The sequence below is a fragment of the Sulfitobacter sp. genome (genome assembly GCF_036960155.1).
Lineage (GTDB): Bacteria > Pseudomonadota > Alphaproteobacteria > Rhodobacterales > Rhodobacteraceae > Sulfitobacter.
The window spans coordinates 57,672-286,352 of sequence record NZ_JBALWB010000002.1 but is presented as its reverse complement, the minus strand read 5'-3'; the positions used below and the strand labels follow the sequence as shown (position 1 = coordinate 286,352).

Sequence of the window (228,681 nt, the reverse complement as noted above, 5' to 3'; positions counted from 1 at the left end):
CTGGATTTGACACCATCAACGGCAAGGCAGTCCTAAAGCTGCAAAACCGCGAAGGCGACATGCAAACGGTCACGGGGGAAGTGTTGATTGGGGCCGACGGTATCCACTCAAGCATTCGCCGTCAGATGCAACCGCATGAGAGCGAGCCGCAGTGGGGAGGCGCCATGCTTTGGCGCGGCACAACCCAAGCAAAGCCATTCCTGTCAGGCGCTTCTATGGCGTTAATCGGACACGAAGGTCTTAGATTTGTCACCTACCCTATTTCAGCCCCTGATCCGGTTACCGGGCTGGCCACAATCAATTGGATCTGCAACCTTCAGCTGGATGCCAGCAAGGCATTCCGCAAAGAAGATTATAGCCGTGCGGCCAACATAGACGACTTCTTGCCCGCATTTGAGCAAATCAAATTTGACTGGCTTGATGCCCCTGCTCTGATCCACGGCGCAAACGAGATATTTGAATATCCGATGGTTGACCGTGATCCGCTGGACAGCTGGACAGTCGGGCAGACCACGTTGATGGGTGATGCAGCCCATGCCGCCTACCCTGTTGGATCAAATGGTGCTGGTGCAGGCATTACGGACGCGCGCAAATTGGTTGCCTCCTTCTTGATCCATGGCCTGACCCACGACGCCCTGATTGCCTATGAAAAAGAGATGCTGCCTGTGACTTCAAAGATCATCTTGATGAACAGGACTGCAGGGCCGGACAAAATTTTGGACATCGTTGAACAACGTTGCGGCGGGCAGTTCAAAAACATCGAGGATGTCATCCCTCATGATGAAATGGCCCAGCACGCGGCCACCTATAAAAAGATCGCAGGCTATGGCATCGCAGAAACAAACAGCCGCCCTCCCCTGATCGCCAGCGGAGCGAGATTCACTGCACGCTAAAGCAGATGGGTAAAAACGGACTTCAAAATTTGTTTGTTTACGCACGTTTGTCTGGAGTTCGAGCAGCACACACGCGAACAACTATGCGTTACCTGCGGTTGTTTCTTAGGCCGCGCAGGTCAACTGATGTGGGACGGTTGTCTAACAACCAGAGAGCCCTCATCAAGATCTGAAACCATAAGGTAAGCACATGCCCTCTGAATCCGCCCATTCTGATTTTAGCTTGTCCAATTCTAGTTCTGTCATCACAAAAACGCCGATCCTGAATGAAGGAACGGTGGAGTCAAAGAGGGAAGAAATACTAACGTATTTTCACAGCACATTTTCCCTATACGAAAGCATCTTTGACTGCCTTGTAGACGATGATGCCTACTACACGCGCGCAAATATGTTGCGCCATCCGTTGATTTTCTATTATGGCCACACTTCGGTTTTCTACATCAACAAACTAAACGTCGCTAACTTGATCAATGAGCGGATTGATCCACATTTAGAATCAACATTGGCCATTGGCGTGGATGAAATGTCATGGGATGACCTGAATGAAGCCCACTACGATTGGCCCACCCCTGCCAAGGTAAAGGCCTACCGTGATAAGACGCGGAACATCGTTGATACCTTTATCCGTACCTGTGAATTCACTTTGCCGATCAAATGGGATGATCCGATGTGGATTATCATGATGGGGATCGAACATGAGCGTATTCACCTAGAGACAACCGCAGTGTTGATCCGTGAGTTGCCTTTGGACAAGGTAAAACCCCATGATGTCTGGAGCAATATTTGCACAGTGATCGGCACCGCCCCTTTGAACGAACTGCTAGAGGTCAGCGGCGGGGATATTCAGTACGGCAAGGATAAGTCAAACCCGCTTTACGGTTGGGATAATGAATTTGGGCACGCTGAAGCAAAGATCAGACCTTTCAAAGCGTCAAAATACCTTGTTTCCAACACCGAGTTCTTGGAATTCGTCAAAGCGGCTGGATACCGCACACGCAGCAACTGGGATGATGAGGGTTGGCATTGGGTCCAATACGCCAAGGCTGAACACCCGGTCTATTGGGTCAAAGATGGCGGCGAATACAAATACCGCTCCATGCTGGAAGTCATCGACATGCCCTGGAACTGGCCTGCTGATTTGAACTATCTAGAGGCAAAAGCATTCTGCAACTGGAAGTCCAAAGAAACAGGCAAAAACATCCGCATGCCAACAGAGGCCGAGTGGTACCACCTGCGCAACCAAACAACCGAAACAGATCAACCCTATTGGACAAAAGCACCCGGTAACATCAATCTTGAATACGAGATGTCGCCCTGCCCCGTGGACCGTCATGAATTCAAAGGCGGCTTCTTTGATATCATCGGCAATGTCTGGCAATGGACTGAAACACCCATCGATGGGTTAGAAGGGTACAACGTTCATCCCATCTATGACGACTTTTCGTCCCCTACGTTCGACGGCAAACACAACGTGTTTAAGGGCGGTTGCTGGATATCCACAGGGAATTATTCCATCAAGGATTCCCGCTATGCATTCCGCCGCCATTTCTTTCAATACTCCGGCCTTCGCTACATTGAGGGCGCCGAAATCGAGAACCCAGTTATGAATATTTACGAAACCGACGAACAAATTTCACAGTATATCGAGTTCCACTACGGCGACGAACATTATGGCGTGAAAAACTTCCCCGTCGCCTGCATCGAGGCGCTGTCACCGCACACCAAAGACATGACAACGCAGCTCGCATTGGATTTGGGGTGTGCTACTGGCCGCTCATCCTTTGAGCTGGCAAAGATTTTTGATCACGTGGATGCGCTAGATTTCTCCGCACGCTTGATAGAAGCGCCATCAACATTGCAGACAACTGGGGCCCAACGGTACGTCATTAAGAACCAAGGTGAACTTGTTGACTTCAAAGAAGTGAAATTAGCCGATTTCGATGGCTACGACGCGATCAAGGACAACATTTCGTTCATGCAAGGTGACGCATGTAACCTGACCGACAAATACACCGATTATGATCTGGTGTTCGCCGGTAACCTGATCGACCGCCTTTATAATCCAGCCGAATTCCTGACCTCGATCAAGGACCGTATCCGTCCCGGTGGATTGTTGGTACTTACATCGCCCTACACATGGTTAGAAGAATTCACACCAAGGGAAAATTGGCTGGGCGGCTTCAAAGCGCAGACTGGCGAGAATTACTCTACGTTAGAAGGCTTGGCAGACGCATTAACGCCAGAATTTGAAATGGTTGGCGATCCACAAGACATCCCATTTGTGATCCGTGAAACCGCACGTAAATTCCAACATACCATGGCAGAAATGAGCATTTGGCGGAAAGCTAAGTAAACTTGATTTATTAAAGGCCCCAACTGTCACCAACAGTTGGGGCCTTTAATTTTACACCTATCACAACGCTAAAACGGGCGTTTCAGACAAATTCGTTGCCGAAATTCCTATTCATAACCACGCGCGCTCATGAATTTCTCAGTACGATCAGACATCCATTGCTGGGTAAAGTTCCCTTCGATGACTAATCGATTTGATCGAATATCGCATTGCAAATTCCGTCCATTTCCAAAGCAAAGAAGTTCTCAGCCGCGCGCTGATTAGGATGGTACGGATCTTTGACCATCCCAGACTTATTAAGCCTGAAATAGTGCTTATTGCCCTGGTTTGCAGCAACCGTTTCCGGTGTTGCACCCGGGACAAATGTACAACGGCTGCCTGTCTTTTCAAAGGCTGACATCAGATTTTTCTGCGCACGCAGCCGCAGGTCAACGATCTTGGCGGAATAGGCGGGCGCTGTCGTCATAAAGATACATGGCATTGAGGGAGGAAGCTGTCGCATCATCTCCTGCACATCGCTGATTGCTGCCTCGGGGCTATCAGCCCAGCGACGGGCCGAATTTCCAAGAAAGGACATCAACAATAACTTTGGGTCATAATAGTCTTTGCGAAACATCTCCTCAAAAGCGGATTTTTTAGGTGCGCAGAATTGATATTCTTTACCTTTTCCGATCTGAACATACTTGTTTTTCGTCATATTGATGAAACCATACGTGCCAGCATTCACGCGCCATTTACGATCTTCCTCGCAAATCGTGTCCTTGGCTGCGCCGCGGCGTGCAGTCCAAGAAGGAATTGATGTCGAGCGGACCCCGATCACCCCAACACGCATTTCCCCAAGACTTTTTAGATTCTTAGTTTGCTGTTGATCCGGATGGCAATGTTCTTTGATGTCAGTGAAAAATTCCAGAAACGCAGGGCCCGAACCAAAGGAGATTTGACTATCTCCCAAGATGAGAATTTCTGGAGAGACAAAATCAGCTGCTGACACCTGTGTCGTCATGACTAAGGCGTTCAAAACGGCCCCAAAGACCCATCGATCTAGACGCATAAATTGCTTCCTGCTTTTCCCACCGCTCCTGAACGTCTGGAGGACCAGTTCGCAGAAGCTTAGGCATATTTAGTTCTAAAAGCAGGTTAATTGTGGTCGTACGTGGATGCAACGGCTCTGCCCCACGCCTCACTCAATTTCACTGGAATAATCCAGTTAATCCTCCAAGGATCGCGCAGGGGTTGTGAGCCTACCCCAAACTGGAAGCCATGGACACTTCATCGCCCACTATAAGTGGGTCGACCTGCTCGGAAATGATGTCCAGTTTATTCAGATCAGAAAACCCAAGTTGAATTGTATCGAAGAACCATTGTTCGCGTTACTTTCAAAATGCTTAGGCCAACCACAGATGAGCAAAAAAGACTAAATGCACCTTCGAATTGCTATAAAATAGCATGGGCAAGTCAGGATATTTCCTTCTCTGATACCTTTACTGCTGCCAATGCAACTCCAGCGGGCACAATCGATGTTCCCAAGAACAACACCTGCTTTCACCTACGTCGATGACATATTTTGCCCTCTTGCCCAGTGGACAAAATACTAGCAGTTTTTACCTGTGGTTGAATATAGCCAAGTCCCCACTTGTGATCACGCGTTGCTCAACAATTCAAATACCGAACATTCAGGTTCTATTGCTCCGACATATTTTGCAACTTTTGTGTGACGACTTTCCGCGGTTCTTCCTTCGCAAAACCATTTCGTTTGGTTGCCGAGATTAACATCGGCAACAGGCAGCATGAGCGTTCTCATTATCGCCAGAGCACGCATGATCGCCTTTAACAGCAACAAGCTGAGGACCAATCTGCGCTGCGCACCAGACCAGCACGAACGGGATGCAGTTAAGTGCAAAGGAATGGGCCGAACTGAAAGAGGTGAACGCTTCAATATTGGATGTGCTGGGTCATTCCTCAACTTGAGTTTAGCGCTTGTGTTTCGCGTGGTTAGTCGATGGTAAATATGTCATTTCGATCAATGGAACTTTTGATCAAAGCATCAACACGGTCATGGCTAGAGTAGTAAAATCGCCAGATGTGCTACCTTGGCTTGCAGCGCAAAGTCCTGAACGCGCTAAGGGCGCTAAATTGCTTTCACGCTTGTGTATGGATTTCATCTTAGCCCATGAACACGGCCATATCATAGGGGGCCACGTCGATCTGTTGAACTTCGAGACTGCCGATGCGGACGGTCTGGTAGAGTTTAATGCGATCAGCCGTGATGATCACGATACATCTTATATTGAGCGATCTCAGGCATGGGAGTTTGAGGCCGATACGATAGGAGCGTCCTTACTTGATAGAGAGATTGATGATCTTATTATCGCCGTACAAAGTCAAAAGATCGATGACGGCACCAAAACGTTCTTGGGTGATCCCGCAATTGCAGTTGAGCATATTGGTGCGCTTGCGATTGCTTCGCTCTACGTTTTATTTCGTCTGATGCGCAAAACCAAGGATGAACTCATCCTCGTGGGGCATCACCCTGATCCCCTTATTCGCGCGTTCACTTGCAGGGACGTCATCGCCCATAGATTAGGGCATCGTCACAATTTTGATCAAGATCGTTTCAGGAAGATGATGCACTATCATTTAGAGACCTTTGATTGGGCATTAGAAGACATGGGCTACACGGTACCACAAATGGAAAATGATGACGGTGTTGATCAAGTGAACGCTGCGTTGGGTGATCTTGTGAAGCTCCAAAGCAAGTATCACCACACCACGAAAGACACGCGCTTAGCAGAATGGTTCACGTCACAAATTTAACGGCAATTTTGTGTACTTCAAACGTCAGTTCACCTTGCTTTAATTGCGCTAGCTTTCTCATATCCGCTGGCAGGTTTGGTCCCTCAGACACAATTATCACAAACTCATGCCGACCAGCGTCATTGTTTTCGCGCAACCCAACAGGTTTGCCACCTGTATCGAGCGGTAAAAATTGCGGATCACTTTTTACGCTTCCTTTTAGGTTTCGACTATCAGGACCTATTGAAAGATTGTGCCATTTTTGCTCGTATTTTTGAAAGGCAAGCGCAGCGCCTCTTATTTCGGTAGAAAGCTGAAAGCAAAATCTTTGCGTCAATCTGAGTGTATGATCAACTTCGATAACTTCCTCATCTCGTTCAATCAATGTCGCATTCGATTTAAGCCTAACGATACGCACATTGCCCGTGATGGCATTCGCCTCGACAAAGCTCTCCCACGCGGATTTCGGATTGGCCTGAAACAATTCAGGCGCAGCGATTTGAGCTGTGGCGAAGTAATTTTCTTCAAGCCAGCGATGGATCATCATGGCCTTGCCTGCTGCGATGTTACCGCGTCTAAAGTTTGATGCGTAGTGTGAGCTGGTGGTGTTCGGTTCGCCGTAAGCATCATCCATCAGCAAATCGACCTCGCGACCTGTGATGTCCGATACAGCCCGCAGTGCTTTATAAAGCAGCTTGGTTGGCTCAACGCGTTCCGCCGCGCCTAATACCATCCAATCGATATCCTCAGATTTTTTATCCACCATCATTACCCGTTCTGACCCGCTCTATACCTTAGGTCTTGTCTGTTTTTGTATCCTATTCTGCCCCTGCGCTGTTGCGCAAAGGTAAAATAACGCTTTGTGAAATAGGACTTCTATCCTACAATGTTCGCTTTATGTTCTTGTATCACGTGATGCAAAACGAGGGAGAAACCACAACAGCAATAGCCCAGATAATGGGCAGAAAGGACACGCGGTCATGACCGATTTACCCCCCAACTTTAATCCAGAGACGGCACCGCCTACACTGACCATTGATTGGGACGCGTATCTGCCGTTCTTTGAGGATCAGGATATCTCGGAAGAGGACAAGCATGCGCTGATCGAGGCGCTTTGGTCCATCGTTGTTGGCTTTGTTGATCTCGGCTTTAGCGTCCACCCTGTGCAGCAGGCCTGTGGACAAGATGATGATCCGCTCAGTGATGTGCCGTCTGATCTGCTATCCTTGATCAGAGAAGAACAGGAGGACACATGACAGAAGCAACAAACCGACAAGAGGCTGTGATTTACTGCCGCGTATCTGGTGCAAAGCAAGTGCGCGAAGGCGATGGCTTGGCAAGCCAAGAAAACCGCTGTCGCGAGTATGCCAAGTATAAGGGCTATGACGTGCTGGACGTCTTTACCGATGATGTGAGCGGTAAGGCCGCAAGCCGTGTCGGCATGCAATCTATACTGGGCTATCTGCATATGAATGCCAGCAAGGCTCAAGAGATTGTCGTGATCATCGACGATATCAGCCGATTGGCGCGTGGTCTGAATGCGCATTTGGAATTGCGGACCTCTTTGTCCAAAGCTGGAGGCAAGCTGGAAAGCCCATCCATCGAGTTTGGCGAGGATAGCGACTCCATCCTTGTCGAAAACCTTCTCGCCCCTGTGGCTCAACACCAACGCGAGAAAAATGGCGAACAAACCGCTAACCGCATGCGCGGGCGGATGATGAACGGGTACAGCGTGTTCGCCGCCCCTGTCGGCTATCGCTATGAGAAAAATTCGGGCCAAGGCAAGATACTGGTCCGTGATGAACCTGTAGCGTCCATTTTGCAGGAAGCGTTGGAGGGCTATGGCTCTGGTCGTTTTGAATCTCAAGCCGAAGTGGTGCGCTATCTCGAAAGCTGTCCTGCTTTCCCGAAGGATTTGCCAAATGGCAAAATCCGCCACCAGAAAGTGAGCAATATGCTCAAGCGTGTGATCTACGCAGGATATATCGAGCATGCTGATTGGGGCATTGATCGGCGTAAGGGGCATCACGAGGGGATTATCTCACTAGAGACGTTCGAGCGCATTCAAAACCGCGCCAAGGCCCGCAAAATTGCACCTGCACGCACTGACATCAATGTGGACTTCCCATTGCGCGGCTCCATCGCCTGCGGTTGCTGTGACAAGCCTCTCACGTCCTGCTGGTCCAAAAGCAGCACGGGCAAGAAATATCCCTACTATTGGTGCATGGCGCGTGATTGCACGATGTACCGTAAAAGCATGCGGGCTGAGAAGATCGACGCTGCCTTTGATGATGTGATGCAATCGCTAGAGCCTTCAAAGGGATTGATTGATATCACTAAGGCAATGCTCAAGGATGCGTGGGGCCAACGACTCACACAAGCCGATGCTAACATAGCAACGCTTCGTCACGACATCGCACAAGTTGATAAGCAACTGGACGGCTTGCTAGATCGCATCGTTGCCACGGAAAATAATGCGGTCATCACAGCTTATGAGAAAAAGATCGCCCCGCTTGAGAAAAGCAAACTGCTTCTGGTGGAAAAACTGGATCAAAAGGCGAAACCGCAGCACACCTTCGAAGATATTTTCGAACTATCCATGATGTTCCTCGCAAACCCACGTAAAATATGGAGAAAGGGCAACCTACCACTCAAGAAAACCATCCTCAGATTGGCATTTATGGCCCCATTGGCTTATGATCGTGAAAATGGATTTCGAACGCCGCAAACCTCTGTAATCTTTAGGTTTCTGGCTAATTTTACTGAAAAATGTAAATTGGTGCGGTCGGAGAGACTCGAACTCTAGATACGTCATTATAAATCAATGACTTAAGTGATGAATTGTAACCATGTAACCGCCAATAAAATGGACCAAGTGACGTTAGGTCAAGCCCCCCCCCTAAGCCCCGCTTAGAATGGAATTTCATCATCAAGGTCTCGCTTAGGCTTCGGCAACTCTCGCCTTGGTGGCTCAATACGCTTTACCTGTTCTGGTTTTGGAAGTTGCAGTTCGGACTCTTTTGCATCATCTACGACCCCCATCGCAGCCTTATACCATTTCCACCACGGCTCTGCGCCAATTTCCTCCACTTCGCGGCTGACGCCAGCTAGCCCACGGGCGAGGTCACCAAACCGTTCCAGCGGTGTTCTATCTTTGCTAATCTCTTGAGCAAGGCTAGAGATAATCTTAATTATTTTGTCCTTCTTATCTTGGTTTGCCGTGGAGTTCTCTATTGCCAACCTGATCTTCTCAACTAGCGCCAGAACCTTTGTTTTCTGCTCGCCTGACAAACCGACGCTCAGCGATTTTTTGCGCCGCGAAGTGAGAATTTGCATTTGAACCACGATGTTATCTACGTCAGCTCGAAACCGAATGTAGTTTTCACTAAAGTTCTGCGTGTTGTAGGAATCAACTGCATACTCATTCACAGGGTCAATGTTTAGCGCCTTTGCTGCCGCTATGGTCTTATTCATATATTGGGCAGCCCAATAGTCGAAGTTACTATTCTGATCTTCTGTTTCACGTTCAAGTATGTTGCGAAACGCTTCCTCCAACTGCATAAATGCTTGTTGATCATTATCTGGCAAATCATCATAGATACTCATCGAAAGCCCCAAATCCTACTACTTATGATTGTTGATTTTAGCTCTGATTTTTAGGAAGGTCACGCGGAAACCCCACAAGCTTGTGGGGTTTGTTCCAGATTAGCGAAGCAATTTATCTGGAGGTTTGGGTGATCACGGCAGGCATTTAAACAACTACTCTCGCAGCCTACCGTGATCTGTCGGACAAAGCGGAGAAGACACTTCAGTCCAACGGGTTGGAGAATAACCCAAGTAAAGCAAAATATAGGGCATCTATCATCTGCGTTGTGTTATTTTTACCACACACGCATGAAGACTTCAAGGATTATCTGAGGTTGTAGGTTTGGCAGGCGGTAATCGCAGCAAGCATCAACAAGATTAGCTCAAACATTAGCTTCTTCCTTTTGCTGGCGCTTCTCCACGCGCTTGTTCATACCAGTTTCGATCTGCTCCGGCGTCCAGCCCTCTTTGGCTTTAGTAAAACGCCACTTCCGGTCTGCACCCAAGGTCTTTTTGTGCGCAGCTTGCTCTTCCGGCGTCATATCTGAAAGGCTGGTATTTGGCTCAGTGCGTGCTTTGCGCCGTGTTGCATTGTAGCTGTCGGGATTTTCAGCGCGCCAGCGGTTGATCAGTTGGATTTTGCGATGGCGATCATCAAGAACGCGCTCTTTTTCTGTATCCCACTTTGCATTGGCATCCCGCAAAACGGCTTTGATCCCGTGAACCTGATTTGGGTCAGCGCTTTCAAGCTGTGCCTCAAGTGAGCGAACAAGAGTAAATGCCTTGTCGTATGGGCTGACATAGGCAGGCTGGTCGTATGTCTTTTCGATCAGGTGATCATCATATTCGTCCGAGTGGTGGTAACGAACATCGTTACTGCCATCACCGCCAGCATCATAATCGACGGGTGCTTTCTCCGGCATAGGTGCGCCACTGAAAAAGCTCTCAAGACGACTACTAAAACCTGCTTCTTCTACTGGCATCTCAGTGTAAAATTCGCTATACATAGTCATGTTCAAATGACCTCCTTAATTGGTTGTCCAAGGGGCCAGCGTTCGTAGCGCTGGTCCCTTTTCTATTAGTGCTGCGCCTTCACAGCCGCATGGTCCATCAGGTCTGCAAAGTCTTGGAGAAGGTCCGGCGTAAAATTCTTCTCAGGTGCGGCAGCTGGGATAGCGAGTTTATAGCCATTGCCGATACGCCGGAGTGTGAGCGTCCCGCCATGCTCTGCGCACAGCAAGATGTTTCGCTCGCCAGCGTGTTCGCCTGCCAGATATTCGCGGATCAATTTTGTGATTTTGGCGACTGCTTCAAAATCGAAACCTGTGACTTTATTCTTCTCGAAACGAATTGCCAGCCCATCTGAAAGCGAATTGATTTCTATGCTCGGAATATCGCAAGGCACATCCGTATTTTGATTGAGCGCACGAAAGAGTTTTCCGATTGCTGTGCTAGTTGAAATTCCATGCAGTTCTGCCAAGCCCTTAATTTGGGCCGCGCGGTCTGCTGGAAGTTTAATCCGGTGGTGTTGGTTCATTGTTTTTTCCTTCGTTGATTGTTGCCTTATTACAACAGTGGGCCCATTAAGGCAAGGGCTAATCGGGAAAATCTTCAAATTAGCCCCACTAATGACCCTTATAACGCTTTCCTCGCGTGAAGTGCTGAAATGTATATCAGCCCCCTACATGGCGCTATAAAGTGGCTGTGCGTCGAAACGGCGCTTCTCTCCGAGGTGTAGGGAACTCCCTGCGTATTCCGGAAGGTGTTTGGTATCCGCGGGCATATAGGTCAGTATTGCTGACTAAAAGGTAACGTTTTTGCACGTCTTTAAATATCTTCTTTAGATATTGGTTATTTCTTTAAGAATTATAGTAAGACGTGCAAAAACGTTACCTTTTCAAAACCCTCCGGAGTGGGTTTTCAGGCTAGTTTTCTAAATCCGCTACCTAATAGCTGTTCGTTTCTGCATTATTCCATCTTTCGGAATAGGTAGTTTCTAAATTTGCTAAACTTCGGTTGTGAAGCTCTGTTCAAATTTAGCATCAAAAGTCCAAGGCGAGCTATCAGAACCATTCCATTCTTTGCAGACAAACTTCAACGGCGCATCTTTCCCGCGTGGCAGATAGTAAAATGGACGAAACCCACCCTTGCTTTCGAAGAATTCTGCAAGCTCTGTATACTGCGCTTCGGTCAAACCATCCCAGCGCAAGGAGACATTCTTGTTGATGTGGTTCAGACCGCGTGGAGACTTTTGCGAATACCCATCCCCAAAGTCAGCTTCATTAAGGCTGACCTTGGGCTGGAATTTCGTTCCCCGCGATGGCCGGATAGACGGATCAAAGGTTTCGAGCGGCATATTATTTCCTCCGGTTGAGCATGTTGCCCACCCTCATTTGGTTTTGGATTTCCTTCACGACCACGCCGCGCATGGTGCTTTCGATCTCTTTCGCCATCTTGCCAGCAAGGTCTGTGTTTTGCTCAGGCGTTCCGGCGCTACCGTTCACAGTGATAGGCGCATTGATATTCACCGCCCCGTTAGCGGCTGGTGCCGCGCTGTTAGGTGCTGTTACGTTCCCACCCTTGGCCTTCGCACCGGATACAAGCCCACCATCCGCGTAGCCGCGTTTGGCTGATCTGTGCAGCGCTTCGAGTTGCGGAACGCCAATAGCTGAGGTCGCAGCCTTAGACATGACGTATTCCCCACGATGCACCACGCCAGCAGGCTCGTGTTTGCCACCTTGGCCCGTAAATCCACCCTCTGCAAAACCACCGCCCAGCAATTTCAGAAAGCCACCAAACACCGATCCACCAGCACCTTCGGCCATTTCCAACATACGTTTTTGCAATGACATTTTGATCATTTCGATGATCAGTTGCCCCATAGCTTCCTTGGCTGTTAGCGCTCCGGTTGCCATTCCCGTGAAAACATCTGTGATCGACTGCGCACCCGCTGCTGTCGCGTCTTGAATATCCTTGATCTTGTCAGCGGCAAGTTCTGCCGCGCTACCTGCCTTTGTGTATTCGTTAGCCAATGCATCAATCTGTGCAATCAGCTCAGGTGTCATAGCTACGCCGGACCTTTGTGCCGCTGCCAGCAGTTCGGCCTTTGTGCGCGCCAGTTCAACGGCATCTGCATTTTGAAGCTGTGCGCCTGTCACCTCTGCAAGTGCGGCCGCTTCCAATTTCAACGCCGCTGTTTCCTCTGCGATTGATTGAATTTCGCGCTCAAGGTCTGACTGTCGGGATGATCTGCTAGCCCCGCCACCAGCAGAACCACCACCGCCGGACACTGGCGCAGGACTGCCAAAGCTTGCATCTACGCTTGGCAGGTTAGGCCGTGGCGATGTTGTTGTCGCAAGCCCCTCTGTAGCGGCCCTGTGTCCGCGCCGACTACTTGGACCACGCTGCATAGATGCTACGGGTTCGGTCTGACCATCAGGTGATGCACCTGGCAATACAGCACGCAATTCACGCGCCCGTGCAATGGCTGTTCCCATCATGGTCACAAAGCCTGCCAGTGCCGATGTGACGCCAGTGAATTGAACGCCATCAATTGCAGCGACCTCTGCGAGTGCCGTTTGTGCCGCGCCTGTCAGGTCTTGAACACGATTTTCGAATTCTTCTGCGCTGATAGAGCCATCGTTTAGATCACCGACAAGTTCTGACATCTCAGTTGCTACACGGTTCAATTCAATACTTGCATCTGCTTCGCCAAGCATCGCCAGATTTGACGCCGCTTGAAACAGAGGTCCGGTAAGCTGGTCTGCACTTTCGCCAAGGCGGTGATATTCTGCGACGATCTGCGCCACGGCCTGCTTATGTTCGTCCAGCGCGCCTTGATCTGTGGAAAGCTCTACGGTTGTGCCATCGCCAAGCAGGCTTTCTGCGCGGTTGATCGTGTCTGTCAGGTCTGTGAGGTCTGTGCGCAATGTGACCAGCTTTACACTGGCATCTGCCAGATTGACCGCAAATGCCTTCCCAAAATTGGATACGCGGGATGTGAGCGCGGCAAAGCGGCGGTCCAGTTCTTCGGCCTTGCGGATGACGGCTGCATCCAACACCGCGCCTGTATCACGTGCCTCTTGACGCAGGGCGCGCAGTTGATCTCCACCACCCGATAGAAGGCGGGTTAGCTTTTCTGCACCTGTGCCGCCCAGCAATTCATCAAATATGCGAATTCTACTGGCGCTATCGAGGTCTTTTGCGCGGTCTGCAATTTCTTCTAGCAGTTTAGGCGGGTCTTGTAGCTTACGTTTCAACTCAACAGCGCTAAATCCAAGTCGATTAAATGCCTCTGCGGCTGGTCCCTTACCTGTGATGATAAATTCATCGGCTCTAAGGCTCAGTTCTTTCAAACTGTCGGTCATGGCATCAACGTCGATACGGCTTTGATCCGAGACATAGGATAGCTCTTGGAATTGCTCCACGCTCACGCCAGCGGTTGCAGCGGCATCACCAATCTTGGCTACCTCACCAACAACAGACCTGATCCGACTTGTAGCGGTGCCAATGGCCGCAACAGACACACCAGCTAGAAGCGCTGGTCCAAGCTTTTTGAAACTGGATGAAATACCAGCCGTAGATTTTGCATAACTGGCATTGATCCGGCGGGCCGAAAGATCAGCACGGCGTTCCATTTGTGTAGAACTACGTTTTTGAACAGTGTTGGCTTTCTTCAAACCAGCTTCTAGTTTGTTGATCCGCGCCTCAACGTCAACGATTAGGCCCATATTGGACATAGCATTACCTCTTAAAATATAAAGATTTCGGCATCGTCGCCGGAATATTGTGATTTGTTTGTGTCGCCAGCTACGGCGCGATGGACGGCCATTGCGGTTGCTACGGCCCCATCAATTCTGTCTGTCTTTTTGCCCTTGTGCATACGGGTTAGGCCGGAGGTTTCATTGCGGCTTGCAACTACACAGTCGAAATGGTGGCGCAGCATTTCATTGCCGTCATGCCGGATCAGATGGCCGTTCACAGTGCATTCAAGATCACCAATGGCAACACCCATCGAAAGGGGTGCCTGTCGTAGCTCAACCACTGGCAAGCCTTCGTCGTGCAAATGTTGCATCATCTTGCGGGCAAGGTATGGGTCAAAAGCAATTTCTTGGACCTCATACGTGCCGCATAATTCTCTTATGTGATCCTCAACGATATCAGGATCAACGATTGGCCCGTCTGTTGCGACCAATAGGCCAGCATCGCGCCAAACTTCATAATTCACACCGTCCCTTTCGGAACGTTCTTTGATACCATCTGCTGGAATGAAGAACGTTGGCCGGATTGTGATCTGTCCATCGTCATGACGATAAGCAGCAACAACGCACGTGGTGTCACCATTTAGCGAAAGGTCGACACCAATCCAGCAAGGCAGGTCTTCTAGGTCTGTCGGGTCGTCCTCAAACACACGGTTGTCATAGGTAGCCATGCTAAAAAGTGGGTCACGACTGTTTGCTTGCCACACGTTCAAGTTAAATTGCAGGAATGCGGCTTTGTCGGATGGTCTGTGTTCGGCCTCTTTGGCCAATGCACGAAGGCCCGCAAGCGATGGAAAACCATGCTCTAGGCCAGGATTTACGCGGTGCCAAATATCCTCATCTAGCCAATCATCTTCGGCATCGGCGGCAAACAGAATTGGCAGGTAAGCGGGGTTTGTGATCTCGCCTTTTGCTACTGCTGTTGCATAGGCAAATTGTTCCGCTGCAAGTGTTTCTGCACCACGTCCGGCGGTTGTCGCAATCACTGTCAGGCTGTCGTCAACTTTAGCTGCACCACTGCGCAGCGCTTCCCAAAGGTCGCGGCCTTTCCAAATGTGGATTTCATCAATCAAGGTGAATGTAGGTGTCAGGCCATGTGCAGCACCGCCATCCGATGATATTGCGCGCAGGGATACATTATCCGCCTTGAACACGATCTTTTTAGCGCTGTTGAATGCGTCATAAATCTTTGTTGCTGCAATCAACCGCTTGTCTTCGCGGATCATGTTTACGGCTTCAGTGAAGCCGATGCCTGCTTGTTCCCGATCAGCAGCGGCAAAGATCACCTGTCCGGCCGGAACGCGCTCTGGCCCTATGGTGTGCAGCAACGCCAACGCAGCGGCTAGCGATGTTTTGCGGTTTCCACGCGGCACAAGGAAGAAGACGTTCTGCACAATCCGGCGCCCGTCCGGATGGCGCGGCCCATAGATACGGCGCACGATACGCTCTTGCCACGGCGCAAGCTGCAAGCCACGTTTGGCTTCAAGGCTGTTTGGATGGCGCAAACGGCGCAGGAATTGCACAGCGCGTTCCCCATATCCAAGCGGATCAGGGATATTCGAGCCGTCATAAATCCATTCTGGGAACGCGCCGGAAGTCATTATGTCACCGCCAACGGGTTGTCGCTGTCGTCGTCTTCTTTTGCGCCGCCGATACGGGCGCGGCTGGTAGGTGTCAGACCGTATTCAGCGGCAAGCTGGCGCGCTGTCTGCATGTAGCGGATTTGCAGGCCGCCAAGTTTGAGGTCTGGCAATTCGCCTGTTGTCATGGTCTCTGCGATCTGGCGCGCTGCACCTACGGCAACACAATAGCTTTCCACGCCAGCCAAGTCTGCTTTCGTGATAATCCGGCGCGTGATCAGTTGTGGCATAATGCGCCGCCACTCTGCCTGTGCCAGCTTGCTCAGATACTTCGGAACAGGTGGCGCTTTGGTCAGGGCTTCGCTGTCTGTTTTGGCTGGCGGCTTTACGCCGCGACTATGCACGCTCATTTCGCACCGCCTTTCAATCGCAATTCCAGACCGCGCTTGCGGCCCAGTTCTGCGATCTGGTCAATGTCGTATGCAGTGCCGTCATAGGTAACGCGGTCAGCGGTTGTGAGGTCTGGCAGATAGCGAATGCGGAACAGCAGATTGCCTTCCTGTGCTTCGCCATATCCAGCCAGATATTCGTCGGCTGATTGCTGCACCAGCTCAGCGCGCACGGTTGCGATAACGGCCCATGCTTTCGAAGCTGCACCGGACGCACTAACCGTCTCAGTCATGCGTTCAATAGCGATCGATCGATCAAGTTTGCCGGAACGTATCATGGCAACCACCTCACAACGGCTTCAACCGTTCCGATACCGTGCGCGTATGCTTTCTCCGGATCAGGGTCGCGGATGTATTTGAAGCTGGGGCGTGTGTATTCATTGATATCTTGCACTGGCAAAGGGCTGTCCCAAAGGGCAGTTGTTACCGCCCCGCCGATCTGGCGTGCCATGTCCGCACCGTCTTCCAATGCCCAGATATGCACATCGATATAAACACGGGTCAGATATGCACCGCCACTGCTACGGCCCAGATTGATTGTCTGCGGATCTGCAAGGATGATGCAGGGCATCTTGTCCGGTCTGGTGCTACCTGCTCGGATGCTATCTGCACCAACAAGCGCGATTACCGCCGGATCATCCAGCAACGAAGCACGAAGGGCCGTTTGCAGTTTCAGTGATGGTTCCATTACGTGGCCCCTTTGATAGATTTGATTGCTTTATTCACCGCGGTAGCGATACGGCGCTGCACCTTGGCTTTTTTCAAACGGAATGCAGGGCGCATGAACGGTTGCGCCTCATGGTTTACAGTTCCGAATTCCTGCAAATGGCCGTGGCGCACGTCTGTATTGCCTACCGTGACAAATGCCTGTGTGGCCTGTGCCGTGATCGATCCACCACCAGCGGCATAAGGTGGCGTGGTTTCATTTGGCCCTGTTACCGCAATACTGCCCAGCAAGTCGCCATCGTCTTCCGGCACAAGCGCTTCCATTGTGTCCGCAATATCCTGCGCGCCCTTAACCAACGCAGGGCGCAACATCGCCAGAACTTCGTCCGGAATAGCTTCAAGCTGGTTGCCCAGCTTCTTTGACTGCGCTGTGAGGCTTAGGCGTTTAGTCATTGCCTTGATCCTTTGCCGTGATGCTAAGCCGGATCGATGCAAGCAAGTCGCGGACGCCAAACGGGATTGCCTTCACGGACACATCGGAACCACCTTCGCGGAATTCATACCAATAGGCCGCAAGTTGCAGGGCGGCTTCGGTTGCCGCTGCGTTGTCTGCGTCGAATGCTACTCCGGTATGTGCAGCAATCCACGTCTCAGCAGCGGCCAACTTGTGCGCCAGCAGTGCATCGTCAAAGCTGTGATCGAGATTGAGTTGTGCCTTTAGCAGTGCGGTTGGCGTTTGGGCTGGCATGGTCTGTCTTCTTTCTATTTCAAAACTTTAAATTCGTTATCTCTTGTGCGGCTGACCCCCCGCCGGTCCCAAAACCTCCCCAAAGTCCAGAACCACCCCGCCCCTGATCGTTTTGAGCGTGTGTTTTATGCGGCGGCTTGATCTGTGCGCGCTTCGGTTTGTTTCTCTGTGCGATTGTTCTGCGTTGCGCGGCTTACGTTGCGAGTTGTGGCAAGTGTGAGCGCGGACGGTGCCGCTGCGATACGTTCACGCATTGCCTCAATCACAACCTCGACTTCCAATCCTGCAAGGTCGCAGAGCATGGTTAGGTCTTCGTTTTGTGTCGTCAGCAGCCTACGTGCTTCGTTGGTGGCGCGTTCCCGTGCTCTGGTGCCGGAAATACCACCTGTTCCAAGCAGGGCATCATCAACTTGGCGCTGCAAGACTGCTTGCCATAGCGATTGATCTGGATTGTAGCTCATTGGTTCCGCTCCAAGCGCTGCTTCTTGCTGTTGTGGCAAGATGTGCAGAGTGGTTGCCAGTTGGACTTGTCCGAGAACAGCGCGTCATTGCCTCTGTGTGGAGTGATGTGATCCACAACGGTTGAGGGTTTGTTACATCCGGACCATGCACAGCGGTCATTGATCTTTAGGAACGCTTTGGACGCTGTGCGCCACGCGCTGTTGTAGCCACGCTGTGCGGCTGTTGGGCGTGTCCGGTCATGGCGTTGGTTGCGTTCGCGCTTTGCAGTCTGTTGGCAAGCACAGAGCGCGCCATGCGCTATAAGTGTGTTGCATCGGGTGCAGATATGGGGCGGCCGTGGCATTAGGCTGTTTCCCCTGTTTTCTGTTTGGACATATTCTTGAGCGCAGCCAATCCGGCGCGGTCAAACTCAGGATCAAGGCCAGCATCGATGTTTGCTTGGCGTTGGTCTGGTGTGCCGGATTGTTCGGCATCATCGCCGCCACCGTGAATTGCTTTCAGCATGTCCATATGGCCGCTGAATGCATTTGTGATCTCTGGAATGGTGGCGTTCCATGCTGTGTCCGGCGTCCATCCAAGCCACCCTGTCGCGATCTGATAAAGCTCTGAATAGAAGTCAGCCCATGCAACGGGTTTGGCTTTTGTCGCTGTCGTGGCCGTTGCTGTGGGTTTGTCTGTCGAGAGGTCTGGCGTCATTAGTGCAGTGAGGATTGCGAATGCAGGGGCAATCAAAGTTTGCTGAATAACACTCAGCTTTTCGTCCTGCATGGTATCCAGCAAGGCCAGCGCTGTTGTGCGATCCGTAGCAGAATTATGGACAATATCGCGCAGCGTTCCGGTATGGCCCTGTTGGACTTTGTGGAGAACGCCAGCAAAGCCGCCGTCCATCTTTTCAATGAGGGTTGCAGACCGCAAAGACGGCCTAAGCCATGCGGTTGCTACACCGTATGACAAAGGAACGTCATATGAGGGCTGAAAGGCCATCTTACGCAGCGCATTTGATTTTGACGAAGCGATCAGGGTGCGTGAGGTCAGCACCAACGCGCTTACGTGCGTGGAACCTAACCTGCCCGTTTGTCGCCAAGCTGTATGGATCACGCAGCGTTGTCAGGCCCACGCGATCAATAATGCGATAGCCGGACATATCACCGAACAGAACAGGAAATTTACCTGCGCCGATATCGTCCATATCAAGCATCTCAACCACGGGGCGGCCAAGCAGTGTGGATGGTGCGCCTTCGCTGATAGGGTCCAGCACCAGATAGCGGCCATTGCCATCTTTCCATGTGCGAATGATTGCCAGCGTGTTGCGGTTCATCATCCAGACGCCCTTCTGAGCGAAAACAGACGGGATTTTGTGATAAGCCGCAATGATCGTATCCGCTGGGTTTGTCGCTGCGAAGTTTGCAGCAGCGCCAGTAGTCATTTCTTGGATGCCGTTGCTAGTCACCATGATCCCGTTTGGCTGGCCTGTTCCGGTGCCTTTGACGAATGCCAGACCTTCGGTTTTGGCGAAGCTCTCTGCGAAGTCAGAAAGCAATTCTCCTTCCAAACCGTAGGCGTTGTCTTCGAGCAAAGCGTTTGAAACGTCTGTGAATGTCGCGAGTTCGTGCGGCGTCATTGTGATCTGTTCAAATTCCATACCGGACGCGGTGCGGTTGGCGATCTCAGTTACCCATGACGCCTGTGTGCCAGTGACACGGCGCGGATATACAATCGACTGACCGGAGATGTTGATCACCTTGGCATACTGGCGCAGCGGCGAAAATTCATTCAACAGCTTGATCAGTTCGTTGCCTGTTTCTTCAGGGGCCAAGTAGCCGCCATTGGCATCAGTCGAGACTGTCAGCGCTTTGATATCGTCTGCGTCCAAACGCTCAACACCACGGCGCAGAAAGTTGCCGAATGCTTTTTGATCAGCTTTGGTTTCTGTATCAGCACCCGTGACGTAAACGCCTTGTGGGCGCTGCGCTTTCGCTTCGAGCGTGTCCAAGCGTTTCTGCACTGCGTCAAAGGCTTTTGTGTCGGCCTCCGGTGCATCATTTGCAGGCGTAGCAGCGGCGATTGAAGCATCAATCATCTTTTGAATTTCTTCGTTTTCCATATCGGAATTTTCCTTCTGTGGTTTGTCTGATTTGAGAGAGGTAATCTGCGCATCCGGATGGCACGGCACCGCAACGATTGAGATTTCGAGCAAATTGGCCGCTGTAATCGTGCGGCCTTTGGTGTTGTTGCGTTTGCTGTCTTTGGTTTCAAAGCCGATAGACAGACCGTTCACAGCCTTGGATTTGATCAGGGCGTGAACTTCTTTAGCTTTGGCAATTTCATCCACCAGCAAGCGGCCTTTGACCTCTACGCCTTGCGATGTGTTTTTGATTTCATCCCAAACGCCGATAACTGTGCTTTGGTCGTGGCTCCAAAGCATTGGCAGTTGTTGCGGGGTGCTAAGTGCGCCTTTGGTCATTACATCGCCAACGCGATCTGGAATGCCCCACGGCCATGCCATTCCTGAAATTTCGCCTGTGTCTGTGACCTGCAAGTCTGCTTTGATTTCTACGAATTGAGCCATTATGCGGCCTCACTTTCTTCTGTGTTGCCGTTCCAGCGCGCATCAAGAATGTCCAAAACCAGCGGATAGGTTTCAGCCATCGGGCGGTTGGTGGCGTATGTGTCTGTAAGCCGCATCGCGGCCTGTGGGTTCATACCGCCCCCGACTAGGCCAAGCCGGATGATCTCTGTCAGGTCAGCGGCTTTGAATTGCATGGCGATTGCACGCTGATAGAGCGCGCCAATGCCTACGTCTGCTGTGCGCTCAAGCTCTGCAATCATCGGGTCAGTGAGCGTAAACGTCTGTTCTGCTGTTCCGAAAAATGCTGTGTGTGTGATATCTGACATTATGCTGCGTCCTCTTGCTCAGGGGCGCTTGGCGCGTCAGCGGTGTTGTCTGGCGTGGGTGTCTTGTCCGAGGTTGTGAACGGGTTTTGCAGCACGTCACCGCCTTCAATGCTTGGCAAATTGAGTTCCTTGCGGACTTCGTTTGCCGTCACAGCCCCCATGCTCCGGTATTGGCTGAATGACGTTGCCTTAACCGCATGATCAGCGCTCAAGAGGCTTTCAACATCAAAGGCAATTGCCAGTTCGTCACGTTCTACGTCTGTGAGCAAGCAACGTGCATATCCCCACTGCCAAGTTTCGATCCAAGGGCGCAAGGTGAGCGTAAGGAATTGGCGCATCATTTGCTCTGTGTTTGACCACGTGCCACGGCTCAGCTCGAAAAGCATTGTAGGTGGCACTCGAAACACACGGGCAATCTCTCGGATTTGCTCCAGACGGTTTTCTGCGAATTGAGCGTCTACAAGGGTCATGGCGATCTGGTGATAGGCCATGCCTTCATCAAGCAAAGCCGTAGAGCCTGCGTTATTTCCGCCTGTGCCTTTGAAGAATGAAGCAGCAAGCTTTTTCTTGGCTTCTACGTCCAAAGATTTCTCAGCGGTGATCACACCGGAAGGTCTGCCACCATTATTGAAAATGCCTGAGATGTGGCCTTCGAATTGCAGGGCCAAGCCGATAGCTTCACGCGCAAGTGAGATAGGGGAAACTGCGCCAAACGCTTCAACGCGCAACACATCAGAATAAGAGCGCCGCACTTGTCCTGCCCCCTCTGGCGTCACCAGAAAGTATGGTTCGCCATCGGGTTCAAGCACCATCTGGCAACGGCCATGCTCAAGGCGGTGCAGTTCAATGGGTGATCCTGTGGCGTTGCGGATCACCAGCGCATGTCCAGCACCGTGCATCAGAGCATCAAGTGTCAGTTGTTCGCGTAGTTGCGCCGCGCTTGTCCAAGGGTTCGCTTCCCTGTGGATCAATTTGAAAGCCGGATGGTCCTTTTCGATATCCTTGCTTTCGCTGTCGTGCAGCTTTGCTGGAAGGGAACCCATCGTTTCGCTGATCAGCCCAACGGCACAAGCAACAGCAGGGACGCGCAGGGCAGATGTTGGGGAGACGGATACGCCGGATGATGTGGGGATGGCACCAAAAAGGGCTAGCGCTTCACTGTCAGTCAGCGAAACGGATTTGGTGTCGAGCGGTGCAGCCTTCGGGGTAATTCCTAGGGCGCGTTTTACATTTTTAAAAGACATTTTATCAACATGTTACACAACTAATGTTGCATATTTACCACACACCTGAAGGTTTGTCTATCATATATCACAACGACCTTGGCTACTGAATTCTCAAGTTGCTTGAATTGTGAATTGATCCACTTTTCTCTCACCACTTCAGCAACTAACTATTGCGCAGAATAGCAAAATCCCACAACATACCCTGAGGTTGAAAAGGTCGGCTTTCTAAGAGCTCTCCTACGCATAACACATTGCTATTGAATTATAAATTAGGGGCGACTACGCGAATGCAGATTGAATCCCTAGAATTGGCCGGTTTACGGGCAATTTCTAATGCTAGACTAACCTTCGATGATGTTACAGTTCTCTTAGGAGGAAACAACGCAGGAAAATCGACGTTACTCTACGCCCTGAGTTTATTCTTCGATGCCGCGCCAAAGGTTAAACCAGATGATTTTCACAATCGGGAAAGTGACACAATAGAGATTACAGTTACTTTCAAAAATCTGACACCCACTGAATTAGAAGAGTTCGCTGGCGGCGTGCATGATGGCAAGCTTTCAATCTCCCGCACACTTTCAGATGATAAAGATTCGAACCTGATATACAGTGTGCGCGCTCGATCATATCCAGGCTTCACCCCAATCAGAAATGAAAACAACAAACCAAACCAAAGGGCAGCATTCAACGCATTAGCAGACCAGACCGAAGGGTTAGAAAGAGCCAATAATGCTGATCAAGTAATTCAGAACATGAAGGATTGGGAAGCCGAAAATCCAGATCAATTAGAATTCATGTTCATAAAGAGTTTCTTTGGGGCGTCGAATGTCGCTAACGGCAAATTGAGAAAAAAAACGGGATTGCACTTCATTCCCGCAGTTGCAGATGTTGCAGAACAGACCACGGATGCAAAGCGCAGTCCGATCATCAGCCTGCTTTCTGACATTGCGAAACAAACTTTTGAAAACAGACAAGAAGTTACAGAGTTTATTGAAAAAACTAATGCTGAATTTGCTGAGATAGTCGCTCCTGATCGGTTTCCACAGCTCGCTCAAATAAGTGAAAGCTTAACAAACACGATACAGCGATATTATCAGGACACAAAGCTACTTGCTGAGTGGCAAGTTAACGAAAGAGTCCAGTTTTCATTCCCACAACCTGTCATTCGAGTAGAGGATCACGGGTTCCTAAGCGGATTAGAGAATGTAGGGCACGGCCTCCAACGCGCTGCACTTTTTGCTGTAATTGAATTTCTAGCCCGAAGTGCTGTAGTCGAAGAGGCTGGTGATTTTGATGAAGCACAAAGCGATATAATCTTGATGATCGAAGAACCAGAGATTTATCAGCACCCACATAAACAACGGCTAGTTAGCGATGCTTTCAGAAACATCTGCAATGCCTTCAACAGATCAACCGGCATCCGCTTTCAGGTGATATTTGCGACCCATTCAGACAAGTTTGTTGACGTAGGCCACTTTCAGAACGCGAGAATAGTTCGGCGCAGAACACAAGACGGTGCGCTGCATCATTCCATCTCTACTTTGGAGTTGAGCGAAGCCGTAAATTACTTCGCAGGTTTGTTAGATGTTGAGCCAATGGCCGTAGAAGCATTCCAAGCAAAAATGCACATATTTTCACGAGAGCTATGCGAAGGATTTTTTGCTGAAAAAATCATACTAGTGGAAGGAGTAACCGACAGGGCAGTTATCGAAGGATGTTATCGAGCCAACGGGCGAGACAATATTGCGGAAGGGATCGTTGTTATTTCAGTGGATGGGAAAACGAAAATGGACAAGCCTTTCTATATTTTCAATCGATTAGGCATTCCCACTTACGCAGTTTTTGACTCTGATGCTACAAAATCCAAGAAAAGGCAGAAACCACAAACAAATTTACTGCTACAAAAAATAGCAAACGTTGCTGAGCCTGTCGATTTCCCAGATTGCACAACTAGCCATTACGCAGCATTCGGTCATGATCTAGAGGGCTATTTAAGATCGGTCTGTGGCGAAAACTGGGAAGCTACATTCCTACAGATAGCTGGCGACTATGATCTAGACGTAACAAATATCGCAAAAACGCCAATGGCGGTTGCTGAGGTTATTTCAAGACTTAGAAACGACGGTCATCATTTTCCTGCGTTTGACAGTATTTTGGAACATGTAGATAATATGATAGCCTTAGACCTTTAAGCTGTCGCGCAACTCTACGAAAGTTACCCGATTAGAGCTGGTATCGCGGCAGACATTCAATAGCGATAACTTTCGTCTTGAGCGTCACATCACCATAGTTCGCACTGGCGGTCTTGCCTGAGTGACCTTGGATGGCATCATATGTTCCATCAGGGATACCATACTCGCGACACAGCGTCTTGAACCTGTGCCGCCAACCGTGGCTTGGCTGCACGTCCTCCGGCACGAGGTTGGCGGTGCGCAGCCATTTAGATAATTTCTCCGCTGTCGTTCTGGCGAACTGCTCATATTTCGCAGGATCGGTTGCCGTATGAAACAACGGACCAGCTTTTGAATTTTCAAGGAATGTTACGAACCCCTCTTCGATCACTTGCGGATGCAAAGGCACGTCACGATAGCCACCAGATTTGACCGTGCCTGCGTCTGGCGTAATCCTGACGATCCACTGCCCCTCCTCTTTTCGAATGTCCTCTTTGCGTAGCTGCGTAATCTCAGCGACACGCGCACCAGTGAAAGCGCACAGCAGCGGCACCCATCGTTTCGTTTGCACCATGCGATCTGACTCGCGAATGTTGCCAAATTCGTCCGGCTTCGGCTTGTAGGCACGGCAAGCGCTCAATAGCTTCGTTGCCTCTACATCTGTGTAGCCCCGTTCACGCCCATAGACCTTGCGGGGTTTTGGTTGTCTGACGTTGGTTGCAGGGTTTTCTGGCAATCGATCATTCTCAACTGCCCAACTAAACAAGCTACGGACAGTCGATAGATAAACATCACTGACTGTTTTTGCCGCAAGCGTTTTGATCAGATTATCACGCCACGCCAGCAAGTCTTTCTTAGTCGCCTTGCGCGCATCATCGTGTTTTAGAAATTTGCGCAGGCTTTCAATCGCAACAGATTGCCGCTTGCCGCCATCGCGCATGAAACCAGCTTGCTTACGGATCAACACATAGTCTTTCCAAAGTCCGCTTAGGCTCACCCGCTCTTGCGGTTTTTCAGATGGTTGTGCGTTTACGATTATAGGCGCGGTAGGTGTGCCGGAGAAGTCGCCTTCGTCACGCTCAACAACACGTTCTAGCGCTTCATACTCAGCACTGCAAAGCGCACGTGCTATTGTGCGCCATTCAGCACTGCCCGTTGCTGCATCAAGATTGCCAGCTTTGCGGAAACGCTCAATCTGAGAACCTACAAGTTCTTCTAATTCCTGATCATCAGCGCGTCCTGCAATCGCATATCGCAACTGTTCAACATAGCCATCATCAATGCCAACGGAGGGCCAGCGACGATCATTCCGGAGTTCATCATCAAAGGCCAGCCGCTGTATGTAGTGCGCGTGTGCGATCTGGTCTGGTGCTAGGGGATAGCGCATTGGCTTCGTCCCCTGCCCCAATTTTCGCTCTGCCTCGCCGATCTGGTGTTGAAGCTGTGCGACTGCGCTTGGCAACATTTTGAGCGCTTGGCGGTAGTCAGCACCTAGAGGCGTCCGCAACTCAGTCTTGCCGATTACTTGCCGCAAGTCTTTCGGCACGACCAAACGTGCGTGATAGCGCCCTGAGCGATTAATAAGATGTCTGATTTTTCCGGCCATATCAAAACCCGTTTGTAACCAAAGTTGTAACCTTGAAACGGACTTAGGCCCATGTATGCAAGGGTTTTCTTTAATATCAAAGGGATAGATTGGTGCGGTCGGAGAGACTCGAACTCTCACGGGTGTTACCCCACAGCGACCTCAACGCTGCGCGTCTACCATTCCGCCACGACCGCACGCCATGGATGGTAAAGCATCCAATAGCGCGGGTTAGAGCATAGCTCAAGAGCCAAATCGCTCCTTGAGGCGGTCAATATAAAATTGTTTCCAAATGGGTGTGCTGCAGTTGTCTATCTAGGTCCGAAAACTCTGCCATCGTCCCTCTCGGCGGTTGCACACAACGGACAAAACTCCAAGTAATCCTACGCTAACACCCTAACGAAACCCGGCCGATGCCAGAAGTACCTTCCCCTTATTGGTTGGCAATCAATTCTGACGAGACGTTCCCCTAGTCCAAAATTTGGTCCCCCGCGCTAGAACAAGCCATCGGCGAAACACGGGCAACCGCATCGTAGAGACCTTTTGAACCAACGGGCTGAAACAGATGCTGGTTAACCGTCCGTTCCCGCATTAAATAGATTAGATGATAGAATGGATTACCTCACCGCAGTTGACTGGCTTTCGAGAGGCTGAGGCCTGGATGGAGGCCCGGGTGGCTGCCATTCTTGCAGGGACTGCAAATGAATGCATTTGGTTGGTCGAACACCCACCCTTGTATACTGCAGGGACGTCTGCAAAAGAACGCGATCTGACTGATCCAGATCGCTTCGACGTTTTCCCAACAAAGAGGGGCGGCCAGTATACTTACCATGGACCGGGACAACGGGTCGCGTATGTGATCCTTGACGTTGGTGCTCGCGGGCGAGATGTGCGCAAATTTGTTCAACAATTGGAAGCATGGGTGATCACAAGTCTGGCACAGTTTAACGTAACAGGCGAGATCCGCGAAGGGCGTGTTGGCGTCTGGGTCCAACGACCAGAAAAGCCGCTGACGATCACAGGACAACCCGCCGAAGATAAAATTGCCGCCATTGGCATCCGGTTGCGCAAATGGATTAGTTTTCATGGCATTTCATTAAACGTGGAGCCGGATTTGAATCACTTTGATGGCATCGTCCCTTGCGGCATATCGGATCACGGCGTTACCAGCCTTGTCGATTTGGGCCTTCCCGTTACGATGGCAGATGCTGACATCGCATTACTCAACAGTTTTTCCGCAGTATTTGGTGAAATGCCGCAAACGTCCTAACCAATACATTCTCCATAAGGTTTGGTGCTTGAAAGCTTCATCTCAAGCTCCTCAATAAGTTCCGCCAGTCTTTCTAACCGTAGCGGTTTGTCGCAAAAACAATGCACATTGGGATCGGCCTCTGCGCGGGCATGATCAGCCTCTAACAGAGACGTCGACAGCATCACGATGATGAGATGCATGTCTGATGCGATCTGCATCTCTTTATATTGTTCCAGAAACTCAAACCCACCCATGCCTGGCATGTTGATATCCAGAAATATCAGCTCTGGTAATGCATTACCTGTCTTCAAATCGGCTCTTAAGATGTCCAATGCTTCCTGGCCATCTGTTGCGACATCTATGGATTTTACATGACCAGATCGTTCGATCACACGTCGGTGCAACATATTGGTGACGGTATCATCGTCAACCAAAAGTATCCGTCCCAACTGTTTCATGTCCGGCTCTCTTCCTTTGCAAATAATATTGTGAATTCAGCACCTTCACCCCTATATCCATGAAAAGTCAGGGTCCCGCCTCGCCGATGTAACATCCGCCGCGCGCAATAAAGAGAAATACCGCTTCCTGCAGGGGTTTTATGGGCCCGCTGGAATAGTCCAAACGTTTTTTCCGCGTCCAGCTTGCTATCCAATCCAGTGCCATTGTCAGCTACGCTCACCCATATTTGACCGCTTGTCGTCCCCGCAGCGATCTTGATGTCGAGGGGGCGTTCTGGTTCGGCATATTTGACCGCGTTGTCCAACAAAGCAGCAAGAATACTGTCAATTTCAGATCGCTCAAATTGGACAACCATATCGTCCGGCACATCAATGCTTACGGGAAAGGAATCTTTGGGCATGGCCGATTGCATCAAGTCGACGGCGGCGGTGATCACCCCGCTAAGCCCAAGCGGGACAGACGGGTTTCCGTTACCAAGCCGAATTTGTGCTACCAAAACAAGACCTTGGATCTTTTCGCCCAGCTGTTCGGCGCAATCGTTAATCCATCCAACTTGCTCGATCTGTTCTGCACTGAGGCTCTGCGTGTTCGATTGAAGCATCAGCCCTAGCCGAGTGAGGTTGTTCACCGGAACCTTCAAATCATGTGTAGCGATGTATGTGAGTTGCTCTAATTCAACCACAGCCCCTTGTAATTGAAGGGTTCTTGCAGAAATCCTCTCTTCCAAACTGGTATTAAGATCTTCCAGATCATGTGTGCGCGACTTAACTCGATTTTCAAGCTTTGCGTTCAGTTCGGACAACCGCAATTCAGATTCTTTTTCGATGGTGATGTCACTGGCACATCCGATGTGGCGCAGTACTTGCCCATCCTCATCCCTATCAAAGACCGTATCGACAGAACGAAGCCACCGCAACGCACCCGCCTTAGTGATAACACGGTACTCAATCGCAACTGAAAGGTCCCCGTCCAGAGCCACAATTCGCCCGAAATGCGTAGCAAGCAGCGCAAGGTCATCCGGATGAATGACTTTCATAAGCATTTGAGGACCAAAGCCGCGAATCTCGTCGGAGGAATACCCCAGATGTTCGCCGACAGATCGATTGGTATAGTCGTTGGAATTGGTCTGATGGTTGAATACGTACACAAACCCGGGCATCAAATTGACGACACGGTCGATGGAGGGTACAAAGTTACCCTCCCCCAAATCATCAAATGGGGAGCTTTGAACGCGATCGCGTTGCAACAAGGGCTTGGGATCGTTCACAAACGGTACCTGCAATTTTGGCTACCACCATCATCGACAAAGAGCTTTACTCACCTATTAATTTTTTCGTCACTGAGCGCGCTTTATTGCTTCAAATACACAATATTTAATCTTCATCCACTTTGCCCTCCCAACATCCATCGCATTCCTGTGTAGTCCTCTTGAAAATACTTCTGTCTGCGACCATCGCGCCCATTGCCCTGTGCGCCACTTGCTTTTAGAAGGACAAGAAGTCCGCAGTGCGCCTAGCCACAGGTGTCTCTGCATTTTAATATAAGTTTAGGAGGCCACGCATGGCAGACGCAGCCATCAACGGGCACGAGCACGAAGACGAGCGCGGGTTTTTCTCACGCTGGTTCATGTCCACTAACCACAAAGACATCGGTATTCTGTACCTGATCGTCTCCGCTTTTGTCGGGTTCATCTCGGTCGCATTTACAATCTACATGCGCCTCGAGCTGATGAACCCCGGCGTTCAATACATGTGTATGGAAGGTGCGCGTTTCTTTGCTGATTCCGCTACAACCTGTACGCCTAACGGACACCTTTGGAACGTTTTGATCACCGGCCACGGTATCTTGATGATGTTCTTCGTTGTTATTCCCGCGCTCTTCGGCGGTTTCGGCAACTACTTGATGCCATTACAAATTGGCGCGCCTGATATGGCGTTCCCACGGATGAACAACCTGTCATTCTGGCTTTATATTGCTGGTACATCGCTTGCGATCTGCTCGGTTCTATTGCCAGGCGGCAATGGCCAATCCGGTTCCGGTGTTGGTTGGGTTCTGTATCCGCCGCTGTCCGTAAAAGAAGGCGGCATGTCCATGGACTTCGCGATCTTCGCGGTTCACGTATCTGGTGCTTCCTCTATCCTTGGCGCGATCAACATGATCACGACATTCTTGAACATGCGTGCCCCCGGCATGACCCTGTTCAAAGTGCCGCTGTTCTCATGGTCGATCTTCGTTACTAGCTGGTTGATCCTGCTGTCCTTGCCTGTTCTGGCTGGCGCTATCACCATGTTGCTGATGGACCGTAACTTTGGGTTTGCCTTCTTTGACCCTGCAGGCGGCGGTGATCCGGTGCTGTACCAACATATTTTGTGGTTCTTCGGACACCCAGAAGTGTACATCATCATCCTTCCAGGATTTGGCATCATCTCGCACATCATCGCGACATTCGCGCGCAAGCCTATCTTTGGCTACCTGCCAATGGTTTGGGCGTTGATCGCAATTGGCGCATTGGGCTTTGTTGTGTGGGCACACCACATGTACACGGTCGGTATGACGCTCAACCAACAAGCTTACTTTATGCTGGCCACGATGGTTATCGCGGTGCCAACAGGCGTAAAGGTGTTCTCATGGATCGCAACCATGTGGGGCGGCTCGGTTGAGTTCAAAACACCTATGCTTTGGGCGTTCGGCTTCTTGTTCTTGTTCACCGTTGGTGGCGTTACAGGGATCGTTCTTTCACAAGCCGCAGTGGACCGTTACTACCACGATACATACTACGTGGTTGCACACTTCCACTACGTGATGAGCCTTGGTGCGGTATTCACCATCTTTGCAGGTATCTACTTCTATCTGCCCAAGATGACTGGCCGCATGTACCCTGAATGGGCAGGCAAGCTGCACTTCTGGACCATGTTCATCGGTGCAAACCTGACCTTCTTCCCACAGCACTTCTTGGGTCGTCAGGGCATGCCACGTCGTTACATCGATTATCCTGATGCATTTGCATATTGGAACTTCTGGTCTAGCCTTGGTGCGTTCCTTTCCTTCGGTTCCTTCATCTTCTTCTTTGGTGTGATGGCATGGACATTGACACGCGGTGCGCGCGTCACAGCCAACAACCCATGGAACGAATTTGCGGACACGCTGGAGTGGACACTTCCTTGCCCACCACCAGAGCACACATTCGAGCAGCTGCCAGTGCAGTCTGACTGGGACAAAGCACCAGGCCACTAAGCGCTTGTTAGTTTGAAATCAAAGAGGGCTCCAACGGCGGTTGGGGCCCTTTTTTTGTGGTCATTTCCGGCTATGTGCCCTACCCGTCCCAGACCATTCACAAACGGCAGATCAACGGCACATGATTACAATTGTTTTTCTTTGCATCATGCTTGGACCACAGCTCATCGCTGGGCTGCGTGCCGTTGGGCCTGCAACGCATCTGACCCTTCTGCTGTTCAGCATGAGCATCGTCACCGCGTGCCTATCTGCGATGGCGGTTCACACGCTATCGACACCACAGCCATCAGCGGGAATCCCGTACAATATCGCTCATCTCAACCCATTGGCCTGTGCCACCGTCGGTCTTGCACTGCTCACTCCGTTCTATTGGGCGGTTGAGCATTTCTCACCTAATGGCGATTTACGGGTTGATGCCATCTTGGCGCAGACACTTGCGATCGCATTTACAGCAGCCATCTTGGGCCAAGCGCCCCACCTCATCGAAATGGCAACCCTCGCGCTAACGATTGCCCTATGCGCACAGGCGATCAGGAGCCTACGAGCGCCCCTACTCCAGAAGTGATGCTGCCCTTACAGAATGTCGCATTGATCGACGGGCTTACTCGGGTAAAACTAAACTATGCCGTATCAATGGACATCACAGCCTCACGCCACACCGCAAACCCTGCGCCTGTGGCCGCATAATTCGTTGCCCGCGCGGGGCATGGCTGCATTTGTCTTGAGCACGTTCTTTATGATCTCAATTCCAGTGCTGGCCCTACTTGGCTCTCCCATTCTATGGGCGATGTTACCCTTTACGTTGGCCGCCGTTTGGGGCGTATTCTGGGCATTGCAGCGCAATTTCAAAGCACGCCAGATCAACGAAGAATTAGTGCTGGATGAAAGCATGGCCCATCTGACCCGCACCAATCCCAAAGGTGATGTGCAAGAATGGGATTGCGACCGCTACTGGACTCAAGTCATTAAATACGAAGACGAAGGTCCTGTGCCACATTACATCACACTGCGCGGCAAAGGCCGCGAAGTGGAGATTGGTGCATTCCTAAGTGAGGAAGAGCGCATTGCGCTTTACGGCGATCTACAGCGCGCTCTGCGCCGCTGATCCAAGAACAGCCGCTTAGTTAGATAGTCGGTCTTTGAGCATCGGTCCTACACGGCCAAAATCCATCTGACCTGTGTATTTGCCCTTTAGTATCGCCATGACCTTACCCATGTCACGAATGGAGCTGGCTCCAACTTCGGCCACAGCCGCATCAACAGCTGCTTTCGCCTCGTCAGCGTTCAACTGGCGTGGCAAGAACTCTTCGATGACTTTGATCTCCGAAAGTTCGCGCTCTGCCAGATCAAGGCGGCCGCCTTCTTCGTATGCACGTGCTGATTCTACACGCTGCTTGGCCATCTTGCCAAGAATCGCCAGAACTTCGCCCTCGCCCACACCCTCATCATTACCTTCAGCCCGTGCTGCGATGTCTTTGTCTTTAATCGCTGCATTAACCAGCCGCAAAGTCGACAAACGCTCTACTGCTTTGTCTTTCATCGCTTGTTTAAGAGAAGTACTAATACGTGTCCGAAGGTCCATGGGGCGCCTTTACATATGGTCATGACAAGAGCGCAGACACTACCTAATCACCCCTTCACATGCAATGCGCATTAAATCCATCTAAGTTACTGAAATTGCTTAGTTATTCATTTACACCTCAATCTTGACCCTTGCCAACGCCCGCTATAGGTTGCATTCGTTTGCCAAATGAGGTGTCTGCCGCCTCTCTCATATCAGGGCCACCTTCTGACCCGCCCCCGCAAAAGGATCTAATCATGGCCACCGCCGCACCTGCACACCCTACAGCCTGCCTTGCCCTTGCTGATGGATCGGTTTTCTACGGCTTCGGATTTGGTGCTGTTGGCCAGACCGTCGCGGAATTGTGTTTTAACACTGCCATGACCGGCTATCAGGAAATCATGACTGATCCCTCTTATGCGGGGCAGATTGTTACATTTACCTTCCCCCATATCGGCAACACTGGCACAAATCCCGAAGACGACGAAACCGCTGATCCGGTCGCCGCTGGTATGGTTGTGAAATGGATGCCAACAACGCCCAGCAGCTGGCGCACTACGCAGAACTTGTCTGATTGGCTGGCCGCACGGGGGCGCATCGCAATTGGCGGCATTGATACCCGCCGCCTCACCCGCGCCATTCGCCAACAAGGCGCACCTCATGCTGCTCTTGCGCATGATCCTGATGGCAACTTTGATGTTGCCGCACTTGTGGCCGCTGCACGTGAATTTGCGGGCCTTGAAGGTATGGATCTGGCCAAAGACGTAACTTGCGCCCAATCTTATCGCTGGAACGAAATGCGGTGGGCATGGCCTGAGGGGTACACGCCTCAGACAGAACCAAAGCACAAGGTTGTCGCAATCGACTATGGCGCAAAGCGCAACATCCTGCGCTGCCTTGCGTCAGCGGGCTGCGATGTCACTGTCCTACCAGCAACCGCAACCTATGAAGACATCATGGCGCATGAACCCGATGGCGTGTTCCTCTCCAACGGCCCCGGAGATCCTGCGGCCACCGGTGAATACGCTGTTCCAATGATCAATGATGTTCTCAACAAAACCGAGCTGCCAGTGTTCGGCATTTGCCTTGGTCACCAGATGCTTGCACTGGCCCTTGGTGCGCGCACCATCAAAATGAGCCACGGCCATCACGGCGCAAACCATCCTGTAAAAGACATCGACACAAACAAAGTCGAGATCACCTCGATGAACCACGGCTTTGCTGTCGATGGTCAGTCCTTGCCCGAAGGCGTTGTTGAAACACACCGCTCGCTTTTTGATGGATCCAACTGTGGGATCCGTATGGAAGGGCGTCCCGTGTACTCGGTACAACACCACCCTGAAGCCTCCCCTGGACCGCAAGACAGCTACTATCTGTTTGAGCGATTTGCGGATGCTATGGCTGCACGGAGCGTCAAAGCGCCTGCATAAATGCACCTGAGTTGCGCGGCCTAACCTGCTGAATTCTTGCCAAGTTAACCACTTGTTAAGTATTTTTTGAAATCGTTTCAATTGGATCGAAACGATTTCAGGTAGGCCCGCAATGAGCGACCTTTACCTGCGTTTAACCAATCCGCAGGCAGCTACTCCTCCCTTGGAGCAGTTGCCACTAGGGCGGATCATGGTCAACGCGGGCATCATAACCCAGAGTGATCTGGTGCATGCGCTTGATTTGCAGCGCCACATTGATGCTCCTATCGGGGAAATCCTTGTGGCCGAAGGGCTCGCTAGCTCATCTGATGTGCTGCATATGGTATCTCGACAGCATAATATCCCTGTTGCGGATGCATTAATAGATCCCCCCGATCCAACCCTCAGCAGTACGCTGCCCTCTGGCTTGTGCCTATCGCACCGGTGTGTGCCTTGGGTGCGGATGGGTGATCTGCTGTTGGTCGGGACCAGTCATCCTGATGACTTTCAACGTTTAAAGTTGTGCATGGGCGAAATGGGGCGCAGGATGCTGCCCGTTCTTGTGAGTGAACAACAGATACGCAAACAAATCGGCAAATTATATGGGGCTGAACTGGCGTGTAGGGCCACAACGCGCGTTCCTGCCGCAGAAAGCTGTCGCAGCTGGGACCTTACGTCGCCGCTTCGCAAGCCTGTCGCCTATCTAGCGATTGTAACGCTCATCGCTGCACTTGTGATCGCGCCGCTCTGGAGCATCACGGTTGCGATGTTGTTTGTATTTGCGACCCTATCAATGAGCACCCTGTTAAAACTTGCGGCCTTTATCGCCCAAATGTCCAAAATCTCTGAGACAACCCAGCCAACGTCAAGCAATCCGCGCGCGCCCTTTCCACTGCCAAAAGTCTCGGTGCTGGTGCCGTTGTTTAAAGAAGAAAACATCGCTGAAAAACTTATTCAGCGGCTTTCGCGACTCACGTATCCCAAATCCCTGCTTGAGGTTGTGCTGGTTCTCGAAGCCCATGACACAGTGACCCGTGACACCATCGCACGCACGGATATGCCCACATGGATGAGCGTGATCGAAGTTCCCAGCGCAGGAAACCTGACCACAAAACCACGCGCCCTGAATTACGCATTAGATTTTTGCCAAGGTTCTATCATTGGCGTTTGGGACGCAGAAGATGCGCCCGAGCCTGACCAGATAGAAAAAGTTGTAACACGGTTTCAGGACGCTCCCGAAAACGTCGCATGTTTGCAGGGTGTGCTGGACTATTACAATCCGCGCACCAACTGGCTATCACGTTGTTTTGCAATTGAATATGCTACGTGGTGGCGGATGATTTTACCCGGCATTGCCCAATTAGGCCTTGTCATTCCACTGGGTGGGACAACGTTATTTTTCCGCCGCAACATCCTAGAAAAACTATGTGGATGGGACGCCCATAACGTAACTGAGGATGCCGATTTGGGCGTGAGACTGGCGCGGCACGGCTATGTCACAGAACTTATTCCGACTGTCACCTATGAAGAGGCCAATTGCCGCGCTTGGCCGTGGGTGAAACAACGTTCCAGATGGTTAAAGGGTTTTTTGATCACATGGTTGGTCCATATGCGCGCGCCTCGCGCCTTGTTACGGGACCTAGGATTGATCAGATTTCTAGGGGTACAGACCTTATTATTCGCCACATTTGTACAATTTGCCTGCGCGCCATTGTTGTGGTCGTTCTGGATCACCCTAGCAGGATTTAAGCACCCCGTTTCCCTGACACTGGGCGAACCAACCGCTGTCTTTATGGCGTGGTTCTTTCTCGCATCTGCGATCCTCAATTTGGTCATTTCAATGGCTGCGGTTTCACGCAAGGAGCATCGCCACCTCATGGTCTATGTTCTAACCTTGCCGCTCTATTTTCCAATGGCAGCGATTTCAGCCTACAAAGCGCTTAAGGAAATGGTTTTGGAGCCGTTTTACTGGGATAAGACCCAACATGGCGTAACTACTGAAACAGATTAATTTTCTGCTTCGCGCAGCTCAGCTTCCTGTTTGAGACGCGTGGTGAACGCCACGGAAATGTGTGACCGCAGTGCTGCTGCTGCCGCGTCTCCGTCTCTTGCTTCAATCGCTGAAACGATTCTGTCATGCTCTTTTTGCGCAATCTCTCCGCGCCCGACAACTGCAAGCGAAGTGGTCGCCATCAGCGCCATGGAGCGGTGAACAAGATCAAGCTGGCGCACTAAAAAACGGTTGTGTGAGGCGAGGTGGATTTGCTTATGAAACCGTCTATTTGCGCGGGCCAAGGCAGCAGGATGATCTTTAAGATCATTGTCTGCTTCAACCATCTCACGCAACAATTGCACTTCTTCTTCTGTTGCATTTTGTGCGGCAAGGCGGGCAGCCAGCCCTTCTAATTCGCCGCGCACAACATACAGCTCGGCCATTTGATTGTGATCCAGCGATGCTACGATCAAGCTGCGCCCGTCACGTGCCAATAAGGACTGGGTTTCAAGGCGCTGTAGTGCTTCGCGGATGGGCGTACGCGAGACGCCGAAACGTTCTGCGAGTTCACTCTCGACCAGACGATCACCAGGGCGATAGGTGCCTGTATCAATCGCATCCAGGATCATCGAATATGCGTCAGTGTTGCCAGGGCGGCTATTTGTCGTTGCGGGGGGCATGCATAGGCCCTTTCATTAGGTTTCACGGCACCTTAACCGCAGGAGAAGCTAACGCCTACCCCTTGCGCGTCGCGTGCCAGCACCCTACCAAAGGACCATGCCCCGTAATGCTTTTTCTCATGTGACCACTTGGGTCTTTGACCTAGATAACACCCTCTATCCCCCTGAGGCGAGATTGTTTGATCTGATTGAAGTTCGAATGACAGCATGGGTGATGGAAACTCTTGGCGTTGAACGTACTGAGGCCGACCGTCTGCGTGTGCATTATTGGGAGACCCATGGCACCACATTGGCAGGGCTCATGCGCGAGCACGACGTTGATCCAGAGCCCTATCTGGTAGATGTGCATGACATTTCGATGGACAGCTTAACGCCCGATCCGCAGCTTGCCGCACATATTCGCGCGCTCCCTGGTCGTAAAATTGTGTATACAAACGGCTGCGCGCCTTATGCCGAACGTGTGCTGCACGCCCGTGGCTTGTCAGGTCTCTTTGATGCGGTTTACGGTGTGGAACACGCGGGTTTTTTGCCAAAACCCGAAAAAGGTGCATTTGACGCAATTTTCGCCCAAGATAAGTTGGCCCCACAAACCGCAGCCATGTTTGAGGATGATCCGCGCAATTTGGCTGTCCCACATGATTTGGGCATGCGCACGGTGCATGTCGCCCCAACCCGCGCGCACGCGCCGCATGTGCAGTTCCACACCGACGATCTAACAGTATTCTTGGAACAGCTGATTTAAACGAGGCGTGGCAATGACCGATACCTGCGACATCCTTATCTCTGGCGGCGGCATTGCTGGCATGACGGCAGCTGCGGCATTCGGCACGGCGGGTTTTAAAGTAATCTGCGTCGACCCGACACCGCCCGTCACAAATGGTGCAGCTGAAGGTGCTGATCTGCGCTCAACCGCCATGTTGCAGCCTGCCCGCGCCTTGCTAGAGCGTGCAGGTCTATGGGAGGACTTGGCACCCCATGCGGCCCCTTTGCAGATCATGCGGATCATTGATGCCGGCGGCGATGAACCAGAACCACGCGTAACCCGTGAATTTGATGCCTCCGAAATCTCGGACCAACCTTTTGGTTGGAACTTCCCGAACTGGCTGCTCAGACGTGAGATGCTGGACCGTATGGGAGCCCTTGATACAGTTGATTTTCGCACGGGCATCAGCACGACGCGCCTGTTTACACGTATGGGCGGCGCAAAGGTATCGCTCAGCGATGGGTCACGCATAGAGGCCAAGCTGGTGATTGCCGCAGACGGACGCGGATCGGCGATGCGCGCGGCGGCTGGCATTTCTGTGCGCACACACCGTTATGGCCAAAAGGCGTTGGTGTTTGCCGCAACCCATTTGATCCCGCATGAAAACGTGTCAACCGAGGTCCACCGCACGGGTGGCCCATTTACCTTGGTTCCCCTACCCGACCATAACGGCAAGCCGTGCTCAGCCGTGGTATGGATGGATGATGGCCGCCTTGCCCAAGAACGTATGGATATGGATGTCGCAACCTTTGAGGCCGAAGCCTCCAAACGGTCGTGCAATCACTTTGGTCCTCTGACGTTGGTAAGTCGTCGCCAAGCGTGGCCAATCATCAGCCAACATGCAGATCGTTTGAGCAGTGAGCGTGTTGCCCTGATTGCAGAGGCGGCTCACGTGATGCCCCCTATCGGGGCGCAGGGGCTGAACATGTCCCTCAATGACATCGCAACCCTGCTGGACCTCGCCAACGCACGGCCGGATGGATTGGGGGATGCAGAGATGCTGGATACCTATCACAAGGCCCGTTATCGCGATATCACACTGCGGGTCCACGGCATTGATTTGCTGAACCGCGCCAGTCAGGCAAAAAGCGGCATCGCACGCGATGCCCGCGCGGCCGGACTTAGTGCGCTTTATGGTTCGGCTGGGGTACGCAAGATGTTGATGCAGATGGGCCTAGGGATGCGTTAAGCGCCCTCAGGCGTCTCTGCTTGGATTTTAGCCGCGCGTGCCTCGACCTGCTCAACGATGTGATCAACCAATTGCGAATTGTCCAACTTATGGCTCTGTTTGCCCGCCAGATACACCATACCCGCGCCTGCACCGCCGCCAGTAAAGCCCACATCGGTCATCAACGCCTCACCGGGGCCATTCACAACACAGCCGATGATAGACAGGCTCATCGGGGTTTTGATATGCTCTAGACGCTTTTCCAGTGCCTCAACGGTTTTGATCACATCAAACCCTTGGCGCGCGCAGGACGGACAGGAAATGATATTCACGCCACGGTGACGTAGGCCAAGGGATTTGAGAATTTCAAAACCCATTTTCACTTCTTCGACAGGATCAGCAGACAGGGACACACGGATCGTATCGCCAATGCCGTTCCACAACAGATTGCCCATGCCGATGGCCGATTTAACGGTGCCTGAAAACAGGCCGCCCGCCTCGGTGATGCCAAGGTGGATGGGGGCGTCTGTGGCCTCTGCCAACTGCTGATAGGCAGCCGCCGCCATAAAGACATCAGACGCTTTACAGCTGATCTTGAATTCATGAAAATCGTTATCTTGCAGGATCTTAATGTGATCCAACCCGCTTTCGACCATCGCGTCGGGGCACGGCTCACCGTATTTATCCAACAGGTGCTTTTCCAAACTGCCCGCGTTTACGCCAATACGAATCGAGCAGTTGTTGTCACGCGCGGCCCTGATGACCTCTTTGACACGCTTTTCATCACCAATGTTGCCTGGATTGATGCGCAGACAGGCAGCACCCGCCTCTGCCGCTTCGATACCGCGTTTATAGTGGAAGTGGATATCCGCCACGATTGGTACGGGGCTTTCGCGCACAATCTCTTTGAGCGCCTTTGAGCTGTCTACATCCGGCACTGAAACGCGGACAATATCCGCGCCCGCATCTGCTGCTGCCTGAATTTGCGCAATGGTTGCGCGCGCATCAGTGGTGAGCGTGTTGGTCATCGTCTGAACCGTAATCGGCGCGTCCCCACCAACGGGAACATTACCAACCATGATCTGGCGCGATTTGCGACGATAGATGTTGCGCCAAGGACGGATGTGATTAAGCGACATGTCAGCCTCACTAAACAGTTCAGACATACATCACCTAACTTTGTGGCGAGGCAGCTGCAATGAAAAGCTGGAATTTAGGGGATGAATTGATCGTGTAAATTGTGCGACGTATTCAGTCTTGGTTGGGAACTTCGGCAGCGGCCTGCATTTCTGCAACCATCACTTCTAGCGCGCTGTCTTCACCCGGCAGTGCGGGTTCATATAGCTCGGCCAGCGCCTGCTGGTGCAATGGCACATTCGAGGTCACGCTTCCGCGCCCTCCAACTGGTCCATAAAACTCACCGTTCATAACAAAATAGACTGCACCGCTTTGGCCTGTTCGCAACAGCGGTGCTTCTTCAAGGGAAGGCACATCAAATGTATCCCCTTTCTGCATCACTGTTTCAAAGATGTTCGTGCCATCAGCAGCTGTAACGCGCACCCATGTCTCGCCAGTCGCAACAACCTGTACCGCAGGTGCAGGCCCTTCAAGAACCTGAGGGACCCTGAGCGCACCACTTGTGTCTGATCCATCGGCCAATACTTCGGTCACAGCACCATCCACGGCACTGGCCAGCAGGGTATCGTTCGAAATTGTTGGAATGGTAGGTGAATTAAACAAACCACTCGTGCGTGGATCAAGCGAGGCAATCGGCGCATCGCGCGCCACCAGCACAGGCACATCCAAAGCAGCCGGACGATACAGACGGTCCAGCGCCTCAACGCGCGGAGCATCCTCAAGCGCGGTGGGCGTTGCAACGCCGCCAATCCCAGATTGGGTCGGCACATTCGCTTGCAAAGGGTCAAGGTCGGATAGCACAACAGGGGTCTGATCCACTGGGGAGACCTGCACACGTTGGACTTCTTTTAGAACGCTCCAACCGCCGAACCCGATAGCGCCAATCAGCGCGACGAGAATGAGGGAAGATCCGATTGCAGCAGGCTCAATCCGCGCAAAAAAACTATCACCACCTGGGGCGAAGGGCATTGCAGGACGAGAGAAAATGTCGTGCTCAGCCTGACGGCTCAGACGTTCTTCGCGGGTTGGTTTTTTGACAACGGACGCTTCGGCAGACATGCCGTGCGCCACGCTAAAGCCGCTCTCGTTACAGAAGGCGTCAAACGCTTTGTCCGGATCCATATCGAGATACCGCGCGTACGAGCGCACGTAGCCTGCGATAAAGCCGGGAGTGTCAAAGGCATCGGGATCAGCATTTTCGATCGCAGCGATATAAGACGCTTTGATTCGGAGTTCACGTTGTACATCAAGAAGGGATTTACCGAGCGTCGCACGCTCGCCGCGCATCAAATCACCAAGGCGCAATTCGAAAGCGTCAAAGCCTGACGGCTCGACATTTTCGGTCTCTGCATTCTTGGAGCCCCAACGCCCTATCATATCAATGCCCTAGCCTACTCATTGTGCCCACTGCCCCTTTGACTACCAAATAGATTGATTCGTCATGGGTCTTGTTAGGCTAAACATAGCACGCTGCAAAGATATTAGCGAGATATTGACACTTTATCCCGCCTGTTCGGCACGATTCAGCGCACAATGCGCCCAAAGACCGTCCATTGCATGCACTAGCGCATCCATTTCTCGCGGGCCGTGTACGGGTGATGGCGTAAAGCGTAACCGCTCCGTACCGCGTGGTACGGTTGGGAAATTGATCGGTTGCGCGTAAATGCCATGCTCTTCAAGCAGCATGTCAGACAGCATTTTTGTATGCACAGGATTGCCAACCATCACAGGCACAATATGGCTACCGTGATCGATGATCGGCAGCCCCAACCCCTTGAGCCGAAGTTTTAGGGCTTTTGCCTGCTGCTGGTGCTTTTCGCGCAGCTCAGGCGCACGTTTGAGGAAGGCAACAGAGGCCGCAGCACCTGCAGCAACGGCAGGTGGTAGGGATGTCGTAAAGATAAAGCCGGGCGCATAGGAGCGGATAGCGTCACACATTTTGGCGGAGGCCGCGATATACCCCCCCATCACACCAAAAGCCTTGGCTAATGTTCCGTTGATTATATCAAGGCGATGCATCAGGCGGTCCCGTTCGGCCACCCCTGCCCCGCGTGGACCATACATGCCAACGGCGTGTACTTCGTCAATGTAGGTCAGCGCTCCGAATTCATCCGCGAGGTCACAGATTTCTTCAATAGGGCCAAAATCCCCATCCATGGAGTAAATGGATTCAAACGCGATCACCTTGGGTGCATCACTGTCATCCGCTTCCAATAATTCACGCAGATGCGCGAGATCATTGTGGCGGAAGATCCGCTTGGCTCCGCCGTTGCGCCGCACCCCTTCAATCATCGAGGCGTGGTTGCGTTCGTCAGAATAGATGATCAATTCTGGAAACAGCTTTGGCAACGTGCTGAGGGTGGCGTCATTTGCGATATAAGCTGAGGTGAACAGCAGCGCCGCCTCTTTGCCGTGCAGATCAGCCAGTTCTTCTTCGAGACGCTTGTGATAAACGGTTGTGCCCGAAATATTGCGCGTCCCACCAGAACCGGCACCCGTTGCGTCGATCGCTTCGTGCATCGCCTCAATCACGACAGGATGCTGACCCATGCCCAGATAGTCGTTGCCACACCATACGGTGATGTCTTGCTCTGTACCGTCGGGTTTTGTCCAGACAGCATGCGGGAAGTTCCCATTGCGGCGTTCAATGTCGATAAACGTACGGTACCTGCCTTCGTCGTGAAGACGGTCCAGTGCTTTATCAAGTTGTTCCGAATAGGTCATGCGCATCTCCGTAACTGCAGTCCGCCGCGCTTTGGCGTCTTGTGGCTCTATGCGTCAAATATAGAATGGTTCCAAGCGCATCAATACGCAAACGGGCGCGTAGTGTCGCAGGTGTGTTTCCAATCGGAAAATGCCGACACTGGACATCACATTTTCGCCTGTTAGGGTCGCACAAAATTCCCCTTTTCAGGAGCTTCCTAAATGTCCCTTGATGCTGTCCTTGCCCAAATTGACAAAGAGCTACCCGCCGCAACCGAGCGACTGCTAGACCTACTCCGGATCAAATCAATCTCGACTGATCCTGCGTTTAAGGACGACTGCCAAGAGGCTGCAGACTGGTTGGTGAAAGACCTGCAAAGCCTTGGTATCGATGCAGAAAAGCGCCCTACCCCCGGCCACCCCATGGTTGTCGGACATGTTGGGCCGGAAACGGGCAAGCCGCATCTATTGTTCTACGGCCACTATGATGTGCAACCCGTTGATCCGCTAAATCTATGGGACCGTGACCCGTTTGATCCTGCTGTAGAAGAGACTGACGCAGGCCCCGTGATCCGCGGGCGCGGCGCGGCAGATGACAAAGGTCAATTAATGACATTTGTTGAAGCATTTCGTGCATGGAAAGACGTCAAAGGCGACTGGCCTTGCCGCATTACGTTCTTTTTCGAGGGCGAAGAGGAATCAGGTTCCCCATCTTTGGTGCCTTTCATGGAAGAAAACGCAGATGAGCTGCGCGCTGATTTTGCCATGATCTGCGACACGGGCATGTTCGAAAGTCGCACGCCGTCTATCGTGACCATGCTACGCGGATTGCTTGGCGAAGAACTGACCATCACCGCGCCGGAAAAAGACCTGCACTCGGGCATGTTTGGTGGCATTGCCATGAACCCTGTGCGCGTGCTGTCCAAGATCATCGCGTCGCTGCATGATGATCAGGGCCGCATCACTGTTCCCGGCTTTTATGACGGTGTGCCCGAACTCAGCGATGAGTTGGAAGCGCAATGGCAAGGCCTTGCCTTTGACCACTCCAAATTCTTGGGCGATGTCGGCCTGTCCGAACCCGCAGGCGAACAAGATCGCACCCCGCTAGAGATGATCTGGTCGCGCCCCACTTGCGAAGTCAACGGCATCGGCGGCGGCTATCAGGGGGATGGATTTAAAACCGTGCTGCCCTCGCAGGCCAGCGCCAAAATCTCGTTCCGCCTTGTTGGGGACCAAGACCCAATCGCCATCCGCGAAAGCTTCCGCAAGATGGTTGAAGACATGTTGCCGGCCGATTGCACGATTGAATGGACAGGCCACGGCGCCAGCCGCGCCTCTGGCACAGCAACCGATGATCCGGCATTTGCAAAAGCCCTCAAAGCCCTCAGCGATGAATGGAACGTCCCTGCCGCCTATATCGGCTGCGGCGGCTCGATCCCGATTGCAGGTCACTTCCAGAACATCCTAGATACGCCCCCCATGCTCATCGGGTTTGGCAAAGACGACGATCAAATCCACTCACCCAATGAGAAATACGACATGGAGAGCTTTCACAAAGGTATCCGCTCATGGGCGCGGATACTGGATGCACTTAGCTGAGGTTTTTAAATTTGGGATGAGTTGGGCAGTTCTATTATACTGGCAACTTGCCCCAATGGCAGCTTGGGACCAATATCTACATCAAAGGGCATCTGCTCCAATTTGTGGCCGTGCGTCATTGCACCACTGATGCTTAGGGAGAAAATATGAAGCGGTACTTTGGTTGGGCGTTGAAGATCACAGGCCTCTACCTTTTGTTCTTAATCGCGTACTTTCTCTTTTCTTTAGCATCCATGAGTAGCGAAAGCTTGGCCTTTTACGAACGGAAAATTAATCCCTCCACCTACGTTTTTTGGCAAAACGGTGAGTATTTTTCGAACCCACCCCTATTCTCAAGTATGATGGCCGATACGAAAAATCAGCTAGTGTTGCGTTTTCTGGACGGGCAAGAAGACGTTAATATTTGGGTACTTCTCCTTGAAGGACCAGAAGATATTGAGAACGTAGAAATTGCATCTGAATTGGGAAGCGATGTTCAGGACGTTGCGAGTACTGAACCCGGAAATATAACGATTTTGCAGGGAGCTAGCATAAATTTCAGATGGCACCCGCTCCCCCTCGCAGTAATCCGCAAACATATTTTAATTATGGACGCCAAGTATCTTCGTGAAAATTACAAAGAACAATGCCTAGACGAGATGGTTTATGGATCGATGATAAGTCAAAGGGATCAAAAGCTTTGGGAACGCTGTAAGAAAACCTGAAAGCCTAATTCGTCCACGCGACGCGTGTTCGCAGATGAAACAAAGTCTATCTGAATTTAAAAAGGGCGCGCCCGAAGTAAGGCACACCCCAGATCAGCATTCATCGATGCAGCGTTACAGAACCTTATCAACCACAGCTTTCAAGCGTTCCAATGTCCCGTCCACATCATACAGTTTATCCAGACCAAACAGGCCGAGACGGAAGGTGCTGAAGCCGTCAGGCTCGCCTACTTGCAAAGGCACGCCAGCAGCGATTTGCATGCCCTCAGAGGCGAATACCTTGCCGGATTTCACATCAGGGTCATCCGTATAGCTGACCACCACACCTGGTGCGCCAAAGCCCTCAGCAGCGACGGGTTTGATGCCCTTGGCGGCCATCATCGCGCGCACGCTGTCACCCAGACGCCACTGCGCTTCTTTCAAGCGGTCAAAGCCGTACTCTTTGGTTTCGACCATCGTGTCACGGAACACACGCAGGGCGTCCGTGGGCATGGTCGCGTGATAAGCGTGGCCGCCATCAAGGTAGGCCTGCATAATCGCGTGCCATTTGCCCAAATCAAGGGCAAAGCTGTCTGATTGCGTCTCTGCCAGACGGGCAACGCCGCGCTCGGATAGCATTACAAGACCTGCACATGGCTGTGCGCTCCAACCTTTTTGTGGGGCTGAGATCAACACATCAACACCAAGCGCCTCCATATCGACCCATGCACAGCCCGACGCGATACAATCAAGCACCATCAGCGCGCCTACTTCATGCGCAGCCTTCGCCATCGCGGCAATATAGGCATCCGGTAGGATCACCCCTGCAGCAGTTTCTACATGGGGGGCGAACACAACTTGCGGCTTCTGGCTCAGGATCGCCTCGACCACATCCTCAATTGGTGCAGGCGCATAGGGCGCTGGGGCCTCGTTGCCTTGCGGGCGGGCCTTCATCACGGTTGCATTGGCGGTCAGGCCACCTGTTTCAATGATCTGGCTCCAACGATAGGAAAACCAGCCATTGCGCACGACCAGCACGTCACGGTCGCGGGCAAACTGACGGGCCACGGCCTCCATCGCATAAGAACCACCACCGGGGATGATCACTGCGGACTTTGCGCCGTAGACATCACACAGCATTTCATGAATATCGCGCATTACCTTTTGGAAGGCCGCGCTCATTGAATTCAGCGAGCGGTCCGTAAAGACAACCGAAAACTCTTCCAACCCTTGCGGGTCAACTGTATCAAGCAATGCCATTTTCAATCCTATCTATGGTGGTTCCCTTTCTGAATAGGAATTATGGCACCTGATCGCAAATCCGAACTACCGGAGTTTCACGCGGTTATGGATGCCTGTGCCCAAAAGACAGGGACAGAAGTTTCCTATAGCGGTCCTGCTAGACGTTCTTCGCTGAGCAACACATTCGCTTCAACCTCCCCCACCCCCGGCAAGGTCATGACACGCCGCCTTAGCACGCGTTCAAAATCGGACAGATCACGCGCGACCACCCTTAGGCGATAGTCATACAGGCCAAGGACATGCTCTACCGTTTGCACTTCGGGAATGGCGCTCACTGCGCGCTCAAAATCCTCAAGGCTGACCCGTCCGCGCAAGGCCAATTTCACCCCCAAAAACACGGTCACGCCAAAGCCCAGCTTTTCCGCATCAAGCCTAAGTTGACGGCCCCGTATTACACCTGCGTCTTCCAACCGGCGGATGCGTCGCCAAGTCGCGGGCTGGCTCAGCCCCAATCGCCGCCCAAGCGCCCCTGCCGTCTGAGTTGCATCACGCGCCAAGGCCCGCAACAGTTTCGCATCGATCTCATCCAATTCGATCATAGCGGCAAACCCTCACTGGTTTTGATCCGGGCCACATGCATCAGCGCTTCGATTTCCGAAATATGGGGCAGCGTCAAAATGTGGTTGCGATATATTTCCTGATAATGCGCCATGTCGCGCGCGATGATAGACAGGCGCACGTCGACACGGCCCAAGAAAGTCTGCAATTCGATGACCTCGGGCACTTTACGTGCCTGCGCCATAAACGCGTCAAAGGCGTTGCCTTGGGTTTTATCCAAGGTGACCCGCAATGACACCTCAACAGCGTATCCCAATGCCGCCCAATCAATCACGACCCCCACACCTTTTAGCACGCCCAATTCCTGCATGCGCGCTATGCGGCGCGTTGCACGTCCTGTTGTCATGCCCGCGCGCTCGGCCAATTCACCTTGGCTCAGGCTGGGCTCTGCCTGCCAATAGCGCAGTAGGCGGCGATCATCGTCATCAAGCATGATTTTTCCAATTATTGATCTACTGACGAATAACTCTCTTTCTTTTTTGTGTAAATATCCAGCATCGGATACTTCAAAAGCGCCTCACATCAGCTAATGTGCCGCCAAGCTTCACTCAAAAGGAAAAAATCATGCGCGTTTATTATGACCGTGACTGCGACGTTAACCTCATCAAGGACGCAAAAGTTGCGATCCTCGGCTATGGCTCACAAGGCCACGCACACGCCCTCAACCTGCGTGACAGCGGCGCGAAGAACCTCGTTGTAGCACTGCGCGACGGCTCCCCTTCCGCAGCAAAAGCCGAAGGCGAAGGCCTTAAGGTTATGGGCATCGCAGAAGCGGCAGCATGGGCTGACGTCATCATGTTCACAATGCCTGATGAGTTGCAGGCTGAGACATACAAAAAATACGTACACGACAACATCAAGCCAGGTGCAGCTATCGCATTCGCCCACGGCCTGAACGTACACTTTGGCCTGATCGAGCCTAAAGAAGGCATCGACGTAATCATGATGGCGCCAAAAGGCCCAGGTCACACTGTGCGCGGCGAATACACCAAAGGCGGCGGCGTGCCTTGCCTTGTTGCTGTAGACAAAAACGCATCCGGCAAAGCGCTGGAAATCGGTCTGTCCTATTGCTCCGCAATTGGTGGCGGTCGTTCCGGCATCATCGAGACTGACTTCCGTGAAGAGTGCGAAACCGACCTGTTCGGCGAACAAGCTGTTCTGTGTGGCGGTATCGTTGAGCTGATCCGCATGGGCTTTGAAACGCTTGTTGAAGCTGGCTATGAGCCAGAAATGGCATATTTCGAGTGCCTGCACGAAACCAAGCTGATCGTTGACCTGATCTATGAAGGCGGCATCGCCAACATGGATTACTCGATCTCTAACACAGCCGAGTACGGCCAGTACGTTTCTGGCCCTCGCATTTTGCCTTACGAAGAAACCAAGGCAAACATGAAAGCCGTTCTGAGCGACATTCAGTCCGGCAAATTCGTGCGCGACTTCATGCTGGAAAACGCTGTTGGCCAACCGACGATCAAAGCATCCCGTCGCTCCAACGACGAGCACCAGATCGAACTGGTTGGCGGCAAACTGCGCGCCATGATGCCTTGGATCTCTGCTGGCAAAATGGTCGACAAAGCAAAGAACTAAGAATTCCAAAAATAAGCGATCAAAGGCCCGGGGGTTTCCTCGGGCCTTTTTTATTGCGTCGATTATTCGGCGAACCGCCCTTGCGCTGTTGGTTTATTTCCCCCTACGTGGTCCAATGAATAGCTCCCCCCAAATCACCCCTCTTAGCTGGCTTATGGTCGCAATCCTTGGCCTCACATGGGGTGGCACATTTATGGTGACCAAGGTCGCACTGGCAGAAGGCATGCCGCCTTTCTGGCTTGCCGCCTCCCGCATCAGCTTTGCCGCGCTGATCATGGGCGCAATTTGGGTATTTCTGAGCCGCCCGCTGTTTTCTGAAAAACCATCAACCTCCACCAAACGCGACGTACTGATCATTGGCGGCATCAGTTCCGCCATCCCGTTCTGCCTACTCGCGTGGGGCCAGCAATATGTGACATCAGGTTTTGCTGGCGTCTCCATGGCTGCCGTTGCCCTCATCGTTTTGCCCCTTGCCCACTTCACCGTTCAGGGTGAACAAATGACACTGCGAAAAACGATTGGTTTCCTCATCGGCTTTGTCGGCGTTGTCATTCTCATTGGCGCCCAAGCATTTGAAACCACTGGAGCAACATTGGAAACATATGGACGCATCGCCTGTGTCCTTGCAGCAGCTTGCTACGCGGTTGGCTCGATTTTGCTGCGCCGCCTTCCAACGGTAGATCCCATCGGTTTAGCCACTGTTTTACTCTTGATCGGCGCAGCCATGACCATTCCCGTTGCATGGATGATTGAGGGGTATCCGCCCATGCCAACTGCGAAACTCTTTGGGGTTCTCGCCTTTCTGGGCCTTATCCCAACAGCTGGCGCAAACCTTCTGCGGGTTCTTGTTGTCCGCAGTGCTGGTCCGGTGTTCATGTCACTCGTGAATTATCAGGTGCCCGTTTGGTCTGTTGTCCTTGGCGCGCTCGTCTTGGGTGAAGCTTTGCCAAAATCGCTTTTGCTTGCCATGTCATTGATCTTGGCAGGTGTTGCACTCAGCCAATATGGCGCTCTGAAACGCCTCTTCACCCGCTAACCCAACCTCCAGCGGACAAACCCCGAAACTCGCACACCCAAAAACATGACGTGCAGGCAAAGCCTGCTCCGTCAGATCAAACCTGCACAGCGGTCTGTACTGCGCTGACAACACTCTGCACAGCGCGCTTCATCAGCTCGGCGTCTTCATGTTCTGCCATCACACGTACCAATGGCTCGGTTCCCGATTTGCGGATCAACAGTCGCCCGCCACCCGCCAGATCGCTTTCAGCCTGTGCAATGGCTGCTTTCACATGGCCATCATCCAGCGGCAACTGGCCTGCTTCAAAGCGAACGTTTTCCAACAGCTGCGGTACAGGTTCAAACTGGTGCATCAACTCAGATGCCGGCTTTTCAGCACGCAGCATTTCAGCCAAAAACTGCATTCCTGCCATCAACCCATCTCCAGTGGTTGCATAATCGGTCATGACAATATGCCCCGACTGCTCCCCCCCCAAGTTGAACCCCCCTGACCGCATACGCTCAACCACATAGCGATCACCAACGTTGGTCCGCTCCAACCGTACGCCACGATCTGATAGGAAATGTTCAAGTCCGAGATTACTCATCACTGTGGCGACCAAAGCGTCCCCTTTGAGACGTTCCTCAGCCTTCCAGCGCGCAGCCATCAGCGCCATGAACTGGTCGCCATCCCCAACGCGCCCCTGCTCATCTAGTAAAATCACGCGGTCCGCATCACCATCCAGACAAATCCCCACATCCGCGCCGTGTGCGACAACCGTTTCAGCCGCCGCCTGCGGGTGAGTTGAACCACAATTAGCGTTGATATTATGCCCATTCGGCGACACCCCAACAGGGATCACTGTTGCGCCCAGCTCCCACAATGTCATCGGCGCGACGTGGTGCGCAGCCCCATTTGCACAATCAATCACAACCTTAAGGCCATCAAGGCGCATCTGACGTGGAAAGCTGGACTTCACCCGTTCGATATACCGAAAACGACTGTCATCAATCCGTTTGGCGCGCCCGATCTCGGGTGCAGACGTGGGCTCTACGCCCTGTTCAACCAAGGCTTCGATCTCGGCCTCAACCTGATCAGACAGTTTAAACCCGTCTGGCCCAAAAAACTTGATCCCATTGTCCTGTGCAGGGTTGTGACTGGCGGAAATCATCACACCCAAATCAGCCCGCATCGACCGCGTTAAAAGGCCAACCGCTGGCGTTGGCACGGGACCAAGCAGCAGCACGTTCATCCCAGTTGAGGTCAATCCAGCCGTCAACGCATTCTCAAACATGTAACCGGACAGGCGTGTATCCTTGCCGATCACCACCCTGTGCGCTGATGATGTCCCTTCGCGGCGGAAGTACCGCCCAACAGCTGCACCAATGCGCAACGCCATCTCGGCGGTCATGGGGTGAATGTTGGCCGTGCCGCGCACGCCGTCTGTACCAAAAAGTTTTGTCATAAAATTATAGTGCCATGCTCGCACGCCAAAGTGCAATGGCTTGCGCAGTCTGCGCAACGTCATGCACCCGAACAATCTGCACACCTTGCGCAACTCCAGCCAAGGCCACAGCGATCGATCCGGGCGCGCGGTCCGCAGCCTCTGGTGCACCCCCAATTGTGCCGATAAACCGCTTACGAGACGCGCCGAGTAAGATCGGCACACCTAGACTGTGAAACAGGCTGAGCCGTGTAAGCAACGCAAGGTTATGATCCATAGTCTTGCCAAACCCGATACCAGGGTCAGCAATAATGCGACTGCGCGGAATGCCTTGCAGCTCTAGCGCGGCGATGCTGGTCTCAAGAAAATCAAAAACATCCAACAGGACATCACCGTAACGAGGATCCTTTTGCATCACCTCCGGATCAACGGGGCCATGCATCACACAAACAGGCACCTCAGCATCCGCTGCCACGCCTGCCAAAGCCGGATCATAGGTGAAACCGGACACATCGTTGATCAGGTTCGCCCCTGCCCCAAGGGCTGCTCGCGCCACATCCGCCTTGCGCGTATCAACCGAAATCACCCCTGCAAACCCCTGTGCCCTGAGGCCTGCAATCACGGGCTGCGTTCGTTTGATCTCTTCAGCGACATCCACCGTCTTGGCACCGGGGCGGGTCGATTCACCACCGATGTCCAAAATGTCAGCTCCGGCCTTTGCCATGGCCAACCCGCCCGCAATGGCATCATGCGCTGCAGCGTGCAGCCCGCCGTCAGAAAAACTGTCTGGTGTTGTGTTTACAATTCCCATGATACGCGGACGTTCAGCATACCGCGGGCGCGACTGTGTCAGAAGAACATGCGCATCAGATGGCAGCTCATGCGCCGAGATTACCTCTGGATCAATGGCGCGGCGCAACACCTCGACATGGGTAAACCAGCCCCACCCCCCTGCCAGCATCAACGCATCTGCAGGGCGCGCCACATCGCATTGTACAATCGGGCGGTAATAGGCACGCGACATTGTTACAGTGACTTTTGATCAGCCGCTGCTGCGCGCAGTGGCACCGAAGCCTGCACTGGCAAATCCGCACCAATCACCAGCATCTCAGTCTCTTCAAATGTCGATGCAAACCATGCAGCAAGCTCAACTGGGTCGCTGGTCTGTGCTGATGGCGCATCCACACTGTCGAGTACAATCTTGGACGGTGCCCACACACTGGTCTGGCCGTTCTTCATTGCCCAATCCAGCTCGGTCCTAGTATCAACCACAACACAACGATCATCACGCGCGGCAAGCACCCAAGCATTTTGCTCGATCGCCAGCAAATCAATCCGGCGCTGTGCCATTTTATGAGCAACCTGCGGTGCTGCCACATCGGCTGCTCCGACACATAGGATTAGTGGGCGGCCCGTGGCCTCTAGCTGATCAAGCCAGCCTTTGAGGTGCTCTGACGCTATTGCCTCATTGCTGAGGAACACCAGTTCGGGGTGCGGCGCTGGTTCGGCTGCCATTTCGGCAGGAGGCGCGCCATCACGTGCGCGCACGATCTCAACCCCCAACGCACCTGGACCGCGATCCAGTTTTTCGATGCGCACAAACACACGCATTGCTTGGGGTTCTAACAAAATTCGTTCTGCGACCCGCTCCGCCAAAGTTTCAAGAAGGGCAAGGCGTTCAACAGCCAGTTCCGACTGAATAGCTTCGGTCACACGGTCATAAGACAGAATGCGGTCGACATCGTCGTCAATCGGTCCGCGCAGCGGCTGCACTTCGACAACGATGTTAAAGCAGATGCGCTGCGTGACGCCGCGTTCGGCCTGAAAGGCACCAATCTCGACCTCAACGGTGTGATCGCGCACCGAAATGCGATCAAGCGCATCACTTGTTGACGTGGCAGCAGCCCGTTCGACGGGGTGGGCAAAGGCAAGGCGTGTCTCGGAGGACATGGCAGCTCCAGATATGTTTCGCCGCGTTTATACCGCAGATTCGCGCGCGTCGAGTGCTGCATGCGCCATGAAAGAGCCGCTTTGCGTCAGTTACTAGCTGTGCGCACGCCGCTACGATAAAACAGATGCACTCCAAAGCGTGCAGTGTTCGTAAATTTGCGCGACCAGCTGGGGCGCACAGCGGTTGTGTGATAAAAAGTCGCGCCATCCGTGATGTTGGGTGATTTACCGTCAATCGTTGCCCGCGCAACTTTTGCAACACGTGCATAGGCTGCGGGCTCAGAGACGACTTCGGGACGGCCATCACATGTGTAGGTGAACTGGCATTGGTATTTCCTGCCCGTACCCTGATTGATCACGCCGCAATAAGAACCGGGAAAGCGGCCCGATTTAACGCGGTTGCGGATTACTTCGGCGACAGCAAACTGCCCTTTAACTGTCTCGCCTCGCGCTTCAAAATAAAGCGCTTCAGCAAGGCATTTAAACTCAGAGGACCCATTTGCTTTTGGTTGTTTGGCCAACCACGCACGGGTAAAGACAACACTGCTCCCGCCGACCCCAGCTGTATGGTTTCCTGATGGTTTGGACAGATCGTTGATCCGGTCTTGGTCAATCCTGGCCAGTCCGCGCGCTTCGGTTTTAGCTAAAACCTTTGCTGTGGGGTTCGCCATCACCTGTGCAGGCAAGGTCAAAACAACGGCTGCAACCAAGGCAAGCCGCGCCACACGCATCTCATTTCCAAACCGAAACATTCACTTCTCCGACGCCGTTTCACTGGGTCAGCGACTAGCGCGATTGAGCCGATCCAGCAACCCAGCACGCTCGGCGTTGGCGCGGCCCTGCTTAGGGTCACGCCAAAAGTGATTTAAATAACTGACAATTCACCCTATTTTATCAGAAATTGCCAACTGTGCTGCAGCCAAGCGTGCAACAGGAACACGGAACGGCGAACAGGAAACATAGTCAAAACCCGCTTCTCGGCAGAATGCTATCGATTCGGGGTTGCCTCCGTGCTCTCCACAAACCGACAAAGTAATGCCCGGTTGGGACTGCCGACCGCGTTGCGCGCCCAGCATCAACAGCTCTCCCACCCCATCATGATCAAGGGTGTGAAACGGGTCTTCGTCGAAAACCCCCTGCTGAACATAATCAGACATAAATCGCCCCGCATCGTCGCGCGACAACCCATAGGTCATCTGCGTGAGGTCGTTGGTGCCAAAACTGAGGAAGGAACAATACGGCGCAATCTCGGCTGCGCGCAACGCAGCGCGCGGTGTTTCGACCATCACACCTAGGCGGTATTCAAACTCAACATCGCGCTCCTGACGTACTGCAAGGGCAACTGCATCGATGGCGGTTTTGACCAGCTCAACCTCACGACGTGCAGACACCAGCGGGATCATGATTTCTGCCACCACTGGCGCGCCGTTTTCACTGGCGTCGACAATAGCTTCAAAAATCGCGCGAGCCTGCATTTCGTAAATTTCAGGCACCGTAATACCAAGGCGCACACCGCGCAGACCCAACATCGGGTTATACTCACGCATCGCCTCAATCCGCCGCGTCACATCAGAGCGCGGTAAATCCAAGGCTTCCGCCAACTCGCGTTGACCACTTGCGTCCATGGGCAAAAATTCATGAAGGGGTGGATCAAACAGCCGTATACAAACGGGTTGCCCCTGCATAATGCGGAACAACTGCGTGAAATCTTCTCGCTGCATTGGCAACAGGCGTTCTAACACCGCGCGGCGACCATCAGAGGTATCCGCAAAAATCATCTCGCGCATCACTGTTAAGCGACCAGAATCAAAAAACATATGCTCGGTACGGCAAAGCCCGATGCCTTCGGCGTTAAAGTTGCGTGCCGTTTGCGCATCCGCAGGCGTATCCGCGTTGGCGCGCACTTTGATGTCAGCGCTTTTTGTTGCCCATTGCATCAGGGTTTGGAAATATTCATCCAACGCCGCCTCTTGCATGGCCGCAGCACCCGCAAGTATCTGGCCTGTCGATCCATCAACCGTCATCTGATCGCCCGCATGAAACACGCGGCCGTCTTGTGCGGTAATTGTCTTGTCACGTTGATTAAACACAATGCTCGATGCACCCACGACGCAGGGCAAACCAATCCCGCGTCCGATCACAGCGGCGTGGCTGGTGATGCCGCCCCGTTCTGTCAAAACAGCATTGGCCGCATGCATGCCGCGCACATCTTCGGATGAGGTTTCGCGGCGCACCAAAATACAGGCCTCCCCGCGTGACGCGCTGGCTTGTGCCTCGGCTGAATCAAAAACCAAACGTCCTGTCGCAGCCCCCGGACTGGCGGCGATGCCTTTGCCAATCACATCACGTTGGGCAGAAGGATCGATCTGGCGGTGCAGCAATTCCGTGAGCAGGCGTGGCTGCACCCGCATCAGGGCTTCTTCGCGGCTGATGATCTTGTCTTCGGCCAGTGTGACCGCAATACGAACAGCCGCGCGGGAAGAACGTGAGACCCGCACACCGTCAAGGATATGCACAACCCCGTCTTCGATCGCAAATTCCACCTGCATTTCAGCGCGCAGGCGTTGGCGCATCAGGCTGGCGTAGGTTTTGAGCGTTTCAAATGCCTCAGGCAGTTTTTCTTCTAGCGATGGCCCGCGCGGATCAAGCGTCAGGTATAGCGCCTCGGCATCGCCATCCAGCGCATCGCGTCCTTGGCTTTGACTTAGGTAGCGGCCCGTCACCTGCGGCGCGCCTGTGTCACTGTTCACCAGTTGCAAAACGCCAGAACCGCATTGCCCCGCTCCAAGTCCAAAGACCATCTGCTGCACCACAAGGCCCAGCCCCGCATCCGCAGGCGCACCTTTGGCCTGTCGCAACAACCGCGCAGACGTGCCATTCCATGCCCGCGCCATTGAGCGCAACACAGCGGCTAGCTGAATACGGCGCGACTGGGGGAACTTCTCTTCGGTTTCTTTTTCATAGGCCGCGATGGTTTCTTCCAACGCAGCGCGCCCGTCCCCTTCGACATCATCAAACATATCGGGGTCAAGGCGGGCAACATTGATCGCGTAAGACTGGATAAAGCGGGTATAGAGCGCGGCGGCCGCCTCCTCGCCCATCGCTTTTGAAAAATTCTCGAAGCGTGCGTCGTTCATACCGATGTTAAGCACAGCACCCGGACCACCCCAATCGGGGTCTTGGCTGGAGGGGCGGACACACAGCAATCCATCCTTGGGGAACTGGTCCACAACGGAATCTACATCGGGCAATTCTCCATTGGCGATCTTCGCAACGGTGGAAAACGACAGTGCGACAGTAGAAGGTACAGGCAGATCAAGACGCACCAAACGCTGCAAACACTTTGCCCGCCCACCATGCGTGTTGTTGGCAATGGGCGCGGTCTGCGTGACGAACGTGATGTGGGGATCATTCTGCACTGCGGCATCCTTTTAGTTCAGGTGCAGCATAAGCGGTACGGCGCGCAGAGCAAGCCTTAGCTCACTTTGCGCGCCAATAGGTTAATTAGCCATCAATACGAGTAAGATCAGCAACCGACGTACCCAGCGTGCGAATGCGACTAAGCAGGTTCAGCCTGTTGCGGCGTACCGTGGCGTTATCCGTGTTGATCTGAACCGTTTCAAAGAACGCATCAAGCGGGCCACGCAACGCAGCCATTGCGGACATTGCAGTGGTAAAATCCTGCGCAGCCATCGCCGGCGTGATCACCGCATCCGCTGCATCAAGGGCGGCGAACAAGGCAATTTCTTGATCCGTTTCTGCAAATTTCACATCCGCGCCGTAGGAATATTCAACGCCGTCGGCATCTTCGGCCTGAGAAAGGATGTTGTTGGCACGTTTGAACGCTTGGATCAGGTTTTCGCCGTCATCGGTTTTCAACGTCTCGCTGAGCGCGCGGGCACGTTTGACCAGCAGCGTTAGATCGTCGTTACCCTCCATCGCAATGCAGGCATCAATGATGTCGTGACGGATGCCTTGGTCTTTGAGGTAAACTTTGAGGCGGTCGTGGAGGAAAGTGAGGAGATCGGCCATCAAAACTTTAGCTTCTACGGCTTTCGTAGAAATCATTTCGCGGCCATCGTCGGAAGAAACCGGCATCATGTGCGATACGATTAAGCCTTTGTTTGCAGCCTCGGTTCCTAGCCTTGAAGCCGCTTGCTCTATTTCGTCGCGAGAAAACCCTAACTTTTCACCTTGCTCCCAAATCTCATTTGCAGACCGTATGTATGTCTTCCAGTTCAAAGATGCAGCAATATCCGTAGCGCTCTTTTCAAGCAGGTCGGACAGCGATAGCGTTAACGAATTCTCAATCACAGTGCGAAGATAGCCCAACGCCGCTCTGCGCAGCGCAAACGGATCTTTGCTGCCTGTTGGTTTCTCATCAATCGCCCAAAAACCTGTGAGCTTGTCGATCTTCTCGGCCAGTGCCACGGCAACCGAAATAGGCGCAGTTGGTACATCATCTGATGGCCCTAGCGGCGCGTAATGTTCCTCAGACGCCGCGGCGATCTCGTCGCTCATGCCTGCGGCGGCGGCATAGTAGCGGCCCATCAGACCTTGGAGTTCGGGGAACTCATAGACCATCTCGGACGACAGATCAGCCTTCGCAATGCGCGCGGCTTTCTCGGCATCGTCTGGATCAGCGCCGACCATCGGGGCCAATTCGCGCGCCAGCACAGCCATGCGCTCAATCAGCTCGGCCTGTGTGCCCAGCTTGTTGTGGAAGGTCACGTTCTTGAGGTTTTCAACCCATGCCGCCATGCCCACATCGGATTTGGCCACACGCAGGTCGTTGTCCCAGAAGAACTTGGCATCTGCCAAACGCGCGCTCAGGACTTTTTCGTTGCCCGCAAGGATCGTCGCGCCGCTATCGGCGGTGGTGCGGTTGGCCACGGTGATGAATTTCTCAATGCGACCCGTCTTGGGGTTGCGCACGGAAAAGAACTTTTGGTGCTCTTTCATCGAGGTTTGCAAAACCTCTGGCGGCAGATCAAGGAAATCATCCCCGATGCGGCCCATCAGAACCACAGGCCATTCCACAAGGCCCGCCACTTCGGCCAGCAGGCCTGCGTCTTCGACCACTTCAAGGCCACTGGCGAAGGCGGTGTTGGTTGCGTCATGCCAGATCGCATCGCGACGCTCGGCACTGTCGAGCACTACAAAGGCGCGCTTCAGCTTGGTGGCGTAGTCGTCAAATCCGGTGACTTTGATCTCATCCGGCGCAAGGAAGCGGTGGCCGCGTGTGGTGTTGCCAGAAATGATGCCATCAACGTCCAGCGGCACCACTTCGGCACCGTCTTCGCGGCTGAGGATACACAGGATCGAGTGCAGCGGGCGCACCCATTTCAGGGTGCCCGTGCCCCAGCGCATGGATTTGGCCCATGGAAAGGTGCGGATTGTCTTTTCTAGCTCTTCGGCAATGATGTCGGACGCAGGACGCCCTTCCTTTGTGATCGAGGCGAACAGGATCTTGCCCTTGGGCGTGTCGCGTTCAACCAGATCATCACGGGTGAGGCCTGCACCGCGCAGGAAGCCCTCAATCGCCTTTTCAGGGGCGTCAGCCTTGGGGCCTTTGCGCTCTTCAACGGTACGCGGGCTTGCGTCTAGCACACCCTCAACCGTCAGGCACAAGCGGCGCGGCGTGGCAAAAGCGGCAGCAGAGGCATAGGTCAGCCCCGCCTCAACCAGACCATTGGTCATTAGCTTTTTCAGATCGTCTGCGGCCCGCGCCTGCATGCGGGCGGGAATTTCTTCGGAGAACAGTTCAATCAGCAGATCAGCCACTGGGATACCTCGTGTTTGCCTATTCAGGCGTTATTCTGTTGGCGCTAGCGCACTTGGCAACGCGGGGCATTCTTCGCCCACAATGGTGCCATCATATGCTTTTTCGCCGCAATCGTTCAGCTCGTGCCAGACATAACCGCGGCCATCGTCAGTGATGGCGACAATACGGTCCACGCCGAAATGCACGTTCTTTTTACTTAAGAAGGTCAGTGCCGTGCCTGCCTCCAGCTCACCTGCGATGGCTTTTGCGTCAAAGCAGTCAAACCAGCCGGGTGCATTGCGTGGCTCAACGCCCTCAACCATCTGGAATGTCTCGGTCAGCAAGGCCAAGCTATAGGACGTGGTGAAACACGCGCGGTAGCGAATAGGCGAGCTGTCCGCATCAATCGCGTGGTAATCTTCCTGCGGAATGACTTCGCCGTCGTTATTGGCAAGCGTCACCAGCTTGATCCCCTGCGCGGGCGCATCGACCTCTTGGTAGAAACCATAGATTTGCAGATAGTAAAGCGCTGCACCGACGATGAGAGAGGAGACCAAGATAAATACTCCGACGATTTTACCGTTCATGCCGCGTCTTCCGACCAGCCGCCAGCGCGGGTTTGAACAAAGGCATCCGCGCACATTTTTGTCAGGGTACGGACACGACCAATATAGGCCTGACGTTCAGTCACCGAGATTACGCCGCGCGCATCCAGCAGGTTGAACATGTGGCTTGCCTTGATCGCTTGGTCATAGGCGGGGTGGACCATCACGATGCGCTTGCCCGTCTTGGGGTCCATATGCTCCTGTCCGATTATGGATTTGCACTCGGCTTCGGCTTCTTCAAAGTGGCGCAGCAACACATCGGTGTTGGCCACATCAAAGTTCCAGCGCGCATATTCTTCTTCGGTTTGTTTAAAGATGTCGCCATAGCTAAGCGGGGTCGTCGCGTCAGGATCGTTGAATGGCATGTCCATCACGTGATCCACGCCAAGGATATACATCGCCAAACGTTCCAACCCGTAGGTCAGCTCACCCGATACTGGGTGGCAATCGTGGCCCCCGACCTGCTGGAAATAGGTAAACTGGCTAACTTCCATGCCATCACACCATACTTCCCAGCCAAGGCCCCATGCGCCTAACGTCGGGCTTTCCCAGTCATCCTCAACAAAGCGAATGTCGTGCAGGTCCATATCCACGCCGATCGCCTCAAGCGAGCCAAGGTACAGCTCTTGAAGGTTGGGCGGGCTGGGTTTGATCAATACTTGGTACTGATAGTAGTGCTGCAAGCGGTTTGGGTTCTCGCCATAGCGGCCATCCGTTGGGCGGCGCGAAGGCTGCACATAGGCAGCGGCCCATGGCTGATTGCCAAGACTGCGCAATGTGGTGGCGGGGTGGAACGTCCCTGCCCCAACCTCCATGTCGTAGGGTTGCAATATGGCGCAGCCGTGGCGTGCCCAATAGCTCTGCAACCGCAGAATAATTTCCTGAAACGAACGGGGCGTGTCGGCCATGTCAAAGTCCTCTGCCATTTGGCGCTCTTACTAGGGTGCGCGGCGGCGAGGGTCAATCAGTGGTGCAAGGGGGGCGCAACCTTAGCAAATGTCACTGAAACAAATACTTCATATATGGGAATCACCCCTAAATGCTGTTTATGTGCCGCAAAGTAATGTTTTGAGAGTTTTTACGCCAATGCTGCGATTTTTAACAGTTTGCCTTTCCGCCCTTACGTTGTGTTTTGCGACCTTAGCACATGCACAAACAATCGACCCGGATGAGGTGGTATGGGTTCAGGTTGAAGCGCAGCAATCCCTCGCCCGCGCCACAGATCGCGCTACGGCCTATACGACCTTGCTGCAGGATGTGAACGGTTTTGCCGTTGGCGGCGGATGGTACGCGGTTGTTGTTGGCCCCTATCGTCGTGCGGATGCCGAGCTGGTTTTGCGTCAATATCGCCGTGATGGCCTCATCCCGCGTGATAGTTTTATTCAACTTTCCAGCAGTCTGCGTCAACAATTCTGGCCCGTGGGCGCAAATGTATTGGGCAACGGCGCCGTTGATGCACCTAGCGGCACGCAGACCGCACCAACAGAACAAGCCCCCGTTGTACAAGAAGAACCACAAGTCGCCGAAGTAACACCAGAGCCTCAACTGCCAGAGCCCGCAGATGAAACACCCGCAGAAGCACAGCGCTCAGAACGGCTGCTGGATCGCGATGAAAAGAAACACCTGCAAGTCATGCTCAAATGGGCAGGCTTTTACACATCTGGAATTGATGGCTCCTTCGGGCGCGGCACTCGCAACTCAATGGCAGCATGGCAAGAAGCCAACAACTTTGACAAAACAGGCATTCTAACGACGCTACAGCGCGCCACGTTGAGAAAACAATATAATGCCGTTCTGGAAGGGTTGGGCCTACAAACTGTGCGTGACACGCAGGCAGGGATCGAAATGACACTGCCAATGGGTGTGGTTGCCTTTGACCGTTATGAGCCCCCCTTTGCGCAATACACACCAACAGGTGACATTGATGCGCGCGTCTTGCTGATCAGCCAGCCGGGCGATCAAGATACGCTGTTTGGCCTTTATGAAATCATGCAAACACTTGAGATTGTCCCACTTGACGGTCCGCGTGAGCGTGAGAAATCTAGCTTTACGTTGGTCGGCGAAAGCGCCCGAACCATCAGCTATACCGAAGCGCGGCTGGAAAATGGTGAGATCAAAGGGTTTACCCTGATTTGGCCTGCAGGTGATGAAGAGCGCCGCCGCCGCCTGTTGTCTGAGATGCGCAGCAGCTTTACCCGTATGCCCGGCGCGCTGAGCGCCTCTGCTGGGGATGCTTCACAGCAGTCCATTGATCTGATCTCAGGCCTGCAAATTCGCAAACCCAAAACATCCCGTTCTGGCTTTTTCGTAACTGCGGCGGGCCATGTGGCCACAACGTCAGCCGCAGTACAAAGCTGCTCACGCATTACGCTAGACGGCGACACGGATGCGGAACTGATTTCTGATGACATCCAACGCGGCGTTGCCTTGCTCAAGCCCAAGGCCGCACTAGCACCTTTGGTGGTTGGTGCCTTCACCGCACAGACCCCGCGCTTGCAAAGCGAGGTGGCGCTGGCCGGCTATTCCTTTGAGGGCGTTTTGAGTTCTCCCTCCATGAGTTTTGGCACATTGGCGGATGTGCGCGGTCTTGATGGCGAAGAGAATGTGAACCGCCTAGCTTTGCGTTCGCGTTCAGGTGATGCGGGTGGTCCGGTTTTGAACCGTACAGGCGCGATCATCGGGATGCTCTCTGCGGCCCCTGCTGGTGGACCTCAGCTGCCTGATGACGTTAGCTTTGCGATTGATGCGGCAACTGTTGTTGCGGCCAGCAATGAGGCAGGCCTGAACCTGCCAAATGCGGCATCACAAGATTCAATCAGCCTGACAGCGTTTCAACTGTCTGAAAAAGCCAGCGGCATGACCGTATTGGTAAGTTGCTGGGAGTAATCCTGCACGTTTGAGTTCAGGGGCTGAAATAAACCAGCCCCTGAAGAGACGTTTCTATTAAGCTGTCATAGCAGGTGTTGCGTAGATCAGCGTTGGGCCATCCGCCTCAAATGCTGCACGCACAGCATCTTGGAATTCATCCAATGTTTGCGGATTGGCAGAACGTGCGCCAAAGGCTTCGGCCAGCTTGCAAAAATCAGGATTGCGGGCAATCACTGCGTTTGGCGCGATCTGAGCACGGACCATGCTGTCTTCAATCTCACCCAATTTGCCGTTATCCCACAGGATGATCGGCAGGCTCAGGCCTAACTCAACGGCCACGCCTAGTTCTTGGCAGGTGTAGTGGAACCCGTAATCCCCAATAACCGCCAGTGTTGGCTTGTCACCGCGCGCAATCGCGCCGCCGATTGCGGCAGGTGTTGCATATCCTAGCGTGCCAAAACCGTAGGGGTGGTGCCAGTGGCTTGGTTGTTCCATGTCCCAGACTTCTTTTGCGACATAGGCAAATTGGGTCATATCCGAATAGATCATCGTCTGATCAGGCATAGCCGCACGCAGTGCATCAACAACAGGAACAATGCCCGGACGTTCTGCATCTACTTCCGCACGCCAGTGTGCGCGGGCTTTGGCGATATCACGGGGGTCCCACCCTATTGCAGGGGAAGAAGCCTGTGCCGCACTAACCAGTGCCTCAAGGAACAAGCCCGCATCCATTTGAACGGGATGTTCTGCGCGCTGATAATCAGTGAGGACCTCGGCATCGATGTCTACGCGGATCATCGGAGCAGTGTGCCCCAGATGTTCGCGCCAAATATCGACTTCTGCCAGCTCAGTGCCAACCGCTATCACAAGGTCTGCTTGGGCGACAAAATTCGCACTGTCTGGACGCGCTAGAGCGGCCCCAAAGAACAGTGGGTCGTCAGGTGCCATAACGCCGCGACCTGCGTAGGTTACGAAACTTGCCGCACCCAATGCCGCAACCACTTGGCGCGCGGATACGCTGGCCTTTGATGCGCCGCCGCCAAAGACAAACAGGGGTTTCTTGGCCGCTTTGATCTGCTCAAACATCTCCGCAAGGTCTGCGTTTAGGAACTGTGCCGGCAAGGCGCGAACCACAGGGGCTGGCGCTGCTGGAGCCAAGGCTTCCAGCTGGGCAATAGGAACCTGAATGTGTTTGCTGCGTGGGCGCTGTGTCACGAACTCTTGCATCGCGCGGTCAACCAGCCCGTAGGCTGATTGTGCGCTAAGCGCGGTATGGGACCAATCGCAGACCGTCCCCGCAGCGATTTCCTGATCTTTCATCTGGTGCAGCTGCCCACGACGCGTTGCGGTTTCATCCAGACACGACGAGATCACCAAAACAGGCACGCTGTCGCTATAGGCCTGCCCCATTGGGGTCATCACATTGCACAGGCCCGGTCCGGTGATCACATAGGCCACCCCGGGCTTGCCAGACGCACGCGCATAGCCATCAGCCATAAACCCCGCGCCCTGCTCATGACGCGCAAGCACATGGGTAATGCCCGCTTCTTCGATGCCACGGTACATTTCCTGATTATGCACACCAGGAATGCCAAAAATCACATCGACGCCACGCGCCTTCAACATATGCGAAATCTGCGCGCCCAGCGGGCGCGTAACAGTATCAGACATCAAGCTCTCCAGAATTTAACGGTAAAAATTACGTAGACTACCATGAGCTCAAGCCTGCCCAATAGCATCGCGATTGTGAGTATCCATTTTGCAGTGTCATTCAACGACGAGAAATTTCCCGCTGGACCAATGATATCACCCAGACCGGGGCCAATGTTTGCAAGCGCTGACGCTGCACCGGAAACCGAGGTCACAAAATCGAGCCCCGTCATCGACAATGCAACTGCAACCAACCCTAACGTCACGACAAAAAACATAAAGAACGACATGACCGAAGCGAGGACTTCCTCGGTAACAGGGCGGCCATCATAGCGCGGCGTGAATATTCCGTGCGGTGAGCGGATGCGCTGCAATTGAGCGCGGATAGACGCAAACAACAACTGGTAGCGGAACACTTTGACCGAACATGCCGTTGACCCAGCGCAACCGCCGATCAGCCCTATGAAAAAGAACAGCGCAATCGCAAAGCTGCCCCATTGCATGTAATCAACCGAAGAAAAGCCCGTGCCAGAAATGATCGAAGTTACATTGAAAAACGCTTCGCGTATGGCCTGTTCATGATCCAGATGGATCCCGTCTTCGAGCAGAACGATTAGCACAACGATAAGCACGGCAATCGTCATCACAAAGCCGCGCACCTGTCTGTCACGGTGCAGCGCGGTAGGATTTCCGTTAATCAACTGCACATAGCGCACAAAGGGGAGGGCCGCGAGAATCATAAAGACTGCTGCCACATATTCTAACGGACCCGAAAACGTCCCAAAAGACGCATCGTAGTTTGCAAATCCACCCGTCGATATTGTGGTCATGGCATGTGCTGTTGCATCAAACACATTCATTCCAAAATAGAGATAGACCATCGCACAGATCAACGTAAACGCAACATACAGACCGGAAATCTGGGTAGCGATCTGCCCCGCACGCGGCAGGATTTTCCCAAAAGTGTCAAACCCTTCGGATTTAAAAATCTGCATGCCCCCGACACGCAACTCAGGCAAAAACACCATCGCAACCACAATGATGCCGATACCGCCAAGCCATTGCAGAATGGCCCGCCATATCAGTAACCCTTTCGGCATTTCATCCAAGCCGTAAAAAACGGTAGCGCCAGTTGTGGTCAAACCTGACATCGCCTCGAATACCGCATCAACGATGCTTGCATCCGTTTGCCCCAACATAAACGGGATTGCGCCAAACAGCGGCAACGCCACCCAAACAGAAGAGGTGAGCAGGAATGTTTGTTGGATTGTCAGCCCTTCGCGGACCCCGTTAGCGCAGGCCAATGCAATTGTGATACCGCCCAACAAGGTGATGACAGAACTCTGCAAGAAAACCGGCCAGTGCCCCCGCCCTTCGGCAAGATCAACCAGCAGAGGGATCAGCATAGCTGCCCCCAACACGGCCACCAAAAGGCCAATAACATATCCTACGGGGCGCAGATCCATCAGCGAAGGGTTGGCGCGCGCGCGCCTCGGTGTCAAGCGACTGCGAACATCATTAGCCCTCAAAACGCAAAAAGCCCGCCATGCCCGCTATGACAAGGGCATCTGGCGGGCTTGCGTGCAGATCAAAACTTAGATGTACATCAGATCTTTGAATACAAATTGTGCGATTTCGTCGCGCTTAATACCCATTTCCGCCAGTTCATCGTCTGATTTTGCGCGCAGAGCTTCGATGGTTTTGAGACGAGCCGACGATTCACTTGCATTGATCATGGCCGTGCCAATGGCAGCAAAGAACCGTCCAACAGGCGTGATGATTTTCAGCGCCGTTTGAAATACGGTTGTCGCAAATCCGTTACCGCGGGCAGAAAATTGCTCGGATGTGTTCTGATATGTCATCGGATATCCCTTCGCAGGTAATTAATTGGTTAGGGATCATTCCCTTAGCTCGAAGGTAATCTTCGCTGCAGTGCAGCGCCAGTGACAATTCTGCATAGCAGCATCCCACCTAGTGCAAACTCTTTTTGCCGCAGCTATTGTCAAAATTATGAAACCATTTAACAGATTCGTCGCCTCTGCAGGCCTCAGCAACTTGGCCGATGGGATTTCCACTGTGGCATGGGCATGGCTTGCCTCGCTGTTGACCCGTGACGCGCTATTGATTGCGCTGGTTCCCGTTGTGTTACGCGCGCCTTGGTTTGTTTGTGCGCTGCCCGCAGGCATCGTGACCGACCGAGTGGCCCGCCTGCCCCTGATCCGTGCGATGGATGGCCTGCGCGGGATTGCTTACCTCGCTTTGGCGATTGCCCTTTGGATGACAGGGCCGTTGGCACAAACACCTGCCAGCGGGATTGCGCATCCGGTTCTTTATGGGATGTTGCTGCTTTGTGCTGCCATTGTTGGCGTTGCCGAAGTGTTTCGCGACAACGCCGCGCAAACCATGCTCCCCGCACTTGTCCCCTCTGAGGCGCTTGAACGTGCAAACGGGCGGCTTTGGAGCGTCGAACTGGTGGGCAATGCTTTGCTGGGTCCGGCACTGGGCGCGTTTTTGATTGCAGCAATGCTGGCGGCGCCTTTTACCGTGAATGCGCTAGCCTGTTTGGCTGCGCTGATGTTGCTGCGCGGTCTGCCCCAAGGAGCGCCGAAAACCCGCAACGCACCCGATTGGAAAGCTGAACTAAAGGAAGGTTTTGCCTTTCTGGGGCAGCATAAGTTGTTGCGGCAACTTGCTTGGATCACCGGATTCTGGAACTTGCTGTATGAAATGGCCGCAATCGCCCTAATTTTGCATGTGCAAGAGAACCTAGGGCTGGGCGCGCGCGCGTACGGATTGATCCTTGCTTCTGGCGCGATCGGCGGCATAGCTGGCGGCTGGTGTGGTGCATGGATCGTTGAGCGGATGGGCCCAGCGCGTACTGCCCAGATCATGCTCATTTCATCTGCGCCAGCATTTGCAGCAATGGCCATCGCCCCAAGCGCGATCATGCTCGCGTTGGTTCTCGCGATCTTCAGCTTTACGGGTTTGGTCTGGAACACGGTATCGGTCTCGTATCGCCAGCGCATGATCCCAGATGCGATTTTAGGGCGCGTGAACAGTATTTACCGCATGATGGCATGGGGAATGATGCCCGTCGGCCTTATGCTTTCGGGCATTTTAGTTCAAGGAAGTGACGGTTTCTTCCCAAGAGAAACTGCGCTGACAGTCCCTTTTTGGACCGCCACCATCGGAGCACTTATTTTGGGCCTATCCGGCTGGCGGGCACTTGGGCGTGGCTTTGCCACGCCCACAGGCTAGCCGACGTGGAACAGCGTATTGAACAGCTTTGGATCAAAGCTGGCTTGCGCAAATGTCGGGCCTTCAGTCAGTACGCTTACCGCGTCATGGCTGTGCAGGCTTTCTTGGTGGCTGGCCACGATTCTGAAATCTGAAACCCGCTCATCCGCCAGTAATTGTTCACAGAACAGGCGCGCTGCATCTTCGACAAAGATCGGATTGGCGGCGTTCAACTCTGCAAATGCCTGTTCGTCTTCACGTTTCACCATGACTTGCGTCTCGGTCGGCACCGCACGGCGGCAAGCCTCGATCAGGTCTTCGAACCAAAGGCAATCTGCCCCCTCTTTGACCAACACGGAAATACGCGCAACAGAACGCTGGGAATGTGGAGTGGCAAGTTGGTTGCGTGTGGCGCGTGCGTGCTCGCTAAGTTCAAGTGAACAGGGGCACGTGCTGGAATACACATAGTCAAGGTGGATGATTTGCTGACGCACGCCATCCTGCTCAACCAGCTCAAGTGCAACATCGTAATACTGATAGCCATCCAAACCGGACCGCAGGCTGGTGATCTTCATCGGGAAGGAAAATCGCATCTGAATGCGCGCATCAAAGCTATCAAGGTCAGTAATGTAATCGTCCAGCGCCGCCTCGATCACCTTAAAGCTAAAGACCTGTTCGGCATGTTTGTAAAAACTGCGCATGATGCGGGACATGTTGATGCCCTTTTTATCCGCCTCAAGGCTCACGGTGCCTGTTACTGATGTCTCAAGTGTCAGTTGCCCGCCTGTGCAGGTTTCAAACTGAACAGGAAGCCGGAAGTTTGAAATCCCGACGTGCTGGATTTGCTGTTTTGAACCTTTAATCAAGCTAGAAGGGCCGTTTTGCAAATCAGGCAAACTGGCTTTGTAATCCGCCTCGATCTCAAAATTGGCTGGATATTCGCGCTTATACGTTGGGTAAGCATCGCCTTCAGTTAAAGCCCGAGCAATTACAGGATCAAGCGCTTCAAGTTCGCTCACGTCTGCACTTGCGGCCCATGCTCGTAAGGTCTCAAGCGCTTTTTGGGCCGCGCTGCGATCCAGCTTTGGCGAAATTGGTGTGCCGATGTTCATTTAGCAGCCCCTTGTCTGTCAGGAACCATATGTAAGCTTCCCTCGCCAGATTACCAAAAAAATATTGGAAATAGCGGGGGAATTACGCCAACCATTGGTTAATTTGCGGCATCCAGTGCCTGCACGAAATCTTCGATCAGGTCGGTTTCGTCTTCCAAACCAATGCTGACGCGCACCAAACCATCCGTGATCCCAAGGCTTAGCTTTTGATCATCTGGCAAACGCTGGTGCGTTGTTGTTGCAGGATGGGTCAAGATTGTCTTTGCATCCCCAAGGTTGTTCGAGATCACACCGATCTTGGTTGCATTGAGGAACTTGAACGCCGCCTCTTTGCCGCCCTTCACAACCAGAGACAGAACCGTGCCGCCCTCACCCATCTGCTGCTTTACCAACGCGCTTTGCGGGTGTTCTTTCAGACCGGGGTAAATGACCTGTTCAATAGCAGCGTGGTTTTGCAACGCTTTTGCGATAGTAAGCGCAGAACTCGCCTGCGCCCGCACACGTAAACGCATGGTTTCAAGACCTTTGAGCATGATCCACGCTGTGAACGGCGACATCGAACCGCCCGTGTGCTTCATGTAGGGTTCAACCGTTTTACGAATAAATTCACGGGTGCTAAGGATCACACCACCCAGTGCGCGGCCCTGACCATCGATGTGTTTGGTGGCTGAGTAAATCACCACATCTGCGCCCTGCTCAATTGCGCGCGAAAAGACTGGCGTGGCGAACACGTTGTCGATCAGCACGATTGCGCCTTTTGCATGGGCCAATTCAGATACAGATTTAATATCAATGACTTCCAAAGTCGGGTTTGAGATCGACTCAAAGAAGACCGCCTTCGTGTCATCACGAATCGCCGCTTCCCATTGGGCCAGATCGGTGCCGTCTACAAACGTCACCTCAACGCCATAGCGTGTCAGGATTTCCTCAAGAACGTACAGACACGAACCAAACAAGGCGCGCGAAGACACAACATGATCCCCCGCCTTGAGCATTGAGGTCAGCGCGCCGGAAACCGCAGCCATACCAGAGGCCGTGGCAAAGGCATCCTCTGCACCTTCAAGGGCAGCAATGCGCTCTTCGAACATCTTGACCGTCGGGTTGCCGTAGCGGGCGTAGATAAATTCATCATCACCTGACGCAATAAACCGCTGCTCAGCATGTTCTGCGGTTTCGTAAACGAAGCCTTGGGTCATAAAGATGCTCTCGGACACTTCGCCGTATTGGCTGCGACGCGTGCCTGTGTGCACAGCTTTGGTGCCCGATTTCCAATTATCACTCATGTGTCATTCCTCTGTGCGCCCGTTCAAAGGGGTCGGGCACAAAAAAACCCCAAACGCGGTCAAGCGAAAGGGGGCTTTCATCCTGACCTTTTAGCGGAATATTTAACGTGGCCCGCAATCCGGTAACAAATCGCCACGGGGCTGACTTAGGCCAACCGCACGGACACGTCAAGCATCCGCACGAAGAGGTAACGGGATATTCATCTCGCTATTACACGTTCTAAGCACACCCAAATTCAGGAACGCGCATCATTAACTGCGCATAGTAAGAAGGATCAGCATGCCGCTTCTGCGCATCAATGCATCCACCAAAGGGCTATCGCTGCACGGTTCTGCCCAACCCGTAAGCGGCGCACTGGCGCAGGTCGCAGCCACACAAGGGCCCGTTGTTATTATGGTGCATGGGTATAAATACTCTCCGTTCATTCACAAAAACTGCCCTCACGCCCGTATTTTCGCCCTTCAGGGTTGGCCAACGCCCCTTGGAGTGCACCAAAGTGATGTGCAGGGAATTGCATTTGGATGGCATGCTCGTGGCGGATTGAGGCAAGCCTATAGCACTGCACTTGACCGGGCGCGTGATCTGGCCCAGCTAATATCCTCATTCCGGGGCCGCCGAGACGTTCACCTCATCGCGCACTCCCTTGGGGCAACGCTTTGCCTTGCTGCCCTGCCCTATCTGCGTGCAGGTGATGTGGGGCGTATTGTCTTGCTGAGTGGGGCCGCTCATTTGGGTTTGGCAAACCATGCCCTGAACACGCCCGCAGGGAGGTCCTGTGAAATGTTCCATGTGACCAGCGGCGAAAACGCATTGTTTGATCATGTCTTTGAACAGGTTGTACCGGACACAGGGGCAATCGGGCGCGGGCTGAGCTGCCGCCATGCGATGCGCATTCACATTGATTGCAACCGCACCCTCAGCAAATTGTCTGACCTAGGTTATCCACTGGCCCCACCCCAACGGCGCGTCTGCCACTGGTCTAGCTATACGCGCCCCGGTGTTATGTTGCTCAATGCCGCGTTGTTGAACGGTACGTTACCATTTTGTGACTTACGCAGCGCAATTCCACCTCAACCCGACCTACAAAACCAGCCAAATCCCCTTGTCACCTCTAGAAAAAACCGCATCATGGAATGGTACACCAGAGGAAAAGGCCCCCATCATGAGCACGCCTATTGATCTATATTACTGGCCTACGCCAAACGGATGGAAAATCTCGGTATGCCTAGAGGAGATGGAGCTGCCTTACGCAACCCACCTCATCAATATTGGCAAAGGCGATCAATTTGATCCCGAGTTTTTAAAAATTGCCCCCAATAACCGCATGCCCGCGATTACAGACGCGGATGGGCCAGGTGGCGAACCGATTTCGATTTTCGAAAGTGGCGCGATCCTGCAATATCTTGCCCGCAAGACAGGCCAGTTCTATGGCAGGACCGAACGTGAGCGTCTTACTGTAGATCAATGGTTGATGTGGCAAATGGGTGGCTTGGGGCCGATGGCAGGACAGGCGCATCACTTTTTGAAATACGCGCCCAAAACGATACCGCCCAATGATATCCCCTACGCCAAGGACCGCTACCGCGCCGAGACTGCACGCCTTTACGGGGTTTTGGATCGTCAGCTTGCCCAAAACGAATTCGTTGCAGGTGATTTCATCTCAATCGCAGATTTTTCAATCTGGGGCTGGGCATCCTTATGGGAAGGGCAACAGCAAACGCTGGAGGACAAACCGCATATGGCGCGTTGGTTGGATGTGATGGGCGCGCGCAAAGGCGTACAAGCAGGTCGTGCCTTGTACGCAGAATTACGAAAGTAAGACCGCTCTAGTCTTTCTCCGCGCCTTCATCCGGCTCAATCACATATGGCTGGAGGCGCGTGAACTGCCAGAACAGGAATACCATCAAGGCAATCGGAAAGCCGAATGTCTCGATTTTTACCCATGCATCCGTAGACATGGTGCGCCAGACAAATTCATTCACAACCGCCAGCACCACAAACGCCATAGTCAGGCGCTTTGTCAGAATGATCCAGCCGTCGTGGTGCATGGGCATCATATCCGCCATCACATATTCCAGCCATGACCGGCCCCGCAACAACCCAATGGTAAGGATCGCCGCCAGAAACCCATAAACGATAGTGGTTTTCATTTTAAAGAAACGCTCGTCGTTGAACCACGCGGTCAAGCCACCGAAAAAGATCACCATAAACGCTGTGAACACCTGCATGCGGCTTAGCTGCCCTGTGAGGGCCCATAAAATACCCATCGAGATCAGTAAGATCGGGACAAACACAACAGCCGCCACAATAAATCCGGTGTATTCGGTGCCCGCAAATGTGAACACGTCTTCTTTGATCCGCACATAAAGCACAAAGAACAACAGCGTCGGACCCAGCTCCAGCACTTGTTTCAGGATTGGGTTAATCTCACGTGCCTCAGCCATCACTAGCCTCCGAATTCTACAATTACAGCACCTGCCGCGATCAGCGCCATCAGCGCGACCCGGCGGGGCCCTACCGTTTCTTTAAGTACCAGCCAGCCGATCAAGGCCGCAAATACTGTTGATGTCTCTCTCAATATTGCCGCTTCGCCCACCTTATCAAGGCGCGTCGCCATCATTATTGATCCAAAGCTCAGGAAAGCGACAAACCCGCCGAAAATGCCACGTTGCATCAAAGGCCACACAGCTGGTGCATCTGCCATCCGGTGCCAGCGGCGGTAGGCGATGATCGGGAACAAAAAACCGTCGATCATGAAAAACCACGCCAAAAAGGTGAACGGGTTTGTCGTTGCGCGGATGCCGTAAGCGTCCAGTGTTGTGTACAACGCAACAAACAACCCCGTCACTACGGCCAGCGCCATCGCGATGTTCAACGTGTCCCGCTCGGACTCAAGGTAGATCATATTATACAGCGCCAGCCCAAAGATACCCGCCATCAACACCGCGACGCCCATCCACTGCAGGCCGCTGAATGTCTCGTTAAAGATCAGATAGGCGCCAATCACCGTGAACAGCGGCCCAGTGCCGCGCACCACAGGGTACACAACGGTATATGCCCCTTTGGTATAGGCCGCCGCCTGTAGGAATTTATACACGCAGTGGATCACCCACGCCGCGCCAAAGATCACCCACATATGCGGTTCTGGCCATGGCACAACAAACAACGCAAAGGGAGCGGCCATCAGGCAATATGAGCCATCAATCGCGCCGCGCGTCAGCCAAGGGTCATGTCGCCCCTTTTGCAACGCACCAAACACCGCATGCAAAAACGCAGCCAACAACGCCAAGATCAATGCAACAGAGTGCCCCGTTGATGTGCCTTCAATCGAGATGAGCCAATCGGTCATTCGCCGCCGCCTTAGCGGTCAAGCCCGGTCAGAGCGTCCGCAAACTCTTGTGGATCAAAGGGTTGGAGGTCATCGATCTGCTCGCCGACGCCAATCGCGTGGATCGGCAGGCCAAATTTATCGGCCAAAGCAACCAGCACGCCGCCCTTTGCAGTGCCATCCAGTTTGGTCATCACAAGGCCGGACACATCCGAGATTTCCTGAAAAACTTTCACTTGGTTCACCGCGTTCTGGCCTGTTGTGGCGTCAAGTACCAGCAACGTGTTATGTGGTGCTTCGGGATCTTTCTTGCGAATAACCCGCACGATCTTGGCCAGTTCTTCCATCAGGTCGCCGCGGTTTTGCAAACGCCCTGCTGTGTCAATCATCAACAGGTCCGCGCCGTCTTCTTCGGCGCGCGTCATTGCATCAAAGGCGAGGCTGGCAGGATCAGACCCGTGCGGCGCGGTCAGAACCGGAACGCCTGCGCGCTCGCCCCAGACCTGCAATTGTTCAACAGCAGCGGCGCGGAAAGTATCACCTGCCGCGATAACAACTTTTTTGCCTGCGCCACGAAACTGGCTGGCAAGTTTGCCAATGGTGGTCGTTTTGCCCGAACCATTCACCCCAACCACCAACACAACCTGCGGCGTCTTGGCGTAGAGCGGTAATGGCTTGGCAACAGGTTCCATGATGCGGGCGATTTCATCGCTCATCAGGGTCTTAATCTCAGTAACTGACAGCTTCTTGCCCAGTCGCCCCTCGGCCATATTGGCCGTGACCCGCAGTGCAGTATCCACGCCCATGTCAGCGCTGATCAACAACTCTTCGAGTTGCTCTAGCATAGCGTCATCCAGCACACGGCGTGTTACTGGCGCAGCGGTTCCGCGCCCCATCAATCGGCCCAGAATACCGCGTTTTGGCGCTGGCTCATCGGGAGCTGCATCTAACATCGGGGCAACTGGCGTCAGCGTTGTGCGAAGCGGTTCAGAAGTTTTTGCTTCCTGTTCAGCTTCTTCCACTGCCGCAAGGCGCTCAGCCTCTTCCTTTTCTGCCAGCTCCTGTGCACGCTGTTCAGCTGCTTGCGCGGCTTCTTCTGCCTGCCGTTCCTGCGCAGCTATGGCGGCTTGTGCCGCCTCTTCTGCTTCTTTCGCAGCCTTGCGCTTCTCGTCTGCTTGCGCGGCTTCCTCTACGTGGCGTGCCGCTTCGGCTTTGGCGCGTGCCTCCTCAGCAATGCGCGCTGCGGTCTCCGCTTCTTTTTTCGCCTCAGCTTCCGCGCGCTCACGCGCTTCCTGCTCAGCAGTTTTTTCTGCTTGAACGCGCTCTGCTTCTACCTTGGCTGCGGCTTCGCCCGCTTCCTGCTGTGCAGCTATATCTTGCACAACATCCTCGGCATCCCCTCCATCACTGACAATAGCCTCAAGCCCCTCGTCAATTTTGGACGAGGATTTGAACATGCGGTCTTTGAGCTTTTTGAAAAACGCCACGCAGGGGAACTCCGGTTTAGATTACCTTACTGATCTAACCCCTTGGGCCACCGGATGGAAGGGTGCGCGATTGACAAGCAGGTACAGGCGGGCCACCAAAGCGACATGCGGCTAATTGTGATCATTTTATCAGTGATTTGGGGTGGTTCAGCTTTGGCTGATCCCCGGGTTCCTCAGTGTAGCACTGGCAAGTGGGGGCATGTGCAATGCATCCGCACCGAGCATTTCGTCTATGACACCTGTAACGCAATTGAGGTCTTCTCAAAACGTCACAACCTCGATTCCGGTTTCTTTGCGCGACTCATCTGGCAAGAAAGCCGTCTTGACCCCAACGCGCTCAGCCATGCAAATGCCCGCGGCATCGCACAATTCATCCCCTCTACTGCGCGATTGCGTGGATTGAAAAACCCCTACAACCCTGCCGATGCGCTGGAACACTCAGCCCAATATCTGTCTGAGATGGCCCGCCGTTATGGCAATGAAGGCATGGCCGCCATCGGCTATAATGGTGGAGAGCGGCGCGCTCAAGGTTTCTTGGAAGGCAAAGGTCTTGCGCCCGAAACGGTCAATTACGTACCAATCATAACGGGGCTCACTGCCGAGCAATGGCGCGATGCGCCGCCCAAAGATCATGATTTCAGACTGGCCAAGGACAAGAGCTTTTATACTGCCTGTTCGGAGATGGCGCGCAACCGCAAGCTCTCACCGCTCAAAAGGGCAAAGCCGCCCAAGCCACCGATCAAACCCTGGGGCGTGCAACTGGGTTTTGGGACATCAAAGAAATCTGCAACGGCCAAAGTACGTGACCGCACAGGCAGTTGCCGCGCGCAGGTCAAGAGAGAAAAACTTGACCTCATCTATGTGAAAAACCGCGTCTCAGGGAAAAAGGGATACTTCTTTGCGCGCATTGGCCGCAACAGCCGTCAGGGTGCGCAAAAGCTATGCAGCAGCCTCAAACGACAACGTTGCTCCTGCCTTGTCGTTCAGAATAAATAACTAAATACAAGGTGGTAAAGTTCACACCTCACCTATCAGATGAGGTGTGAACTTTGTTTAAATCTCTTCAGGGAAGTGCTTCATCATCATGCGAATTGGGTTTGGCGCAGCCTGCCCAAGTCCGCAAATGGACGCATCCACCATGGCCGAGGAAAGCTCTTCGAGCAGGTCCTGATCCCATGTCTCCGCCTGCATCAACTGAACCGCTTTTCCACAGCCAACGCGGCATGGTGTACACTGCCCACAGCTTTCATCCTGAAAGAACCGCAGCATGTTCAGTGCCGCATCGCGGGCTTTGTCTGCATCAGATAGCACCACAACAGCAGCCGAACCTATGAACGTACCGTGTGGCTGCAACGTGTCAAAGTCGAGCGGAATGTCGTTCATTGACGCTGGCAATAGGCCAGAGGATGGCCCACCGGGTTGATAGGCTTTGAACGTGTGACCGTCCAACATGCCCCCCGCCGCATCGATCACATCCATGATCGTGGACCCCGCTGGCAACAAGTGAACGCCAGCATTTTTGACACGTCCGGAAACCGAATAACTGCGCAGACCCTTACGGCCATTATGCTCGGTCGAGGATAGGATCTCAGGCCCTTCGCGGCAAATCTTTGAAACCCAGTGAAGCGTCTCAACATTATGCACCAGCGTAGGGCGGCCAAAGATACCAACCTGCGCCACAAACGGAGGACGATGACGTGGCATCCCGCGCTTGCCTTCGATGCTTTCAATCATCGCGGATTCTTCACCGCAGATGTAGGCACCTGCCCCGCGTCGCAGATCAATATATCCGGCCTCAACAACACCTGCGTCTTCTAGCGCGGCAATCTCACGCGCGAGGATTTCCAGAACCGCCGGATATTCGTCGCGCATGTAGATATACGCGCGCTCGGCCTCTACGGCCCACGCTGCGATCAACATGCCTTCCAAAAACGCATGCGGCTCACGCTCTAGGTAAAAGCGGTCCTTGAATGTACCTGGTTCACCTTCGTCGCCGTTTACCGCCAAATAACGTGGCCCTGCATTGGCGCGTACAAAACCCCATTTTTTGCCTGATGGGAAACCCGCACCGCCAAGACCGCGCAGCCCAGAGGACTGAACAAGTTCTTGCACCTGCTCCCAATTGCCGCTTTCACGCAGCTCTTCCAGCTTGGCGTAGCCACCGTTGGAGACGTAAGTAGCGTAGGCCTCATACTCAGGAATATGCGCGTGCGTGTGTCCCGCAGCGACGGCTGCGTGCACCTTTTCCGGTGTGGCATTGTCGATATGGGCATGGCCCAGCTCTAGCACTGGCGCGGTATCGCAACGCCCCATGCACGGCGCGCGCAACACGCGAACCTCAGCAGGGTCTAGACCATCCTCAAGCGCGGCTTTGAGCGCCTGCGCCCCTGCCATTTCACAGCTAAGCGAGTCGCAAACGCGAATTGTCAGGGCTGGCGGCGGTGTTTCGCCTTCTTTTACAACGTCGAAATGCGCATAGAAGGTCGCGACCTCATAGACTTCGGCCATGCTCATCCGCATTTCTTCGGCCAGTGCACGCAGGTGCGCAGCCGACAGATGTCCAAATTTATCTTGGATCAAGTGCAGGTACTCAATCAGCAGATCACGGTCACGCGGTTCTGAGTCTAGCAGCGTGCGGATTTCATCCCATGCGCCATCTTCCAACTGACGGCCTTTGGTGTGGTGGCGGCCTTTGCCTTTACCAGATTTCCAAACACCCTTGTCCGGTCCGTTGTCTTTTGTGTCCAGCGCCATAGCCAAAGTCCCCTTATTCTTTGGGTTGGTTTAGCAAAGAGACTGCTTTTGATTGAGGCGAAAAACGACAATTCAGCGGCGCTTTGCGCGGTACGCGGTGACATGCTGAAGCCAATCGGAAACTTGCGCGCGCTCTGGTGTCACCCCGCGACATCTGGCATCGTGGTCGCATGAGACTAATTGCACTGATCCTATTGGCCCTTGTGGCCCTGCCCGCCAACGCTCAATCAACAATGAGCGGTGAGGAGTTTGACGCCTATACCCAAGGTAAAACACTGTATTACGGGAGCGGCAATCAACCTTATGGCGCAGAAATATACCTGCCCAACCGACGCGTGCGTTGGTCATTTCTGGATGGGGAATGCAAGGACGGCGAATGGTATGAGGCAGATGGGTTGATCTGCTTTACCTATGATGATCGCCCTGACCCGCAATGCTGGAGCTTTGAACAAGGTGCACGCGGATTGATCGCGCGGTTCGAAAATGATCCCGCTGTGACGCCGCTGTATGAGGCGAATGAAAGCACTGAAGAAATGCTATGCTTGGGGCCAAAAATCGGGGTTTGATCCACTTAGTTGGATTTAGGGGCTCACGTTGACCTTTCCGTCAGCGAATTGGATTTCCAGCGTTTTCTCGTTTGCCGCGACCTTGCTAGAGGTGATGACTGCCCCGCCGCTGCGCACTACCGCAAATCCGCGTTCCAATGTGGCCTCATACCCTAATGTTCGGCGCAGACGTTCGGCCGCCGCAATTTGGCTTTGCCAGTTTTGCAATTGTCGTTGCCCCACATCAGACAGTGCCTGCGTTGCACGCGAATAACGCGCGGCCTGCAAGGCACGCTCGCGTTCCAACGCGGGTGCAAGGCGTTTTGACAGGCTCGCTATGCGTTGTGCATCCTGAGACAAGCGCCGCTGCAATGTTGCAGGTCGCAAACCACCACTCAGGTCAGCAAGGCGCATCTTGCGTTGTTGAACGCCAGTCATCAGCGCCGGATCAAGGCGTGCAATGGCACGTTCCAGACGTAACTTTGGCGCTTCTGTCAGAGTCTTGGCTCGCGTCAGGCGATCACTGACGCGGTCCAACCGTTGCCGCGGGTTTTCCAGCAATGTTTCAGCACGCGGCAACGCACGGGCCATATCGCGCAAACGCTGGCCGCGTTGCACCAGCCCTTGGCTCAGGGCGCGACTCATGCGGGCGTTCTGTTGATCCAGATAAGCCACCAGCTCAACACGTACAGGAACGGCCAACTCGGCCGCCGCAGTTGGTGTGGGCGCCCGCATATCTGAGGCAAAATCAATCAGCGTTGTGTCTGTCTCATGACCAACTGCCGAAATCAGTGGAATGTCAGATGCCGCTGTCGCCCGTACAACGGCCTCTTCATTAAATCCCCAAAGGTCCTCAACCGAGCCACCACCGCGTGCGACAATCAGCAAGTCGGGTCGCGGCAACGCCCCGCCCGGTGTCAGAAGGTTAAAGCCCTCAATCGCACGGGTAACTTCGGGTGCACATTTGGCCCCCTGCACTGCGACAGGCCAAATCAGCACCTTTCGTGGAAAGCGATCCCGCAAGCGGTGCAAAATATCACGGATCACTGCACCGGACGGCGATGTGATTACGCCAATTATTTCGGGCAAATAGGGCAACGGGCGTTTGTGTGCAGGATCAAAAAGCCCCTCAGCCGCAAGCGCCGCTTTCCGTTTTTCCAGCACAGCCATCAGCGCACCCATGCCTGCGGGTTTGATGTCTTCGATGATGATCTGGTATTTCGACTGACCAGGGAATGTGGTGATGCGACCTGTGGCGATCACCTCCATGCCCTCTTCAGGCAGCGTGGTCAGCTTGGATGCTACACCTTTCCAGATGATTCCCGCCATCACGGCTTTGTCGTCTTTCAGGTCCAAATACACGTGACCCGAACGCGGCAGACTCACGCGACCAACTTCGGCACGCACACGCACATGGCCAAATTCGTTCTCAATAACCCGCTTAATCGCGCCAGACAGCTCACCTATGGTGTATTCTGGGCTATTGCCCTCTGCAGGGCCGTCATCGGGGCGATCATCAAACAGATCCATCGGTGCATCCTTGTGCATAGGTCGCGTGCAGCATAAAACGCCCAGCAACGAAGGCCAAGGGAGTGCGCCATGAATATCTTAATCCTAGGCAGCGGTGGACGTGAACATAGTCTTGCATGGGCAGTTCTGCAAAACCCTAAATGCGACAAGCTGATTGTGGCGCCCGGCAATGCAGGTATTGCCCAAATCGCTGATTGCGCCAGCATCGACATCAATGATGGTGGCACGGTTGTTGAGTTTGCGGCGCGCAACAACGTCGATTTCGTGATCATCGGCCCCGAAGCACCATTGGCCGCCGGCGTCGCAGATCGTCTGCGCGAAGCGGGCGTTTTGGTATTTGGTCCCTCACAGGCTGCCGCAGCCCTTGAGGCGTCAAAAGCATTTACCAAAGAAATCTGCGATGCGTGTGCCGCCCCAACCGCCGCTTATGGCCACTTTACCGATGCGGTCGCGGCCAAGGCGTATGTGCAGGCCCAAGGTGCGCCGATTGTTGTAAAAGCTGATGGTTTGGCCGCAGGCAAAGGCGTGATCATCGCCGAAACCATAACACAAGCCGAAGCCGCCATTGACGACATGTTCAGCGGAGAATTTGGCGAAGCCGGCGCTGAAGTTGTCATTGAGGAATTCATGCGCGGCGAAGAAGCATCCTTCTTTATCCTGTGTGACGGCGAAAACGTCCTGCCCTTTGGCACGGCCCAAGATCACAAGCGTGTAGGCGATGGCGATACCGGCCCCAACACAGGCGGCATGGGTGCCTATTCCCCTGCCCCAGTTCTGACAGATGAAATCGCCGAACGCGCCCTCGCCGAAATCATCCGCCCGACAATGGCAGAGATGGCAAAACGCGGCATGCCCTATCAAGGCGTGCTTTATGCTGGCCTGATGATTGAGGACGGTGCACCGCGCCTCGTGGAATACAATGCCCGCTTTGGCGACCCTGAGTGTCAGGTTTTGATGATGCGTTTGGGTGCACAAGCATTGGACCTGATGCATGCCGCAGCCGAGGGGCGTTTGGCCGAAATGCGGGTCAATTGGGCGGATGATCATGCCCTTACCGTTGTTCTAGCGGCCAATGGTTATCCGGCAAGTTATGAAAAAGGGTCGGTTATTGGCGGATTGACTGACATGCCTGAGGACAGCAGTAATATGGTGTTCCATGCTGGCACCGCTGAGAAAGACGGAGCCATTGTTGCTGTTGGCGGACGTGTTCTGAATGTGACTGCGCGCGGTAAAACATTGGAAGAAGCCCAGCAGCGCGCCTATGCGATGGTTGATGGCATTGATTGGCCCGAAGGTTTTTTCCGCCGTGACATCGGCTGGCGCGCGCTAACTTAATCCTATTAAAAGCACCGTTCGCCTCTGACTCTAGTTTTGGGCGAACGGATTGTTAGGACAGCGGCGCACCTTCGCAGGTAATTGGCTCTTCGCTGATGTCGCTGATCCGTTGCACTTCGTTTGTCCATTTTGAAAGCACCAACAGCGTGCCGTTATCCATAAAGGGTATCCAGCAGTTGTCTGGATTCGGGGCGTCTTCGTACACAAAACAGATCAGTGGTCCGCGCAACTCGATCCGTCCATAAGTACAGCGCCCCGTTTGATCCGCCCAAACTGATAGATCACGGCGCAGGAATTGCTCTTCCCCAACGAGGCCGTCTGTCCGCATGCTTGAAAAGCTAAGCGTTTTTCCTACAATAAGATCAAGAAACCTGTCTGGCGACATCTGGTCTTGAGCGGCAGCTTGCGTGGCACAAAGCGCACCGAGTAGTACCAAAAAGGCAGACTTCATTTGCACGCAAGCGCATCAGCAAAACTGGCGCGTCCCTTGTGTGGTCCGATCTCACGCGCAGTCAACGCGGATCCGTCAAAGGTAACGGCCATCAGACGCTGCCAATCCGCACGCGCCACAATCATTTCTGGCCCACTGCCGCAATCACGTAAACCGCCAGCGATGTTACGTTCGCCAATTCGGTGATTACTCACCCCATCAAGGGCAGAAATTTGGGTCAGCTCACCCTCTTCAAACCGCCATACACGTAATATTTTGGCCAGATGAGGGCGATCAACATACGCCAACTCTATCAACCCGTCACCGTCCAGATCAGCCACCCCAACAGGTGCCAGCCAGCGGTTGCGTTGACCAATATAGGGAGTTGCTGCGATCAGACCCGCACCGTTGTAAATAGCGAGCCGCGCACCCTGGTTTTGGTGGCTTTCGACAACGACAACTTCACGTTGGCCATCGCCATCTACATCTACCATGCGCGGTTCGGTATCTTCAAACACACGCGTCTCAGGCAAACGAATCAAATGGGGCTTGTTGCCCCCATCATAGCGCAATTCCAACGCTCCATGCTCGATAGCGTCACCAAGAACGCCATGTTGATAGCGCGTAGTGGGTTCGACGTACCTGGCTGATTTCAATGGAGCTGAAAGCCAAGCTTGCGTAGTTTGTCCAACGCTTGAATGAGGCGCAAACAACGCTAGTGCCGCCCACAACATCAGCTGTGCGCGGCGAACGCCACGTCCCGTCATATTTGACAGCAGACGCCGCGCCCTGTTTCGCATCAGATCTGCTTTTCAGGCATCTTTACGCGCAGACCATCCAGTTCATCAGAAACTTTCAGCTGGCACGTCAATCGCGAGGTCGCTGGATCCGGCGCATAGGCGAAATCTAGCATGTCCTCTTCCATGTCGTCTTTGGCAGGTACTTTATCCACCCATGCCGCATCTACATAGACGTGACATGTTGAGCACGCGCATGCACCGCCGCAATCAGCTTCAATTCCTGGGATATTATTGTCGCGTGCGCCTTCCATGACCGTCAGGCCATTGGCGACATCAACAACATGTTCAGTGCCATTATGTTCTACGTAGGTAATCTTGGCCATCAAAGCTGCCCTTTTTAAATCTATTCTGCCCTTTTCTACCCAAGCGCCAACCTGCGCGCCAGTCCCTTTTGCGTCTCTCCTTTTTCTAGGTTCTATGCATCGGTTGGAAATCGGGCTAAGGTGCGCCGATACTAAACAGACCCAAAGGAATTGGGCTATGATACAGGCATCTTCCCCGCGTCGTTTCTTGCGCCTCGCCACAGCCCTTTGCGGGGCTGTATTTTTGGCTGCCTGCTTGCAGGATCAAACTGTTTCGGAAGGTGGCGTGATACAGGGCAATGGCCTCGCGCCTGCGGGTGCGCCTCCCGGTACGTGTTGGGGCAAGATCCCAACTCCTGCGGTTATCGAAACCGTAACCGAGCAAATCCTTGTGACCCCTGCAAAAGTCAACGCTGATGGCTCGATAGCATCTTTACCTATCTATCGAGAGGAAAGCCGACAGCAGATTGTCACGCCACGCACGGATCGTTGGTTTGAAATTCCTTGCCCACCTGCGTTCACCGTCGAGTTTGTATCAACCCTACAACGTGCACTACAAGTTCGGGGCTTATACTCTGGCGAAATCAACGGAAACATGGACGCGACCACCCGCCGTGCCGTTCTGTCAGTTCAAACTGCTGCAGGCCTTCCCAGCGATGTCCTCTCTATCGAGACCGCAAGGGAACTCGGCATTGTGGCTGTTCCACGCACCCCGTAACCGCCCTCCCTAAAACACGCAGGTTCAACGAAAAAAGGCGCCTCAGAAGAGACGCCTTTTTGTTAGAATTTTGCGAAGTGATTACTTCTCTTCTAGGGTCAGTGCTACAAACCGTGGATCACCCGCGCGACGCACCAACAACAGCAAAGACTTGCGCCCAGCTTCTCGTGCGGCATCCACACGGCCATTCAGATCATCAATGGATGTGATCTTTTGCTGACCTGCTTCTGTGATGATGTCACCTGCACGCAGTCCCTTTTCAAACGCTTCAGAGCCCTCCTCGACATTGGTCACAGCCAGACCTTGCATGTCTGCTGCAGCACCCAGTTCTTCACGCATATCATCCGTCAGTGGCGTGATGGTCAGCCCCATCAAGGAAGACACCTCGGGACCCTCAACCGTTTCAGGCGTTTCTTCCACCGCAGGATCGGCTTCGCTGTTGGCGCTTTCACGGCGGCCTAGAACAACCGCAATGGTTTGGCTTTTGCCTTCCCGCAAAACAGTTACCCGCACGGTCGCACCAACTGGGCTATTGCCCACCTGACGCACAAGACCACGTGTGTCCGCAACATCAACACCGTCGAATGACAAGATGACGTCACCTGTCTCTAGGCCCGCATCTTTGGCTGGGCCATCTGGTACATCTGTAATCAGCGCACCTGTGGCATTTGCCAGCCCCATTGCATCAGCAACGTCCTGCGTGACGTCTTGAATGCGCACACCTAGCCAGCCGCGACGCGTCTCGCCAAATTCCTTAAGCTGGTCAACAACACGGGTCACAACATTGGCGGCCATCGAAAAGCCGATACCGATGGAACCGCCGTTTGGCGACAAGATCGCTGTGTTTACGCCAATCACGTCACCGTCCATGTTAAACAGCGGACCACCAGAGTTACCGCGGTTAATAGCGGCATCTGTCTGGATGTAATCATCATAGGTGCCCGAAAGTGCGCGGTTACGTGCACTTACGATACCCGCGGAAACAGAAAACCCCTGCCCCAGCGGATTACCCATCGCGATGACCCAGTCGCCAACACGCGACGCATCGCTATTGCCAAAGCTGACATATGGCAGCGGGTTCGACGCTTCGACTTTTAACAGCGCGATGTCTGTGTTCGGGTCGGTCCCGATCACTTTTGCCACTAGCTCTTCGCCAGAAAAGAATTCAATTGTGATCTCGTCTGCGCCTTCAATCACGTGGTTGTTCGTGACGACATAACCGTCCTCGGAAATCACAAAACCTGATCCCAAGGCTGATGAACGGCGCGGTGCAGGAGAATCTTCATCTTCGCCGCGGTTGCGGTCTTGGAATTCTTTAAAGAAATCCTCAAATGGCGATCCTTCGGGCACGATACCGCGGGGGCCCGTGCGCCCTTCGACCAAGGTCGAGGTTGTGATGTTCACAACTGAGGGGCTGATTTTTTCGGCCAAGGGCGCAAGGCTCTCTGGTTTTGCCTGGGCACCTATTGCCTGCAAGATCACCAGCGTAAGCGCCATAAGCCCGACAAGAGCCGCGCGCATTGCAATGGACAAAGTGATTGTTTGTGTTTTGGCGACCGCTTTGGGTTGCATAAATCGTCTCCTGATCGAAATCATGCCCATCATGGGGCGCTATTCTTGGCGCTTAGACTGCATGGTGCATGACTAGACCGCAATATGAAAGATGTGCCTTGTACCGCTGATTGCAACCAATTTTGACAAAGCTGTGAACCCAGCCCCCAAATCCACCCTCAAAGGTGTCAAAGAATTACAGTTTGAAACAAAAAAAGGGCCGACACAGATGTGCGGCCCCTTTTTCAATTTATGTCACGCAGTTTTTAACGCTTTTCGCCTTCATCCGAGCGCGAGCCCTGATCAGACTTAAGATAGTTAAAGAACTCGCTGTCCGGTGACATCACCATGGTCGAGTTACTGCCTTTTAGCGCTACTTCGTAGGCCGCCAAAGAACGGTAGAATTCAAAGAACTCAGCGTCTTTTGAGTAGGCTTTTGCAAAGATGCGGTTACGTTCGGCATCTGCTTCACCTTCAATGATGCGCGCATCACGGTTGGCTTCAGACAGGATTTCTTCGTAGGTACGATCCGCTAACGCGGTGACACGTTGCGCAGCTTCACGGCCACGGGCGCGTTCATCTGTCGCTTCGCGGTCCCGCTCGGCGATCATCCGGCGCAATGTTGCGTCAAAGTTTTGCTCAGGCAGGTTGGTCTGGCGCAGACGCACATCGACAACTTCAAGACCCAGCGCATTTGCACGCGCATCCGCACGGTTACGGATTTGGTCCATCAATGCAGAACGTTCAGGTGACAAGATGGTGTTAGACGTCACACCCTGTGAACCCAGAACAGCACGAATTTGGGATTCAAGAATACCGCTCAGATCGCTGGCCGCGCGAGATTCACCGCCCGCACCAACCGCTTGGCGGTACTGAACCACATCGTCGATGCGGTACAGTACAAACGCATCAACCCGCAAACGACGGTCATCCGCTGGTGTAACTTCGATGACTGGCGTCTCAAGCGACAAGATCCGGTCTTCATAGCGTGCGATTTCGTCAATCAGTGGCACCTTAAACCCGATACCGGGTTCAACGATAATTTGTTTGATCTGACCAAAGCGCAGGACAAGCGCCTTTTCACGTTCATCTACAACAAAAACCGATGACAAAACCGCTGCTGCGATGATTGCAACAACAGGAAGCAGAAAGCTGGATTTATTCATCAGTTATTCCCTCCGCTGCGGCGCAGCTCGTTGAGTGGCAGATACGGGACAACACCCTGTCCGCCTCCTTCACCTTGGTTTTCAAGAATTATCTTGTCGACACCGCCAAGAACCTTCTCCATGGTTTCCAGATACAGACGCTTGCGCGTCACTTCTGGTGCTGCTTGGTATTCTGTCAGAACCGCTTCAAAACGGCTCGCTTCACCAATTGCGCCGTTCACTTCGCGGGCGCGGTACCCTTCAGCAGCTTCAAGCAGTTTGGCGCTTTCGCCGCGTGCTTCAGCTGTTTTCTGGTTTGCATAAGCATCCGCTTGACGCTCTAGACGGTCACGTTCTTGTTCGGCGGCCTGAACATCACGGAATGCATCCACAACAGATACGTTTTCAGTCTTACCCGAGGCATCCGTCACAGAAACCGTTTCACGCGGTGGATCAACCTTGTTCACGTTGACACGCAGGATATTGATCCCCGTCTCACGGTTGTCCAATGTCCCCTGAATAAGGGCTTTTACCGTCTCTTCGACCAAACCACGATCACGGTTCAGGATCGGAGCAAGTTCGGATTGTGCAATGATTTCGCGCATCGCAGATTCAGAGATCGCACGCACAGACGCATCAGGATCACGCAGCGAGAATTTGAACTGCTGGGCGTCTTTGATGTTCCAAACAACCTGAAAATCAATGTCGACGATGTTTTCATCTGTGGTCAGCATCAAACTATCGTTGTCATTGCCACCACGACTTACGCCCAATGTTTCGGTACGGTTGGTTGTAACGTCAAACACTTCGGCTTTGACCAGCGGCCATGGCGCAAAGTTAAGACCGTTGGTCCCGATGCTCGAAAATTTGCCAAGGAACAGTTCGATAGATTGCTGTTCTGGGCGCACTGTGTAGGTCGATGCAAACAACCATGCTGCTGCTGCTGCAAGCACGCCAAGGCCAACAGTACCGCGTGTCAACGCGGGGCCACCACCACCGGTGCCACCAGAACCGCCTGTGCCATTTGCACGGCCACCGCCGCCCATCAGAACACGCAGTTGTTCCTGACCTTTTCTCACCAGCTCGTCGATCTCGGGGATCGGAGGCCTATCGCCACCGCCACCGTTGCCGCCACCGTTATTACCACGGTTGCCGCCGCCATTATCGCCGCCACCATTGTTGCCGCCGTTATCGCCGCCACCATTGTTGTCGCCGCCTGAATTGCCACCGCCGCCCCAAGGACCGCCTGTGTTGCCAGCCATATTTATTTCCCTCTTTAAGTCGCCCCGCACCGAGGCAGGCTTGTCGTATGTAGTGTAAACTGTGCGTTCACACCGTTATTTCAAGATGTCCGAACCGGGTTGCGCATGGTTACCAGTTCTTCGGACATTGTTGGGTGTACTGCGCAGGTCTGATCAAACTGCTCTTTTGTAGCACCCATTTTGATTGCGATACCTGCAAGCTGGATCATCTCGCCTGCTTGTGGTGCGACGATATGACAACCTAGAACAGTTCGGTTTGCCTTTGAAACAACCAGTTTCATCATCACACGATCATCACGCCCAGCAAATGAAGTCTGCATTGGCTTGAAGGAAGTCGAGTAGACTTCGATCTGTTCTTGGGCTGCGGCGTCTTCTTCGGACAGGCCCACAGTGCCCATTTCAGGCTGGGTAAATACAGCAGAAGCAATCAGTTCGTGATCAACGGGCGTTGGTTCACCGCCAAAGACAGTTTTGACAAATGCCATACCTTCACGGATCGCAACAGGCGTGAGGTTCACGCGGTCTGTCACATCGCCAATCGCATAGACCGATGGCACACCCGTCTGGCTGTATTCGTTCACTTCGATTGCGCCATTACGGCCCATCGCAATGCCCAGCGCCTCTAAGCCCATATTATCGGAGTTAGGTTTGCGGCCTGTGCCCCAGAACACTTTGTCAAAAATCTTTTCCTGACCCGTGCTGGATTTGACAAATGTGCCGCCTTCGCGTTCTTCCATTTCCAAGACGCTTGCGCCGGAATGCATCTGAATTCCGCGTGCCTGCATTTGGTCCGCGACCAGTCCACGGGCTTCGTCATCAAATCCGTTCAGGATTTGAGCGCCGCGGTAATACAACGTCACTTCGACGCCCAAACCATGCAAGATGCAGGCGAATTCGCAGGCGATGTATCCACCGCCGATGATCAACATTGACCGCGGCAATTTATCGAGGTGGAATATATCGTCTGATACGATGCCCAGCTCGGCATTCGGGATATCAAGGCGCACAGGACGGCCGCCCGTTGCGATCAGGATATGTTTGGCCGTTTTTTCTTCACCTGTGGACAGCGTAACAGTATGCGCGTCCTTCAATGTGGCACGTGCATCAAATTTCTCAACGCCAGAGTTATCCAGCAAGTTGCGATAGACGCCCTCAAGGCGGTCCAGCTCGGCCCGCATTTTGCCGCCAAAGTTGTGCCAGTCAAACGTGCCATCTTTGACGTCCCAACCGTAGTCGCGGGCATCTTGGAACATGTCATTGTAACCTGACGCAAAAACCATCAGCTTTTTGGGAACACAGCCGCGAATAACACAGGTTCCGCCATAACGGTCTTCTTCGGCAAGGCCTACTTTTGCGCCGTATTCACCAGCCGCCACGCGCGCAGCACGCACGCCGCCGGATCCACCACCAATTACAAATAGATCATAGTCAAAATCGCTCATGTCGCAGCCTTTCAGTCGCTCAGGTCAGAGAACAAATTATCGCTCTCTACAAAATCAAGCCGCTCAGTGGCGACAGTGCCTTCATTTATGTCACGTACTTCTACCTTGCCATCCCCATACCCGATCACAACTGTGTCACAAATATCGATAAACAAGCCATTTTCAACAACGCCAGGCATTTGGTTGATCACCAGTGCCAACTGACGCGGGTTGCCGATACGGCCCAAATGAAGATCAAGGATATGGTTCCCCTCATCTGTGATAAAGGGGCGATCACCGTTCATACGTAGCGTGCTAGAGCGGCCCAACACATCCATCGAAATCAACGTTTCCTCTACCAATGCCTGAGTTGTCTGCCAGCCAAACGGGACCACCTCAATGGGTAATGGAAAGGAGCCAAGGTGCTCTACTTCTTTGCCGATGTCCGCGATGACAACCATCTGGTCACTTGCTGTCGCCACGATCTTTTCTTGCAACAACGCACCGCCGCCACCTTTGATCAGGTTCAGATCACCGTCAAATTCGTCAGCCCCGTCAATAGTCAGATCCAGCCATTTGGCTTCATCAAGGCTGATCACTTCGATGCCAACTTCACGCGCCAACTGCGCCGTGCGCGCTGAGGTCGGGACACCGCGAATTTTCAACCCGTCGTCCCGCACCATCTCACCCAAACAGCGCACCAGCCAAGCGGCCGTAGAACCGGTCCCAAGCCCTACACGCATGCCATCTTCCACAAATTGCGCGGCCCGTTTGGCGGCAACAAATTTTGCTTTGTCGATTGGGGAAAGTTCTCCGGACATAGCGGAAGCTCCGAGGCAATGTAAGTTGCGCCAATCTATATGCGGAATCGAGCGCGTGTGCGAGGGGCCAATGCCTGCTTTTTATCGCCATGTGAAAACATGTTGCGGTTTAATATCTCAAATCTGCGCATATACGCCCTCGCACCCCCGATACATCGTATTCAGGCCCGTTTGATCCTTTGCCCTAAACACGCATCATGGCGTCGTTTTCAGGCCTGCAGGGGTCAACGTCATACTGCACTGATGGCCAAATGAATTATGTCCTTCACTACGCCCCAGACAACGCCTCTATGATTGTCCGCCTCGCGCTAGAGCAGTTGAACCTGCCCTACCGCACGCAGTTGGTTGACCGTTCGGTTATGGGGCAACAGGATGCGGCCTATCTGGCGCTTAATCCCAATGGCCTGATTCCTGTTTTGGAAACACCAACCGGGCCGTTGTTTGAAACAGGCGCGATAATGCTTTGGCTGGCGGATACGCATGGCGGTTTGGGCCCAGCGCCGCATGACAATGCACGGGGCGATTTCCTCAAATGGATGTTCTTTGCGGCCAATACTCTGCATCCCGCCCTGCGTATGATGTTTTATCCTGACAAATACATTGGCTCTGATCCTGCGCTTCAACAGGCTTTGCGCCTTGGCCTACAAGGCCAGATCAAAACCTCGCTGGCGCAATTAGACCGTTTGGCCGCAACCAAACCCATTTGGCTGGGTGGTGAGACACCTTCAGCCCTTGATTTTTACATTGTGTGTTGTCTACGCTGGTGTGCGTTATATCCATCAGATGCTTCACGCGACTGGTTTGATTTGGGCGCAACCCCTGCACTGGCCAAGCTATGCCACCAAATTGAAGACCTACCCTGTACAGCCGCCCTGCAAGCCGCAGAAGGCCTAGGGAACACTCCGTTCTCCGCCCCCTCATATGCCACCCCACCCCAAGGAAGTGCTACCTGATGTTCTTATCTGTTTTCGAAATGTTCAAAGTGGGCATTGGCCCTTCTTCCTCCCATACAATGGGACCTATGGTGGCAGCTGCACGTTTTCTGGACCAAATGCGCGCGTCTCCATTTCATTTTGCGGGGCTGCGCGCCTCACTTCACGGCAGCCTTGCCTTTACTGGCGTTGGTCACGCCACCGACCGCGCGACAATCCTTGGCCTTGCAGGGTACACCCCTGAGACCTTTGACGCCGAAAAGGCCGAACAGACGCTGGACGGGATCAACGACACTAAGTCGATCCATGTGCCTGATCTGCCCCCACTTCACTTTGATCCCAAGACCGATCTGATCTTTGATTATGATCTTCAGCTAGAGGGCCATGCCAATGGGATGGTTTTGATGGCCACAGATGCCCAGGGCGATGTGACATTGCGCCAGGTCTATTATTCGATCGGTGGCGGGTTTGTCATGACCGAAGAAGAACTGGCAGCAGGCAAAGCCACTGATGAAGGCGCACCGATCCCCTACCCCTTCAAATCTGCAGCTGAAATGTTGGAAATGTCTAACGCCTCTGGCAAGACAATCGCCGCGATGAAGCGCGCCAATGAAGAATCACGCGGCGGCGCAGATAATCTGGCGCGCGGATCAAAACGCCTGTGGCAAGTTATGAACGACTGTATCAATCGCGGGCTGGTAACCGATGGCATCCTGCCCGGCGGGTTAAATGTTAAACGTCGCGCAAAGGGCATCCATGATGCGCTGTTGGCTGAACGCGGGATGAACCAATCCGCCCCCCACACCATCAACGACTGGATGAGCGTCTACGCCATGGCCGTGAACGAAGAGAACGCGGCTGGTGGTCAGGTTGTTACCGCACCAACAAACGGTGCGGCTGGCGTGATGCCTGCAACTTTGCGCTATTACCTTGATCACGTCCCCGGTGCCTCCGAGAGCCACATTGAGGATTTTCTGCTCACTGCCGCCGCAATCGGTGGGCTGGTGAAATTCAACGCCTCGATTTCTGGCGCTGAAGCGGGCTGTCAGGCTGAAGTTGGATCAGCGGCGGCCATGTCTGCGGCGGGTCTGTGTGCTGTAATGGGCGGCACACCTGAGCAAGTCGAAAACGCCGCCGAGATCGCACTGGAACATCACCTTGGTATGACCTGTGATCCGGTGCGCGGCCTAGTGCAGGTCCCTTGTATCGAACGTAACGGACTGGGCGCTATCAAGGCGGTGTCTGCGGCATCACTTGCCTTGCGCGGCGATGGTACCCATCTGGTTCCGCTAGATGCCTGTATTGAAACCATGCGCCAAACTGGCGTGGACATGAGCGAGAAATACAAAGAAACATCCCTTGGTGGGCTTGCCGTCAATGTCCCCAACTGCTGATTTGTGATCACCGCATAGTTTAACGTACCGTCACACCTTTATTCACCGCTCCGCCTGACTACTTAAGGGATTGGCAATAGCGCGGCACTTCCCGTGCCGCCTTTCCAATACCCATTACAGGACAGACCATGAATATTTTGATGATCCTCACTTCCCATGACAAACTGGGCGACACAGGTCAAAAGACCGGCTTTTGGCTCGAAGAGTTCGCCGCGCCTTATTACGTTCTTAAAGACGCAGGCGCACAGATCACATTGGCATCTCCAAAAGGCGGCCAGCCTCCGATAGATCCAAAAAGCGACGATGAGGGCGCACAGACAGAAGCCACCAAGCGTTTTAAGTCTGATGAAGCAGCGAATACTGCTCTTGCCGCTACCGAGGTACTGTCAACGATCACAGTTGATGGCTATGACGCTGTCTTCTTTCCGGGCGGTCATGGCCCACTGTGGGACTTGGCTGAGGATGCAGACAGCATCCGCCTGATCGAGGGCTTTGCCCAAAACGATCTGCCTATCGGTGCCGTTTGTCACGCTCCTGCGATCTTTAAGCACCCCAAGCACGACGGCAAGGCACTGGTCGCTGGCAAGAAGGTCACAGGCTTTACCAACAGTGAAGAGAACGCTGTGGGCCTCACTGACGTTGTGCCGTTCCTTGTTGAAGACATGCTGAAATCCAATGGCGGCGAATTTGTACGCGGCGATGATTGGGCCAGCTTTGTTGTTACGGATGGCAAACTGGTCACTGGCCAAAACCCTGCCTCCTCAGAAGAAGCCGCCAAAAAATTGCTGGCTTTGATCTGATCTACCAGCTGGGGCAGTTCGCGCTGCCTCAGCCCCTCTTGCAAGCCTAACGTGTAACGCCTAACCCTTCCCCATGACACCTGATCGGCCCGTTCTTGGCATCCTGTTGATGCTTGGGTTTTGCATTCTTGCGCCTTTGGGCGATTCAATTGCAAAAATCCTAGGACCAAGCATTCCGCTTGGCCAATTGGTGTTCACCCGCTTCTTTGTCCAAGCCTGCCTGCTGGTCCCATTGCTTGTGTGGTCGGGTCTTGAGTGGCGACTGTCACCGCGCGTGTGGAAACTGGTCTTTATGCGGACCATCCTACACATCCTTGGCATCGGGTTTATGTTTACGTCCCTGATGTATCTGCCGCTCGCGGACACCGTTGCCATTGCATTTGTGATGCCATTTATCATGCTTCTGTTGGGACATTTTGTCCTGAACGAAGAAGTCGGCATTCACCGCATGGCAGCCTGCACTGTTGGATTTGTGGGAACACTGCTGGTAATTCAGCCGAACTTCCTAGCCGTGGGTTGGGTTGCACTATTGCCCGTTGCGGTCGCAGTGATTTTTGCGTTGTTCATGCTCACCACCCGCCAAATCGCCAAGGAAGCTGACCCTATTGCCCTTCAAGCAGTGAGCGGCGTGATTGCAACTGTTGTGCTTTTGCCCGTTATGGCCGTTGGCATCGCTGTCGATTTCAAACCCCTGTCGGTGGTTTCACCAAACCTGATTGAGTGGCAGCTTCTGTTCGCCATTGGTGTGTTGGGGACTTTCGCGCATCTCTTGATGACGTGGTCGCTGCGTTTTGCGCCCAGTGCAACATTGGCCCCCATGCAGTATCTGGAAATCCCTGTTGCGACCCTTGTTGGGTTTTGGTTGTTCTCAGAATTCCCCAACACGCTTGCCGCTGCAGGAATTACGCTAACGGTTGCTGCTGGGGTTTATGTGGTGCTGCGTGAGCAGGCCACCGCGCGCCGCCTTGTGAGAAATGCGCCACCAGCGGTGTAAGGTAACGGCGCGGTAAGATCAGCAACATGCCGGGTGCGTCCATCCACACCTCAACCCTGCCAACGGCACGGTTGGATGTTCCCACGAATCGCGCTGGATCAAATGCCAATCCCTCTATGGGCCACTCAAGACCCGTGCTGCGGCCTGTCACAGGGACCATCGGGAACAGGGACACCACGTCCGCATCGTCCATATCCAAGGTCAGGTATGGCGGCGCAAGCATAATCACTTCGCTTTGGGCCAGAAGAATACAGGGCCGGTCCGCATGAACCAAAAGCGTGTGAAACGCCGCCAGTTGATGATCAACGCGGCCACCGCAAAAACCAGCCCCCACAACAACAGGCGCGTCAACATAACGAAGAGCCTTGTCGAAATCCGTGGATTGTTGTTCACTTATACAATGCTGACGCGCCTTGGGAACAAGGGCAAGCGCCTCTGGGGGGGCGCTATCCATGTCTCCGATGACGGCATCCGGAATAAAACCTGAGATCTGTGCAGTAACCAACCCTCCGTCAACCGCAACAAGGTTTGGCGCCATGGTTAAGGCCTCTGCAAGGTCTTTTGCGCTAGCCTCCCCCCCACCCAGTAGAGTGACAGGATCGGAACTGATAAGAATGGATTTTGACATACAGCATACATGCCTGATTAGGATGCTGGCCACAATGTCGTCACACAATGGCACCAAGGTCGGCACAGTTTCGGGCCGCTTTGGCCTTGGGTATCATGGTAAACCGTTCATCACAAAGACGCAGAGGACGAGCATCCGATGATTAACAACAACAAGATTCTTACAGTATCATATGGCACATTCTCGTGCACCCTCGAAGGATTCGATGATTCCTTTGGAACAATGAAGGCGATTGCGGAATATTTTCGCGATCTCTCAGCGGACGATAGGTACTTTGGTGCTGAACCCGCCCAACCAGATGCGCAAATGTTGGCGCGCATCGCCCAACGCGAGATATCTCGTCATGTTGAAGCACGCGAGGATGAAGGACACATCGTTCTCTCTGCGCAAGACGCTGATCATGTTCCGACACCCCTTATTAAGGACGTCGCAGACGCTGATGAAGCCATCGCGGTTGAAATTCCAGAAGTTGAGGAGCAGGCCATTACCGCTCCAACGCTTGAAGAAATCGTAGATGCGGATGAAACACCCGAACCAGAGGTCGTTGAGGTGCAACCCGCTGCTGAGATTGAACAGCCGGCGGTAGACATCGATGCAATCGCGGCAGCCGTCACCGTAGAAAGCACCGCAGTAGAGCCAGAGCAAGACATTGTTCCAAGCCTCCCTGACGCAGAAGTTGAAGCCTTCTTTGCCGATAGTGCTGATTCTGCCATGGATGAGGTTGAAGATGCTTTTGAGGCTGAAGCAGTTGACGTTATCCCGGCGCCAGAACGCGCTACAGCGGATAGCATCGCAGACAAGCTCAAGCGGATCCGCGCTGTGGTTTCACAGCAATCTGACGTTGCAGAGGACCCTGCCTATTCCGAAGACCAACACGCCGACGCCTCCAGCTCAAAAGCGGCAGCGATTATTGCGCCTGTTGCAGACTTGGACGAAGAAGACGTCGCCCACACTGAAGATAGCCAAAAGGACGTGCTTGCCAGTACGTTGCGCGATCTCGAAGACGCGTTGGACACAGATGACGCGATCCAATCCAGTGCTGAACTGGAAGACGATCTGGACGATGAAGAAGATGACATCACAGCGATCCTGAACCGTCTGGAGCAGGAAAGCGATCTAGACACCGCGCCAGAAGCCTCGATTGAGTATGAAGATGACGACATGGATGACGATATCCTTGCCGCCATGGACAGCCTTGTCGCAGCCCCGGAAGAAGACGATCTAGATGACCTGGATGACCTGGATGACGGTACTCTGTTTGATGGCGATGAGATCGCTGAAGTCGAGATTGAGACAACTCCAGCACCAGAGGCCCCAAAAGCCGCCGCTCCACGAACACGCGTTCTGAAAGTAAAACGCGCAACTCTTGAGGCGGCAATCAAAGCAGGCAAGCTGGAAGAATACGACAGCGAAGACACCGCTCAACCCGAGGCAAAAGAATCTTCGCTGAGCGACTCAGAAGAAGAAGAATTAGCCCGTGAGCTGGCCGAGCTGGAAGCCGATATGAAGGCAGACGCCCCTTCCGAGAGCGAGTCCACACTTGAAGACATCGCACTGGAACAGATCACAAGTGAAGTAGAAACCGATGAGCATGATGAAGTAGAAACATCACCTTCAGTTGCGCGTTCTGACGTTCACGGTGCCGCAGGTGAAGATCTGTCCCGCCTCATGGCGGAAACTGACAACCAAATGGGTGAACCGGAAAGCACGAACCGTCGGGATGCCTTTGCACATCTACGTGCCGCAGTTGCAGCCAAGAAAGCAGACGAAGCCGTAGGTGGCGCATCTGATCCCGAAAATACCGATGTCGCCTACCGCGATGATTTGGCCAGTGTGGTGCGTCCGCGCCGTCCTGTTTCTGGTAGCAGCAACCGCACTGAACGTCCGGCAGAGCAACGCCCTGCCCCCCTCAAATTGGTTGCTGAACAGCGTATCGATGTCTCAGAGACAAAAAATGTTACGCCTGTCCGCCCACGCCGTGTTGCCGCTGTTGTGCCCGCCCCCGTGCAAAACGTGGCGTCTGACTCTGGTAGTTTCGCTGACTTCGCAGCAGATGTTGGGGCCGAAAAACTACCCGACATTCTGGAAGCGGCCGCTGCATATCTGTCATTCATCGAAGGGCATGCGCAATTCTCTCGCCCTCAGTTGATGACAAAAGTACGTCAGGTAGAGAAAGAGAACTTTACCCGCGAAGACAGCTTACGTTCTTTCGGCAAGTTGCTGCGTGAAGGCAAAATTGAAAAACTTAAAGGTGGCCGTTTTCAGGCTTCCGATCAGATCGGGTACAAACCAGATGCACGCGCTGCAAGCTGATTTTATCTAACTCGGGATAACAAAAGGCGGGCCTCGCGGTCCGCCTTTTTTGCATTTCTGCTAACTATTTCAAGGCCAACGCATATTATAATATGCCGTTTACTTGAGGAGAATTTAGACAAATTCCCGTTGTGGCATTGTCACCAAAAGCAGCGGTGTGACTGCTAGTTACGCAAGCGGGTCATGCGGGGCATCAGGGTCAGCTTGACCAACACCTTTAAAGACAGACTTGAGGGGGAATGCCCAGATCACGCCCGAACCAACATAGATCAGCAGCTCCACCCAGAATGGTGGGCGTTCAAACAGCGAGATCACAAAGATCATGGCGACAATGTAAACTGGCAAGGCGACCAGCAGCACAAACAGCGACCAGCGGCGGCGGGATTTGTAACTCATTGCCATAGGGATTCCTTTGGTTGCAGGCGGGGCATTGAGTAATCTGGCGTCTGCCCCGCACCTATTTGGATTGCTAAGTTAGTCAGCGAACGGGTCCGTGACCAAAATCGTATCTTCGCGTTCTGGCGAAGTAGACAACAAGGCGACAGGACAATCGATCAGCTCTTCAACGCGGCGCACATATTTAATGGCCTCCGCAGGAAGATCGGCCCAAGAGCGCGCGCCCTCAGTTGATTGCGACCAACCTGGCATTTCTTCATAAATTGGCGTGCAGCGTGCCTGCTGGTCTGCGGCAGTCGGTAGATAGTCCAACCGTTTGCCGTCCAGCTCATAAGCGACGCAGATTTTCAACGTCTCAAAACCATCCAACACGTCCAGCTTGGTAAAGGAAATCCCGTTAACACCAGAGGTCGCGCAGGTCTGGCGCACCAGAACCGCATCAAACCAGCCACAACGGCGCTTGCGACCTGTTACCGTGCCAAACTCGTGGCCACGTTCACCAAGACGTTGACCATCCGCATCATTCAGCTCAGCCGGAAACGGACCTTCGCCAACACGTGTGGTGTATGCCTTTACGATGCCCAGCACAAAATCGATTGATCCAGGCCCGATGCCCGTACCCGTCGCTGCCTGCCCGGCAATCACGTTTGAAGATGTCACAAACGGATATGTGCCAAAGTCGATATCCAGCAACGCACCCTGTGCACCTTCAAACAAGATACGCTTACCAGCGCGCCGCTTTTCATTGAGGACTTTCCAAACTGGCGCTGCGTATTCCAGAACCGATGGCGCAATAGCGCGCAAATCAGCCAACAAACGTGCACGGTCAACAGGCTCAAGGCCCAAACCACGGCGCAGCGCGTCGTGGTGTACCAACGCACGATCAACGCGCAGCTCTAGCGTTGCATCGTCAGCCAAATCAGCCACACGAACCGAGCGACGGCCTACTTTATCTTCATAGGCAGGACCGATGCCGCGACCCGTTGTGCCAATTTTGGCAACTGCAGTTTGCTCTTCACGTGCACGGTCCAGCTCTCCGTGGATGGGGAGAATCAACGGCGTGTTCTCGGCGATCATCAGCGTTTCGGGCGTGATGGTGACGCCCTGCTTACGCAGGCCAGCAATTTCTTTTTCCAGATGCCACGGGTCCAGCACAACGCCGTTACCAATGACTGACAGCTTGCCACCGCGCACAATGCCAGAAGGCAGCAGGCTCAGCTTGAACACTTCGCCGTCAATAACCAGCGTGTGACCGGCGTTATGACCGCCCTGAAAACGCGCGATTACATCAGCGCGTTCGGACAGCCAGTCCACGATCTTGCCTTTACCTTCGTCACCCCATTGGGCGCCTACGACAACAACATTGGCCATGATATTCCTCTCAAAGCAGCGGTGGACCCGCCGCATGCGGTGTCCAAACCCGCGTCCGTATAGCCGCCCACGCAGGCACAGGGAACAGCAAACTGCATTGCAGGCATAGACTTTTGCGCGCAGGCCTCAGATATTGCGCTCAAACACGATAAAGGACGACAAATCATGGGCTTTCTTCTGCGGTGGGTTTGCGCATTTCTATTGCTTGCAGCGACATTTAACCCGACTGAGTATAACTACATCCAATGGGTACGCAGCTATGGCGGCATGAATGTCTCAATTGCTGTATTAACCGGTTTGGTTCTACTGGTCGGCTATATTATTTACCTGCGCGCAACCCTGCGTAGCATTGGCGCGTTTGGTATGATTCTCGTGCTCGCCGTGGTCGGTGCAGGACTGTGGGTACTGTATGACCTTGGCGTGTTGCGCCTCGAAGACCCGACAATGAATGTCTGGCTGGGCCTCGGCGCGCTGAGCTTTGTTCTTGCCATCGGCCTCAGCTGGAGCATCGTACGCCGCTCTCTATCTGGTCAGGCCGATGTTGATGATGTGGATGCATAGTATTTGGGACGGTGGGTGGGGCGTTTTTAGCCCGTCAGGGCTTAACAGCGCCATCTAGCGTCACAGGATCGCCGTGTGCGGTGCTCAGATAGGCGTGCTCCCAAGCGGCGCGCATCTGCTCTACCGCCTCGGGATCCGTCATCTTTATCTCGGTCAAAAACCCTTCCAGTGTCTCTAACCACGCTGTGAAATAATCTTCGCCGCCATTCAGCTCTTTTGTCAGGCCGTGTTTCTTGAGCATGGCACCAAAACGCTGTGCCCAATCACCCCAGACAAAATGCCCTGCTTCATTCAAATGCACTGTCAGTGCAAACACTTGCGCATGCCAAGGGGCTTCAAACGCCGGTTCCGGAAGAGTATTCATGCAGGCTCCAGATAGCTTTGCCATAGGTCTAGAACGACCTCATCGCGAGGGTGTTCAGGATGTTGCCACAGCTCAGCCGCCGGAAATATAACTGCATACAGCGGCTCTGGCGCTTCGCCCAATCCATGCGCGTTGCTGTCAGGCAAAACATGGGTGCCGTGATAGCGTAGGATGCGCCCCTGTGCCCCCGCTGCATATGTTGGCAATCGGGTATGCCCGCCCGACACCAGCACATTTTCAGCAATGCGCCGCGTCATGACCTCGTCACCTATCTCATAAACTGGCGCAATTGTACTTTCGCGGTCCGCAGGGCCACCTCGTGCCATTGCACCCGCCACTTGATCCGCGGTTAGTTTCTTCTCCGCCAGTTCGCTCATCTGCGCGGTGGTTTTACCCGCCAACTCGTCTCGACTCATAACACCAGTGCTCACCAGCAAATTTGCCAACCCACCCATCCACTTTTCGTAATAACTGAATGCCATGTAGTCTTTAGGGGGCAAACATTCACGCATGTGACGCGACACATCAATGTTCCATTTCCCCAAACTGCCCGAGGCAAGAGTCAACGCAAGGGCGCGGGCATGCCAATCAGCGTGAAATATCTCATCCTCGGGTTCCGGCACCACAGCGCCATCACCGAATCTGCCGCCCATGTCATGAACGCGACTCATGTTGGCACCGATGCGATCGCCGTACCAACCATGCTGTCGCGCGACACCAAATCCATCAACGCGTCTTCGCTCAAGCCGTCTGTGCCAGCTGGTCGCATCGGCAACACAAGATAGCGCACCTCAGCGGTCGAATCCCACACCCGAACAGCTGTTTTATCATCAAGCGTCACACCAAAGTCCGACAGCACCTTGCGCGGTTCACGTACAACACGTGCACGGTACGCGTCAGATTTATACCATCCCGGCGGGATACCCAGCAAAGGCCACGGATAGCAGCTACATAGGGTACAAACGACAATATTGTGGGTATCTGGCGTGTTTTCGACCACCACCATGTGCTCGCCCTGCCTGCCGTAATATCCCAACTCACGTAGGGCGGCATCTGCATCGGTGCGCAAAGCTTCTAAAAATTCGGGCTCCCGCCACGCTTTGGCAACAACATGCGCGCCGTTTCGCGGGCCAATCTTGTTTTCATAGGTATCTATGAGCGTATCCAGAGCCGCCGGATCGACCAGCCCCTTTTGCGTCAAGATGGTTTCAAGAGCCTTAACGCGCAAAGCAGGTGCGGGTGGCAAAAGGGCGTGCGGGTGATCATGGTCAGGGCTATCATGGGGCATAATTCGGACATTGCCTCGTAATTTTCGGCTTGTCTATGCCACTCTACTCACATCAGGCGTGCATCCTCCCTTGCTCCCCAATGCAAATGTGCCTAGATACCCCCAAACCGATCCAGAAAAGAGCAGCCAGTACCCCATGGAAAACGTCGTCCTGATCATCCACCTCATTCTTGCGCTTGGCCTGATTGGCGTGGTGTTGTTGCAACGTTCAGAAGGCGGCGGCCTTGGTGTCGGCGGCGGCGGCGGTGGTGCTAACTCCGGTCGCCCTCCAGCAACCGCAATGAGCAGGGTTACGTGGATTTTGGGCGCAGCGTTTGTTGTGACATCCATCACACTAACCATCGTATCTGCGCAAAAATCCGCAGGAGTTTCCGTGCTGGACCGTCTAATCGCGTCCCCACCTGCATTGAACCAGAACGAGGGTGTCACCGCGCCAGCGTTAGACAATCTGCTGCCGCCTGCTGAAGGCGACAACGCACCACTGGTTCCAACGCTCGACTAATCTACTAAACTCAATAACTTGAGGTAATGCAGAAAAACGTAACACGATGTTGCGTCCACTGCCTTGCCTTAAGCCTCCGAATCCTGTTATACTGAGGTCCCGTAGTGGTGCGGTTTTTGCACCTTGTTTGGGCGCCCTTTTTGCAGGCCCTACAGACGTAAATCAGACGCATAGTTGCGCACGGGAGAGTACTTTACATGGCACGCTATATTTTCATCACCGGCGGTGTTGTTTCCTCTCTTGGCAAAGGTCTTGCCTCGGCGGCATTGGGCGCGTTGTTACAGGCCCGTGGCTTCTCGGTGCGCCTTCGCAAGCTTGACCCCTACCTTAACGTTGATCCTGGCACGATGAGCCCGTTTGAACATGGCGAGGTGTTTGTCACTGATGATGGTGCCGAAACTGATCTCGATCTGGGCCACTACGAACGCTTTACTGGCGTGGCAGCACGCAAAACCGATTCTGTTTCATCTGGGCGCGTTTACTCCACTGTTTTGGAAAAAGAACGCCGCGGTGATTATTTGGGTAAAACCATTCAGGTCATCCCTCACGTCACCAACGAAATCAAAGATTTTCTGCGCGTTGGCGAAGATGAAGTTGATTTTATGCTGTGTGAAATCGGCGGCACGGTCGGCGACATCGAAGGCCTTCCGTTCTTTGAGGCCATCCGCCAGTTCGCCCACGATAAGCCCCGCGGTCAGTGTATTTTCATGCACCTCACGTTGCTGCCCTATCTTGCGGCATCTGGTGAACTAAAAACAAAGCCGACACAGCACTCGGTTAAGGAACTGCAAAGCATCGGCATCGCGCCTGACATCCTTGTGTGCCGCTCTGAGCATCCGATCCCAGAAAAAGAGCGCGAGAAGATTGCGCTGTTCTGTAACGTGCGCAAAGAATCGGTTGTGGCAGCCTACGATCTGAAATCAATTTACGAGGCCCCACTGGCCTATCACGCGCAAGGGTTAGATCAGGCGGTTTTGGACGCGTTTGATATCTCCCCTGCTCCGCGTCCTGATTTGTCGGTTTGGCACGACGTCTATGACCGCATCCAAAACCCCGAGGGCGAAGTAAAAGTAGCCATCGTCGGCAAATACACTCAGCTGGGTGATGCCTATAAATCCATTGCCGAGGCCCTGACACATGGTGGCATGGCCAACCGCGTGCGCGTAAAAATCGAATGGGTCGATGCAGAGGTCTTTGACAAGTCCGGCGACGCAGCCTCACACCTTGAAGGGTATCACGCGATTCTCGTTCCTGGTGGATTTGGCGAGCGTGGCACCGAAGGTAAGATCAAAGCAGCACAATACGCCCGTGAGCACAAAGTTCCCTACCTTGGGATCTGCTTGGGTATGCAAATGGCCGTCATCGAAGCGGCACGTAATGTTGCTGGCATCTCTACAGCTGGTTCAGAAGAATTTGACCACGAGTCAGGCAAGAAGCGTTTTGAACCTGTTGTCTATCACCTCAAAGAATGGGTGCAGGGCAACCACAAGGTCGAGCGCAAGGTTGGCGATGACAAAGGCGGCACAATGCGTCTAGGCGCCTATGATGCCACCCTCACCGAGGGTTCCAAGGTCGCCGAAGTATACGGCACCACATCTATCGATGAACGCCATCGTCACCGCTATGAGGTGGATATCGCCTACCGCGAGCAGCTGGAAAAAGTGGGCATGACGTTCTCTGGCATGTCACCTGATGGCAAGCTGCCCGAGATCGTGGAATGGTCCGATCATCCTTGGTTTATTGGTGTGCAGTTCCACCCGGAACTCAAGTCAAAGCCGTTCAAACCGCATCCGTTGTTTGAAGGTTTTGTGAAGGCCGCCAAGGAAAACTCTCGCTTGGTATAAGCCGATAGGTATCGCGCGGAGCCCTTTTGGGCCCCGCGCCAAGGGCTGATTTAACCAACCGCCCAGTTAATTGTCACAAATATCAATGCCGATAACGTGGCCGCAGCCGGTACAGTGATTACCCATGCGGCAAGGATCGTCAGGAAATGCGAGCGGCGCACCAGCTTGCGGCGGCGGCGCTCTTCTGGAGCGAATTTTGCACGTTCGGGTATCGCAAGGCGTTGCTGACGCAGACGACGCTCGGCGTCCCATTCCCGAAAGAACCCAACCCCAAAAACACCACCCACGGCGATATGCGTAGAACTAACAGGCAAACCTAACCAGCTTGCGATGATCACTGTCAGCGCAGCGGACAGTGCCACACAGTAAGCGCGCATTGGGTTTAGCTTGGTGATTTGGCCGCCGACCATGCGGATCAGCTTGGGGCCAAACAAGAACAGACCAAACGAAATACCAAAGGCACCAATCACCATAACCCAGAATGGGATGCTGACAGCGTCGGTAAAGTTTTCGGATTGGGACGCTTGAACAATCGCCGCCAACGGTGCCACGGCATTTGCCACGTCATTTGCGCCATGTGCAAAGCTAAGCAGTGCTGCGGATACAACCAGCGGAATGCCGAACAAAACCTTCAGCGACTTGTTGCGGTTTTCTAGTCCTTCAGATTGCTTGCGGATCACTGGGATCATCACAAGCCAGACAAGCACACCAATAGCAGCACCGATCATCAGCGCGGTAGGCATGTCGATCTTGATAATCTTCTTAAGACCTTTCAGCGCCAGATAGGCCGAAAACGCACCCGCCATAATGCCCACCAAGATTGGAACCCATTTGCGCGCTGCTGCAATTTTGTCATCACGGTAGATGATGCGCGACTTGATCAACCACAGGAACATCGCCGCAATTAGGCCACCCAGCATCGGGGAAATGACCCAGCTGGCTGCGATTCCTGCCATTGTCGGCCAGTTCACTGCTGCAAAGCCCGCTGCCGCAATGCCTGCGCCCATCACACCACCCACAACAGAGTGCGTTGTTGAGACAGGTGCGCCAACCCATGTAGCAAGGTTGACCCAAAGGGCTGCTGATAAAAGCGCCGCCATCATAGCCCAGATAAAGACAGAAACTGTGCCCATGCTTTCAGGCGCGATGATCCCTTTGGCGATGGTTGAAACAACGTCCCCGCCCGCGATTAGCGCACCCGCACTTTCAAACACCACAGCGATTGCAATCGCTCCACCCATAGAAAGCGCATTGGCACCCACTGCAGGGCCCATATTATTGGCCACGTCATTTGCACCAATGTTGAGCGCCATATAGGCGCCCAGACAGGCTGCAATCACAACGATCAATGAATTGCTGGTTTGCCCGAAAAAGATCATGGCAGAGATGCCAGCCAACAGGATGAACACCAGCGCAATGCCCGGCCCCACCATCGGCCGCGCCACATAAGTGGTCGCAAGTTCCAGATTGGTATAACGCGCTAGGTCGCGATCAAGCGTCTCTAGGTGGCGTGAATCGTCTTGTGGTTTTGTCATTTTGGAGTCCCCCAATTGGCGGGAGTACTTACCGTTCTGCTGGCCCATAAGGCAAGCGTGCATTTACCTCAGACTGAACGTTCAGCGCGGCTTCGAAAGATCGACTGCAATTCGGGCTCTTGCACCATATGCGCAGCTTCACTGGCCTTGACCCATTTTAGGGTCCGTTCATGCGCCTCGGGGAACTTCTTGGCCAAATCCTGCACTTCTACGGAATACACAAGCGTCTCGACCGGAACTTCCAAACCCGAAGCTGCACGTTTGTTGTAGGTATAGCGCCCGACTGGCGCGGTGGAGGCACGGCTATTCTTCACGCCCGCCTCTTCCCATGCTTCGCGCAGGGCTGTTTCGTTAGACTTCAGACCACGGATCGGCCACCCTTTAGGAATAATCCAACGTCCGGTATCCCTGCTGGTGATCAGTAGATATTCACTATCCGCACCCTCGCCGCGATGGCAAAGGGCTGCAACTTGTAACTTCTTAGGGCGCTGCAACAACGGGCCAAGGAACGAGTCCCAGACCCTGTGAAGGGCAACATTCATTTTCGGTAACCACTCGATCTTATTATTTTTATACTCTGTTATATAACGTATCTGATATGAAAGTTCAAATAACGCAAATTTTACCCCTTAAAACCCACTTAACTGACCGGCTTTTTTCGCTCACATACGGCCCATCATCTGCCCCTTCACACCTGTGGGGATGGTTAGGGTTAAATGGGCTGCTGTTACGTACCGATTATACATTGCGCATGTGGCGCTATCCGCTACACCGCTAGCATGCTCAGTTATCAACATATCTATCACGCCGGAAACCTTGCGGACGTGCACAAGCACAGCCTGCTCGCATGGATGCTCTCGTATCTTACGCGCAAGGACAAACCGCTCACGTACCTAGAGACACATGCAGGGCGCGCCCTATATGATCTAGGTGCTGAAGAAGCCCTCAAGACTGGGGAGGCTGCCGCTGGCATCGCGCAGGCGCGCGGCTGGTTCAAAGCAGATCATCCCTACTCAAAAGTTCTGGACAGGGTTGTGGCAGAGGATGGCCCGCAAGCCTATCCCGGCTCACCCCTTATAGCGTCGCACCTGCTACGCCCTACCGACACCATTCATCTGGCAGAACTGCACCCGCGCGAACACTCAGCGCTTGAGCTGGCCATGTCGCCGACGGGGGCCAAATGCCATCTACGTGACGGATTTGAAACGGCATTTGCGCTTTGCCCTCCTACACCACGGCGCGGCATGCTGCTCATTGATCCCAGCTATGAGATCAAAACAGATTACGACGACATCTTCCGCCACATTGCCAAACTGCACCGCGCATGGAACGTAGGTATCATCGCGCTGTGGTATCCGATCCTGACAAGCGGCTCTCATGGGCCGATGCTCAATGCGCTTAGTGGGCAATTCAAGGACGCACTGCGCCACGAAGTCCGCTTTCCGCCTGCGCGGCCGGGCCACGGTATGGTCGGCTCTGGTATGTTTGTGCTAAACCCACCCTATGGGTTGGCGGATGAAGCCAGAAGGCTGGCTGCCCGTTACGCAAAATTGCGCTGAAAAACAGCGAATCAGGGAGAGACCGAACATGTCGAAAAAGGGTTATTGGATCGGAAACATGGAAGTCCGCGATGCGGAAGTCTATGAGAAATACCGCACTGCAAATGCAAAGCCCTTTGCCGAGTTTGGCGCAAAGTTTCTGGTACGCGGTGGCACACAACAAATCCGCGAAGGCGCCGCAAATTCACGCACCGTTATCGTTGAATTCCCAAGCTATGCTGATGCAGTCGCCTGTTATGAAAGCCCAGCCTATCAGGCCGCAAAAGACATTCGTATGGCAGTGTCGGATGGTAGCCTTGTAATTATTGAAGGTTACGGCGGCTAAATTGTGCTAATGTTGCGAGATGAAGTATTTTGTAGCGTTACTACTCTCACTTTTCCCCCTGGCCGCATTAGCCTGCGGCGGTGCGGTTTGCCTCGTTGATCCAGACAGCCTTGCGCTGCCAGACCTCATAACCTTTGACGAAACACGTGCGGGCGCAGGCCCCGGGTATTTGGTTGATGACGTGCTGATACTGGATGGCGCACGTTTCGGTGAACGCTTTGCTGGTCAAACGCTATTCACGCAAGGGACACATGACGCTGTAACTGGCGCTGCATTTGCGCCGCTAACCTTGTTGGCTGGCGACACGGGACAAAACCTGTCTGTTGTCAGCTTTATGGGGGTCAGTGTCCTGAATGGATATGGCCATGCAGGATTCCCCAAACGCGATGCACAAGGTGAAGGGGCGATCGCGATCTTGTTTGATAACGACCAATCCGCCCTGGCCCTTGAATTGCGAGGCGGAGAGGCAGGCGCTGGCGAAGTGTTATTCCTACGGCGCGATGGTTCCCTGCTTGCCCGCGTACCTGTCAGCCCTTTGGGTGAATTTTCCTTAGGCTTTCTGCGGGCGCAGGGTGGTTCTGATATCGCAGGTGTGGTTCTGAACAACACCGACCCACAAGGCATCGCCATTGACACAATTAGATTTGGCAAAGCGCTTAATTTGGGATAACCAGCCATAATGTTAGAACGTCTATTCCCGCGCCGCGCGCCCACGCCAAACCCATTACCACAGCCCAACGCGCAGCTCGCGCTTGGTGCGCTATTGGTTCGGGTGGCATTGGCGAATCGTCAATACCTTGCGTCTGAGGTTGCCCAGATTGACCGGATATTATCCGCTACGTTTGATCTCAAGCCGCTTGATGCAGCCAAATTGCGTGCGGAGTGTGAAGCGCTTGAGCGCCACGCCCCCGGGACCCCAGAATTCACAGAGATACTTCGCCAAGAAGTCCCTTACAGCGAACGCCTTGCGCTTGCTGTAGCCATGTGGTCAGTCGCCATGGCCGACGGGCACCGCGATAATGACGAAGAGCAGCAACTGCTCGACATCGAGACAGCCCTAGGCCTGAGCGATGAAGACATCGAAACCGTGCGCAAAACTGCGCTGGGTGGATCATAAATCCCCTTACTTTGGCTAGGTAATACACCATGTTTTCAGACTTTCTAAAACGGCTGACCGATCCTGCCCCCACCCAATTACCGGATGCGGATGCGCGTCTGGCCCTTACAGCGCTGTTGGTCCGGGTTGCGCGGTCTGACAATGAATATAGTTCATCTGAGCAGCAACGCATTCAAAGTATCATCACCGCACGATACGCCCTTGATGATACAGCACGTGATGCGCTGCTGGCTGACGCCGAAGTACTGGAATCCGAGGCCCCGGACACGGTGCGCTTCACCCGCTCGATCAAAGATGCCGTTGCTTACGAAGACCGTCTCGCGGTGGTTGAGGCCTTGTGGCAGGTTGTTTTAGCCGACGGTGAGCGCGCAAAAGAAGAAGACGCATTGTTGCGTTTGGTTGCGAACTTGCTGGGCATCACCGACATGCAAAGCGCGCAGGCACGCAAACGCGTTGAGCGCTGAATAATTAGGCTTACCTAAGGGCAATCAACTTCGGCATTCTGGCATTGCACATTGCAAATATTGCGAATCTCGCATCTTATGAGTGCTGCAACTGACATAGATGGCCTGCACGTGACATCAGACACCCCTGTTATCGAAATCCGCAACCTCCACAAAGCCTACGGCGAGTTGGAGGTTATCAAAGGCGTGAGCATCGCGGCCCCAAAGGGCCATGTGATTTCGCTCATTGGATCTTCGGGATCAGGGAAATCTACATTGCTGCGGTGCTGCAACTTGCTCGAAGATAGCCAGCAAGGCGAAGTGGTGTTCAAAGGCGAGCCAGTATCATGGCGCGGGACTGGCCACAGGCGCTGTCCTTCAGACACCCAACAGGTGATACGCATCCGCACAAACCTGTCGATGGTATTCCAGCAGTTTAACCTATGGGCCCATATGACCATCCTGCAAAACGTGATGGAAGCGCCGTTGACCGTCCTTGGCCGCGACCGCGATGAGGTCGAAAAATCAGCGCGTGCCTATCTCGACAAAGTGGGGATCGGTGACAAATGCAATGTTTATCCTGCCCAGCTATCTGGCGGCCAGCAACAGCGTGCCGCAATTGCGCGCGCTTTGTGCATGGAACCTGAGGCGCTGCTGTTTGACGAGCCAACTTCTGCGCTCGATCCTGAGCTGGAACAAGAAGTGATCAAGGTCATCAAAGACCTTGCTGCTGAGGGGCGCACGATGATGATTGTGACCCATGACATGAAACTGGCCGCTGATGTGTCGGACACCGTTGTGTTCCTGCACCAAGGCCTGATCGAAGAACAAGGGCCGCCTGAGACATTATTCGGCGCGCCTAAATCAGAACGACTGCGCGGGTTTCTGTCATCAACTCACGCGTAACAGACCAAAAACAAAAAAACCTGGGAGATACCAAATGAAAAACCTCATCCTTGCGACAAGCGCATTGGCTCTAACAGCCGGAATGGCATTTGCCGACGGCCACGGTAAAACAATCCGCATGGGCACCGAAGGCGCCTACCCCCCCTACAACTTCATCAATGACGCAGGCGAAGTAGACGGCTATGAGCGCGAAGTTGGTGACGAGCTGTGCCTGCGCGCCGAGCTGACCTGCGAATGGGTCACCAATGAGTGGGACAGCATCATCCCCAACCTGACATCCGGCAACTATGACACAATCATCGCCGGTATGAGCATCACGGATGAGCGCGAAGAAGTTATCGACTTCACACAGAACTACATCCCGCCTGCCCATTCCGCATATGCGGCGATGTCTGCTGATGCAGATCTGACAGGTGGTGTTATTGCAGCACAAACAAGCACTATTCAGGCTGGTTATGTTGCCGAAAGCGGCGCAACCCTGCTGGAATTCGCAACCTACGACGAAACAGTTGCAGCCGTACGTAACGGCGAAGCAGACGCGGTTTTCGCTGACAAGGACGCGCTTGTTCCTGCAGTAGAAGAAGACGGCAGCGATTTGGTATTCGCAGGCCCTGACGTTCAGTTGGGCGGCGGCGTTGGCATGGGCCTACGCGAAAGTGACACCGAGCTGAAAGCCAAATTCGACGCGGCGATCGCATCCATGAAAGCAGACGGCACACTTAACATCGCCATCAAAAAATGGTTCGGCGAAGAAGCAACCGTATACGAATAAATCTGAGTGAGGGGCGGGATTAAACCGCCCCTCACTTTTTTACAAACACTTACACACCTCTTTCAGCGAGCACTCCCATCTTCAGTTATTGTTCCGACCCCTCCCAACTTGAGGGCCTGAAATGGCTCAGCTGCTATCTGACGACAGGTAAGCACATGAACCTGTATTGGTCGCTGCTTACTGTTCTTACATTGCTTGCCATCACCGCCCCTGCCGCACTTGCGTTTGGTTTTGGGGGCGCTTCTGCTGCGCGGTCACACATTGCGCCGCTGCGCTGGATTGGCAAAACCTATATCGCAATTGTCCGCGGCGTGCCTGACATTGCATTTTTCCTGTTCTTTGTGATCGCACTGGATCAGGGCATCGAATATTTACGCCACAAAACTCTGTGCTCGAATTGGGATGAACCGATCCGCCAAGGTAATGATTTTATCGTCTGCCAAGCCGCAAAAATGCCACTGGGCAGCTCTCCGCAGTGGGTTCATGAAACCTATGGTTTCGCCCTTGCCGTTCTTACGTTTGCCATCGTTTTTGGGGCTTTTGCTGCAAACATTCTTTTTGGCGCCATGCGCACAGTGCCACATGCCCAAATTGAAACAGCCGAAGCATACGGCATGACCCAGCGCCAGACCTTTTGGCGCGTGCTGGTGCCGCAGATGTGGGTGTATGCTCTCCCCGGCCTTGGCAACCTATGGATGGTTCTGATCAAGGCGACGCCATTGTTGTTCCTGTTGGGTGTCGAAGACATCGTTTATTGGTCTCGTGAGTTGGGCGGCTCTAAGACAACCCGTTTCACGGATTACCCGCACGCTGATTGGCGCATGTGGTATTTCCTTGGGCTTTTGGTGTTCTACCTCATTTTCACGCGCCTCTCCGAGATCGTTCTTGAGCGGCTGATGATGCGCCTTACCCGTGGACAAGCCACCACTGGCGGTGAAGCGCAAAGGAAAGCCGCGTGAGTTGTTTTCAAACTGTTCAAGACTATGGCCTACGCGCTATCGGCATCGGCGAACGCCTGCTCCCGCGTGAGGATTTTACGCTATGTGAGCAGTTCACGCTGATCGGATCGGGCATGATCTGGAATGTCTACTTTGGCCTAACGGCGCTGGTTCTCGGGTTCTTCTTTGCCACCGCCCTTGCCCTTGGCAAGGCAAGCCCGCGCGCCATATTCCGCAAACCTTCTGAGTGGTTCGTGTTTGTCTTTCGCGGCTCACCACTGTTTATCCAATTCTTCTTTGGGTATTTCGTTTTCCTGAGCCTCAAATCCTATTCCCAGTTCTTTGATCCCTTCACGTCCGCATGGCTGGGCGCATTGATTGTGCTGTTCTTCAATACCTCAGCCTATTCTGCCGAGATATTTTACGGCGCATTGCGGTCTATCCCCAAAGGCGACGTTGAGGCCGCCGACGCCTATGGTTTAACCGGATGGAGTAGATTCAAGCGGGTGATCTGGCCAACCATGCTACGCCTTGCATGGCCCGCCTACACAAACGAGGCGATCTTCCTGTTTCACGCAACAACGCTGGTCTATATTTCGAGCTTTCCTGCGTGGCAGCAACGCGGTGATGCATTGTATTACGCCAGCTATTTTGCGGACAAAACCTTCAACCCGTTTATCCCCTATCCGATCCTTGCCGGCTACTTCATCGTCCTCACCCTTGTTGTTATTTCGTTTTACGGCCTTGTGAACCGCCGCCTCAATCGGCACTTGCCCGAAGCGAGACGGCAAAAAATACGCTTGCGTCTTAATCTGATCCGGTAGTAGAAATAATTTGATCAAATTATGTGACGCTGGTCACAAGCGATCGGATTCTCCGGTATGCACCAGCGCGCCAAACGGTGACCTATGCACAACTGGCTTCGAAAAAATCCTACCGTCCGCACAATCCGTGTCGCAGCAGCCGATCTCAATGGCGTTCCACGTGGCAAACGTATTCCAACACGATTTGCAGATAGGATAACCCAAGACGGCACACGCTTTCCCTTTTCAGTTCTGAACCTCGACATCTGGGGTGAAGATATTGAAAATAGCCCATTGGTGTTTGACAGTGGTGATCGTGACGGCGTTCTCAAACCCACGGAGCGTGGTTTTATGCCGATGCCATGGTTGGACGCCCCTAGCGCACTGCTACCGATTTGGATGTTTCATGAAGATGGCCGCCCCTATGCAGGCGATCCGCGTCATGCGCTGCGCGCAGTTCTTGATCGCTTTAAGGCGCGTGGTCTCACGCCTGTCTGCGCGGTCGAGCTTGAGTTTTTTTTGATCGATGACAGTGGACGCAAGTTGCAAATTCCACCATCCGAACGGTCTGGTAAACGCCGCAAAGGTGCCGAAACGCTGAGCATTCGCGCACTTGACCAGTTCGACCAGTTCTTTACCGATCTATATGACGCCTGCGAGGAGATGGATATTCCTGCGGACACCGCCATCTCTGAGGCGGGTCTGGGCCAGTTCGAAATAAACATGATGCATTGTGATGATGCCCTGCGCGCGGCGGATGATGCATGGTTGTTCAAAATGCTGGTGCGCGGTCTTGCGCGGCGTCACGGGTTTGCCGCCAGCTTTATGGCCAAACCCTATGCCGATTATCCCGGTTCAGGGCTGCACACGCATTTCTCTGTGCTTGACCAAGATGGGAACAACGTCTTTGACAATGGCGAACAAGACGGCACTGACATCATGCGCCATGCAGTTGCAGGGTGTATGCAGGCGATGCCCGGTTCAGCCCTTGTTTTTGCGCCCCACGCAAACAGCTTTGACCGGATGGTCCCTGGCAGTCATGCTCCTACTGGTGTCAGCTGGGCGTATGAAAACCGAACCTCTTCGATCCGTATTCCGTCTGGCGCAACCTCTGCGCGGCGGATAGAACACCGTGTATCTGGGGGGGATGTGAACCCCTATCTGATGCTCGCAGCGGTTTTGGGCGCCGCAATCAACGGGATTGAAGATGGGATCGAACCGCCCGCTCCTATCACTGGCAATGCTTATGCCGCCGATCTGCCCCAAATCCCAAATACATGGGGCGCTGCAATTGATGCCTTTGAGAGCGATCCAAGCATCGCGCGCATTTTCGCCCCTGAGCTGATCCAAAACCTTGTCCTAACCAAACGCCAAGAACTAGAGTGTATGGAAGAGCTTAGCCCTGCTGAGCGGGTCGAGATATATTTGGATACGGTGTAATAGATGAAAATTGGCATTCTGCGCACAGGTCACTCACCCGATGAACTGGTTGAGACCCTTGGTACCTATGACGTCATGTTCGAACGCCTTCTTGGCGGGAATGATTTTACCTTTGAAACCTTTTCAGTTCTGGATGGTGAGTTCCCTAGCAGCGTCCAAGACGCGGATGGTTGGCTGATTACCGGATCAAAACACGGCGCATATGAAGATCATGCGTGGATACCGCCACTAGAAGAGCTGGTCCGTGATATCAATACATCCGGCAAGCCGTTGATCGGCGTTTGTTTTGGTCACCAAATCATCGCCCAAGCCTTGGGTGGCAAGGTGGAAAAATTCGATGGCGGATGGTCTGTGGGGCGCACGCAATACACGCTTGATGGAAAACCAATCACCCTCAACGCATGGCATCAGGATCAGGTGGTCGAGTTGCCAAAGGGCGCCCGCGTTGTAGGTTCATCTGATTTTTGTGCCAATGCCATGCTCGCCTACGGTGACAACATCTGGACAATCCAACCCCACCCCGAATTTGAAGCCGAATTCATCGATGGGCTAGTCAATACCCGTGGCAAAGGTGTTGTACCCGATGAGCACCTACAAGCCGCAAGCGCAGCACTCCCGTTGCCGATCGACAATGTCGAAGTCGCCAAACAGATGGCGCAATTTTTCAAAACAAAGCGAGGGCCTCATGGCTGATTGGAAAGACAACCTGCCGCCAGCGGCCGCAGAATATCTGGCAGGTCGCCGTTTGGACGAGGTCGAGTGTATTATCCCCGACCTCCCCGGCATTGCGCGCGGCAAAGCCGTCCCTGCATCCAAATTCGCCCGCCAAGACAGCTTTCATCTGCCTGACAGCATCTTTTACCAGACAATCACAGGCAATTGGGGTGAAGCCGCTGGCGATGAAGGATTCATCGAGAAAGACATGGTACTGCGCCCAGACATGTCCACCGCAACCGCAGCACCATGGACCGCAGACTGGACGCTGCAGGTCATTCACGATGCGTATGACCGTGATGGCAACGTCGTAGAATTCAGCCCCCGGAATGTTCTGAAACGCGTTGTTGCCCTTTACCACGCCGAAGGTTGGGAGCCAGTGGTCGCCCCGGAGATGGAGTTTTTCCTGACCGCGCGCAATCTGGACCCTGCACAGGAAATCAAACCTATGATAGGCCGCTCTGGCCGTCCAGCCGCAGCGCGTCAGGCCTATTCAATGACCGCAGTGGATGAGTTCGGCCCCGTTATCGATGACATCTATGATTTTGCCGAGGCACAGGGTTTTGAGATCGACGGCATCACCCAAGAAGGCGGTGCGGGTCAGCTGGAAATCAACCTGCTGCACGGCGATCCGGTCAAGCTGGCGGATGAAGTGTTCTACTTCAAACGCCTGATCCGCGAAGCAGCATTGCGCCACGATTGTTACGCGACGTTCATGGCCAAACCCATCGCCGACGAACCGGGTTCAGCCATGCATATCCACCACTCGGTTTTGGACAAAGTCACAGGCAAGAACATCTTTTCCAATGATGACGGCACTGAAACAGAACCGTTTATGCATTTCATAGCCGGCCTGCAAAATTACATGCCCGCGGCGCTTGCCGTTATTGCACCCTATGTGAATAGCTATCGCCGTTACGTGAAAGACCACGCCGCGCCCATCAACCTTGAATGGGGCCGTGACAACCGCACCACAGGCATCCGCGTACCACTCTCCAGCCCAGCTGCGCGGCGGGTCGAAAACCGTCTAGCGGGTATGGATTGCAACCCCTACCTCGGCATCGCGGCATCCCTTGCCTGTGGCTATCTCGGCCTCAAGGCCGCTAAAAACCCGATGCCTGAATTCAAAGGCGATGCATATGACGGCGACGGCGACATCCCTCGCACGATGGGCGAAGCATTGAACGTGTTTGGTGAAGCGAAGGAACTACACGAAGTTCTAGGCCCCGACTTTGCACGTGTGTATGCGATTGTGAAGGAAGCGGAATACGACGAGTTTTTGCAAGTCATCTCACCTTGGGAGCGTGAGCACCTTCTGCTCAACGTCTGATAGCACGCGATGAACCTGCTCTATTCCAACGACAAGCGCGGCGCGTATCCACCAAGTTGGTACGCGGCCACTGCCACGCCCCTTGCACCTTTTGAGCCCTTAAGGGGCGCACAAAAGGCCGATGTTTGTGTGGTTGGTGCCGGTTATACGGGTCTTTCTGCCGCGCTGCACCTGGCGCAGGCTGGTCGCGATGTTGTTTTGCTGGATGCACAGCGGGTTGGGTTTGGCGCCTCAGGGCGCAACGGCGGACAGCTTGGTTCTGGCCAGCGGATGGAACAGGACGATCTAGAACAGCTCATGGGCGAACCAGAGGCTGCCAAGCTGTGGGATCTTGGTGAAGATGCGAAGGCATTGGTAAAATCACTAATAGCGGAACATCAAATCGAGTGTCACCTCAAACCCGGGGTTGCATGGACCGGCTCAAGCGATTCCGACGTCAAACATCTGCATACCTATGCGGATCTACTAGCCCAAAAATACGGCTACTCCGATATTGAAATACTGGATCAGGCAACCCTTCGATCCGTTTGCCCCTCGCCCGATTATCGTGGTGGCATTCTGGATATGGGGGCGGCGCATCTGCACCCGCTGAACTATGCGCTGGGTCTGGCGCGGGCGGCAGTAGCAGCAGGCGTGCGTATTTATGAGGGCAGCGCGGTCCATGACATTGAGGAAGGCACGCCAGCCACGGTGCGCACGGACGCGGGCCATGTTGTGGCTGATCATGTGATCCTTGCCTGCAACGGGTATCTGGGGGGCCTCAACCGTCAAATCGCCGCGCGGGTCATGCCCATAAACAACTTCATCGCTGCAACCGAGCCCTTAGGCGATCGCATCGCTGATGTCTTGCCGCGCGATGTTGCCGTGGCCGACAGCCGATTTGTGGTGAATTATTTCCGCCTTAGTGATGATGGAAGGCTACTGTTTGGTGGCGGCGAAAGTTACGGCTACCGCTTTCCCACAAACATCGCTGCAAAGGTACGCAAGCCGATGTCTGTTGTGTTTCCTCAGCTCAAGGACGTGCAGATTGACTACGCTTGGGGCGGCACCCTTGGCATCACCATGAAACGCATGCCTTATCTTGCGCGGCCCGGCAAAAACATCCTCTCAGCGTCGGGGTATTCGGGGCACGGCGTGGGGACAGCAACCCATGCAGGTCAGCTGATGGCGCGCGCGATCCAAGGGGACAGTGACGGGTTTGACACGCTCTCCGCAGTACCAGACTCGCCTTTCCCCGGTGGCCCCGCCATGCGATCCCCCCTGCTGATACTCGCGATGACGTGGTACGCAATGCGCGACCGTATGGGCATTTAACCGCTGAATTTACAAAACGGTACATAAAAACTCCTTTGCACCACCTTCTCCTTGTTTTACATTTCTGAAAACATAGATGCAGGAATCTGAAATATGTCATTACCCGACATTCACAAAGCCGAGCCATTACCCGAAAGCCTTAGGGTCGAAATTGACCATCTGATGAGCAGTGGGGATCTGTTTCGCTATACTGCTGACAATGATGCGCCCGCCACGTTACTAGAAGCCGAATTTGCTGAGATGATGGGCAGCCGCTTTGCACTGGCTGTATCCTCTTGCTCAGCCGCGCTTTTCTTGTCCTTAAAGGCCCTGGATCTACCCACGCAAGCGCGCGTCCTGATCCCCGGTTTTACCTTTGCGGCAGTGCCGTCCGCTGTAATCCACGCCGACTGCCTTCCTGTGCTGTGCGAGGTGGGTGAAAACTATCGCATTGATCTGGTCGATTTTGCAGCCAAAATTCCTTCTGTTGATGCAGTGATCATCAGCCACATGCGTGGGCACACCTCTGACATGGATGCCATCATGGATCTGTGTGACGCCGCAGACATCCCCGTGATAGAAGACGCCGCGCATAGCCTTGGCACCACATGGCATGGTCGCAAGATCGGAACACTTGGGCGGATCGGATGCTTTTCGTTCCAAAGCTATAAGATGATCAATGCAGGTGAAGGCGGCATTCTGATCACCGATGACGCTGATCTGGTGGCGCGTGCCATCATCATGTCCGGTGCTTACGAACATAACTGGAAAAAACACCCCGTCCTGCAAGACGCCTTTGCCATCCACCAAAACAAATTGCCGCTTTATAACCTGCGCCTGAGCAACCTCTCTGCCGCTGTGGCCCGTGCCCAACTGCCTGAACTAAACCGCCGCACCGCGGATGGGTTACGCAATCACAACCTGGTCGCCGCTAAGCTGGCTACTTCACCCTACATTGACGTGCCCGCACCGCTGCCACCCGAAATACGCGCACCAGATTCGATCCAGTTTAACCTCACTGGCCTTGACGATGCCACCATCCAAGCCTTTGCCACCAATGCTGCAAAAGCGGGTGTGAAGGTGCAAGTGTTTGGGCAAAGCACAGATAACGCACGCGCATTCTGGAACTGGCAGTTCATTCCCGATCTGCCCGAACTACCCCAAACCCGCGCGATGCTTATGCGCGCCTGCGATGTGCGCCTACCTGTACAACTGAGCACCCAACAATGCAGTGCAATTGCTGACGCGCTGTTAGAGGCTTTGGACGAAGTGATCCGCGCAGCGGCTTGATTTCCCGCAGTCGCCACACATCAAAACGCAAAAAAGGCGGGCTCACACCCGCCTCATGCACCAAACATAAAAATCACGGGGTCTTTTGACCCCGTGTCCGTTGGATCACTTCAACTTGGACAGTTTATCCTGAAGTTCTGACAACTGACGCTTGATCGCATCCAGATCTTCGCTGTTCTCTGACGCAGGCTTGGCTTCTTCAGGCGCTCCCCCAGCAGGCCAGCTGCCTGTCATGGCTTTCATTAACGCTTCTTGCTGCGTTTGCATCGCATCAAAACCGGGCATTTTTGCCAGCGGGTTCATCGAGGTCATGTTTTCCATGACCTTACTTTGCCCGTCTCGCAACATTGCAAAGGATTGCTGCAAGAATTCTGGAACAACGCTGACTTTGCCAGTCATATAGCTGCGCACCAAATCATTGAGCAGTTCAACCGAAAGAACGCTCTCTCCCCGGCTCTCATGTTCTGCGATAATCTGAAGCAAATATTGCCGTGTCAAATCATCGCCGGATTTGAGGTCAATAATCTGTACTTCTCGGCCATCGCGAATAAATCCGGCGATGTCTTCAAGTGTCACATAGTCGCTTGTTTCTGTATTATAGAGCCGCCGGCTGGCGTATCGTTTAATCAGAAGGGATTTGCCCGTCTCTGCCACGTGTGTTCCTCCCCAAAAGGTGTGCTGCACCGCAGCTTAGACGCCACTTACGCAAAAAGAAAGGGCGAGCTGTAAACAGCTCACCCTTCCCTATGCTATTCACGCTGTGGTGAACGGCTGTCTGGTAACCAGACTTATTTTGCTGTCGCTTTTTTCGCAGCGGCTTGAACTTCGCCAGTCGCTTTGGTCATTACTGTTGTTGCTTCTTCTGACGCTTCTTTGCCAGCAGCCATCATCAACTCAACTGTTTCCATCTGAACTTTTTTCGCAACTTCGGCAAATGCTGCCATGTGCTCGGAAGCCGCTTCGGAGTAAATTGTTGCGAAATCGGTCATCGCTTTTGCGTAATCTGCTGGCTCAGATTTGGCTTTTGCCATGTCTGCCAGCTTTGTTACGGTGTCTTTGGTCCAAGCAGAGGAAATCTCTGTGGATTTTTCAACAGCAGTCAAAGCAACACCCGAGAGTTTCTCGTTCAGAGTTGCGGATGTTTTGAAAGAAGCTTCCATGGATGTTGTGTCCACAGGAAATGCGCCCATCATGTCTTTGAGCATTGCTGTCATGTCTGGTGTTTTTGCAGTAGCCATCGGTATCATCCTTTTAAGTCTTCACTGGGACATCAGTGCCCAGTTGAATATGAGTGCGTCCACTTGGCGATCCAAGTTTCTGCGTCTGCAAAAGATATAGATGCTGCAGCGCGGCATTGCAAGTCTTTTTCTGCACCGCAGCATAATCATGATATCGACTAAATTTGGATTAAAAATCAGCCCCTTGCCTTTACAGCAACGTAAGGACCAGGTGCATCACACAGAATTTCTCTGCCACCATCTCCCGGAATACGTGCAGGAATCATCTCACCCGAGCGTTTGGTCAACCACTTTTCCCAGCGTGGCCACCATGACCCCTCAGTGAATTTAGCCTTCTCCAGCCATCCCTCATGGTCCTGTGCCAGGTCCTCGTTGGTATAGTGCCCATACTTCCCTTTGCTGGGTGGATTAACGATGCCCGCGATGTGCCCCGACTGGGTCATGATAAACGTCTTGTCTTTGCTTCCCATTTGCTGGACCCCGCGATAGCTGTCTTTCCAAGGCGCGATGTGGTCCGTCTCACATGCAATTGCGCACAATGGTACATCCACCTCATCCAGCACCAGATGATGACCACACAAATCAAAGCCCTTCTCGGCCAGCTCGTTTTTCTGACACAAGCCACGCAGGTATTGCATCGCCATTTTCGCAGGCAGGTTTGCCCCGTCCCCGTTCCAATAGAGCAGGTCAAACGCGGGAGGCGTCTCTCCCAGCATGTAGCTTTTGACTGCGGGACCATAGACCAGATCATTTGAGCGCAAGAACGAGAAGGTCCGCGCCATTACAATTGACGGCAAGATGCCTTTGTCTTCGGTTTCGGCCTCGATACCATCGATAAAATCATCTGTAAGGAAGGGTTGGAACTCACCCTGATCCGAGAAATCAGTAAGCGCAGTAAAGAAGGTCGCTGAGTTTACAGAGGTATCTCCGCGCTGCTTAAGTAACGACAAGGTCAGCGACAAAGTAGTCCCTGCAATACAATACCCCACTGCATTGACGGTCTTTTCCCCTGTGATCGCTTTGATCTCATCGAACGCTGCGATGTAGCCCTCTTCGATATACTCCTCCATACCGACATCCCTGTAGCTTTTATCAGGGTTAATCCATGACACCATGAACAAGGTATACCCCTGATCCAAAACCCATTTTACAAGTGAGTTCTTTTCTTTGAGGTCAAGAATGTAGTATTTATTGATCCACGGTGGAAAAATTACCAACGGGGTGGCATGCACCTTTTCCGTTGTCGGCGTGAACTGGATCAGCTCAAACATCCGGTTGCGAAAGACCACCTTGCCCGGCGTTGTGGCGATATTGCCTCCTAGCTCAAACGCATCTTCATCGGCCAGACGCACAACCATTTCACCGTTGTTCGCCTCTAGATCAGAGATAAGGTTCTCCAGCCCCTTAATCAGACTCTCGCCTTCGGTTTCCACAGCTTTCTGCAGCACGTCAGGGTTTGTCGCAAGAAAGTTGGTCGGGCTCATCATGTCGATAATCTGGCGCGAGAAATACTTGAGCCGCTGCTTTTCGTGCGGCTCCATGTCTTCGACATCCTCAACCGCTTGTGCAATCGCCTCGGCGTTCATCAAGTACTGCTGTTTGACGAAGTTAAAATAAGGATGTTGGTCCCACATCGGGTTGCTAAAGCGGCGATCGGTTCCCGTGCGATCCTGAGGGGCGGCAAGATTTCCCTTTGCAAATGCCTGCTGCGCTTCGACAAAATGAGTGACCGACTTGGTCCAGAATTCAAGTTGATGTTCAATGAGTTTGGCAGGGTTTGAAACAGCTTCCTGCATGTAGGCTTTTGCTGCAGTGGCGAACAGTTCCTGATTTGGCCCATCAAGTGCGGCTTGGTGTGTGTGACGGTTTGCAAATACCTGCGCTAAGCGCTCTCGCAGTGCATCTACTTTACTCAGGTTTTCCTTCATCCGCGCCATGGATACCAACGCTTCTTCACCGTCTTTAGTAGATTCTGTTGTCATCTTAACATTTCCATCCTATGTTCGCACCTGCAGCATTTTCGATCGACCGCTCAACATGCGGTGATCGACGGAGACGACGCCCAGAGTATTGGGCCATTAGTTTAGGAATTTAGCAATGCGATTTATGGCATCTTACGACATGATGGAAACGATCCGGAACACGAATCAGTGGCTCGGGGCATCCACGCTCGCTATGGCATCCTATCCTGCCTTTTCTATGTTCCCCAACCCTGCGTTGCAATGGATGAGCGCATGGGGCGAAGTAACCGAACGTTCTTTCAGCCGCATGGTTGTCAAACCAGACTGGAACATCCCCCCCTTCGTCGGGGCCAATGGCACTGACCGGTTGGTAAGCGAAGAGATTGAAATAAAAGGCGACTTCGGCGATCTCCTGCACTTCCGCGTGCAAGGGCGTACTGAGAAACGCCGCAAAGTTCTTTTGGTCGCTCCGATGTCAGGCCACTACGCAACGTTACTGCGTTCAACTGTGATTAGCCTGCTTCCTGATTGTGATTTGTACATCACCGACTGGCACAATGCCCGCGACATCCCCGTAAGTGCCGGTAAATTCGACATCGAAGATTACACTCTGCATTTAGTAGATTACATGCGCCACCTCGGCCCTGACACACATGTCATAGCCGTTTGCCAACCTGCGCCGCTCACACTTGCTGCAACTGCATATCTGGCCGAAGAAGATCCCAGCGCGCAGCCACGCTCGCTTACTCTTATCGGTGGCCCCATAGATCCAAGCGCGGCACCAACCGAAGTAACCGATTTCGGCCATTCAGTAACGATGGGCCAATTAGAAGAATCTATGATCCAGCGTGTCGGATTTAAACACGCAGGCGTTGGTCGCAAGGTTTATCCCGGTTTACTCCAGCTCAGCTCGTTTATTTCAATGAACGCGGATACGCACAAAGATGCCTTCATGAGCCAAATCCAGCGCGTTGCCAAGGGCGAAGCCCACGAGCATGACAAGCACAACAAATTCTACGATGAATACCTGTGCGTTATGGACATGCCTGCCGAGTTCTATCTCTCGACCGTTGATCGTATCTTTAAAAACAATGAGATCGCCAATAACGAATTTACCGTCGCGGGCAAAAAAGTGGACATCGGAAAGATCACCACTGTCGCGGTCAAAACGGTTGAAGGCTCAAACGACGACATCTCGGCCCCTGGTCAGTGCATCGCGGCACTTGCCCTGTGCACAGGATTGCCTGACAGCAAAAAAGCCAGCCACCTCGAAGAAGGCGCTGGCCACTACGGTATCTTCGCTGGCAAAAGCTGGCGCAACAACATCCGGCCTCTTGTGTTGGATTTCATTGATGCAAACGAAGCGCCAGCCGAACCAAAGACCAAAAAGACAGCCAATAAGAACGCGGCTGCTTAATCATGGCTGATGTGCCCTTCTCCTGCCAATGCGGCGAAATGAAGGGCACATTGCATGGCGCAACGCCCTCTTCCGGAAACCATCTCCGCTGCTATTGCTCGGCGTGCCGGGCTGCGGTTTTGTACACAACTGGCAAGGACGTCGAAGACCGCGGTGTGGAACTCTACCAAACTACTCCAGACAAGATCAGCTTTCAGCAGGGGCAAAACAACCTAGAGGTGTTTTCGTTCACGCCGGAAAGATTGTTGCGGTTTCGTGCTTCGTGCTGTGGTGTGCAGATGTTCACAACATTGGCCAAACCAAAGATTGCGATGGCCGCGATAATGACAGACCTGCTGCATGACAAAACAGCAATCGGCCCAATTGCATCACAGTCGTTCATCCCGCAGGCGGACGGCACGTCCAAACACAGTTCAATTTTGCGACTGTTTGGTGGAACGATCTGGCGGGCCTTAGTTGCGCGTGTGACAGGACGTTGGAAGCAAACGCCCTTCTTTGACATCGAAACGGGCAAACCGATCAAGGCTGTCTACGTCCCCACCTCAGAAGAACGCAAAAGCCTCCCGCTTTAAGCACAGTAAATCTTGGTATTCCCGTTATTGCAGGACATAGGGCTGCGCAAGCCATTCGCGCAGCGCGGCAGTTGTTTCATCTGGTTGTTCAAGCGTGGGCATAAGACCCGAATGTTCTAGTACACGCAGTTGGGCATATGGGATGAGTTCGGCCATGAATTCGTGCCGCTTAACCGGAGACACCGCGTCATAAGCACCGCACAGGATCAGCGCAGGCACTTTGCAACGGCGCAGTGTGGCCTGCTGATCCTTGCGCCGCTGTAGAGCACGCGATTGGCGGATGAATATCTCTGGCCCCAAGGTCTGTGCCATTTCCATCGCCAGCGCCAACACTTCGTTCCGGTAGGGGCCGGGCGCAAAGTGACTTGGGTTTAACTCATCGCGCATCACCTCGGTCAATCGCCCTGATCGTACCTTGACGATCTGCGGCTCTCGGTTGGCGGCGATCACGGGGGTTTCGGCCAATGGGTTTGTTCCCATCAAGGCAATGCGGCTGACACGGTCAGGGGCACGGCGCAAAATTTCCATAGCGACGACGCCGCCCATAGAAAGCCCTGCCAAGGCAAAGCGCTTGGGCAAAATATCCAGCAACATCGAGGCGACTTCCTCGGTCCGCTCGCCCATCGTAACGGGGGCGACCATGATCGCAGTATCACGCGACAGCTCGGCGATTTGCGGACCAAACAGGCGCGCATCACACATCATACCCGGTAATAGAACCAGCGGTTCTTTCATGGTGGTGCCTCACTCAATTTGCCATACATCCGCAATGACCTGCCGCGCGCGCAGGTGCAAGCCCTCAGGGATATGCAATGCCGCGCAGCGGGGGGAAATCAGCGTATCGTGCTGCACGTGTGACGTGATCCTCGCACGGTCCTTCGCCTGCGCGCAACAACATGCCGCGCGGCGCGATATAGCTGCTGATGGTGCGTTGCGGAATGGGACGCCAAACCAGATTAAACGCCGCCAGTTTTGGAAAGAACCACATCTCGGAATAAGGTAAATGATCATGGATCCACCACGCCAAATCGCGCCAGTCGCGGCCTTGATCATACTGATCGGCAAACCACGGGATCACCAGTGACGTCCCCGCAATGGGATCACCCTGCCAATCCCAGATATGGCATTCAATCGGGTTGTCACTGCGTGCGCAGTTTAGCTTGTTCTCATTGCCGTAAGTGTTGAGCGCCGCCGAGCGGTAGCCTGAACGAATGGCTATACGCCCGAATGTTTCCTCCAGCGGGTCAAGCAGTTCCTCACACAGACGTTTACCATGTTTGATCGCCAGTTCAGGATCATCAGGCACATTTGGAACGCCGTGAAAGGCGCTGATCTCACTCATCAAAAAATCGCGCATGTAGAAATGTTTTGACAGGCGTACACGGCCAAATGTCTCAAGGCTCCACATGCTGCGCGGACTGCGCATCAGTGGCCGTTCCAGCGGAATGCACCGTCCTGTGCCAGCGGCGAGTAAGGGTTGTGTGATACCTCCCAGATCGTGCCTTCGGGGTCTGCGAAATAGCCAATGTGACCACCCCAAAATACATCCGATGCGGGGCGCAAGATACACCCACCTGCGGCTTGCGCTTTTGCCAGTAGCGGCGCAACGTCCTCCTTAGCTCGGACATTGTAGGAGAACGTGGATGCACCGCGCCCAAGTTCCTCAATCGGCAACCCGATGTCTTCGGCCAGCTTTTCCAAAGGATAGAGACCTAGCGTTTGACCAATCAAATCAAATGCGATCACACCATCCTGTGTCTCGACACGCTTCCAGCCCAGCGCCTCGTAGAATTCCGCGATACGGTCCACATCCCGTACGCCCAATGTGATCAGACTAATCCGCTGTTCCATTTGAAGGCTCCTTAACGATCTAAAGTTCTGAAAAGCTATTTGAGGCCAATACCTGCTCAACCGCTTGTTCGATCAGGCCAAGGCACGGCCCGTCTGAAAACCTGTGATCCGCGTCTTTGACCAACAGCAATTGCATGTCAGGGCTGCTGGCATGCTCTAGTAGCTTCGTCGCGGTGGCCACGCTTACTGCACTATCTGCTGTGCCCTGCAGCAGGCGCACGGAAAAGGGCAATTCCAGCGGCTCGCGCAAAACAAGACGATTGCGCCCATCCTCGATCATGCGTTTGGTCACCACATAGGGCTCCATATAATCGGATGGCAGTTCCACACGGCCTGTCTCGGTCAATTGCGCCTTTTGACTGTCGTCAAAGCCGGCCCACCAGCCGTCCTCGGTGAAATCAGGCGCGGCAGCAATGGTGACCAGCCCAGCGAGGCGTTCAGGACGCGCGCGCGCGAGCAACAAAGCCTGCCAGCCGCCCATTGACGAGCCAACAGGCACAATCGGTCCCTCAATCAGCACATCAATCGCTGCAAGCGTGTCCTCATGCCAATCCCCTATACATCCTTCTTCGAACTTCCCCGAAGATTCCCCGTGGCCAGAATAATCTAACCGCAAAAATGCCCGACCTGTGGCTTGAGCCCAATCCTCTAGATGAACGGCTTTTGTGCCCTCCATGTCCGACTTTAACCCACCAAGGAAAACCACGCACGGCCCCTCGCCCGCAGTCAGGTGATAGGCAATCGAGCGCCCTTGGCTTGTTTCCAGATACGATGGCTTTGCCATGCTGCTCTCCCGTTTTTCGTTTTGCAGATCATGCGCAGCCCCCGCCCCAAGGGCAACTGTACTGTGCAAATTTAATTAGGTTACCCTATTGTCACGTGACTACATTGTCACCTATAAGCGATTCTATGGACACAATCTTCAAAGCCCTCGCCGATCCGGCCCGCCGCACCCTACTAGACGCATTGCGCCGGCAGGACGGGCAAACCTTGGCAGAACTGACAGAGCTGCTGGATATGTCTCGTTTTGGTGTGATGAAGCACCTTGGCGTGTTGGAAAACGCAGGGATGATCGTGACCCATAAGAAGGGGCGTTTCAAATATCACTACCTCAACGCTGTCCCCCTCCAACAAGTCATAGACCGCTGGATCGAGCCCATGCTCGTTAAACCAGCGGCACGAGCGGTGCTGACCCTAAAATCTCAACTCGAAGGAACCACACCAATGCAAGACGCAACAACTGCCCCCGATTTCATGACGCAAACTTTTATTCGCTGTACCCACGATGCCTTGTGGGACGCGCTAACCAAGACCGACCAGATGGCCGCCTACCACTTTGCATGCAATGCAGCTGACGGCAGTACGGATCAAGGTGGGACAGTTCGGTTCCTGCGCGATGACGGTTCAACAATGTTGTCCCAGAAGGTGACAGGCATCACGCCCAAATCGAAACTAGAGATGACGTTCGAGCCGAACTTCTCGGAAGCGCCTTCGCCCGCCTCGCGGATGGTTTACTTGATTGAGCCACAGGGCGAGACCTGCAAGCTTACGATTGAGCACTACGACATCCCAGAGGGCCAAGACGCCGTTCGCGAAGGTTGGGCGCGCATTGCCGCCTCCCTCAAGAGTTGGTTGGAAACCGGAACACCCATAAAGCTGGCAATGTGACGTAAAACGCCCAACTAAGTCGGGCGCACCTTAGGTATGTCTCAAACGGCTTAGCCGCTGACATAGGGCTCATCACTGGGGCGGAAGAAGATCTTTTGATTGTGAATCCGCCCCAACAACTCGTCGATTTCGCGCACGTGGTCATCTCCCTCAACGTTTGGCAACAAGGCAAGTGACCCCTTACGGCCCAAAGACAAATCACGTTTAACCACATTCAACGCGGCTTCGAGCATGTCGACGTCTTCAAGGCTGAGGTCGAAATTCCGGTTATACTTGGGCATAGGGTGACCTTTCAAAGTTGCGCCACAAATGCCTCAACTGCTTCTAGAACTCAACAGCAAGCGACTATTTTTCGCAAAAAAACGACCTCTCTACCCCGACTCTAGCTCACTACGGCACCTGTGCCGCAACGGCATTTCCTCTGTCACTTGTCGATGCACTGGCCAGTGGTACAGGGTGATCTATGAACACAGCCTCCCCAGATCGGTTTTTGATCCCTGCCCTCTCGGCATGTAATTTTGTGATCGGTGTTGGGGCATTTGTGATCATCGGATTGCTTGAACCGCTCGGGCAGGATCTCAACCGCAGCCCAGCCCAAGCAGGGCAGCTCATGACTGTTTATGCTGTGGCTTACGCGTTGCTGTCACCTATTCTTGTTGCGCTTACGGGCAGCATTGGCCGTCGCAGGGTGATGACCGCCGGATTTGTGCTGTTTGCGCTGGCTGCTGCAGTTTCAGCTATGGCACCTAATTTCGCAGTACTCAGCGGCGCACGCATTATTGCGGCTGCTGGAGCTGGTCTATTCACCCCGCTTGCCGCCGCTGTTGCAGCTGCGCTTTATCCCGAAGAGCAGCGCGCACGCGTGTTGGCCGCCGTGTTTTTTGGACTGACCCTGAGCCAAGTTATGGGCGTCCCCGCAGGAAGCTGGATCGCCTATACGTTTGGGTGGCGTTGGGCGTTATGGCTGGTCCTTGCGCTTGCCGTGCCCTGCACTTTGCTCATCTGGACGCGGGTTCCACTGGGTTTGCGGTTTCAACCTGTATCGATGCGTGATCTGCGCGATACCCTTAGCGAGGGTCGTCTTATGCTGGCTATCGGCTTTACCGCGACATTCATCGGGGCGCAGTATGTCCTGTTTACCTATATCGCCCCTCTTCTGAGCGAAACAATGGGATTCAGCCGCAATGGCATCACGATGGTTCTTATGGTTTCGGGAGTTGGCGCTGTCATTGGCAACATTCTAGGCGGGCTTTTGTCTGATCGCTTTGGCTGGCGTATTACTCTGACAGGTCTTTGTCTGGCTCAGGTAATCCTGATGCCTGTGTTTTCGTTTTTACCGCTCAGCGAGACGCACCTATTTATTGCCATTCTGTTGTGGGCCATGTGCAGCTGGTCGTTTATGGCAGCTCAGCAAACCCGTCTAATCAACATTGCCGGCCGACGCGCACCTGTCGTCTTGGCCCTAAACGCCGCTGCGGTTTATGCAGGCGCGGCGATTGGCTCAGCGATCGGTGGCACAATGATTTCAGGTTACGGGATTTTGTCACTAGGGGTGACTGCCGGTTTCGGCGCGGCTATCGCACTGATCCATTTGACACTATCGGCTTGGCTTAGTCCTCAGGCACCTCTCTCCTCTTGACGCAGCGACGCAAGGGGGGCAAATACGCCGGACATAACCCGCAACCGGGCGTCTCGTAGGCGCCAAACTGACGAGGAGGCCCCATGGCCCAGATCGCACTCACCCTTCCCGACGGCAATGCACGACACTACGATGCAGGTATCACTGCAGGCGAAGTTGCATCCGACATCTCAAAATCCCTTGGCAAAAAAGCAATCAGCGCCACCGTAAACGGTGAGCACTATGATCTTGCTTGGCCGATCCATACTGACTCCGCGCTCGCCATCCACACCATGGCAGATGAAGAACAAGCCAATGAGCTGGTCCGCCACGATCTGGCGCACATCATGGCCCGCGCCGTTCAAGAGCTTTGGCCAGACACCAAAGTCACCATCGGCCCTGTCATCAAAGACGGCTGGTATTACGACTTTGACCGCAAGGAATCCTTCACACCTGAGGATCTCGGCCTCATCGAGAAGAAGATGAAAGAGATCATCAACAAACGTGAGCCTGTTCGCACTGAAGTGTGGGACCGTCCGCGGGCGATCAAACATTACGAAGACTTGGGCGAGCCCTATAAGGTCGAGCTGATCGCGGGCATCCCCGGTGATGAGCCTCTGCGCATGTACTGGCATGGCGACTGGCAAGACCTGTGTCGTGGCCCCCACCTGCAACACACTGGCCAAGTACCCGGTGATGCGTTCAAGTTGATGAGCATCGCAGGCGCATACTGGCGCGGTGACAGCAATCGTGAGATGCTGCAACGCATCTACGGCGTCGCCTTTACCGGTAAGGAAAAGCTAAAAGCCCATCTGAACATGCTGGAGGAAGCCGCCAAACGTGACCACCGCAAGCTGGGCCGCGAGATGGACCTGTACCACATGCAAGAAGAAGCACCCGGTCAGGTGTTTTGGCACCCCAATGGCTGGCTGGTCTACACGCAGCTTCAAGACTACATGCGCCGCAAACAACGTGCTGATGGCTATGTTGAGGTGAACACACCGCAAGTGGTGAACCGCAAACTGTGGGAAGCATCCGGCCACTGGGAAAGCTATCAGGAAAATATGTTTATCGTCGAAGTGGACGAAGAGCATGCGCGCGAAAAGACGATCAACGCGCTCAAGCCAATGAACTGCCCGTGCCACGTGCAGATTTTCAACACTGGCATGAAGTCGTACCGTGACCTGCCCCTGCGTATGGCCGAGTTCGGCTCGTGTAACCGCTATGAACCATCTGGCGCGCTGCATGGTATTATGCGTGTACGTGGCTTCACCCAAGACGACGGTCACATCTTTTGCACCGAAGACCAGATTGTCGAAGAAACTGCGAAGTTCATCACATTCCTTGCGTCGGTCTATTCGGACTTGGGCTTTAATGACTGGAGCATCAAGCTATCCACCCGCCCTGAAAAGCGGATCGGCTCCGAAGAAAGCTGGGATCGGGCCGAAGCCGCTCTTGGTGATGCATGTAATGCTGCGGGACATGAATTTGTGCTGCTCCCAGGTGAAGGCGCGTTCTATGGCCCCAAACTGGAATTCACCCTGACGGACGCAATTGGCCGTGAATGGCAGTGCGGCACCTTGCAGGTTGATCCAAACATGCCCGAACGCCTTGATGCGTCGTATGTAGGTGCAGATGGCGGCAAACACCGCCCTATAATGCTGCACCGTGCCACGCTTGGCTCGTTCGAACGCTTTATCGGCATTCTGATCGAGGAACACGCAGGCAAGCTGCCGTTCTGGCTAGCGCCGCGTCAGGTTGTTGTGGCATCGATTACTTCTGACTCGGATGAGTACGTACAAGAAGTAGTGGCACAACTACGATCCGTTGGCGTGCGCGCCGAGGCTGATCTGCGCAACGAAAAGATCAACTATAAGGTCCGCGAACACTCTGTTGGGAAGGTGCCTGTCATCTTGGCCGTAGGGAACCGCGAAGTAGAAGAGCGCACCGTCACTGTGCGCCGTTTGGGTGAAAAACAAACATCTGTGCAGACGCTCACCGATGTTACAGATGCCCTAAAACGTGAGGCGACCGCGCCTGACCTTCTGTAACAATTCTCGTGATCGGGGGGGTATAATGCCCCCCTTTGTTACAAAACCCCTGAAAACCGCTAAAAATGACCAAGTTACACTGAAATACAGGCGGTTTTTCTAACACAGCTGTGACACACTGCCTCGTGAATGGATTTACCGGACAAGGCCTGTTTAACTGTACTCATCAAAGTTCATTGAGAACTAAATCAAGGAGAGACCTGATGTCCACAACCATGAAAACCCTCGCCATTGCAGGCATCGTAGCCGCGTCCATGACCGGTGCAGCCACAACAACAGCCGAAGCCGCATCAAAAGAGAAGTGCTATGGCGTTTCCCTTGCGGGCGCCAATGATTGCGCGGCCGGACCTGGTACAACATGCGCAGGTACATCTGTAACAGATTACCAAGGCAATGCTTGGACATTGGTTGATGCGGGCTCTTGCGAATCCATCGAACTGCCAGCAGCAGCAGACGGCGCAGCACGTACAGGCTCCCTTGAAGCACTAGATCGCGACCTGCCAGCATAAACGAATTTTTCAGGGCCCTGCCAGCGGGCGGGGCTCTGTCATCATTCTGACCACCTAGAGGGAGACGACATGTTTGACCAATCCTCCCCCGCTGCCCGCCTGCCTAACGCAATTGGCATCGGCTATAAACCGCAGCATTTCACCGACCTGTTAGAAGCGCCCGGCGCTGTTAAATGGATCGAAGTACACGCCGAAAATTACATGGGAGATGGTGGACGCCCACACGCACAACTGCGTGCGTTGGCAGAACGCTTTGCCCTATCGGTTCACGGTGTTGGCCTGTCTATCGGTGGCGAAAGCCCGTTGGACACCGATCACCTGAACCGCCTGCGCACCCTTTTGGATCGCACAAATCCAGCCAGTTTTTCAGAACACCTAGCGTGGTCTACCCACGGCGCAGAGTTTTTGAACGATCTGTTGCCCCTTCCCTATACTGGTGCAACTCTTACCCGCGTGGCTGATCACATCTCACAGGTTCAGGATACCATTGGCCGTCAGATGCTGCTGGAAAACCCCTCCAGCTATCTGGCCTTTGCTGAAAGTACCTATTCGGAAACCGACTTTTTGAGGTGCCTTGTCCACAAGACAGGGTGTGGTTTGTTGCTGGATGTGAACAATGTGTTCGTTTCGGCCACAAACCTAAAGCTAAGTCCGCAAGCCTATATCGACGCATATCCGCTGGACGCCGTAGGTGAAATCCACGTGGGCGGTCATGATGAAGATCACGACGATCACGGCGCGCCCCTATTGATCGACAGCCACGGCGCACCAGTCGTGGATCCTGTTTGGGCGCTATTGGACTATACGCTTGTGCGATCTGGTCCCAAACCCGTGTTGGTCGAATGGGACACCGATGTTCCTGAATGGACCATCCTGCGCGCCGAGGCAGACCGCGCTGCATTCGCCTTATCGAAGGCCTTGGTCAGCTGATGACCGTCAGCCAGTCCCAATTCCGCGCCGCATTGCTAGATGCCGAGGCGCCCGTTCCTGACGGCTTGCTCGACGGCGCAGGTGCCGCTGCTGGTCGGCGCTATTCAGTCTACCGCAACAACGTCACCGTCTCGCTGATTGAGGCGATGAAGGTGGCCTTCCCACTTGTGCGCGCCCTATTGGGCCAGCAGAACTTTGACACGCTTGTGCCGATGTTTGTACGTGCCCATCCGCCGGTTTCCCCGCTGATGATGCACTACGGCACTGATTTTCCCGCGTTCCTGGATGGTTTTGAGCCGCTTGCGCACTTGGGGTATCTCTCGGATGTTGCGCGTCTCGATCTTGCACTGCGCGCGTCATATCACGCAGCGGATGCAGCACCTTTTGACGTCAGTGTCCTGCAACAACCGCCAGAGGTACTGGCCACGCTCCACCTGCGGCGCGCACCAGCGACACGGCTGCTTCGCTCTCGCTGGCCGCTCTTTGATCTGTGGCGCCAAGCGACCCAAGCAGATGCGCCCAAACCGCGCCCGCAAGCGCAGGCCGTTCTGGTTACGCGCCCCGCGTTTGATCCTGAGGTTCACCTGCTTCCGACAGGCGCGGCAACATGGCTCATCGCGCTAGAAACAAACCCCATCGGCCCCGCGGTGGAGGCGGCAACATCTGCCGCTCCCGAATTTGACTTTACCGCTACTCTTACACTTACCTTGCAGAGCAACACTTTCTGTATGACTGAAAAGGACATCTAATGACTGCCCTCCTAAATCTTTACCGCTCTGTGACTGACATGCTTGAACGCGCCGATTGGCTGCTGCCAACATTGGCACGTTTCCTGTTTGCCGCGATCCTGTTGATGTATTTCTGGGTGTCGGGCCTGACGAAACTGGGCGATGGCCTGTTTGGCATCTTCTCCCCGTCCACGGGCGCCTACGTGCAGATTTTTCCGCGCATGATGGAAGCAGTTGGCTATGACACCGACCAATTCTCAGCCTTTCAAGGCCTCTTTGTCCTTGCAGGTACATGGGCCGAATTCATCCTGCCTGCTCTGATCGTGCTGGGCTTGTTCACGCGGCTGGCCGCCTTGGGGATGATCGGTTTTGTTGCCCTGCAATCACTGACAGACCTTTACGGCCACAACGGTTGGGAAGATCCCGCAGTCCTTGGTGGTTGGTTTGACCGTTTTCCAGACGCGATTATCATGGATCAACGTGCCTTTTGGATCTTTGCGCTGGTTGTTCTGGTGATCAAAGGCGCGGGGCCAATCTCGTTTGACCGCGCCCTGTCTTCGCGCGCCTAAAGCGCGGCTTTTACCAGATCGGCGGTTTGCGCCGTCCATCCCAAAAACAATGTTGCGCCCGCTGTAATCAGTGGGCGTTTCATCAATGCAGGATGCTTTGCCAGCAAATCAAGCGGTGCTTGTGCGCGCTCGTCCTCATCTAATCCACGCCACGTTGTAGAACGGGTGTTGAGCAATTTTTCGCCAAATTCAGCAAACGCACGTGCCATCAGCGCAGCAGGCACACCGTCTGCGCGGACATCTACCAATGACGCTTCTGGAAGTGCTTTCAGCGCCTTACGGCAGGTATCGCAATTCTTGAGACCATAAATTTCGACCATTGCACAAATTCTCCTCAGTGGACTGTATAGCCCAAGGGAATACGGCCAAATTCAAAGAGAGTCCTTGAATTATTTTGAAACTGGCGATTTATTTCTACCGTGGGCTTTGATCTGCGTGACATTGCTCCACCTCGCGCGTGCGCGGGACTGCATGACAAATGGAGGCTAGGAACGATGCCAACTGGAACCGTGAAATGGTTTAATACAACAAAGGGTTTCGGGTTTATCGCACCCGAGGGCGGCGGCACGGATGTGTTTGTTCACATCTCAGCGGTTGAGCGTTCAGGCCTGACAGGTCTGGCCGACGATCAAAAGGTCAGCTTTGAAATGACTGAGGGGCGCGATGGGCGTCAGATGGCGTCGGACATCAGCCTTCTTTAACTAAAAACCCGACCTAGGCGAATACCTCAGATCGGGTCTTAAAATTTGGTTACAGTAGCTTAATCAAAGGTGCAGCCTTTGGTGCCCACTTCGCAGTGGCTGCGCGCATGGGAGGTCTTGCGGTGCGTGTGGCGCACTTTGTGGACCTTCTTTTTGGCGACAGGATGCGCCATGGCTGACTGATAGCTGATGTTCTGGTTCGGTTTACCGCAGCAGATGACGCCGTTGATCGACACAGGCTGAAAGCCTGTTGGGCAGTAGTTTTCTGGTGTTTTATAAGGGTAAACTTTTGTCTCGGCAGAGGCCGCTTGTGGCAGCGCACTCATCATGCCCAATGCTGCGGCGATCACTAGTCCATTGAATTTGGTCATAATATCCCTCGGAATTAATGTATTTTGTCCATTTTTGCCGAGGTCAGGAAGCAAGTCCAGCTTTTTCCCTACCCCTACACGCATGAGTATTCACCTGCGACTTACGCCCCACAGATGGATTTGTGGATCAAAAGCCGTTTCATGCAGTCCGTTAACGAGGGAACGCCGCGCACAAGCCCATGATTGGGCATGAATTTATTACGCTATATGTTTTCGAAATGTAGGGTGGGTGAAACCCAACCCTTGAGCGTGGGTTTCACCCACCCTACGTCTTCTATGGAATACCGCGCCCGAACAAACATTGGGCATTATCTGCCAATGTCCCGTTAGATTTCACGGCCAAAACGTAGAGAAAACGAAAACTATTGTCTCGAAAAGCACTAGCGTTGAAAAAATTGCACCGATGGAGATCAGCACCCCGATCAGTATTCGAGGAATTGGATACACAAACACTAAAAAATTCTCGAGTTCGAGAAATTGTAATTTCAACAGTTGATCGCGCTGAATTAGGGTCTCTCCAGCCGCCGTGCCATCTTGTTTTTGAATTGCATAATAGCCGTACTTATCAGCTGCCTCCCTAAAGCGCGTAGTTTCAACTGACGAGCGGAAAAAATCGTAATTCAAATCGACCTGTGAAGAAACCTTACCTCCATCTGCACCAAAATTGTACATTTTTGTGAGCTTAACCAAAGAATTGATCCGTTCAGGCTCGACATCCACTTTTTTGCCGTCTCGATACTCACACTTCACTGCCTGAAGAGCATATTCACGAAGAGACTGCGGCACTTCACCATTAATAATGGCTGAACCTGCGTTTGGATAAAGTTGAAGGAAACGAGGGCAAAAGAGCTTAAACAAGATGGAAGCTATAAAAAAAAGGAGCGCCGAACAATATGCCAAAAAAAACGAAAATGGCGGCTCAATTGATCGAAGTACGGAAAACAGATCAAAAAGATCAGATTCAGTTCCCCCTAAAGCTGATAGTCCATCCAAAATCTTTATCCCTAAAGGTATCAAGATAAGGGAAATCAAGACATTGAAAGATCCGCCATGGGCTGCAACCGGTTGGATGGTGCGCCATTGGAGTAGCGAGCTTAGCGCATTCCAGAAAGCCCACAGAGGACCCATCACTTCAAAGCCCCCTCAAACTCCCGCCACTCCCCCTTAGACATCCCACTATTCTCCTGCGTGACCTTTTCGCCCTACAACATGCGGCGGACGCAGTCTAGCGCTTTGCCAGACAGGGTTGCACCGCCCAGTCGGTAATCCTCAAACGCGCCATAGACCGCTGGGACCCAGTCGGCGACAACTTTGCAGATGGCATCGGCGTAAACGCGGATTTCGTATTGGGCGTGGGGGTCGGCGCGCAAGCGTAGGAAGTGGAACAGGTTATGCAGGTCCACGTTCCAACACCACTGGGTCTAGTTGTTGGCGGGCAGGTTCATGCGCGCCAGTTCGCGGGCAAGGCCGTCTTGGGGTTCGCCGTCTGGCCCCTCGGTGCCGATCATCGCCTCGTAGTTGTCATAGGCGCGGTTTGAATCCGATTTCAGGATTTCCAGCACGCGCGCCGCCTCGGCCCCTTCCAACACGCCACCGCGCCCTTGGTTGTTCACCACGGATTGCGCGTTGATGCGGGATTCCTCGGGAATGTAAAACTCACGATCAAGGATCGAATAGCGGGCGGAATACTCGTTTACGTTGGCGGTGCTGTGATTATGTGTTGTGAACACCTAAACTACATTTAGTTTCATGGCGCTTAGCGTCGTTTAGGACTTCACCTGTTAAACGACCCTATTAACAAATTTTATGCCGATGTTGGCCACATCAGGGCGCGCAGTAAAACATTCGATTAGGAAAGGACTTTTCCTCAGTGCTCTTTCCGAATTTTCTTATCTGTAAGTGCTTTGGTTTCGCCTGATATACTCATGCAAAGCGCATGTAGGGTCACCATCGCTAAGGGATAAACTGCAGATCTTCTGCCACTGGCCCGCATCAAAATCGGGGAAAAATGTATCGGCGTTGGGAACCTCAATACCCACTTCGGAAATCAATAACCTATCGGCAAGCGGCAGCATTTCTTGGTAAATTTGCGCACCACCAATACCATAAATACGGCTTATCCCCATCCCATGCGCATGATCGATCGCAGCGGCAACTGACGCCACAACGATTTCCGCCGCCTTTGGGTTTGATGAGACGACAATGTTAAGGCGCTTGGGCAGCGGTTTAAAAGGAAGGCTATCCCAAGTGTTACGGCCCATAATAATCGCGCCACCAACCGTTTCACGCTGAAAAAACTTTAAGTCTTGCGGAACATCCCAAGGAATGGATCCATTCCGCCCGATTGCTCCGTTCATAGCACGTGCGACAATCAAAGAAATCACAACTCAGACCGCCACTGGTGCGCGGATCGCAGGATCGGGGTCATAGCCAATGAATTCAAAATCCTCATACTTAAAATCGAATATGGATGTCACTCTACGATTGATCCGTATTGTTGGCAGCGCCTTTGGGGTCCGCGACAGCTGCAGTTTAACTTGATCCATGTGGTTGGAATAAATGTGTGCGTCTCCAAGGGTGTGGACAAAATCACCTGGCTCATACTCCATTACATGCGCAAGCATAACTTGAAGCAATGCATAAGAAGCGATGTTAAAGGGAACGCCCAGAAACATGTCCGCAGACCTTTGATAGAGTTGAAGGTGTAGCCGCCCATTAAGAATGCGGACCTGCCACATTGTGTGACATGGTGGGAGTGCCATTCGCGGGACGTCAGCAGGGTTCCAGGCGGAGACAATAAGGCGGCGGCTATCAGGCGTCTCACGAATCATATCGGTCAGGTTTGCGATTTGATCGACGAAACCCGCTTTATAAAGTGGCTCCGCATCTAGCATCTGGCCCGTAGGTTCAAGTGACGGAAAAGCGCGCCATTGGCGACCATAAACAGGTCCTAGATCACCGTTTTCGTCAGCCCACTCATCCCAAATCGAGACGCCATTATCTTTCAGATAGCGGATATTTGTGTCGCCTGACAAAAACCAAAGAAGTTCGTGTATGATCGACTTCAGATGCAGTTTTTTAGTTGTAACCAGTGGGAACCCTTGGGACAGGCTGTACCTCGACTGCAAACCGAAAAAGGAAAGAGTTCCAGTACCCGTACGGTCTGTTGACAACTCTCCACATTCCAAAATGGTGTTTAATGCATCATGATACTGCTGCAAGTCGATCTCCTTCAGCTACGCTATTTTCTTGCCTTGGTTTCTGACAAAACTTGAGAGACTACTCAATTGCGAAGACCCCCCAACCTATGTTGGCCCTCGTCCCTCTCAATGAAAATAAGTATAGTCCCTTTAGCAACCGTCCAAAAGAGGTGCGGCCGTCAATTTAGAGATTATCATGACTTTTTCGCCCCTTGGCTGAGCTTACGGTTATCGGCCTCGAGGTCGATAACTCGTTTCCGCAGGACCAAAACTTCCGCCGCTAAAACACTCAGTTGCCTATTTGCATCTTTGAGTTTCACTGCCCCGTCATTTTTGATGCGAGACGTATGCTGAACGGTTCCTGTAGACTGTTTGCCTAGCTAACACGTGCGGCCTGACAAATCGCTTTATCGTTGCCCATATCGTCAATCACGCGGATAAATCCGTGATCAAGGACTTCGTGCGCGGTATATAGATGCTCCTCCATCCGGTCTGAAACGGCACGCAGAGTGGGTTTTGCAGTGCTGCGCAGGGCGTCGATTTCGGCTTGTCAGTCTGGGCTGATAGGCACGATGTTTCCAGTAGGTGGAATTCGCCCCCGACTATATCTGGTAGAGAGCGCTGCGTGGAGCCCACATACGGTATTGCTTTTTCGCCATGGTTGCAGGGTAATCGTACACTGGCCTGCATGTAGCGTTGACAAAGACTGCCAGCGGCGGCGAATGTCGCCTAAAAAAGCATATATTGCGTATTCGAGGGCAGAGCATTGAAAAACCAGATCATCAGCCTCGCGTTGATTGCGAGTTTAGCCGCGTGTGGCGACGGAAATCCGTTTGAAACGGACGAAGACACCACAACAACCGAAGAAGATACAACGACGGATGACACTGGAACGGGAATTACCCGCGATGGCATCCCTCCTGGAACCGTTTCCGCCAATACGGATGACGGAATATTCCGCTCCGAACCAACGGAAGAGGATGGCGGAGAACCTGGTGACGGTTTCGCTGAGGGCCTTACCTACAACAGTCTAGACGATTCATTCACTGTAGATAATCTCGCGTTTGATGGAGATAGCGCCTACATACGTGGCGTTAAGGTCAGCAGCCTTTCACCGAATCCCAATAATTTAGATGCCAACAATGAACCAATAGGGCGGTTTAACGTATATGAAGCACCAATAGTTGCCGCGGATCCGGTCAATGAATTCGGAATACCACAATTGGGACACCGTGCGGTCTATGGCGTAAGTCGCAATCGTCTTGCTGATGGCGTCTCGCCGACAACACAATTCGCGATCGTCCGGACCGGCGACTATGTTAACTACGGCTTTGGCGGTTTTATATACCAGCGCGACAACGGCGTTACTCTACCCAGCTCACTACAGGCGACCTTTCGCGGTCACTCCGCGGGCCTGCGGGATTCTGATGATAGCGGTGAACTTCTGTACTCCACAGCAGATGTTTACGTAGATATCGACTTTGATGACTTCAACGACGGTGACGGTTTCCTTGGCGATGGGGTAAAAGGTAGTATTTACAACCGCCGCCTATTCGATTTGAACGGTGAAGACGTCACAGACCGAGAAGCGGCATTGATTGGCCAAACCACAATTCCAAATGTTGGCTTTGAGATCGGTCCAGACGTGTTGGATGCCAACGGTGAGATTCTGACAAATGTGTTCAGTATCAAAGACGATAGATCGATCTATGAAGAAGGTACATTCTACGCCATCCTGGCGGGTGATGACCCTGATGAGATTGTCGGCGTGTTCGTTTTGGAATCTACCGATCTTGATACCCGCGACACTGGTGGTTTCATCGTCTATCGGGACTTCGATACCGAAGAATGAACTGGCTGAAACAACGAAGATTTGCCCTAACGTTCGGGACGGCGATGCTTTGTGCCGCCCCGAATAGTTATGCGCAGGACGCAGCATCGAAACCTGTGACGTTAGGCCCTGAGCAGGTATTGCAAACAGCTATTTCATACATGCAAAAAGGGGACGCTCCGCGGGCCTTGGCCCTTGCTGATGCACTATTAAAGCGTGATCCAAATGACGTAGGTGCCCTACTGGTACGTGCAAAATCACTACGCGGAATCGGAAGGTTCGATGAGGCCAAGGCGGCGGCCCGTGCAGGCTGGCGACATGCCGAAACAGACAACCAAAAGTTCTCTGCTGCAATGCTGATGGCACAAGCCCTCTCGTCAGATGGCAACAAGACACGTGCACAACTATGGTTGCGCCGTGCCGCCCAAGTGGCCCCTACTGATCGCCACGCCGCACAAGCGACACGTGATTTCAAATACGTAGGTCAACGGAATCCTTGGCAGACCCATCTATCCTTCACCCTTGCGCCCAATTCAAACATCAACAACGGGTCTGCCCGCGACAGCTCAACCCTGTTGTACCGAACTGCAGAACTTTTCGGTTTTGATGGCTCTGAAGAGACCGCATTGGGCGCGTCCAACCAAGCGCTGTCCGGTATCGAGGCAGGTATCAATGTTCAGTCACGGTACCGCTTTCACCAAACCGAGCACAGCGCGCATGACCTGCGCATGGGTTTTTCGTACCGCAGCTATCAACTGTCCAACTCATCCAAAGATGATCTGGAACAAGAAAATGCCGAACGCTTAGCAGATGGACGGGATTTGCTTGATGTTTCGGGCAGCGATTTTTCCTACGGCACCATTCAGCTTGGGTACGGATATAAAAAATTGCGTGGCGACAGGCGTGGTGAATTCAGCGCTACCGCCGACATCGGTCAAAGCTTTTACGGTGGTGCGCGATATAACCGCTATCTGCGAGGTCGTATCGGGCAAAGCTATTACAAAGACGCCAGAACAAAGATTAATTTTGGCCTCAGCACTGATTTACGGACCGCTGGGGGCAACTCGGATCAATACCGAGTGAGCCTGAATACAGGTGTTAGTCGTCAATTGAAGGCTGGGAATGGTCTATATTTTGGGGCCTCAGTTAGCACATTGCAGGCCGATGCCGAACAATCAGAATATGAAGAACTTAGTTTGCGCTCTGGCTATGTTTTGGGCCGTAAGGTGATGGGTACACAGCTGCAATTCGGGCTTAACACCAGCTATCGGGATTACGACGTCTCACCTCATGATCCGTCGGGACGCCGCGAGTTTACCGTTGGCGCGGAAGTAACAGCGACGTTTAAGAACATCGATTATTACGGCTTCAACCCAACCATCAGCCTGACCGCAGCAACCACAAGCAGCAACATCGGCCTTTACGATGTAAACCGCGTTGGCTTGGGTTTTGGAATTGCATCCTCCTTTTGATCCGGCATCCCTCGACAGTAGGATGTGCGGTGCTAGGATGTGGGTGAAATCAAACTTCCCATACTGGAGCCCCCCATGCCGATCAAATTCCTGCACACGATGGTGCGTGTAAAAGACCTTGATGCTTCTATCGCGTTTTACAAACTCCTCGGATTGGTCGAGCGGCGCCGCATTGACCATGAAGGTGGGCGTTTCAGCCTTATTTTTATGTGCCCTCCGGGAATGGACGATGGCCACGCAGATGTTGAACTGACGTATAACTGGGACGGCGATGACGAACTGCCCGCAGACAGCCGTCACTTTGGTCACCTAGCCTACAGCGTCGACAATATTTATGAGACCTGCCAGCAGCTGATGGACAATGGCATCACAATCAACCGCCCTCCTCATGATGGGCGCATGGCATTTGTACGCTCACCCGACAACATCTCGGTTGAGTTGTTGCAAGAAGGCGAAGCCCTTACCCCTGCCGAACCCTGGACCTCACTGGGCAACACCGGGAGCTGGTGATCCGCACCCTCGCACTATCGGTAGGGTTGGCCAGCGCCGCCCTACCCGCACAGGCGATTGAATGCCGCCTCGCCTTGGCGCTGGCGATAGACGTGTCCAGTTCCGTAGATGCGGTTGAGGACACATTGCAACGCAGCGGCGTTGTCGCAGCCCTGACCGCGCCCGAAGTTCAAGCAGCCTTTTTCGCAACAGACTTACCAGTCGCTTTGGCCGTTTACGAATGGTCGGGTCGGTACAACCAAGAAATCCTTCTAGATTGGATCATGATCGACAGTCCCGGCGCATTGGTGCGCGCTGCCGAGGTGGTCGCGGGCTCTAAACGCAGCCACAATGATTTTCCAACTGCAATGGGTTATGCGCTGGGATTTGGCGCGCAGCTGTTGGAGCGCAGCCCAACCTGCCTACACAAAACGCTTGATATGGCAGGTGACGGACAAAGCAACGAAGGTTTTCCACCCGCCGCTGCATACCGCGAATTCGCATTCCAAGATGTCACCGTAAATGGATTGGTGGTGAATGGCGCCGACTTTGAAGGCGAAGTTGGCTTGATCGCGTTTTACCGTGGGGAAGTCCTGCACGGACCTGGCGCATTTTTGATCGTTGCGAATGGGTTTGACGATTATGAAGACGCTATGCGCCGGAAATTGGAACGTGAGTTAGCGCCACCCGCAATTGGTTCCCTTAATCCTATCGGTAACGCCGGATGAGAGGCGTTCTGTTATCATGTCTTCTCATGCTGTCTGCAGGACATGCTGCAGCGGCAGATGCCTGCCGGCAAGCGCTGGCGTTGGGGCTGGATGTGTCTGGCTCTGTGGATGCGCGGGAATACCGCTTGCAGATTGGCGGACTTGCACAGGCCTTAGGCAGTGACGCTGTTCGCGCATCCTTGCTTGAGCGGGTAGAGACACCCGTTGAAATTTTGGTGTTTGAATGGAGCGGCCCACAGGATCAGGTAACACTGGTGCCGTGGGCCCGCATTTCTAACGTTACAGCATTAGAAAACGTGATCGCCCGGCTTCAAAATGTTACGCGGCGCGCTGAGGCAACACCGGGAACAGGCCTTGGTGTGGCTATGATGCACGGGGCCCAACATCTGGCACAGCGCAGCCATTGTTGGCGAAAAACCTTGGACATCTCTGGAGACGGAAAAAGCAACCTTGGCCCGCGTCCGCGCAACGTAAAACCACAGCTAGCCGGACGAGGTATCACCATCAACGCCTTGGTGATTGGCGCAGATGATCCGGCAATTGGCGACGTTCGCCAGAATGAGATCGCCGAGCTGAGCGCATACTTCAACGCCGAGGTTATACTGGGCCTCGATGCATTTATTGAAGTGGCGTTGGGTTTTGACGGCTATGCGGCCGCCATGGAGACCAAGCTGCTGCGCGAACTTGACGGATTGGTTTTATCTGGCCGTTAATCGCCCTGTCCTGTCACCCTTCATACAGGATGACAGACTGTTCTTTACGAAATTAGAATCTTTTCAGAGCCCCTACAGATCGTGCCCCGGATTTTGACGAGCGAGTTTGCGCATAAGGCCCGGCCAAACCAGATTGTCCCCCATTCCTGGTGTAAATGCAGCGGCTGCTTGGCCACTTACAGTGTCAGCCATCGCTTGGGACTCTTCATGCAGCGCATCAGTGCCCGCAGCCTGAGCCAGAATTTGGGTCTTGCAGGCGTTTTCAAGGAAATACATGCGCAGGAACGCGATCGCGCAATTTGGTCCAACCGTGAGCGTCCCATGATTGCGCAGCATCAACAGGCTTTTGTCGCCAATATCCGCAATAATGCGCTCACGTTCATCCAGTTCCAGCGCAATGCCTTCATAGTCATGATAGGCCAGATCATTGCTAACGGTCATGGCGAACTGGGTGTAACGTCGCAGACCATCATTCTGGACAGATACTGCAACACCGTAAGGCGTATGCACGTGGATCACACATCCTGCGTCTTCGCGCGCTGAGTGGATTGCACTGTGGATCGTAAAGCCTGCGGGATTGATGAAGTAGGGCGTTTCTGAGCAGATGTTGCCCTGCAGATCAATTTTGACCAAGCTAGACGCAGTCATTTCATCGAACATGACGCCGTAGGGGTTGATCAAGAACCGCTCCTCGCCATCCTCATCGGGTAAGCGCGCAGAGATGTGGGTAAAAACCAAATCGGTCCAACCATGCAACGCGCAAAGCCGATAGGTCGCTGCGAGCTCACAGCGCAATTTCCATTCTGCATCACTCACCTGCCCGTTGAGAGTAGGGAGTTTTGCCGGGTCGGGGATCTCAAATCCACCTGATCCAAGGGCTGTTTGCGTATTCATATCTTTCTCCGGTCCGATCATTGGGATTGGAGATATTGTCAGGTGGCAGAGCCCACCCTGTCAACGATGCAGCTTTGGTATGACGCGACGTAGATCACGCAGATGTTTCTACACAGCGATGTGAGACTTACGTATGATCATCCCAAAGAACCACCCCAAGGAGCTAAAGTATGTCACCGATCCCCCGCCGCCGTGTCTTTGCCCTTGCAGCAGGTGCATACATCCTTGCAACCCTCCCAGTGCGGGCAAGCACCGCCCGAGTAGCTGTCAATGACAACGGCATAGCCATAGATGGCTATGACACAACTGCCTACTGGAGCATCAGCGCACCGCGCCATGGCGTGTCAAGCCACGTGGTGAATTGGGCAGGAAGCGACTGGCACTTCACATCCGCAGAAGATGCTGACACCTTTGCCGCTACACCCGAAGCATTCGCCCCCCAGTTTGGCGGATTTTGTACACGTGCGCTGTCGTTCAAGAAAATCATCAATGGCGACCCTGAAGTTTGGCGCATCTATCAAGGGAAACTTTATCTATTTGCCCAGCCCATTGGAGGCAGGAAATTTGATAAAGGCCAAGATGCGATGATCGCCAAAGCACAGGCATATTGGGACACATTGAACTAGTCACGTCGGGCGGGGCGCCCGACCCCGCCAAACTACGTTAGTAGATATAACGGATTTGATCAGTCCAATACCGCTCAACCCGTTTGAGCGAAGCCGTGATGTTAATAACCCCCTCAGGTCCAAGAACACCGCGATCTTCCAGCCCCCCTGCGTGGCGCGCAAACAGGTCTGCGACCACATCGCGGATATACCGACCATCCTCAGTAAGCTTGACACGCACCGAACGGCGATCAATCTCACAACGTTGATGGTGCATATACCCCATCTCGACCAGCTTCTTGAGGTTATAGCTCACGTTGCTGCCCTGATAATACCCACGGCTTTTCAGCTCTCCGGCAGTGACTTCATTGTCGCCGATATTGAACAACAGCAGCGCTTGCACTGCGTTGATCTCTAGCACACCGACGCGCTCGAACTCGTCTTTTATCACGTCCAGCAATAACCGGTGAAGCCGCTCTACAAGGGAGAGCGCCTCCAGATATCCGGTCATAAACCCCTTTTCTGGAAGGGATGTTGTCTCATTGGCTGGCAGCCCAATGGGATCCTGAATGCTCATACTACTCTCCGACTCTTTATGGCTCTGGGGCAGAGACTGAAGAATAAATCAGAATATTTCGTTAAAAGCAGTCAGATCAAATTATCCTTTAGAAATATGACCTTGGATATCTTTGATCATATCAGTGTACTCTGGCTTGGGTGCAAACTGGCGGGTAACCCATTGATACAAATCGTGATCATTTTCATTCAAAAGATTATCATACAGATTCAGCGACGCCTCATTCATGTCCGGTAGACGATCATTTGAATACGCTGACAGGATCAAATCCATCTCCTTGATCCCACGCCGCATCGAACGCATCGCAAGGCGTTTCACACGCACTTCACGCTGTTCATTTTCCGGCCGTTCGGGCTGAGGCATCTCAAACATCGCCTGTCTCCGTCAACATGACACGCAGCCGCTTTTCCAGACGGGCTACTTGTTTTGCACTCTGTGACAGCTCAACGCGCAAACTGCGCATTTCGGCTAACAGGTCAGCCGCGTCTCCAGACAACACGCCTGCATCTTCGGAACCGTCAAGGCCTTCACCTTCTCCGTTGATCAACCACATCATCGACACGTTAAGGAGACCTGCAAGGATCGAGAGGCGATTTGCACGTGGTTCTGACAGGTCATTTTCCCAGCTCCGCAATGTCGCTAGACGTACACCCAAGCGGCGCGCAAGAACAGCTTGGGTCATCCCCGCCGCATCTCGTGCAGCGGCAACGCGGTCGCCAAAGGTGGCAACATCTGGACCATACCAATCGGTTTCAGAAACGGTTTCTTCGGGAAGATTCATTACGTGCTCCTATTGCGCCAAATGCGCTTGCAACGGTGGGGGGGCACCCCCTATGACTGAATTGACTTACATATAACGCAATGAGGCCGAAATGGAACTGCTCTCCCGAACACTTGCCCGCGTCAAACCGTCTCCGACAATAGCCGTGACGACAAAGGCTCAGGAACTGAAGGCCGCTGGCCGTGATGTTATTGGTCTCGGCGCAGGTGAACCAGATTTTGACACGCCTCAGAATATCAAAGATGCGGCCGTCGCAGCCATTGCAGCAGGCAAAACGAAATATACAGCGCCCGACGGCATTATCGAGCTAAAGCAGGCGATCTGCGACAAATTCAAACGCGACAACGGCCTCGAGTATACCCCATCTCAAGTGAGCGTATCCTCGGGCGGCAAACAGGTGCTGTATAACGCGCTGATCGCCACCATGAACCCCGGTGAAGAAGTGATCGTGCCTGCCCCCTACTGGGTAAGCTATCCTGATATGGTCCTGCTGGCGGGCGGCACGCCTGTTGCGGTTGAAGCAGGGATCGAGCAGAATTTCAAAATGAGCGCAGCGCAGTTGGAAGCGGCGATCACCCCAAAAACCAAATGGCTCATCTTTAACTCTCCGTCCAACCCAACAGGTGCGGGCTATTCATGGGATGAGTTAAAAGCACTGACCGACGTTTTGATGCGCCACCCCCATGTATGGGTCATGAGCGATGATATGTATGAGCACCTATCCTATGACGGATTTGAGTTCTGCACGCCCGCGCAGGTAGAGCCCGCACTATATGACCGCACGCTCACGGTGAACGGTGTGTCAAAAGCATATGCCATGACAGGCTGGCGGATCGGTTATGCTGCAGGTCCTGAAAAGCTGATCTCGGCCATGCGCAAGGTGCAGTCACAATCTACATCAAACCCGTGTTCAATCAGCCAATGGGCCGCCGTTGAAGCACTGAACGGCACTCAAGATTATATTGCGCCCAACAACGAGATGTTTGTGCGCCGTCGTAATCTGGTGGTCAAAGCGCTCAACGCGATTGACGGCATCAACTGCCCCGTTCCAGAGGGCGCGTTCTATGTCTATCCTTCTATCGCGGGCTTGATCGGGAAAACCTCCGAAGCAGGCACATTGCTCGAAAACGACGAAGTATTTGCAACTGCATTGCTCGAAGAAACCGGTGTGGCTGTTGTGTTTGGTGCAGCCTTTGGCGTTAGCCCGAACTTCCGCGTCAGCTATGCCACATCAGATGAAAACCTAATCGAAGCTTGCAAGCGGATCACCGCGTTCTGTGCCGCATTGAAGTAGGCAACAAACGCTATCTAACGGCCGGACGTTTCCTGTTGGAACAGTCCGGTCTTTTTCGTTTTCTAAGCAAGAACCTGCAGCCTCAAAAAAGCTCGTTTCCTTGGCAAAAGGAGCCGCTAATGTGTAAGTTAGACGCTGTTGTCAAAATTGTCCTGTGCAGACAGTAAAGTAACAGGTATCTAGTTTTCAATTGCTACCAAAGGACGATTAAATGGCCGACAAACTGCCTGACTATTATTTTCGCGTTCGCGAAAACGGTGCATTTGTCTATCGTTTGGATACTGAGAATCGCCAGCGGCGCATTGAAATGGACCAGATCGCCGTCGTTAACATGCGCAATGGCGAGATAAAGCCTCAAGGCGACCGGTCCTTGTCAGAGCTGGACATCGCAGAAATCACTAAATGGATGGAGGACCGTGCGCGCGTTCTCGCCCATCGTGAGATCGATGATATTATGCGCGCCATCGACTATCTCAACACCACCGCACATTGGGTACAATCCCGTGCCACGGATGAGCAGTTAGAGGCGGTGACCGATCCGCTTTTGTTGGCTATGCACGATCTACGCAGCGCATTAGTACGCAAAAAAGCCGGACGACTAATCAAAGACTAGTCAGCCTCGTGTGCCGCGCGCTGTTGCTGGATCGTTGGCAAAACCGTGCGCCAGAACCGCAGGTTCAACAAGATCGCCGCCACTGCTAGACCAATCCCTAGGCCAGCCCAAACGCCAATCCCATCAAGCCCATAGGTAAAGCCAAGCAGGTATGAACACGGCATCCCGATGCCCCAGTAACTAATGGCGGCATACACCATTGGTAGACGCGTATCCTGCACCCCGCGCAGCACACCCAACGCAACCGCTTGGGTGCCGTCAACCAACTGGAACAATCCAGCCATAAACAAGATGCCAACACCGATCTGCAGGATCTCTACCCGCGCAGGATCATCCGCGAGGATGAAGATGCCGATGAAAAACTCGGGGAATAGAAAGAAGAAGGCAACTGTCACAACCGAGAACGCCAGCGACATCGCCGTCACTACAAGTGCCCCGCGCGCCAGATGTGGCGCGTCCGAGCGACCATAGGCATTGCCCGCGCGCACAGTGCCCGCATTGCCAAGCCCCAAATGCACCATAAACGTCAACGACGCGAGCTGCAGCGCAACGCCGTGCGCAGCAAGCGGAATAGTCCCCAACCAACCCATCATCACAGCAGAAGCGGCGAACAGGCCAACCTCGCTGAGGACTGTGATGGAAATGGGCCATCCCAATCGGAAGACCTTTTTCAACATGTCCCAATCAGCGCCCCATAAGCGGCGAAACAAATCATGCTCTGGCAGGTAAATACGGACATAAGCAACCACCCCAATTAGGGATACGATCTGAGTGCATAGCGAAGCCGCAGCCGCACCCGCCACCCCCATTTCAGGAGCGCCCCAATTCCCAAAGATAAGTGCATAGTTCACCAACCCATTCACAATGGCAGCAAGAAGGGTGATCCATAACACAACTTGTGTCCGTTCAAGCGCAGCCAGATAGCTCTTTAGAACCATCACAAAAAGCGCGGGCAAAATCCCCCACCCCGCAATAGAAAGGTAACTGGCCCCACTTACAACAATCGCCTCTTCCTGCCCCATCAGGCGCAAAATGGGTGCCGCAAAGACCATCAGTGGTAGCGCAAGTAACGCAAATCCAAAGCTTAACCATAGCCCCATGCGTGTCGCGCGCCGGATCGAGGTTTCATCCCCCTCCGCCTGATAGCTTGCCACCATAGGCATTACCGCCATCGCAAAGCCCGAGCCAAAGATAAACAACACAAAGAAATAGGTAGAGGCCAATGTCACGGCGGCCAGCGCCTCAACGCCGTACCATCCAAGCATGACAGTATCAGTCACACCAATAGACATCTGAGCAAGATGCCCGCCAATCAATGGCAGGCCCAAAACGGCAATAGCACGAGCGTGCGCGGAGGTGGTCATAACTTTAAGCATATAATCTCTCTAGGCCGATTAATCTGCTTGGGAAAGACGAGAATTGTACCAATTTTATTGCACCGTGATGTTACGTCACTTGCACAGGCTATGATTGTGTCAGGCCCCTGCCCCGTCCTAGGCTTTCCGCAGAAACAGATAACAAACCATACGTAAGCGAATGCATTGGCGCCCAATGCCATCCTCCTTGCGTCCGGTTTGAAGCTGTAGGGGAGGAGATACGCAATGGTCGACAAATGGACTGAGACAGTCGAACTAAACGGTGAGCAATTCTTTGTACGCCATTGGGGGGACAAAGACGCTCCAAAGATCCTGATGCTCCACGGGTTTCCCGAATTTTCCGGCGCATGGGCTGATCTGGCCCCGCTGCTGGCAACGCGGTTTCATTGTATCGCACCCGATCAACGTGGATACGGCCAAAGCTGGCGACCTGCGGAAGTTGAAAAATACAAAACCGCACTGCTTGTTTCTGATCTGGTTGCCCTCATCGGGGATGAACCGCTGATTGTGCTGGGTCATGACTGGGGCGCTTCGGTGGCCTATGCCCTGACAATCGGACGGCCTGATCTGGTGTCAAAGCTGATCATCATGAACGGCGTGCACCCTGCCCCTTTTCAGCGTGAACTTGCAAAAGGCGGGCCACAGACAGACGCCTCCCAATATATTCACTTCCTACGCCGCGAAGGGTCCGAAGAAATATTGGCAGAGAATAACTTTGAAAAACTGATGGGGCTATTTTCAGCCAATATGAATATGGATTGGCTGAGTGGTGAAACGTTGACCCAATATAAGGCAGCATGGCGCGATGTGTCTGGCCTGCGTGGCATGGTGAACTGGTATCGTGCCTCGCCTTTGAAAATTGGCGGTCCGGGTGAAGCCATTGAGGGCCTCACATTTGATCCTGCACGCCTGCAAGTGCGCTGCCCACATCTGCTTGTTTGGGGTACAGCCGATACCGCCTTGCGCCCCGAAACCACGCAAGGTCTGGAGGATTACGCCCCAGACCTTACGCGGATCGAAATCCCAGATGTTGACCATTGGCTGCACCACCAAAAACCACGCGAAGTCGCTGATGCAATCCTTGGCTGGCTTTAGCGGTGGTTCCAGTCGTCCGGATCGGCATTATTGTTGGGGCTAAGACCGATGACATCGCCATCGGTTGAACACCCAAGGCCCAGCACAGTGCGGTTGGCATAACAGAAATACGCCGTGACCTGATTGATCTCGAGGATTTCACCATCTTCCCAACCAGCCGCGCGTAGGGCCTGAACATCAGCCTCAACCATCCCTGCGGGCGTCTCAGCTAACTTCTGAGCATAGTGCATCGCTGTTTTCTCACGGGCATCAAGTGGCATCGCGTCGATGTCACCAGCCCCAATCGCAGCCCTCAATGCGTCTGAGCGCGGATCATCCGCCAACAGCCGCTTCATGCCCGCGAAATGGTGATCAACACAATATCCACATCCGTTGGTCTGGGAAACCCAAACACCAATCGCTTCCAAGAACCACTTGGGAATGGTGTTGGCGCTATGATGCAGGATGTACTTATACACCGCCATATGCGCCTCCATCGTATGCGGACGTAACGAGTGCATCATCATGATGTTATCGACATTGTTATCGGGGCCGGTAACGCGGGCGTATAACTGCTTGAGCTTGCCTGTCGCGGCCTCAAAGGGAACGGTTTTGATCCAAGCCATTGGGTACTTTCTGTGATTGGTGTGTCTACACCTCATATCAGCGAATTGCGGAGCGCGCACGCTTTGGCTTGTTCTGCGTTGTCTTTTAAAACTTTCATTGTCTGCTAAGCGGGACTTAGTTCACCTTCGCAGCAGTCGCGCCAAGGTCCGCTGTTAAAACTTATCTCACCTCTCATCAAATCGCCCAAATAGGCCGTGGCACACTCTTCAAAGTAACATCTTCGCCCTGACTTTCTTTTTCTGGCACATTGAAATTAGCCGTAGAACCGAAGTCACTATCACTTACGATTCCCCTCTTGGGCGACAAATGTCAGAGAACCTACGTTATGCGCTGCCATCTCCGAATAACCGCTCGACCCAATTTCAGCGCTAAAATAGTACTGCCGCAAAAACCGATTATCAGAACCATCCCCCGCAGAACACATTCGTCGCCGTTGAGTCTTGCAGCATTTCGAAGGTCTCCAAAATCGTTTTCGTTGGTGTCTCCCCAAAATAATACCAAAATCAAAATTCCTAAAAGAGCTAGCATCTTAAAGGAATCGTACCCTAAATACATGGCCGTCAAAGCAAGTGCTATTGAACCAACATGACTACTAGCCGGGAGGGAATCAGCAACTGTGTTGCGCAACTATCAATGTAGGCGGGATATGGTGAGTAATGGCCCGAAACAGCCAGCAGAAGCCCAGAAATGCAACATATCATTATAGGCATCGCGAGAAATCTCGCTGCTAGCTTCAATGGCCAAAACACTGGATGTTATTCACTTTCTATTAGCGGCTGAATGCCGTTGCCAAGTTTAACGATTAGCATTTGTTGATAAAAGGGGGTTAAGTTCGGTGTTCGCACAAATCTAACTCAATATGAAGCGTCCGCATCGCTAAAGCTGTCATTCACTCAGAGCGCAGCATCGGTCGTTTTGGGCTCCAAGCGGACACCAAACACTTCCTCAACTCATCCCTAATCAATCACTTCCGAACCCTAGTAAAAACCATCTTCTGCTCGTGCAAATCCGCCTTATCCCCAATCCACGCATAGGCCAGTAATGCAGGTTCACGGTCGCCCACGGTAATGCGGTGCAAATGATCGGGTGGGTTGAAAATCATCGACCCGGGAACATAAACGCCTTGGTGATTTTCCGACACCGCCCCAGACAGGCAAACATAGCTTTCTGTGATGCCCTTATGTGCATGTGCAGGGTAGGTGCAACCGGGGGCAAACAGAACCACGCCAAGGATGATTTCCTCGCTGAAAACAGGACCACTAAGCCCCGCCAGCTCAGCGTAGGCATAACTATTTGCCAGCCCCTTCGGCACTTTTTCATAGCCATACTGCCAGCTGAGCTGGTCATTTACCGCATCAAGCGCACGCACCACAGGCGCCAATACACCTTGGCGCCCCTCATCCAGCGCACGGCGCAAATGGGCTGTCACTGGTTTTACGGCACGCTGCTGCGTCTGCAGCTGGCCATTTTTCTTCAGCAAGCGGCTAATCGCCTCACGTACTTTGCGTTGATGGCTTTTGATCCGGTCGCTCCCCCCTGCGGGCAGATAGCGATACAGCTCATCGTATTCTTGCAGCAAATAGCGCCAATCCGGCACATCACGAAGGGTCTGATCAATGGGGGTGGTCATGGCAATGCTCCGTCTCTTCCCTGTCCGATTAGCCCTAGATACACGATCCAAAAACAGAAAATCGCCGCCAAACGACGCCGCCGCTGCATTTGCCTGTCGTTTATGTGATCTGGGCGATTGCCGACTTGCCCGGCACCTGTCAAAATGACCCCAATCAAAAGCAACAGCAGCAGGCCCATCTCATGTCAGATCTACTCTCCGGCAATACCCCAGAGCCTTCCGATTACAACGCCTCGTCCATTGAGGTGCTTGAGGGCCTTGAACCTGTTCGCAAACGCCCGGGCATGTATATTGGCGGCACGGATGAACGCGCGCTGCACCACATGGTCGCCGAAGTTCTCGACAACTCGATGGACGAAGCTGTTGCTGGTCACGCAAACCGGATCGAAGTCGAACTGCATGCGGATTATTCTATTACGATACGCGACAACGGGCGTGGTATTCCGGTTGATCCCCACCCCAAGTTTCCGGACAAATCCGCGCTTGAGGTGATCTTGTGTACATTGCACGCAGGCGGCAAATTTTCGGGCAAGGCGTACCAGACATCAGGCGGCCTGAACGGTGTGGGATCCTCGGTGGTCAACGCCCTTTCGGACAGTATGATTGTCCAAGTTGCGCGTAACCGCGAGCTCTATGAGCAGAAATTTTCACGCGGCAAACCGCTTGGCCCTATTGCGAAACTGGGTGCTGCCCCAAACCGACGCGGCACAACGGTCACGTTCCACGCAGATGAAGAGATTTTTGGCAGCCACCGCTTTAAACCCTCTCGCTTGTATAAATCTGTCCAATCCAAAGCCTACTTGTTTTCCGGCGTCGAAATCCGCTGGAAATCCGAAATCCCTGATGGCGACACCCCTCAGGAAGCAACATTCCATTTCCCCGGCGGGCTATCCGATTACCTAAGCGAGACATTGGGCAACGCCACAACATACTCCGAGGCCGCATTTGCGGGCACCGTGGATTTTAATGATAAATTCGGCGAGGCAGGCAAGGTCGAATGGGCCATCAACTGGACCCCTGTGCGCGATGGTTTCATCCAGTCTTATTGTAACACCGTGCCCACGCCCGAAGGCGGCACACACGTGGCAGGTTTTTGGGCGGCGATCCTGAAAGGCATCAAAGCCTACGGCGAGCTGAGCAGCAACAAAAAGGCCGCACAAATCACCCGAGAAGACCTGTTGTCTGGCGGCTGTGCGCTGGTGTCGTGTTTCATCGCGGAACCTGCATTTGTGGGCCAAACCAAGGACCGTCTGTCGTCCGAAATCGCCGCTAAAATGACCGAAGGCGCTGTGCGCGACCACTTTGACAACTGGTTGGCCGCTGACACAAAATCCGCTGGTGCGATCCTTGATTTCCTTGTCCTGCGCGCTGAGGAACGCATGAAGCGCCGCCAAGAAAAAGAAACCGCGCGTAAATCAGCCACCAAAAAGCTGCGCCTACCCGGCAAGCTGACGGATTGCACATCCAAAACCCGCGAAGGTACCGAGCTGTTTATCGTGGAGGGCGACTCGGCCGGTGGATCAGGCAAAGGCGCGCGCAACCGCGTGAACCAAGCCCTGCTGCCGCTCAAGGGTAAAATCCTCAACGTGCTGGGCGCGGCATCCAGCAAACTGCACACCAACAGCGAGATCAACGATCTGTGCGAGGCGCTTGGTGTTGGCATGGGGACGAAATTCAAACTTGATGATCTGCGCTATGACAAAGTCATCATCATGACCGATGCGGACGTGGACGGCGCGCACATTGCGGCGCTGCTGATGACGTTCTTTTACACGCAAATGCGCCCGATGATTGACGCAGGGCATTTGTACCTTGCCTGCCCGCCCCTGTTCCGCCTGACCCAAGGCGCGCGGCGCGTTTATGTGGCTGATGATGCAGAGAAGGATATGTATCTGGAGAAGGGCCTAGGCGGCAAAGGCAAGATCGACCTGCAACGCTTTAAAGGTTTGGGCGAAATGGACGCGAAGGACCTCAAAGAAACCACCATGGACCCCGCAACCCGCAAACTGATCCGCGTCACCGTGGATGAAGATGTACCGGGCGAAACCGCCGATCTGGTGGAGCGTTTGATGGGGAAGAAACCAGAGCTGCGTTTTCAGTACATTCAGGAGAACGCTAAGTTTGTTGAGGAGTTGGATGTTTGAGTTAGATCATTAATGATCAAAAGCATAAATGCCTGCCTTTACAACGCCCATCTTTCCCTTAATAATTGAACTTTCGAATTTACCCAACTCAATTCTAAAGAGAAGATAAATGCAATTAAACGGCTACAAACTCAAATGTGACTACTCTGTTGGCGAAGCAATCGGCCAAATAATAATTTGGCTATTTCTTTCGGTTATTACTCTCGGCCTCGCGCTCTTCGTGCTGCCATACTATTTTTTAAAAGCCCCTCTAAATAGATGTACTCTGGTAGATCCTATGGGCAAAGCCGTTGGGAAGGTCTCGGTTGAGGTCTCGTTCGGTGACATATTGGGCCACGCACTAATTTGGTTATTGCTTACAATAGTCACTCTAGGTTTGGCATATCTTATTTACTGGCCTGCCGTTGTTAAACGGCTTTTAAACGCCGCGACAGTTAGAGACCTCTGAACATCAGTCAATCAAACCTTCAGTTAGAAAGCCCCTCTCCATGGAGGGGGGTAAGACCCACATATGCAAGTGAACTATCAGGTTCAGGGACCCAAGCTCTATGATGCCTTATACTAATTGATTTTGGAAAAAAGGATAAGACGAAGTGACGCTTCAGCCAATTGTGCATTTTCCGTCACAGATCGGAACGCGCTAGACGTATGGGATGGCACATCTGACGTTATGGGAACCTTGATTGCCTCTTTGTAGGCTCCAAACCTAGATAATTGGTTTCATTATTTCTGATCCATAGCTCCGGCCTTTGTGAGGGGACATGGCCAGAGCTGAGTTAAGCGCCCTTAAGCGGCGGCGCTCATGTAGGTCAGGGTGGTGAAGCCCCAAATGCTCATCAGTGCGACAAAACCGAATACTGTAGGTGCAATTACTCTCAACATATCAATTTCCTTTCCAAGCAGCCTAAGCTGCGGTGTGCGCCGCGGAAGCTGTTTGCCCCTGCGATCTGATATTAAGATAGGAACGAACCTTTGAAACAATAAGATAGCAAACGGTCACTCTGTTTCACTGCCGCGTCAGGAAACGTAACATTCCACTTGCGCTTGGGCTGGGCCGTGGCACTAATGCCCTCATGCGCATTGCCTTTTTGATCCTATTGTTCCTCGCCGCGTGTGGTCGTCCACTTACGGACGCCGAGCGCGCGTTTGCCGCTGATATCCACGGCCCTACCCTCAATTACGACCGCGTGCGCCTGCATGACGGCGCGCCGACCCGCGCGGTGACGTTCAAGCGCAAGCCGCGCCCGCGCACCACCTGCCGCGAGCTGATCTTTCCGCCCAATCCACCTGAGGAAAAGGTGGTGACCTCCAAACCTGCCGCAGTGGCGCTGTATAATACTGTGCTGTTTGACAAGGATTGGTTCCTTGAGGATTACCTGCCCGATTACCCCAACCGCGTTGGGCTGGTGGCCGCGATGTTGCTCAGTCATGAGCTGACCCATGTGTGGCAGTGGCAAAACCGCAAGCTGACGGGGTATTCCCCGCTCAAGGCCGCGTCCGAGCATAGCCCCGGCGGTGATCCCTATCTGTTTGATCTGACCGACCAAAAATTTCTGGATTTCGGATATGAGCAACAAGGTTCGATTGTCGAAGAACTCGTCTGTTGTCGCGCGTTGCAGCCCCAAGGCGCACGCACCGAACGCCTACACAGCCTTGTCGCCCAAGTAATGCCCGTCGCCCCCCTACCGCAAAGCCCTGCCTATGATGTCGGGTTGCCGTGGGACGGGGTTGACCTAAAACGAATTTGTCAGTGAGCCCCCCCCCCCATGACACAATATGCCATCGTGATGATACTGGCAGGGTTTGGCATTCCCATCCTCGCCGCAATGAACGCGCAACTGGGCGGCTGGATCGGCTCACCTGCTGCGGCAGCTGCCGTGCTATTTGTTGTGGCGTTTTCGGTCGCAGTGGTTGTAGCTCTGATCGTAGCCCCGCAAGGCTTTGCCAAACTGCCTACCGCGCCCAAACACCTGTTTCTAGCGGGCGTGCTCATCGCATTTTATTTGCTGAGCATCACATTCATCGCGCCCCACTTTGGCATCGGGAACGCGGTGTTTTTTGTCCTACTGGGCCAGCTCTTTTCGGCCGCACTGGTGGATCACTTTGGCATGTTCGGTGCGCAAGTGTCCCCCATCAGCCTAACGCGGGCGGCGGGCATTGCCACCATGGCGATAGGTGTTTGGCTGACGCAGCAGGCTTAGGCGTTCGCCAATTCGGTTATCAGCGCCCATGTGTCCTCGCCCACCTCAACTGGGTCCATGGTGATCTTATTCTGGCCAGGCATCCGCGCGCCGTCATCTTGTGCGATGTGTTCAGACAGAGCCTGAATTTTCTCACCGAAATCAGAACTCACTGACGGGTCGATCAGCAAATAGTATTGGCCAAGATCATGCGGCGCGCCCGTCGGTGCCTTAAGCGGTTTAACATCGCGCGACATGACCGATCCCGTCACTGCGGCCGCCAAAATTTCAGCCATCAGACCAAAGCCCCAGCCCTTGTACCCGCCCATAGACACAAGCGACCCTTTGATCGCAGCCTCTGGGTCTGTCGTCGGGTTACCGTCGGCATCCAACGCCCACCCCTCAGGAATGCTTTGCCCTGCGGCTTTAGCCATGGTGATTTTGCCCAAGGCAACAGTGGTGGTGGATTGGTCAAACTGCATAGCGACGCCACCCTGCCCATCTGGCGCGGAAAAGGCGATGGGATTGGTGCCAATTGCACGTGTTTTGCCTCCGGGGGGCGCAACGATGGGGGATGCATTGGTAAACCCGATGCCGATCATACCTGCCAATGCGATCTGTTCGGTGAAATACCCCAGCGACGTGCAGGTATGAGCGTGGGCAACCGCAAGCGATGCAACACCCGCACGGCGCGCAGCGTCCAAAGCCACAGGAAGCCCATGCGCAAACGCAGGCTGGGCAAAGCCAAATCCCGCATCCACCACAACAGCCGCTGTGCGCGGAGTATCCACCTGCGGCCTTACCGTTCCCGACACGCGACCTGATTTTAATTGCTGGCAATAACTCTCAACATAATAGAGCCCACAAATCTTGTTGCCGACACTCTCGGCCTTGCGCACCGCGCGGGCCACTTCAGCAGCAGGAAACGCATCAGCACCATGCGCAGCAAGCGCGCGGCGCACAGTCTGTTCGATCTCATCAAGGGTAATAAGTGGCATTAGGTTTGCTCCGGTCTGAAAGTTTTATATGACAGACCAGTCGGGTACCGCTTCGTCAAGCATCTAGCTGCCAGTAAGCGTCTCTATAGGTATGAATTGTCTACTCGCCTTGGGCCGTTCGATCTCAGCATCACCTGTATCATCAACATCATAACGGCCAGAAAATCTAATGACCAGAGACCCCATTGGCGCGTCAAATGGAGATCACACGGCCTATCATTTAAATTATGCTGACTAAAAACGGACTTACTTGTCTGTTCCCACTGCAGTGCTAGCAGGTACAGGGCCATGTAATTAGATGCTCAACGCCCCTTGATCCAACCGGATTTGACGGTCCATACGGGCGGCCAGTTCTAAGTTGTGTGTGGCGATCACCGCAGACAACCCCGTGCTGCGCACAAGTTCCATAAGGGTGCCAAAAACAGTCTCGGAAGTGTCAGGGTCAAGGTTGCCAGTGGGCTCATCCGCCAACAACAGCTTGGGTCCATTCGCCAAGGCACGGCAAAAGGCAACGCGCTGCTGCTCGCCACCAGACAAAGCCGCAGGACGATGTGCCGCGCGGGGGGCAACGCCCACTTGATCCAGCAATTCCATGGCACGTGTATGGGCGGCAACGCGCGCAATACCGTTGGCCAGTTGGGGCAATACAATATTCTCAACTGCAGTGAACTCGGGAAGCAAGTGGTGGAATTGATAGATAAACCCCACATCGCGACGCCGTACAGCCGTACGCGCGCTGTCGCGTTTTCCGGTCATATCCACGCCACCAATTTCAACGGTCCCCGCGTCCGGCGTATCAAGCAGCCCCGCAATATGCAGCAGGGTTGATTTACCAGCCCCAGACGGGGCTACCAGAGCCACCACTTCGCCGCGCGCAACCTCAAGGTCGATACCCCGCAGGACGGTGACCTCATTAGGTTTACCGTGATTGTAGGCCTTGGTGATGCCAGACAGGCGCAAAACAGGATCACTCATAACGCAATGCCTCAACAGGGTTCATCCGCGCCGCACGCCGCGCTGGGAAGATGGTAACAACAAACGACAGGCCCAACGATAGACTGATGGCAGACATCACGTCCCCAAACTCAAGTTTTGCTGGTAAGAAATAGATGCCGCGAATGGAGGGGTCCCACGCATTGCCACCAGACATCCAGTTCACGAGCCCGAATATTTGATCCACATACAGCGCGAATAGGCAGCCAAGGATGACACCCATCGCCGTACCAATGATGCCCGTGAACGCACCGCAGATGAAAAACACCCGCAGGATTGATCCCTCGGACAGGCCCATCGTGCGCAAGATGCCGATATCGCGGCCCTTGTTTTTGACCAGCATGATCAGGCCCGATACGATGTTCATCGCCGCGATCAAAACAAGGATCGAAAGGATTACAAACATCACGTTATCCTCTATCTCGAGCGCATTCAGGAAGCCTGATGACGCCTCACGCCATGTCCAGATCAGCGCCGTATCGCCCGCCGCCTGCAAGATATCAGGCCCAAGGCGGTCAACATTATCCGGATCAGCAACCATCACCTCCAGCTCGTTCACAGCATTTTCCGAGTTGAAGTAGCTTTGTGCCTCGGCCAGCGGTAAATAGGCGCGGGTGCGGTCGATATCATACCGCCCTGCAGTGAAAATATAGGTGACCTCATAGCCATTCACCCGCGGGCTCGTGCCAAATGCCGTCTTCACACCGTCCGGCGAAATCAGGCGGATGTGATCCCCCACTTGCGCGCCCAGTGTGCGTGCGATGCCAGATCCAATCGCGATCCCTTCGCCAAAGCGCGTAATATCGCCCTGGGATTGCTGGGGGTTTGCAATACGCGGGATCGTTTTGAGGTTCTCGGCGGTGATGCCGTAGACTTCCATTCCAGCGCTATTGCCGCTGTAGGTCGACATGACCTGCCCGCGCACAATCGGTGCCACGCGTGTCACACCTGAAACCGCCTCAATCTGGGCGGCCAGCGCGTCGTAGTCATAGATATCACGGTCAATCGAACCGTTTGGCTGCACCACACCCATTTCATAGACGGTGACATGGGCATTTGCGCCCAAAATCGTATCGACAAATTCAGCGCGAAAGCCTGAACGCACGGCAAGCGTTGCAATCAACGCGAACACCGCCAATGTGATGCCGATCAGGCTAATCCACGTCATCACGCTCACGCCGCCTTCGGCGCGACGGGCACGCAGATAACGCCATGCGATCATCCATTCAAACGGGGCAAAGGGAGGGGTATTGGAAGCCATTTTTGTCCTTGCTCGGGTCTTGCATCCGGTTTTTCGGGGCAAGGTGAGGCTTTGCGCAGGGCGGGTCAAGGCTTTGCGGGTTTATGACCTATCCAATGCGTCAATGCGTTGCCATTGGGCGAATGCTGGCTGGTGTCGTTACTTTACGCCCGCGCATTCTGCCTACGCCGAAAGGGCACGCGCAACAGGCCCAGCACCAGACCAACACCCAAGCCCCCAAGCACAAATCCAACACCCGCAAAGGTAAGCCCTGCAAAACTCACGGGTACTGCCGGTTGGTAGGCCTCCCACGCTGCTTGTGCTATTTCGGTGTCGGTAAAACGGGCCGCATTATAGGCGCGCATAAACGGCCCCTGCCCCTCAAGGATGACCAAATCATCGCTCAGTCGTTCATAGCGCTCAATCGAGCGGGACATGTCCGCGCCGCGCCGCTCAAGAAACGGCGTGCCTTGCATTTGCGCCAACGCCGCGTCACGGGTTAGGTCAGATGCGGCGGCTGAGGCGTCAAAATCTGCAACAACTTCGCCCAGCGCATCCACCGCACCGCCAAGGCGCTGCATGTATTGCTGTGAGAATTCGGGGAATTGCGAGGTGGCTGTTGCGCTGGCAATGCCGCCCACAAATGTCAGGGTGCGAAGGATCATAACCCGTATACTACCTTTGCCAATGCCCCGTCCAATGCGCCCATCGCATCCCAATCAACACAGGCATCATAGGTCGCAACCACGCTCCACTCCCCTTGCCAGATCACGGCGTACGCACCAGTATTTAAACGCCCTGGCACACACCACAGGCCAAAGTGCCAAAAATTGCGGTGATCTGCGACATCACGCTCAAACATCCCCAACCCGTACTCAGCGCCTCCCTCAACCTCAAGGAGGACATCTGACGGAGAACCCGCGCCGTACATGCCATCTGGACCAAACCAGTGATATTGGAACAGTGCATAGTCTTGCGCGCTCATGCTCCATCCGCCCCATGGCAACATGCCTCCAGTCAGTTCAGAGGGTTTAGCCGTTGTCACATTGGCAGGTGCCAGTGCGCGGGATTGGCAGGCATCTTCATAAGGTTGGTCCAAAGCAACCTCGATCATCTCACCCAAGATACCGTAATTTTCGTTATTATAGCTATAGCGTCCAATGACATCCCGTTTGCGGTTCAATGCGATTTCCGTCGCGAGACGTTTGCGCGATACATTTGAGGTCATCCACAACCACATGACCCCTTGGGTGCTGTCCGGAGAAATCCCGCCACTGTGAGTCACCAACTGTGCCACCGTAACACCTTCATGGCCAAAACCGAGGACTTCTGCACTGGTGGTCTGAGCAGTCCAAATCCCGTCATCAATCAGGGTTGCGGCGCAGACGGCGGTAATTGCCTTGCTTAGGCTTGCGATTTCAACGGGTTCGTCGCTACGGGACGGGCCAACAACCTCGCCGTGATGCAGGATCACGATGTCAGAGCTAGAGATATTGTGATTACTTGCCCAAGTCTCAAATGCGGACTGAAGCGCAGTGACCGTTTCGCCTTCTGACTGCGCGGTGGCAGCGGTTGCCATAAACATTGAAAAGGCAGCGATGAGTATGTGTTTCATATCGCCATTTTGCCCAGCCAGGCGCGCATGCGCAACGGATAGTTCGTAAGGGGGAAGCGGCGCAAACCTAGCCTGCGCCGCTATTATTGATCACAGGCCGCGAACGGTCAGACCTTTGTAGATTTGTGCAATCCGCTCAACCGCCTGCTCGGGGGCCATTTCTTCGCTTTCGCCAGTGCGGCGTGAGGTCAGTTCAACCACACCGTTTTTCAAACCACGTGGCCCAACGGTGATGCGCCATGGCAGACCAATCAGGTCCATCGTTGCGAACTTACCACCAGCACGTTCTTTGCGGTCATCATACAGCGGCTCTAGGCCCAGCGCGGTGAGGCTATCGTACAGTGCCTGACAGGCTGCATCAGCTTCTTCGTCACCCTGCTTAAGGTTCACAATCCCGCAATGGAACGGCGTGACGCCTTCAGGCCAGATGATGCCTTTGTCGTCATGGTTGGCTTCAATAATCGCACCCAACAAGCGACTCACGCCAATGCCATGGCTGCCCATGTGTACAGGCACAACCTTGCCGTCTGGCCCTTGAACGGTAGCGCCCATTGCCTCGGAGTATTTTGTGCCGAAGTAGAAAATTTGACCAACTTCGATACCGCGTGCAACGCGGCGGCGTTCTTCGGGCACTTCGTTAAACAGTGCCTCGTCGTGGGTTTCATCCGTGCGCGCATATTTGCTGGTGAATTCATCCATGACGGCCGCACACTCAGCGTGGCTGTCGTAATCAATGGCGCGGTCGCCAAAACGCAAATCAGTTACGTCACTGTCATAGAAGACTTCGGATTCGCCTGTTTCGGCCAATACTAGGAACTCATGTGTGTCATCGCCGCCAATTGGGCCACTGTCAGCACGCATCGGGATCGCCTGAAGGCCCATCCGCTCATACGTACGCAGATAGCTGACCAAGTGGCGGTTATAGGCATGCATCGCGTCTTCTTTGGTCAGGTCAAAGTTATACCCGTCCTTCATAAAGAACTCACGGCCGCGCATCACGCCAAAGCGTGGACGCATCTCGTCACGGAATTTCCACTGGATGTGATAAAGCGTCAGCGGCAGGTCTTTGTAGCTGCCAACGTGGCTGCGGAAGATGTCGGTGATCATCTCTTCGTTGGTGGGACCATATAGCATATCACGGCCCTGACGGTCTTTGATGCGCAGCATTTCTTCGCCGTAATCATCATAGCGACCACTTTCGCGCCACAGGTCTGCGGGCTGAAGCGTTGGCATCAGCATGGGCACGTGGCCTGCACGTATTTGCTCTTCGTGTACGATGTTTTCCAGCTTGCGCAGAACCTTGAACCCCATCGGCAGCCACGAATAGATACCCGCCGCGTTCTGTTTGATCATACCAGCACGCAGCATGTAGCGGTGGCTTACGATCTGCGCCTCGGAAGGTGTTTCTTTCAACACGGGCAGGAAATAACGGCTTAAACGCATGGGGCGATCCTCATAAAACTTCGCTGCTTGCTTAGGTCAAAGCCCCGCCCGACACAATCGCCGTATTTGGGGCGGCGATTGGTCATTGGACTGCATTGCGGGCCTAAGGCTGGTTTACAGCCCGTTGCGCCAACCGCAGCGCGACTTGGGTTGCTTTGCCCATGTCCTGAACTGATATCCATTCAAGCGGACCATGAATTTCCTGCATGCCACAGAAAACATTCGGACATGGCACGCCAAGCTCAGTCAGACGCGACCCGTCTGTACCGCCCCGGATCGGGATCGCAACGGGGGTCAATCCGACATCACGAATAGCAGCATGCACCAGATCGACAGGCGTCATATCGTTTTCCAGCCAATAGCGCATGTTGCGGTATTGTGGTGTGATCTCACAGATCACTTCGGCGCGCGGCTCAGTCAGGGCAACGGCGGAACAGACGGTGCGCAGAACATCACCCTTTTGGGCAAGGCCCTCACGCTCAAAATCACGAATGATCAGGCCAATGGTAACCTCAGCGGCATCGCCATTCATATCTGTGATGTGGATAAATCCCTCTTTGCCCTTTGTTGTTTCGGGCGTCATTTTGACCTGAGGAAGCCCCTGAATGACCTTTGCCGCAAGGTGCGTGGCATTCACCAGCTTGTCCTTGGCCCACCCCGGATGGATTGAGACACCGCGGATAGTCACAAAAGCACGATCCGCCGAGAACGTCTCGTGTTGGACCTCGCCGGGGGTTGAGCCATCAAAGGTATAGGCAAAGTCACACGCCATATCTGCTGGTAGCCGTTCATCCACACCGCGCCCAATTTCCTCATCAGGGGTAAAGGCAAGACGAATTTCACCATGCGCAATATCTGGATTCTTCAGCAAATGACGTGCAGCGGTCATGATGATCGCAACACCCGCCTTATCATCCCCCCCTAACAGGGTAGTGCCAGAAGCTGTAATCAGATCATGGCCCACACATTTCTTCAGGTGCGGCGAGATGTCAGGCCCCAGTCGGCGCTCAGGCGCATCAGGAAAGCTAATATCGCCACCGTTGTACCCCCTGATAAGGCGCGGTTTGACACCCGTCGCGTTGAACTGTGGCGCTGTATCTACATGCGCACACAATCCCATCACTGGCCCCTCAACCGTTGCGGGCACCGTGGCCAGCACAACACCATAATCGGTTAGCCGCACATCCTTTGCACCCATCTCATCCAGCTCGGTCACCAAAAGGCGGCTCATATCCAACTGACACGCTGTTGAGGGCTGGCTAGTGCTGGCTTCATCGGACTGACTGTCGATGGCAGCATACCGCATCAATCTATCCTGCAGCTCGGAATCGTAGGGGGTGCGCATAGTGTAGCTCCGGTAAGGGTTGGCCCTATCGTGGCGTGTGTGTCTCAGGTGTCAAGCACAGTAGACATTTTCACATCCACCTACATCTCTAGCGCTTTAGAAATCAACGAACTGCCAAAAAATGGATCGCTCCAGACTCAGTCTTCATGTCGCATCAACCAATCCTCTGCTTTGACCTCAAGGGTTTCATCTTTCATGTAGGAATGAAAATGACGTGTTCCACAGCCTTCCATTTCGATCCAAGGTCTAGGGTCCAAATCATCCCGGCTATCGCCTGATATTTCGTAAAATTCGCCCCACGAGGGTGCAAGCCCACTGAAACGGCATTGTCCCATGTACCAGCCTTCGTCGTTTACGGGGGTAACGCGATACTTTGTGCAGACAACAAAGCTAACCGAGATTTCGGGTACGATCTCATATTGGTGATACTGCTAAGGATTTGGCTTAATACGGGCTACAAGTGTATTGCCCGTTTGCTCAAGACTGAGGCCCGCAAGATTTGGGTGGGCGTTCCAACCTTCGTTCAAACGCGTGAATGTAGGCAGATCATCTGTTTCGAAATGCCAAAGCAGTTCGGCTTTGGGGAGCCAAGAAACCCACAGCCTATTTGGGTGTTCTGCCAATGGCCTCAGCTCTTCTGGCCGTTCGTTGATCAAAATAGAGATGCTTCCAAGATCAGAAAACCAAAGTGCGGTCACACAATTTCGTTTTCGATGCCCATCGACACCTTCGACCACTAGGTTGCGGCCAGCCAGTTGAAGCATATCCCCTTCTTCAGGAATATAAGTAAGCCGATCTAACATAAGAACAGAGCGGGATTTGTCTGTCCCTACACTTAATATGTCGGTCACACGACCCTGTGGCTTACGCATCTCTCAGCTTTCGACAACAAGTAACATCCAGATTAGATCACAGCACACCAACCTGAAATTCTTTTGAAGCGGACCTACGACTAATCCGCAGCATCATATATTTTAACTCTTTCGTTGAATTCAACCTACGAGGCACCAGCTACCACTACACCCAAAAGCTGTCTGACTGGTAATTTGGAACGTCAAATTATTTGGCCTGTCATACATTTGCCTGCACTGGGCAGGCCCATTTCTACAGCCCGCCCTTGAAAATCAGCCAACCATGAGCGATGTGTAAACCTTGTCGCAGGAGCACAGCTATGGCGTTACCTATCAGAGACCAGTTGAAATATTGGGGCATCGCCTCAATGGCAGCTTTGGTCATTTTATGGTTCATGGGGGACGTGCTGCTGCCTTTCGTTCTGGGCAGCGCGTTGGCCTATTTCCTTGATCCTGTTGCCGACCGATTAGAAAGCATGGGCCTAAGCCGCGCGATGGCAACTGCTGTCATCACTATTGTTGCTGTTTTGATCTTTGTCATCATGGCGTTGCTGGTGATCCCCACATTGGTTGCGCAGGCGATCAATCTGTTTGAAATCGCACCGGATCTGACCAAACGCCTTAGCGCATTCTTTGTTGAGCGGTTCCCCTCTTTGCTCGAAGAAGGCTCAACTTTGCAAAGCTCGATCACGTCGATTGGTACAGCCGTGCAAGAACGTGGCGGTGAACTGTTGAATACCGCCCTCAGCTCAGCGGCGGGCATTCTGAATCTGATCATGCTGTTTGTGATCGTACCTGTGGTTGCTGTTTACATGCTGCTCGATTGGGACCGCATGATTGCCCATATCGATACGCTGTTGCCGCGTGATCATGCGCATGTCATCCGCCGATTGGCACACGACATTGATAAAACACTTGCCTCGTTCATTCGTGGGATGGGAACCGTTTGCCTGTTCCTAGGCACTTATTACGCAATTTCTTTGATGTTGGTTGGGCTGCAGTTTGGTCTGGTTGTTGGCTTTATCGCAGGGCTAGTGACGTTCATTCCTTATCTGGGTGCCTTGATCGGCGGCGCGCTGGCGATTGGTCTGGCGCTGTTCCAGTTCTGGGGTGATTGGGTTTCTATCGGCATGGTTGGCGGTATTTTTGTGATCGGTCAGGTGATTGAAGGCAATGTCCTCACCCCGAAACTGGTTGGCAGCTCCGTAGGTTTGCATCCTGTTTGGCTAATCCTCGCCTTGTCGGTTTTTGGCTCGTTGTTCGGGTTTGTCGGCATGCTGGTTGCGGTTCCTGTTGCCGCTGCATTGGGCGTTGTGACGCGCTTCGCGGTAGAGCAATACCAGTTGAGCCTGCTTTACCGTGGCACCGAGCACCAAATACTCCCAGACGAAGACGCCGAGTAAGATGGCGACACAACTTGGCTTAGACCTGCCCGTCCGCACCGCCCGTGGTCGCGACGATTTTCTGGTTGCCCCCTCCAATGCCATGGCTGTTGCTATGATCGAAAATTGGCGCAATTGGTCAGGATCCAAAATGGTACTGACTGGGCCAAAAGGTGCGGGAAAAACGCACCTCACACATGTTTGGGCAGATGCGGCGCAAGCCACAATTGTTACCGCATCCAATCTGACAACACAGGATGTACCCTCACTGGCGAGGTCCAGCGTCGCCGTTGAGGACGTCAACCGCATTGCCGCCAATCCCGATACGCAGACTGCTCTTTTTCACCTGCACAATTTGGTTCTTGCTGAAGGACACTCATTGTTGCTGACAGGTACCGGCGCAGTGGCACATTGGGGCATCACCCTACCCGATCTAGACAGCCGAATGCGCGGCGCGTTGGAGGCCTCAATTGATGCACCAGACGATGCGCTTTTGTCGGCTGTGTTGGTCAAACTACTTGCGGATCGCCAATTGATGCCGCCCCCCGACGTGATCCCTTATTTGCTCAAACGAATGGACCGTTCATTTGCTGCTGCAAATCGCATCGTTGCTGAACTGGATCGCGAAAGCCTGGCGCGCAAACGCCCGATCACACGCGCACTTGCAGCACTTGTGCTGGACAAGGACGACACAGCCGCGCGATAGTGAACATGCTCCCGTCGTATCCCTGTTACATTTTTACTGGATAAGCACGTTCATGTCTGATCCCGATTTCCTCACAGCCCCTTTTGATACCCCTATTGAGTTACCCGAGCTGGACCTGTCCGGCCCCGGACGCTTCCAAAACCGCGAACTCAGCTGGCTTGGCTTTAACTGGCGGGTTGTTGAAGAGGCCGAAAACCCGCGCGTGCCCCTCCTTGAACGCCTACGGTTTTTGTCGATCTCCGCAGGCAATCTGGATGAATTTTACACCGTTCGCGAGGCGGGCCTGCGTGAGCTGGCACAGGCAGGCAACACCACGCCAGCGGCTGATGGCCTCACCCCCGCCGAGCAGCTTGTCCTGATCAACCAAGAAGCCCGCGCGTTGATGTCGAGCCAGCAACAAGTGTTGGCCAACCTGCTGCGCGAAATGGACGAACAAAAAATCATGCTGGAGGGTCTAGACGATCTCAGCAGCGATGACCTTGTGGCGCTTGACGAAACATTTCTATCTCAAGTTTTTGCCGTTCTCTCACCTCTGGCGATTGATCCCGCACACCCCTTCCCCTTCTTGCCCAACACCGGTTTCGCAATTGCGATGCAACTTGAGCGCACCCGCGACAAGAAACCCCTGCAAGCCCTGCTGCCGATCCCGGCGCAAATTGACCGCTTTGTGTCTCTTCCCGCACCTGAGGGCACCAAACGCTTCCTCCCGCTCGAAGACCTGCTGGTTCTCAAAATTCCCGACCTGTTTCCCGGGTACAAACTCAAGGCGCATTTCGAATTCCGCGTCTTGCGGGACAGTGATCTTGAGGTTGAGGATGAGGCCGAAGACCTTGTGCGCGAGTTTGAAGTTGCGCTGAAACGGCGGCGGCGCGGTGAAGTGGTGCGCATGACGCACTCGGCTGGTGCGCCCGCAAAATTGCTCACAACAATCATGCACGAATTGGGTGCAAAACCGCAGGACGTGATTGAGATTGATGGCATGATTGGCATCGACGACCTGTCCGAGCTGGTGACCGATGACCGCCCTGATCTGTTGTGGCCACAGTTCACCCCACGCATCCCAGAACGCGTGACCGACCACGATGGCGACATGTTACAGGCCATCCGTTCAAAAGACATGCTGCTGCACCACCCCTATGAGACCTTCGACATGGTGGTGCGTTTTCTACAACAGGCCGCGCGGGATCCAAATGTTGTGGCCATCAAACAGACGCTTTATCGCACATCCCGTCACAGCCCCATCGTTGAGGCCCTGTGCGAAGCGGCGGAAGCTGGTAAATCCGTCACTGCGCTGGTTGAACTCAAGGCGCGGTTCGACGAAGCCGCCAACATTCGCCAATCCCGCAGGCTAGAACGTGCAGGCGCGCATGTTGTTTATGGATTTATCGATCTAAAAACCCATGCCAAAATCTCATCCGTTGTGCGGCGCGAAGGTAATGATCTGGTCACATACACCCACTTTGGGACAGGTAATTACCACCCCATCACCGCACGCGTCTACACCGACCTGTCGCTGTTCACCTGTGACAAAAAACTGGGCCGTGACGCTATCAAAGTGTTCAACTACCTATCAGGATACGCCCAACCAGAGCATTTGAACAATTTGGCGATTTCGCCGCTCACGCTGAAATCCAGCCTCCTTGAGATGATTGCGGCCGAAGCCGAACACGCCCGCGCAGGGAAACCCGCCGTAATTTGGGCAAAAATGAACAGCGTAGTAGATGCCGAAGTGATTGACGCGCTTTATGCGGCGTCCAATGCTGGCGTGCAGATCAGCCTGATCATCCGCGGCATCTGCGCCCTGCGCCCCGGCATTAAAGGGCTGTCCGAGAATATTCGCGTCAAATCGATTGTCGGACGTTTTCTGGAACACTCCCGCATCGTTTGTTTTGGCAACGGCTATGGTTTGCCGCACAAAAAGGCGCGGGTGTTCATGTCATCCGCCGATTGGATGGGTCGTAACCTAAACCGCCGCGTCGAAACATTGGTTGAGATCGGAAATGCTACCGTAAAAGCCCAGATCACCAGCCAGATCATGGCGGCCAACATGGCTGACATCGCGCAAAGCTGGGTCATGGCACCAGACGGTAGCTTTGCCCGTCCTCCTCTGCCTGAGGGCCAGTTCGCCTTTAGCTGTCATCGGTTCTTCATGGAAAACCCGTCTTTGTCGGGGCGCGGATCAGCGGGCGCATCCGACGTGCCAAAGCTCACGCATACCGAAGACTAAGTTGCCGCCATCAGCGATCAAACGTTGACACTAGCGGCAAGCACCAAAAATCGTGTGAAGGTCGGCACAGCCGACTTTCTCCTTTGGATCAACACTGGTTAGTCATTGACGTGGGCTAGGGTATGGGCCAATTTGCATCAACTCAACGCCTCACAATCCGGAGCGCGCATGCCTGAGACAATCGAACAAAAACTGCCTGTTCCTGAGACTGGCGTTGCCGATTTAGGACTTTTCGGAAAACCCCTTTTTCAAGACCCAGGTGCACGTGCACTGCGCCGTGTGGGTGTTGTGGATGTGGGATCAAACTCGGTTCGGATGGTGGTGTTTGACGGTGCAGCACGCTCCCCTGCTTATTTTTACAATGAAAAAATCATGTGCGCCCTTGGGGCTGGCATGGCCGATACGGGCCACCTGTCCCCCGAGGGTCGCGTGCGTGCATTATCCGCGCTCAAAAGGTTCTCAAAACTTGCTGAGGGCATGGGCCTCTCCGAATTGACAGCTGTCGCAACGGCCGCTGTGCGGGATGCATCAGACGGGCGCGCATTTTGCCAAGAAGTCCGCGAACAAACTGGCGTAAAAATCTGGGTCATTGACGGCAAAGAAGAGGCCCGCCTCTCTGCGCAAGGTGTCCTGTTGGGCTGGCCTGGGGCTTACGGACTGGTCTGTGATATTGGCGGCTCCTCACTTGAGCTTGCTGAAATCTCGGGGGGGCGTGTTGGGCGCCGCGAAACATCCTCGCTTGGTCCGCTGAAACTACGTGACATCAAAGGTGGCGCAAAAGCGCGCAACGCCCATATCAAAGAAGTCATGCATGCGCTTGCCGATAAGATGGGCAAGCAGCGTGACCGCCTGTTCCTTGTTGGCGGTTCATGGCGTGCCATTGCCCGCATTGACATGATCCGCCGCGGCTATCCGCTGCATGTGCTGCACGAATACCGCATGACCCGGCAATCCGTGCGCGACACAATCGAATTCATCCGGACTTCCGATATGGATACCTTGCGGGTTGAAGCAGGTGTCTCATCCGCCCGCGCCTCTCTGGTTCCTTATGCGTGTGAAGTTCTCAGCCGGTTGGTCAAGACCTTCAAACCAAAAGACATTGCCATTTCCAGCTATGGCATCCGCGAAGGGATGCTGTATGAGCAGATGCCGCAACGCTTGCGCGACCGTGATCCATTGATCGAAGCCTGCCGTTTTGCCGAAGATAAGGACGCGCGCAGCCCCGGGTTTGGCCGAATGCTGTATAACTTCATCTTACCTCTCTACAAATCCGCCTCAGAGCCGCGCAAACGTATGATCAAAGCCGCCTGCCTGCTCCATGATGTGAGTTGGCGCGCGCACCCAGATTACCGCCCCGAAGTTTGTTTTGATAACGCTACGCGTGCCAATTTGGGCGGGCTCAAACACTCCGAACGCATCTTTATGGGCCTTGCCTTGATGCACCGGTATTCCAACAAACGCGAAAACGTTCGCTTCAACGACCTCATCGAAATGGTTGATGAGAAGACCCGCGATGACGCCGAAATCCTAGGTAAGGCCATGCGATTTGGCGCAATGTTGTGGATGGACAAAATCGCTGAATTGGGCGAAATGCGCTGGTATCCCAAGAAAAAAGAGCTGCACTTGCGTCTAAGTGCAGACATGATGCCGCTGTTTGGTGAAGTAGCTGAAGCGCGGTTCACATCGCTTGCTACATCGCTGGATGCGCAGGCAATTGTAAAAGCCTCAAAACCATTAAAGATCGATCTGGGGTGATACCTCTTTGAGTGGATCATCAGGTGCGATGTTTGGCAGATCGGGTTTGCGACGGATGATGATGTCCCCATTGGGTAAAACTTCGGGCGCAGTATAAACGCTCCAGTCTTCTACCTCTTCCAGAACATTGCGCAGCTTTGGCCCCATTTCGGTGACAAAATCCTGCAAAGCAGGCCCTGCGTCTTCCAACAATGCGGCCATTTCATCTAATGCGGGTGCCATTTCTTCGATCAACCCATCAAAGAACAACTGCGCGCCCCGCTCCATCAAAGATGGGCCTTGCTCCTGTGCAACAAGGGGCGTGGATAACATCATTGTAACAAGTGGAATGGCAAATATCTGTTTCATACGCCCTATATAGGGGCTCAGATGCGGTTCGCCAAATTATACATCGATGTCTAGCGTCACCGGAAAGTGATCGGACGCCGCAACCAAGGCCTCCCGCAGGGCACTGTCACCCCAACACGCAGGGTCATCCAACGGATGCCAAATGCGCCACTGCGGCGCGCGGTCCCGAATGCCGAGACACACCATAATGTAGTCAAGTAGTGCCTGCAAAAACCGTTTTTCCTGCCTGATCCAAAACCGTGAAGTGGTCGGTGTTGCGCCCAGACGCTGTCCCAGCGCGCGCGCCGCGTGCGGATCATACAGCGGGTGATCGCCATCTGCGCCTAGAATAATCTCAACCGAAGAACGCCCAAACAGGTTTTCAAAAGCGTCCAGACCCGGACCATCATTCAGATCACCTAGCAGCATTATAGGCGTTTTATCAGCTACATGGCTGTCGATACGCGCACGCAACCAAATCGCTTGTGCAAGCTGTTTACGGCGGTTTGCGATTGAAATCTGCATCGCATGTTTGTCATCGCGCGCGCCGTGCGGTGCCTTTGATTTCAGATGTGCACCAATCATGCGAAACGAAAAACCACTGCGTGTTTCTATCGCCAACTCAATCGGTGGCTTGGAAAACACTACTTGATCTTCAGTTGCATCAATATCCAGATCAATCAGCAGGCTGCCGTCAAAACGCGGCGCGCCGGGTGCGCCCTTTGCGCCGCTCGGCTCCCCCTGAGGGTCATGCACGGCTGTCATCATGTCGGGATCAAATAACAGCGCGATCTCTTGCTGTGTATTGTTTGCAAAGCCCATCACCGCGCGGCGGGCACGAAGCCCAAACCGTTCTGCGAAATGTTCGAGGGCGGCAACGGCATCATGATTGGGGCCAGCGTCAGGTGCTTCGATGACCATGATCGCATCGGCATCCAATGCACGAAACACCGTGCCCAACGCTGCGGTTTGCTGCGCACGCGTGACGTTCCAACGCCCCGACCAGCCGCCATCGTCATGCAATTTGTCATCCTGATCAAACAGGTTTGCAAACCACTCAACGTTATATGTCGCGATCCGCATTAAATTGACTTACCCGAAATCGTTTCCCACGCGCGATTGATATCGATCATCCGCTTTTCCGCCATTTTCACAGCTTCTTCAGGGAGGCCACGCGCAATCAACGCATCGGGGTGATTTGCACGCACCAGTTTACGCCATGCAGCGCGTGCTTCTTCCTTGGTGGCGTCACGCGGTACACCTAAAACCATATGCGGAAGCGGCGAGGAATTGGGCACAAAGCGCGCGCGCAAAGTTTCAAACTGTCCCTCTGGCACCGCAAAGATTTGCGCAACCTCTTCTAGGAATGCATTTTCATTGGGATGATAAATGCCATCCGCCATTGCGATGTGAAACAAGCCTTCTAACAGGTCACCCAGAATGGGCGATTCATCATCGAACATCCCTTTGATGCGGCGTGCGTAGTCGTCAAAACCCGCAACATCAGTACGCGCAAGGTTGAACACCCGCGCAGCACCTTGGGCATCATCATCCCCGATCCGGAATACTTCACGGAATGCTGTGACCTCGTCTCGGGTGACTTGACCGTCGGCCTTGGCCATCTTGGCGCCCAACGCGATCACTGCAATTGTAAAAGCAACCGAACTTTCCGGCGCAGTGCGCAAACGGTCAAAAACTGCCGTCAGCCCCTCACCCGAGGCGAGAGCAGACAGAGCTTCGGAAATGCGGGCCCAGATTGACATAAGCTATCCTAACGCATGCGCGACGACGTGTCAGGGCTTAGCTGTGATCCTGCTCATCAAGATCAAGTCATGCCAGCGCCCGTTCTTATGCCCTACCTGTGATAATTGGCCAGATATTGCAAACCCCATTTTTTGGTGAAAGGCGACAGCGGCAGTATTTTCGTTTCCGATACCCGCCACCATGACGTGGATACCTTGCTCATGCGCCTGTTTCAGCGCCTCTAGGATAAGAGGGCGGCCAATCCCCTGTCCCGATTTTGCAGTAATGATGCTGTGCTCGGCGGTGTGTACGTATCCATCGCCTGCCCTAAACGGCCCCCATGTCACGAATCCGGCGCAGTCATCGCCTTCCTGCGCGACCAGAAAACACCCCTTGCGGGTTTCCAGCATTGTGCGCAGGTCGGCATCTGATTTTTCTTGGGCGGTGAATGTTGCTGTGGTGTCGCGGATCATCGCGTTCCACAGCGCCTTGATGGTTGGCAAATCATGCGTATCCGCCGGCCGGATCAACACAGCCGCGCGCGTCCTTTCGGGGTGGTCATCTGCGCCATCAATTTGGCTTCACCAACATGAAATGAAATCCGCCCATCCGTCAGGATTGGCGCAAGAAGCGCGCCAAGCTCTGCCGCTTGCGGGTGATGGACCTCCAAGGAAGCAATCCCGCAGCCCTGTTGGGTCAGGCGCGATGCAGGATGTGCGTCCCCAACCCACTCAATCAGCGCAGGCGCGCAATTGTCGTAGGGCAATACGCCATCTAGCGGGACCGCCATGCGCCAGCGCAAATCACCACGCTGCAAATCAACTGGCGTGCCAAAACCGTCAGGTAATTCCGCTAACGTTGCATCAAGATCATCACAGCGGCAAATCCAATTTGTCAGACGCGGTGCACCTGTAAACCGATCCATATCAAACCACCGTGGCCTGTCGGGCGCTGGTGCAGACGGGTTAATCGCAATGGCCTCAAGATACAGACCATCCTCCAAACCCAACAACGTGTTGTGGGTGTGGAAAATCGGATGTTCTCCACCTTGCTGCAGCGGGACGCCTAGGGTTGCTTCAACCTGAGCCGTCACAGCAGCAAGCGGTTCCCCCGCTACCGCAATATGATCCAACGTGATCAAGTGCGGGCCTTGCGAATAAGCTTCAGGATGTCTTGGGCTGCATTGGGAATGTTGGTACCGGGACCAAAGATGGCCTTAACACCAGCGTCATATAGGAACTGATAGTCCTGCTGCGGAATAACGCCGCCACAGATCACTAGAATATCCTCGGCACCTGCATCTTTGAGCGCCTTAACCAGTTGGGGGGCCAATGTCTTGTGACCTGCCGCCTGAGAACTGATCCCGATGACGTGCACATCGTTGTCTACGGCATCTTGGGCCGCTTCTGCAGGGGTCTGGAACAGAGGCCCTACATCAACGTCAAAGCCGATATCCGCAAATGCTGTTGCAATCACCTTGGCACCACGATCATGTCCGTCTTGGCCCATTTTGACAACCAGCATGCGGGGGCGACGGCCCTCATCCACAGCGAAGTCTTCAACCGATTTCTGGATCGCAGCAAACCCTTCATCACCCTCATAGGCTGCGCCATAAACACCCGCCAATGTCTTTACTTCGGCGCGGTGACGGCCGAACTCTTCTTCCATCGCCATGCTGATCTCTCCCACGGTGGCCCGTGCACGCGCGGCTTCTATTGCGCCTTCCAACAGGTTCCCACCTTCGCGGGCGCGACGGCCCAACTCGGCCAATGCAGCGGTGCATGCGGATTCATCACGGCTGGCACGGATCGTTTTTAAACGGGCGATCTGGCTATCACGCACGGCCACGTTATCCACATCCATGATATCGATTGGGTCTTCTTTTTCGCGGCGATACTTGTTCACACCAACGATCACATCGGTACCACGGTCTTGGCCAGCCTGACGCTGTGCAGCCGCTTCTTCGATGCGCAGTTTGGGCATCCCCGAGGCCACGGCCTTGGTCATGCCGCCCATTTCTTCGACCTCTTCAATCAGCTTCCACGCGGCTTCGGCCATGTCATGGGTCAGTTTTTCAACGTAGTAAGAGCCTGCCAGCGGATCGACGACATTGGTCACGCCTGTTTCTTCTTGCAGGATCAGCTGCGTGTTGCGGGCGATGCGGCTGGAGTTTTCGGTCGGCAGGGCAATTGCTTCATCCAGCGCATTGGTGTGCAGCGACTGCGTGCCGCCCAATACCGCACTCATCGCCTCGTAGGCGGTGCGGATGACGTTGTTATAGGGGTCTTGTTCTTGCAGGCTCACGCCGGAAGTTTGGCAGTGGGTGCGCAGCATTGAGGATTTGGGGTTTTGCGGTTTAAACTCTTCCATGATGCGCGACCACAGCAGACGCGCGGCGCGCAGTTTGGCGGCTTCCATAAAGAAGTTCATGCCGATGCAGAAGAAGAACGACAGACGCGGTGCAAACTTATCCACATCCATGCCTGCAGCAATGGCCGTGCGCACATATTCGCGGCCATCCGCTAACGTAAACGCCAGCTCTTGCACAAGGTTCGCGCCTGCTTCTTGCATGTGGTAACCGGAAATCGAGATGGAGTTGAACTTCGGCATCTCGTTGGCTGTGTATTCAATGATATCCGCGATGATCTTCATCGACGGCTCTGGTGGGTAAATATAGGTATTACGCACCATAAATTCTTTGAGGATATCGTTCTGGATGGTGCCCGACAACACAGCACGGGAATGGCCCTGCTCTTCTCCGGCAACGATGAAACTGGCTAGGATTGGGACAACCGCGCCGTTCATTGTCATCGAGACTGACACTTTATCCAGCGGGATGCCGTCAAAGAGGATTTTCATATCCTCAACGCTGTCAATCGCGACGCCAGCTTTGCCAACGTCACCCTCTACGCGCGGGTGGTCACTGTCATAGCCGCGGTGCGTGGCCAGATCAAAGGCAACCGAAACCCCCTGCTGGCCTGCCGCCAATGCGCGACGGTAAAATGCGTTTGATTCCTCGGCGGTGGAAAAGCCCGCGTATTGACGGATTGTCCATGGGCGTCCTGCGTACATTGTCGCTTTTACGCCGCGTGTGTATGGCCCCTCACCCGGGATTCCACCCAGATGGTTTACCCCGTCCAAATCCTCTGCTGTATACAGCGGGGCGACATCGATGCCTTCCAATGTCTTCCACGTCAGGTCATCCAACGGACGCCCGCGCAGTTCACCTTCAGCTAATTTGCGCCATTCGTCTTTGGACGCTTTGGTTGGTTTGTTGGTCATGGGACTGTCCTTTTGTCAGTACTCCCGCAGACAGGCTGAAACCTGTTCTTGTTCGGGAGGGATCCTCTGTCAGTGTCGCAAGCCCATCCGCACCAGCGGTGAGCCACATCATATCGTCAGCGTATGCTTCGCGCAGATACGCCGCTTGTTCGGTGTTAAACGGGTTCCACCGCCCCTCGCCGCTGGCGAGATGTCCGGGCAGGTCGGCGACAGATACGCCGTTTTCTGTCATTCTGTCGCGCAGAGATGCCATATCGGGGGACCGGGCAAGCCAGCACTGGGCATGCGAGGTTGGTGCAGGACGGCCTGTTGCAATCGTCAACATTTTGTCTGGCTGACCCGCGAATTGTTCAAACGGCAAAACTCGTATTTCAGCCTGAGGCACTGCGCAAGCCAGATCAGTAATGACATCACGCCATGTGCGCGATGATCTTGCAAACCCGTTTATCGACTTGGCGTCTGGTACCCCATGTCCACGTCCAACCCCGTAAGCCATGACAGATGCCCACCACAGATCCAGCGAGCGAACATTCATAATCACGCGCTTAATCCGTCCCTCAAATGCAGCATCAAGGCGGGCCATCCGCTCCCCTATTGAAGGATAAAGCGTACCAGCACGCACACATGCACGCGGCGCGCCAATCATGTTTTCATCTGTCACCAACAGCCGCTTTGCGCCTGTATGTTCGGCGTAGGCAGTATTAATGCGAACCCGCCCCATGGCGCGGGCCTGAATGTCTCGGCCATTGCGCAAGAGAGGTTTGGAAAACAGGCCGTCCAACATCCCTTTTCGAAGCATCCGTGGCTCCCACAGGTCCGTGCCATCAGCAGCCAGCCTTTCGCGATTGCCCCGCAGATAGTGTTGGAAGCTGGTAGAGCCAGTGCGATGCGCACCTATATGAAGAACGATGTCCATAAGCCTAACGATACCTTTACGCCAAAGGGCCACACGCGGCGGCCAAGGAAGGGAAACTGCGACATTCATGCGGCAAAACCCCTTGCAGTGGACTTAATGGTAAAAATGGTGACATGCGCCTTCGCAATCGCGCCCAAAGAGCCTATATAGGACCCAGAGGGAGAGCTTATGAAAACGTTGTTAGGTGCTGTTATTATTTCCTTTTTCGCTGCCAGCGCACAGGCGGACACGGTGCCCTCACCTGCGTTTTCACTGGTTATTCGAGAGGCCGGTGAAACAAATTTGAATGACTTTAAGTGGAAAAAGAGACCTGTCATCATCTTTGCCGACAGCAAGGATGACCCTGCGTTTGTAGAACAGATGAAGCTTTTGGCGAGCCGCGCGGACGATTTGAATAAACGCGATGTCATCGTGATCGTTGATACGGACCCCGATGCGCGCAGTGCAATACGGCTGCGGATGCGCCCACGTGGCTTTATGCTGACGCTTGTAGGCAAGGACGGGGATGTAAAGATACGCAAACCCTTCCCATGGGACGTACGTGAAATCACACGCAGCATTGACAAAATGCCCATGCGACAACGCGAAATCCGCGACGAAAACAGCGACCAAAATAAGTAGGTACTGCGGACAAAACTGCCCGCAGTAGTGTTTATGAGGGGCCTACGGCTCACTCGAACTCCATGATCACATCATCCACGGCGAGGCTATCACCGGCGCCCGCGTTGATCTTGGTTACGATGCCTTTACGTTCAGCGCGCAGGATATTTTCCATCTTCATCGCCTCGATCGTGCACAGCGCTTGGCCATCTTGCACTTCGTCGCCAACGGCCACGTCGAGCTTCACAATCAAACCCGGCATTGGGCACAACAGCAGCTTGGATGTGTCTGGCGGCACCTTCACAGGCATCTTGCGGGCCATTTCAGCCTGAAGTGGCGTGCGCACATGGACCTTCATGTCTGCGCCGCGTGTACGAATGCGGAAACCACCCGAGATTTTACCAACCTTCAAGATCAGCGGCGCATCCGACACAGTCATCGTGGCAAGCTGATCACCCGGTGTCCAAGCACCAGAAACGCGCAACGTCTCTCCGCCTTCAAATGTTACACTGGCGCCTTCTTGATCCGCTGCGATGGTCACGTCAAAACTGTGACCTTGAATCGCGACATTCCAATCACTGCCAACCTTGCGTTCGTGGTTGTCCATGCGGCCAGAAACCCGCGCACGGCGAATTTCGGCAACGCGGTGCATTGCGGCGGTGGCCGCTGCGATCCGGCGCAATTCGCTCTCAACCAGTTCAACACCCTCAAAACCATCAGGATATTCGTTCTCGATGAAGGCCGTTGTCATCGTACCATCGATGAATATGGGATGATCCATAACCGCGCTCAGGAATGGCAGGTTGTGGCCAATGCCTTCCACTTCAAAGCTGTCCAACGCAACGCGCATCCGCTCAATCGCTTCGCCGCGTGTTGGGGCCCATGTGCACAGCTTTGCGATCATCGGATCGTAGAACATGCTGATCTCGCCGCCCTCGTAGACGCCTGTATCATTGCGCACAGCAGTTTCGCCTGTGGGCGCATCGCCATGCCATTTGCCGTTATCCAGCAGCGGACCGGCTGCAATCTCGGCTGGTGGACGGTAGCGCGTCAAACGACCAATGGAGGGCAGAAAGCCGCGATATGGATCTTCTGCGTACAGACGATTTTCGATAGCCCAACCATTAATCTGAACGTCTTCTTGTTTGATTGTCAGCTCTTCACCATTGGCCACGCGGATCATCTGCTCAACCAGATCGACGCCAGTAATCATTTCGGTGATGGGGTGTTCCACCTGAAGACGTGTGTTCATCTCAAGGAAGTAGAAGTTTTTGTCACCGTCTACGATAAATTCTACAGTACCGGCAGAGGTATAGCCAACGGCCAACGCCAATGCGACAGATTGGTCGCCCATAGCCTTGCGCGTTGCTTCATCCAAGAACGGGCTTGGTGCTTCTTCAACAACCTTCTGGTTGCGGCGCTGGATCGAGCATTCACGCTCGTTCAGGTAAATACCGTTGCCATGCGCATCGCAGAGAACCTGAATTTCGATGTGGCGCGGGTTGGTCACGAACTTTTCGATGAAGATACGATCATCACCAAACGAGTTCGCGGCCTCATTCTTGGAAGATTGGAAACCTTCGCGGGCCTCGTCATCATTCCACGCGATCCGCATGCCTTTACCACCTCCGCCTGCGGTCGCTTTCAGCATCACGGGATAGCCAACCTCATTGGAAATTTTCACCGCTTCATCAGCATCCGCAATGATACCCATATAGCCCGGAACCGTGCTCACGCCCGCTTCTTGGGCGATCTTCTTGGAGGTGATCTTGTCCCCCATCTTTTCAATTGCACCAACTGGGGGGCCTACAAACGCAACGCCAGCAGCGCTGAGCGCTTCGGCAAACTTGGAGTTCTCAGAAAGGAACCCATAGCCGGGGTGAACGGCCTGCGCGCCAGAAGATTTGACGGCCTCCATCACCTTATCAATAACAATGTAGGACTGATTGGCTGGTGGTGGCCCGATGTGGACTGCCTCATCCGCCATCTGCACATGCAGCGCCTGTTTGTCTGCATCCGAATAGATTGCAACGGTTTGGATACCCATTTTGCGCGCTGTCTTTATGACACGGCAGGCAATCTCGCCGCGATTGGCGATCAGGATCTTGTTAAACATATGCTGGGCCCTTTTGGTGGTGAAAGAGGTTATTGAAACGCAAAATACCCTGCTGGCACGTCGCCAGCAGAGCATCTACGTTAGATAAAATAGGAGCATGCGCTCCGGTGTTCAGATTATTTGCAGCGGACCACTTTGGTCTGGCAGGCAAGCACGTTTGCCCCTGCACCAATTGCCGCGCCTTGCAGTACACTGCCGCTGGTGAGAACAGCTGCTCCCGCACCGATAGCTGCGCCGCCAATCGCTTGATCACCCATTGTATCCCCGCAAGCAGCAAGCCCTGCTGCCACTGAGAGTGCAAATATAATTTTGGGAATACCCATGCCTGTAGTCCTTTTTTACGTTTTTTTACCGAGACAACACGGGAAACGTGATTTTGTCGTTCCCGCCCCTGTCCAGTATTACGCCAAAAAAGGACGGACAGCGCGGCGGAGGGAGATGCCAGCTGCCCGCCATAAGAAGGGGTATAGTTGAAAGGCGATATACGCACGAGACCGAAACCCCGAATTGTCGCTGCCATCACAGTGCGCGCGAAATCCCCCCGCGCAAAGCGCGCGATTGCCAGCAGGCCATTCTCGGCCATCGCTTGCTTAAATGGGGGGGAGTTGCGCAAAATCATGCCTATTATTCGCCAACGATCTTCGGAAAAGCCTGACGCGCAGCGCGCACATCAATCTTTAGCATTGCTTCATAATGGGAGTCGTCGAAAGGATCCGTCGCGGGAATGACCTCGCGGCCATAGAACCACGACAAACGACCCGCATCCAAATTACCACGTTCAAACGGTTCTTCGCCAAATGTATTCCATAGCGCTGTAAAAAAGAACTCATCTGCGCGGCGGTCCGGCGCACGGCGATCAGAACGACGCTCACGACTGGAGAGTGGCGTTGCCCCTTTGGGATTGGCGCGGCGCAATGTGAATTGGAAATCAGTGCCCGGCAATCGGCCTGGGAATCCGCGGTGTTTGAGCATGTAAGCTAGTGCCATGCTGCGCCCTCCACGTGAGGACATGAGGTCAGGACGGGCGCGGACGCCCATCCTGTCTGTCGTTTATTTGTATTTGCCTGTGTAAACGGGCTCTTGGCTGATCGGCTCTTGATCAACCACGACAAATTCTTCGACCTGCTGCTCGCGCGCACAGGCGGCAACGACGACCATAAGGCCGAGTGTTGCAAAAAGCTTGATGTTCTTTGACATCTGTATCTCCTGTCACTTGTTATACGGGACTGGTTTTTGAAACCTGCCATTTTTCCCGCAATAGATGTGGACAGCACTGATGTGCAGCCCAAGGGCATCTTAGCCAAGTGGGAGAGCGCTGGATATGTGGATAAATCTGTGGGCAAATTCTGTGACTCCAAAGTCGCAAAAGGGCGTTCGCAGGGGGCGTGATCCGCAAGATATTGTGTATGCATCAAAATTCGTCCCACATGCAGACGCCGTTTTCAGGGCGAAATGATTCAAAATACTGGGTTACGTCAGGATCTGACTGACCAAACTCAGTAATCCGAGACATAAACGAAATAACGACCTTGTCACCGTTCAACGTGTATTCATCGATATAAGGCAACGCGATGGCCTCACACAGATGCAGCATATCCCGCCCTGCTACTTCGTAGGTTACCTGCCCCTCACCCACAGCGATTTGTGGCGCAAGAAAGCGAAAGCGTAACCACGTGACCGTCTCTTGCGCGTCAATCAGCACCTCGTGCAACACCACGTCCTGCCCCGACGGGACCTCTGCGGCAGCCAAGGGAGTGGCCAACACCACAATGGCGCAGACCCCAAGAACACGGCGGCAGCTGCCACCGCGATCTTTTTGAGCAAAAAATGAACGGCGTGAGATCATTTTGACGACCTACAGCGGAATGTTGTTGTGCTTTTTCCATGGCACGTTGGTCTTTTTGTTGCGCAAGCTAGCAAAGGCGCGGGCAATTCGTTTGCGTGTCATGCGCGGCTGGATGACTTCGTCGATAAATCCACGTTCAGCAGCGACAAACGGATTGGCAAAACGCGTTTCATAATCTGCTGCATGTTTGGCTATCTTGGCAGGGTCTTTGATATCCGCGCGGTGGATAATCTCGGTTGCGCCTTTGGCCCCCATCACAGCAATCTCAGCTGTCGGCCATGCATAGTTGAAATCCGAGCCAAGGTGTTTGGACGCCATCACATCATAGGCACCACCGTAGGCTTTGCGTGTGATCAGTGTGACCATCGGCACAGTCGCCTCACCATAGGCAAACAACAGCTTTGCACCGTGTTTGATAACGCCGCCGTATTCCTGCGATGTTCCCGGCAAGAACCCCGGAACGTCAACCAAAGTGAGGATCGGAATTTCGAACGCATCACAGAAACGCACAAAACGCGCAGCTTTGCGCGAGCTGTCGATATCCAGAACACCCGCCAGCACCATCGGTTGGTTTGCCACCACGCCTACGCTGCGGCCCTCAATACGGATAAAGCCAATCAGGATATTTTTGGCAAAGTCCTCCTGAATTTCATAAAAATCACCCTCATCAGCGACTTTAGTGATCAGCTCTTTCATGTCGTAAGGCGTGTTCGCGTTTTCTGGCACCAACGTATCCAGCGACGGCTCAATCCGGTCAGGTGCGTCAAAGAACGGCCGCACAGGAGGTTTTTCACGGTTGTTGGCAGGCAGGTAATCAACCAGACGGCGCACCTCGGCGAGGGCTTCAACGTCATTCTCAAAGGCTGCATCCGCAACCGAGGATTTGCGGGTGTGCGTGGTTGCGCCACCTAGTTCTTCTGCCGTCACCTGTTCGTTGGTTACGGTTTTCACCACATCTGGGCCCGTAACAAACATGTAAGAGCTGTCTTTGACCATGAAAATGAAATCGGTCATGGCAGGAGAATACACAGCGCCGCCAGCACATGGCCCCATGATAACGCTAATCTGCGGGATCACACCTGATGCTTCGGTATTGCGGCGGAAAATCTCGGCGTAGCCTGCAAGGCTATCCACACCTTCTTGAATACGCGCACCACCTGAATCGTTCAGGCCGATAACAGGCGCGCCATTTTGCATGGCCATATCCATGATCTTGCAAATCTTCTTTGCATGCGTTTCAGACACCGAGCCACCAAGAACCGTAAAGTCCTGCGAAAAGACATAGACCAGTCGCCCGTTGATCGTGCCCCAGCCCGTTACAACGCCATCCCCTGCGGGTTTCTGCTGCTCCATCCCAAAGTCAGTGCAGCGGTGCGTCACGAACATATCGAATTCTTCGAACGAGCCCTCATCAAGCAGCAAGTGCACGCGCTCGCGCGCTGTTAGCTTGCCGCGCCCATGTTGGGCGTCGATGCGTTTCTGACCACCACCAAGGCGCGCATCCGCGCGGCGGTCGTCGAGCTGTTGCAGGATATCTTTCATGGACGGCTCCTCCCATAGGATTACTTAATGCCTTGTACCTCAGCAATCGGGGGAGACAAAGCGCGAATTAGCAAATTTGCAAATGCTATTCACCGTATGGATTGCAAATTGCAAATAAGCAAACTTCACGAATTTGTTGCATATATTGTCAACGGCTAGACAACCAACCACGATGGGTCTAACCATTTCAAATGCAAGCTATCCGAGAAGATTTGAACCCAGTCAAACTGGGTGATCGCAGAACCCCGCCACACGCTCTTACGCTGATCCTGTTATCGGGAATGTCGGCGTGTGTCATGAACATATTCCTGCCAAGCCTTCCGGCAATGGCTGCCTATTTTGAAACCGATTACGCTGTGATGCAACTTTCTGTTGCGGTTTACCTCGGTTTTTCAGCGGTATTGCAGATATTCATCGGCCCTTTGTCGGATCGATACGGACGGCGCCCCCTTATTTTGTGGGGGATGAGTATTTTTATGATCGCGACGGTTGGCTGCATTTACGCCCCCACCATTGAGGTTTTCCTGACCTTTCGCATGATGCAAGCCGCCATTGCGACGTCAATGGTCCTCAGCCGTGCTGCTGTTCGCGACATGTATTCCCAAGATCAGGCCGCATCGGTGATTGGCTATGTTACAATGGGCATGGCGGTTGTCCCGATGCTAAGCCCCGCCTTGGGTGGTGTGTTGGATGAATGGTTCGGCTGGCAGGCCGTGTTTTGGGCATTGCTGCTGATTGGCGGCATCATATGGATGCTGGCCTGGGCTGATATGGGTGAAACCGCCTTACCCTCCAACAAATCGCTTACAGCGCAGTTTTCCGAATACCCGGAGTTGTTGCGCAGTCCACGATTTTGGGGATACGCGTTGGCCTCTGGCTTTAGCTCTGGTGCGTTCTTTGCCTATTTGGGCGGTGCTCCATTTGTCGGACAGGAAGTGTTTGGCATGTCCCCTTCAACGCTTGGCTTCTTCTTTGGAGCACCAGCAGTAGGTTACTTTTTAGGAAACTTCATTACCGGACGGTATGCGACCCGATTTGGCGTAAACCAGATGGTGCTATGGGGGTGTTTTGCCAATGCTGCGGGTGGAACAATTTCATTGCTGATTTTCATGGCGGGATACGGAACACCCATTAGCTTTTTCGGCATGATGACGATGATCGGCCTTGGCAACGGTCTGTGCATTCCCAACGCAACAGCAGGCCTCCTGTCGGTTCGCCCGCATCTTGCCGGAACCGCATCAGGCCTTGGTGGTGCCATCATGATTGGTGGGGGTGCGGGCCTCAGCGCATGGGTTGGCGTCTTGCTCACCAAGGAAACAGGTGCATTTCCGTTACTTTGGATGATGCTGATCAGCGCGTTGCTAGGCCTTGTTGCAATCCTATTAGTGATCCACCGCGAACGCCAACTGGCCCTCAGAGCTTGAACCCCTTGTGAGCCACGATTTGCAAAGTTAGTGTCACCTTGAGCAAAAAGTTTGCAAAGGGCGCCCCATGGCTATTCAAAAACTCTACGCGGGTGCCAAGCTGCGCGAACAACGCCTCAAAATAGGGCACACCCAAAAAGACTTTGCCGCGCGCCTAGGCGTATCCCTGCCCTATCTCAACCAAATGGAAAACAACAACCGCCCTGTTTCAACAACGGTTGTTCTGGCTCTGGCCTCGGAATTCGGGATGGATGTAACCGAGCTCAGCTCAGGCGACAGTGAACGTCTGGCCAGCGACATGAATGAAATCCTGTCCGACCCGCTGTTCAGAGGAGAAACGCCGCCGGTTGCCGATGTAAGATTAACGGCGTCAAATGCTCCGGGGATGGCACGCGCATTCATCGCACTGCACCAAAGCTATCGCCAAGCCCAGGAACGGCTCGCTTCATTGGATGAGGCATTGGGGAGAGAAGACGCGCGCGCCACGCCCAGCCCTTGGGAAGAAGTGCGGGACTTCTTTCACTATTGCGACAATTACATTGATGCTGTGGACCGCGCAGCAGAGCATTTCGCATCCCGCGCGAACGACCCGCGTGAGATGCGCACCATTGCAATCGAAGCCCTTGCCGCCTCCGGCATCACAGTTTCCTTCACCGATATGGACGCATTGCGCCTTTTGGAGCCCGAACAGTCAACGCTTCACATATCGTCACGTGCAAAGCACGAAACGCAGACATTCCAGTTGCTGCTCCAAGTGGCGCTAAAACAATATGACACACTGCTAGAAGCAACCCTTGATCTGGCGCGCTTCCACTCACCTGCAGCCCATGACATCGCCAAGATGGGCTTGGCCAATTACTTTGCTGGTGCGGCCCTGTTGCCTTACAAGAAGTTTCAGGCTCGCGCCCAAGAGTGCCGTCATGACCTAGAGGTTTTGGCTCAAGATTTTGGCGCCTCGATTGAGCAGATTGCGCATCGTCTCTCGACATTACAACGCCCCGGCTCCAAGGGTTTGCCGTTTTTCTTTGTGCGCGTTGATCAGGCCGGAACAATCACGAAACGCCATTCCGCAACTTTGCTTCAATTTGCACGGTTCGGCGGCGCGTGCCCCTTGTGGAATGTGCACCGCGCCTTTGAAACCCCCGGCCAGTTCTTGCGCCAGCTTGCCGAAACGCCAGATGGCGTGCGTTATATCTCGATTGCGCGAGATATCTCTAAATCTGCAGGCCGATTTGGCGCGCCAACACGCCGTTTTGCAATCGCATTGGGGTGTGAAGTACGGCACGCATCCCAACTGGTTTATGCCGATGGCCTGGATCTAAGCCGAGACACCGCATTTGAACCTATCGGCATATCCTGTCGCATCTGTGCGCGCAAAAACTGCCATCAACGCGCTGTGCCACCTCTTGAGCAGAATCTGGTTGTTGATCCAAATCGCCGAGACGTCTTGCCCTACCGCGTGGATTAACGTCTTGCCGCGCGCCATCCCGCCGCTTGCGCAGCTGCCGCTGAGCAGAACCACCGTTCGCCTTTGGCCGTGCTGATGCCTGTGCGGTCATAGAATGTTTGACCAACCTCATGATAAATGTGCTTACCTTTTGCGCTTATATTGCCCTTGATGGTGCATTTTTGGTCTGGTGGCGTGCGCCCTTTTGCACGAGTCTTTCGATGCTCAGCCGGAGATTGAAGCCGCGCCGCATGTAGGCCGCGGTCCACCGATGCAGCCTCACGTTCGATTGCAACATAATCCGCGCTGTATTTGACATAGGCAAATGCCATGCCCTCATGGACCAGCCATGCGCCAACGTCTTCACCCAGCGCGATGCAGCGCGCCACTGTGCGCCCATAGCGATCTGTATCAATGGCCGTGCACCACGCGATGACGCCCGTATAGCGATCCGTGACAACCTTTGTGATCCATCCACCACACGCCCAGTCTGTTCCTTGCTGAGTTTGGCACATTTGGTCGTTTTCTGGCGCATCAATTCCATGAAGCCGGACACGGGTGCCCGCCACCTCAAATGTATCGCCATCAATAACCCGGATAGGTCCCGTCAGATTGTTCTCACTCAGGTTGGCGCGCAAAATCCCGCCTGACAGCCCTAAAGCGACCAGAACAAAACCTATCAACAAGACAAAACGCCAGCGGCGCAGCGACGAAAAAAATGAAATGACCATCAGAGAAGCTTATGCAAAATGCTCATCCCTGACATCTAATGCAATCGCAACCAAAGGTTAACAAATAGTTAACGGTGAGTGGTCAATCGCCTCACCGATTAACCACTAACGCTGTTTCGTCTCCCACTCGGGGTGAATCCACGGCGTGTCATTTGAAGCCGCCAGCGGGTCTTTTCCAAGAACGTGATCAGCAATCTTTTCACCTACCATAATGGAGGGGCCGTTGAGGTTGCCGTTAGTGATGCGTGGGAAGATCGAACTGTCTGCAACGCGCAAACCCTCAACCCCAATCACACGACCTTGGCTGTCCACAACAGCGTCTTTGTCGTCAACACGGCCCATCTTGCAAGTCCCGCAGGGGTGATATGCACTCTCGGCATGCTCGCGTACAAATGCATCAATCTCGGCATCCGATTGCACATCTGCACCCGGTTGAATCTCGTGTTTTACAAATGGCTTAAACGCGTCTTGCTCAAAGATCTCCCGTGTCAGACGGATGCAACGACGCCATTCCTCCCAATCCTCTTCATGGGACATATAGTTAAACGAAATCTTCGGATTGTCCGCAGGATTTGCAGACCGAAGCGAGACCCGCCCACGTGATTTAGATCGCATTGGTCCGACATGGGCCTGAAACCCGTGACCTTCTGCCGCCGCCTGCCCGTCATAGCGCACAGCAATCGGCAAGAAGTGGTATTGGATGTCAGGATAAGGCACACCAGCGCGCGACCGGATAAAGGCGGCACTCTCAAATTGGTTCGACGCGCCCATGCCCTTTTTGAAGAACAGCCACTGCGCGCCAATGACGGCCTTTGAAATGACGTTCCAATGTTTATACAGCGTGATCGGCTGGCTTGCTGCCATCTGCATATAGACCTCTAGGTGGTCTTGCAGGTTACCGCCCACACCGGGACGATCCGCAATCACTTCGATGCCATGCTCTGCCAGATGCTCGGCTGGGCCGATGCCTGACAACATCAACAATTTTGGTGAATTGATCGAAGATGCAGCAAGGATCACTTCGCGGCGCGCACGAATGATTTCCGTCTTGCCGCCACGTTCAACCTCAACGCCAACAGCGCGACCATCTTCGATCACAATCTTTTGCGCCAATGCGCGGGTCATTTGTACATTATCACGTTTAAGCGCAGGACGTAGATACGCATTGGCAGCAGACCAACGCCGCCCGCCATGAACGGTTTGCTCCATGGGGCCAAAACCCTCTTGTTGCTGCCCGTTGTAATCATCCGTTGCTTGATAACCCGCCTGTTTTCCAGCCTCTACAAAAGCCTCAAACAACGGGTTCTCGCGCGGACCACGGCTCACATGTAATGGGCCGTCCTTTCCGCGCCAATAACTGTCGCCGCCATGCCCGCCGTCGTGCCACGTTTCCATGCGCCGGAAATAGGGCAGCACATCCGCATAGCTCCACCCGTCCGCACCGCTGTCGCGCCAGTGGTCGTAATCCATCGCGTGGCCGCGCACATACACCATCCCGTTGATCGAGGAAGAGCCGCCAATGACCTTACCGCGCGGACAGGCCAATTCACGCCCATCCAGATTGGGTTCAGACTCCGACTTATAACCCCAGTCATAGCGCTTCATGTTCATGGGATAACTGAGAGCTGCAGGCATCTGGATAAAGGGCCCAGCGTCTGTCCCGCCGTGTTCGATCACCAACACCGATTTGCCAGCCTCGCCCAGACGGTAAGCCATTGCGCACCCGGCGCTACCTGCACCAACAATTACAAAATCTGCTTCCATAACTCTCTCTTACGTCCTGCACTTCAGCAGCGCCTTGAACAACGCTGGGCATCTCGGAAATTTCAGGCCGTCCAACTGGACGTCCCCCATAGTATTCGGCTGCGAGAACGCCAGACACGCATCTCAAAAATGAAATGCGCGTCAGCGCTCCGTTGGATCAACCCTCCTTGTTAAAAGGGGGCCTCCATATCGCCCATGCGCACATAGACCGACTTCACCTGACTGTAGTGTTCGATTGCAGCCTTTGAGTTTTCACGCCCAACGCCGGACGCTTTCACACCACCAAACGGAGCTTCAACTGGCGCATCATTGTAGGAGTTGATGAAACATGTACCTGCTTCAAGCCCTGCCACGACACGGTGTGCGCGGGATAGGTCGCGGGTAAACACGCCTGCCGCCAAACCGAATTCGGTATCATTTGCACGGGCCAGTACATCAGCTTCATCCTCAAAATCCAGCACCGCCATGACAGGGCCAAAGATCTCTTCGCGGGCAATCGTCATGCCATCTGTCACGTCGGCAAATACGCAAGGTTGCATGTAAAACCCATCACCCTCAATCGCTTCGCCACCAAAGACAACGCGCGCGCCCTCGGCACGGCCCTTAGCGATGTAATCCAGTGCGATCTGCATCTGCCGTTCAGATACCATTGGACCAAAGCTGGTCTCGGGGTCCATCGGGTCACCGATTTTTGCATTTGCCAAACGTTCGCACAAGCGAGCCAGGAACGCCTCCTTGATGTCTTTGTGCACAAACACGCGCGTCCCGTTGGAACACACCTGACCAGAACTATAAAAGTTGGCCATGATTGCGCCAGACACGGCGTTTTCAATGTCCGCATCTTCAAACACGATCATCGGGGATTTGCCGCCCAGTTCCATCGTGACGTGCTTCATGCCCGCAGCTGCCGCCGCATAAACCTTGCGGCCCGTCGGGACTGAACCCGTTAGCGAAACCTTATCTACGCGCGGATCAGTGACCAATGCAGCACCAACATCGCCCAACCCTTGGACAACGTTATACAGGCCAGCAGGCAGGCCAGCTTCGTGCAAGATTTCGGCAACTTTCAACGCGCAAAGCGGTGTTGTCTCGGATGGTTTAAAAACCACAGAGTTCCCACAAGCCAGCGCAGGTGCGCCTTTCCAGCAAGCGATCTGTGTGGGGTAGTTCCATGCGCCGATACCAACACAAACGCCAATTGCTTCGCGGCGGGTATATACCCAGTCTTCGCCAAGCTGGATGTGCTCGCCTGTCAGCGTTGCGGCCATGCCGCCAAAATATTCCAACGCATCCGCGCCAGAGGTGGCATCAGCCACAGATGTTTCTTGATACGGCTTACCCGTATCATATGTCTCAAGGATCGAGAGGTCATGATTGCGCTCACGCATCATGTCAGCGGCGCGGCGTAGGATGCGGCCCCGCTCTGTTCCGCTCATCGCGGCCCAAGCGGCCTGAGCATTTTTTGCCGCAGCAATTGCGCGATCTACAATCGCAGGCGTTGCCGCGTGGACAGTAGCAATGACTGCACCCGTAGCGGGGTAGATCACCTCAATCGGCGTACCGGCGGTGTCTTCAACATATTCGCCATTGATGAAATGGCTTGCGGTGGGTTGAGTCTGCATTGTTGTCCTCGTGAATATTAAAAACGCGCGCCGGTCATTCCGGCGCGCGTAAGGTTTCAGATATTAGAGAGATTGCCCTTTGGGCATGCTATCAATCGCCATAACGTCGCTACGGCGTAGGGCCAGAATGTACAAAACACATGCAGCCATGATGCCAACAACAACGGCACCGATCCAATGGATTTGCAACCAGCCAGATTTGAACGCATAGGTCAAAACAGACAGCAACACGATGTTGCCAGCCAGATATTTTGCCATGCCCAATTTCTCGACGGTCATGCCTAGGTTGTCGGTGTACAGACGGATCAGTGAGTCAAACGAGTTGATCACAAAGATCACGCCCACAAAAATCATCGCCCAGTTCATCAGACCAACAGTCGAGATGCTTTCGACATAGTAGTGGTACAGAACCGCAAACCAAATCGCCAAAGGAATGGACGGGATGATCAGCAATGCCGCGAGGTACTGCCATGTCTTCAGGCCGCCAACAAAACGGGATGTGAACTGACCGATCATGATTGACCAAGCAAACCACCAGAACAAGAAGAACTCATGGTATCCAGCTTCGTCACCCATCGGTAAGATAAAGCGGTGGATGTTGGAGAAATAGCCACCAACTTCGCCCAGATTAGCCATAAAGCCACCAACACCAGCGCCGCTGTTCACCCATACAAAGAAGATCAGAACAAAGAACAACAGTGACGACGCAACTGACAGAATTTTCACAAACTTGATGTCTGTCGAGCTATAAGCCGCCGCGCAGATCACAAAGAAAGTCATCACATAGAACAACGGGATGATGCTCTCGCCGTCGCCAACCATTGGCATATAATACGGCAGATACTGCAAGAACAGCGAGCCGGTGAATGCACAGGTGCCGATGATGACCACGTTATTGATCAGCTTGACCACAGGAATGTCAAAGAACTTTACCTTTGGTTCGATCACACAGAAATAGAACCCTGTAAGGAAGTAGAACGCCCAGATCAGGAATCCCCACATGCCAAATTCAATGGCCAGTGGATTGGTAAAACTGAACGTCGGATTGCTCACCAAATCTGCATAAAGCGGGAAGTCAAAGGCGACTGGAAACATGATCAGCCCCACATCCAGACCGGATGTGAAAAGAATGGCGATGAAAACGTACAGCGGCACGGGATCCGTACCAACAAGGGTGAGGTTCCACCACTTGACCGTTATGAAGATGACCAAGGCAAATGCCATGATGATCCCAAAGGATAAAATTGAAAGTAACATGATTGTCCCTATCGATTGTTTCAGGTGCTTATGTAATGCCGCAGTCCTGCACCCAACGGAGCTGCGGGCATTCGGTTACTCCCCGCGTGGGAAGCGTTTGTTCTCTTCGAGGACGTTAAGGTCCATATGATTGCGCATGTAAGCTTCTGAGGCTAACCGCAAGGGCTGGTAGTCCCATGGGTAGTAGCCGCCAGATTTCAACGCCTCATAGACCACCCAGCGGCGGGCCTGCGATTTACGCACATCCGCGTCATAGGCATCCAAATTCCAGCGCGCCTCGGATTTGGCGCGCAATTGCTGCAACGTACCTGCATGGGCGGGTACATCAGCCAGATTGGTCAGCTCATGCGGATCGGTTTCCAAATTAAACAATTGATCTGGGTCCAACGCACAGCGGTTATATTTCCACTTACCATAGCGCAAAGACACCATCGGCGCAAAAGACGCCTCTGCTGCATATTCCATCGCTACAGGCTCTGTGCGTTCAATCCCCTGCCCCATTGGCACAAGGGTTTGGCCTGTTGTCCATTCGGCGACCTCGGACATGTCCACGCCAGCCAGATCACATAAGGTCGGGCAGACGTCGATGTTGCTAACGGGTGTTGTCTGCAGGCCCGGCTCCATCTGGGGTGCGGCGATCATCATTGGAACCCGCGATGATCCCTCAAAGAAGCTCATCTTAAACCACAAGCCGCGTTCGCCCAGCATGTCACCATGATCAGAAACGAACATGATGATCGCCTCTTGGCGGGTGTCCTCAAGAGTTTGCAGAATTTCACCGATCTTGTCGTCTAGATAGCTGATGTTGGCGAAATAGGCGCGGCGCGAGCGTTTGATGTCTTCTTCAATGATATCAAAATCGCGCCAGTTGTTGGCGTCAAAGATGCGTTTGGAATGCGCATCATGGTCGTCATACTCCATGGCAGGGATTTCGGGCAGCAGGTGCTCGCAGTCCTCGTAAAGGTCCCAGTATTTCTTGCGTGCCACATAGGGGTCATGCGGATGCGTAAAGCTGGCGGTCAGGCACCATGGGCGTTTATCCAACCCGCGAGACAGCTCATAAATTTTGCGCGTCGCCTCATAGGCGACGGCATCATCATATTCCATCTGGTTGCTGATTTCGGCCACGCCTGCGCCAGTGACGCTGCCCATGTTGTGATACCACCAGTCGATCCGCTCACCGGGTTTGCGGTAATCCGGTGTCCAGCCAAAATCGGCGGGGTAGATATCGGTGGTCAGGCGGTCTTCAAAACCGTGCAGCTGGTCTGGGCCGACAAAGTGCATCTTGCCGGACAGACACGTGTAGTACCCCGCGCGGCGCAGATGGTGGGCATAGGTTGGGATCGAGGATGTGAACTCTGCCGCGTTATCATAAACACCTGTTGCACTGGGCAACTGGCCCGACATAAACGCGGCCCGCCCCGGCGCGCACAACGGCGATGCGGTGTAGGCGTTTTGGAAACGCGTTGAACGCGCTGCTAGTTTCTTGAGATTGGGCGCATGCAACCAGTCAGCAGGACCATCCGGAAACAGCGTACCGTTCAACTGATCCACCATCAGAATGAGAATGTTTGGCTGGGTCATCTGCGATCCTTTACGATCATATTCAGGGCTAGCAATGCCATGTGTTGCGCCGTCTTGCGTGAACCTTCGTCAGAAAGCGCCTCGCGCAGGTACAAGCCATCAATCAATGCTGCGATCATGTCAGCGTCTGCTTCGGGTTTGACCGTCAGAGGGCGCAAGGCATGTGTCAGATTTGACCGCAGCCGCGCCTGATAAAGCGACAAAAGGCGCTTCATTTCCGGTTGCGTTGGTGCCGCCGCATAAAGCGTCATCCATGCACAAACCGTTGCAGGCGCAAAGCAGGTCTTATCAAAACTGGCAGTGATGATCGCTTCGGCGCGTTCAAATGGCGTAGTGGCTTGCTCAAGGCGGCTGCGCACTTGCGCGCCGTACTCAGTCAGAATGTGACGCATCGCAGCCAGGAAAATCTCGTTTTTGCCGCCAAAGTAGTGATGGGCCAATGCCGTCGACATGCCCGCCGTTTTGGCGATCTGCCCCACTGTCACATCAAGCGATTGCGCGCGCCCGATCTCAGTGATCGTCGCTTGCACTAAAGACGCGCGGCGAAGGGGTTTCATACCTAGTTTTGGCATAGGAATCGGACTTGTTTTAACATGCGCTGGAAGGTGGCGGTTTTAAATTGATCCGTCAATCAATAAAAAATCAACCTTTGGTCTCAGGTGCATCCGGCGTCACCCTGCGCTTTAGCATCGCCTCGCGCCACGTAATAAACGCAACCGACCCCAAAATAACCACACCGCCCAAAACCACCCAGATATCAACGGGTTCCGCGAACCAGATCACGCCTAACAAGGTCGCCCAAATCAGTTGAAGGAAAGTCACAGGCTGCGTTACGGTGACGGGGGCCGCGGCAAAAGCCAATGTCATTGTATAGTGTCCAGCCGTCGCAAATACGGCCACGCCAGCAAGAAACATCAGTTCTCTGGCGTTTGGAGTGATCCAATCAGCAGCAGCAAAAGGTGCCAAACCGATGGTCACAAAGATCGACAACATCGCGACAACAACACTTGGTTTCACCTCATCTGCCATCACTTTGGCGACCAGATAACTGCCTGCAAAAACAACTGCCGCCAGCAGCATTGCCATATGGCCGCTGCTCACTTCGCGAAAACCTGGACGCAAGATGATCGCCGCCCCTAAAAGACCTAAACCAACCGCCACGATCCGCCGGAAAGCCAGCCGCTCACCCAAGAACAGCGCAGCACCAATGGTAACGTAGATCGGCGCAAGGTAGCCCATGGCCGTCACTTCAGCGATGGGAATGCGCACCATCGCAAAGAACCACAAAATCACGCCACCCGCATGGCAAAAGCCGCGCAGCGAAAAAAGACCCCATTGCCGACGCGTCAAATGGGCTGACCGCAATGCTCCAAAGGATGGAATCAAGAACACCAAGCCAAATGCATACCGCAAGAATGCCGCCTCACCGGGTGGCAAACGCGGCCCCATGGTTTTCACCAATGCAGTTACAAGGATAAAGCACATGCCCGTCACCAACATCCAAAAGATGCCGACGATCGGGCGCTGGGGATTTTGGGTTGTCATAGCGCGACTTGAACGCAATCGCTCAACCAGCGCAAGGGCTTAGTGGAGAAGAAGTGACGCTGCAATCAACCACATGGTCAGGGCAATTATAGCATCTAATACACGCCAGCTTAGCGGTTTGGCGAATATCGGCTCTAGCAGACGTGCGCCGTACCCAAGCGCAAAGAAGAATGAAAGGCTTGCCAGCACCGCACCGGCACCAAACGCAAGACGGTTTTCATATTGCGCCGAAATAGTGCCAAGCAACACCAACGTATCCAGATAAACATGTGGATTAAGGAACGTCAGAGCCAGCAACATCATGAGCGTCTTGCTCAGGGTTGCGGGCACGCGCCCTTCGGTTTGCAACACCTCCCCGCCTCGCCACGCACTGAGCGCATTGCGCCACCCATAAACAACCAAAAACGCCGCGCCGCCGTATCTCATCACGGGTTCAAACCACGGCACATTTTCAGCCAGTGCACCAAAGCCAGCCACGCCCGCAGCGATCAGTAACGCATCTGACACGCCACAGGTCAGGCAGACCCAAAACACATGTTCACGACGTAATCCTTGGCGCAAGACAAACGCGTTCTGCGCGCCGATCGCGAGGATCAAGGACAAGCTCAACAAAAAGCCGGGAACAAATGAGGATAGCATAGTTTGAAACGTCCTAGCCGCATGCAAATCTGGAAGCCCATAAGTATTGCTCAGTTAAAAGGATGTCGAGACGAGAAGCCTCCTCACGCGGTTCTCACAGCAATGCGTTTTGCCTGTGAGCATTCCCCCATGTATCTACTTGAGTAACAAAACATCCAAAGACTTCCGTAAAAGTTTCAACATCTTGCCCAAAGAAAACCATGTTACAGAAATACTTCGCTCATTCACAGGAAACTGAACAGTTACCTCTAGCGTACGACCAAATGAATCCCTATCTGCCAAACACTGATGAAGGAAAAGCAGATGACTGAAGATACACAGAAGCTGGAAATCAGCCCCGAAGAACTGGAACTCATCGCAAGTGCGCTTGAGACCCAGACCAAAATTCTGCGCATGCAGGCAAGCGCTGGCGGCCATGGTGCTGTTAAGCGGCTGAACGAAGTAAAACGTTTGCTGGCCAATATCACAAGCCAAAGAGAACCACTTCGTGCGACCCGATGCCACAATCCAGTTGGTTTCTGGGGGTTGCTGCGCTCGATGGGCCAAGCAACCTAATAAACGCTACGCTTTGACGTGCGATCCAAGCCGCCCATTGGGCGGCTTTTTATTTGCCCGCTGCCCAATTCGATCTAGTAATTATGAATGCAAAACGCCGCTGCAAATCAATGCAGCGGCGTTCCTAAATCTATCAACCTGTGAAACCAGAGTTACTCAAGCGCTTCCATCACCTCGTCAGAGGCTTCAAAGTTAGCCGTTACGCGCTGGACGTCGTCGTCATCCTCAAGCGCGTCAATCAGCTTCATCAGCTTTTGCATGCCCTCTAGGTCCATCTCGGTGGTTGTGGTTGGGCGCCAGATCAGTTTGGTGCTGTCACTTTCGCCCAGTTCAGCCTCAAGAGCGGTGGAAACATCATTCAGGTCCGTGTCGGCGCAATAGATCACGTGACCATCTTCCGAGCTGTCTACATCTTCTGCGCCCGCTTCAATCGCGGCCATCATCACGGTGTCTGCATCGCCCACACTGGCTGGATACATGACCTCGCCCTTGCGATCGAACATAAAGCCGACGCTGCCTGTCTCGCCCAGATTGCCGCCGTATTTGGTAAACGTAGAGCGCACAGTAGATGCAGTGCGGTTGCGATTGTCTGTCATTGTCTCAACGATGACCGCAACACCACTGGTGCCGTAGCCTTCATAGCGGATTTCTTCGTAATCTTCCGCTTCACCGCCTACGGCCTTTTTGATCGCGCGATCAATGTTGTCTTTAGGCATCGACGCTTGCTTGGCTTCTTTTACCGCCAAACGCAGGCGCGGGTTTTTATCTACATCCGGGTCGCCCATTTTGGCGGCTACGGTGATCTCCTTGGAGAACTTCGAGAACATCTTAGAGCGCAGCTTGTCCTGACGCCCTTTGCGGTGTTGGATGTTTGCCCATTTCGAGTGGCCTGCCATGGATCGTCTCCGTCTGAGAATTACTGTATCACGCGCGCTTATACGGCAGGGGCAGTACAGGCCGCAAGGCTCACCTCTCATCTCTGGTCCGACAGTTTGCATCAGAGCGCCCGATTTGAGGCCATACAGGCGAGGCGCCACCCTTCCCTGCGGTGGTACAAGGGGCTCTTTTAGGCGCAATCTCCCCTTGTCCTGCCTCGCAGTCTGCAACAAAGTGCACGCATGACCCAAGATCAAATCACCCTATTCGCCCTTTTCGGCGCCGTGTTCGGCCTCCTCCTTTGGGGCCGCTTTCGCTATGATATTGTAGCTTTTTCAGCCCTTATGGCGGGTGTTGTGCTGGGGGTTGTCGACAGCAAAGACGCCTTTGACGGGTTCGGGCACCCCGCCACACTGGTTGTGGCGCTTGTTTTGGTGGTTTCTGCAGGGCTGGTTCGATCCGGCGCAGTTTTGCTGATCACACGGACATTAGTGGATTCGTCGCGCTCCCTTGGGGCGCATATCACATTGATGGGGGCCGTTGGCGGCATCCTTTCGGCGTTTATGAATAACGTGGCCGCGCTGGCGCTATTGATGCCCGTGGACATCCAAACCGCACGCAAAGCAGGTCGCTCACCCGGTCTGTCGCTGATGCCCCTTAGTTTTGCGACCATCCTTGGCGGCATGGTGACCCTTATTGGCACCCCGCCCAACATAATTATCGCCGCAATCCGCGAAGAGAGCCTTGGTGCGCCGTTCAAGATGTTTGATTTCGCCCCTGTTGGCGGTGTCGCAGCGATTGCTGGTCTCGCGTTTGTGGCTCTGGTGGGCTGGCGGATGATTCCGGCGCGCGATGACGGCGGGATCAGTGAAGAAGACCTAGCCGCCTATATCGCCGAGCTGGTTGTGCCCGAAGACAGTAAACACATCGGCAAACGTGTTTCCGAATTGGAAGAGACCGCCGACAAAGCGGATGTCACCATCATTGGCCTGATGCGCGATGGCAAACGCCGCTATGGCCGCGCCCAAAATACCGAACTGCGCGCTGGTGATGCGCTTGTCCTTGAGGCAACGCCCGAAGCCTTGGATGAGTTCCGCTCAACCCTTGATCTATCTGTGGCTGATAGCGCGCGCGAAGAGCGCCTGCGTGCGGATGGCGACGGCGTTGAAATCATCGAAGTTGTGATCACCGCCGAAAGCCGCCTTGCAGGTCGCACCGCCCAAGCGGTCGGGCTGGCGTGGCGTCAACGCACAGTGTTGCTGGGCATTTCGCGGCGAGGACGCAAGATCACGTCGCAGTTGCGCAAAACTCAACTGGAAGCAGGGGATATTTTGCTGCTGCTGGTGCCGCGTGACACAGGCCATGACGTGACAGAATGGCTGGGCGTCCTACCGCTGGCTGATCGTGGTTTGGCCGTGACCGAAAACAGCAAAGTGTGGTTGGCCATAGGCCTGTTTGCAGGTGCGGTTGTCGCGGCATCACTAGGGTTGATCTATCTGCCAGTCGCTTTGGGCATCGTTGTGGTCGCCTATGTTCTGGCCAAGATTGTCCCCCTCTCCGAGCTTTACACACATATTGAGTGGCCCGTTGTCGTTTTGCTGGGATCCATGATCCCACTGGGGGCCGCATTGCAAAAATCCGGCGGAACCGAGTTGATCGCGGGATCACTGATAAATCTGACCGAAGGCATGCCCGCGTGGGCAGTTCTAACCGTTCTGATGATTGTGACGATGACCCTGTCGGATGTTTTGAACAACACCGCCACCACCATTGTCGCCGCGCCTGTTGGTATCCAAATGGCGCAAACTCTTGAGGTAAACCCCGATCCCTTTTTGATGGCCGTTGCCATTGCTGCGTCATCCGCATTCCTCACCCCGATTGGGCATAAGAACAACACGCTGATCCTTGGTCCTGGCGGCTATGGATTTGGAGATTACTGGCGCATGGGGCTACCGCTAGAGATCATTGTGGTCACTGTATCGATCCCTGCGATTTTGTTTTTCTGGCCCTTGTAAGGTCGACAGGTATGGCGAAATTTAACAGCTATATCATCTGCACCAGCCCGCGCAGCGGCAGTACGTTACTTTGCAAACTGCTTCAGAACAGCGGCGTGGCAGGTGTGCCGGCATCCTACTTTCATCAAGCATCCGTTGCCGATTGGGCTACTGGCGTTGGGATGCCTAAAACAACACCCCTGCCCGCGATTATGGATAAGGTCAAAGCTCTGGGCCAAGGATCTGGGGCCTTGTTTGGCTTACGCCTACAGCGTCACAGTTTTGCGTTCTTCTGCAAACAGCTAGAGGCACTACACCTAAAACACGCCACTGACGCCGCGCGATTGCAAGCTGAATTTGGCACAGTGCGCTACATCCACCTGACACGAGAAGACAAGATTGAGCAGGCCGTTTCATTTGTAAAAGCCAAGCAGAGCGGCCTTTGGCACCAAGCGCCTGACGGACGCGAGATCGAACGCCTTGCCCCCCATAACGCACCCGTGTTTGACGCAGAGGCCATAGAAGCAAGGCACGTCGAATTCCTAGCGGCGGATGCTGCATGGCGGGCATGGTTTGACGCACAGAACATCGTTCCGTTGACGATAACCTATCGTGCGTTGGCTGCTAACCCTCGCGATGTTTTATCGCAGGTGTTGCAGGGCCTTGGGTGCCCTGCTCAAGCGGCGCAAGATACTAAAATCCCTACAGCACGTTTAGCGGATGAAACCAGCCGCGAGTGGATTAGCCGATTTACCAAGTATAAAAGAGCCTAAAGCGCCGTTACCAGATTAGTGGAATAACCGCGCTGGCGATCAGCGACATTGACAGATTTAGTGGAATACCAACGCGCATAAAGTCAGTGAATTTGTATCCACCCGGCCCATAGACCAACGTGTTGGTCTGATAACCAATCGGCGTTGCAAACGCGCAAGACGCCGCAATCATCACCGCCACAACCAATGCGCGCGCGTCCATGCCCAGCGCATCCGCCAGCGATATCGCAATGGGTGTCATAATGACCGCCACCGCGTTGTTTGATACTATCTCAGTAAAGATTGTGGTCATCAAGAACACAAAGAATATTACTGCTGCGGGTGGCAGCCCCACCAAACTCGGAGAGATTGCATCGACAATCAACTGGACTGCGCCCGTGTGTTGCAGCGCCGCGCCTACACAAAGCATCGAGAAAATCAGCGCCAGCAAACGGCCATCAATGAACGAAAAGGCCTCATCCGCGTCAATGCAGCCTGTCACTAGAACAACGGCTACCGCGATCACGGCCAGCATCAAAATTGGCGCAACATTCAGGGCGGCCAACACAACAATTGCTGCCAAAGCTGCGATGGCGATCGGGGCGTGTCCACGGCGATAGGCACGCTGGGACGGTGTGCTGACATCGACCATGTCCATATCAACAGCCAGACGGTGAATGTCTTCAGAAGCGCCCTCAAGCAGCAGCGTGTCGCCCACGCGCACAACCAGATCGTCGAGCTGGCGGCCGATGTTCTGGTTTCTGCGGTGTACCGCCAATGGATAAACGCCGTAACGACGACGCAGTCGCAACGCACCAAGGCTGCGGCCGATCATCTTGCATCCCGGTGTAATCAGGACCTCAACGGTGTTTGTCTCAACCGCGGACACTTGATCAACGCGTTTAAGTTCCGGCGTTGTTTGCAGGCTCAGCAGCTCGGCCATCTGCGTACGCAGCACCACACGGTCACCCGTTTGCAGCACGACCTCTTTGAGGTTACGACGCAGTGAGGCATCGCCGCGCACTACATCAATCAAACGCACGCCTTCGCGTTTGAACAGCTTAACATCCAGCACTTCGCGCCCAATTAGGTTGCTTTCAGGGGGGATCACAGCCTCGGAAAAGAACTTCATCTTTGAGCGATCTGATAGCATCCCCGCCATGCTATCGCGCTCGGGCAACAGACGCCGCCCGATGGTGGCCATATAGATTAACCCCCACGTACAAACGACCATTCCGATGGGCAGTATTTCAAAAATGCCAAACGGCTCCATCCCCTGAGAGCGGGCAACACCGTCAACCAGCAAATTTGTGGAGGTTCCGATCAAGGTTAGTGATCCACCCATGATTGCTGCATAACTAAGCGGGATCAGCAGCTTGGATGCTTTGGTGCCCAGCGTCTTGCTTAGTTGCACAACAACAGGGATCATCACCACTACAACAGGCGTATTGTTCATAATAGCAGAGGCGCCCATCACCGATAGGATCACGCCGATCACAGCTAATTTGGGATTAGTGCGCGCGTATTTTTCTGCAATTTGCGTCAGCACCGCAAGCGAACCCGTGCGCACCAGCGCGCCCATCACGATAAACATCGCCGCAATGGTCCACGGCGCAGAGTTGGACAGCACAATCCGCGCGTCCTCGTAGGGCAATAACCCCATCGCCAACAAAGATGCAGCCCCGGCCAACGCGACGACTTCGGTCGGCAGTGTTTCCCTCAGGAACAGGATAAACATCACCGCTACAACCGTGAGGGAAAGCATCGCCTGCGAAAATTGGGAAAGTTCAAACATATAAATGGGCCAGCCCCTGTTGATGCCTTAGTTGTCGCCGATCACAAGATCAGCAGCAAGCATTGCTTTGGGACGGGGCTGTACCAGATACATACCTGCAAACATAGCCACCAAAGCCAACCAGATCATGTTCGAGAATGCCTCATCTAAAATTAGCCATGCCCAGAACAGGCCAAAGCCCGTCACCATATAGCTGACTTGTACTGCAAAAACGGCCCCAGCCCGCCCAACCAACCAGACGTAGGTCGCATAGACCAAAACATGAATTACAGAAGACGCCAGCATAGCTGCTTGGGCCGTGGGCAACGGCCATTGAGGCGTTATCGTCTGGCCACTAACCAGCATTAGCGGCGTCACAATGCACAAACCAATCAATGACGCGCCTAGCATCAGCTGAAAAGGATCAAGCCCCGCAACACCCCAGCGCGACACGTAATTACCCTCAAACGCGTAGAACAATGCTACCAGCAGGTACACTCCGGCCCAGCGTAATGGCACGGCTTCACCCAAATCGACAGAAGGGGCAACGATAATCAGAACACCGACAAGCCCGAAACACAGCCCAATCATGCGACGCCATGCAAAGCGATCATTCCCAACAAGCAATGCAATCACAAAGGCAAACATCGGCAAAATGCTAATCAGCAGAGACATGACCCCGGCAGGCAAATGAACAGCTGCTTGATAGGCTAATGTGCTGGGCAAAACCGTGCCGATCAGCGCAATCACCAGATAGGCCTTAAGCGCACCGGCATCACGCCGCAGCGGCGTGCGGCGCATTGCACAGACCAGAACCATCAGCGCGACACCGATTAGCTGCTGCCAAAACACCAGCCCGTAATGGCCGTATCCTGTGCTGACAGCAATCTTGCTAAGGGGCTGGGTTGCCCCCCAGCCAGCGCCCAACAGCACAAGGAATAGGCTAAACCACAGCACCTCGCGGCGGTTCAGCGTACTGTCATTCACGGCGCGCTCTGCTGCAACTTTCCGCCTTGGCGAATTGGAACAATACGGGTGGCGCGGCCTGTCTTGTCGTCAGTTTCAACATAGACGCCTGAAAGGGTCGCATCACCCGCAGCAGGGGTAAAGCGTTCCTTTGGCATCCCCGTGATAAAGCGGCGAAGGGGTTCGGTTTTTTCCATCCCGATGACTGAGTTATAATCACCGCTCATGCCAGCATCCGAAAGATAGGCCGTGCCAGCAGGCAAAATCATCGCATCAGATGTAGGGACATGGGTATGCGTGCCCACAACCAACGAGGCACGCCCGTCACACCAATGGCCCATGGCCATCTTTTCCGAGGTCGCTTCGCAGTGAATATCCACAATGATCGCATTCGCCAGCCCACCCAACGGGTGGGTTTTCAGCACAGTATCCAGCGCAGAAAACGGATCATCAAAGGGACGTTTCATAAACACTTGGCCCAAGGCTTGGGTCACAAGCACCTGTTTGCCAGTGCGGGTCTTGAACAAACGTGCGCCCTTGCCCGGTGCGTTTTTGGAAAAATTAAGCGGGCGAATGATGCGCGGCTCTTGCTCGATAAAGGACAACATATCCTTTTGGTCAAACGCGTGATCCCCCAGCGTCAGGCAATCAGCCCCCGCATCCAGAAGGTCTTTTGCGTGCGAGCCCGACAAGCCCATGCCAGAGGTCGCATTTTCGCCATTCACAACAACGAAATCGAGTTTCCATTCAGTCCGCAAGCGGGCCAGATTTTCGGTAATGGCGCGGCGCCCAGCGCGGCCCATTACATCACCAAGAAAGAGTATTTTCATATGTCAGCGATAGGCCTCGCCCCCTCCGGTGGCAAGAGGACACGCGACGTCGCGCACAGTTTTCAAGCATCAGGGCATTCAGCCGTCACCACGCAACAACACATTAACGCCAAACGCGTCAGCCAATTTCGATGACACCGGCCTCTGTCACAATCAGATCAAGCGGTTGATCGGTAGGTTCAAGCGCAACTTGATCTACTTCCTGGCCTGCAAAAGCAAATCCAATCGCCATTGTGCCACGCTTTGCCCGTAGCAATTCTAGTGTCCGGTCATAAAACCCGCCGCCATAGCCCAATCGCCCGCCTTTTCTATCAAACGCCAGCAACGGCACAATCAGGATTTCTGGTTCAAAATAGTTTAACTCGGCAGGCACAGACGCGCCAAACTGCCCCGCGACCATATTTGCATCTGGCGTCCAGCGCGCAAATCTGAGGGGGGTGTGTGCGGCTTGGATCACAGGGACGCCAACATCGCCATACGCGGAGGCCTCACTCATGGCCGGGCGTGGGTCAATTTCAGTTCGGATCGGCATAAAGCCTGAAACTGAAACGCCGCGATGCCCAGCTAGAACCTCACTTAAATAGCCAGCTTGGGCCGCGTTTGCGTTTTCAAACAACGGTTTGCGCCGTGTAAATGCCGCTTTGCGTGCTGCCGTTTTTACATCTGCTAAATTCATAACAACACCATCGCAGCAAGGCCCAGAAAGGCAAAAAATCCAACAACATCCGTGACCGTTGTCACAAACGCCCCCGACGCAAGCGCGGGATCAATCCCCATACGCTCTAGTACAATCGGCACGCCTGTGCCTGCAAACCCTGCAACAATCATATTGATCACCATCGCAACTGCAATCACGCCGCCCAGCGCCAGTGAGCCAAACCAGATCACACCAACGATCCCCATCACAATCGCAAAGATCGTGCCGTTAATCAGACCTACCAGACATTCACGCCGAATAACCCGCCACACGTTTGATCCGGTGAGATCTTTGGTAGCAAGCGCGCGCACCGCAACTGTCAGGCTTTGGGTTCCCGCGTTGCCGCCCATCGAGGCGACGATTGGCATCAACACGGCCAAGGCGACAATCTGCGCCAACGCGACTTCGAATTGGGAAATAACAACTGAGGCTGCGATCGCGGTGACAAGATTCACGGCGAGCCACGGCAGGCGCTGTTTAGTTGTCTCGATGACGCGGTCCGACAGTGACCCCTCGCCTACACCAGCAAGACGCATGATGTCTTCTTCGTGTTCCTCGTCCAAGACCGCCATCGCGTCATCAATGGTGATCACACCAATCAGGCGTCCATCTTCGTCCACAACCGGCGCAGATATCAGGTGATATTGGTTAAACGCATAGGCCACATCCCCTTCATCGCGCAGGGCGGGAATAATCTGGAACGTTTCCTCTAACAGCCCACTCAGCGGCGTGTCGCGTTTTGAGCGCATCAGCTTGCCCAAGGTCACATTGCCAACCGGATGCAAACGCGCGTCAACGATGATGATGTGGTAAAATTGATCTGGCAGCTCATCTTCGGGGGTTGCGCGCAGATGGTCAATCGCGGCGCCCACTGTCCAATGCTGGGGAGCCATGACCACTTCGCGTTGCATCAAACGTCCGGCGGAATATTCTGGATATGTAAGGGCTTGCTCGACCGCGGCGCGATCACTGTCGTCCAGCGCGTCTAGAATGCTCTCTTGTTGCTCGCCCTGCAGGTCTTCGATGATGTCGACCACATCATCGCTGTCCAGCTCGCGCATGGCTTCCTGCAACACCTGAGGCGTAAGGATACCGATGACTTCGTCGCGAATGGAATCGTCAAGTTCGGACAGAATTTCGCCGTCAAATTCGTGGCCATAAAGGCGGATCAGCTTTGTGCGCTCAAAGGCGTTGACCTGTTCCAAAAGGTCAGCGATGTCTGCCGCGTGAAGCGGCTCCATCAGCTCGATCAGTTTTTCGCGGTCATCGATTTCTACAGCATATAAAATCGCTGCAACGTCACGTTTGCTTAGGATATATGCCTCTGGCTCGGAGTTTTCTCGGGCTAGATCGGTCTCAGTGATTTGATCTGACATAGGGGCCTCCAAAAGAGCGTTGAGGCAACATACGGAGGCGTCGCAAAGACCACAATGGTGCAGGGTGTGGTGATCTTAAATCAGTGTGTCCCAGCCATTGATTGCGCGCAGAAAATGGATACAACTCAACCTTATGAACACACAAACCCTCCTGACCGGCCAAATCCTGACCTTTAGCGGTGATCCCTTTGCGCAAGCATGGGAAGATTGCATTCACATCGATTCTGTTGGGGCGGTGCTGGTTGAAGGCCAACGCATTGTCGCCGTGGGCAAGGCCGAGATACTAAAGGCCGCGCACCCGCAGGCCAAAGTGGTTTCTTATGGCAGTGATCTGATCTGTCCCGGGTTTGTAGACGCGCATTCTCACTACCCCCAAACGGCGATGATCGCGAGCTGGGGCAAGCAGCTGATTGACTGGCTCAACACCTACACCTTCCCCGAGGAAGCGCGTTTTGATGATCTGACTTACGCCCAAGACATCGCCGCGCGCTACCTCGATCTGACGGCGGCCAATGGCACGACAACGATCGCGTCCTTCGCAACAATTCACCCTCACAGCGTTGATGCGCTATTTGAGGCGGCGCAGGCGCGCGGGCAATCGGTAGTTACAGGCAAGACCTGTATGGACCGCAATGCACCAGATGATCTGCGCGACACTGCGCAATCCGCTTATGATGACAGCAAGGCGCTGATTGAGCGTTGGCATGGCACAGGGCGTGCACATTACGCCATTACCCCGCGGTTTTCGCCCACCTCAACACCCGAGCAGCTATCAGCCCTTGGCGCGCTTTGGGCGGAAAATCCCACCTGCCTGATGCAAACCCACCTAAGTGAGCAACCCGACGAGATTGAATGGGTGAAGTCCCTTTACCCTCAAGCACGTGACTATCTGGATACCTATGAAGAACACGGGCTATTGGGAGATCGCGGCCTGTACGGTCACTCCATCCACCTGACCCCGCGCGAGATTGATCGGCTGGCCGAAATGCAAGGCCGCGTCATACACTGCCCGACGTCCAATGCCTTTATCGGATCAGGCGCGTTGAACCTACCGGAATTGGCCAAACGCGGCATCCCGCTGGGGTTGGCAACGGATACAGGTGGGGGGTCGTCTTTTTCAATGTTGCGTACAATGGCCGCAGCCTATGAGGCAGCGCAACACCATGGTCACGCCCTGCACGCAGCCCAGTTGATGTGGCTGGCCACTGCTGGCTCTGCTCGCAGCTTGCATCTGGATCATGAGATCGGCAGCCTAACAGCAGGAAATTACGCAGATATAGCAATCCTAGACTTGAATTCCACCCAAGCAATTGCTCAGCGTGCAAACAGGTCTGGTTCTGTTTGGGAGGATGTGTTTGCGACCGTGATGCTAGGAGATGATCGCGCGGTTCGAGCGACATGGATCGCTGGCGCATGTGTCACCGCATAACTACTGCGGTTCACATTTAGATTAACACTTCTTGGCAGCGACCAGCATCACCCAGTACTTTCCAACATTCGCTATGCCATATTCTTTAGCTCTGTTGGAAACGATGTTTCTGTAGTGACCTGGCGATGTCCGCCACGATTCAATGCTGGATGCGCGGGATGAATATCCTACGCTGATGTTTTCACCCACAGTACACCATCGATACCCTGCACGTGTCACCCGCTTACTGCTCGAAGAACCATCACTTCCTTCGTGGGCAAAGAAATTGTTTCTTGCCATGTCACTTGCATGGGCGCGGGCCGCCGAATCCAGTGTTGTGTTACGTGTGAGACCTGACAAACTAGCGCGCGCGCGAATTGCGTTAATCTGTGCACCAGCCGAGTTACCTGAAACAGGGCCGCTATTTGTCACGGCTTGTTGGGTGGGCGGGGTTGATCCCCCTGAACTACAGGCTGACAATGTAAAACATAGCGCTATTCCCATTGCGATCCGACTCATAGCTTCTCCTTCAGTCTCAATGCCATCTGCTGTTGGCGTCCAAGTAACGCCGGCATGTCTACCGTAATAACCTTACCGTTTCGTACTACTTCACGGCCCTCAACAAACAAATCGCGTACAGTTGTTGGCCCAGCCAACAACAGCGCGGCATGGTCCCACGAGCCAGCAGCCTCAACACCCGACATGTCCCAGATGGCAATGTCAGCCCGTTTCCCCACGGCCAAACGACCACAATCAGGCCGCCCCAAAACATCCGCACCTCCGCGCGTTGCGATTTCCAATGCCTCGCGCGCGCTCATGGCGTCCGCGCCCAACGTCACACGCTGCAGCAACATCGCCTGACGCGCTTCGGCTACCAGATTTCCCGCGTCATTGCTGGCCGAGCCATCAACCCCAAGCCCGACAGGCACGCCAGCGTCGCGCATAGCGCGCAAAGGCGCGACGCCACTGCCAAGGCGGCAATTTGAACAGGGGCAATGGGCCACGCCCGTGCCCGTTGCCGCAAACAATGCGATCTCGGAGGGGTCCAGCTTAACGCAATGCGCGTGCCACACGTCTGGTCCAACCCATCCCAAATCCTCGGCGTATTGGCCGGGGCGACACCCAAAGGTCTCAAGGGAATAGGCGATGTCTTCATCGTTTTCAGCCAAATGCGTGTGCAACATCACGCCCTTGTCCCGCGCCAACAGTGCCGCCTCACGCATCAAGTCCGTACTGACGGAAAACGGCGAGCACGGCGCGATGCCAACCCGGCACATTGAGCCCTCGGAAGGGTCGTGGAACGCGTCAATTACACGAATACAATCCGCGAGGATCGCCGCTTCATCTTCAACCAACGAGTCTGGCGGCAGGCCCCCTTTGCTTTCGCCGATGCTCATTGCGCCGCGCGTGGGATGAAACCGCAGGCCAATTTCTGAGGCTGCGTGGATCGTATCCTCAAGCCGAGAACCGTTGGGGTAGAGGTATAAGTGATCCGAACTCAGGCTACAGCCGGACAACGCCAATTCAGCCAACCCAACCTGAGCCGAGACATGCATGTGTTCAGGCGTAAACCGCTGCCAGATCGGATAAAGCGTGCGCAACCACCCAAACAGCAGTGCATCCTGCCCGCCCGGCACCGCGCGTGTCAGGCTTTGATAGAGGTGGTGATGTGTGTTGACCAAACCGGGGGTCACAAGACACCCTTGCGCCTGCACAACTTTAGCACCCTCAGGCACCGGTAAATCGCTGCCGATTTCAGCGATCACGCCGTTGCGGATTAGGATATCTTGATTGCTCAGTTCCCGCCGCGCGTCATCCATGGTGAGAATGGTGCCAGCGCCCTTTAGGAGCGTAACACTCACGAGGGGAACTGCGCGCGCAGAATGGTTAATGCTTCGGCGTGGATTTCGGGATTGGCAGCGGCAAGTGCCCTGCCTCCGTTGTGTGCAGGGCCACCATTCCAGTCAGTGACAATTCCCCCTGCCGCTTGGATCAAGGCCAACGGACCCTGGATGTCATAGGCCTGCAAGCTTGCCTCGATCACCAGATCAACCTGCCCTGAGGCCACAAGCGCATAAGCGTAACAATCCATTCCATAGCGCGTCAGTAGCGCCTTTTGGGCAACCGCATGAAACGCAGCCCCTTCTTCTTTACTCCCCACTTCAGGGAAGGTTGTGAAAACCGTCGCCTCTGACAACGGGCGCGCCGCACGGGTTTGGATGGACCGTTGTTCATCGCCACGGATCAGCACTGCTCCTTCGGGCGTCCCGATAAAACGCTCACCAATATAGGGCTGATCGACAATGCCCAGAAATGGCCCGTCTTCGCCGCCGACGGCGATCAGCACACCCCATGTCGGGGTCCCAGAAACAAACCCGCGCGTGCCATCAATCGGGTCAAGCACCCATGTCAGCCCTGTGGTGCCTGCTTTGGTGCCAAGTTCTTCGCCGAGAATGGCGTCATTCGGGCGATGCTCAGCCAAAACTGCGCGCATTGCGGCCTCCCCTGCGCGGTCAGCCACAGTAACGGGGTCATATCCGCCTTCCAGCTTATTGTCCGCACCTAGATCGGCACTTCGAAAATACGGCAATATCACCTCACCAGCGGCATCCGCCATCAGATGGGCAACTTTGGTTAATTCTGCGGTCAGTATTGGATCATTTTTCATGCGACTGTCGTCTCACTCAAATGACAATCTTGCAAGCATTCGAAATCAAAAGGTACGCCAAGCACAGCATTTTCCGCGAAACCCCGCCGAAACGTCAGTTAACCGCCGTAAGGGCACGTGCAAGATCCATAAGGCGCTGCCGCTGACTTTTGGGCATTGCATGGTAAGTATCCACCAACTCCACGGCCTCTTTCTCAGCCAACAGATCGATAGACGGATTTTCTCGTTCATCCCCATTTCTTAAAACACCATGAAAAAAGAAACCAACCGGAACATCCATCGTGTTGGCGATGTCCCACAAACGCGAGGCGCTGACACGGTTTGCGCCTGTTTCGTATTTTTGAATCTGTTGAAACCTGATGCCCACACTATCGGCAAGCACTTGTTGCGTCATGTCGATCATCCAACGCCGTTGGCGTATCCGTCTTCCCACATGGGCGTCTACGATATGTACCATATCAACTCCCTAACTCTTTAACTTCTGCTTCCCCTTTGCGCCAAAAACATTGCACAGCGGGAAAAGCAGCACTCACTAACGCTCAGTTAACCATAAACTTTTCGCCAGTGTCGAGCGCAAAAGTCGCATCCCACTTATGTCGACTAGAATGCTGACGCATGCAGCCTGCCCAAATTCCTGCACTGTTTACCCGTAGAAAAGTTAACACTTACTTTGCCCGCATGCTCTTTCCCAACAATTCAACCAGTTTAGAAACAGGCTCAGATCGCTTTCCGTCGGCTTGATATAGATTGATCAATTGGACAGGCAGCTCTGGCAGGGCACCATCATGTTTAATGCGCGCAAATTGCTGCGGTTCTGTGCCTTCAATCGCCGTGTGAACGGCAAGGTCGGCACTGACTGTAGCGTGAATTGCACTGTCATTATCCGTCTCTAGCAACATCTGCCATTGGATCCCCGCCTCGTCCAAGGCAGCAACCACATGCGGGCGAAAGGTACATAGCCGTCCATATGCAATGCTCAGCGGGCGTTGTCGCCATGCAGCCCCCCCAGCAGCACCAATCCAATGCAGCGGACGTTCGGCCAATGTTACACCACCCGCCTCCAGTGTGGTTTCCGTGGTGAGAATCACATCACACTCGCCTTTTGCGAACATGCTCTTAAGTGTCCGCGTGTGCGACGCTTCGAGCAAAATGCGAATAGAAGGGAACACCGCGTTGAACTGCTTAAGCACCTGCGGAATCGCAGGATAGACAATATCATGAGGCACCCCAAGACGCAGCGTGCCTTCAGGTTCTTGCGCGGTCAGGCGCAGAACCGCCTCATCATTCATTGCAACCATCCGGCGCGCATAGCTTAACAAATGGTCCCCGCTGGCGGTAAACGCGATCCCGCGGCCGCTACGATCAAGCAGCTGCACATCCAGCAGTTCTTCGAGTCTCTTTAACTGCATGGAGACCGCAGATTGTGTGAGATTCAAGAACCCCGCCGCGCGGGTAACCCCCCCTGCATCGGCCACAGCCACCAACGCCCGCAGCGTCGCTATATCAAGATTCCTCATACATCACCAATTCAAATACGTTGCATCAATAACATTCATTTCCATGATGAATGAAAGCACTCCATATATCAAGCATTGAAATGAATAACGAAAACACATCACAGAAATTGGAGTTTCAAAATGCGTATCGCCCTCTCTCACTCAGTTCACCAATCCCGTCGTCCCCGTCTGTCCTTGCGGGCGGCAATCGCACTATGGCGCAGTCGCCGCGCCCTTGCCGTACTGTCTGATGCACAGCTTAACGATGTCGGGTTAGGCCATGCCGACGCACAAGCCGAGGCTGCGCGGCCGATCTGGGACACCCCAGCAGCATGGAAGTGTTAATCTGTAGCTAAATCTCTACCGAAAAACCTTGAAAAACAGACCTTCTGACCCGATATTAGTCGTGTCTCTGCGTAAAATATTTGCGCGGCCCAGTTTTAGGAGTTTTAAATGGCAGACGTGAATACAATCCGGACCAGTGCCGGTAGTCGCACAGCCGCGATTGATGAAGGCCTGCGTGCCCACATGAGCAAAGTCTACGGCACCATGTCCGTAGGTATGTTGATTACATTTGCTGCAGCATGGGCCATTTCCGGTCTTGCAGTCACATCCGACCCAGCCGGGGCCACTATGGCATTGCGTGAAGGTCAATATCTGACGGGCTTGGGTCAAGCGCTCTATGCTTCCCCGCTCAAATGGGTTGTGATGTTAGCCCCGCTTGCATTTGTGTTTGGCTTTGGTGCCGCGATCAACCGTATCTCAGCCGCTTCCGCGCAGCTGATGTTTTACGCATTTGCGTTTGTTATGGGCTTGTCCATTAGCTCGATCTTCCTCGTCTTCACTGGTGCATCGATCATTCAGGTCTTTCTGATTACATCGATCGCCTTTGCAGGACTATCGATCTATGGCTACGCCACGAAAAAAGACATCTCCGGTTGGGGTTCATTCCTCATCATGGGTGTTATTGGCCTGATCGCAGCATCAATCATCAACATCTTTCTGGGTAGCCCAGCGATTACATTCGCAATCTCTGCAATCGGTGTACTGATTTTCGCGGGCCTCACGGCCTATGACACACAGCGCATCAAGACCGACTACATCGCACATGCTCAGCATGGTGATAGCGAATGGTTGGGCAAAGCGGCCATCATGGGATCGCTGAGCCTTTACCTGAACTTCATCAACATGTTCATGATGTTACTGCAACTGTTCGGTAACCGCGAGTAACTGCGCAATACCTCTAAAAGTTATCAAAGCCGCTCCTTCGGGGGCGGCTTTTTTTGTAGGAGAGCTAAATGTTAGAGCTAAGACCAAACTGTGAGATGTGTGACCGCGACTTGCCGCCAGACAACACAGATGCCCGCATCTGTAGTTATGAGTGCACGTTTTGCGCTGACTGCGTCGAGACGGCTTTACACAACATCTGCCCCAACTGTGGTGGTGGGTTTGTGCACCGTCCCATACGGCCTCAAAAAGCGCACCGTGACGGCACTGGCCTGCGCCATCACCCCGCAGGAACCAAACGTGCAAAGATGAAGTGGACCACAGCGGATGTCAGCACCTTTGTGAGCAAGCTGCGCAACATCCCGCCACAGGACCGCTAAAGCACTGAAAACGCCTTCTGAAAGGCGCGCACTGCGCCTGCGCTGCGCAGGTGGTGAATTACTGCTGCTCCGTCATGCAGATGCACTGTATCGGCAATCTTCTGGCGGGAGCTGTTTCTGTTCTGCCAAATCCAAATCAAAAAATTCAGCGTATCGCGATCAAGCTTTTCGGGGCACCCTTCGGGGAGGTCAGGACGCGATTGCCCTCGATATCGCCAAGAGCGCTGGATAACCCGCCACAGGCGCACAGAAACAGGCAGGTCCAACCACACCAGAAAATCTGCACGTGCTAACCGCTCTGCATAACGCTCTGAGATACCGCCCCCTATTATCCAACGCTCACTTTCTTCAACCAAGCGGATCATTTCCAATCGATCAGCCCGAGGCCGCTCAATCCAGTCTGGCATCCAATGGATGTGATCCATGTGCTGTACTGGTAGGCCTGTTTGCTCCCCAACCCAGCGTGCCATGGTTGATTTCCCCGAACCAGGGCCACCTACGATCATGATACGTTTCATCGCTCCCCCTCTGCCCCACAAACGCAAAAAGCCGCGCAGTGATGCGCGGCTTTCTAAATCTCTAAAGAGAGGCGATCTTACTTGATCTTACCTTCTTTGTAATCAACGTGCTTGCGCGCAACGGGGTCATATTTTTTCATAACCATTTTTTCGGTCATGGTGCGCGCGTTCTTTTTGGTCACGTAGAAATGGCCTGTGCCCGCGGACGAGTTAAGACGGATCTTGATCGTGGTTGGCTTAGCCATTTTGTATTCTCCTGTGCTGCGGCACGCCCATTCGGCGCGCGCGCGTAATCTCTGTTCATCGGCTTCTACCTTCGCACCCGCCCGAGTCAACCCCGTTTTGCGTGTCAGCCCCTCGAAGTGAGCGAAAACTCGATCCTCGAGGCAGATATTTGCGCGGAAGGCCTATAAGCCGGATTTTGTCTTGGGGTACGCTTGCGCAGACCCCATAGATGACCATTCCTCTGACCATGCCGTTACCGACACAGCTACAGCCGCCAACCCGGACCTGCTGGAGCATAAGAAGCTCCGCCAGTTGCCCAGCACGCGGTCCCTATTTGGCGTTGCTCCCAGTGGGGCTTGCCATGCCGCCGCTGTTACCAGCAGCGCGGTGGGCTCTTACTCCACCGTTTCACCCTTACCCTACGTCTGCGCAAGCACAGGCGCGAGGGCGGTCTATTTTCTGTGGCGCTTTCCGTCGGGTTGCCCCGCCCGGGCGTTACCCGGCACCGTTTCTTATTGGAGTCCGGACTTTCCTCCCCATTGCCCGAAGACAACGAAGCAGCCATCCAGCCTTCCGCGCAAGGCACCGACTATCGCGGTGAACCCCACTCCGTCAAGTCCAGAGCGCGGCATGCCCTAATGGTGTGTAGTCCTGCGCACCCAATGGGCCCCTTGCATTGGGTCTGTAGCGCAGCCGAACAGCAGCAAGCAGAGCCTCATCGTTGACGTCCGCAGTATACCCTGCCTGCTGCGCAACCTTTCGGAAGCTATCGGGATTAGGGTCTTGAGGTCCGCCATCACATCCGCCTTTGCCTGCAAGCCCTTGGCGTTCAAGGCGCGCCCAGTCAAAATACGGACCAGGATCGCTTTTTCGGCCCGGTGCCATATCAGAATGGCCAATCACGCCTTCGGGCGTAATACTCCAACGGTCCATGATCCCGCGCAACAAAGCTTCGAGTGCGTCCATTTGCATCGCTGAAAACGGATGAGTGCCGCGATTATCAAGCTCTATGCCGATCGAGCGTGAGTTGATGTCGTCCACGCCGCACCATTCGCCAGCACCTGCGTGCCATGCACGGTCGGCTTCCTCAACCATCTGCGTCACCACCCCCTGCGCATCGATAAGATAATGCGCCGACACTTCGACTTCGGGATCGCATAGACGATCAAGCGCGGCCTGCGCGCTTTCCATGGCGGTGTAATGAATAACGATCAGTTCGGGCGTTAGCCCGTCCCTGCGCGGTCCGCAATTAGGAGAATTCCGACGCTGCAGCACGCAGGTCCGCCTTAGTTACCCAAAGTACGGTAAACTGTTGGATCCCATGTACAAGCGTATCCATCCCCATCAGGGTCCATGCCGTTACGGTCTTTTTGCGGACCACCAGCGGCTAAGAAATCAGACTGGGCCTGATCCAAATGCGAGTATTTACCGCAATTGCGGCTGTACTTGTTCTTGCCGTTAAATTTGCTCCGCTTGTACAGCTTGGTGCCGATAGCGTGGCTGCTGCCCAGCGCGTAGGCCACAATATTGGGGCCTGTTTCGGAACGCTGTGGCAATGCCTGCGGCTGGATCACTTGGTATTGGGCGCGGTTAGCGGCAATCCGCGCGGCGTCACTTTCGATGCTGCGCTGGCCTGAAACCGCATCAAAGCTATTTTCTTGGCTAATACCAGTTGCGCTGTTGATCACGGCAGGGGCCGGATTGGACGGGCTGGCTTCAACAGGTGCGATGCCTGAATTATTGGCCGCAGCAGCAAGGCGTTCTGCATCCGCAGGGAGGCCCGTTTGCGCCAATATTGCTGTGGTTTGGGCTGCGGTATCCGCAGCAGAACCCGCAGGTGGTAAAGGTTGTGCGCTTACACCCGGCGCTGTTGGAACAACAGCTGTGCCATTGGCGAGTGCAGCATCACGGTTAGCGCGTTGCGCATCAAAAGTTTGATCAAACCCCACGCCAAAACGGGTGTCTTCAGGGACCGTAGGTTGGCACGCGGCCACTGCGGCCACGGCACATGCACCCAGCACAATTCGGATACTCATCATTTCACAGGCCTGCATTCTTGTTACGCGTTGGGCGCCGTTTACCACCATTTTTGTGGTTTGGCTACAAAACCTGCCGCTTTCTCAAGCGCATAGGCGGAAGATAGCAGATCGCCTTCTTCCCACGGACGCCCGATCAGCTGCAAACTCATTGGCAAACCTTGGCTATTCGTACCGGTCGGGACCGCAATACCCGGCAAACCAGCAAGGTTCACTGTCACGGTAAAGACGTCGTTGAGGTACATCTTGATCGGGTCTGCATCAGTCATTTCGCCCAAGCCAAAGGCGGCTGAAGGCGTTGCTGGTGTCAGGATACAGTCGATGCCCGCCGCAAACACGTCGTCAAAGTCTTTCTTGATCAACGTCCGCACGCGGCGCGCACGGTTGTAATATGCATCATAAAAACCTGCAGACAAAACATAGGTCCCGATCATCACACGGCGCTGCACCTCAGGGCCAAAACCTTCGGCGCGGGTTTTTTCATACATCTCGGTGATGCCATCGCCTGCGTCCAGTTTGGCGCGGTGGCCATAACGCACACCATCATAGCGCGCGAGGTTGGAAGATGCCTCGGCTGGGGCGATCACGTAATAGGCTGGCAGCGCGTATTTGGTGTGTGGCAGCGAGATATCGACGATCTCGGCGCCAGCGTCTTTGAGCATGGCTGTGCCATCCGCCCACAGCTTTTCGATTTCGTCAGGCATGCCGTCCATGCGGTATTCTTTTGGAATACCAATCTTTTTGCCGCGAATATCACCCGTTAAGGCCGCTTCAAAGTTTGGCACGGCCAGATCAGCGCTTGTGCTGTCTTTTGGATCAAAGCTGGCCATCGCTTCCAGCATGATTGCCGCATCGCGCACGGATTTGGTCATTGGTCCTGCTTGGTCCAATGAAGACGCAAACGCGACCACACCCCAGCGAGAGCAACGGCCATATGTTGGTTTGATGCCTACTGTACCCGTAAATGCGGCCGGCTGGCGAATTGATCCGCCTGTATCCGTTCCCGTTGCCGCAAGGCACAGATCAGCCGCAACCGCAGCCGCCGACCCACCAGATGAACCACCTGGCGTGAGTGCGGTATCTTCGTTACCGCGACGCCATGGGTTAATCGCATTGCCATAGGCAGATGTTTCGTTGGAGGAACCCATCGCGAATTCGTCCATGTTGAGCTTGCCCAACATCACCGCGCCTGCGTCTTGCAGGTTTTGGCTTACAGTAGATTCGTATTCGGGTTTGAACCCTTCGAGAATGCGAGAGGCCGCTTGGGATGGCACACCTTTGGTGCAGAACAGGTCTTTGATCCCGATGGGCAGGCCGCACATGGCGGGCGCTTCATCACTGCCCTTCAGGCGTTCATCTGCTGCTGCTGCGCGTTCCATTGCCAGTTCTGGCGTGTGGTGCACAAACGCATTGAGCGCGCCTGCGCCCTCGATCGCTTTCAGGCATGCCTCGGTCAATTCTTTGGAGGTTGTGTCGCCTTTGCGCAGCGCATCGCGCGCTTCTGCTAGGCCCAGTTTGTTTAATTCAGTCATTATTCAACCACCTTCGGCACAGCAAAGAAGCCTTCACGCGCATCTGGCGCATTCTTGAGGATTGCAGCTTGTTGATCACCATCAGCAACCACATCTGCGCGGCGTCTCAGGTTTTGTGGGGTCACCGAGGTCATCGGTTCCACACCTTCAATGTCAACTTCGCCCAATTGCTCAATGAAGCCAAGAATCGTGTTAAATTCCTGCGCCAACGCCGGAAGCGCCTCAGGTTCAACTTTGATACGGGCCAGTTTTGCAACCCGCGCGGCGGTGCTTTCATCAATCGACATAGGTTTTCCTCATCTGCTTGTTTGTCCTCTACCGCCCTCACGCCGCTGCCGCAAGTCACACGCAGGTGTTGCAGAGGCCTTGTGCGCAAATTTGCGCTAAGGCCCTCGCCATTGCGGCGCGATGAGCTAAGATTGGATTTCGCAATCAGCAGGAGAAATAACATGAATATCATCTGGCTCGGACACGGATCATTTCGCATCGAAATTGAAGATCAGGTTATTTTGGTGGACCCATGGCTCACTGGGAACCCCATGCTGAACAAAGAACAGCACCAGCCCGCCATTGCCGGTGCCACACATATTCTGGTGACCCATGGTCATTTTGATCACATCGCTGATGTTGTGCAAATTTCCAAAGATACAGGTGCGCCAGTGTCGGGGATGTATGAGCTTGCGCAATACCTCCACACCCAAGGTGCTGTTGAAGGCCATATATTTAATATGGGCGGCACGATTCCTTTGGGCGAGAGCGCGACAGCTTGTCTTGTGCCTGCCTCGCACTCCTCCTCAGCCGATGTAAGTGGCGCGCGCCCCTACATGGGGTCAGAATCAGGGTTCATCATTCGCGGCGAAGGCCACTGTATCTATGTTTCGGGTGACACAGGACTGATGGCTGACATGGCGTGGATCGGTGATTATTTCAAACCCAACGTCGGCATCCTGTCGGCGGGTGGGTATTACACGATGGACATGGATATGGCCGCTTATGCGGCACGGACCTATTTTGACTTCAAGGTCATCATACCCTGCCACTACCGCACCATGCCAGCCCTTGAGCAATCCGCCGAAGCGCTGGCCAAAGGTGTTCTGCCGGGTACGTCCGTGATCGAACCCCAAGTGCTTGAGGCCATCTCGCTATAGTCGAGACAGCAAAGGCGCGGCCGAACGTTAGCTACTTGCTATCTACTGGCCGCGCCTTTGCGCAAAGAAGTCGCGCAGCAATTGTGCGGATGCGCTTTCGGCGATTCCATCAAATATTTCAGGCACATGATGGCATTGCGGATGGGAAAACACCCGCGCGCCCTGCGCCACGCCGCCGGATTTTGGATCAGACGCACCATAATACAGCCGATCTATCCGTGCATTGGTGATGGCCCCTGCACACATCGCACAAGGCTCTAATGTCACATACAGCGCGCATCCAATAAGGCGTTCAGTCCCTAAATGGGTACAGGCCGCGCGAATCGCCAACATTTCAGCATGGGCAGATGGGTCATTGTTTTCACGGGTGCGATTGCCCGCACTTGCAATCGCTTTGCCCTCTGGTGAAACCACTACAGCCCCCACAGGAACTTCGCCGCGCGCAGCGGCTGCGCGGGCTTCTTCTAGTGCTGCTTGCATAAACGATCTAAATGCCATGCCCCTTGATGCGGTAAAAACCGTCTCTTTCGCAAGAGGCACGCTTGAGGTATGGCTCAGCTTATGAATGATACCCCATCCTCCTCGCCCGAAGGCGACCGCATCGCAAAAATCCTCTCTCGTGCTGGCATCGCCAGCCGCAGGGAAGCCGAGCGGATGATCGAAGCAGGCCGCGTGACGGTCAACGGCGCGATTATTTCGTCGCCCGCGCTGAACGTGACTGATGCAGATCGTATCACGGTTGATGGCAAGCCTGTCGGCCCTGCCGAGCCTGCGCGCATGTGGCTGTACAACAAGCCTACAGGCTTGGTGACCAGCGACAACGATGAAAAGGGGCGTAAGACCATCTATGACACCATGCCGGTAGATTTGCCGCGCGTGATGAGCATTGGACGTCTTGATATCAACTCAGAAGGTTTGCTGCTGCTGACCAATGATGGTGGCATCAAACGCCATTTGGAATTGCCTTCAACTGGATGGTTGCGCCGCTACCGTGTCCGCGTAAATGGCCGTCCCACGGATGAAGAACTGGAACCGTTGCGCAAAGGGATCATCGCTGATGGCGAACCGTTCCAGCCAATGGAAGTTGTTCTGGACCGCCAGCAAGGCGCAAACGCGTGGCTCACTGTTGGTCTGCGCGAAGGCAAAAATCGTGAAATTCGCCGCGCGATGGATGAAATCGGCCTCAGTGTGAACCGCTTGATCCGTGTCAGCTATGGCCCATTTCGATTGGGCGAGCTGCGCCAAGGTGAAGTAGAAGAAGTCCGCCGCAAAGTGTTGCGCGATCAGTTAGGTCCTGATGCTGAAAAGATGCTGGGTGCGGCTCCTGAGGCCCCCACTCAGGTAAAGCCCCGCTTTAAGCGTCGCGTGGCGCATAAGGGTGATTTCGACGGCCCCGGCAAGCCAGGGCGTCCAAAGACCCGTGAAGAACTGGAAAAACTGGAAGAAAACCAACCAAAGCGCAGCAAATCGTTCAAGCAAGGCCGCCCAGACAAAGCAGCGCGCGACGCAGCACGTCGTGCAGATGGCACTGGCAAACCGCGCACATCAAGTGGACCAGCAAGGCATAGCGGAACTGCATCTAATAGCGGACCTGCAGCCAAACCGCGCACATTCAGCAGCGCAGCCTCCAAACCCCGCACGTTCAGCAGCTCAGCGTCCAAAGCGCGCGCGCCGACAGGTCCAAAGACCCCTCGCAAACGCTAAAGCGATCAGATTACGTGCGCACCAACGCGGTGACTGTTAATACAGCGCCGATGGCAACAACCATGATTCCCAAGCGCTTACGGTGCTTGGAGGATGCACTTTTTATCCTTACAGGCTTACGTTTTTCTACAAGTAGTCTTTGTTGCATCTTTTGATCTCTCCACGCACACAAGCCCCTAAAACTATCAAATACTCTTAACGAACACGCGTGTAGGGTCTTTTCCCCATGCTTTCCCCGTGTGGTTCAATTCACATCGTCACCCCACTGGGTTAAAGAAGCATTATAAATGCAGAAATTTATTGATCCGAAGGAACCTCCATGGCCGATCTGCTGACTTTCGAAAACTTGGGCAACCTCATCATGTTGTGCTTTTTGCAAGCCGTGTTGGGGTTTGATAACCTGCTGTACATCTCAATCGAGAGCCAACGCGCGCCGGTGGCCCAACAGGCCGCAGTACGCAAATGGGGGATCCTCCTAGCCGTGGCCCTGCGAGTGGTTTTACTGTTTGTTATGATCCGGTTAATCGACGCCATGGCCGAACCATTCTTCATCCTTAACTGGGAAGGTGTGCTGACAGGTGGTGTGAACTTTGCCACGCTGGTGTTCATTATTGGCGGTATTTTCATCATGTACACCGCCGTCAAGGAAATCGGTCACATGCTCGCAGTTGAGCATCTGGATGCCGACCTGAGCAATAAATCTGGTAAATCAGCCGCAAAAGTTGTCGCGATGATCGTTTTGATGAACCTTATCTTTTCGTTTGATTCGGTTCTGTCGGCCTTGGCGATTACAGATGTGTTCGAGATCCTCGCAACCGCGATCATCTTGTCTGGCATTGCAATGTTGCTGTTGGCCGAACGGGTTACCCAGTTTCTGGAAAAGAACCGCATGTACGAAGTGCTGGGCCTGTTTATCCTGTTGATCGTTGGTATCGTTTTGCTGGGCGAAGCGGGTCAAGCCGCCTCTCATGCCATGCATGATCCTGAGCTGGCTTTGCGTTTCTTCGGTTACGAAGTCATTCCAATGTCCAAAACCACGTTCTATTTCAGCGTCTTGGTCCTTGTTGCGGTTGAAGTCATTCAATCTGGCTATACCCGCAAGCTTAACGCAGAGCGGCGGACAGGCCAGCGGCACTAGAAACCGTTACGCTGGCTGCTTATGCTATTTGTTATTACGCCATACGACACATTAGAATTACGAGGGGCCCATGGGACCTAGAGCACTGCAAAAAACGGCCTATATCGCACTGATTGTGTTACTCTTCGGTGTCAGCTCTGGTTGGATCGGGGGGCTATAGAATGGCAAAACGGTATGGCGGCAAGTTCAGCCCTGATGGCGAAACAACCGCCCCAAGCACGCAAGGCGCTAAACGGAAGCGCCGGATCGACGTTGATCCGGTAGGCGGGCGTGCCAATGTTTTGTTCATTCCTGCCATCGTGCTGGTCGCGACCAGCTTTGGCGGAGGCGCTGTAACCTTACTCACTGCGATGCTTGGCGCGCTGTCCCTCACCCTTGCGGCGTGGTTGCTGCGCAGTGGGTTGCGGGCCGAAGTCGCCTACAACGAGCGCAAAGTGGCACGCCGCCCTGCCCTGCCACGCAAGATACTTGCAGCGGGCCTAAGCGGCGTTGGCACTGCACTCGCGGTGATCGCGCATCTGAATGGTTTCGATATCCTATCGCCCATTATCTACGGTGTGATCGCAACAGGTCTGCACATCGCGGCCTTTGGGTTGGACCCTATGCGCAACAAAGGCATGGATGGCATCGATACCTTCCAACAAGACCGCGTTGCACGAGTGGTTGATGAAGCGGAAAAGCATCTTGAGACCATGCGCGAGACAATCCTGCGCGCCAATGACCGCCAAACTGCCGCCCGTCTGGAAGATTTCGGCGACACCGCCCGGGAGCTGATCCGTACCGTCGAAGAAGACCCACGCGACCTAACCGCCGCGCGCAAGTATCTGGGCGTCTATTTAAAGGGCGCGCGCGATGCGACGGCCAAGTTCGCGGATATCTATGCCCGCACCCAAGACACACAAGCCCGAACTGATTATCTGGCGCTTCTTGATGACCTCGAGAAGAACTTTGCTGCGCGTAACCGTAAATCGCTACTCGAAGACCGTGGCGATCTGAATGTAGAAATTGACGTGCTGCGTGAGCGGCTGTCGCGTGAAGGTGTGCGTCTGGATTGACCTCCTGCACTCCACATTAACAAGGAACAAAATATGTCTGAGACCGTCCGTGAAAAAGCTGCACAATCCCTCGCAATGGTTGAGGAAGTGACCGCAGTGATCCTGCCAGAACCAACCCAAGCCAACGACGTCATCACACTGGAGCAGGCAGATGCACCGCAAAGCGCTGAAATCCGCTCGCGCATGGATGAGCTGGACATGGACGACACGCAGTCGATCATCAGTTTTGGCTCTGCTGCTCAGGCTGAATTGCAGGAAATCTCGCAGGCGATGTTGCAAGACGTGCGCAACAAAGATGTGGGCCCAGCTGGCGACAGCCTGCGCGGGATGGTCACCGCAATCCGCGGGTTCTCTGTTTCCGAACTTGACGTGCGCCGCAGCCGCAGCTGGTGGGAAAAGCTAATTGGTCGCGCAGCACCTTTCGCCAAATTCACCGCGAAATTCGAAAAAGTCCAAGGCCAGATCGACAAGATCACCGATAACCTGCTGAGCCATGAGCACACGCTGCTTAAAGACATCAAATCCCTCGACATGTTGTATGAAAAAACACTGCAGTTCTACGATGAGCTGGCGCTGTATATTGCAGCAGGTACGGCAAAAATTGCTGAACTTGATGCAACGGTGATCCCTGCCAAAGAAGCCGATGTGCAAGCTGCGGCAGAAAACGATCAGGTGATGGTAGCACAGGAACTGCGCGATCTGCGCGCAGCCCGTGATGACCTTGAACGCCGCGTGCATGATCTGAAACTCACGCGTCAGGTGACTATGCAGTCGCTGCCGTCCATTCGTTTGGTTCAGGAAAACGACAAAAGCCTTGTGACCAAGATCAACTCGACGCTCGTGAACACCGTTCCGCTGTGGGAAACGCAGCTGGCACAGGCCGTAACGATCCAACGCTCTGCCGAGGCCGCCGTTGCCGTGCGCGCAGCCAACGATCTGACCAACGAATTGTTGACCTCAAACGCCAAGAACCTGCGTTCAAGCAACAAAATCATCCGCGAAGAAATGGAACGCGGTGTGTTTGACATCGAGGCCGTCAAGGAAGCCAACGCACATCTTATCGGCACCATCGAGGAAAGCCTGCAGATCGCGGACGAAGGCAAGGCAAAGCGTGCCTCTGCCGAGAAAGAGCTCAAAGAAATGGAAGCCAAGCTGCGCGATACGCTTGCTTCTGCCAAGGCCACCAAGACTGGTCTAGGCGATACGGTTTCTAGCTGAGCATGAATAGGGCGCGTAAAATTCTCGTAATAAGTCTGGGGCTGATTGCTCTGGGACTTTCTGCGTGTATGGATTTTTCTTCTCCGGTTGGCACCGTGAAGACACCAGTGGCGCGCCCTAACATTTCGACCAAGCCCAACGCACCAGCCCCGCCAAGGGTTGCGCGCCCCACATCAGAGGCCAGCGCGTCGCTGCGCAGTTATCTCAATCAGGTGCAAGGCGCACAGCTGAGCCAAGGATTGTTGCGCCGTGATGGCGGCGGCATTGACACGCCGTTTACCAACACAATGCTTGCCCGCAACTTTGAACAAATCGCATTTTATAACGAGTACGACGGTAGTTTCTCTAACCGTGGAGGCCCAAGCCCGTTGCGCCGTTGGGCTGCTCCCGTTCGCATGGACATCATATTTGGGGATAGTGTTCCGCCGTCCCAGCGTGCTGGCGACGCAAAAAATGTACGCAATTATGCCGCGCGATTAGGCCGCGTCACCGGTCATCCGGTCAGCATGAGCAAGAATGCAAATTTTATCGTCGTTATCGCAGGGGAAGATGACCGCGCAGAAACGTTGGCTACCGCTGCCGCACGGGTTCCCGGGATAACAACAGCCAGCCTTACGCCGCTGAACAATCTGCCACGTGACACCTATTGCGTGGTGGCTGCGTATGCATCTGGCAGTGGCGCAAATACGTATACAGCAGCACTGGCGGTTATCCGTGCTGAAAATCCCAGCCTGCTTAGGCTGTCGTGCATCCACGAAGAACTTGCACAAGGGATGGGCCTCGCCAATGACAGCCCAAATGCGCGCCCTTCCATCTTTAACGATGATGATGAATTTGCACTGCTCACACGCCATGACGAGTTGCTGCTTGAGATGCTGTATGATCCACGCCTGCGGATAGGTATGAATGCAGAACAGGCGCGCCCAACCGTACAAAAAATAGCATCAGAACTCACCACCAGCGGGCCAGTATGATTGATGGCAGGAAACTCTGACCGTCCTATTGTGTGCCGTTTCTTGATAAGCTGCGGACAGACGCATAAACGACAAGACAAACAACCCTGAAGGATACTCCATGGGCATTTTCGATTTTCTCTCCGGTGAATTCATCGACGTCATCCATTGGACCGACGACACACGCGACACGCTGGTTTGGCGCTTTGAACGCGAAGCACATGAGATCAAATACGGTGCCAAGCTGACTGTGCGCGAAGGCCAAGCAGCCGTATTCATCCACGAAGGCCAACTGGCCGATGTGTTTACGCCCGGTCTCTATATGCTTGAGACAAATAACCTACCGATCATGACGACGCTGCAGCATTGGGATCACGGCTTTAAGTCTCCGTTCAAATCCGAGATCTATTACGTCAACACAACGCGGTTTAGCGATCTCAAATGGGGCACCAAAAACCCAATTATCGTGCGCGATCCTGAGTTTGGCCCCGTACGTCTGCGCGCCTTTGGCACATACTCAGTCCGTGTAGTTGATCCGGCACTGTTCCTGCGCGAAATCGTTGGCACTGACGGCGAATTCACCATGGATGAGATCAGCTTCCAGATCCGCAACATCATTGTTCAGGAATTCTCGCGTACAATTGCGCGGGCACAAATCCCTGTTCTTGATATGGCTGCCAACACCCGCGAGTTGGGCAAGCTAGTGAGTGGAGAGATCGCAGCACAACTAGCCGAATACGGTCTGGCCATCCCCGAACTTTATATCGAAAACATCTCACTGCCCAAAGCAGTCGAAGAGGTTATGGATAAACGCTCATCAATGGGTGTGATCGGGAACCTAAACGAATACATGCAGTTCCAAGCTGCCGAAGCATTGGGCCGTGACGGTGCTGGTGCTGCGGCCATTCAGGCAGGCATGGGTGCTGGCCTTGGCATGCAAATCGGAGCACAAGCAGCCGCTGGCGGGCCATGGGGTGCACAGCCAGCCGCTAAGGCCGCGCCAATCGCGCCACCTCCACCACCTGTTGAACATGTTTGGCACATTGCAGAGGGCGGCGAGACAACTGGCCCCTATTCCAAGGCAAAGATGGGCCGCATGGTGACTGAAGGGTCCCTAAAACGGAGCAGCTTTGTTTGGACTCCGGGCCAAGACGGCTGGAAGCCCGCCGAAGACGTGATGGAGCTGGCGCAGCTGTTCACAGTCATGCCACCGCCCCCACCACCAGCTGGATAAACACAAACGTTTAGCCTGATGCCCGACGGTGTCAGGCTGACATCAACAGGCGCTGCAAAACATTGGCCGCGATCCCTCCAGTTCAAAAGGTCAGCCCTTGTCCGACATCGACCCAGACACAGTCCTGCAAGAGCACCGCTTTCCCTGTGATACTTGTGGCAGCGACCTGCGCTATGATCCGCAAAGTAGTGAGTTGAAATGCGATCACTGCGGCAACATCCAACAAATTGGGACTGTCTGGACACAGAACCGCGCGATCGCTGAGTTGGACCTTAACCAAGGCCTTTCACAGTCGCTTGATACCGCCGAGATGGAAGAAACCCGCGTTAGCCAATGCCCCAATTGCGCGGCGCAGGTCGAATTTGACGCAAACAGCCAAGCTGCCGAATGTCCGTTTTGCGCCACGCCTGTGGTTGTGGATACAGGCCTTCACCGCCACATCAAACCGCGCGCGGTACTGCCCTTTGCACTGGCCGAAGAAACGGCACGCGATGCTATGAAAGACTGGTTGGGGGGCCTGTGGTTCGCGCCCAACGGCTTGCAGGCTTATGCCCGTAAGGGACGTCAGATGAACGGCATCTATGTCCCTTACTGGACTTATGATGCGCAATCTAACACGCGCTATTCTGGTGAACGCGGCACAGTATATTACGAAACACGCACTGTCATGCGCGATGGTAAACGCCAGCAAGTCCGCGTGGCCAAGGTCCGCTGGCATAGCGCATCAGGACGGGTTGCGCGCTTCTTTGATGACGTGCTGGTGTTGGGATCAAACTCATTGCCCAAACGTTTTACCGATGCGCTGGAACCTTGGGATTTGGCCGCGCTTGAGCCTTATGCCCCTGAATACCTCGCGGGCTTTCGCGCTGAAGGATACACAGTGGCCCTTGATGAAGGGTTTGAAGAAGCGCGCGCAAAGATGGACGCCATGATCCGCCGTGATATCAAATTTGACATTGGGGGGGACCGCCAGCGTATCCACTCCATGGATGTTGACCTTAGCGCCATGACATTCAAACACATCCTACTGCCCGTCTGGTTGGCCGCCTACAAATACCGCGGCAAAACCTACCGCTTTGTCGTGAACGGCCGCACAGGGCGTGTACAGGGCGAGCGCCCCTACTCAGCGATTAAGATCACCATTGCCATCGTTGCGGGGTTAATCATCGCTGGGATCATTGGCTACCTCTATGCACAGAACGGATAAGACATGACTGCAATTGATACGCTCTCACAGATCCTAACAGACCGCTATTCATGTCGCGCGTTTCTACCGGATACTGTTCCAGATGCAGACCTCACCCGCATTGTAGAGGTCGCACGCCTTGTGCCGTCTTGGTGCAACGCCCAACCTTGGCAGGTCGAGATCACACGCGGTGCTGCCACCGATCGGTTGCGCGACAAGCTGATGCAAACAGCCCAAGCCGGAACGCCCCCAACGCCTGACCTTGATTGGCCAACAAAATACACTGGTCATTATTCCGAGCGCCGCCGCACCTGCGGTTTTCAACTGTATGACGCCGTCGGCATCGACAAATCAAACCGCGCGGGCCGCGCTGCACAAATGCTACGCAACTACACGTTCTTTGACGCCCCACACGTTGCAATCATCCACTCCCCTGCCGAGCTTGGACCGTACGGCGCAATGGATACTGGCGGCTTTGTCACTGCCTTTACATTAGCCGCTACCGCCCTTGGGGTGGCTACAATCCCTCAAGCGGCGATTGCCGCCTACGCGCCGCTCCTGAAAGAGCACCTAGGCATCGCGGACGATCGCCTAATCCTATGCGCAATCTCGCTGGGTTATGCTGATCCTGACGCCCCTGCCAACAGCTTTAGAACGGAACGCGCAGAGCCTGAGCAGATCATCGGCTGGCATGACACATGAGGGCACTCATCCAGCGCGTCACAGACGCAAGCGTCACCGTGAGCGGTGAAACCATCGGGCAAATAAACGCAGGCCTGCTCATTCTCGTCTGTGCAATGCCAGATGATGACTATGACACCGCAAAACAACTCGCTTTGAAAATATCAAAGCTGCGCCTCTTCAAAGATGACGCGGATAAGATGAACCTCAGCGTCATACAAACCGGCGGTTCGGCTTTAGTTGTCAGCCAGTTCACCCTTGCAGCAGATACATCTCGCGGAAATCGCCCCGGTTTTTCCGGTGCAGCAAAGCCTGACATCGCTGAAACCCTCAACCTCCAATTTGCATCAGCCCTTCGTGATCTAAACATTCCTGTCCAAACGGGGCAGTTTGGCGCAGATATGTCCGTAGCCCTTACCAACGACGGGCCCGTCACACTCTGGCTCGACACAGGGACTTAACGCCTCCGCGTACGACAGTGTGAAACGCAAAATGCGGACCGCAATGGCCCGCATTTAGTGCAACTAAAAACATGTCTTGCGCGTGAGCGCCCATTCAGATCACGGCTCGCGGAAGGCTTCTTTGGATTTATACAGCGGTTTAAGCAGATATTGCAGGACCGTCTTTGACCCTGTGTGCAGCTCAACGCTTGCCTGCATACCAGGGCGAATTTCCAACTCGGATTGGCGCGCAGTAAGATGCTCGGTGTCCACGGCCAGCGTGACTTTATAATGCGGGTCGCCATCAGGATCACGCGCACGGTCATCCTTGAACGTATCAGCCGAGATCAGCTTCACTTCGCCCTTTAGCGTGCCGTAAATTGTATAATCATACGCTGACAATTTCACAGTAGCAGCCTGCCCACGACGCACACCTGCAATATCCTCCGGCTTTACGCGCGCTTCAACAAACAGTTCTTCGTCCAATGGGATGATCTGAAGGATTTCTTCACCGGGGCGTACAACGCCGCCAATGGTTGTGACGCTCAGGTTATTCACAATACCCCGCATCGGGCTGCGCAGCAGTGTCCGATCCAACTGGTCAGTGCTTGCCTTCAAGTTTTGGCGCAACGTCGACAGTTCTCTTAGAACGTCTGAGTATTCCTGCGCGCGGTCCAACTCCGTGCTGGTAACAACGCTATCATATTTGATCCGCGCATCCGCAAAGGCTTTGCGGGCACGGGTCGCTTCAATCAACGAAACGATCTTGTTTTTCAGCAAACCATTCATCAAGTCACGCTCGCGCTGTGCCTCAACCAATACCCGCTTGGCACCATCCACAGAGGATACATAGTCAGATTGGCGCGCTTGTAACAAAGCCGCTTCTGACACCAACATATCCGGCGTGCGGTTGCTCCATTCATTTGGCACATCAAATGTATAATCACCGTCAATTTCGGCCTCAAGGCGCAGACGACGAATTTCAAAGGCGCTGATTTGATCTTGTAGATCATCAACCGAGGACTGGAATTGCGTGTTGTGCAACCGTGCCAAAATATCGCCAGCTGCAACGATGTCACCTTCACCAACGGCCAGTTCAGCAAGGATACCACCCTCAAGGTTTTGAATGATTTGCGGACGTGAGCTCGAGATCATTGATCCCTCGGCACGCACAATCTCATCAACCCATGCAAAGAACGCCCAGATCACAAACACCACAACGGCGCCAGCACTGAGCCACACAACCATTGAAGGGCCGCGCATTTGTTTTTCCATGTGATCGTCCATTGCATGACTCATGCTGCATCTCCTTTAACGGTTTTTAAATGGGCCATGACCTCATCACGAGGGCCATCAATGCTCATCCGACCGTTGCTCAGAATGATTGTGCGGGTTGTCAGCGATAGAATTGGCGCGCGGTGGGTTGCGATCACGGCTGTTCGGCCAGCCATCCATTTCTCAAGGCGCGCAACAAGTGCCTGCTCTAGCTTTTGGTCCAACGCAGCCGTCGGTTCATCAAGCAAACATATTTTTGGGTCTTGCAACCAAAGACGTGCCCACCCGATAGATTGGCGCTGCCCGATAGACAGGCCTGCGCCCGCATCAAGGATCTCAAGATCCAACCCTTTGGGGTGATTGCGTACAAACTCACCCAGCCCTGCAAACTCTAACGAGTCCATCAGGCGTTCGTCATCGCGTTCCAGCATTGTCAGGTTCAGGTTGTCACGCAGCGTGCCCGAGAACAGGCGTACGTCTTGGCCCAGATACCCAACCAACCGGCGCAGGTCGCGCGGCTCGATCTGGGTCATCTCGGTGCCGTCAATCAATACACGTCCCGTTGTCGGAGCATACAAGCCACTCAAAACCTTCAACAGCGAAGACTTACCCGAGCCATTCGCCCCAAGGATCGCAACACGTTGTCCCGCTAGGATGTTGATCCCTGGCAAGTCCAGTGTTGGTGCGCCCTCTTCAATGTAGCGGAAGGTCACATCGCGCAGTTCGAAATTGCCAGCAAGGTGATCACGACGCATATAATGACGCCCCTCGGTTGCGTCTTGTTCCGAGTTTGCAATGTGCTCAAGCCCATCAAGCGCCGATTTCACATTGCCCCACCGCGCCATTGTACCAGCCAACTGCGTTAGCGGTGCCAATGTGCGAGATGTCAAAATACCCGTCGCGATGATGGAACCCACGGTGAACTGTCCGGCAAACACCAGATAGGTCCCCATGATTACAGCAGACACATAAGTCGCTTGCTGAACGCCTTGGCTCCAGAATGTCAGAACCGACGCCAGCTTGCGTTGCTCTGAGGATTTTACAGCAGACAAGGTTGTCAGCTCAGACCAAAGCCGCTGAACACGGTCTTCACCGCGCTGGGTCTTGACCGTATCAAGTTCAAAGATTGCCTCGTGCAAAAGCCGTGAGGATTTTGCGGTCGCACCTTGGGTCTCTTGCGTCAGGCGGATCATCCGCTTTTGCATGAAGAAACCAGGCACAACCATCAGGATGCCACCAAAAACCAAAACCCAAACAACATTTCCCGCAATTGACGCCACCAGTGCGAGGAAAACAAAGATAAACGGAATGTCGGCAATGGTGCCGATGGTTGACGCGGTAAAGAACTCTCGAACCGACCCAAATTCACGCATGGAAGAAAACAGATCAGACGGTGCTTGGGGGCGTTTGTCACTGCGCATGCCAAGGATACGGTTCATCAACAATTCTAGAACCGAAAGCTCGATCTGGCGCCCTGCCCCATCCATCAGTTGCGCGCGTGCAACTTTGATGAAGGCTTCCATCAATAACGCAAGCGCGGC

General features: G+C 53.9%; 229 protein-coding genes, 1 tRNA gene, 1 other RNA gene, 2 pseudogenes and 1 riboswitch (2 of these 234 running past the window's edge). Of the genes and pseudogenes, 95 read left to right on the top strand and 138 right to left on the bottom strand.

All coding sequences use genetic code 11. The features are described from left to right. Positions 1–893 carry the 3' portion of a flavin-dependent oxidoreductase gene (locus tag V7775_RS07860; RefSeq protein ID WP_335751333.1) on the top strand. 382 nt of this gene lie to the left of the window's left edge, so 893 of the gene's 1,275 nt are visible here — the last part of the coding sequence; its start codon lies off the left edge, out of view; its stop codon occupies positions 891–893. A 190-nt stretch (positions 894–1,083) separates the two neighbouring features. Next, positions 1,084–3,246: a 5-histidylcysteine sulfoxide synthase gene (gene ovoA / locus V7775_RS07855; RefSeq protein WP_335751332.1), complete on the top strand. Its 2,163-nt coding sequence runs from the start codon at positions 1,084–1,086 to the stop codon at positions 3,244–3,246. 184 nt (positions 3,247–3,430) lie between these two features. Here ovoA and V7775_RS07850 read toward each other — a convergent pair whose 3' ends face one another. Further along, positions 3,431–4,297 (bottom strand): SGNH/GDSL hydrolase family protein, encoded by an 867-nt coding sequence (locus V7775_RS07850; RefSeq protein WP_335751331.1) that lies wholly within the window; start codon positions 4,295–4,297, stop codon positions 3,431–3,433. A gap of 926 nt (positions 4,298–5,223) precedes the next feature. Here V7775_RS07850 and V7775_RS07845 point away from each other — a divergent pair. Next, positions 5,224–6,060: a hypothetical protein gene (locus V7775_RS07845; RefSeq protein WP_335751330.1), complete on the top strand. Its 837-nt coding sequence runs from the start codon at positions 5,224–5,226 to the stop codon at positions 6,058–6,060. On the opposite strand, the gene V7775_RS07840 is transcribed toward V7775_RS07845, so the two are convergent. Continuing rightward, positions 6,044–6,808 (bottom strand): hypothetical protein, encoded by a 765-nt coding sequence (locus tag V7775_RS07840; RefSeq protein ID WP_335751329.1) that lies wholly within the window; start codon positions 6,806–6,808, stop codon positions 6,044–6,046. The genes V7775_RS07845 and V7775_RS07840 overlap by 17 nt on opposite strands. 211 nt (positions 6,809–7,019) lie before the next feature. Between V7775_RS07840 and V7775_RS07835 the strand changes: the two genes are divergently transcribed. Next, positions 7,020–7,295 carry a hypothetical protein gene (locus V7775_RS07835; RefSeq protein ID WP_335751328.1) on the top strand — a complete coding sequence of 92 codons (276 nt, stop codon included), beginning with the start codon at positions 7,020–7,022 and terminating at the stop codon, positions 7,293–7,295. Beyond that, positions 7,292–8,845 (top strand): recombinase family protein, encoded by a 1,554-nt coding sequence (locus tag V7775_RS07830; protein WP_335751327.1) that lies wholly within the window; start codon positions 7,292–7,294, stop codon positions 8,843–8,845. Before V7775_RS07835 ends, V7775_RS07830 begins: the two co-directional genes overlap by 4 nt. A gap of 104 nt (positions 8,846–8,949) precedes the next feature. Here the strand turns inward: V7775_RS07830 and V7775_RS07825 are convergent, their stop codons facing one another. From V7775_RS07825 to V7775_RS07745, 17 genes are all read right to left on the bottom strand, one after another. Further along, a complete protein-coding gene (locus V7775_RS07825) occupies positions 8,950–9,645 on the bottom strand; it encodes a hypothetical protein (RefSeq protein ID WP_335751326.1) in 696 nt (231 codons plus the stop codon). 362 nt (positions 9,646–10,007) lie between these two features. Then, positions 10,008–10,637, bottom strand: a complete 630-nt coding sequence (locus tag V7775_RS07820; RefSeq protein ID WP_335751325.1) for a hypothetical protein — start codon at positions 10,635–10,637, stop codon at positions 10,008–10,010. A gap of 65 nt (positions 10,638–10,702) precedes the next feature. Continuing rightward, on the bottom strand, positions 10,703–11,239 hold the full coding sequence (locus tag V7775_RS07815; RefSeq protein WP_335751324.1) for a hypothetical protein: 537 nt from the start codon (positions 11,237–11,239) through the stop codon (positions 10,703–10,705). A 390-nt stretch (positions 11,240–11,629) separates the two neighbouring features. Next, positions 11,630–11,980, bottom strand: a complete 351-nt coding sequence (locus V7775_RS07810; protein ID WP_335751323.1) for a phage tail protein — start codon at positions 11,978–11,980, stop codon at positions 11,630–11,632. Position 11,981: 1 nt separating this feature from the next. After that, complete coding sequence (locus tag V7775_RS07805) at positions 11,982–14,363, bottom strand: phage tail tape measure protein (protein WP_443070100.1); 2,382 nt, start codon at positions 14,361–14,363, stop codon at positions 11,982–11,984. Positions 14,364–14,374: 11 nt separating this feature from the next. Next, on the bottom strand, positions 14,375–15,985 hold the full coding sequence (locus V7775_RS07800) for a terminase large subunit (protein ID WP_335751322.1): 1,611 nt from the start codon (positions 15,983–15,985) through the stop codon (positions 14,375–14,377). Next, on the bottom strand, positions 15,985–16,374 hold the full coding sequence (locus V7775_RS07795; RefSeq protein ID WP_335751321.1) for a P27 family phage terminase small subunit: 390 nt from the start codon (positions 16,372–16,374) through the stop codon (positions 15,985–15,987). The genes V7775_RS07800 and V7775_RS07795 overlap by 1 nt, the downstream gene beginning before the upstream one ends. Continuing rightward, on the bottom strand, positions 16,371–16,691 hold the full coding sequence (locus V7775_RS07790; RefSeq protein WP_335751320.1) for a phage head closure protein: 321 nt from the start codon (positions 16,689–16,691) through the stop codon (positions 16,371–16,373). The genes V7775_RS07795 and V7775_RS07790 overlap by 4 nt, the downstream gene beginning before the upstream one ends. Next, on the bottom strand, positions 16,688–17,101 hold the full coding sequence (locus tag V7775_RS07785; protein WP_335751319.1) for a DUF3168 domain-containing protein: 414 nt from the start codon (positions 17,099–17,101) through the stop codon (positions 16,688–16,690). Before V7775_RS07785 ends, V7775_RS07790 begins: the two co-directional genes overlap by 4 nt. Further along, positions 17,101–17,532, bottom strand: a complete 432-nt coding sequence (locus V7775_RS07780) for an HK97-gp10 family putative phage morphogenesis protein (RefSeq protein WP_335751318.1) — start codon at positions 17,530–17,532, stop codon at positions 17,101–17,103. Before V7775_RS07780 ends, V7775_RS07785 begins: the two co-directional genes overlap by 1 nt. Beyond that, entirely contained in the window at positions 17,525–17,827 is a 303-nt protein-coding gene (locus V7775_RS07775; protein ID WP_335751317.1) for a head-tail connector protein, read from the bottom strand. The genes V7775_RS07780 and V7775_RS07775 overlap by 8 nt, the downstream gene beginning before the upstream one ends. A 125-nt stretch (positions 17,828–17,952) precedes the next feature. After that, positions 17,953–18,288 (bottom strand): hypothetical protein, encoded by a 336-nt coding sequence (locus tag V7775_RS07770; protein WP_335751316.1) that lies wholly within the window; start codon positions 18,286–18,288, stop codon positions 17,953–17,955. After that, entirely contained in the window at positions 18,285–18,632 is a 348-nt protein-coding gene (locus V7775_RS07765; protein ID WP_335751315.1) for an HNH endonuclease, read from the bottom strand. The genes V7775_RS07770 and V7775_RS07765 overlap by 4 nt, the downstream gene beginning before the upstream one ends. Next, on the bottom strand, positions 18,632–19,273 hold the full coding sequence (locus tag V7775_RS07760) for a hypothetical protein (RefSeq protein WP_335751314.1): 642 nt from the start codon (positions 19,271–19,273) through the stop codon (positions 18,632–18,634). Before V7775_RS07760 ends, V7775_RS07765 begins: the two co-directional genes overlap by 1 nt. A gap of 1 nt (position 19,274) precedes the next feature. Next, positions 19,275–20,858 carry a phage major capsid protein gene (locus V7775_RS07755; RefSeq protein ID WP_335751313.1) on the bottom strand — a complete coding sequence of 528 codons (1,584 nt, stop codon included), beginning with the start codon at positions 20,856–20,858 and terminating at the stop codon, positions 19,275–19,277. Next, complete coding sequence (locus tag V7775_RS07750; protein ID WP_335751312.1) at positions 20,858–21,184, bottom strand: gene transfer agent family protein; 327 nt, start codon at positions 21,182–21,184, stop codon at positions 20,858–20,860. Before V7775_RS07750 ends, V7775_RS07755 begins: the two co-directional genes overlap by 1 nt. After that, positions 21,184–22,428, bottom strand: coding sequence for a phage portal protein (locus V7775_RS07745; protein WP_335751311.1), 1,245 nt, complete (start codon positions 22,426–22,428; stop codon positions 21,184–21,186). Before V7775_RS07745 ends, V7775_RS07750 begins: the two co-directional genes overlap by 1 nt. 269 nt (positions 22,429–22,697) lie before the next feature. On the opposite strand from V7775_RS07745, the gene V7775_RS07740 reads away from it, so the two are divergent. After that, positions 22,698–24,602: an AAA family ATPase gene (locus tag V7775_RS07740; protein ID WP_335751310.1), complete on the top strand. Its 1,905-nt coding sequence runs from the start codon at positions 22,698–22,700 to the stop codon at positions 24,600–24,602. A gap of 31 nt (positions 24,603–24,633) precedes the next feature. Here the strand turns inward: V7775_RS07740 and V7775_RS07735 are convergent, their stop codons facing one another. Both V7775_RS07735 and V7775_RS07730 read right to left on the bottom strand, forming a co-directional pair. Next, positions 24,634–26,187 carry a DUF6538 domain-containing protein gene (locus V7775_RS07735; protein ID WP_335751309.1) on the bottom strand — a complete coding sequence of 518 codons (1,554 nt, stop codon included), beginning with the start codon at positions 26,185–26,187 and terminating at the stop codon, positions 24,634–24,636. 90 nt (positions 26,188–26,277) lie between these two features. Next, positions 26,278–26,363, bottom strand: a tRNA-Leu gene (locus V7775_RS07730). A 407-nt stretch (positions 26,364–26,770) separates the two neighbouring features. Here V7775_RS07730 and lipB point away from each other — a divergent pair. Next, positions 26,771–27,436 (top strand): lipoyl(octanoyl) transferase LipB, encoded by a 666-nt coding sequence (lipB, locus tag V7775_RS07725; protein ID WP_335751308.1) that lies wholly within the window; start codon positions 26,771–26,773, stop codon positions 27,434–27,436. Here the strand turns inward: lipB and V7775_RS07720 are convergent. Next, entirely contained in the window at positions 27,433–27,876 is a 444-nt protein-coding gene (locus V7775_RS07720; RefSeq protein WP_335751307.1) for a response regulator, read from the bottom strand. The two genes, lipB and V7775_RS07720, sit on opposite strands and share 4 nt — an antisense overlap. Next, positions 27,873–29,144, bottom strand: coding sequence for a PAS domain-containing sensor histidine kinase (locus tag V7775_RS07715; RefSeq protein ID WP_335751306.1), 1,272 nt, complete (start codon positions 29,142–29,144; stop codon positions 27,873–27,875). The genes V7775_RS07720 and V7775_RS07715 overlap by 4 nt, the downstream gene beginning before the upstream one ends. 293 nt (positions 29,145–29,437) lie before the next feature. On the opposite strand from V7775_RS07715, the gene ctaD reads away from it, so the two are divergent. From ctaD to V7775_RS07700, 3 genes are all read left to right on the top strand, one after another. Continuing rightward, the gene (gene ctaD / locus V7775_RS07710) at positions 29,438–31,111 is read left to right on the top strand and encodes a cytochrome c oxidase subunit I (protein ID WP_335751305.1); all 1,674 of its coding nucleotides are present in this window, start codon (positions 29,438–29,440) and stop codon (positions 31,109–31,111) included. Positions 31,112–31,232: 121 nt separating this feature from the next. Then, positions 31,233–31,676 carry a hypothetical protein gene (locus V7775_RS07705; RefSeq protein ID WP_335751304.1) on the top strand — a complete coding sequence of 148 codons (444 nt, stop codon included), beginning with the start codon at positions 31,233–31,235 and terminating at the stop codon, positions 31,674–31,676. A gap of 57 nt (positions 31,677–31,733) precedes the next feature. Continuing rightward, positions 31,734–32,216: a DUF2244 domain-containing protein gene (locus V7775_RS07700; protein WP_335751303.1), complete on the top strand. Its 483-nt coding sequence runs from the start codon at positions 31,734–31,736 to the stop codon at positions 32,214–32,216. A 15-nt stretch (positions 32,217–32,231) separates the two neighbouring features. Here the strand turns inward: V7775_RS07700 and V7775_RS07695 are convergent, their stop codons facing one another. Beyond that, positions 32,232–32,693, bottom strand: coding sequence for a GatB/YqeY domain-containing protein (locus V7775_RS07695; RefSeq protein WP_335751302.1), 462 nt, complete (start codon positions 32,691–32,693; stop codon positions 32,232–32,234). 236 nt (positions 32,694–32,929) lie between these two features. On the opposite strand from V7775_RS07695, the gene carA reads away from it, so the two are divergent. Further along, positions 32,930–34,102: a glutamine-hydrolyzing carbamoyl-phosphate synthase small subunit gene (carA, locus tag V7775_RS07690; RefSeq protein ID WP_335751301.1), complete on the top strand. Its 1,173-nt coding sequence runs from the start codon at positions 32,930–32,932 to the stop codon at positions 34,100–34,102. A gap of 112 nt (positions 34,103–34,214) precedes the next feature. Further along, positions 34,215–36,092, top strand: coding sequence for a glycosyltransferase family 2 protein (locus V7775_RS07685; protein ID WP_335751300.1), 1,878 nt, complete (start codon positions 34,215–34,217; stop codon positions 36,090–36,092). Here the strand turns inward: V7775_RS07685 and V7775_RS07680 are convergent. Continuing rightward, positions 36,089–36,754 (bottom strand): GntR family transcriptional regulator, encoded by a 666-nt coding sequence (locus V7775_RS07680; RefSeq protein ID WP_335751299.1) that lies wholly within the window; start codon positions 36,752–36,754, stop codon positions 36,089–36,091. The two genes, V7775_RS07685 and V7775_RS07680, sit on opposite strands and share 4 nt — an antisense overlap. A gap of 97 nt (positions 36,755–36,851) precedes the next feature. Between V7775_RS07680 and V7775_RS07675 the strand changes: the two genes are divergently transcribed. Next, positions 36,852–37,496 (top strand): pyrimidine 5'-nucleotidase, encoded by a 645-nt coding sequence (locus V7775_RS07675; RefSeq protein ID WP_335751298.1) that lies wholly within the window; start codon positions 36,852–36,854, stop codon positions 37,494–37,496. Between the two features lie 13 nt (positions 37,497–37,509). Then, the gene (locus tag V7775_RS07670) at positions 37,510–38,706 is read left to right on the top strand and encodes a UbiH/UbiF family hydroxylase (RefSeq protein ID WP_335751297.1); all 1,197 of its coding nucleotides are present in this window, start codon (positions 37,510–37,512) and stop codon (positions 38,704–38,706) included. Here V7775_RS07670 and ispG read toward each other — a convergent pair. The 3 genes from ispG to hemA form a co-directional block, all read right to left on the bottom strand. Further along, positions 38,703–39,824: a flavodoxin-dependent (E)-4-hydroxy-3-methylbut-2-enyl-diphosphate synthase gene (gene ispG / locus V7775_RS07665; RefSeq protein WP_335751753.1), complete on the bottom strand. Its 1,122-nt coding sequence runs from the start codon at positions 39,822–39,824 to the stop codon at positions 38,703–38,705. The genes V7775_RS07670 and ispG overlap by 4 nt on opposite strands. A 112-nt stretch (positions 39,825–39,936) precedes the next feature. After that, positions 39,937–41,199: a helix-turn-helix domain-containing protein gene (locus V7775_RS07660; protein ID WP_335751296.1), complete on the bottom strand. Its 1,263-nt coding sequence runs from the start codon at positions 41,197–41,199 to the stop codon at positions 39,937–39,939. Positions 41,200–41,322: 123 nt separating this feature from the next. Next, complete coding sequence (gene hemA, locus V7775_RS07655; protein ID WP_335751295.1) at positions 41,323–42,546, bottom strand: 5-aminolevulinate synthase; 1,224 nt, start codon at positions 42,544–42,546, stop codon at positions 41,323–41,325. Positions 42,547–42,747: 201 nt separating this feature from the next. Between hemA and V7775_RS07650 the strand changes: the two genes are divergently transcribed. Together V7775_RS07650 and V7775_RS07645 are read left to right on the top strand one after the other, a co-directional pair. After that, on the top strand, positions 42,748–44,124 hold the full coding sequence (locus tag V7775_RS07650; protein ID WP_335751294.1) for a M20/M25/M40 family metallo-hydrolase: 1,377 nt from the start codon (positions 42,748–42,750) through the stop codon (positions 44,122–44,124). A 146-nt stretch (positions 44,125–44,270) separates the two neighbouring features. Continuing rightward, positions 44,271–44,828, top strand: coding sequence for a hypothetical protein (locus V7775_RS07645; protein ID WP_335751293.1), 558 nt, complete (start codon positions 44,271–44,273; stop codon positions 44,826–44,828). Between the two features lie 114 nt (positions 44,829–44,942). Here V7775_RS07645 and V7775_RS07640 read toward each other — a convergent pair whose 3' ends face one another. The 3 genes from V7775_RS07640 to V7775_RS07630 form a co-directional block, all read right to left on the bottom strand. Further along, the gene (locus tag V7775_RS07640) at positions 44,943–46,067 is read right to left on the bottom strand and encodes an aminotransferase class V-fold PLP-dependent enzyme (protein ID WP_335751292.1); all 1,125 of its coding nucleotides are present in this window, start codon (positions 46,065–46,067) and stop codon (positions 44,943–44,945) included. Between the two features lie 125 nt (positions 46,068–46,192). Next, positions 46,193–46,648 (bottom strand): Lrp/AsnC family transcriptional regulator, encoded by a 456-nt coding sequence (locus tag V7775_RS07635; RefSeq protein WP_335751291.1) that lies wholly within the window; start codon positions 46,646–46,648, stop codon positions 46,193–46,195. After that, positions 46,645–47,100, bottom strand: a complete 456-nt coding sequence (locus V7775_RS07630) for an Lrp/AsnC family transcriptional regulator (RefSeq protein ID WP_335751290.1) — start codon at positions 47,098–47,100, stop codon at positions 46,645–46,647. The genes V7775_RS07635 and V7775_RS07630 overlap by 4 nt, the downstream gene beginning before the upstream one ends. Before the next feature lie 131 nt (positions 47,101–47,231). On the opposite strand from V7775_RS07630, the gene ilvC reads away from it, so the two are divergent. Beyond that, entirely contained in the window at positions 47,232–48,254 is a 1,023-nt protein-coding gene (gene ilvC / locus V7775_RS07625) for a ketol-acid reductoisomerase (RefSeq protein WP_335751289.1), read from the top strand. A 115-nt stretch (positions 48,255–48,369) separates the two neighbouring features. Continuing rightward, positions 48,370–49,290 (top strand): DMT family transporter, encoded by a 921-nt coding sequence (locus V7775_RS07620; RefSeq protein WP_335751288.1) that lies wholly within the window; start codon positions 48,370–48,372, stop codon positions 49,288–49,290. A 76-nt stretch (positions 49,291–49,366) separates the two neighbouring features. On the opposite strand, the gene glmM is transcribed toward V7775_RS07620, so the two are convergent. The 8 genes from glmM to V7775_RS07580 form a co-directional block, all read right to left on the bottom strand. Then, complete coding sequence (glmM, locus tag V7775_RS07615; RefSeq protein WP_335751287.1) at positions 49,367–50,716, bottom strand: phosphoglucosamine mutase; 1,350 nt, start codon at positions 50,714–50,716, stop codon at positions 49,367–49,369. Between the two features lie 4 nt (positions 50,717–50,720). Further along, the gene (folP, locus tag V7775_RS07610) at positions 50,721–51,719 is read right to left on the bottom strand and encodes a dihydropteroate synthase (protein ID WP_335751286.1); all 999 of its coding nucleotides are present in this window, start codon (positions 51,717–51,719) and stop codon (positions 50,721–50,723) included. Between the two features lie 2 nt (positions 51,720–51,721). Continuing rightward, a complete protein-coding gene (locus tag V7775_RS07605) occupies positions 51,722–52,645 on the bottom strand; it encodes a dihydroneopterin aldolase (protein WP_335751285.1) in 924 nt (307 codons plus the stop codon). An 86-nt stretch (positions 52,646–52,731) separates the two neighbouring features. Further along, a complete protein-coding gene (locus tag V7775_RS07600) occupies positions 52,732–53,397 on the bottom strand; it encodes a cell wall hydrolase (RefSeq protein ID WP_335751284.1) in 666 nt (221 codons plus the stop codon). A 129-nt stretch (positions 53,398–53,526) separates the two neighbouring features. After that, complete coding sequence (locus tag V7775_RS07595) at positions 53,527–56,064, bottom strand: putative PEP-binding protein (protein WP_335751283.1); 2,538 nt, start codon at positions 56,062–56,064, stop codon at positions 53,527–53,529. An 85-nt stretch (positions 56,065–56,149) separates the two neighbouring features. Further along, positions 56,150–58,429, bottom strand: coding sequence for a glycine--tRNA ligase subunit beta (gene glyS / locus V7775_RS07590; RefSeq protein ID WP_335751282.1), 2,280 nt, complete (start codon positions 58,427–58,429; stop codon positions 56,150–56,152). A 30-nt stretch (positions 58,430–58,459) separates the two neighbouring features. Continuing rightward, positions 58,460–58,996: a DUF6446 family protein gene (locus tag V7775_RS07585; protein ID WP_335751281.1), complete on the bottom strand. Its 537-nt coding sequence runs from the start codon at positions 58,994–58,996 to the stop codon at positions 58,460–58,462. Then, positions 58,993–59,940 carry a glycine--tRNA ligase subunit alpha gene (locus tag V7775_RS07580; protein ID WP_443070099.1) on the bottom strand — a complete coding sequence of 316 codons (948 nt, stop codon included), beginning with the start codon at positions 59,938–59,940 and terminating at the stop codon, positions 58,993–58,995. Before V7775_RS07580 ends, V7775_RS07585 begins: the two co-directional genes overlap by 4 nt. A 160-nt stretch (positions 59,941–60,100) precedes the next feature. Here V7775_RS07580 and V7775_RS07575 point away from each other — a divergent pair, with 160 nt between their 5' ends. Next, complete coding sequence (locus V7775_RS07575; RefSeq protein ID WP_335751280.1) at positions 60,101–61,900, top strand: serine protease; 1,800 nt, start codon at positions 60,101–60,103, stop codon at positions 61,898–61,900. 57 nt (positions 61,901–61,957) lie between these two features. On the opposite strand, the gene V7775_RS07570 is transcribed toward V7775_RS07575, so the two are convergent. The 3 genes from V7775_RS07570 to V7775_RS07560 form a co-directional block, all read right to left on the bottom strand. After that, positions 61,958–63,553: a 5-guanidino-2-oxopentanoate decarboxylase gene (locus V7775_RS07570; RefSeq protein ID WP_335751279.1), complete on the bottom strand. Its 1,596-nt coding sequence runs from the start codon at positions 63,551–63,553 to the stop codon at positions 61,958–61,960. Continuing rightward, positions 63,553–65,001 carry a TrkH family potassium uptake protein gene (locus V7775_RS07565; RefSeq protein ID WP_335751751.1) on the bottom strand — a complete coding sequence of 483 codons (1,449 nt, stop codon included), beginning with the start codon at positions 64,999–65,001 and terminating at the stop codon, positions 63,553–63,555. Before V7775_RS07565 ends, V7775_RS07570 begins: the two co-directional genes overlap by 1 nt. A 126-nt stretch (positions 65,002–65,127) precedes the next feature. Further along, a complete protein-coding gene (locus V7775_RS07560) occupies positions 65,128–65,394 on the bottom strand; it encodes a hypothetical protein (RefSeq protein ID WP_335751278.1) in 267 nt (88 codons plus the stop codon). A gap of 148 nt (positions 65,395–65,542) precedes the next feature. Here V7775_RS07560 and V7775_RS07555 point away from each other — a divergent pair, with 148 nt between their 5' ends. After that, entirely contained in the window at positions 65,543–66,790 is a 1,248-nt protein-coding gene (locus tag V7775_RS07555; protein WP_335751277.1) for an MFS transporter, read from the top strand. Here the strand turns inward: V7775_RS07555 and folE2 are convergent. Both folE2 and metZ read right to left on the bottom strand, forming a co-directional pair. Further along, positions 66,787–67,881 carry a GTP cyclohydrolase FolE2 gene (folE2, locus tag V7775_RS07550; RefSeq protein ID WP_335751276.1) on the bottom strand — a complete coding sequence of 365 codons (1,095 nt, stop codon included), beginning with the start codon at positions 67,879–67,881 and terminating at the stop codon, positions 66,787–66,789. The two genes, V7775_RS07555 and folE2, sit on opposite strands and share 4 nt — an antisense overlap. Positions 67,882–67,979: 98 nt before the next feature. After that, positions 67,980–69,164: an O-succinylhomoserine sulfhydrylase gene (metZ, locus tag V7775_RS07545; RefSeq protein WP_335751275.1), complete on the bottom strand. Its 1,185-nt coding sequence runs from the start codon at positions 69,162–69,164 to the stop codon at positions 67,980–67,982. A gap of 70 nt (positions 69,165–69,234) precedes the next feature. Then, positions 69,235–69,311: riboswitch (SAM riboswitch) on the bottom strand. A 133-nt stretch (positions 69,312–69,444) separates the two neighbouring features. Between metZ and V7775_RS07540 the strand changes: the two genes are divergently transcribed. Next, complete coding sequence (locus V7775_RS07540; protein WP_335751274.1) at positions 69,445–70,344, top strand: alpha/beta hydrolase; 900 nt, start codon at positions 69,445–69,447, stop codon at positions 70,342–70,344. After that, positions 70,328–70,984, top strand: a complete 657-nt coding sequence (locus tag V7775_RS07535) for a glutathione S-transferase N-terminal domain-containing protein (RefSeq protein ID WP_335751273.1) — start codon at positions 70,328–70,330, stop codon at positions 70,982–70,984. Before V7775_RS07540 ends, V7775_RS07535 begins: the two co-directional genes overlap by 17 nt. Positions 70,985–70,991: 7 nt before the next feature. On the opposite strand, the gene V7775_RS07530 is transcribed toward V7775_RS07535, so the two are convergent. The 3 genes from V7775_RS07530 to ftsY are packed head-to-tail and all read right to left on the bottom strand — an operon-like array spanning position 70,992 to position 73,980. Next, positions 70,992–71,609, bottom strand: a complete 618-nt coding sequence (locus V7775_RS07530; protein ID WP_335751272.1) for an inner membrane-spanning protein YciB — start codon at positions 71,607–71,609, stop codon at positions 70,992–70,994. A gap of 2 nt (positions 71,610–71,611) precedes the next feature. Continuing rightward, the gene (locus V7775_RS07525; protein WP_335751271.1) at positions 71,612–72,514 is read right to left on the bottom strand and encodes a DMT family transporter; all 903 of its coding nucleotides are present in this window, start codon (positions 72,512–72,514) and stop codon (positions 71,612–71,614) included. Positions 72,515–72,525: 11 nt separating this feature from the next. Beyond that, on the bottom strand, positions 72,526–73,980 hold the full coding sequence (gene ftsY / locus V7775_RS07520; protein ID WP_335751270.1) for a signal recognition particle-docking protein FtsY: 1,455 nt from the start codon (positions 73,978–73,980) through the stop codon (positions 72,526–72,528). A 153-nt stretch (positions 73,981–74,133) separates the two neighbouring features. On the opposite strand from ftsY, the gene V7775_RS07515 reads away from it, so the two are divergent. Next, complete coding sequence (locus V7775_RS07515) at positions 74,134–74,976, top strand: lytic transglycosylase domain-containing protein (RefSeq protein WP_335751269.1); 843 nt, start codon at positions 74,134–74,136, stop codon at positions 74,974–74,976. Positions 74,977–75,033: 57 nt separating this feature from the next. Here the strand turns inward: V7775_RS07515 and V7775_RS07510 are convergent, their stop codons facing one another. Continuing rightward, a complete protein-coding gene (locus tag V7775_RS07510; RefSeq protein ID WP_335751268.1) occupies positions 75,034–76,734 on the bottom strand; it encodes an NAD(P)H-dependent oxidoreductase subunit E in 1,701 nt (566 codons plus the stop codon). Between the two features lie 170 nt (positions 76,735–76,904). Between V7775_RS07510 and V7775_RS07505 the strand changes: the two genes are divergently transcribed. Then, complete coding sequence (locus tag V7775_RS07505) at positions 76,905–77,300, top strand: hypothetical protein (protein ID WP_335751267.1); 396 nt, start codon at positions 76,905–76,907, stop codon at positions 77,298–77,300. A gap of 15 nt (positions 77,301–77,315) precedes the next feature. On the opposite strand, the gene xseA is transcribed toward V7775_RS07505, so the two are convergent. Further along, positions 77,316–78,809, bottom strand: coding sequence for an exodeoxyribonuclease VII large subunit (gene xseA, locus V7775_RS07500; protein WP_335751266.1), 1,494 nt, complete (start codon positions 78,807–78,809; stop codon positions 77,316–77,318). A gap of 69 nt (positions 78,810–78,878) precedes the next feature. Between xseA and purD the strand changes: the two genes are divergently transcribed. Then, entirely contained in the window at positions 78,879–80,144 is a 1,266-nt protein-coding gene (purD, locus tag V7775_RS07495) for a phosphoribosylamine--glycine ligase (protein WP_335751265.1), read from the top strand. Between the two features lie 52 nt (positions 80,145–80,196). On the opposite strand, the gene V7775_RS07490 is transcribed toward purD, so the two are convergent. From V7775_RS07490 to V7775_RS07480, 3 genes are read right to left on the bottom strand one after another with little or no spacing between them, the layout of a single operon-like run. After that, a complete protein-coding gene (locus V7775_RS07490) occupies positions 80,197–80,595 on the bottom strand; it encodes a hypothetical protein (protein ID WP_335751264.1) in 399 nt (132 codons plus the stop codon). Continuing rightward, the gene (locus tag V7775_RS07485) at positions 80,592–81,374 is read right to left on the bottom strand and encodes an FG-GAP repeat domain-containing protein (protein WP_335751263.1); all 783 of its coding nucleotides are present in this window, start codon (positions 81,372–81,374) and stop codon (positions 80,592–80,594) included. Before V7775_RS07485 ends, V7775_RS07490 begins: the two co-directional genes overlap by 4 nt. Next, positions 81,374–81,697 (bottom strand): 2Fe-2S iron-sulfur cluster-binding protein, encoded by a 324-nt coding sequence (locus tag V7775_RS07480; protein ID WP_335751262.1) that lies wholly within the window; start codon positions 81,695–81,697, stop codon positions 81,374–81,376. The genes V7775_RS07485 and V7775_RS07480 overlap by 1 nt, the downstream gene beginning before the upstream one ends. A gap of 157 nt (positions 81,698–81,854) precedes the next feature. Between V7775_RS07480 and V7775_RS07475 the strand changes: the two genes are divergently transcribed. Continuing rightward, positions 81,855–82,394 (top strand): peptidoglycan-binding domain-containing protein, encoded by a 540-nt coding sequence (locus tag V7775_RS07475; protein WP_335751261.1) that lies wholly within the window; start codon positions 81,855–81,857, stop codon positions 82,392–82,394. Positions 82,395–82,475: 81 nt separating this feature from the next. Here V7775_RS07475 and V7775_RS07470 read toward each other — a convergent pair whose 3' ends face one another. The 5 genes from V7775_RS07470 to rpiA form a co-directional block, all read right to left on the bottom strand. Beyond that, positions 82,476–83,966, bottom strand: coding sequence for a Do family serine endopeptidase (locus V7775_RS07470; protein ID WP_335751260.1), 1,491 nt, complete (start codon positions 83,964–83,966; stop codon positions 82,476–82,478). A 245-nt stretch (positions 83,967–84,211) separates the two neighbouring features. Beyond that, positions 84,212–85,111 (bottom strand): protease modulator HflC, encoded by a 900-nt coding sequence (hflC, locus tag V7775_RS07465; protein ID WP_335751259.1) that lies wholly within the window; start codon positions 85,109–85,111, stop codon positions 84,212–84,214. Then, entirely contained in the window at positions 85,111–86,352 is a 1,242-nt protein-coding gene (gene hflK, locus V7775_RS07460; protein ID WP_335751258.1) for an FtsH protease activity modulator HflK, read from the bottom strand. Before hflK ends, hflC begins: the two co-directional genes overlap by 1 nt. An 80-nt stretch (positions 86,353–86,432) precedes the next feature. Further along, complete coding sequence (gene gor, locus V7775_RS07455; RefSeq protein WP_335751257.1) at positions 86,433–87,794, bottom strand: glutathione-disulfide reductase; 1,362 nt, start codon at positions 87,792–87,794, stop codon at positions 86,433–86,435. Between the two features lie 11 nt (positions 87,795–87,805). Continuing rightward, on the bottom strand, positions 87,806–88,594 hold the full coding sequence (gene rpiA / locus V7775_RS07450; RefSeq protein WP_335751256.1) for a ribose-5-phosphate isomerase RpiA: 789 nt from the start codon (positions 88,592–88,594) through the stop codon (positions 87,806–87,808). A gap of 251 nt (positions 88,595–88,845) precedes the next feature. Here rpiA and V7775_RS07445 point away from each other — a divergent pair, with 251 nt between their 5' ends. From V7775_RS07445 to V7775_RS07430, 4 genes are all read left to right on the top strand, one after another. Then, positions 88,846–89,547 carry a glutathione S-transferase family protein gene (locus V7775_RS07445; protein ID WP_335751255.1) on the top strand — a complete coding sequence of 234 codons (702 nt, stop codon included), beginning with the start codon at positions 88,846–88,848 and terminating at the stop codon, positions 89,545–89,547. Next, positions 89,547–90,920 carry an L-serine ammonia-lyase gene (locus tag V7775_RS07440; RefSeq protein WP_335751254.1) on the top strand — a complete coding sequence of 458 codons (1,374 nt, stop codon included), beginning with the start codon at positions 89,547–89,549 and terminating at the stop codon, positions 90,918–90,920. Before V7775_RS07445 ends, V7775_RS07440 begins: the two co-directional genes overlap by 1 nt. 128 nt (positions 90,921–91,048) lie before the next feature. After that, positions 91,049–91,720, top strand: a complete 672-nt coding sequence (locus tag V7775_RS07435; protein WP_335751253.1) for a type 1 glutamine amidotransferase domain-containing protein — start codon at positions 91,049–91,051, stop codon at positions 91,718–91,720. Positions 91,721–91,793: 73 nt separating this feature from the next. Then, positions 91,794–92,714, top strand: coding sequence for a DMT family transporter (locus V7775_RS07430; protein WP_335751252.1), 921 nt, complete (start codon positions 91,794–91,796; stop codon positions 92,712–92,714). Here the strand turns inward: V7775_RS07430 and V7775_RS07425 are convergent. Then, positions 92,623–93,342, bottom strand: a complete 720-nt coding sequence (locus V7775_RS07425) for a thiamine diphosphokinase (RefSeq protein WP_335751251.1) — start codon at positions 93,340–93,342, stop codon at positions 92,623–92,625. The two genes, V7775_RS07430 and V7775_RS07425, sit on opposite strands and share 92 nt — an antisense overlap. A 138-nt stretch (positions 93,343–93,480) precedes the next feature. On the opposite strand from V7775_RS07425, the gene V7775_RS07420 reads away from it, so the two are divergent. Then, positions 93,481–95,655, top strand: a complete 2,175-nt coding sequence (locus V7775_RS07420) for a hypothetical protein (protein ID WP_335751250.1) — start codon at positions 93,481–93,483, stop codon at positions 95,653–95,655. Positions 95,656–95,823: 168 nt separating this feature from the next. Here the strand turns inward: V7775_RS07420 and V7775_RS07415 are convergent, their stop codons facing one another. Together V7775_RS07415 and V7775_RS07410 are read right to left on the bottom strand one after the other, a co-directional pair. Next, positions 95,824–96,057, bottom strand: a complete 234-nt coding sequence (locus tag V7775_RS07415) for a DUF2842 domain-containing protein (RefSeq protein ID WP_335751249.1) — start codon at positions 96,055–96,057, stop codon at positions 95,824–95,826. Positions 96,058–96,129: 72 nt separating this feature from the next. After that, positions 96,130–97,422 (bottom strand): adenylosuccinate synthase, encoded by a 1,293-nt coding sequence (locus tag V7775_RS07410; RefSeq protein WP_335751248.1) that lies wholly within the window; start codon positions 97,420–97,422, stop codon positions 96,130–96,132. 165 nt (positions 97,423–97,587) lie between these two features. On the opposite strand from V7775_RS07410, the gene V7775_RS07405 reads away from it, so the two are divergent. Next, positions 97,588–97,983: a DUF6524 family protein gene (locus tag V7775_RS07405; RefSeq protein WP_335751247.1), complete on the top strand. Its 396-nt coding sequence runs from the start codon at positions 97,588–97,590 to the stop codon at positions 97,981–97,983. A 34-nt stretch (positions 97,984–98,017) separates the two neighbouring features. Here the strand turns inward: V7775_RS07405 and V7775_RS07400 are convergent, their stop codons facing one another. The 3 genes from V7775_RS07400 to nthA are packed head-to-tail and all read right to left on the bottom strand — an operon-like array spanning position 98,018 to position 99,635. Next, positions 98,018–98,347, bottom strand: coding sequence for a nitrile hydratase accessory protein (locus V7775_RS07400; RefSeq protein ID WP_335751246.1), 330 nt, complete (start codon positions 98,345–98,347; stop codon positions 98,018–98,020). Then, positions 98,344–99,018 carry a nitrile hydratase subunit beta gene (nthB, locus tag V7775_RS07395; protein ID WP_335751245.1) on the bottom strand — a complete coding sequence of 225 codons (675 nt, stop codon included), beginning with the start codon at positions 99,016–99,018 and terminating at the stop codon, positions 98,344–98,346. Before nthB ends, V7775_RS07400 begins: the two co-directional genes overlap by 4 nt. Further along, positions 99,015–99,635: a nitrile hydratase subunit alpha gene (gene nthA, locus V7775_RS07390; RefSeq protein ID WP_335751244.1), complete on the bottom strand. Its 621-nt coding sequence runs from the start codon at positions 99,633–99,635 to the stop codon at positions 99,015–99,017. Before nthA ends, nthB begins: the two co-directional genes overlap by 4 nt. A 136-nt stretch (positions 99,636–99,771) precedes the next feature. Here nthA and secG point away from each other — a divergent pair, with 136 nt between their 5' ends. Next, a complete protein-coding gene (gene secG / locus V7775_RS07385) occupies positions 99,772–100,137 on the top strand; it encodes a preprotein translocase subunit SecG (protein ID WP_335751243.1) in 366 nt (121 codons plus the stop codon). A gap of 197 nt (positions 100,138–100,334) precedes the next feature. Beyond that, positions 100,335–101,981 (top strand): CTP synthase, encoded by a 1,647-nt coding sequence (locus V7775_RS07380; RefSeq protein ID WP_335751242.1) that lies wholly within the window; start codon positions 100,335–100,337, stop codon positions 101,979–101,981. 50 nt (positions 101,982–102,031) lie between these two features. On the opposite strand, the gene V7775_RS07375 is transcribed toward V7775_RS07380, so the two are convergent. Further along, on the bottom strand, positions 102,032–103,516 hold the full coding sequence (locus tag V7775_RS07375; protein WP_335751241.1) for an inorganic phosphate transporter: 1,485 nt from the start codon (positions 103,514–103,516) through the stop codon (positions 102,032–102,034). A 68-nt stretch (positions 103,517–103,584) separates the two neighbouring features. Continuing rightward, a complete protein-coding gene (locus V7775_RS07370; protein WP_335751240.1) occupies positions 103,585–104,058 on the bottom strand; it encodes an NUDIX hydrolase in 474 nt (157 codons plus the stop codon). Between the two features lie 237 nt (positions 104,059–104,295). Here V7775_RS07370 and rlmJ point away from each other — a divergent pair, with 237 nt between their 5' ends. The 14 genes from rlmJ (at position 104,296) to V7775_RS07300 (ending at position 116,446) form a co-directional block, all read left to right on the top strand. After that, complete coding sequence (gene rlmJ, locus V7775_RS07365) at positions 104,296–105,075, top strand: 23S rRNA (adenine(2030)-N(6))-methyltransferase RlmJ (RefSeq protein WP_335751239.1); 780 nt, start codon at positions 104,296–104,298, stop codon at positions 105,073–105,075. Positions 105,076–105,103: 28 nt separating this feature from the next. After that, positions 105,104–105,400 (top strand): DUF1330 domain-containing protein, encoded by a 297-nt coding sequence (locus tag V7775_RS07360; RefSeq protein WP_335751238.1) that lies wholly within the window; start codon positions 105,104–105,106, stop codon positions 105,398–105,400. Between the two features lie 19 nt (positions 105,401–105,419). After that, complete coding sequence (locus V7775_RS07355; protein WP_335751237.1) at positions 105,420–106,070, top strand: hypothetical protein; 651 nt, start codon at positions 105,420–105,422, stop codon at positions 106,068–106,070. A 9-nt stretch (positions 106,071–106,079) separates the two neighbouring features. Beyond that, positions 106,080–106,517, top strand: coding sequence for a tellurite resistance TerB family protein (locus V7775_RS07350; protein ID WP_335751236.1), 438 nt, complete (start codon positions 106,080–106,082; stop codon positions 106,515–106,517). Positions 106,518–106,546: 29 nt separating this feature from the next. Then, positions 106,547–106,981: a tellurite resistance TerB family protein gene (locus V7775_RS07345; RefSeq protein ID WP_335751235.1), complete on the top strand. Its 435-nt coding sequence runs from the start codon at positions 106,547–106,549 to the stop codon at positions 106,979–106,981. A gap of 111 nt (positions 106,982–107,092) precedes the next feature. Next, on the top strand, positions 107,093–107,866 hold the full coding sequence (locus V7775_RS07340) for an ABC transporter ATP-binding protein (protein WP_335751234.1): 774 nt from the start codon (positions 107,093–107,095) through the stop codon (positions 107,864–107,866). Positions 107,867–107,900: 34 nt separating this feature from the next. Further along, positions 107,901–108,638: a transporter substrate-binding domain-containing protein gene (locus V7775_RS07335; protein ID WP_335751233.1), complete on the top strand. Its 738-nt coding sequence runs from the start codon at positions 107,901–107,903 to the stop codon at positions 108,636–108,638. Positions 108,639–108,715: 77 nt separating this feature from the next. Continuing rightward, on the top strand, positions 108,716–109,597 hold the full coding sequence (locus tag V7775_RS07330) for an ABC transporter permease (protein WP_335751750.1): 882 nt from the start codon (positions 108,716–108,718) through the stop codon (positions 109,595–109,597). After that, positions 109,594–110,400, top strand: a complete 807-nt coding sequence (locus tag V7775_RS07325) for an ABC transporter permease (RefSeq protein ID WP_335751232.1) — start codon at positions 109,594–109,596, stop codon at positions 110,398–110,400. Before V7775_RS07330 ends, V7775_RS07325 begins: the two co-directional genes overlap by 4 nt. Positions 110,401–110,484: 84 nt before the next feature. Continuing rightward, complete coding sequence (locus V7775_RS07320; protein ID WP_335751231.1) at positions 110,485–111,819, top strand: glutamine synthetase family protein; 1,335 nt, start codon at positions 110,485–110,487, stop codon at positions 111,817–111,819. A 3-nt stretch (positions 111,820–111,822) separates the two neighbouring features. After that, positions 111,823–112,512 (top strand): type 1 glutamine amidotransferase, encoded by a 690-nt coding sequence (locus V7775_RS07315; protein ID WP_335751230.1) that lies wholly within the window; start codon positions 111,823–111,825, stop codon positions 112,510–112,512. Continuing rightward, entirely contained in the window at positions 112,505–113,863 is a 1,359-nt protein-coding gene (locus V7775_RS07310) for a glutamine synthetase family protein (protein WP_335751229.1), read from the top strand. The genes V7775_RS07315 and V7775_RS07310 overlap by 8 nt, the downstream gene beginning before the upstream one ends. A gap of 9 nt (positions 113,864–113,872) precedes the next feature. Next, entirely contained in the window at positions 113,873–115,177 is a 1,305-nt protein-coding gene (locus V7775_RS07305) for an NAD(P)/FAD-dependent oxidoreductase (protein ID WP_335751228.1), read from the top strand. A gap of 93 nt (positions 115,178–115,270) precedes the next feature. Next, entirely contained in the window at positions 115,271–116,446 is a 1,176-nt protein-coding gene (locus V7775_RS07300) for a DegT/DnrJ/EryC1/StrS family aminotransferase (protein WP_335751227.1), read from the top strand. A 105-nt stretch (positions 116,447–116,551) separates the two neighbouring features. Here V7775_RS07300 and phaR read toward each other — a convergent pair whose 3' ends face one another. The 3 genes from phaR to V7775_RS07285 form a co-directional block, all read right to left on the bottom strand. Then, positions 116,552–117,100, bottom strand: a complete 549-nt coding sequence (phaR, locus tag V7775_RS07295; RefSeq protein WP_335751226.1) for a polyhydroxyalkanoate synthesis repressor PhaR — start codon at positions 117,098–117,100, stop codon at positions 116,552–116,554. Positions 117,101–117,234: 134 nt separating this feature from the next. Continuing rightward, a complete protein-coding gene (locus tag V7775_RS07290; RefSeq protein WP_335751225.1) occupies positions 117,235–117,684 on the bottom strand; it encodes a phasin, PhaP in 450 nt (149 codons plus the stop codon). A gap of 176 nt (positions 117,685–117,860) precedes the next feature. Beyond that, positions 117,861–119,666, bottom strand: coding sequence for a PHA/PHB synthase family protein (locus V7775_RS07285; protein WP_335751224.1), 1,806 nt, complete (start codon positions 119,664–119,666; stop codon positions 117,861–117,863). Between the two features lie 115 nt (positions 119,667–119,781). On the opposite strand from V7775_RS07285, the gene phaZ reads away from it, so the two are divergent. Both phaZ and V7775_RS07275 read left to right on the top strand, forming a co-directional pair. Further along, entirely contained in the window at positions 119,782–121,062 is a 1,281-nt protein-coding gene (gene phaZ, locus V7775_RS07280; RefSeq protein ID WP_335751223.1) for a polyhydroxyalkanoate depolymerase, read from the top strand. 2 nt (positions 121,063–121,064) lie between these two features. Beyond that, entirely contained in the window at positions 121,065–121,634 is a 570-nt protein-coding gene (locus V7775_RS07275) for a DUF6151 family protein (RefSeq protein ID WP_335751222.1), read from the top strand. 24 nt (positions 121,635–121,658) lie between these two features. Here V7775_RS07275 and V7775_RS07270 read toward each other — a convergent pair whose 3' ends face one another. The 4 genes from V7775_RS07270 to V7775_RS07255 all read right to left on the bottom strand — a co-directional run bounded on the left by V7775_RS07270 (position 121,659) and on the right by V7775_RS07255 (position 124,269). Further along, positions 121,659–122,369 carry an alpha/beta fold hydrolase gene (locus tag V7775_RS07270; protein WP_335751221.1) on the bottom strand — a complete coding sequence of 237 codons (711 nt, stop codon included), beginning with the start codon at positions 122,367–122,369 and terminating at the stop codon, positions 121,659–121,661. Between the two features lie 64 nt (positions 122,370–122,433). Beyond that, positions 122,434–123,042 (bottom strand): hypothetical protein, encoded by a 609-nt coding sequence (locus V7775_RS07265; RefSeq protein ID WP_335751749.1) that lies wholly within the window; start codon positions 123,040–123,042, stop codon positions 122,434–122,436. A 17-nt stretch (positions 123,043–123,059) separates the two neighbouring features. Continuing rightward, entirely contained in the window at positions 123,060–123,485 is a 426-nt protein-coding gene (locus tag V7775_RS07260; protein ID WP_335751220.1) for a VOC family protein, read from the bottom strand. Between the two features lie 19 nt (positions 123,486–123,504). After that, positions 123,505–124,269 carry an alpha/beta fold hydrolase gene (locus tag V7775_RS07255; protein WP_335751219.1) on the bottom strand — a complete coding sequence of 255 codons (765 nt, stop codon included), beginning with the start codon at positions 124,267–124,269 and terminating at the stop codon, positions 123,505–123,507. A 125-nt stretch (positions 124,270–124,394) separates the two neighbouring features. On the opposite strand from V7775_RS07255, the gene V7775_RS07250 reads away from it, so the two are divergent. Beyond that, positions 124,395–125,153 (top strand): ArsR/SmtB family transcription factor, encoded by a 759-nt coding sequence (locus V7775_RS07250; RefSeq protein WP_335751218.1) that lies wholly within the window; start codon positions 124,395–124,397, stop codon positions 125,151–125,153. Positions 125,154–125,203: 50 nt separating this feature from the next. Here the strand turns inward: V7775_RS07250 and V7775_RS07245 are convergent, their stop codons facing one another. Then, complete coding sequence (locus tag V7775_RS07245) at positions 125,204–125,434, bottom strand: hypothetical protein (RefSeq protein WP_335751217.1); 231 nt, start codon at positions 125,432–125,434, stop codon at positions 125,204–125,206. Positions 125,435–125,616: 182 nt separating this feature from the next. Here V7775_RS07245 and V7775_RS07240 point away from each other — a divergent pair, with 182 nt between their 5' ends. The 6 genes from V7775_RS07240 to V7775_RS07215 all read left to right on the top strand — a co-directional run bounded on the left by V7775_RS07240 (position 125,617) and on the right by V7775_RS07215 (position 131,558). Beyond that, complete coding sequence (locus V7775_RS07240; protein WP_335751216.1) at positions 125,617–126,792, top strand: MFS transporter; 1,176 nt, start codon at positions 125,617–125,619, stop codon at positions 126,790–126,792. Between the two features lie 83 nt (positions 126,793–126,875). Beyond that, positions 126,876–128,822, top strand: a complete 1,947-nt coding sequence (gene thrS, locus V7775_RS07235; protein ID WP_335751215.1) for a threonine--tRNA ligase — start codon at positions 126,876–126,878, stop codon at positions 128,820–128,822. Between the two features lie 203 nt (positions 128,823–129,025). Further along, complete coding sequence (locus tag V7775_RS07230) at positions 129,026–129,331, top strand: BufA1 family periplasmic bufferin-type metallophore (RefSeq protein WP_335751214.1); 306 nt, start codon at positions 129,026–129,028, stop codon at positions 129,329–129,331. A gap of 69 nt (positions 129,332–129,400) precedes the next feature. Next, the gene (gene bufB, locus V7775_RS07225; RefSeq protein ID WP_335751213.1) at positions 129,401–130,261 is read left to right on the top strand and encodes an MNIO family bufferin maturase; all 861 of its coding nucleotides are present in this window, start codon (positions 129,401–129,403) and stop codon (positions 130,259–130,261) included. Continuing rightward, positions 130,261–131,010, top strand: coding sequence for a DNA-binding domain-containing protein (locus tag V7775_RS07220; protein WP_335751212.1), 750 nt, complete (start codon positions 130,261–130,263; stop codon positions 131,008–131,010). The genes bufB and V7775_RS07220 overlap by 1 nt, the downstream gene beginning before the upstream one ends. Then, on the top strand, positions 131,010–131,558 hold the full coding sequence (locus V7775_RS07215; protein WP_335751211.1) for a DoxX family protein: 549 nt from the start codon (positions 131,010–131,012) through the stop codon (positions 131,556–131,558). Before V7775_RS07220 ends, V7775_RS07215 begins: the two co-directional genes overlap by 1 nt. Here the strand turns inward: V7775_RS07215 and V7775_RS07210 are convergent. Next, positions 131,555–131,878 carry an arsenate reductase family protein gene (locus tag V7775_RS07210; RefSeq protein ID WP_335751210.1) on the bottom strand — a complete coding sequence of 108 codons (324 nt, stop codon included), beginning with the start codon at positions 131,876–131,878 and terminating at the stop codon, positions 131,555–131,557. The two genes, V7775_RS07215 and V7775_RS07210, sit on opposite strands and share 4 nt — an antisense overlap. A 174-nt stretch (positions 131,879–132,052) precedes the next feature. Here V7775_RS07210 and V7775_RS07205 point away from each other — a divergent pair, with 174 nt between their 5' ends. Then, a complete protein-coding gene (locus tag V7775_RS07205; RefSeq protein ID WP_335751209.1) occupies positions 132,053–132,259 on the top strand; it encodes a cold-shock protein in 207 nt (68 codons plus the stop codon). A gap of 59 nt (positions 132,260–132,318) precedes the next feature. On the opposite strand, the gene V7775_RS07200 is transcribed toward V7775_RS07205, so the two are convergent. The 6 genes and pseudogenes from V7775_RS07200 to V7775_RS07175 all read right to left on the bottom strand — a co-directional run. Continuing rightward, complete coding sequence (locus V7775_RS07200; RefSeq protein WP_335751208.1) at positions 132,319–132,630, bottom strand: hypothetical protein; 312 nt, start codon at positions 132,628–132,630, stop codon at positions 132,319–132,321. A gap of 333 nt (positions 132,631–132,963) precedes the next feature. After that, positions 132,964–133,758: a hypothetical protein gene (locus V7775_RS07195; protein WP_335751207.1), complete on the bottom strand. Its 795-nt coding sequence runs from the start codon at positions 133,756–133,758 to the stop codon at positions 132,964–132,966. Further along, positions 133,758–134,342 (bottom strand): annotated as a pseudogene (gene thyX, locus V7775_RS07190) (FAD-dependent thymidylate synthase); the annotation flags it as partial. The gene V7775_RS07195 and the pseudogene thyX, both read right to left, overlap by 1 nt. A gap of 177 nt (positions 134,343–134,519) precedes the next feature. After that, positions 134,520–135,014, bottom strand: a complete 495-nt coding sequence (locus tag V7775_RS07185; protein ID WP_335751206.1) for a dihydrofolate reductase — start codon at positions 135,012–135,014, stop codon at positions 134,520–134,522. Between the two features lie 3 nt (positions 135,015–135,017). After that, on the bottom strand, positions 135,018–135,851 hold the full coding sequence (locus V7775_RS07180; RefSeq protein ID WP_335751205.1) for a thymidylate synthase: 834 nt from the start codon (positions 135,849–135,851) through the stop codon (positions 135,018–135,020). A 358-nt stretch (positions 135,852–136,209) separates the two neighbouring features. Then, a pseudogene (locus tag V7775_RS07175) lies at positions 136,210–136,371 on the bottom strand (FAD-dependent thymidylate synthase); the annotation flags it as partial. Between the two features lie 225 nt (positions 136,372–136,596). Between V7775_RS07175 and V7775_RS07170 the strand changes: the two are divergent. The 5 genes from V7775_RS07170 to V7775_RS07150 all read left to right on the top strand — a co-directional run bounded on the left by V7775_RS07170 (position 136,597) and on the right by V7775_RS07150 (position 141,063). After that, on the top strand, positions 136,597–137,682 hold the full coding sequence (locus V7775_RS07170) for a hypothetical protein (protein WP_335751204.1): 1,086 nt from the start codon (positions 136,597–136,599) through the stop codon (positions 137,680–137,682). After that, on the top strand, positions 137,679–139,133 hold the full coding sequence (locus tag V7775_RS07165) for a hypothetical protein (RefSeq protein WP_335751203.1): 1,455 nt from the start codon (positions 137,679–137,681) through the stop codon (positions 139,131–139,133). The genes V7775_RS07170 and V7775_RS07165 overlap by 4 nt, the downstream gene beginning before the upstream one ends. A gap of 75 nt (positions 139,134–139,208) precedes the next feature. Then, positions 139,209–139,643, top strand: coding sequence for a VOC family protein (locus V7775_RS07160; protein ID WP_335751202.1), 435 nt, complete (start codon positions 139,209–139,211; stop codon positions 139,641–139,643). Further along, positions 139,640–140,350, top strand: a complete 711-nt coding sequence (locus tag V7775_RS07155; protein ID WP_335751201.1) for a DUF1194 domain-containing protein — start codon at positions 139,640–139,642, stop codon at positions 140,348–140,350. Before V7775_RS07160 ends, V7775_RS07155 begins: the two co-directional genes overlap by 4 nt. Before the next feature lie 26 nt (positions 140,351–140,376). Further along, entirely contained in the window at positions 140,377–141,063 is a 687-nt protein-coding gene (locus tag V7775_RS07150) for a DUF1194 domain-containing protein (protein ID WP_335751200.1), read from the top strand. Between the two features lie 72 nt (positions 141,064–141,135). Here the strand turns inward: V7775_RS07150 and V7775_RS07145 are convergent, their stop codons facing one another. Then, positions 141,136–141,957, bottom strand: coding sequence for a class II aldolase/adducin family protein (locus tag V7775_RS07145; protein WP_335751199.1), 822 nt, complete (start codon positions 141,955–141,957; stop codon positions 141,136–141,138). Between the two features lie 170 nt (positions 141,958–142,127). Here V7775_RS07145 and V7775_RS07140 point away from each other — a divergent pair, with 170 nt between their 5' ends. Beyond that, positions 142,128–142,583, top strand: a complete 456-nt coding sequence (locus V7775_RS07140; protein ID WP_335751198.1) for a YHS domain-containing (seleno)protein — start codon at positions 142,128–142,130, stop codon at positions 142,581–142,583. 37 nt (positions 142,584–142,620) lie between these two features. Here the strand turns inward: V7775_RS07140 and V7775_RS07135 are convergent, their stop codons facing one another. From V7775_RS07135 to V7775_RS07125, 3 genes are all read right to left on the bottom strand, one after another. Further along, positions 142,621–143,139 (bottom strand): MarR family winged helix-turn-helix transcriptional regulator, encoded by a 519-nt coding sequence (locus tag V7775_RS07135; protein ID WP_335751197.1) that lies wholly within the window; start codon positions 143,137–143,139, stop codon positions 142,621–142,623. Between the two features lie 81 nt (positions 143,140–143,220). Beyond that, positions 143,221–143,511 (bottom strand): succinate dehydrogenase assembly factor 2, encoded by a 291-nt coding sequence (locus tag V7775_RS07130; RefSeq protein WP_335751196.1) that lies wholly within the window; start codon positions 143,509–143,511, stop codon positions 143,221–143,223. Next, the gene (locus V7775_RS07125) at positions 143,504–143,920 is read right to left on the bottom strand and encodes a helix-turn-helix domain-containing protein (protein WP_335751195.1); all 417 of its coding nucleotides are present in this window, start codon (positions 143,918–143,920) and stop codon (positions 143,504–143,506) included. Before V7775_RS07125 ends, V7775_RS07130 begins: the two co-directional genes overlap by 8 nt. Before the next feature lie 91 nt (positions 143,921–144,011). Between V7775_RS07125 and V7775_RS07120 the strand changes: the two genes are divergently transcribed. Both V7775_RS07120 and V7775_RS07115 read left to right on the top strand, forming a co-directional pair. After that, positions 144,012–145,214: a pyridoxal phosphate-dependent aminotransferase gene (locus tag V7775_RS07120; RefSeq protein WP_335751194.1), complete on the top strand. Its 1,203-nt coding sequence runs from the start codon at positions 144,012–144,014 to the stop codon at positions 145,212–145,214. A gap of 211 nt (positions 145,215–145,425) precedes the next feature. After that, positions 145,426–145,827: a hypothetical protein gene (locus V7775_RS07115; protein WP_335751193.1), complete on the top strand. Its 402-nt coding sequence runs from the start codon at positions 145,426–145,428 to the stop codon at positions 145,825–145,827. On the opposite strand, the gene V7775_RS07110 is transcribed toward V7775_RS07115, so the two are convergent. Continuing rightward, positions 145,824–147,203: an MATE family efflux transporter gene (locus tag V7775_RS07110; RefSeq protein ID WP_335751192.1), complete on the bottom strand. Its 1,380-nt coding sequence runs from the start codon at positions 147,201–147,203 to the stop codon at positions 145,824–145,826. The genes V7775_RS07115 and V7775_RS07110 overlap by 4 nt on opposite strands. A gap of 225 nt (positions 147,204–147,428) precedes the next feature. Here V7775_RS07110 and V7775_RS07105 point away from each other — a divergent pair, with 225 nt between their 5' ends. Beyond that, positions 147,429–148,298 carry an alpha/beta fold hydrolase gene (locus tag V7775_RS07105; protein WP_335751191.1) on the top strand — a complete coding sequence of 290 codons (870 nt, stop codon included), beginning with the start codon at positions 147,429–147,431 and terminating at the stop codon, positions 148,296–148,298. Here the strand turns inward: V7775_RS07105 and V7775_RS07100 are convergent. Continuing rightward, complete coding sequence (locus tag V7775_RS07100) at positions 148,295–148,903, bottom strand: carboxymuconolactone decarboxylase family protein (protein ID WP_335751190.1); 609 nt, start codon at positions 148,901–148,903, stop codon at positions 148,295–148,297. The genes V7775_RS07105 and V7775_RS07100 overlap by 4 nt on opposite strands. A 965-nt stretch (positions 148,904–149,868) precedes the next feature. Then, positions 149,869–150,534: a dimethylsulfonioproprionate lyase family protein gene (locus V7775_RS07095; RefSeq protein ID WP_335751189.1), complete on the bottom strand. Its 666-nt coding sequence runs from the start codon at positions 150,532–150,534 to the stop codon at positions 149,869–149,871. 182 nt (positions 150,535–150,716) lie between these two features. Here V7775_RS07095 and parE point away from each other — a divergent pair, with 182 nt between their 5' ends. The 4 genes from parE (at position 150,717) to V7775_RS07080 (ending at position 154,879) form a co-directional block, all read left to right on the top strand. Next, positions 150,717–152,678 (top strand): DNA topoisomerase IV subunit B, encoded by a 1,962-nt coding sequence (parE, locus tag V7775_RS07090; protein WP_335751188.1) that lies wholly within the window; start codon positions 150,717–150,719, stop codon positions 152,676–152,678. A 109-nt stretch (positions 152,679–152,787) separates the two neighbouring features. Then, on the top strand, positions 152,788–153,126 hold the full coding sequence (locus V7775_RS24710; protein ID WP_443070098.1) for a DUF6693 family protein: 339 nt from the start codon (positions 152,788–152,790) through the stop codon (positions 153,124–153,126). A gap of 625 nt (positions 153,127–153,751) precedes the next feature. Next, a complete protein-coding gene (locus V7775_RS07085) occupies positions 153,752–154,432 on the top strand; it encodes a hypothetical protein (protein ID WP_335751187.1) in 681 nt (226 codons plus the stop codon). Positions 154,433–154,444: 12 nt separating this feature from the next. After that, the gene (locus V7775_RS07080; RefSeq protein WP_335751186.1) at positions 154,445–154,879 is read left to right on the top strand and encodes a DMT family transporter; all 435 of its coding nucleotides are present in this window, start codon (positions 154,445–154,447) and stop codon (positions 154,877–154,879) included. Here V7775_RS07080 and V7775_RS07075 read toward each other — a convergent pair. The 9 genes from V7775_RS07075 to V7775_RS07035 all read right to left on the bottom strand — a co-directional run bounded on the left by V7775_RS07075 (position 154,876) and on the right by V7775_RS07035 (position 163,364). Then, positions 154,876–155,856: an Ldh family oxidoreductase gene (locus V7775_RS07075; protein WP_335751185.1), complete on the bottom strand. Its 981-nt coding sequence runs from the start codon at positions 155,854–155,856 to the stop codon at positions 154,876–154,878. The genes V7775_RS07080 and V7775_RS07075 overlap by 4 nt on opposite strands. A gap of 294 nt (positions 155,857–156,150) precedes the next feature. Next, entirely contained in the window at positions 156,151–156,831 is a 681-nt protein-coding gene (locus V7775_RS07070) for an ABC transporter ATP-binding protein (RefSeq protein WP_335751184.1), read from the bottom strand. Next, on the bottom strand, positions 156,824–158,110 hold the full coding sequence (locus V7775_RS07065; RefSeq protein WP_335751183.1) for a lipoprotein-releasing ABC transporter permease subunit: 1,287 nt from the start codon (positions 158,108–158,110) through the stop codon (positions 156,824–156,826). The genes V7775_RS07070 and V7775_RS07065 overlap by 8 nt, the downstream gene beginning before the upstream one ends. A 143-nt stretch (positions 158,111–158,253) precedes the next feature. Then, positions 158,254–158,754 (bottom strand): DUF2937 family protein, encoded by a 501-nt coding sequence (locus tag V7775_RS07060; protein WP_335751182.1) that lies wholly within the window; start codon positions 158,752–158,754, stop codon positions 158,254–158,256. After that, a complete protein-coding gene (locus V7775_RS07055; RefSeq protein ID WP_335751181.1) occupies positions 158,751–159,704 on the bottom strand; it encodes a serine hydrolase domain-containing protein in 954 nt (317 codons plus the stop codon). Before V7775_RS07055 ends, V7775_RS07060 begins: the two co-directional genes overlap by 4 nt. A 90-nt stretch (positions 159,705–159,794) precedes the next feature. Then, positions 159,795–161,147: a proline--tRNA ligase gene (gene proS / locus V7775_RS07050; RefSeq protein WP_335751180.1), complete on the bottom strand. Its 1,353-nt coding sequence runs from the start codon at positions 161,145–161,147 to the stop codon at positions 159,795–159,797. 103 nt (positions 161,148–161,250) lie between these two features. Continuing rightward, positions 161,251–162,492, bottom strand: coding sequence for a peptidase T (gene pepT, locus V7775_RS07045; protein ID WP_335751179.1), 1,242 nt, complete (start codon positions 162,490–162,492; stop codon positions 161,251–161,253). Positions 162,493–162,629: 137 nt separating this feature from the next. Further along, positions 162,630–162,827, bottom strand: a complete 198-nt coding sequence (locus tag V7775_RS07040) for a hypothetical protein (RefSeq protein ID WP_335751178.1) — start codon at positions 162,825–162,827, stop codon at positions 162,630–162,632. Between the two features lie 96 nt (positions 162,828–162,923). Next, on the bottom strand, positions 162,924–163,364 hold the full coding sequence (locus tag V7775_RS07035; protein ID WP_335751177.1) for a hypothetical protein: 441 nt from the start codon (positions 163,362–163,364) through the stop codon (positions 162,924–162,926). Between the two features lie 299 nt (positions 163,365–163,663). Between V7775_RS07035 and V7775_RS07030 the strand changes: the two genes are divergently transcribed. From V7775_RS07030 to V7775_RS07015, 4 genes are all read left to right on the top strand, one after another. Then, complete coding sequence (locus V7775_RS07030; protein ID WP_335751176.1) at positions 163,664–164,746, top strand: AI-2E family transporter; 1,083 nt, start codon at positions 163,664–163,666, stop codon at positions 164,744–164,746. Position 164,747: 1 nt separating this feature from the next. Then, positions 164,748–165,431, top strand: coding sequence for an HdaA/DnaA family protein (locus V7775_RS07025; protein ID WP_335751175.1), 684 nt, complete (start codon positions 164,748–164,750; stop codon positions 165,429–165,431). Positions 165,432–165,483: 52 nt separating this feature from the next. Further along, positions 165,484–167,658 carry an RNA degradosome polyphosphate kinase gene (locus V7775_RS07020; protein ID WP_335751174.1) on the top strand — a complete coding sequence of 725 codons (2,175 nt, stop codon included), beginning with the start codon at positions 165,484–165,486 and terminating at the stop codon, positions 167,656–167,658. 168 nt (positions 167,659–167,826) lie between these two features. Beyond that, on the top strand, positions 167,827–169,413 hold the full coding sequence (locus V7775_RS07015; RefSeq protein ID WP_335751173.1) for a Ppx/GppA family phosphatase: 1,587 nt from the start codon (positions 167,827–167,829) through the stop codon (positions 169,411–169,413). On the opposite strand, the gene V7775_RS07010 is transcribed toward V7775_RS07015, so the two are convergent. The 7 genes from V7775_RS07010 to V7775_RS06980 are packed head-to-tail and all read right to left on the bottom strand — an operon-like array spanning position 169,393 to position 175,750. Further along, positions 169,393–169,761, bottom strand: coding sequence for a hypothetical protein (locus V7775_RS07010; protein ID WP_335751172.1), 369 nt, complete (start codon positions 169,759–169,761; stop codon positions 169,393–169,395). The genes V7775_RS07015 and V7775_RS07010 overlap by 21 nt on opposite strands. Positions 169,762–169,797: 36 nt before the next feature. Then, positions 169,798–170,823: an endonuclease/exonuclease/phosphatase family protein gene (locus tag V7775_RS07005; RefSeq protein WP_335751171.1), complete on the bottom strand. Its 1,026-nt coding sequence runs from the start codon at positions 170,821–170,823 to the stop codon at positions 169,798–169,800. Continuing rightward, positions 170,823–171,503: a molecular chaperone DjiA gene (locus tag V7775_RS07000; RefSeq protein ID WP_335751170.1), complete on the bottom strand. Its 681-nt coding sequence runs from the start codon at positions 171,501–171,503 to the stop codon at positions 170,823–170,825. Before V7775_RS07000 ends, V7775_RS07005 begins: the two co-directional genes overlap by 1 nt. Before the next feature lie 30 nt (positions 171,504–171,533). Then, complete coding sequence (locus V7775_RS06995; RefSeq protein ID WP_335751169.1) at positions 171,534–172,016, bottom strand: GNAT family N-acetyltransferase; 483 nt, start codon at positions 172,014–172,016, stop codon at positions 171,534–171,536. Next, positions 172,010–172,624 (bottom strand): VOC family protein, encoded by a 615-nt coding sequence (locus V7775_RS06990; protein ID WP_335751168.1) that lies wholly within the window; start codon positions 172,622–172,624, stop codon positions 172,010–172,012. The genes V7775_RS06995 and V7775_RS06990 overlap by 7 nt, the downstream gene beginning before the upstream one ends. Beyond that, positions 172,621–174,765, bottom strand: a complete 2,145-nt coding sequence (scpA, locus tag V7775_RS06985; RefSeq protein ID WP_335751167.1) for a methylmalonyl-CoA mutase — start codon at positions 174,763–174,765, stop codon at positions 172,621–172,623. Before scpA ends, V7775_RS06990 begins: the two co-directional genes overlap by 4 nt. Then, on the bottom strand, positions 174,713–175,750 hold the full coding sequence (locus V7775_RS06980) for a hypothetical protein (RefSeq protein ID WP_335751166.1): 1,038 nt from the start codon (positions 175,748–175,750) through the stop codon (positions 174,713–174,715). The genes scpA and V7775_RS06980 overlap by 53 nt, the downstream gene beginning before the upstream one ends. Before the next feature lie 99 nt (positions 175,751–175,849). Between V7775_RS06980 and V7775_RS06975 the strand changes: the two genes are divergently transcribed. Beyond that, on the top strand, positions 175,850–176,302 hold the full coding sequence (locus tag V7775_RS06975; RefSeq protein ID WP_335751165.1) for a DUF4174 domain-containing protein: 453 nt from the start codon (positions 175,850–175,852) through the stop codon (positions 176,300–176,302). A 49-nt stretch (positions 176,303–176,351) separates the two neighbouring features. Here V7775_RS06975 and V7775_RS06970 read toward each other — a convergent pair whose 3' ends face one another. The 6 genes from V7775_RS06970 to V7775_RS06945 all read right to left on the bottom strand — a co-directional run bounded on the left by V7775_RS06970 (position 176,352) and on the right by V7775_RS06945 (position 181,785). After that, on the bottom strand, positions 176,352–178,397 hold the full coding sequence (locus tag V7775_RS06970; protein ID WP_335751164.1) for an acetyl/propionyl/methylcrotonyl-CoA carboxylase subunit alpha: 2,046 nt from the start codon (positions 178,395–178,397) through the stop codon (positions 176,352–176,354). A gap of 116 nt (positions 178,398–178,513) precedes the next feature. Beyond that, positions 178,514–178,720 (bottom strand): hypothetical protein, encoded by a 207-nt coding sequence (locus tag V7775_RS06965; RefSeq protein ID WP_335751163.1) that lies wholly within the window; start codon positions 178,718–178,720, stop codon positions 178,514–178,516. A 301-nt stretch (positions 178,721–179,021) separates the two neighbouring features. Continuing rightward, positions 179,022–179,384 (bottom strand): hypothetical protein, encoded by a 363-nt coding sequence (locus V7775_RS06960; protein WP_335751162.1) that lies wholly within the window; start codon positions 179,382–179,384, stop codon positions 179,022–179,024. 63 nt (positions 179,385–179,447) lie between these two features. After that, entirely contained in the window at positions 179,448–179,594 is a 147-nt protein-coding gene (locus tag V7775_RS06955; protein WP_335751161.1) for a hypothetical protein, read from the bottom strand. A 214-nt stretch (positions 179,595–179,808) separates the two neighbouring features. Then, entirely contained in the window at positions 179,809–180,243 is a 435-nt protein-coding gene (locus V7775_RS06950; protein ID WP_335751160.1) for a DUF6497 family protein, read from the bottom strand. A gap of 9 nt (positions 180,244–180,252) precedes the next feature. Further along, the gene (locus V7775_RS06945) at positions 180,253–181,785 is read right to left on the bottom strand and encodes an acyl-CoA carboxylase subunit beta (RefSeq protein ID WP_335751159.1); all 1,533 of its coding nucleotides are present in this window, start codon (positions 181,783–181,785) and stop codon (positions 180,253–180,255) included. Between the two features lie 191 nt (positions 181,786–181,976). Between V7775_RS06945 and V7775_RS06940 the strand changes: the two genes are divergently transcribed. Continuing rightward, positions 181,977–183,209, top strand: a complete 1,233-nt coding sequence (locus tag V7775_RS06940; RefSeq protein ID WP_335751158.1) for a multidrug effflux MFS transporter — start codon at positions 181,977–181,979, stop codon at positions 183,207–183,209. Between the two features lie 67 nt (positions 183,210–183,276). Further along, a complete protein-coding gene (locus V7775_RS06935; RefSeq protein ID WP_335751157.1) occupies positions 183,277–184,677 on the top strand; it encodes a helix-turn-helix domain-containing protein in 1,401 nt (466 codons plus the stop codon). Here the strand turns inward: V7775_RS06935 and V7775_RS06930 are convergent. The 8 genes from V7775_RS06930 to V7775_RS06895 form a co-directional block, all read right to left on the bottom strand. Beyond that, on the bottom strand, positions 184,674–185,387 hold the full coding sequence (locus V7775_RS06930) for a thermonuclease family protein (RefSeq protein WP_335751156.1): 714 nt from the start codon (positions 185,385–185,387) through the stop codon (positions 184,674–184,676). The two genes, V7775_RS06935 and V7775_RS06930, sit on opposite strands and share 4 nt — an antisense overlap. A gap of 105 nt (positions 185,388–185,492) precedes the next feature. Further along, the gene (gene betA / locus V7775_RS06925) at positions 185,493–187,151 is read right to left on the bottom strand and encodes a choline dehydrogenase (protein WP_335751155.1); all 1,659 of its coding nucleotides are present in this window, start codon (positions 187,149–187,151) and stop codon (positions 185,493–185,495) included. A gap of 170 nt (positions 187,152–187,321) precedes the next feature. Next, positions 187,322–188,773: a betaine-aldehyde dehydrogenase gene (gene betB, locus V7775_RS06920; protein WP_335751154.1), complete on the bottom strand. Its 1,452-nt coding sequence runs from the start codon at positions 188,771–188,773 to the stop codon at positions 187,322–187,324. Positions 188,774–188,836: 63 nt separating this feature from the next. After that, positions 188,837–190,030, bottom strand: coding sequence for a BCCT family transporter (locus V7775_RS06915; protein ID WP_335751153.1), 1,194 nt, complete (start codon positions 190,028–190,030; stop codon positions 188,837–188,839). A gap of 75 nt (positions 190,031–190,105) precedes the next feature. Beyond that, positions 190,106–191,614, bottom strand: a complete 1,509-nt coding sequence (gene betC / locus V7775_RS06910) for a choline-sulfatase (protein ID WP_335751152.1) — start codon at positions 191,612–191,614, stop codon at positions 190,106–190,108. Further along, entirely contained in the window at positions 191,611–192,186 is a 576-nt protein-coding gene (gene betI / locus V7775_RS06905; RefSeq protein ID WP_335751151.1) for a choline-binding transcriptional repressor BetI, read from the bottom strand. The genes betC and betI overlap by 4 nt, the downstream gene beginning before the upstream one ends. A 70-nt stretch (positions 192,187–192,256) precedes the next feature. Next, the gene (locus V7775_RS06900) at positions 192,257–193,159 is read right to left on the bottom strand and encodes a DMT family transporter (protein WP_335751150.1); all 903 of its coding nucleotides are present in this window, start codon (positions 193,157–193,159) and stop codon (positions 192,257–192,259) included. 39 nt (positions 193,160–193,198) lie between these two features. Beyond that, on the bottom strand, positions 193,199–193,798 hold the full coding sequence (locus tag V7775_RS06895) for a LysE/ArgO family amino acid transporter (protein ID WP_335751149.1): 600 nt from the start codon (positions 193,796–193,798) through the stop codon (positions 193,199–193,201). Between the two features lie 303 nt (positions 193,799–194,101). Between V7775_RS06895 and V7775_RS06890 the strand changes: the two genes are divergently transcribed. After that, complete coding sequence (locus tag V7775_RS06890; RefSeq protein ID WP_335751148.1) at positions 194,102–194,353, top strand: hypothetical protein; 252 nt, start codon at positions 194,102–194,104, stop codon at positions 194,351–194,353. Positions 194,354–194,505: 152 nt separating this feature from the next. Here V7775_RS06890 and V7775_RS06885 read toward each other — a convergent pair whose 3' ends face one another. Continuing rightward, complete coding sequence (locus tag V7775_RS06885) at positions 194,506–195,249, bottom strand: YebC/PmpR family DNA-binding transcriptional regulator (RefSeq protein WP_335751147.1); 744 nt, start codon at positions 195,247–195,249, stop codon at positions 194,506–194,508. 222 nt (positions 195,250–195,471) lie between these two features. Between V7775_RS06885 and V7775_RS06880 the strand changes: the two genes are divergently transcribed. Both V7775_RS06880 and V7775_RS06875 read left to right on the top strand, forming a co-directional pair. Then, complete coding sequence (locus V7775_RS06880) at positions 195,472–197,244, top strand: SLC13 family permease (protein ID WP_335751146.1); 1,773 nt, start codon at positions 195,472–195,474, stop codon at positions 197,242–197,244. An 11-nt stretch (positions 197,245–197,255) separates the two neighbouring features. After that, a complete protein-coding gene (locus V7775_RS06875; protein ID WP_335751145.1) occupies positions 197,256–197,996 on the top strand; it encodes a Stf0 family sulfotransferase in 741 nt (246 codons plus the stop codon). Positions 197,997–198,003: 7 nt separating this feature from the next. On the opposite strand, the gene V7775_RS06870 is transcribed toward V7775_RS06875, so the two are convergent. The 5 genes from V7775_RS06870 to mgtE form a co-directional block, all read right to left on the bottom strand. Continuing rightward, on the bottom strand, positions 198,004–199,770 hold the full coding sequence (locus V7775_RS06870; RefSeq protein ID WP_335751144.1) for an SLC13 family permease: 1,767 nt from the start codon (positions 199,768–199,770) through the stop codon (positions 198,004–198,006). Between the two features lie 27 nt (positions 199,771–199,797). Further along, a complete protein-coding gene (locus V7775_RS06865) occupies positions 199,798–200,736 on the bottom strand; it encodes a DMT family transporter (protein ID WP_335751143.1) in 939 nt (312 codons plus the stop codon). Then, entirely contained in the window at positions 200,733–201,545 is an 813-nt protein-coding gene (locus V7775_RS06860) for a TIGR00282 family metallophosphoesterase (protein WP_335751142.1), read from the bottom strand. The genes V7775_RS06865 and V7775_RS06860 overlap by 4 nt, the downstream gene beginning before the upstream one ends. 118 nt (positions 201,546–201,663) lie before the next feature. Next, on the bottom strand, positions 201,664–202,221 hold the full coding sequence (locus tag V7775_RS06855; RefSeq protein ID WP_335751141.1) for a 5-formyltetrahydrofolate cyclo-ligase: 558 nt from the start codon (positions 202,219–202,221) through the stop codon (positions 201,664–201,666). After that, positions 202,218–203,618 carry a magnesium transporter gene (gene mgtE, locus V7775_RS06850; RefSeq protein ID WP_335751140.1) on the bottom strand — a complete coding sequence of 467 codons (1,401 nt, stop codon included), beginning with the start codon at positions 203,616–203,618 and terminating at the stop codon, positions 202,218–202,220. Before mgtE ends, V7775_RS06855 begins: the two co-directional genes overlap by 4 nt. A gap of 133 nt (positions 203,619–203,751) precedes the next feature. On the opposite strand from mgtE, the gene guaD reads away from it, so the two are divergent. After that, positions 203,752–205,047: a guanine deaminase gene (gene guaD / locus V7775_RS06845; protein ID WP_335751139.1), complete on the top strand. Its 1,296-nt coding sequence runs from the start codon at positions 203,752–203,754 to the stop codon at positions 205,045–205,047. A 21-nt stretch (positions 205,048–205,068) separates the two neighbouring features. On the opposite strand, the gene V7775_RS06840 is transcribed toward guaD, so the two are convergent. From V7775_RS06840 to V7775_RS06820, 5 genes are all read right to left on the bottom strand, one after another. Continuing rightward, on the bottom strand, positions 205,069–205,545 hold the full coding sequence (locus V7775_RS06840; RefSeq protein WP_335751138.1) for a CAP domain-containing protein: 477 nt from the start codon (positions 205,543–205,545) through the stop codon (positions 205,069–205,071). Then, positions 205,542–206,846 carry an 8-oxoguanine deaminase gene (locus V7775_RS06835; protein WP_443070104.1) on the bottom strand — a complete coding sequence of 435 codons (1,305 nt, stop codon included), beginning with the start codon at positions 206,844–206,846 and terminating at the stop codon, positions 205,542–205,544. Before V7775_RS06835 ends, V7775_RS06840 begins: the two co-directional genes overlap by 4 nt. Before the next feature lie 38 nt (positions 206,847–206,884). Continuing rightward, entirely contained in the window at positions 206,885–207,694 is an 810-nt protein-coding gene (gene hisN, locus V7775_RS06830; RefSeq protein WP_335751136.1) for a histidinol-phosphatase, read from the bottom strand. A 94-nt stretch (positions 207,695–207,788) separates the two neighbouring features. After that, positions 207,789–208,151: a helix-turn-helix domain-containing protein gene (locus V7775_RS06825; RefSeq protein ID WP_335751135.1), complete on the bottom strand. Its 363-nt coding sequence runs from the start codon at positions 208,149–208,151 to the stop codon at positions 207,789–207,791. 208 nt (positions 208,152–208,359) lie between these two features. After that, positions 208,360–209,211: a LysR family transcriptional regulator gene (locus V7775_RS06820; protein WP_335751134.1), complete on the bottom strand. Its 852-nt coding sequence runs from the start codon at positions 209,209–209,211 to the stop codon at positions 208,360–208,362. 120 nt (positions 209,212–209,331) lie between these two features. On the opposite strand from V7775_RS06820, the gene V7775_RS06815 reads away from it, so the two are divergent. The 3 genes from V7775_RS06815 to V7775_RS06805 all read left to right on the top strand — a co-directional run bounded on the left by V7775_RS06815 (position 209,332) and on the right by V7775_RS06805 (position 210,797). Next, on the top strand, positions 209,332–209,535 hold the full coding sequence (locus V7775_RS06815; RefSeq protein ID WP_335751133.1) for a DUF1127 domain-containing protein: 204 nt from the start codon (positions 209,332–209,334) through the stop codon (positions 209,533–209,535). A gap of 108 nt (positions 209,536–209,643) precedes the next feature. After that, positions 209,644–210,420: a Bax inhibitor-1/YccA family protein gene (locus V7775_RS06810; RefSeq protein WP_335751132.1), complete on the top strand. Its 777-nt coding sequence runs from the start codon at positions 209,644–209,646 to the stop codon at positions 210,418–210,420. 68 nt (positions 210,421–210,488) lie between these two features. Continuing rightward, positions 210,489–210,797: a DUF1272 domain-containing protein gene (locus tag V7775_RS06805; RefSeq protein ID WP_335751131.1), complete on the top strand. Its 309-nt coding sequence runs from the start codon at positions 210,489–210,491 to the stop codon at positions 210,795–210,797. On the opposite strand, the gene V7775_RS06800 is transcribed toward V7775_RS06805, so the two are convergent. The 7 genes from V7775_RS06800 to gatC all read right to left on the bottom strand — a co-directional run bounded on the left by V7775_RS06800 (position 210,794) and on the right by gatC (position 215,395). Continuing rightward, entirely contained in the window at positions 210,794–211,315 is a 522-nt protein-coding gene (locus V7775_RS06800; protein WP_335751130.1) for an AAA family ATPase, read from the bottom strand. The two genes, V7775_RS06805 and V7775_RS06800, sit on opposite strands and share 4 nt — an antisense overlap. Positions 211,316–211,392: 77 nt before the next feature. Then, on the bottom strand, positions 211,393–211,560 hold the full coding sequence (rpmG, locus tag V7775_RS06795; RefSeq protein WP_184563578.1) for a 50S ribosomal protein L33: 168 nt from the start codon (positions 211,558–211,560) through the stop codon (positions 211,393–211,395). 149 nt (positions 211,561–211,709) lie between these two features. Then, an RNA gene (gene rnpB, locus V7775_RS06790) (RNase P RNA component class A) lies at positions 211,710–212,117 on the bottom strand. Between the two features lie 35 nt (positions 212,118–212,152). Then, positions 212,153–212,815, bottom strand: a complete 663-nt coding sequence (locus V7775_RS06785; RefSeq protein ID WP_335751129.1) for an N-acetylmuramoyl-L-alanine amidase — start codon at positions 212,813–212,815, stop codon at positions 212,153–212,155. An 11-nt stretch (positions 212,816–212,826) separates the two neighbouring features. Next, complete coding sequence (locus tag V7775_RS06780; RefSeq protein ID WP_335751128.1) at positions 212,827–213,579, bottom strand: hypothetical protein; 753 nt, start codon at positions 213,577–213,579, stop codon at positions 212,827–212,829. Positions 213,580–213,617: 38 nt separating this feature from the next. Beyond that, positions 213,618–215,108 (bottom strand): Asp-tRNA(Asn)/Glu-tRNA(Gln) amidotransferase subunit GatA, encoded by a 1,491-nt coding sequence (gene gatA, locus V7775_RS06775; RefSeq protein WP_335751127.1) that lies wholly within the window; start codon positions 215,106–215,108, stop codon positions 213,618–213,620. Next, complete coding sequence (gene gatC / locus V7775_RS06770) at positions 215,108–215,395, bottom strand: Asp-tRNA(Asn)/Glu-tRNA(Gln) amidotransferase subunit GatC (protein WP_335751126.1); 288 nt, start codon at positions 215,393–215,395, stop codon at positions 215,108–215,110. Before gatC ends, gatA begins: the two co-directional genes overlap by 1 nt. 162 nt (positions 215,396–215,557) lie before the next feature. Here gatC and V7775_RS06765 point away from each other — a divergent pair, with 162 nt between their 5' ends. Then, positions 215,558–216,256: a metal-dependent hydrolase gene (locus V7775_RS06765; RefSeq protein ID WP_335751125.1), complete on the top strand. Its 699-nt coding sequence runs from the start codon at positions 215,558–215,560 to the stop codon at positions 216,254–216,256. 42 nt (positions 216,257–216,298) lie between these two features. Here V7775_RS06765 and V7775_RS06760 read toward each other — a convergent pair whose 3' ends face one another. Next, positions 216,299–216,754, bottom strand: a complete 456-nt coding sequence (locus tag V7775_RS06760) for a nucleoside deaminase (protein ID WP_335751124.1) — start codon at positions 216,752–216,754, stop codon at positions 216,299–216,301. A 63-nt stretch (positions 216,755–216,817) separates the two neighbouring features. Here V7775_RS06760 and V7775_RS06755 point away from each other — a divergent pair, with 63 nt between their 5' ends. The 9 genes from V7775_RS06755 to dtd all read left to right on the top strand — a co-directional run bounded on the left by V7775_RS06755 (position 216,818) and on the right by dtd (position 225,886). Continuing rightward, positions 216,818–217,960 carry a pseudouridine synthase gene (locus tag V7775_RS06755; RefSeq protein WP_335751123.1) on the top strand — a complete coding sequence of 381 codons (1,143 nt, stop codon included), beginning with the start codon at positions 216,818–216,820 and terminating at the stop codon, positions 217,958–217,960. 319 nt (positions 217,961–218,279) lie between these two features. Further along, complete coding sequence (locus V7775_RS06750; RefSeq protein WP_335751122.1) at positions 218,280–219,098, top strand: TerC family protein; 819 nt, start codon at positions 218,280–218,282, stop codon at positions 219,096–219,098. A 161-nt stretch (positions 219,099–219,259) separates the two neighbouring features. Then, on the top strand, positions 219,260–220,153 hold the full coding sequence (locus V7775_RS06745) for a 5-bromo-4-chloroindolyl phosphate hydrolysis family protein (protein WP_335751121.1): 894 nt from the start codon (positions 219,260–219,262) through the stop codon (positions 220,151–220,153). 33 nt (positions 220,154–220,186) lie between these two features. After that, entirely contained in the window at positions 220,187–221,371 is a 1,185-nt protein-coding gene (locus V7775_RS06740) for a toxic anion resistance protein (RefSeq protein ID WP_335751120.1), read from the top strand. Between the two features lie 68 nt (positions 221,372–221,439). After that, the gene (locus tag V7775_RS06735; RefSeq protein ID WP_335751119.1) at positions 221,440–222,345 is read left to right on the top strand and encodes a DUF2927 domain-containing protein; all 906 of its coding nucleotides are present in this window, start codon (positions 221,440–221,442) and stop codon (positions 222,343–222,345) included. A gap of 100 nt (positions 222,346–222,445) precedes the next feature. Further along, the gene (locus tag V7775_RS06730; RefSeq protein ID WP_335751118.1) at positions 222,446–223,558 is read left to right on the top strand and encodes an SPFH domain-containing protein; all 1,113 of its coding nucleotides are present in this window, start codon (positions 222,446–222,448) and stop codon (positions 223,556–223,558) included. A gap of 97 nt (positions 223,559–223,655) precedes the next feature. After that, on the top strand, positions 223,656–224,765 hold the full coding sequence (locus tag V7775_RS06725; RefSeq protein WP_443070097.1) for a primosomal protein N' (replication factor Y) - superfamily II helicase: 1,110 nt from the start codon (positions 223,656–223,658) through the stop codon (positions 224,763–224,765). A gap of 3 nt (positions 224,766–224,768) precedes the next feature. After that, positions 224,769–225,446, top strand: coding sequence for a nitroreductase (locus V7775_RS06720; RefSeq protein ID WP_335751117.1), 678 nt, complete (start codon positions 224,769–224,771; stop codon positions 225,444–225,446). Further along, positions 225,443–225,886 carry a D-aminoacyl-tRNA deacylase gene (dtd, locus tag V7775_RS06715; protein ID WP_335751116.1) on the top strand — a complete coding sequence of 148 codons (444 nt, stop codon included), beginning with the start codon at positions 225,443–225,445 and terminating at the stop codon, positions 225,884–225,886. The genes V7775_RS06720 and dtd overlap by 4 nt, the downstream gene beginning before the upstream one ends. 99 nt (positions 225,887–225,985) lie before the next feature. Here the strand turns inward: dtd and V7775_RS06710 are convergent, their stop codons facing one another. Both V7775_RS06710 and V7775_RS06705 read right to left on the bottom strand, forming a co-directional pair. Then, positions 225,986–227,164, bottom strand: a complete 1,179-nt coding sequence (locus V7775_RS06710) for an HlyD family type I secretion periplasmic adaptor subunit (RefSeq protein ID WP_335751115.1) — start codon at positions 227,162–227,164, stop codon at positions 225,986–225,988. Next, on the bottom strand, positions 227,161–228,681 hold the 3' portion of the coding sequence (locus tag V7775_RS06705) for an ATP-binding cassette domain-containing protein (RefSeq protein ID WP_335751114.1). 699 nt of this gene lie beyond the right edge of the window; only the last 1,521 of its 2,220 coding nucleotides appear in the window; its start codon lies beyond the right edge, outside the window; its stop codon occupies positions 227,161–227,163. Before V7775_RS06705 ends, V7775_RS06710 begins: the two co-directional genes overlap by 4 nt.

What these genes read in the sequence shown, in the direction of transcription:
- V7775_RS07425 (WP_335751251.1), bottom strand. Translation starts at nt 93,342, where the DNA reads ATGTCAAAATCCATTCTTATCAGTTCCGATCCTGTCACTCTACTGGGT.
- hflK (WP_335751258.1), bottom strand. Translation starts at nt 86,352, where the DNA reads ATGGCTGGCAACACAGGCGGTCCTTGGGGCGGCGGTGGCAATTCAGGC.
- V7775_RS06780 (WP_335751128.1), bottom strand. Translation starts at nt 213,579, where the DNA reads ATGATGAGTATCCGAATTGTGCTGGGTGCATGTGCCGTGGCCGCAGTG.
- V7775_RS07800 (WP_335751322.1), bottom strand. Translation starts at nt 15,985, where the DNA reads ATGACTTCCGGCGCGTTCCCAGAATGGATTTATGACGGCTCGAATATC.
- V7775_RS07445 (WP_335751255.1), top strand. Translation starts at nt 88,846, where the DNA reads ATGAATTATGTCCTTCACTACGCCCCAGACAACGCCTCTATGATTGTC.
- V7775_RS07440 (WP_335751254.1), top strand. Translation starts at nt 89,547, where the DNA reads ATGTTCTTATCTGTTTTCGAAATGTTCAAAGTGGGCATTGGCCCTTCT.
- V7775_RS07285 (WP_335751224.1), bottom strand. Translation starts at nt 119,666, where the DNA reads ATGACAACAGAATCTACTAAAGACGGTGAAGAAGCGTTGGTATCCATG.
- V7775_RS07745 (WP_335751311.1), bottom strand. Translation starts at nt 22,428, where the DNA reads ATGTCTTTTAAAAATGTAAAACGCGCCCTAGGAATTACCCCGAAGGCT.
- V7775_RS06745 (WP_335751121.1), top strand. Translation starts at nt 219,260, where the DNA reads ATGGCAAAACGGTATGGCGGCAAGTTCAGCCCTGATGGCGAAACAACC.
- V7775_RS07475 (WP_335751261.1), top strand. Translation starts at nt 81,855, where the DNA reads ATGATACAGGCATCTTCCCCGCGTCGTTTCTTGCGCCTCGCCACAGCC.
- V7775_RS06810 (WP_335751132.1), top strand. Translation starts at nt 209,644, where the DNA reads ATGGCAGACGTGAATACAATCCGGACCAGTGCCGGTAGTCGCACAGCC.
- hemA (WP_335751295.1), bottom strand. Translation starts at nt 42,546, where the DNA reads ATGACCTATTCGGAACAACTTGATAAAGCACTGGACCGTCTTCACGAC.
- V7775_RS07355 (WP_335751237.1), top strand. Translation starts at nt 105,420, where the DNA reads ATGAAGTATTTTGTAGCGTTACTACTCTCACTTTTCCCCCTGGCCGCA.
- V7775_RS07555 (WP_335751277.1), top strand. Translation starts at nt 65,543, where the DNA reads ATGAAACCATTTAACAGATTCGTCGCCTCTGCAGGCCTCAGCAACTTG.
- hflC (WP_335751259.1), bottom strand. Translation starts at nt 85,111, where the DNA reads ATGAATAAATCCAGCTTTCTGCTTCCTGTTGTTGCAATCATCGCAGCA.
- V7775_RS07000 (WP_335751170.1), bottom strand. Translation starts at nt 171,503, where the DNA reads ATGTCAATCTGGGCCCGCATTTCCGAAGCTCTGTCTGCTCTCGCCTCG.
- V7775_RS07160 (WP_335751202.1), top strand. Translation starts at nt 139,209, where the DNA reads ATGCCGATCAAATTCCTGCACACGATGGTGCGTGTAAAAGACCTTGAT.
- V7775_RS07245 (WP_335751217.1), bottom strand. Translation starts at nt 125,434, where the DNA reads ATGCCCAAGTATAACCGGAATTTCGACCTCAGCCTTGAAGACGTCGAC.
- V7775_RS07505 (WP_335751267.1), top strand. Translation starts at nt 76,905, where the DNA reads ATGAGACTAATTGCACTGATCCTATTGGCCCTTGTGGCCCTGCCCGCC.
- xseA (WP_335751266.1), bottom strand. Translation starts at nt 78,809, where the DNA reads ATGGATCTGTTTGATGATCGCCCCGATGACGGCCCTGCAGAGGGCAAT.
- V7775_RS07770 (WP_335751316.1), bottom strand. Translation starts at nt 18,288, where the DNA reads ATGAGCTACAATCCAGATCAATCGCTATGGCAAGCAGTCTTGCAGCGC.
- V7775_RS07165 (WP_335751203.1), top strand. Translation starts at nt 137,679, where the DNA reads ATGAACTGGCTGAAACAACGAAGATTTGCCCTAACGTTCGGGACGGCG.
- ctaD (WP_335751305.1), top strand. Translation starts at nt 29,438, where the DNA reads ATGGCAGACGCAGCCATCAACGGGCACGAGCACGAAGACGAGCGCGGG.
- V7775_RS07735 (WP_335751309.1), bottom strand. Translation starts at nt 26,187, where the DNA reads ATGGCCGGAAAAATCAGACATCTTATTAATCGCTCAGGGCGCTATCAC.
- V7775_RS06950 (WP_335751160.1), bottom strand. Translation starts at nt 180,243, where the DNA reads ATGATCTCACGCCGTTCATTTTTTGCTCAAAAAGATCGCGGTGGCAGC.
- V7775_RS07810 (WP_335751323.1), bottom strand. Translation starts at nt 11,980, where the DNA reads ATGCCGCTCGAAACCTTTGATCCGTCTATCCGGCCATCGCGGGGAACG.
- betB (WP_335751154.1), bottom strand. Translation starts at nt 188,773, where the DNA reads ATGCAGACTCAACCCACCGCAAGCCATTTCATCAATGGCGAATATGTT.
- V7775_RS06975 (WP_335751165.1), top strand. Translation starts at nt 175,850, where the DNA reads ATGAAAACGTTGTTAGGTGCTGTTATTATTTCCTTTTTCGCTGCCAGC.
- V7775_RS07525 (WP_335751271.1), bottom strand. Translation starts at nt 72,514, where the DNA reads ATGACCGATTGGCTCATCTCGATTGAAGGCACATCAACGGGGCACTCT.
- V7775_RS07085 (WP_335751187.1), top strand. Translation starts at nt 153,752, where the DNA reads ATGCGCATTGCCTTTTTGATCCTATTGTTCCTCGCCGCGTGTGGTCGT.
- V7775_RS06765 (WP_335751125.1), top strand. Translation starts at nt 215,558, where the DNA reads ATGAATATCATCTGGCTCGGACACGGATCATTTCGCATCGAAATTGAA.
- rpiA (WP_335751256.1), bottom strand. Translation starts at nt 88,594, where the DNA reads ATGTCCGGAGAACTTTCCCCAATCGACAAAGCAAAATTTGTTGCCGCC.
- V7775_RS07420 (WP_335751250.1), top strand. Translation starts at nt 93,481, where the DNA reads ATGATTAACAACAACAAGATTCTTACAGTATCATATGGCACATTCTCG.
- mgtE (WP_335751140.1), bottom strand. Translation starts at nt 203,618, where the DNA reads ATGTCAGATCAAATCACTGAGACCGATCTAGCCCGAGAAAACTCCGAG.
- V7775_RS07775 (WP_335751317.1), bottom strand. Translation starts at nt 17,827, where the DNA reads ATGCCAGCCCAAACGCCAACCGCACTGCTAAAGGCACAACTCAATCTC.
- V7775_RS07540 (WP_335751274.1), top strand. Translation starts at nt 69,445, where the DNA reads ATGCCGCTTCTGCGCATCAATGCATCCACCAAAGGGCTATCGCTGCAC.
- V7775_RS07755 (WP_335751313.1), bottom strand. Translation starts at nt 20,858, where the DNA reads ATGGCTCAATTCGTAGAAATCAAAGCAGACTTGCAGGTCACAGACACA.
- V7775_RS07020 (WP_335751174.1), top strand. Translation starts at nt 165,484, where the DNA reads ATGTCTGATCCCGATTTCCTCACAGCCCCTTTTGATACCCCTATTGAG.
- V7775_RS06890 (WP_335751148.1), top strand. Translation starts at nt 194,102, where the DNA reads ATGACTGAAGATACACAGAAGCTGGAAATCAGCCCCGAAGAACTGGAA.
- carA (WP_335751301.1), top strand. Translation starts at nt 32,930, where the DNA reads ATGGCCACCGCCGCACCTGCACACCCTACAGCCTGCCTTGCCCTTGCT.
- gatA (WP_335751127.1), bottom strand. Translation starts at nt 215,108, where the DNA reads ATGACTGAATTAAACAAACTGGGCCTAGCAGAAGCGCGCGATGCGCTG.
- V7775_RS07320 (WP_335751231.1), top strand. Translation starts at nt 110,485, where the DNA reads ATGCACAACTGGCTTCGAAAAAATCCTACCGTCCGCACAATCCGTGTC.
- V7775_RS07210 (WP_335751210.1), bottom strand. Translation starts at nt 131,878, where the DNA reads ATGGTCGAAATTTATGGTCTCAAGAATTGCGATACCTGCCGTAAGGCG.
- V7775_RS07795 (WP_335751321.1), bottom strand. Translation starts at nt 16,374, where the DNA reads ATGAGCGTGCATAGTCGCGGCGTAAAGCCGCCAGCCAAAACAGACAGC.
- V7775_RS07335 (WP_335751233.1), top strand. Translation starts at nt 107,901, where the DNA reads ATGAAAAACCTCATCCTTGCGACAAGCGCATTGGCTCTAACAGCCGGA.
- folP (WP_335751286.1), bottom strand. Translation starts at nt 51,719, where the DNA reads ATGTCGCGTGCCTATTACCGCCCGATTGTACAATGCGATGTGGCGCGC.
- V7775_RS07765 (WP_335751315.1), bottom strand. Translation starts at nt 18,632, where the DNA reads ATGCCACGGCCGCCCCATATCTGCACCCGATGCAACACACTTATAGCG.
- V7775_RS06960 (WP_335751162.1), bottom strand. Translation starts at nt 179,384, where the DNA reads ATGGCACTAGCTTACATGCTCAAACACCGCGGATTCCCAGGCCGATTG.
- V7775_RS07685 (WP_335751300.1), top strand. Translation starts at nt 34,215, where the DNA reads ATGAGCGACCTTTACCTGCGTTTAACCAATCCGCAGGCAGCTACTCCT.
- nthA (WP_335751244.1), bottom strand. Translation starts at nt 99,635, where the DNA reads ATGCCCCATGATAGCCCTGACCATGATCACCCGCACGCCCTTTTGCCA.
- lipB (WP_335751308.1), top strand. Translation starts at nt 26,771, where the DNA reads ATGATAGAATGGATTACCTCACCGCAGTTGACTGGCTTTCGAGAGGCT.
- V7775_RS07825 (WP_335751326.1), bottom strand. Translation starts at nt 9,645, where the DNA reads ATGAGTATCTATGATGATTTGCCAGATAATGATCAACAAGCATTTATG.
- V7775_RS07790 (WP_335751320.1), bottom strand. Translation starts at nt 16,691, where the DNA reads ATGATACGTTCCGGCAAACTTGATCGATCGATCGCTATTGAACGCATG.
- purD (WP_335751265.1), top strand. Translation starts at nt 78,879, where the DNA reads ATGAATATCTTAATCCTAGGCAGCGGTGGACGTGAACATAGTCTTGCA.
- V7775_RS06740 (WP_335751120.1), top strand. Translation starts at nt 220,187, where the DNA reads ATGTCTGAGACCGTCCGTGAAAAAGCTGCACAATCCCTCGCAATGGTT.
- V7775_RS07850 (WP_335751331.1), bottom strand. Translation starts at nt 4,297, where the DNA reads ATGCGTCTAGATCGATGGGTCTTTGGGGCCGTTTTGAACGCCTTAGTC.
- V7775_RS07580 (WP_443070099.1), bottom strand. Translation starts at nt 59,940, where the DNA reads ATGGCAGAGGACTTTGACATGGCCGACACGCCCCGTTCGTTTCAGGAA.
- V7775_RS07250 (WP_335751218.1), top strand. Translation starts at nt 124,395, where the DNA reads ATGGACACAATCTTCAAAGCCCTCGCCGATCCGGCCCGCCGCACCCTA.
- V7775_RS07015 (WP_335751173.1), top strand. Translation starts at nt 167,827, where the DNA reads ATGCCTGAGACAATCGAACAAAAACTGCCTGTTCCTGAGACTGGCGTT.
- V7775_RS07075 (WP_335751185.1), bottom strand. Translation starts at nt 155,856, where the DNA reads ATGCCACTTATTACCCTTGATGAGATCGAACAGACTGTGCGCCGCGCG.
- V7775_RS07345 (WP_335751235.1), top strand. Translation starts at nt 106,547, where the DNA reads ATGTTTTCAGACTTTCTAAAACGGCTGACCGATCCTGCCCCCACCCAA.
- V7775_RS07060 (WP_335751182.1), bottom strand. Translation starts at nt 158,754, where the DNA reads ATGATCCTTCGCACCCTGACATTTGTGGGCGGCATTGCCAGCGCAACA.
- V7775_RS07835 (WP_335751328.1), top strand. Translation starts at nt 7,020, where the DNA reads ATGACCGATTTACCCCCCAACTTTAATCCAGAGACGGCACCGCCTACA.
- V7775_RS07620 (WP_335751288.1), top strand. Translation starts at nt 48,370, where the DNA reads ATGAATAGCTCCCCCCAAATCACCCCTCTTAGCTGGCTTATGGTCGCA.
- V7775_RS07700 (WP_335751303.1), top strand. Translation starts at nt 31,734, where the DNA reads ATGCCGTATCAATGGACATCACAGCCTCACGCCACACCGCAAACCCTG.
- V7775_RS07205 (WP_335751209.1), top strand. Translation starts at nt 132,053, where the DNA reads ATGCCAACTGGAACCGTGAAATGGTTTAATACAACAAAGGGTTTCGGG.
- V7775_RS06955 (WP_335751161.1), bottom strand. Translation starts at nt 179,594, where the DNA reads ATGTCAAAGAACATCAAGCTTTTTGCAACACTCGGCCTTATGGTCGTC.
- V7775_RS07530 (WP_335751272.1), bottom strand. Translation starts at nt 71,609, where the DNA reads ATGGCTGAGGCACGTGAGATTAACCCAATCCTGAAACAAGTGCTGGAG.
- V7775_RS07305 (WP_335751228.1), top strand. Translation starts at nt 113,873, where the DNA reads ATGAACCTGCTCTATTCCAACGACAAGCGCGGCGCGTATCCACCAAGT.
- V7775_RS07840 (WP_335751329.1), bottom strand. Translation starts at nt 6,808, where the DNA reads ATGATGGTGGATAAAAAATCTGAGGATATCGATTGGATGGTATTAGGC.
- V7775_RS06800 (WP_335751130.1), bottom strand. Translation starts at nt 211,315, where the DNA reads ATGAAACGTATCATGATCGTAGGTGGCCCTGGTTCGGGGAAATCAACC.
- V7775_RS06870 (WP_335751144.1), bottom strand. Translation starts at nt 199,770, where the DNA reads ATGTTTGAACTTTCCCAATTTTCGCAGGCGATGCTTTCCCTCACGGTT.
- V7775_RS07605 (WP_335751285.1), bottom strand. Translation starts at nt 52,645, where the DNA reads ATGTCCTCCGAGACACGCCTTGCCTTTGCCCACCCCGTCGAACGGGCT.
- V7775_RS07290 (WP_335751225.1), bottom strand. Translation starts at nt 117,684, where the DNA reads ATGGCTACTGCAAAAACACCAGACATGACAGCAATGCTCAAAGACATG.
- V7775_RS07025 (WP_335751175.1), top strand. Translation starts at nt 164,748, where the DNA reads ATGGCGACACAACTTGGCTTAGACCTGCCCGTCCGCACCGCCCGTGGT.
- V7775_RS07270 (WP_335751221.1), bottom strand. Translation starts at nt 122,369, where the DNA reads ATGAAAGAACCGCTGGTTCTATTACCGGGTATGATGTGTGATGCGCGC.
- V7775_RS07560 (WP_335751278.1), bottom strand. Translation starts at nt 65,394, where the DNA reads ATGACATATCAGAACACATCCGAGCAATTTTCTGCCCGCGGTAACGGA.
- V7775_RS07705 (WP_335751304.1), top strand. Translation starts at nt 31,233, where the DNA reads ATGATTACAATTGTTTTTCTTTGCATCATGCTTGGACCACAGCTCATC.
- V7775_RS07145 (WP_335751199.1), bottom strand. Translation starts at nt 141,957, where the DNA reads ATGAATACGCAAACAGCCCTTGGATCAGGTGGATTTGAGATCCCCGAC.
- V7775_RS06805 (WP_335751131.1), top strand. Translation starts at nt 210,489, where the DNA reads ATGTTAGAGCTAAGACCAAACTGTGAGATGTGTGACCGCGACTTGCCG.
- V7775_RS24710 (WP_443070098.1), top strand. Translation starts at nt 152,788, where the DNA reads ATGCAATTAAACGGCTACAAACTCAAATGTGACTACTCTGTTGGCGAA.
- V7775_RS07125 (WP_335751195.1), bottom strand. Translation starts at nt 143,920, where the DNA reads ATGAATCTTCCCGAAGAAACCGTTTCTGAAACCGATTGGTATGGTCCA.
- V7775_RS07750 (WP_335751312.1), bottom strand. Translation starts at nt 21,184, where the DNA reads ATGTCAGATATCACACACACAGCATTTTTCGGAACAGCAGAACAGACG.
- V7775_RS07760 (WP_335751314.1), bottom strand. Translation starts at nt 19,273, where the DNA reads ATGGCCTTTCAGCCCTCATATGACGTTCCTTTGTCATACGGTGTAGCA.
- betA (WP_335751155.1), bottom strand. Translation starts at nt 187,151, where the DNA reads ATGGAAGCAGATTTTGTAATTGTTGGTGCAGGTAGCGCCGGGTGCGCA.
- phaZ (WP_335751223.1), top strand. Translation starts at nt 119,782, where the DNA reads ATGCGATTTATGGCATCTTACGACATGATGGAAACGATCCGGAACACG.
- V7775_RS07570 (WP_335751279.1), bottom strand. Translation starts at nt 63,553, where the DNA reads ATGTCTGATACTGTTACGCGCCCGCTGGGCGCGCAGATTTCGCATATG.
- V7775_RS07195 (WP_335751207.1), bottom strand. Translation starts at nt 133,758, where the DNA reads ATGGGTCCTCTGTGGGCTTTCTGGAATGCGCTAAGCTCGCTACTCCAA.
- V7775_RS07645 (WP_335751293.1), top strand. Translation starts at nt 44,271, where the DNA reads ATGAAGCGGTACTTTGGTTGGGCGTTGAAGATCACAGGCCTCTACCTT.
- V7775_RS07100 (WP_335751190.1), bottom strand. Translation starts at nt 148,903, where the DNA reads ATGGCTTGGATCAAAACCGTTCCCTTTGAGGCCGCGACAGGCAAGCTC.
- V7775_RS07695 (WP_335751302.1), bottom strand. Translation starts at nt 32,693, where the DNA reads ATGGACCTTCGGACACGTATTAGTACTTCTCTTAAACAAGCGATGAAA.
- nthB (WP_335751245.1), bottom strand. Translation starts at nt 99,018, where the DNA reads ATGAGTCGCGTTCATGACATGGGCGGCAGATTCGGTGATGGCGCTGTG.
- V7775_RS07065 (WP_335751183.1), bottom strand. Translation starts at nt 158,110, where the DNA reads ATGGCTTCCAATACCCCTCCCTTTGCCCCGTTTGAATGGATGATCGCA.
- folE2 (WP_335751276.1), bottom strand. Translation starts at nt 67,881, where the DNA reads ATGAACATCGGCACACCAATTTCGCCAAAGCTGGATCGCAGCGCGGCC.
- V7775_RS06880 (WP_335751146.1), top strand. Translation starts at nt 195,472, where the DNA reads ATGACCCAAGATCAAATCACCCTATTCGCCCTTTTCGGCGCCGTGTTC.
- V7775_RS07200 (WP_335751208.1), bottom strand. Translation starts at nt 132,630, where the DNA reads ATGACCAAATTCAATGGACTAGTGATCGCCGCAGCATTGGGCATGATG.
- bufB (WP_335751213.1), top strand. Translation starts at nt 129,401, where the DNA reads ATGTTTGACCAATCCTCCCCCGCTGCCCGCCTGCCTAACGCAATTGGC.
- dtd (WP_335751116.1), top strand. Translation starts at nt 225,443, where the DNA reads ATGAGGGCACTCATCCAGCGCGTCACAGACGCAAGCGTCACCGTGAGC.
- V7775_RS06815 (WP_335751133.1), top strand. Translation starts at nt 209,332, where the DNA reads ATGCGTATCGCCCTCTCTCACTCAGTTCACCAATCCCGTCGTCCCCGT.
- V7775_RS07400 (WP_335751246.1), bottom strand. Translation starts at nt 98,347, where the DNA reads ATGAATACTCTTCCGGAACCGGCGTTTGAAGCCCCTTGGCATGCGCAA.
- V7775_RS07650 (WP_335751294.1), top strand. Translation starts at nt 42,748, where the DNA reads ATGTCCCTTGATGCTGTCCTTGCCCAAATTGACAAAGAGCTACCCGCC.
- V7775_RS07110 (WP_335751192.1), bottom strand. Translation starts at nt 147,203, where the DNA reads ATGCTTAAAGTTATGACCACCTCCGCGCACGCTCGTGCTATTGCCGTT.
- V7775_RS07635 (WP_335751291.1), bottom strand. Translation starts at nt 46,648, where the DNA reads ATGATCGAATTGGATGAGATCGATGCGAAACTGTTGCGGGCCTTGGCG.
- parE (WP_335751188.1), top strand. Translation starts at nt 150,717, where the DNA reads ATGTCAGATCTACTCTCCGGCAATACCCCAGAGCCTTCCGATTACAAC.
- rlmJ (WP_335751239.1), top strand. Translation starts at nt 104,296, where the DNA reads ATGCTCAGTTATCAACATATCTATCACGCCGGAAACCTTGCGGACGTG.
- V7775_RS07140 (WP_335751198.1), top strand. Translation starts at nt 142,128, where the DNA reads ATGTCACCGATCCCCCGCCGCCGTGTCTTTGCCCTTGCAGCAGGTGCA.
- V7775_RS06980 (WP_335751166.1), bottom strand. Translation starts at nt 175,750, where the DNA reads ATGAATGTCGCAGTTTCCCTTCCTTGGCCGCCGCGTGTGGCCCTTTGG.
- V7775_RS07575 (WP_335751280.1), top strand. Translation starts at nt 60,101, where the DNA reads ATGCTGCGATTTTTAACAGTTTGCCTTTCCGCCCTTACGTTGTGTTTT.
- V7775_RS07585 (WP_335751281.1), bottom strand. Translation starts at nt 58,996, where the DNA reads ATGAACGGTAAAATCGTCGGAGTATTTATCTTGGTCTCCTCTCTCATC.
- rpmG (WP_184563578.1), bottom strand. Translation starts at nt 211,560, where the DNA reads ATGGCTAAGCCAACCACGATCAAGATCCGTCTTAACTCGTCCGCGGGC.
- gatC (WP_335751126.1), bottom strand. Translation starts at nt 215,395, where the DNA reads ATGTCGATTGATGAAAGCACCGCCGCGCGGGTTGCAAAACTGGCCCGT.
- hisN (WP_335751136.1), bottom strand. Translation starts at nt 207,694, where the DNA reads ATGAAAAATGATCCAATACTGACCGCAGAATTAACCAAAGTTGCCCAT.
- V7775_RS07375 (WP_335751241.1), bottom strand. Translation starts at nt 103,516, where the DNA reads ATGACAAAACCACAAGACGATTCACGCCACCTAGAGACGCTTGATCGC.
- ispG (WP_335751753.1), bottom strand. Translation starts at nt 39,824, where the DNA reads ATGTCGCTTAATCACATCCGTCCTTGGCGCAACATCTATCGTCGCAAA.
- V7775_RS07435 (WP_335751253.1), top strand. Translation starts at nt 91,049, where the DNA reads ATGAATATTTTGATGATCCTCACTTCCCATGACAAACTGGGCGACACA.
- V7775_RS06895 (WP_335751149.1), bottom strand. Translation starts at nt 193,798, where the DNA reads ATGCTATCCTCATTTGTTCCCGGCTTTTTGTTGAGCTTGTCCTTGATC.
- V7775_RS07490 (WP_335751264.1), bottom strand. Translation starts at nt 80,595, where the DNA reads ATGAAGTCTGCCTTTTTGGTACTACTCGGTGCGCTTTGTGCCACGCAA.
- V7775_RS06970 (WP_335751164.1), bottom strand. Translation starts at nt 178,397, where the DNA reads ATGTTTAACAAGATCCTGATCGCCAATCGCGGCGAGATTGCCTGCCGT.
- V7775_RS06835 (WP_443070104.1), bottom strand. Translation starts at nt 206,846, where the DNA reads ATGGATGACGCGCGGCGGGAACTGAGCAATCAAGATATCCTAATCCGC.
- V7775_RS06965 (WP_335751163.1), bottom strand. Translation starts at nt 178,720, where the DNA reads ATGGGTATTCCCAAAATTATATTTGCACTCTCAGTGGCAGCAGGGCTT.
- V7775_RS07055 (WP_335751181.1), bottom strand. Translation starts at nt 159,704, where the DNA reads ATGAAACACATACTCATCGCTGCCTTTTCAATGTTTATGGCAACCGCT.
- V7775_RS07670 (WP_335751297.1), top strand. Translation starts at nt 37,510, where the DNA reads ATGACCGATACCTGCGACATCCTTATCTCTGGCGGCGGCATTGCTGGC.
- V7775_RS07380 (WP_335751242.1), top strand. Translation starts at nt 100,335, where the DNA reads ATGGCACGCTATATTTTCATCACCGGCGGTGTTGTTTCCTCTCTTGGC.
- V7775_RS07265 (WP_335751749.1), bottom strand. Translation starts at nt 123,042, where the DNA reads ATGTGGAGCCTTGAGACATTTGGCCGTGTACGCCTGTCAAAACATTTC.
- V7775_RS07080 (WP_335751186.1), top strand. Translation starts at nt 154,445, where the DNA reads ATGACACAATATGCCATCGTGATGATACTGGCAGGGTTTGGCATTCCC.
- V7775_RS07070 (WP_335751184.1), bottom strand. Translation starts at nt 156,831, where the DNA reads ATGAGTGATCCTGTTTTGCGCCTGTCTGGCATCACCAAGGCCTACAAT.
- secG (WP_335751243.1), top strand. Translation starts at nt 99,772, where the DNA reads ATGGAAAACGTCGTCCTGATCATCCACCTCATTCTTGCGCTTGGCCTG.
- V7775_RS07470 (WP_335751260.1), bottom strand. Translation starts at nt 83,966, where the DNA reads ATGCAACCCAAAGCGGTCGCCAAAACACAAACAATCACTTTGTCCATT.
- V7775_RS07275 (WP_335751222.1), top strand. Translation starts at nt 121,065, where the DNA reads ATGGCTGATGTGCCCTTCTCCTGCCAATGCGGCGAAATGAAGGGCACA.
- V7775_RS07360 (WP_335751238.1), top strand. Translation starts at nt 105,104, where the DNA reads ATGTCGAAAAAGGGTTATTGGATCGGAAACATGGAAGTCCGCGATGCG.
- V7775_RS07010 (WP_335751172.1), bottom strand. Translation starts at nt 169,761, where the DNA reads ATGAAACAGATATTTGCCATTCCACTTGTTACAATGATGTTATCCACG.
- V7775_RS06885 (WP_335751147.1), bottom strand. Translation starts at nt 195,249, where the DNA reads ATGGCAGGCCACTCGAAATGGGCAAACATCCAACACCGCAAAGGGCGT.
- V7775_RS07105 (WP_335751191.1), top strand. Translation starts at nt 147,429, where the DNA reads ATGGTCGACAAATGGACTGAGACAGTCGAACTAAACGGTGAGCAATTC.
- scpA (WP_335751167.1), bottom strand. Translation starts at nt 174,765, where the DNA reads ATGACCAACAAACCAACCAAAGCGTCCAAAGACGAATGGCGCAAATTA.
- V7775_RS07820 (WP_335751325.1), bottom strand. Translation starts at nt 10,637, where the DNA reads ATGACTATGTATAGCGAATTTTACACTGAGATGCCAGTAGAAGAAGCA.
- gor (WP_335751257.1), bottom strand. Translation starts at nt 87,794, where the DNA reads ATGAGCGATTTTGACTATGATCTATTTGTAATTGGTGGTGGATCCGGC.
- V7775_RS06900 (WP_335751150.1), bottom strand. Translation starts at nt 193,159, where the DNA reads ATGACAACCCAAAATCCCCAGCGCCCGATCGTCGGCATCTTTTGGATG.
- ilvC (WP_335751289.1), top strand. Translation starts at nt 47,232, where the DNA reads ATGCGCGTTTATTATGACCGTGACTGCGACGTTAACCTCATCAAGGAC.
- V7775_RS07535 (WP_335751273.1), top strand. Translation starts at nt 70,328, where the DNA reads ATGAGCACGCCTATTGATCTATATTACTGGCCTACGCCAAACGGATGG.
- V7775_RS07255 (WP_335751219.1), bottom strand. Translation starts at nt 124,269, where the DNA reads ATGGCAAAGCCATCGTATCTGGAAACAAGCCAAGGGCGCTCGATTGCC.
- V7775_RS06855 (WP_335751141.1), bottom strand. Translation starts at nt 202,221, where the DNA reads ATGAATTTAGCAGATGTAAAAACGGCAGCACGCAAAGCGGCATTTACA.
- V7775_RS06820 (WP_335751134.1), bottom strand. Translation starts at nt 209,211, where the DNA reads ATGAGGAATCTTGATATAGCGACGCTGCGGGCGTTGGTGGCTGTGGCC.
- V7775_RS06860 (WP_335751142.1), bottom strand. Translation starts at nt 201,545, where the DNA reads ATGAAAATACTCTTTCTTGGTGATGTAATGGGCCGCGCTGGGCGCCGC.
- V7775_RS07315 (WP_335751230.1), top strand. Translation starts at nt 111,823, where the DNA reads ATGAAAATTGGCATTCTGCGCACAGGTCACTCACCCGATGAACTGGTT.
- V7775_RS07095 (WP_335751189.1), bottom strand. Translation starts at nt 150,534, where the DNA reads ATGACCACCCCCATTGATCAGACCCTTCGTGATGTGCCGGATTGGCGC.
- V7775_RS06945 (WP_335751159.1), bottom strand. Translation starts at nt 181,785, where the DNA reads ATGAAAGATATCCTGCAACAGCTCGACGACCGCCGCGCGGATGCGCGC.
- V7775_RS06750 (WP_335751122.1), top strand. Translation starts at nt 218,280, where the DNA reads ATGGCCGATCTGCTGACTTTCGAAAACTTGGGCAACCTCATCATGTTG.
- V7775_RS07240 (WP_335751216.1), top strand. Translation starts at nt 125,617, where the DNA reads ATGAACACAGCCTCCCCAGATCGGTTTTTGATCCCTGCCCTCTCGGCA.
- V7775_RS06875 (WP_335751145.1), top strand. Translation starts at nt 197,256, where the DNA reads ATGGCGAAATTTAACAGCTATATCATCTGCACCAGCCCGCGCAGCGGC.
- V7775_RS07260 (WP_335751220.1), bottom strand. Translation starts at nt 123,485, where the DNA reads ATGGAACAGCGGATTAGTCTGATCACATTGGGCGTACGGGATGTGGAC.
- glmM (WP_335751287.1), bottom strand. Translation starts at nt 50,716, where the DNA reads ATGACAAAACTTTTTGGTACAGACGGCGTGCGCGGCACGGCCAACATT.
- metZ (WP_335751275.1), bottom strand. Translation starts at nt 69,164, where the DNA reads ATGAGTGATAATTGGAAATCGGGCACCAAAGCTGTGCACACAGGCACG.
- V7775_RS07510 (WP_335751268.1), bottom strand. Translation starts at nt 76,734, where the DNA reads ATGGCGCTGGACACAAAAGACAACGGACCGGACAAGGGTGTTTGGAAA.
- V7775_RS07350 (WP_335751236.1), top strand. Translation starts at nt 106,080, where the DNA reads ATGTTAGAACGTCTATTCCCGCGCCGCGCGCCCACGCCAAACCCATTA.
- V7775_RS07630 (WP_335751290.1), bottom strand. Translation starts at nt 47,100, where the DNA reads ATGCTTGATGACGATGATCGCCGCCTACTGCGCTATTGGCAGGCAGAG.
- V7775_RS07230 (WP_335751214.1), top strand. Translation starts at nt 129,026, where the DNA reads ATGTCCACAACCATGAAAACCCTCGCCATTGCAGGCATCGTAGCCGCG.
- V7775_RS07830 (WP_335751327.1), top strand. Translation starts at nt 7,292, where the DNA reads ATGACAGAAGCAACAAACCGACAAGAGGCTGTGATTTACTGCCGCGTA.
- V7775_RS07805 (WP_443070100.1), bottom strand. Translation starts at nt 14,363, where the DNA reads ATGTCCAATATGGGCCTAATCGTTGACGTTGAGGCGCGGATCAACAAA.
- V7775_RS06710 (WP_335751115.1), bottom strand. Translation starts at nt 227,164, where the DNA reads ATGAGTCATGCAATGGACGATCACATGGAAAAACAAATGCGCGGCCCT.
- V7775_RS06720 (WP_335751117.1), top strand. Translation starts at nt 224,769, where the DNA reads ATGACTGCAATTGATACGCTCTCACAGATCCTAACAGACCGCTATTCA.
- V7775_RS06840 (WP_335751138.1), bottom strand. Translation starts at nt 205,545, where the DNA reads ATGAGTCGGATCGCAATGGGAATAGCGCTATGTTTTACATTGTCAGCC.
- V7775_RS06940 (WP_335751158.1), top strand. Translation starts at nt 181,977, where the DNA reads ATGCAAGCTATCCGAGAAGATTTGAACCCAGTCAAACTGGGTGATCGC.
- thrS (WP_335751215.1), top strand. Translation starts at nt 126,876, where the DNA reads ATGGCCCAGATCGCACTCACCCTTCCCGACGGCAATGCACGACACTAC.
- guaD (WP_335751139.1), top strand. Translation starts at nt 203,752, where the DNA reads ATGAACACACAAACCCTCCTGACCGGCCAAATCCTGACCTTTAGCGGT.
- proS (WP_335751180.1), bottom strand. Translation starts at nt 161,147, where the DNA reads ATGCGTTTAAGCCGTTATTTCCTGCCCGTGTTGAAAGAAACACCTTCC.
- V7775_RS07030 (WP_335751176.1), top strand. Translation starts at nt 163,664, where the DNA reads ATGGCGTTACCTATCAGAGACCAGTTGAAATATTGGGGCATCGCCTCA.
- betC (WP_335751152.1), bottom strand. Translation starts at nt 191,614, where the DNA reads ATGACCCAGCCAAACATTCTCATTCTGATGGTGGATCAGTTGAACGGT.
- V7775_RS07640 (WP_335751292.1), bottom strand. Translation starts at nt 46,067, where the DNA reads ATGGCATTGCTTGATACAGTTGACCCGCAAGGGTTGGAAGAGTTTTCG.
- V7775_RS07310 (WP_335751229.1), top strand. Translation starts at nt 112,505, where the DNA reads ATGGCTGATTGGAAAGACAACCTGCCGCCAGCGGCCGCAGAATATCTG.
- V7775_RS07720 (WP_335751307.1), bottom strand. Translation starts at nt 27,876, where the DNA reads ATGAAACAGTTGGGACGGATACTTTTGGTTGACGATGATACCGTCACC.
- V7775_RS07740 (WP_335751310.1), top strand. Translation starts at nt 22,698, where the DNA reads ATGCAGATTGAATCCCTAGAATTGGCCGGTTTACGGGCAATTTCTAAT.
- V7775_RS07220 (WP_335751212.1), top strand. Translation starts at nt 130,261, where the DNA reads ATGACCGTCAGCCAGTCCCAATTCCGCGCCGCATTGCTAGATGCCGAG.
- V7775_RS06915 (WP_335751153.1), bottom strand. Translation starts at nt 190,030, where the DNA reads ATGTTACTTTCAATTTTATCCTTTGGGATCATCATGGCATTTGCCTTG.
- V7775_RS07680 (WP_335751299.1), bottom strand. Translation starts at nt 36,754, where the DNA reads ATGCCCCCCGCAACGACAAATAGCCGCCCTGGCAACACTGACGCATAT.
- V7775_RS07405 (WP_335751247.1), top strand. Translation starts at nt 97,588, where the DNA reads ATGGGCTTTCTTCTGCGGTGGGTTTGCGCATTTCTATTGCTTGCAGCG.
- betI (WP_335751151.1), bottom strand. Translation starts at nt 192,186, where the DNA reads ATGCCAAAACTAGGTATGAAACCCCTTCGCCGCGCGTCTTTAGTGCAA.
- V7775_RS07130 (WP_335751196.1), bottom strand. Translation starts at nt 143,511, where the DNA reads ATGTTTGAGATGCCTCAGCCCGAACGGCCGGAAAATGAACAGCGTGAA.
- V7775_RS07675 (WP_335751298.1), top strand. Translation starts at nt 36,852, where the DNA reads ATGCCCCGTAATGCTTTTTCTCATGTGACCACTTGGGTCTTTGACCTA.
- V7775_RS07040 (WP_335751178.1), bottom strand. Translation starts at nt 162,827, where the DNA reads ATGGGACAATGCCGTTTCAGTGGGCTTGCACCCTCGTGGGGCGAATTT.
- V7775_RS06730 (WP_335751118.1), top strand. Translation starts at nt 222,446, where the DNA reads ATGGGCATTTTCGATTTTCTCTCCGGTGAATTCATCGACGTCATCCAT.
- V7775_RS07300 (WP_335751227.1), top strand. Translation starts at nt 115,271, where the DNA reads ATGTCATTACCCGACATTCACAAAGCCGAGCCATTACCCGAAAGCCTT.
- V7775_RS07370 (WP_335751240.1), bottom strand. Translation starts at nt 104,058, where the DNA reads ATGAATGTTGCCCTTCACAGGGTCTGGGACTCGTTCCTTGGCCCGTTG.
- V7775_RS07135 (WP_335751197.1), bottom strand. Translation starts at nt 143,139, where the DNA reads ATGAGCATTCAGGATCCCATTGGGCTGCCAGCCAATGAGACAACATCC.
- V7775_RS07480 (WP_335751262.1), bottom strand. Translation starts at nt 81,697, where the DNA reads ATGGCCAAGATTACCTACGTAGAACATAATGGCACTGAACATGTTGTT.
- V7775_RS07150 (WP_335751200.1), top strand. Translation starts at nt 140,377, where the DNA reads ATGCTGTCTGCAGGACATGCTGCAGCGGCAGATGCCTGCCGGCAAGCG.
- V7775_RS06755 (WP_335751123.1), top strand. Translation starts at nt 216,818, where the DNA reads ATGAATGATACCCCATCCTCCTCGCCCGAAGGCGACCGCATCGCAAAA.
- V7775_RS07485 (WP_335751263.1), bottom strand. Translation starts at nt 81,374, where the DNA reads ATGCGAAACAGGGCGCGGCGTCTGCTGTCAAATATGACGGGACGTGGC.
- V7775_RS07120 (WP_335751194.1), top strand. Translation starts at nt 144,012, where the DNA reads ATGGAACTGCTCTCCCGAACACTTGCCCGCGTCAAACCGTCTCCGACA.
- V7775_RS06735 (WP_335751119.1), top strand. Translation starts at nt 221,440, where the DNA reads ATGGATTTTTCTTCTCCGGTTGGCACCGTGAAGACACCAGTGGCGCGC.
- V7775_RS07005 (WP_335751171.1), bottom strand. Translation starts at nt 170,823, where the DNA reads ATGCGGATCGCGACATATAACGTTGAGTGGTTTGCAAACCTGTTTGAT.
- V7775_RS07660 (WP_335751296.1), bottom strand. Translation starts at nt 41,199, where the DNA reads ATGATAGGGCGTTGGGGCTCCAAGAATGCAGAGACCGAAAATGTCGAG.
- V7775_RS06935 (WP_335751157.1), top strand. Translation starts at nt 183,277, where the DNA reads ATGGCTATTCAAAAACTCTACGCGGGTGCCAAGCTGCGCGAACAACGC.
- V7775_RS06825 (WP_335751135.1), bottom strand. Translation starts at nt 208,151, where the DNA reads ATGGTACATATCGTAGACGCCCATGTGGGAAGACGGATACGCCAACGG.
- V7775_RS07430 (WP_335751252.1), top strand. Translation starts at nt 91,794, where the DNA reads ATGACACCTGATCGGCCCGTTCTTGGCATCCTGTTGATGCTTGGGTTT.
- V7775_RS07410 (WP_335751248.1), bottom strand. Translation starts at nt 97,422, where the DNA reads ATGGCCAATGTTGTTGTCGTAGGCGCCCAATGGGGTGACGAAGGTAAA.
- V7775_RS07115 (WP_335751193.1), top strand. Translation starts at nt 145,426, where the DNA reads ATGGCCGACAAACTGCCTGACTATTATTTTCGCGTTCGCGAAAACGGT.
- V7775_RS07780 (WP_335751318.1), bottom strand. Translation starts at nt 17,532, where the DNA reads ATGACTAAACGCCTAAGCCTCACAGCGCAGTCAAAGAAGCTGGGCAAC.
- pepT (WP_335751179.1), bottom strand. Translation starts at nt 162,492, where the DNA reads ATGCGCACCCCCTACGATTCCGAGCTGCAGGATAGATTGATGCGGTAT.
- V7775_RS07215 (WP_335751211.1), top strand. Translation starts at nt 131,010, where the DNA reads ATGACTGCCCTCCTAAATCTTTACCGCTCTGTGACTGACATGCTTGAA.
- V7775_RS07415 (WP_335751249.1), bottom strand. Translation starts at nt 96,057, where the DNA reads ATGGCAATGAGTTACAAATCCCGCCGCCGCTGGTCGCTGTTTGTGCTG.
- V7775_RS06760 (WP_335751124.1), bottom strand. Translation starts at nt 216,754, where the DNA reads ATGGCATTTAGATCGTTTATGCAAGCAGCACTAGAAGAAGCCCGCGCA.
- V7775_RS07785 (WP_335751319.1), bottom strand. Translation starts at nt 17,101, where the DNA reads ATGGAACCATCACTGAAACTGCAAACGGCCCTTCGTGCTTCGTTGCTG.
- V7775_RS06930 (WP_335751156.1), bottom strand. Translation starts at nt 185,387, where the DNA reads ATGGTCATTTCATTTTTTTCGTCGCTGCGCCGCTGGCGTTTTGTCTTG.
- ovoA (WP_335751332.1), top strand. Translation starts at nt 1,084, where the DNA reads ATGCCCTCTGAATCCGCCCATTCTGATTTTAGCTTGTCCAATTCTAGT.
- V7775_RS07035 (WP_335751177.1), bottom strand. Translation starts at nt 163,364, where the DNA reads ATGCGTAAGCCACAGGGTCGTGTGACCGACATATTAAGTGTAGGGACA.
- V7775_RS07600 (WP_335751284.1), bottom strand. Translation starts at nt 53,397, where the DNA reads ATGTTTCGGTTTGGAAATGAGATGCGTGTGGCGCGGCTTGCCTTGGTT.